Origin of the sequence: Caballeronia terrestris, from assembly GCF_001544515.1 — a bacterium.
GTDB lineage: Bacteria > Pseudomonadota > Gammaproteobacteria > Burkholderiales > Burkholderiaceae > Caballeronia > Caballeronia terrestris.
The window spans coordinates 1-222187 of sequence record NZ_FCOL02000007.1; the positions used below are offsets into that span (position 1 = coordinate 1).

Here is a 222187-nt window from a genome sequence, read left to right on the forward strand (position 1 = left end):
CTCGCAGTACACCGGACAGGTGCAGCAGTCATACATCCGTCCTCGCGCTACGCGCTCAGACGTGGGGTGCACGGCGCGGGGAATTAAGGCAAGCAGGGAGCGCAAGCAAAAGATGGCTTTTGTGAACCCCACGTCGGAGCGAAGCGAGGACGGAGCCAAACGGAGCGCATACCACTCAGAGGAAGTGCGCGTTGCCACAGTGGGTCCGCGAGCCAAGCCCGGTTCCACCGTGAGGGCGACACTTACTCTCCAGCGCCAGTCCGTTTTTACGCGAGTGAGGGTTCGTTAGCTTTGGCGGTTGGAAGCTGCTTTCTTTGCTTACTTTCTTTGCAGCAGCAAAGAAAGTGAGTCCCGCCCCGGACAGGGGCAGAGCAAATAGACCGCTAAGAAAGTAAGTTTCCTAAAAGCCTAAGCGTATCAAACGGTGTTGCCAAAGCTTCCAGCCGATCACAAAGCCTTAACGCGTCCCGCGTTCTAAGGTGCAAAGCAAGAACCCAAATAGCAAAACCCGTGAAGGAAGAAACATGTTGAAGAATTGGTCGATTCGCACGACGCTGACATTGGTAGGTCTGCTCTTCGTGAGCTTCGCGGCAATCGTGGGCGCCTTGGCCCTGACGGGCCTCAATTCCGCGAGTACATCGCTCTCAGCGCTGGCGCAACAGGACATGGTCGCGATCCGCGCGCTCGGCGAGTCCTCGTCATACTTGCTGCGCTCGCGCGTGACGCTCGATCGCGTGCGCTCGCTCACGGAATCCGGCAACGCCGAAGAAGCGAAGAAAGCGCTCGACCGCGGCCAGTTCCTGCTCGACAAGTCGAACGAGAACTGGAAGCTCTACCTCGACACGCCGAAGCCCACACTCTCCCAAGCGACGCTCGACGCAGTCGTCACCCAACACGAAGCGCTGCTGCACAACGGCGTCAACCCCGAGTTCGCAGCGATCCGCGCCGGCGACATGGCCGCGTACCACGCCATCGCCGATACGAAAATCAGCCCGATGTTCGTCGCGTTCGATACCGCCGCCTCCGCCGCCGTCGCCGCGCAGCAAACGCACGCCGAACAACTGCGCGCGGACACCGCGTCGCACATCGGCATGCTCAACACCGCCATCGTCGCCGTGCTCGTGCTGTCGTTCCTCACGCTGTTCGCCACACGCGTCGCTTTGCGCAGCCTCATCGTGCAGCCGATCAACGACGCCGTCGAACACTTCGACCGCATCTCGCGCGGCGATCTGACGAAGTCCGCGCACACCGACAAAACGAACGAAATCGGCCGCCTTTTCGCGGGCATCGAACGCATGCGCACGAATCTCACAGCGATGGTCGGCTCGGTGCATCGCGGCGCGGAATCGATCGACGTCGGCGCGCATGAAATCGCGAGCGGCAACACGGATCTTTCGCAACGCACCGAGGAACAAGCGGCCTCGCTGCAGGAAACGGCGTCGAGCATGGAAGAACTCACCAGCACGGTGAAGCAGAACGCGGAGAACGCGCGCCAGGCAAGCCAGCTCGCGGTGAACGCATCGGACATCGCGTCGCGCGGCGGCCAGGTCGTGGAGAAAGTCGTCGATACGATGAACGCGATCGCGTCGAGTTCGAGCAAGGTCGTCGACATCATCGGCGTAATCGAAGGCATCGCGTTCCAGACCAACATCCTCGCGCTGAACGCAGCCGTCGAAGCGGCGCGCGCCGGTGAGGAAGGGCGCGGCTTCGCAGTCGTCGCAGGGGAAGTGCGTTCGCTCGCGCAGCGCAGCGCAGCAGCGGCGAAGGAGATCAAGGCGCTCATCGGCGACTCGGCGGGCAAAGTCGAAAGCGGCTCGGAACTCGTCGCGCAAGCGGGCGAGACGATGGGTGAGATCGTGCAGGCCGTGCGCCGCGTGACCGACATCATGGGCGAGATCAGCGCGGCGTCCGAAGAGCAATCCGACGGCATCGAGCAGGTCAATCGCGCAGTCACGCAGATGGACAGCGTCACGCAGCAGAACGCGGCGCTCGTCGAACAAGCGGCGGCTGCGGCGGCATCGCTCGAAGACCAGACGCGTCAATTGAAGGACGTCGTCGCGCAATGGCAGATCGAGGGCATGCAGGCCAAGCCGAGCGCATCGGTCGCAGCGGCGCGTCTTTCGAGCGCACGCATCGAGCCGGCGCCGCTCAAGGCAACCAAGCACGCCGACGCAACGAAAGTTGCCGCGGAGCCTAACGTCGCGCGCAATCGCGCCGTTAATACAGATACAAGCAAAAGCGCAGCTACGGGCGCGGATGCCAGCAAGGCAGCAGCACCCGCAAGAGCAGCCCGCAAGGTACGCGCGACCACCGCCGACGACGGCGACTGGGAAACGTTTTGAGCATCATTCATTCAAGGCAGTGTGAAGTGACCATGCAGGTTTTCGGCATCTCGCCCCGCCACGGGCGACTCATCGAAGCGCGCGAACGCAGCGTGCATCGGGCCGCATGGTCGCGGGGATTGGGCATCGCGGCGCGCGATGCAGCTCCACGAGAGGCATGAAGCATCATGACGGCAACGCGCCAAGCACGCATCGACACGACTGAGCGTCCGAGGACCTCCGATGTCGAACGCGATTTCGAATTCACGTCGGCGGATTTCGCCCGCATTCGCGAGCTGATTCATCGCCGCGCGGGCATCTCGCTGTCCGACCACAAACGCGACATGGCATACAGCCGTCTCGCGCGGCGCCTGCGCGCGTGCGGCATCGATACGTTTCGCCAGTATCTCGATCGCCTCGAAGCGAGCAACGACAGCGCCGAATGGGAAGCCTTCGTCAACGCGCTGACCACCAATCTGACCGCATTCTTCCGCGAGTCGCATCACTTCCCGATCCTCGCGGATTTCGTGAAGCGGCGGCAGCAGCCGGTGTCGGTGTGGTGCTCGGCGGCATCGACGGGTGAAGAGCCGTATTCGATCGCGATGACGCTGATCGAAGCGCTCGGCGAGCAAGGCGCGAGGCAGTGCACCGTGTTCTCGACCGACATCGACAGCCAGGTGCTCGCCAAGGCCGATGCGGGCGTCTATTCGCTCGACCAGGTCAAGCAATTGAGCCCGGAGCGTTTGAAGCGCTTCTTCCTGAAGGGCACGGGGGCGCATGCGGGACTCGTGAAGGTGCGTCCGGAAGTGCGCGCGCTCGTGAAGTTCGAGCGCCTGAACCTGACGGACACGAACTACAACCTGAAGAACCCGTTCGACGCGATCTTCTGCCGCAACGTGATGATCTACTTCGACAAGCCGACGCAAGCGCAAGTGCTGTCGCGCTTCGAGCCGCTGATGAAGCCGGGCGCGCTGCTGTTCGCCGGCCACTCGGAGAACTTCACCTACGTGACGCAGGCGTTCAAGCTGCGCGGCCAGACCGTCTATGAAATGACGCGCGACCTGAAGCTTCAGCCGAAGCCAGCGCGAGCGCTCGCAGGAGCGAACGCATGAGCGGGTTGCCGATCGCGTCGAACCTGTATTTCGACACGCATTTCCAGAAGCAGGGCGTGAAGCTGCTGCCGAACGAGTTCTACATGACGAGCGAGGACATGGTGCTCGTCACGGTGCTCGGCTCCTGCGTCGCGGCCTGCATCAACGATCGCACGGCGGGCATCGGCGGGATGAATCACTTCATGCTGCCCGACGATGGCTCCGATGCATCGCACGCAACGTCCGATTCGATGCGCTACGGCGCCTACGCGATGGAAGTGCTCATCAACGAGCTTATCAAGCGCGGCGGACGGCGCGAGCGTTTCGAGGCGAAGGTGTTCGGCGGCGGCGCGGTGCTGGCCGGCATGACGACGATCAACATCGGCGATCGCAATTCGGAATTCGTGCGCCGCTATCTCGCGCTGGAAAAGATCCGCATCGTCGCCGAGGATTTGCAGGGCGCGCATCCGCGCAAGGTCGCGTTCATGCCGAAGAGCGGCCAGGTGATGGTCAAGAAGCTGAAGACGCAGCAGGAAACGAGTGTCGTCGAGCGCGAGCAGGCGCTCGTGAGCCGCACGCCGGAAGAGCGCGCGCAACGGCTCGCGCGGGCCCGGGCACGCGTCGAAATGTTTAATCATTCGAGCGCGTCGGGTGCCAGGCCGCGCGTGGAATTGTTCGCAGCCAGCGGTTCAGCTGCAACGAAGCCGCGCGTCGAATTGTTCGGCGCGGCCCCGGCGGCCGCGAAACCCCGCATCGAATTGTTCGGCTCGGCATCAGGGCTGAACGCTAACGGTCTGGCTCGCGCGGAGCGCGGCACGAAGACCGCGGAGGAAGCATGAGCATCATCCAGCAACAGGCAGGCCACAGGATCGAGGTGCTGTGCGTCGACGATTCGGCGCTCGTGCGCAGCCTGATGACCGAGATCATCAACACGCAGCCCGACATGCACGTCTGCGCGACCGCGCCCGACCCGCTCGTCGCGCGCGAACTGATCAAGCAGCACAACCCGGACGTTCTGACGCTCGACGTCGAAATGCCGCGCATGGACGGCCTCGACTTCCTCGAGAAGCTGATGCGCCTGCGGCCGATGCCGGTCGTGATGGTGTCGTCGCTGACGGAGCGCGGCAACGAAATCACGCTGCGCGCGCTGGAACTCGGTGCCGTCGATTTCGTGACGAAGCCGAAGGTCGGCATCCGCGACGGGATGCTCGATTACGCCGAGAAGCTCGCCGACAAGATTCGCGCGGCGTCGCGTGCTCGTGTGCGGCAAACGCCTCACTCTACGCATGCCGCGAGCGGCGCGCAGGGCGCAGCCGCGAAGCCCGCGCCGCTGTTCAACAACCCGCTGGTCAGTACCGAGAAGTTGATCATCGTCGGCGCATCGACGGGCGGCACCGAGGCGATTCGCGAAGTGCTCGTGCCGTTGCCGCCCGACGCGCCCGCCGTGATGATCGCGCAGCACATGCCGCCGGGCTTCACGAAGTCGTTCGCGCAGCGCCTGAACGGTTTGTGCCGCATCGCGGTGAAGGAAGCGGAGCACGGCGAGCGCGTCCTGCCGGGTCACGCGTACATCGCGCCGGGACACGCGCACCTCGTGCTCGCGCGAAGCGGGGCGAACTACGTCGCGCATCTTTCCGATGCGCCGCCGGTGAACCGGCATCGGCCATCGGTCGACGTGCTGTTCCGCTCGGCCGCGCAGCACGCGGGCAAGAACGCGCTCGGCGTGATCCTGACCGGCATGGGCCGCGACGGCGCCGCCGGTCTTCTGGAAATGCAGCAGGCGGGCGCGTATACGTTCGCGCAGGACGAAGCGAGTTGCGTGGTGTTCGGCATGCCGCGCGAAGCAATTGCAGCAGGCGGCGCAAGCGAGATCGCGCCGCTCACGGAAATGAGCCGGCGCGTGATGGCGCGGCTCGCATCGATGGGCGAACGCGTGCAGCGCGTCTGAGCGCCGTACCAATTTTGAATGCAGACGCGGCGCTTGCCGCATGCGAACACACAGGAGTGAGTGAAGATGGACAAGAACATGAAGATCCTCGTCGTCGACGACTTTCCGACGATGCGCCGTATCGTGCGAAACCTGCTGAAGGAACTCGGCTATTCGAACGTCGATGAAGCCGAAGACGGCGCGGCCGGCCTCGCGCGCCTGAAGGGCGGCGGCTTCGATTTCGTGATCTCCGACTGGAACATGCCGAACCTCGACGGTCTCGCGATGCTTCAGCAAATCCGCGCCGACGCGACGCTGTCGCACCTGCCGGTGCTGATGGTGACGGCGGAATCGAAGAAGGAGAACATCATCGCGGCGGCGCAGGCCGGGGCGAGCGGCTACGTGGTCAAGCCGTTCACGGCCGCGACCCTCGACGAGAAGCTGACCAAGATTCTCGAGAAGATGGCCAAAACGGGGGGCTGATCGTGACCGATCTCACACAACAAAGCGAACTCGCCGAGGCGGTCGCCGAGTACGAAGGCGCCGATTCGAGCGATCGTATCCTCGCCCGCATCGGGCAATTGACGCGCACGCTGCGCGATTCGATGCGCGAACTCGGCCTCGACAAGCAGGTCGAGGCGGTGTCTGAAATGGTGCCCGATGCGCGCGAGCGCCTGAAGTATGTCGCGACGATGACGGAGCAGGCTGCCGACCGCGCGCTGAACGCGATCGAACTCGCCAAGCCGATGCAGGAAGCGATGCAACGCGACGCGCAAGCGCTCGATGCGCGCTGGGACGAATGGTACGCAGCGCCGCTCGCAAAGGGTGACGCGAGCGCGCTGATCGCCGAGACGCGCGGCTTCCTGAAGACGGTGCCGGAAAACACGCAGGCGACCAACGCGCAGTTGCTCGAAATCATGCTGGCGCAGGATTTCCAGGATCTGACCGGGCAGGTCATCAAGAAGATCACCGATGTCGTGTACCTGATCGAGCAGCAACTGCTCGGCGTGCTGCTCGAAAACATCGCACCGGAGCGGCGCGAGCAGTTCGCGGCATCGGCGGCGGCGATGATGTCGGCGAGCGGCAGCCCGGACACGCTCCTCAACGGGCCGCAGATCAACCCGGAAGGACGCACCGACGTGGTGCAGGATCAATCGCAGGTCGACGATCTGCTCGCGAGCCTCGGTTTCTAGCACGCACATTTCTTCTGATATCTCCCCCGCGGGGCGCATGAATGGCGCCCCGCGCCGCTTTTTGCGCCGACAATTTCGAGATAAGTAAGCGGATTGGAGAAAATCTGTCTGCGAGCGTACGTTCGCGAACTTCCGGCTGGCGCCTTTCGGCTGGCATACTTCGTTAGCCTGGATCGAAACGGCCGCGTTTCTTGCGCCGTTTCGCCGCCGGAGAAACACCGCCCCGCCGTGACAATCGTGACAATGCGGCGGCCGGACGAAATTCGCAGGAGGAGCAGTGAGGTCATTGAATCATTCCCCGAAGGGTCGTATCGAAATTGAAGGCAAGCCGCGCGCCATGCTGCCGTTGCTGGCCGGCCTGATCGCCGTGTGCGCCACGTTTGCCGCAGCACCGGCCCACGCCGTTCTCGGCGGGGCGCCGATGGCGACGCCCGACGGCGCCACCGCCAACCGCGCGGTGTCGCGCTCCGTCGCCGTGCCGGGCGCGGTGTCGGGTGCTGCGTCGGCAAGCGCTTCGTCGGCGGCGACGTACACCGTCCGCGCGACCACGCTCGCCAATGGCACGAACGTCAACGAGTACGTGTCGGCGGAAGGCGTCGTGTTCGGTATCGCGTGGAAGGGTCGGCAGATGCCCGACTTGCTCAATCTGCTCGGCACCTATTTCCCGCAGTATCTGGATGGCCTCAAGGCGCAGCGCGCCGCGCGCGGCAGCCGTGGGCCCGTCAGCGTGAACGATGCCAGTCTCGTCGTGCATTCGGGCGGCCACATGGGCTCGTTCGCCGGCCAGGCTTACCTCCCCGAAAAACTGCCCGCCGGCGTCAGCGGCAGCGACATCAAGTAACGGACGGGAGAACTCACATGCGTCCGACGCACCTCAACACTCAATCATCCACGCCGTACTTCAAGCGCCTCGTCGGCTGGCTCGCGACCGCGATGCTCGCGACCGCGCTCGTCGCGTGCGGCGGCGGCGACGACAACAATTCGAGCAGCAGTTCCAGCGGCGGCTCGAGTGGCGGCAGCAGCGGCGGCTCGAGCGGCGGCAGCGACGTCGGCACGGGCGGCACCAACAACCAGCCGATCGCCGTCAACGGCACGAACGCCGTGCCGATCACGGTCAACAAGGGCGCGGCGAACTTCGTCAACATCCCGAACGTGTCGGTGACGGTCTGCGCGCCCAACACCTCCGTGTGCCAGACGATCGACAACATCCAGCTCGATACCGGCTCCTACGGCTTGCGGCTCGTGAGCGGCGCGGCGCAGCAGGTGCTCGGCAACCTGCCGGTCAGCGCGGCGCAGGGCGGCGGTCAGCTCGCCGAATGCACCCAGTTCGCGGACGGCTTCACCTGGGGCACGGTGCGCCAGGCGGACGTGAAGATCGGCGGGGAGACGGCGTCGAATATTCCCGTGCAGATCATCGGCGACCTGAGCGCGTCGTCGGTTCCGGCGAGCGGCTGCGTGAGCGGCAGCAACGAAGCCACGTCGACCGATCTCGGCGCGAACGGCATTCTCGGCGTCGGCAACGCGATTTACGATTGCGGCGCAAGCTGCCTGACGGCGTCGCAGAGCATGTACTACTCATGCCCGAACGGCACGAACTGCACGCCGGTCGGCGTGCCGCTCACGCAGCAGGTCGTCAATCCGGTCACGAAGTTCGCCGTCAACAACAACGGCGTGATCGTGACGATGCCGCCGATCAGCGACAACGGCACCGCCTCGGCGTCGGGGACGCTCGTCTTCGGCATCGGCACGCAGAGCAACAACGCGCGCACCGGCGTGACGACCTTCACCACCGACACCAGCGGCAACGTGAACGGCAACTACAACAAGTCGGCGGTCACGACGTTCTTCGACACCGGTTCGAACGGCACCTTCTTCGCCGACAATTCGATCTCGCAATGCACGTCGTCGACGTTCTATTGCCCGTCGTCGGAGCTGTCGCTGAACAACGCGATCAGCGGCCTCGACGGCACCACCTCCGCGACGGTGAACTTCCGTGTCGTGAGCGCCCGGACGCTGACGTCGGGCGGCGGGAAGTTCGCGTTCAATAGCCTCGCGGGCAGTTTCGGCGATTCGAGCTTCTTCGACTTCGGCATGCCGTTCTTCTATGGGCGGCATGTGTATGTCGGCTTCGATCTGCCGGGCAGCACGCCTTACGTGGCGTTTTGAGCTAGCTGGTTGGCGCTTCAAGGCAAAAGGCCCCGCGAAGTTTCGCGGGGCCTTTTTTCATGACGATGCGTCGCCGCGCGGCTTGCGCGGGGCGCGCTCGAAGAGCTTGTCGTAGAGCCAGCGCGGCATCGCGTGCAGAAGAGCGCCCGCGATGCGCATCTGCCACGGGAACGTGGCGTACCGCGCGCGGCGCGCGATGGCATCGGCGGTCTTGGCGGCGAACTTGTCCGCGTCCATCAGGAACGGCATCGGATAGGGATTCTTCGCGGTCATCGCCGAGCGCACGTAGCCCGGCGCGATCGTGACCACCGACACGCCCTGCGGCCGCATCTCCACCCGCAACGCTTCCAGATACTTCGCCGCCGCCGACTTCGACGCGCTGTACGCCCCCGAGCCCGGCAGTCCTCGCACGCCCGCGACGCTCGCGATGCCGACGAGCGTCCCGCTTCGCGCGGCGGTCATTGCCTGGACGAACGGCTCGAACGTCGCGACCATGCCGAAGTAATTCGTGTCCATCACTTCGCGGAACGTGTCGAGGTCGCCGTGGCCGGTCAGCGCGCCGCGGCTGATGCCCGCGTTCGCGATGACGACATTGGCCGGCCCGTGCTCGGCGACGAAACGCGCGGCGGCATCGGCGAGCGCGGCGGCATCGCGGACGTCGGCGGGGTAGATCGAGATGGGGGAATCGGGGAAGCGGGCGGCGAATGCCGTCAGAACGTCGGCGCGGCGGGCGACGAGGCCGATTACGGCCCCGCGCCGGACATATTCCTCGGCGAGCGCGAGGCCGATGCCGCTCGTTGCGCCGGTGATGAAGACCTTCAGTCGGACGGCATTCATACGGCGCTAAGGGTTACATCTTCTTCGCGCGAACCTGGCCGACGAGGAAGTCGAGCACCTGCGTCGTGCCCGGCAGGCTGTTGGTCATCGAGGGGCCGGTCTCGTACTTGCCCTGCACGATGAGCGTCGGCACGCCCTCGATCTTGTAGTCCGACAGCAGCTTGGTGTCGCGCTGCACGGCGCTTTGCGTCGAGAAGGAGTTGTACGCGTCCATGTACTTCTTCTTGTCGACGCCCTGCGTGGCCAGGAAATCGGCTTGCGCCTGCGGCGTCAGCAGATAGTTCTTCTTCACGTGGATTTCGTTGAAAATCACGGGCGTCAGCTTTTCGACGACGCCGAGCGCGTCCAGCGCGTGATACATCTTCGAGTGCGGGATGAAGTCGTCGCGGAAGGCGACCGGCACGCGCTTGAACACTACGTCCGGACCCTGCTTCTTGATCCACGTCTCGAGATACGGCTCGAATTCGTTGCAATGCGGGCAGCCGTACCAGAAGAACTCGGTGACTTCGATCTTGCCCGCCGCGTTGACGGGCTGCGCGGCCTGCAACACGGAGTAGTCCGTGCCGGAGACGGGCGCGGCAGGCGACGCGTGCGCCGCATTCATCGCGCCGATGGCGCCGATTGAGCCGATGGCGATTCCGAGGGAGACAGCAAGCGCACTGAACTGTTTTTTCATGACGGGAAAGGTGCGTGAAGTGGTGCGTGAGTGGCGAGTGGCGCGTGGTCGGGCAAGGACGTCAGTGGGACATAAGACACTTAAGCCAACCTTAAGCGGTGTTCCCAATCCGCGCCTTCGAAGCGATCGAAAGCGCGGTCAAGCGGTGCTTACTGCTTGGAGAAGCGGATCACGGCGGTATCGACGCCTGCATCGGAAAGACGCTGACGCACATTGTTCATGTCCTCGAACTTCGCAAACGGCCCGATGCGCACGCGATAGTACGTGACGCCGCCCGCATCGCGCTCGGTGACCTTCGACTCGAAGCCCTGGAAGCCGAGGCGCGCACGCTGCTGCTCGGCGTCGGCCTGGGTCTTGTACGCGCCCACTTGCAGGAAGTAGCCGGTGTTCGCATCGCCGGGAGCAGGCGGCGTGGCTTTCGCCGTCGCCGGGGCGGATGTGCCCTTCGCACCCGATGCGCTCGCCGTGCTCGTAGCCGACGGCGCACTCGCCGACGGCTTCTTCGCGATGGCGGCGCTCGTGCCCTGCGACGGCGCCGCAGGCTTCGGCGCCACGGCTACGCCATTTTCAGTCGACGGCGGCACTTCCACGATCTGCGGCTCCTCGAACGTGCCCGATGATTGCGTCTGGCTGTTCGTCTGGCCGGGCGCGGTGTTCGGCGGCGCGGGCTGCGCGGCTTGCGGCACGGCTTGTCCAGGCGTCTTGCCCTGCAGCGGACGGTTCGGGTCGTACGGCTGGCCGTTGGCGGTCGTTGCGCCCGACTCGGACGCCGGCGGCGCGACCTTCGCGACGAACGGCGTAGGCGCGCGCGTGATGTAGAGCGCGACGATGACCGCGATTGCAAGGCCGACGATCAAGCCCAGCACGATACCGAGAAAGGTGCCTCCGGTTTGCTTCGACTGCTTCGACGTGCTGCGTGGTTTTGCCATCTTATGATTCACCTGCAAAAAGTCTTCTGAATGGCCGACGATTATAACGGCGGCCCGAAGCGGGCCAGAGCACGGCCAGGCCGCCCGCGCGCGCCGAAAAATCCGAATTGCGCGACGGGCTGCGAAGCCGATGCACCGGGTGGCAATTACATCTTGACGGGAGCGGACACGCCGATCGTGGCCAGGCCGTTCGCGAGCACCTGGCGCGTCGCCGCGAGCAATGCGATGCGCGCATTGCGCGGCGCCTCTTCATCGACGAGAACGCGCTCCGCATTGTAGAACGAGTGGAATTCACCAGCGAGGTCGCGCAAATAGAACGCGACCGCGTGCGGCGCGAGTTCGTCGGCAGCATTCGCGAGCATGTCGGGGTATTCGGCGAGTTTGTTCAGGAGCGCCATCGCTCGTTCGCTCGACAGCGGCGCGAGATCGGCCTGGCCCGCCTGCGACAGGTCGCCTTGATAGCGCGTCTGCCAGTCGGACAGGATCGTGCTGATGCGCGCGTGCGCGTACTGCACGTAGTAGACCGGGTTTTCGTCGTTTTGCTTGAGCGCGAGGTCGATGTCGAAGATGAACTGCGTATCGGCTTTACGCGACACGAGGAAGAAGCGCACCGCGTCACGGCCGCGGCGGACGGTTTCCTCGTCCAGTTGATCCGGCGACGCCTCGCTGCCCGGCGCCATCCCGCCCGACCATTCGATCAGGTCGCGCACCGTCACGTAGCTGCCCGCGCGCTTCGAGATCTTCACTTCCTGGCCGTCGCGCATCACGGTGACCATCTTGTGCAGCACGTAGTCGGGATAGCCCTTCGGAATGCCCACGCCCAGGCCCTGAAGCCCCGCACGCACCCGCGCGATCGTGCCGTGGTGGTCCGAGCCCTGCACGTTGATGACCTTCGTGAAGCCGCGCTCCCACTTCGCGACGTGGTACGCGACGTCCGGCACGAAGTACGTGTACGTGCCGTCGGTCTTGCGCATGACGCGGTCCTTGTCGTCGCCGTCGTCGGTCGTGCGCAGCCACAGCGCACCTTCCTGCTCGTACGTCTTGCCGGCGGCCACGAGCGCGTTCACCGTCGACTCGACGCGGCCTTCCTTGTACAGCGACGACTCCAGGTAGAACTGGTCGAATTTCACGCCGAACGCGGTCAAATCCATGTCCTGTTCGTGGCGCAGATAAGCCACGGCGAACACGCGGATCGCGTCCAGATCTTCGACGTCGCCTTTGCCCTTGACCGGGTCGCCGTCCTTCGCCGCGACGGTCGCGCCCGCGAGGTAGTCGCGCGCGATGTCGGCGATGTACTCGCCGTTGTACGCGGCTTCCGGCCAGTCCGCGTCGCCGGGCTTGAAGCCCCGGGCGCGCGCCTGCGTCGAGATCGCGAGGTTGTTGATCTGCACGCCGGCGTCGTTGTAGTAGAACTCGCGATGCACCGCATAGCCTTGCGTCGCCAGAAGGTTCGAGAGCGCGTCGCCGAGCGTGGCCTGGCGGCCGTGGCCGACGTGCAGCGGTCCGGTCGGATTCGCCGACACGAATTCGACCAGCACGCGCTTGCCTTCCTCGCGCGTCGAACGGCCGAACGCAGCGCCTTCGCCGAGTACGGCCGGGACCACCGCTTGCTTCGCGGCAGGGGCGAGACGCAGGTTGATGAAGCCCGGCCCGGCGACTTCGGCGGCTTCGACGAGACCCTTGGCGGCCGGATCCGCGAGCACGGCATCGACGATCTGCTGCGCGAGCTGGCGCGGATTCGCGCGCAGCGGCTTGGCGAGCTGCATCGCGACGTTCGATGCGACGTCGCCGTGGGCGGCGACCTTCGGACGTTCGAGGACGATCACCGGTTCGACGAACGCGGCTTCGGATGCGCCCTGCGTGGCGAGCGCGACTTGCTTGACCGCGTTGGTGAGGAGCGTGGCGAGGGTATGTTTGTGTGCGGGCAGCATGCTGAGTGATCCAGTGGACCGGGTCCGGTGTGATGTGGCGTGACGCGGCGCCTTGGCCGGTGTGGAACCGAGGCATAGGGCAAACGGACGTCGGCGGGCGCGAGCCCTACAAATTGCGACGATTCCGATTGCCTTCGATGTCGAAAACGGATTTTAGCAGGTGCTAATATGTCGAATCAGGGTCGTCGTCAGGGAAACAGTCAGGGGAGCCCACGCGGCGCGGCACAGTCGGCCGGCGCGTTTCGCCAACCACCCAACATAAGGAAAAGGACCTTGCCATGCTGATCACATTCAAAACCAGCGCCGCACCGGACGTCATGATGCTGGAGAACCTGGCTGAGTATCTGCTCGGCATCATCGGCAAGCATCTGGGGCCTCGCGGTGTCATCACGCACGACGAGTTGCCCGGTGCGATCGAGAAGCTGGAAGCTGCCGTCGTCACCGACAAGAAAGAGCGCGCCGAGCACGACGGGCACTTTCACGAAGGCGAAGCGGGCCATGAGCCGCACGAGATTCCGATCGGCCTCGCGCAGCGCGCGTATCCGTTTCTCGACATGCTCCGCCTCGCGCAGAAAGCGAACACGGATATCTTATGGGGCGTGTGACGGTGAATTAAGGAGGCGCTGAATCTGCACGTCTTCTTTTCGCAGCGCAAGAAAAACCCCGCATCGGTTTGTGACGATGCGGGGTTTTTGTCTGACGGGCGAAGGTTATTGGGACTGACCGTTGGTGGTGGATGACGGCGCGCTCGCGCCTTTCTTCGCCTTGGGCTTCTTCGGTTTCTTCTTGTGCTCGGTCATCGGCGGCGAATATGACGACACGGCGCTCGCGGTCTGGGCGAACGCGACTGAACTACCGGACGTGAACAGGACAGCGGCGGCAACGGCTACGACGGGCGTCAGCTTCTTCATGCGGCTTTCTCCGGGACTATTGAAATTGCGTGACCGTCGCCATGACGGGCATTCGCAACGGCAAGTCTACGTAAAACAATAATTCGTGGTCGCGCCGCGCGCTGTTTTTCAATATCACACGGCGCGTATGTCGCAAGGGTGTTACAGAAGCGGCGCGAGGGCGCGCTCGGCGTCGTTTTTCGACAGCGCCATGCGTTGCGCGAAGCTTTCAACCTGATCATCGCCGATCTTGCCGACCGAGAAATACGTGCTGTCCGGGTGCGCCAGATAAAAGCCCGAGACGCTCGCGGCCGGCAGCATCGCGAGCGATTCGGTCACGCTCATGCCGACGTCGCCGGCTTGCAGCACGTCGAACATGTCCTTCTTGACCAAGTGGTCCGGGCACGCCGGATACCCCGGCGCCGGACGAATCCCGCGATACTGCTCGGCGATCAGCGCGGCGTTGTCGAGCGTTTCAGCGGACGCATAACCCCACAACTCACGACGCACGCGCGCATGGAGCGCTTCGGCGAACGCTTCGGCGAAACGGTCGGCGAGCGCTTTCAGCATGATCGCGCTGTAGTCGTCGTGGTCGGCTTCGAACTGCTGCTCCTTCCTGTCGACGCCGAGACCCGCCGTCACGGCGAAGAGGCCTATGTAATCCGCGACGCCTGATTCCTTCGGCGCGATGAAATCGGCGAGTGACCGGTTCGGCCGCATCACGCCGTCGACGACCGGCCGCACGCTCTGCTGCCTCAAGTTGCGCCACGTCATCGCGACCTTCGTGCGCGATTCGTCCGTGTAGATTTCGATGTCGTCGTCGTTGACGGTGTTCGCGGGCAGCAGCATTACGACGCCGTTCGCCGTCAGCCAGCGGCCCTGGATGATGCGCGAGAGCATGGACTTGCCGTCGGAGAACACACGCCGCGCCGATTCCCCGACGATCTCGTCGTTCAGGATCGCCGGATACGGCCCCGCCAGATCCCAGGTCTGGAAGAACGGCGCCCAGTCGATGTAGTTCGCCAGATCCGCCAGATCATAGTTCTTGAACACGCGCCGGCCGATGAACGTCGGCTTCTTCGGCGTGTAGCCCGCCCAGTCGATCTTCGTCTTGTTCGCGCGCGCCTCGGCGTAGGTGACCATGGGCAGCGCCTTCTTGTTCGCGTGCTGCTTGCGGATGCGGTCGTAGTCGGTCTTGAGATCGTCGAGATATTTCGCCGCGCCTTCGTCCGACAACAGGCTCGACGCCACCGACACCGAGCGCGACGCGTCCGGCACATAGACCACCGGGCCGTCGTAATGCGGCGCGATCTTCACGGCCGTGTGCACGCGCGAAGTCGTCGCGCCGCCGATCAGAAGCGGCGTCTGCTTGCCGCGGAAGTAGTCGTCGCGCTGCATTTCGGAGGCGACGTAGGCCATTTCCTCGAGACTCGGCGTAATCAGCCCCGACAAGCCGATGATGTCCGCGCCTTCTTCCTTCGCCTTCTGCAGGATGGTCGCGCAGGGCACCATCACGCCCATATTGACCACTTCGAAGTTGTTGCACTGGAGCACCACCGACACGATGTTCTTGCCGATGTCGTGCACGTCGCCCTTCACGGTCGCGATCACGATCTTGCCCTTCGGCCGCACGTCGGCGCCGGCATCGGCCATGCGTTTCTTTTCTTCCTCGATGAACGGGATCAGATGCGCGACCGCCTGCTTCATTACGCGCGCCGACTTGACCACTTGCGGCAGGAACATCTTGCCCGCGCCGAACAGGTCGCCGACGATGTTCATGCCGTCCATCAGCGGCCCTTCAATCACGTTGATCGGACGGCCGCCGGCCTGATCGATCTTCGCGCGCACCTCCTCCGTATCCTCGACGATGAAGTTCGTAATGCCGTGCACGAGCGCGTGCGACAGGCGTGCCTCGACCGGCTGGTTGCGCCATTCCAGGTTCTCTTCCTTCTTGGCGGCGCCGGTTTTGAACTTGTCGGCGCTTTCGAGCAGGCGGTCGGTGCCGTCGTCGCGACGGTTGAGCACCACGTCTTCGACGCGCTCGCGCAGTTCCGGATCGAGGTCCTGATAGACGCCCAGCATCCCCGCGTTGACGATGCCCATATCCATGCCGGCCTGGATCGCGTGATACAGGAACACGGTGTGGATCGCCTCGCGCACGGGATCGTTGCCGCGAAACGAAAACGACACGTTCGACACGCCGCCGCTCACCTTCGCGTACGGCAGGTTCTGCTTGATCCAGCGCGTCGCGTTGATGAAATCGACGGCGTAGTTGTTGTGCTCTTCGATGCCCGTCGCGATTGCGAAGATGTTCGGGTCGAAGATGATGTCCTCGGGCGGGAAGCCGACTTCGTTCACCAGGAAGTCGTAAGACCGCTTGCAGATTTGCGTTTTGCGCTCGAAGGTATCGGCCTGCCCTTGCTCATCGAAAGCCATCACGACGGCTGCCGCCCCATAGCGGCGGATCAGCGTCGCGTGATGGCGGAACGGTTCCTCGCCTTCCTTGAGCGAGATCGAGTTGACGATCGCCTTGCCCTGCACGCACTTGAGCCCGGCCTCGATCACCTCGAACTTCGACGAGTCGATCATGATCGGCACGCGCGCAATGTCCGGTTCCGACGCGATCAGATTCAGGAAGCGGACCATCGCCGCTTTCGAATCGAGCATCGCTTCGTCCATGTTGATGTCGATGACCTGCGCGCCGTTCTCGACCTGCTGGCGCGCGACGGCGAGCGCCTCGTCGAACTGGCCGTTGAGGATCATGCGCGCGAAGGCTTTCGACCCGGTCACGTTGGTGCGCTCGCCGACGTTGATGAAGAGGGAGCCGTCGGTGACATTGAACGGTTCGAGACCGGAGAGGCGCATCGTGTGATCGGTCATGGTGTGCTGTGTGTGGTTGTCGTGATCAGGCCGCGTCGCGATAGTGCGACGGCCATTTGCGCGGCTTCACCTCGGCGAGCGCCTTCGCTATCTCCGCAATATGCTCCGGCGTCGTCCCGCAGCACCCGCCCGCGAGATTCACCAATCCGGCTTCCGCGAACTCCTTCAGCAACCCCGACGTCACATCCGGCGTCTCATCGAACCCCGTATCGCTCATCGGATTGGGCAGGCCCGCATTCGGATAACACGACACGTACGTATCGCAGAGCTTCGCCAGTTCCGCGATATACGGCCGCATCAGCGCCGCGCCCAGCGCGCAGTTCAGCCCGAACGTCAACGGCCGAGCGTGGCGCAGCGAGTTCCAGAACGCCTCGACCGTCTGACCCGACAGAATCCGGCCCGACGCATCCGTCACCGTGCCCGAAATCATGATCGGCAGGAGTTCGCCGGTGTCCTCAAACAGTTCATCGAGTGCAAAAAGCGCGGCCTTCGCGTTCAGCGTGTCGAAAATCGTCTCGACAAGGAACAGGTCGCAGCCCGCGTCGAGCAGCGCCTTTGCCTGCTCGTAATAAGCCACGCGCAATTCGTCGAACGTCACGTTACGCGCGGCCGGATCGTTGACGTCGGGCGAAATGCTCGCGGTCTTCGGCGTAGGTCCGATCGCGCCCGCTACGAAGCGCGGTTTGTCCGGTGTCGAGTATTTGTCGCAGGCCTCGCGTGCGAGTTTCACCGACTCGCGATTCATCTCGGCGGCGAGTTCCTCCATCCCGTAATCCGCTTGCGCGACGCGCGTCGCGCCGAACGTGTTCGTCTCGACGATATCCGCGCCTGCCGCCAGGTACTGCTCGTGGATCTCGCGAATCACGTGCGGCTGCGTGATCGACAGCAGTTCGTTGTTGCCCTTGATGTCGCGATCGATGTCTTTGAACCGCTCGCCGCGATACGCCGCTTCGTCCAGTTTGTAGCGCTGGATCATCGTGCCCATCGCGCCGTCGAGGATCAGGATGCGCTGTTGCAGCAGTGCGGGCAGCGTTGCGCCGCGCGTGTAGGCGCGGCGGGACGAGGCGGCAGCGGTGGTCGGAGTGGCAGTCTGGTTCATGACGGACGGGCTCGCACCAGTAGGAGGAAATGAGCCTGTCATTGTAGCCGGACAGACGTTCAGGCGTTGTCCACGCGGGGCCTCGGGTGACATTCAAGGTGCCGGAAAACGAAAAACCCCGCCGCTTGCGCGACGGGGTTCATGGCGTGTCACCTGTTACATAACAATGAAGCTAAACGATCAGTGAAGGATCACCGGCTGGTTCATCAGAATATCGAACTGACCGAGAAATTCGTCGACGTCTTCGAGCGACTGCTCCTCTTCGATCAGCTTCTGTACGTGTTCGCGAAACTTGGCCGCCAGTGCACCGTCGATGAAAATTTCACGCTGCATGTTCTTGTCGACAATCTCATAGCCACCGGCCTTCATGGCCAGATGGTTGTCTTGCGGCGGAAATTCGACGACACAATAGTTAGGGCTGTTGTAGATCATTTGCATGGCGACACTCCTTATTCCTGTTGCTCCTGGCATTCTGCACCGTAGATGGAGCGCTTGGGTTGGAATTCAAGGGGTGGCCTCGACGTGTTGCCAAAAGCCCATCGAGGCTTACTTTCAGACAGAACTACGCAGGAAAGTTCCAAGCAGCGCGGTGAATTGCGTGGACGCTTCGATCGGCGACAGATGTGCAGCGTCGAGTGTTTCAAAAAGGGCACCCGGAACAGCGTCGGCGATCGCCTTCGACTCAGCATTTGGCGTGCCCGTGTCGTGCCCTCCGGCGACGACCAAAGTGGGCTTCACCACAAAGGCGAGCTTTTTACGCACATCGAAACCTCGGATGGCTTCCGCCGCGCGTGCGAATCCTTCCGATGGCGTACGCATGATCGTCTCCGCGATCTGCTCGACGACTTCGGGATGCCGCTGGCGGAACTCCGCCGTGAGCCATCGTTCGAGCGTTGCATCCACGATACTCGCAGTCCCGTTTTCGCGCACGGATGCCGCGCGCTGCGTGAAATTCGGGCGCGCTTCCTCACGAATGTAAGCCGGCGCGCCGACGACGGTAAGCGTATCGACGAGGTCCGCGTGATCGGCGGCGAACTGCTGCGCGACCATCCCGCCGATCGACAACCCCACCACATGCGTGCACGGTGCACCGAGCTTGTGCAGAAGTTCGGCGAGATCATCGGAAAGTTGTTCGATGCTGAAAGCATCGGGCGACGCCGCTGTTTTCCCGTGGCCGCGCAGGTCGTAGCGCAGCACGGTGAAATCGTTTCTGAAGTAACCGGCCTGTTGGTCCCACACCGACAGATCACCCGCCAACTGGTGAATGAACGTCAGCCAGGGGCCGCCGCCTTCGTTGCTCAGCACATATCGCGTGTCGATACCGTTGATCGTCACCTGCATGTTGTCTCCGTAAAGAATGCGTTCGCAGATCGCGCCCCGAACTCCGTTCGGCCTATGGCTTCTCGGTCTGCAACGGCCCGGGTGCGGATTCGTCTGACGCATCCGGCGTGCCCGGGGCGCCAGTTTCGACGCCATCGGGCGATGCAACAGGCGTGGCCAGCGCCGGTAGCTTGCCGCGCCAGAGCAATTCGATCTGCATGCCGTTCGGTTCCGTCTGCACGATGCGCACGGGCAGCCAGCCGAGCGAAGGTGCGAGCCACACGTCGATGCGCCGCCGGTCGCCTTCGCGGCGCGGCAGGCGCGTGAAGTGCCGCGCGCCGACCGATCCGCCGCGCGCCTGCACGTTTTCATCGGCTACGGTGACGAACGACCAGGCTTCGCTGCTGTCGTTGTCGGCGACGCTGAACTGGCGTGTCACGCCCGGCTTGTACGTGTCGGGCGCGCCGCGCACCAGGCTCGCGAGCTGCATGAAGACGCTGAAACGGTCCTGCGCGCCGTCGGCGAGCGGATTGTTCGCCGGCGTGCGCGTGTAGACAAGTTGCTTCGTTTCGCGGTCGAACACAGTGACATCGGCGGCACGGCGGCCGCGCTGCTCGGAATATTGCTCCGGCGCGACGCCGAAACGATCGATGTGACCCTTGCTCGAATAGACATACGGTCCGACGAACGGAATCGGGATCGAGACGACCATTTCGTAATGCTGGCCGTCGTTGATCCAGTGGATCGTGCCGGTCTGGTTCATCATGCCGTTCACAAGCGTGTCGTAGCGCAATTCGCCGCTTGGAGGGACGTCGAATTTGTCGCCGGGGACGGTCGGGGCGGGCGGGACGGGCGGGGCCGGCTGCGCGGCTTGGGCTGCGGCGGTCGCGCTGGCCGCCGATGCAACCGCAGCCGCCGTGGCCGTCGCCTGCGCATCCGGTTCATCGCGCGGGATGCTGATCGTCGGCGCGGCGGGCTTTTGCGTAGCAACGGGCGCTGGCTTCGGCGTAGGCTTTACGACTGGCGTTGGCGCCGGAGCCGGAACAGGCGCCTGCTCAACCGGCTTCGCCGTCAGCAACTCGACTTGCACCGGCACATCGTCGACCGGCGGCGGATTGATTACGTTGCCATTGCGCCCGACCCAGCGCGCAGCGCCCCAATGCAGCGCGAGGACGGCGAGCAGCACCAACGCCCAGCGTCCCCAGCGGCGAGGGGCTTTCGCATCAAGGGCATCGGACGAATCGGAGGCGCTCTGGGGACGGCGAAACAAGGGAAACGGCATGAACACTCAGCGATGCGTGAAGAAAACCAAACGCGTATGACACCCCGTGAGAAAGCGATGTTCCGCAAGCTTCGCCATTAACGCTCGTGATCCGTATAGCCCAACTGATACGAAAGATTCGCCGCACACGTGCGCAAGGCCGAATCGATTTCGCCGCCCCAGCGGGTATCGAACGCGCCTTCGTGTCCGAGCGCGATCAAACCGAGCGCGAGATCGCCGGTCGAATCCAAGACGGGCGTGCAGAACGCGTGGATCGTCGGCAGCAGCATGCCTTCCACGCGCGCCGCGCCGTGAGCGCGCACGTCCGCCAGCACCGGCTCGATGTCCGCGATCGACTGCCGCGTCGCCGCGAGTTCGCGCGTGAGCAGCGCCTCGGTCTTGCTGCGCGGCAGATACGCGGCGAACAGCAAGCCCGTCGCCGAAGACAAAAGCGGCATCACGTCGCCGAGTTTCAGCGATGCCTTCGCCGGATAGCTCGACTCCATCCAGTGGACGACGGTCGGCCCCTGATTGCCCCACACCGCGATGCCGACGGTCTGATCGAGCCGGTCGCGCAATTCGGACATCGCGATGCGCGCGAGCTTCACGCCATCGACGCGCGCGAGCCGTGCCAGCCCCATCTGCAAAGCGAAGCCACCGAGTTCGTAGCGTCCGGAGACCGGGTCCTGCGACGCGAGCCCGAGTCGCTGAAAGCTCACCAGATACCGATGCGCCTTCGCCGGGCTCATGCCTGCGCGCTGCGCGAGGTCGCGCAGCATCATCGCGCGCGGCTCGTTGGTGAGTACGTCGAGCAGGCGAAAACCCACTTCGATCGACTGGATGCCGGAGCGCGCCTTTTCTTCCGTAGCGTCAGCGGGATCGGCTTCGTCGGTTTCGTCTGCGGGGGAAGGAAGATTCGAGGACATTGAACGTACGCAAAAGTCGCCTGAAAACGAACGGCAGAACCGCGCCGCGGATTCACCATCGTAAAATAGATTTCCTTTATCGTCACCCGACATCACCGAAACCGAACCACCCTATGAAACTTGCCACGCTGAAGGACGGCACGCGCGACGGCCAGCTGATCGTCGTTTCGCGCGACCTGCGCACGGCGGCGATCGCGGATGCGATCGCCGGCACGATGCAACGCGCGCTCGATGACTGGACCTTCTACGCGCCGCAACTGCTCGATCTCTACGACGCGCTCAACCAGAGCCGCGCGCGCCACACGTTCTCGTTCGACGCGAAGTCGTGCATGGCGCCGCTGCCGCGCGCCTTCCAATGGGCCGACGGCTCCGCCTACGTGAATCACGTCGAGCTCGTGCGGCGCGCGCGCGGCGCCGGGATGCCGCCCGAATTCTGGACCGACCCGCTGATGTACCAGGGCGGCAGCGACGACTTCCTGGGCGCGGCGGACGACATCGTGTGCGCATCGGAGGCGTTCGGCATCGACTTCGAGGCGGAGGTCGCCGCGATCACGAGCGACGTGCCGATGGCCGCGAAGCCCGAGGAAGCACTGCGCCACGTGCGCCTCCTGACGCTCGTCAACGATGTCTCGTTGCGCAATCTGATTCCGGCCGAACTGGCGAAGGGCTTCGGCTTCTTTCAGAGCAAGCCCGCGACGGCGTTCTCGCCGGTCGCCGTGACGCCGGACGAACTCGGTGACGCGTGGCGCGAAGGCCGCGTGCATCGGCCGATGATCGTGCACTGGAACGGCAAGAAAGTCGGTCAGCCCGATTGCGGCACCGACATGGTGTTCCACTTCGGACAGTTGATCGCGCACGCGGCGAAAACGCGCAGCCTGCGCGCGGGGTCGATCGTCGGCTCGGGGACGATCTCGAACAAGGACACGAAGCGCGGCTACTGCTGTATCGCCGAGAAGCGCTGCCTGGAGACGATCGAGCACGGCGCGCCGCAGACGGAGTTCATGAAGTTCGGCGACAGCGTGAAGATCGAGATGTTCGACGAGGCGGGGCGGTCGATTTTCGGCGCAATCGATCAGAGCGTCGTGGCGCTGCACGAGTAGGCTGCGCGGCGCAACGGGTTTCGCCCGATGCGCCTGTCGTGTCGACCGCCTTACACTTTGCCGGCAGCTTAAAAAGCACAGAAAAATCAAAAGAGGAGACGTGTATGTTGAAGCGCTGGATAGCCGGTTTATCGTTAGTAATGTCAGCCGCGGCTTTCGCACAAGCGCCGCCGGTAAAAATCGGCCTCGTGCTCTCGCTGACCGGCCCGGCCGCGTCACTCGGCATTCCCGCGCGCGACACCGTCGCGCTCTTGCCGAAGGAAATGGGCGGCCGGCCGGTCGAGTACGTCATCCTCGACGATGCCTCCGACACCACGCAAGCGGTCCAGACCACGAAAAAGCTAATCTCGGAGGATCGCGTCGACGCGATCATCGGCTCGTCGATCACGCCGAATTCGCTCGCGATGATCGACGTCGTGGCCGAAGGCGAGACGCCGATGATCTCGCTGGCGTCGTCGGCGAAGATCATCGAACCGGTCGATGCCAAGCGCCACTGGGTCTTCAAGACGCCGCAAACCGACGCGATGATGGCCTCCGCGATCGCCGAGCACGCGAGCAACCACGGCGTGAAGACGATGGCCTACATCGGCCAGGCCGACGCGCTGGGCGAGACGTTCTACGTGGAAGTCGCGAAGTTCGCGCAGTTGCACAAGATCACGATGGTCGGCAACGAGCGCTTCAACCGCACCGATCCGAGCGTGACCGGGCAAATTCTCAAGATTCTCGCGGCAAAGCCGGATGCGGTGGTCGTCGGCGCGGCGGGCACGCCGGCCGCGCTGCCACCAAAGACGCTCGCGCTGCGCGGCTACAAGGGCAAGATCTATCACAACCACGGCACCGGCAACCGCGATTTCCTGCGCGTCTGCGGCGCCGATTGCAACGGCACGTTCCTGCCGACGAGCCCGGTGCTCGTCGCCGCGCAACTCCCCGACGATCATCCCGCGAAACGTCTCGCGCTTTCGTACATCAAACTCTACGAGGCGCGGCAGGGCGCGGGGTCGGTATCGGCGTTCGGCTCGTATGCGTGGGACGCGGGCATGCTGCTCGATCGCGCAGTGCCGCTCGCGCTGAAGGCGGGCGCGCCCGGTACGCCCGCGTTTCGCCGCGCGCTGCGCGACGCGCTCGAAAACACGAAGAACTTCGCCGATACCAACGGCCTCGTCAACATGACGCCGAACGACCACATCGGACTCGATCAGCGTGCGCGCGTGATGGTCGAAATCCGCGACGGCAAGTGGCTCTACCAGCCGCGCTGACGGGCAACTTCAAGGACATTCGCCATGAGCGACCTCTCTTTCTACGCGAATTACACGTCACTGAAACTGGAGCGGCATCCGCATGGCGTGCTCGAAATCGTGATGAGCGGGACGGGCACGAACCGGAGCGGACTCTCGACGGCCGACGCGAACATGCATCGCCAGCTTGCGGAAATCTGGCGCGACATCGACCGCGATCCCGACACGCGCGTCGCGCTGATCCGCGGCGAGGGGAAAGGCTTCTCGGCGGGCGGCGACCTCGATCTCGTCGAGGCGATGGCGTCCGACTTCGACGTGCGCGCGCGCGTCTGGCGCGAGGCGCGTGATCTCGTCTATAACGTGATCAACTGCAGCAAGCCGATCGTCTCGGCGATGCACGGCCCGGCGGTCGGCGCGGGGCTCGTCGCGGGGCTGCTCGCGGACATCTCGATCGCGTCGAAGACAGCTCGCATCATCGACGGCCATACGCGGCTCGGCGTCGCGGCGGGGGATCACGCGGCGATCGTCTGGCCGCTGCTCTGCGGTATGGCGAAGGCGAAGTACTACCTGCTGCTGTGCGAGCCGGTGAGCGGCGAGGAGGCAGAGCGGATCGGTCTGGTGTCGCTCGCCGTCGAGGAAAGCGAACTGATGCCGAAGGCGATCGAAGTCGCGAACCGGCTCGCCGCGGGCTCGCAGAGCGCGATCCGCTGGACCAAGTACGCGCTGAACAACTGGCTGCGCTCGGCGGGTCCGACGTTCGATGCATCGCTCGCGCTGGAATTCATGGGCTTTTCCGGGCCCGACGTGCAGGAGGGCATGCGTTCGCTGCGCGAGCGCCGTCCGCCCGATTTCCCCGGCGGCTCACCGTTCTGAATGTTCTGAATCCGTTTGCAGGTACAGTGGCGCGATCGCGGCTCACACCGCACAGCGCTCAATCGAAGGAGATTCGCATGACCGATACTTCGGGCGGCAAGCCGCCTTTCGCCGCGTTTCCCGGCATGCCCGGTTTTTCGCAGGGTGACATGATGGGAAAGATGTGGGAACTGATGCGCCTCAACCCCTTCGCTGCGGCTGCGATGCCGAGCGGCGGGCAGGGCATGAACCCGTCGCTTTCGATGATGTCGGACATGCTCGCGCCGCTTACGAATATCGAAGAACTCGACAAGCGCGTGACCGACATGCGCGCCGTCGAGCAATGGCTCAAGCTCAATCTCAACATGCTGCAATCGGCGATTCAGGCGCTCGAAGTGCAGCGCGCGACGCTCGCCACGCTGCGCGCGTTCGGGGCTTATGCGCAATCGTCAGTGGAGAACGCGCAGGCTCAGGCGCCGGCTGAGAAGCCGAAGGCGTCGGGCTGGCCGATGAACACGCCGTCGGCGACGGCGAAAAGCGAGGCGCGCGAGGCTGCTGCTGCGCCCCCGCCGCCCGTGCCCGAGGCACGAGACGAAGCCAAGACGGGCGCAGGCGGCGCGAATGACGCGGCGTTCGACCCGTCGGGATGGTGGAACGTGCTTCAGACCCAGTTCAACCAGCTTGCGAGCCTTGCGATGACGCAACCGGGCAGCGCGGCCGTGCCTGACGCGAACCCGGTGGGTGCTTCCGGCGCAGGCGCGGAGCAGCAGACTCAGGCAGCGCCGCCCGACGCGGCCGGGACGGAGGCCGCAAAGAAAGCGCCGGCAAAGAAAGCCGCGCCCAAGAAAAAGCCCGAGTGATCGGGCGGGCGGGGGCACGAACGGCCCCATTAAGGCTCGGCGCGATACCACGCGTCGAGCCCGACGATGCGCGTTAGTGCGACGTCGCGTCCTTGGACATCGAATCTTTCTTCATAGCGTCCTTGGACATTGAGTCTTTCTTCATAGCGTCCTTGGACATTGAGTCTTTCTTCATCGCGTCCTCCTTATTCATAGCGTCGTGCGACATAGCATCCTTTGACATTGAGTCTTTCTTCATCGCGTCGTGCGACATTGCATCCTTCGACATCGAATCGCTCGACATCGCACCGGTCGTCTGAGCGAAAGCCATCGTGCCGGTCATTGCCAACGTTACAGCCGTCACTGCGGTTACCAAGAATTTCATATCAACCTCAATTGTTTGAACAAGCTTGTCCGGCCTAGCCGGAGGTGAATCGAAGTTCCATTGCGGCCTGTCATGCGGACCGCCTCAGGAGCCCCCGAACCAGTTGTATCCCTGATCGACCCAATAGCCGCCAGGGAACGTGTTGGTGACGAAAATCTCCATGACGTGCTTCGGATTCTTGTAGCCGAGCTTGGTCGGCATGCGCAGCTTCATCGGGAACCCGTATTTCGCCGGCAGCGTCTCGCCGTCGTAGGTGAAGGTGAGCAGCGTCTGCGGGTGCAGCGCCGTCGCCATGTCGATACTTTCGTAGTAGTCGTCCGCGCATTTGAAGCCGACGTATTTCGCCGTCGTGTCCGCGCCGACGCGCTTCAGGAATTCCGAGAACGGTGTGCCGCCCCAGCGGCCGATCGCACTCCACCCTTCCACGCAAATGTGCCGCGTGATTTGCTCGGCATGCGGCAGCGCGTACAACTCGGGCAGCGTCCACGCGCGCTTGCTTGCCACGAGCCCGCTCACTTGCAGGCGGAAATCGCCACCTTTCACTTCAGGCACGTCGCCGATGCCGTAGAACGCATTGAAAGGAAACGGCCGCGTCATCTCGGCCGGAGTGTAGGTGGGCGCGAGCCGGTTCGGGTCGAAGAGCCAGCCTTGCGCGCTATCGTTCAGACGCGACACGCGCGTGAGGAAAGTCTCGACCGACTTGTTGTCGGAAAGGCTGCAACCGGTCAGCAGCGCGAGACCGCCCAACGACATGAGTTGCTTGCCAAACAGGCGCCGCGCCGGCATTTTCAGTTCACGGCGCGCGTCGATCAGAAGGGATTCGCGGTCGATCGCTGAGTCGATCGAGTCGTTTTTACGGTTGAATTCGTCAGGTTTCATGGTGTGGTCCTCAATCTTGTCGTGCGTGCGCTTTGGTCAGCGTCCGCGAATCATCGTGAGCAGCGAGCGCGGAACGAGCGCGACCATCGCCACATGCACGACGACGAACCCCACGAGCAGCGCCATCGCGACGAAATGGACGACACGCGCCGTGTCGTACCCGCCCATCAGCTCGCGCAAAAGCGGAAACTGCACCGACTTCCAGATGACGATGCCGGACAGCACGAGGACCGCGATATCGGCAATGGCGAACAGATACGCGAACTTCTGCACCGCGTTGTAATGGCTGAGATCGTTGTGCGAAAGCCGGCCGGTTAGTGCGAGACGCAGGTCGCCCAGAATGGCGCGCGGCGAAACCGGAAAGAGCTTGCGGGCGAAGCGGCCGGTGACGACGTTCATCACCAGATAGAAGAGGCCGTTGAAGAACAGCAGCCACATGGCTGCGAAGTGCCATTGCAGCGCGCCGCCGAGCCAGCCGCCGAGCGTGATGCCGGGCGGAATCATGAAGCCCTTGAAGACGGGCGATGCGTCATAGATGCGCCAGCCCGAAAGCACCATCAGGATTACAGCTAACGCGTTGAGCCAGTGCGAGATGCGCAGCCACACCGGCTGAAAGATGCGTGCGCGTCCGGGCGAGCCGCCGGCGGGCGCCGGGTGCGAATGTTGCGCGGTCATTTGAGTATCCTTTAAGCTGTGTCTCGTGCCGCAGCACGGTGTTTGCGATTAGTCGGGCCAAGTGGCCCCGCATTACATCGACGGTCGAATATTCTCGTGGCAAAGCGCCGCGATTCCGCGTGTTTGAACTGCCAAATTGTGTGGTTCAGATATTTCTTTTCATGTCTTGGCCTCCGAAAGCCGGGCCTTTCTCGTTGATGAGCGAACCCAAGTCTTCTGGTTTCCAGCCGGATCTCGCGCGCCTGCGCGACATGCTGTTGCGCTTTGCCATGCTGCAATTGCGCGATCGCACCGAGGCGGAGGACGCGGTCCAGGAAGCGATGCTGGCGTCGATGGCGCGCATCGACGAGTTTCGCGGCCAGGCGCAGTTCAGCACCTGGGTGTTCGCGATCCTGAAGAACAAGATAGTCGATACATTTCGTGCACGGGCGCGTAATGTTTCCACCCGCGTATACGACGAAGAAATATCCGCGGATGCCTTCGACGCGCTCTTCAACGAACGCGATCACTGGAAGAAGGACGAGCGTCCGTCGGCCTGGGGCGACCCCGAGGCCACGCTCTCGCAGACGCAGTTCTGGACCGTCTTCGAAGTGTGTCTGACGAACCTGCCGCCAGCGACCGCGCGCGTATTCATGATGCGCGAGTTCCTCGACGTCCCCGTCGGCGATGTATGCGTGGAGCTTGCGATCACGAAGACGAATTGCGGCGTGATCCTGCATCGCGCGAAGATGGCGTTGCGGGTGTGCTTGCAGAACCGCTGGTTCGATGAAAAGGGTGCCTGATGCTGCTCACTTGTAAGGAAGCGACGCAACTGTTGTCGAACGACATGGACGGCGAGACCACGCTCCACGAGCGCAACCGTCTTCGCATGCACCTGATTACATGCTCCGGCTGCCGCAATTACCGGCGCGATCTGCAATGGATGCGGCGCGCGTGCCGCTCGATGACCGAGCGCGCGCTCGACGACACGCCCGCCGAGTGACGCGCGTTACGCGTGTTCCAGCGTAAACTGGATTACGTCGGTATTCGCGTGGTCGAACGCGGCCGCGCAATAGCACAAGTAAAAATCCCACAGCCGGATGAAGCGTTCATCGAACTGCTGCTCGCGCACCGCGTCGAGTTTCAAGAGAAACGCGTCGCGCCAGAGTGTCAGCGTGCGTGCGTAATCGAATCCGAACGAAAGCCGGTTGACGACCTTCAATCCGTGCTTTCGTGCGCATTCCGCGAACACGGACGGCGACGGCAACATGCCGCCCGGAAACACGTATTGCTGAATGAAGTCGCTGCTCTTTCGATAGCGTTCGAAAAGCGCGTCGTCGATGGTGATCGTCTGGACGCACGCGCGGCCGCCGCGTTTGAGATTGCGCGCGAGGCACTCGAAATACGACGGCCAATATTGCTCGCCGACCGCTTCAAACATTTCGATCGATGCGATCGCGTCGAACTGTCCGCGCAGGTCGCGATAGTCCTGCAGGCGCAACTCGACGCGCTCGCTCAGGCCGCCCTGCGCGATGCGCGCGCGGCCGTGCGCAAGCTGTTCCTTCGAGAGCGTCACGCCTGTGACGTGCGCGTTCGATTCGCGTGCTGCGAGTTCTGCGAAACCGCCCCAGCCGCAGCCGATTTCGAGCACACGTGTTGCATCGCCATCGATGCGCAGTTCGGCGAGCAGACGACGGTACTTCGCACGCTGCGCATCGACTAGCGTCTGCGATCGCTCTGAGTCGAAAAGCGCGCTGGAATAGGTCATCGTTTCATCGAGCCACAGCGCGTAGAACGCATTGCCGAGATCGTAGTGCGCTTGGATGTTGCGCCGGCTGCCGGCCTTCGTGTTCGCGTGCCGCAGATGTCGCAGGCGCTGCATGAGCCGCCCTGGCCACGAGCCGTAGACGGCCTTTTCAATCGAAGCCCGATTGCCCACCATGAGGTCGAGCAGCGCGCGGAGGTCATCGGTCTGCCAGTCGCCAGCCAAGTATGCTTCCGCAAAACCCGTGTCGCCGCTCTTGAGCACCGCCGCGCACACGTTCCAGTTCGACAGCATCATGCGCGCGCGCGGGCCGTCCGCATTGCCAATGCCGAAACGGCGCACGCTGCCGTCGGGCAATTGCAGATCGAGCGTGCCGTAGCGCAATCCGGCGAGCATTTTCAGCACGACGCGGCCCGCCGTGCCGATGCGCGCCGGATCGCGCGCGCGCAGAATCGGCCGGAGCCGGGCGAACGGGCAACGGAACTGCGAGTCGGGGGACGGCTGCGCTGACATCTCGCGTCACCTCCCCGACGATTCGCCACGCGCGCGCGAAAGCGTTTCGCGCGGCGGTGCGGGCTTGCCGACGAACGGCACGCGCTTCGCGAACAATTTCAGCGCCTGCCAGTGAATTCGCGCGACGACGCCGATCGTCATCATCGGATAGCTGAAGAACACGCGCAGCACATTCGATGCATCGAGGGCACGCGTCGTCCCCGCGATGCTCGTCACGAGGAGCGGGCCGTCGGCGTCGTCGTAGTCGATGCGCGCTAGCGAGCACCCGCGCGTTTTATCGAAGAAGAAGCGGAACGTGTACGTGCCTTCGACCTTGCAGAACGGCGACACATGGAACACCTTGCGCGCCGTGAGCGGTACGCCGCTTTTGATCGTGCCGCCTGTGTCGAGCAAATAGCAATGGCGCTCGCCGAACGTGTTGTTGACTTCGCACAGCACGGCGCGCAGCGAGCCGTCCGCGCGCTCGCAAAACCAGAAACTCACCGGATTGAAGACGTAGCCGAGCACGCGCGGAAACGTCTGCAGATAAATTTCGCCGCGCGCATCGTGGATGCCGTTCGCGTGCAGCAACGCGTCGATCCAGCCGAGCGCGGTCTGCGTGCCGTCGCCGTGATCGGCGTCGTGGAAGCTCAACAAGCCGAATCGGTTGTGAGCGAAAAGTCGCGAGTCGCCCGACGCGCCCGCGCCGCTCGCGAGCCGCGCCGCCCTTGCACGCAGCGGCAGGCGCACCGCGAACACGCGATACGAGAACGCGTTCGCCGCGGGCCGCAGCCGGCGGTGCCGCACGCGGCCGGTGAGAAGGACGTCGGGGGCATCGAAAGCGCTCATGCGACGAGCTCCGCGCGTTCGGACTCGGCGGCACGCCCGATCAAAGATGCCGCCGCCGACAGCCCCGACGTCAGGCCGTCTTCGTGAAAGCCGTAACCCGTCCACGCGCCCGCGAACCACGTATTGCGCTCGCCTTGTAACGCGGGAAGCGCGCGCTGCGCATCGATGGCGGGTTGATCGAAGAGTGGATGGCTATACGCGAATTCGCGCAGCACGCGATCGTGACGCGGCTCGCGCACCGGATTCAGCGACACGATCACGGGCGCTTCGAACGGCAGCGGCTGCAAGCGGTTGATGAGGTAGTGGACGCAGACGTGCGTTTCACCCGCCGCGCTGCGGCTCTCGAAGTTCCACGCGGACCAGGCACGCCGCGCGGGCAGCAGCGACGCGTCGGTGTGCAGCACGGCGCGGTTCGGCAGATAGCGGATCGCGCCCAGCACCGCGCGCTCGACAGCCGATGGATCCGCGAGCATCGACAGCGCTTGGTCGCTGTGACACGCCAGAACGGCGTGATCGAACGTTTCGATGCCGCTCGTTGTTTGAATTTCCACCGAGGGCCGCCCATCGCGCACCACGCGGCGTACCGACCGAACGGGCTCGCCCAAACGCGCATCCGGGATGCGCGCCAGCATCCGCGCGACGTATTCGCGGCTGCCGCCCGTCACGGTGCGCCAGCGCGGACGGTCAGCGACCTGCAGCAAGCCGTGGTTATGGCAAAAACGCACGAGCGTCCCGATTGGGAAAGCCATCATTTGCGCGACTGGGCACGACCAGATCGCGCCTATCATCGGAAGCAGGTATCCGTCGCGAAATGCGGCCGAGAAGCGCTCGCGCGCCAGAAAGCGGCCGACGGATTCGGCCGGCGACGCTTCATCGCGCGTTGTAAGCGCCATCGAAGTCGCGAGACGGTTGAAGCGCACGATGTCCGCGAGCGTGCGCAGGAACGAGGGCCGCAGCAGATTGAGCCGCTGCGCGAACACGGTATTCAGATTTGTGCCCGCCCACTCAAGCGCGCGATCCGCGAGCGAAACGGAGAACGACATGTCGGTTTCGGTGGTCGGAACGTCGAGTTCCTCGAACAGCGCGACGAGATTCGGATACGTTCGTTCGTTGAAGACGAGGAAGCCTGTATCGACCGGATGCGTGATGCCGTCGAGCGTGACGTCTACCGTGTTCGCGTGGCCGCCGAAATATCGGTTCGCTTCGAAAAGCGTCGCTTCGACCGTGGCGTCGCTTTGCGCCAGGCGCCACGCGCACGCGAGCCCCGAAATCCCCGCTCCGATCACTGCAACTCGCATGGCATCTCCGTTCTCGCTTCGGTCCCCGGATTTACGCAGTTCCGGCCGACGCGGATGCACCGGGATATCAGACCAATATTTGTCCATGATGATTTTAAAAAATCGTCTATCATGGGAATGCGGGTGTTTCAGACTTAGCCTTTTAATATAAGGATTTAGACAAGGGAGAAGGTTTGCCTAACCTCGACGATGGATCATTTTGTCCATGACAAACATACCAGAAATCAATGACGGAGGAGAGCCGTTGTCCGACGCCGGCGACCCGGACGACACCGTCGTGCCGCTCGCGGGCATAGGCATCGGCGCGATTGCCCACGAGATCGGGCTGACGAAGGACACGCTGCGGGTCTGGGAACGACGCTACGGTTTCCCCCGGCCGATGCGCTCGCCGGGCGGCGAACGCCTGTATCCGCAAGAGCAGGTGACGAAGCTACGGTTGGTCAAGCGCTTGCTCGACGCCGGACACCGGCCAAGCAAGGTGCTTGCGCAATCGATCGACGTGCTGCAGCAACTGGCGCAGGAATCAGGCGTCGGGCAGGACGCGCCGGACGCCGAGCTTGACCGGCTGGTGTCGCTGCTGCGCTCGGGCGCCTACGACGATTTCCGCTTCGAAATGCTCAAGCGCGCGACTCGCGACGGGCTGGAGCGCTTCGTCCTCGACGTCGCGGCGCCGCTGTCGGCGCGCGTCGGCAATGCGTGGGCTGCGGGGACCCTTCAGGTCTATCACGAGCACCTGTTCAGCGAGGCGATGCAGGTGACGCTGCGCACGTTGCTGCGGCCGCTCTCGGATGCGCTGCGCGGGCGCGGCGGCCGGCCGCGCATGCTGCTCACCACGCTGACGGGCGAGAGCCACGGGCTCGGCATTCTGATGGCGGAGGCGATTTTTTCGCTGGCGGAATGCGAATGCCTAGGCCTCGGGCCGCAGACCCCACTGCACGACATCGTCGATGCCGTCGCCGCGCACAAGGTCGACGTCGTGGCGCTGTCATTTTCCGCGGCGATGCCCGCGCAGGCCGTGACGAACGGTCTCACCGAACTGCGCAGCCTGCTGCCGGCGGGCGTGGGAATCTGGGTCGGCGGGAGCAGTCCGGTCCTGCGCCGCAAGCTCCCGGACGGCGTGGAACACGTCCCAGGACTCACGCCGATCGATGAAACCGTCGCGTCCTGGCGGCAGGCCGCCGTGCTATAGTCAGTAAGCGTTTCGCGCCGTCCGGCGGTGAGTTACAGGTTTCGAAAAGGGTTTCGAAACCGTCGCCGCAAGGGCCTGAACATCGTCGTCGTCGCGCTCATAACGAGCATGTCATGCAAGGCAGGCATGCTGCGCCAAACGGCCCATCCAGACGCGACCAGCGGGGCAGGTCCCGCTTCCTCATATCCCAGGCACAGGTTTCGCTCCTTACCCAGGTAGAAATAACGCAGCGCCGAGGTCGAATTGCGGCGTTCCTGCAACGGGCAATACGCCGTCGTTTGATCAAGCGCGTGCTTATTGCCGTTTTTAGCGTCTGGGTGCCTGTTTCCCGCGTAAAATTGAAAGCTTGGTTGTTCGGCGCGCAGGCGGCGAGTCGCATCCGCAAGTGCGTGCCGGGCCGAAGGTAACTACAGACAGAACGTCGCACTAAGTGGCAAATCAGGGGTGGACTATGAACACCATGCTGTATCCGGAGTTGTATAAATCGCTGGAATCGGTTCGTTGGGACATGGAGAAAGACATTCCCTGGGACAAATTCGACGCGTCCCTGCTCACCGACGAGCAGGCGAAAACCATCAAGATGAACGCGATTACCGAATGGTCTGCGCTTCCCGCAACCGAGATGTTCCTGCGCGACAACCACCATGACAGCGACTTCTCCGCTTTCATGAGCGTGTGGTTTTTCGAGGAACAGAAGCACTCGCTCGTGCTGATGGAGTATCTGCGCCGCTTCAAGCCGGACTTCGTGCCGACGGAAGAGGAACTGCACGCGGTGCGCTTCGAATTCGATCCGGCACCGCCGCTCGAAACGCTGATGCTGCATTTCTGCGGCGAAATCCGCCTGAATCACTGGTATCGCCGCGCTGCCGAATGGCACACGGAGCCGGTGATCAAGGCCATCTACGAAACCATTTCGCGCGACGAAGCCCGCCACGGCGGCGCGTACCTGCGCTATATGAAGAAGGCAATGGCGCAGGCCGGCGACACGGCGCGTGCGGCGTTCGCGAAAATCGGCGTGCTGATGGCGTCGGCGCGACGCACGGAAAAGCCGCTGCATCCGACGAACCTGCACGTCAATCAGGCGCTGTTCCCGCGCGATACGATCCAATCGCGTCTGCCCGACCCGGAATGGCTCGAGCGCTGGCTCGACGATCAGATCCGGTTCGACGATAGCTGGGAGAAGAAGGTCGTCGAGCGGATTCTGCACAACCTGTCGATTCTGTTCGAGCGGTCATTCGCCACGGCGCAGGAGTTGAACCGGTATCGCAAGGAAGTGGTGCAGCGGCTGCAGGCCGCGGCGCCGGCGCCTGGATCGGCGGAGCAGCCGGCTTGAGGGGTTTGATCCAAGTGGGTCGATAACGTCGGTGTAGTTTCCCAAGATGCCCCTTGAGTCTTTGACTTCCGGGGCATTTTTTTTTTGGCCAGAAGGCTGTTCTGAACACTTGAGGGGCCTGCTCCCGCGTGATGCTGAGCGCTGTGAGGTGGTCGCATCAGGAGCACGTTGGATTCGACCCTTACCAAAGTATCTGCTCACTATTTGCTCGTGTTTGAGCAGATACTCCGGAAACTGAGCAGATACTTGGAATTTTGAGCAGATATGAGCAGATTCTCTGGCTCGCACGGACATTAGTCCCCCAACTGCCGCATGGCAAAATCCGCCCATCCAACACTTCCCTGCAAAGCCGCAATGCCAGCCATTTTCGAACGCAAGATCACCACGCGCGACGAACTCGCCGCCATCCGCCCCACGCTCACCGGCCCCGTTGTATTCACGAACGGCGTCTTCGACATCCTGCATCGCGGCCACGTCACCTATCTCGCTGACGCGAAAGCGCTCGGCGCGACGCTGGTCGTCGGCGTGAACAGCGATGCCTCCGTGCGCACGCTCGGCAAGGGCGACGATCGTCCGATCAATCGCGAAGACGATCGCATGGCGCTGCTGGCGGCGCTGGAAAGCGTCGACTGGGTGGTGAAATTCGAGGAATCGACGCCGCTCGAACTGATCGGCGCGCTGCGTCCAGACGTGCTCGTGAAAGGCGGTGACTACGACATGGACAAGCTCGCCGAATCCGCGCTCGTGCGCGGCTGGGGCGGCAAGGCGCTCGCCATCGCGTTCGAACACGATCGCTCGACCACCGCGCTTCTCAGGAAAGTCCGTACGCTCAGCTAAAAACGACGCTCACTGCGTGAGCGGCTTGCTGCGCACCGGCGCGGCAGGCGCCGGACCGCCGACCACCGGCTGATCGGCGGAATCTTCGGGGCGCAGCGGCCGCGTCGACAGCGTTTCGGGGCGCACCTGCTGCAGCAAATGATGCGGCTCGCGCCCGCCCGCCGAAGGCAGCGGCCCGAACACCCCGCGCGCGACGGTGAACATCAGCAAGTTTGCCAGAAAGAGAACGGCGATCAGCCAGCGCAGCATGTGATGCTCCGTCAGGAAAGGTTGCGTTCGGCGGCATCGCGTGCGATCAGCGCGAGTCCAGCCAGAACGAGTGAATCATGGCGCGTGTGCGGCACGTCGAGCGCGCCGGCGACTTCGTTCGCCGCGCCGCCGCCGAGCACGAGGCGCACGTCGGCCTGCCAGTCGGCGCGCAGGTCCTGCCAGGCCCGCTCGATCAATCCCGCCTGCGCGAGCAGGCATCCCGCCGACAATGCCGCGCGCGTGCTGTTCGCGAACAGGCTGCGCGTCGCGCCGAGCGCGCTGCGGGCGGCGGCGGCATCGAGCGTCGGCAACTGGGCGGTGTGCGTGCCGAGCGAATGCATCATCAGCGACCAGCCCGGCGCGATCAGGCCGCCGGTGAACATGCCGTCGGCGCGCAGGGCTTCGAGCGTCGTCGCCGTGCCGAAGGTCGCGATCAGCAGGTTCTCGCCGGGAAACGCAGCGCGCGCGCCGATCAGGCCGCACCAGCGGTCGCTGCCCAAGCTCGACGGTTCTTCATAGCAATTGGACACGCCGCACTGGAGCGCCTGCGCGCGAACGATCGTGCGCGGCAAGCCGGGCCAGCGCGCGTCGATCAGTGCATCGATGCGCTGTGCCGCCGACTCACCCGCGACGTTCGAAATCCAAGCGCCATCGGGCTGCGGCAAGGCGGCCCAATCCGGCGTTCCGTCGTGTTCGAACGCGCCGCGCCCGAATTCGGCGCCGTTGTCCGCGATCATCGACCATTTGATCCGGCTGTTGCCCGCGTCGATCAGAAGCCGCGCCGCGCCGCCGCTCACGGACGCGGCTCCCCGAGCCTCAGCGAGACATCGCCGGTCGCGGCCGTGCGCAGCCCCTCGGGCGTGTCAATCTGCAACTGCCCTTGATCGTCGACGCCCGCCGCGACGCCGCGCGCCACCTCCACGCCCTGTTCGAGCAGCACGACTTCGCGGCCCGCATAGGCGTGCGCCGCGAGCCACGGCTGCCGGAACGGCCGAAAACCCTCGGCGGCGAAGCGCGTAAGCGTCGCATCGAGCGCGTTCAGCAGCGCGGCGAGCGTGTCGGTCAGATTGGCGTTCGGCCACGCGCGCGACAGCGACGCCGGCAGATTGCCCGGCGCCGGCAAATTACCGCTGCCGAGCCGGTTCGCTTCGTCGACTTGCGCCGCAAGCTCCGCCGCGCCGTGCAGGTTGATGCCGATGCCGATCACGACCGCCGTCGCCTGCGGTGTGTTCCACGCGGTCTCGATAAGGATGCCGGCGAGCTTGCCGTCGTCGATCAGCACGTCGTTCGGCCATTTCAGCGCGAGTCTCGCCGATGCCGACAGCGGCAATTGCCCGAGCGCATCGATCACGCCCGTGCCGATCGCGAGGCTCAATCCCGCAAGCCCTTCGATAGGCCGCGGCAGCACGCACGCCACCGAAAAAAGCAGCGCGTTGCCCGGCTGCGCGACCCACGGACGCCCGCGCCGGCCACGCCCCGCCGTCTGCGAATACGCAACGCGTACGAGCGGCGCCAGCGTCGGCGACGACCGCTCGCGCGGCAGTTCCTTCATTTGCGCCATGAGGTCGGCGTTGGTGGACCCCGTCTCATCGACGATATCGACCGGCCAGCCGCGCACCGGCCGCGCGAGGAGCGCTTCGAGCCGCTCGCGGTCGATGCGCCAGGCGGCGTCGAGCGGAAAGGTGGAATGTGATGAGTTCATGGATTCCATTGTAGCGGCCCGCCGCCGCACGCCAACACTGGCGGGCGATTCCGGCTGCATAAGCCATTTGAACGCATCAACCTTCGTTACAATGGGCTCTCCCTTTCCCCACGCGAACCCATCCTTGAACTTCGACACGCCGCCCCGCTTGCGAGTGGAATCCGGTCAGCAAGGCAAGGTGGTCCGGCTCTCCGGCCAGTGGACGGCGCTTGCGCTCGCCCGCGACCGCTCGAAAGGCGGCGTGACGCGGCGCCTCCGCGCAATCGGCCGGGAAGCGATTCCCAACTGGGACCTGCTGTCGATCGAACGGCTGGATCACGTCGGCGGGCAGGCGCTGTGGCGCATCTGGGGCCGCCGGATGCCGGCCGTTGTCGCGCTCTCTGATACGCAGCGCGAGATTTTCCAGCGCGTCGCGCTGCTCGACGCCGAGCGCGAAGAACCCGAACCCGTCGATCGCTCGACTTTCGTCACGCGCTTCGGCCTCTTGCTGTTCTCGTTCTTCGAGCACTTGTACGGCGGCATTGCGATGTTCGGCGGCTTCATGCTCGACCTGATCAGCATCGTGCGCCGTCCGAAACGCATCCCGTGGACCGAAATCTCCGCCAATATCTATAGCGCCGGCACCCAGGCGCTCGCGATCACGGCGCTCGTCGCGTTCCTGATCGGCATCGTGCTGAGCTATCTTTCCGCGCAGCAACTGCGCACCTTCGGCGCTAACCAGTACATCGTGAATATCCTGGGGCTGTCGGTGATTCGTGAGCTCGGGCCGGTGCTCTCGGCGATTCTCGTGGCAGGGCGCTCGGGATCGGCGATCACCGCGCAGATCGGCGTGATGCGCGTGACCGAAGAACTCGACGCGATGCAGGTCATGGGCATCCCGCACGGCCTGCGGCTGGTGTTGCCGCGCGTGATCGCGCTCGGCATCGCGATGCCGCTCCTCGTCATGTGGACCAACATCATCGCGCTGACGGGCGGTGCGCTCGCGGCGAAATTCGTGCTGCAGATCGACTTTTCGTTCTTCGTGCGCTCGCTGCCGAGCGTCGTGCCGATCACGAACCTGTGGATCGGACTCGGCAAGGGCGTCGTGTTCGGCATGCTGATCGCGCTCGCCGCGTGCCACTACGGCTTTCGCATCAAGGCGAATTCGCAGAGCCTCGGCGAAGGCACGACCACTTCGGTGGTCACGTCGATCACGATCGTGATTCTCGCGGACGCCGTGTTCGCGATCCTTTTCCAGAACGTGGGGCTCTGATGTCGACCACACTCGCCACCGCCGTTCGCCACCAGCCGCCGCCCGTCATCGCGGAGCCGGTGATCGAATGCGAGGACGTGACGAAGCGCTACGGGCGCACCGTTATCCACGAGCATCTGAACCTGCAGGTGCGGCGCGGCGAAATCGTCGCGCTGCTCGGCGGCTCGGGCTCCGGCAAGACGACGCTCGTGCGCCAGATGCTCGGCCTCGAATCGCCGACGTCGGGCCGTATCCGCGTGCTCGGCGAAGAGTGGGCGAACATGGACGACGAAACCGCGCGCATGCTGCGCACGCGCTCCGGGATGATGTTCCAGCAGGGCGCGCTCTTTTCGTCGCTGTCGGTGTACGACAACATCGCGCAGCCGTTTCGCGAACTCGGCAAGATTCCCGAGGACCTGATCCGCGAATTCGTGATGCTGAAGCTCGAAATGGTCGGGCTGTCGTGCAAGCACGCGAGCAAGATGCCGGCGGCGCTTTCCGGCGGGATGATCAAGCGCGTGGGCATCGCGCGGGCGATCGCGCTCGAGCCGGAACTGCTCTTTCTCGACGAGCCGACCGCCGGCCTCGACCCGAAGGCCTCCGACGAATTCGTCGACCTGATTGCGACGCTGCATCGCGCGCTCGGGCTGACGGTCGTGATGGTCACGCACGATCTCGACACGATGGTCGCGCTCTCGACGCGCGTCGCCGTGCTTGCCGACCGGCGCGTGCTGGTCGCGGCGCCCGTGGAGGAGGCGGTGGCGGTCGATCATCCGTTCATCCGCGAGTATTTTCTCGGCCGGCGCGGACGCCGCGCGCTGCAGGCGCTGCCGTTCGAGCGCCGCGCGCGGCTGCCAGCGGTGGCGCTGGAAGAAGCGCCGCTGCAGTTGAAATGACACGCGCAAAAGGAAAAGGAACCTGTCGATGGAAAACAAATCCCATGCGTTCTGGGCTGGCCTCTTCACCATCGGCCTCGTCGCGGCGATCGCGATCACGGTGTTTTTTTTCAACGTCGATCGCACAGTGCGCGTGCCGTATGACCTGATCGCGCGCACCAATGTGACGGGCCTCTTCACCGATGCCGCCGTGCGTTATCGCGGGCTCGGCGTCGGCAAGGTGGAGTCGATCAGATTCGACCGGTCGCATCCGGGGCAGATCCGCATCCGCATCCTCGTCGACAAAAACGCGCCGATGACGCATTCCACCTACGCCACGCTCGGCTTCCAGGGTGTGACGGGCATTGCGTTCGTGCAGCTCGACGACACCGGCAAGGACACGCGCGATTTGCCTTCGTCGGCGAAAGACGTGGCGGAAGTGCCGATGCGCCCGGGCATCTTCGACCAGTTGCAGCAGCGCGGCGACGTGATCCTGCGCAAGTTCGAGCGCCTGGCCGACGACGCCGACAAATTCCTCTCCGACGACGTTCGCGACGAAATGATGCGCACCACGAAGAGCCTGCGCGGCGCGGCCGACGGCATCGCGACGCTCGCGAGCCAGGTCGGCCCGGCGACGGCGCGCCTGCCCGCAACGCTCACGCAACTGGACAAGGCGCTCGCGTCCACCAACGTGCTGATCCAGAGCCTGAACCGGCCGGACGGGCCGTTCGTTTCGAATCTGAACAAGGCAGGGGCGGCGGCGGAGCAGGCGGGCGTCGCGCTCGCCGACATGAACGACTCGCTGCGGGAGCTTTCGGCGCGCGTCGGCTACGAGACGCTGCCGCACGTCAATTCGCTTGCCGACGACGTCAGCAGCGCCGCGCGCTCCATCGACCGCGCCGCCGACACGTTCAGCACGAATCCGCGCAGCGTGCTGTTCGGCGCGCCGGTACAGGCGCCGGGGCCGGGCGAACCGGGCTTCAACTGGCCGGCGAAAGCTGGCCAATAGGTGCGCGAAGGCTGTTCGTTAGTGCAATTAAGAGCGTTCAGTGAGTTTGCCTTAAAATTTGGCGCGCTAAAGTTTGAAAACTCTCGCGAATCCTGTCTTTCACGCTGGAGTTTGACGTTTCATGCATCGAAGATAAGGAACTGTGATGCCACCCATGAATTTCGACGCGATGCGCGTTTGGCGCTCGCTGCCGCGGCGCTGCGGTCTTCCCTTCGCGATGTTCGCGCTTGCCGTGGCCGCGCTGTCCGGCTGCGCGTCGGGGCCGCCGGCCGCCGTCTCGAATATCCGCTACGACCTCGGCGCACCGCCGCAGATCGGCACGCCCGGCTCGATGCCGCCGATGAAGGTAATCGGCGTGCACGCGCCGCGCGATCTCGATTCCGACGCGTTCATCTACCGTCTGCAATACGCCGATGCGCAGCGCACCGGTAGCTATTCGAACAGCCACTGGACGATGCCGCCCGCCCAACTGCTCACGCAGCGCCTGCGCGCGGCGCTGTCGGCGCGCGGCCCCGTTTTGACGGGCGCCGACACCGTGCGCGCGCCGCTGCTCGAAGTCGAGCTGACGGGCTTCGAGCAGGTGTTCGACGCGCCTGACGAGAGCCACGCGCTCGTCTCCGCGCGTGCGACGCTCTCGCAGCAGGGCCGCGTGATCGGCCAGCGCACGTTCATGGCGCGCGCGCCGGCCTATACGGGCGATGCCGCCGGCGGCGCGCGGGCGCTTGCCGCCGCGTCCGACGAACTCATCGCGCAGATGACCACCTGGCTCGGCGTGCAGCCGCTCGTCGCGTCGCAATGACGCCGCTGCACAGCGCCACGGAGCGCCCGGGCCACCGATGACGATCAAGCAGTGGCAGCGCCGCCCATCGATGTTCGCGCGGCAGGCGCTTGCGGTGTATGCCGCGCTCGTCGTCTACGGGTCGCTGTATCCGTTCTCCGGCTGGCGCTCGCTCGGCCTCGGGCCGTTCGCGTTTCTCACCGATCCGATCCCCCAGTACGTGACCGCGTTCGACGTCGTCACGAACGTGCTCGGCTATATGCCGCTCGGCGCGCTGATCGTGCTCGCGCTCTATCCGCGCTGGCGCAGCGCGCTGGCGGTGGGCGCGGCGTTCGTCGGCGGGGCGCTGTTGTCGGGCACGATGGAATCGATCCAGACCTATTTGCCGACGCGCGTCGCGTCGAACCTCGATCTCGCCGCGAACGCGCTCGGCGCGCTGATCGGCGGCGTGCTGGCCGCGCCCGCCACGAGCATGCTGCTCGATCGCGGCCTGTTGCGGCGCATACGCTTCACCTGGTTCGAGCGCGATGCCGCCTACGTGCTCGGCCTCTCCGCGCTCTGGCCGTTCGCGACCATGTTCCCCGCGCCGTTCCTGTTCGGCGCCGGCGACTTGCCGCGCGTCCTGTGGGACGGCCTCGATCCGTCGATGCAGGACGCGATCCTCGCCTGGACGCCCGCCGCGTGGGACATCGGCATCTGGATCGACGACTTCGCCGAGCTCCTTCCCGACGATTCCTGGGAAGCGCTGATCACCTCGTGCAACCTGTTCGCCGCGCTCGTGCTCGCAACCTTGCGCATGCGCGAGCGCGCACCGCGCGTGCGGCTGATGCTCGGGCTGCTCGCCGCGACGCTCGGCGCGAAGGCGGGCGCTTCGTTCCTGCAATCGCGCGCGGGCCTGACCTTCGACTGGGCAACCGACGGCGCCCTCGAAGGGATCGCGACCGGTACGCTGGCCGCAATGCTCTCGCTCTCGCTGCCGCGCGCGCTGCGCGCCGGGCTCGCGGGCGCGACGCTCGTCGTCGCGCTCGTTTTGGCGAACGTGCTGCCGGTGAATCCGTACTTCGACATCGTCGTGGCCGACTGGCGGCAGGGGCGCTATCTGCACTTCAACGGCCTCGCGCACTGGCTCGCGTGGGTCTGGCCGTATGCGGCGCTCGGCTGGCTCGCGTCGGTCGCGGAGCGCGCGTGGCTCGCCCGGCGGCGCGCCGACGGCGATCGGCATCGGTCGCTATAATCGGCCGACACACTTTTTTGCCGACCCTCATGGATTCCTTCTACAAGTACCACGTGTTTTTCTGCCTGAACCAGCGCGAGCCGGACGCCCCGCGTCAAAGTTGCGCGAACTGCAATGCGCAGGCGATGCAGGAGCATGCGAAAAAGCGCGTGAAGCAGCTCGGCCTCGCGGGCGACGGCAAAGTGCGCATCAACAAAGCGGGATGTCTGGACCGATGCGAGCTGGGGCCGGTCGTCGTCGTGTATCCGGAAGGGACGTGGTACACCTACGTCGACGAAACCGACATCGACGAGATCGTCGATTCGCATCTGGCGAACGGCAAGATCGTCGAGCGCCTTTTGATCGATCAACCGGCCTGAGCCTGGCCTGACCCCGAAAACGCGAACCGACCGATGAACGCGCAAACCGAAAAATTCCTGATCGACGGCCCGGTGGGCAAGATCGAAGTCGCGCTCGATCGCGCCGAAGGCACGCCGCGCGGCATCGTGCTCGTCGCGCATCCGCATCCGCTCTTCGGCGGCACGATGGACAACAAGGTCGCGCAGACGCTCGCGCGCACCTTCGTGCAGCTCGGCTACACGACGTATCGCTCGAATTTTCGCGGCGTCGGGCAGACGGGCGGCGAGCACGACGACGGCATCGGCGAACGCGACGACCTGCTCGCGGTGATCGCCCACATGCGCGCACAGCCGGGCCAAAACGATGCGCCGCTCGTGCTCGCGGGCTTTTCATTCGGCACGTTCGTGCTGTCGCACGTGGCGAAGAAACTGCGCGACGAAGGCCAGGCGATCGAGCGGATGGTGTTCGTCGGCACGGCGGCGAGCCGCTGGGAAGTCGCCGAAGTGCCCGAAAGCACGCTGGTGATCCACGGCGAAGTGGACGAAACCGTGCCGATCGCGTCGGTCTACGACTGGGCGCGGCCGCAGGAACTGCCGGTCGTCGTGATTCCGGGCGGCGAGCATTTCTTCCATCGCAAACTGCATATCCTGAAGCGCGTGATCGTCGAGGCGTGGCGCTGAGGCGTTTCCGGCAGCGGGCGAATCGAAGGCCTGCGAAGTGCCGAAAACACGCGTTAACTGACCATTTCAGAGGCGAAACCGCATCGCGCGACGCGTATAATGGCGCAGACTTTTGCGCTGCAACCTGACCGTTCAGCGATCGCTTTAGCGCACGGCGCCGCCGCTGCGCCGCTTGAGAACCGATCGCGCGGCCGTCTGTCCAACGAGCGCCTTTTTCGCTGCGCCCGCGGCTTTCGCCCGCGCTGCATCCAACGAAACAACGCGCCCGACCGGCCCGACGGTCTGCCTGTTCAACCTGCGCTTCGCCGTTCGACATCGACCCCGACGAAGCGCCGATGCCTTTTCTGCCGACCCGATCCTATGCGCTTTTCCCCTTCCGGCCTGTCCTTTTCCGTAGCTGAATCACATCAACGCGCGCTGTACCGCGCGATCACCGCCGCCATCGTCCTGCCCGCCACGCTGGCCGCCGCGAGCGCCTTTGCGCAAGTGCCGCCGCCCGACGTGACCGCGCGTTCGTGGGTCCTCGTCGATGCCACGAGCAACCAGGTGCTCGCCTCCGGCAATCCGGACGAGCGCTCGGAACCCGCGTCGCTCACGAAACTGATGACCGCATATCTTGTATTCGACGCGCTGAAGTCGAAGAAGATCAACATGGACCAGACCGTCATGCCGAGCGAGGCCGTGCGCCGCGTTCGCACCGACGAGTCGCGCATGTTCGTCGAGGCGAACAAGCCGGTGACCGTGCACGATCTCGTCTACGGCATGATCGTGCAGTCGGGCAACGACGCGGCGATCGCGCTCGCGGAACTCGTCGGCGGCAGCGAGACGAACTTCGTCACGCTGATGAACGCGGCGGCGAAGAACATCGGCATGAAGAACACGCACTTCGCCGACGTCAACGGCATGCCCGATCCGCAGCACTACACGACCGCGGGCGACCTCGCCGTGCTGTCGACGCGCCTGATCCGCGATTTCCCCGAGTACTACGACATCTTCTCGGTGCGCGATTTCACGTACAACAAGATCAAGCAGCCGAACCGCAACCGCCTGCTGTGGCTCGATCCGACCGTCGACGGCCTGAAGACCGGCCACACGAAGGCCGCGGGCTACTGCCTGATCGCGACGTCCAAGCGTCCGCTGACAGGCGTGCCCGACGCGAATCGGCGGCTGGTGGCGGTGATGATGGGCGAGCCGAAAGAGCACAACCGCGTGCAGGACAGCCTGAAGATGCTGAACTACGGCTACACGGCCTATGACGCGGTGCGGCTCTACAAGGCCGATCAGGTGATCGAATCGCCGCGCATCTACAAGGGCGCCGAGAGCACCGTGAAGGCGGGCGTCACGACCGACCAGTACGTCACCGTGCCGAAGGGCATGGGCGAGAAGGTGAAGCCGTCGGTCACGCATAACGCGCTGATCACCGCGCCGGTCAAGAAGGGCCAGCAGATCGGCACCGTCAAGATGATGGCGGACGGCAAGGAAGTCGCGCAGTTCCCGCTCGTCGCGTTGCAGGACGTGCCGGAGGCGGGCATCGTCGGGCGCCTGTGGGATTCGGCGCTGCTGTGGTGGGACAAGCGCAAGTCTTAAGGAGGAGCCGCCGCGATGAGCCATGAACTCGACCCAATCGTTTATCTGAACGGCGAGTGGGGCCCGCTTTCCGAAGCGCGCATTCCGGTGCTCGATCGCGGCTTCATCTTCGGTGACGGCGTGTACGAAGTCGTGCCGCTGTACGCCACGCCGGACGGCCGCGCGCCGTTCCGCCTCACGCAGCATCTGGCGCGGCTCACGCGCAGCCTCGGCAAGATCCGCATCGACAATCCGTTCGACGACGCCGGCTGGCGCACGCTGATCAACCAGGCGATCGAAGCGAACGAGGGCGAAGGCGACGCGCTGGTGTATATCCACGTGACGCGCGGTGTGGCGAAGCGTCGCGGCCACGCGTTCCCGGCCGGCGTCACGCCGACCGTCTTCGTGATGGTCAATCCGCTCACGTTTCCGAGCGCCGAGAGCCGCGTGCAGGGCGCGCGCGCCGTCACCGCCGAGGACAAGCGCTGGCTGCATTGCGACATCAAGTCGATTTCGCTGCTCGGCAACGTGTTGATGGCACAGCACGCCGCCGAAAACGACGCGCTCGAAACCATCCAGTTGCGTGACGGGCTGCTGACGGAAGGATCGTCGTCGAATGTTTGGATTGTGAAGGGCGGCAAGCTCTTCGGCGCGCCGCGCGGGCCACGGATTCTCGAAGGCATCCGCTATGCGCTCGTTGAGGAACTGGCGCTCGAAGCGGGCATTGTGTTCGAGGAACGTGATATCACCGAAGCCGAACTGCGCGACGCCGACGAAATCATGATTAGTTCGGCGACGAAGGAAGTGATGCCGATCACCGTGCTGGACGGCGCGCCGGTCGGCGACGGCCGTCCCGGCGCGGTCTATGCTGCTTTGTATGACGCCTACCAGCGGGCGAAGGCGCGCGAATTTCAGGACCTGAGCGCGCGCGCCAAGTGAAGGAGAAAGCCATGACGACCCCCGAGAAGCCAGCCACCCCCCAAACTGCGGACGACCTGTTCAACTTCCCCTGTGATTTCCCGATCAAGGTGATGGGCAAGGCGCATCCCGAATTTCAGGACGCGATCGTCACCGTGATCCGCGAATACGACGGCGAATTCGACATCACGCGCATCGAGACGCGGCCGTCGTCCGGCGGCAACTACACCGGCCTCACGGTCACCGTGCGCGCGCAAAGCCGCGCCCATCTCGACGACATCTACCGCGCGCTCACCGGCCATCCGATGGTCAAGGTAGTGCTCTGACCTGCGCAACGGGCGCATCGCACGCGGCTGGCGTGCATTCGTAGATGCGCTTGAACTGCTCGGCTTCGTCGAAAATCCACGCGCGAAAGTCCTGCACCCGCTTTGCCTTCAGCAAGGCGGGCGGGCAGACGAAGAAATAGGTCCACGGGCTCGGCCCGTCGATTGCAAAAAGCCGCACGAGGCGCCCTGCGACGATTTCATGCATCGCGAGCGAGCGGCGCACGAGCGCGATCCCTTGGCCGTCGATGGCCGCCTGCAGCAAATTCGATGAATCTTCGTACAAGACGCCGCGTTTTGGCTCCGGCAAGTCGATGAGTCCGGCGGCGTCGAACCACGGGCGCCACAGTTCGTCATTCGAGCGAAGGAGCGGCGTGCTCGTGAGATCAGCGGGCGCGCGCGGGAGCTTGCCTCCGTTGAACTTCGGCGAACATGCGGGGAAAAATACCTCATCCAGGAGCTTTTCTGCGTGAAGGCCGGGGTACTTGCCGAAGCCGAAGCGAATCGCGACATCGACGTCGTCGCGGGTGAAATCGGTGAGCGCGTTCGTCGACAGCAATTCGAGGTCGATTTCCGGATGCTTCTCGATGAAACCGCCGACACGCGGCGTCACGAAACGCGCCGAGAACGACGACAGCATCGATACGACAAGTCGCCGGTCGCGATCGCCGGAGCGCACCTGACGCGTGGCTTCGGCAAGCGTGACGAGCGCGGCGCGGACTTCGGCGGCGTATTGCCGGCCGCCGTCGGTGAGACGCACGCGCTTGCCGTCGCGGGCGAAGAGCGGGACGCCGAGCTCGGCTTCGAGCGCGCGGACTTGATGGCTCACGGCGCCGTGCGTGACGAAAAGCTCGTCGGCGGCGCGGGAGAAGCTTTCGTGGCGCGCGGCGGCTTCGAAGGCACGTAAGGCATTGAGGGCGGGGAGTTGGCGGAGATCCATGAGTTCTGAGTTCGTATGTCCGTACCGGGCGAAAGTGACTCGCCTTGGCTAATTTATCTCACATAGCCGTGAAAATTGCTCGTTTTGCGTAACCCCTTGCTGCGCCTACGATTGTAGCCATCGAAACCAACTTTGGCGGAGTCGATCATGCGAGAAATTTCCACAAGCGTCACGTTCGAAATCAAGCCCGGCGAAACCGTGCCGATGCGCATCGGCCGCAGCACGCGGCTGAAGGTCCAAGGCGCCGCCGTCTGGGCGACGCGCAGCAACGACATCGAAGACTACTGGCTCGTCCCCGGCGACACGCTCAAGCTGCGCGAGCGCGAACGGCTCTGGCTGAGCGTCGAAGGCGATCGTGCCGCGCAAGTCGTCTTCACGATCTGCCCGCGCCCCGACCAGCGCGCCGCCACCTGGCTCGCGTATTCGTTTGACCGCCTCGTCGTTCGCTTCCGCTCCGGCTGGAGGACGGTCTGAGCGACGTTTCAAGGCGCGGCGGGCAACACGCGATTTCGGTAAACTACCGGGACCATGCCCGCCACGACGCTTGACTCCCCGCTTCATCCCCATCCCGCCGCCGCGAGCCTCATCGGCTCCGGCGAGCATCCCGTGACGCTGCGCTGGCTCGGCCTCGAACCCTACGGCCAAAGCTTCGACGCCATGCGCGCGTTCACCGACGCCCGCACGCCTGACACGCCCGACGAAATCTGGCTCGTCGAGCATCCGCAGGTGTTCACGCTCGGTCTCGCGGGCGATCCCGCGCATCTTCTGGTCTCCGATAGCGGCATTCCACTCGTCAAAGTCGATCGCGGCGGGCAGATCACGTATCACGGGCCGGGACAGGTCGTCGCGTACCTGCTGCTCGACTTGCGCCGCCGCAAGCTCATGGTGCGCGAGCTGGTGCGGCGGATCGAGGAGGCCGTGATCGAAACGCTTGCAGCGTATAATCTGGCGACTGATCGTAAGGCTGGCGCGCCCGGTATCTACGTCTCACGACCGTTCGAAAACAACCGTGCGACAAGCCCGGACGCCCATCTGCACGAAGGCGCGAAGATCGCCGCGCTGGGTCTGAAGATTCGAAATGGCTGCAGTTATCACGGCGTGAGCCTGAACGTGAAGATGGATCTGCAGCCGTTTCTCGCGATCAATCCATGTGGCTACGCGGGACTCGAAACAGTCGACATGGCGACGCTCGGCGTCGCGGCCGACTGGCATGAAGTGGCCGGGCGTCTTGCTGAACGGCTTACCTATCAAATCGACGGCGTTCCGAGTGGCGCCGCTCAACCGCAGAACGGCCTGACCGTCTGAATGGATCGACCGAATGACTGACGCAACCGGAAATCTCGCTGGCGCTTTTGCAACTCCCGCAACCCCCGCGACGCCCGCCCCCGCCGCCTACGACGCCACCGCCAAGCAAAAGGCGCAGGCGAAGACGGCGCGCATTCCGATCAAGATCGTCCCGATCGAAAAACTGAAGAAGCCCGAGTGGATTCGCGTGAAAGCCGCGACCGGCAGCTCGCGTTTCTACGAAATCAAGCAGATCCTGCGCGAGCACAACCTGCACACGGTGTGCGAGGAAGCGAGCTGCCCGAACATCGGCGAATGCTTCGGCAAAGGCACCGCGACGTTCATGATCATGGGCGACAAGTGCACGCGCCGCTGCCCGTTCTGCGACGTCGGCCACGGCCGCCCCGATCCGCTCGACGCCGACGAACCGCTCAACCTCGCCCGCACCATCGGCGCGCTGAAGCTGAAGTACGTGGTGATCACCAGCGTCGATCGCGACGATCTGCGCGACGGCGGCGCCGCGCACTTCGTCGAATGCATTCGGCAGGTGCGCGAGCATTCGCCGCAAACGCGCATCGAAATTTTGACGCCGGACTTCCGCGGCCGGCTGGATCGCGCGATCGGCATCCTGACCGCCGCGCCGCCCGATGTGATGAACCACAATCTCGAAACGGTGCCGCGTCTCTACAAGGAAGCGCGCCCGGGGTCGGACTATCACCATTCGCTGAAGCTTCTGAAGGACTTCAAGGCGCTGCATCCGGAAGTCGCGACGAAATCGGGTCTCATGGTCGGTCTCGGCGAAATGGAGGACGAAATCCTTCAGGTGATGCGCGACCTGCGCGAGCACAATGTCGACATGCTGACGATCGGGCAGTATCTGCAGCCGTCGGAGCATCATTTGCCGGTGCGTTCGTATGTGCATCCCGATACCTTCAAGATGTACGAGGAAGCGGCTTACGAGATGGGTTTCACGCACGCGGCAGTCGGCGCGATGGTGCGGTCGAGTTATCACGCGGATCAGCAAGCGCACGACGCAGGCGTGGTTTAAGAAAGCCTGCTGCACCAGAACAAAAAAACCCACGGTGACGTGGGTTTTTTGTTTTCCGGGTCGCTGGATTGCTTAACCGGTCCCGGCGCGTCTCAAAGCTGTCTCAAAACCTCGGGAAAGCCCGTAGGTACAGGCTCTAGGGGAAAACCCGAAGGCCGTCCGAAACGTCGGACGGCGTGTTTCCGGAATTCCGGAAAGCCAGATGCGCACTCAGGCGGGCGCACGAAAACCCCATTAAATTCAACCGCTTAGCCATATCAATAGCTGGCATCGACCTTGCAATATAGAAGCGTGGCCCGCAAGGCCGCTCCATAAAAAGCCAAAGGAGACAAGCGATGCATCCCAATCCCTCGAAACGCCCTTGAATCCGTCGTCGTAGCGGCCTGGCTGCTGCTCGCGGCGCGTTTCATGGTGCTCCTCTCAAAGCACCGACGCCCCACGCGCTTCTCGCGGCTCGCCACTGGCTTCCCTTGCCAACTGCCTGAAATTTGCCCGGAACCATCGTGAAGAAAAAACCCTTCTACAAAATCCTGTACGTGCAGGTGCTGATCGCCATCGCTGTCGGTATCGCGCTCGGACACTTCTATCCCGCCTTCGCCACCGACATGAAGCCGCTCGGCGACGGCTTCATCAAGCTCATCAAGATGGTGATCGGGCCGATCATCTTCTGTACCGTCGTGACCGGCATCGCGGGCATGGAGGACATGAAGAAGGTCGGGCGCGTCGGCGGCAAGGCGCTGCTGTACTTCGAGATCGTCTCGAGCTTCGCGCTCGTGATCGGCCTCGCGGCGACGCACATCCTGAAACCGGGCGCCGGCTTCAACGTCGATCCGGCAACGCTCGACGGCAAGGCGGTCGCGTCCTACGCCGCGAAGGCGCACGGCCAGTCGACGGTCGATTTCCTGATGCACATCATCCCGGACACGCTCGTGTCGGCGTTCGCGCAGGGCGAAATCCTGCAGATCCTGCTGATCGCGCTCCTGTTCGGCGCCGTGCTCGCGCACCTGGGCGATCGGGGCCGCGTGGTGACGACGTTCATCGAAGGCTTGTCGGGCGTGCTGTTCGGCATGGTCGGCATCATCACGAAGCTGGCGCCGATCGGCGCGTTCGGCGCGATGGCGTTCACCATCGGCAAGTACGGCATCGGCTCGCTCGTGCCGATGTTGAAGCTGATCGGCACGTTCTATCTGACGTCGATCATCTTCGTGGTCGTCGTGCTCGGCCTGATCGCGAAGACGGTGGGCTTCAACATCCTGCGCTTCATCTCGTACATCAAGGAAGAGATGCTGATCGTGCTCGGCACGAGCTCGTCGGAGGCGGCGCTCCCGCAGTTGATGTTGAAGCTCGAAAAGGTCGGCTGCTCGCGCTCGGTGGTGGGTCTCGTGGTGCCGACCGGCTACTCGTTCAACCTCGACGGCACGAACATCTACATGACGATGGCCGTGCTTTTCATCGCGCAGGCGACGAACACCGATCTCACCTGGACGCAGCAGCTGACGCTCCTCGCGGTGACGATGCTGACGTCGAAAGGCGCGAGCGGCGTGACGGGCGCGGGCTTCATCACGCTCGCCGCGACGCTCGCCGTCGTGCCGACGATTCCGCTCTCGGGCATGGTGCTGATTCTCGGCATCGACCGCTTCATGAGCGAATGCCGCGCGCTGACGAACATCGTCGGCAATGGTGTGGCGACGGTGGTGGTGTCGGCGTGGGAGAAGGAACTCGATCGCAACAAGATGCGTAACGCGCTGTCCGGCAACCCGGTGGCCGATACGGAAGAGGAACCCGTTCCGCTGAAGCAGCACTAAAAAACCGGACGACACGGCAATGAAAGCGGCGAAGCATCGATTGACGGATGCTTCGCCGCGTCCGTTTTCGGACGGCGCCTATGCCACAATCGCGAAATCTCATCTCCCGGAAACCACACACGTGACGCGCCGTCTGCTCGTGTTCCTCGCGCTCGCCGCCGCGCTCGTGGCGGCCTGCGCGCTGACCTGGAACATCGCGTGGCAGCGCGGTATCGACGATTTGCGGCGCAACGCCGCGGCCCGCGTCGATCGCACGACGGGCACGCTCAAGAGCACGCTCGACCGTTACGAATATCTGCCGTACCTGCTGTCGCGCCATCCGATCGTGCAGGAAGTCCTGACCGATCCAACGCCGCGCAACACGGAACGCGCGAACCGCTATCTCGACGACCTGAACGGCCGCGCCCGCGCGACCGTCACCTACATCATTCGGGCGAACGGCGTGTGCGTCGCGGCGAGCAACTGGTTGCAGCCGGACACATTCGTCGGCTCGGAATATCAGTTTCGCCCCTACTTCATCGACGCCACACAAGGCCACACCGGCCGCTTTTTCGGGCTTGGCACGGTGTCCCGCGAGCCGGGGTACTACATCTCGCAGCCGGTTTATCGCGAGGGCACGCGCGAGATCGCCGGCGTGGCGGTGGTGAAGCTCAACCTCGAATGGCTGCAAGGCGCGGACGCGTCCGAACCGCTCATCGTCACCGACGATCACGGCGTGATTTTTCTCTCCTCCGTGCCCGCGTGGAAATATCACACGATACGGCCGCTGCCGAAGAACATCGAGGCGTCCGTGTTCGCCGCGCGCCAGTACGCGCAGAAAACGATCGAGCCGCTGCCGATGACCATTGTGAAGACGCTCGAAGGCGATGCGCAGATCGTGCGCGTCGGCGGCGGGCGCAATCCGCCGAGCTTCCTTGCGACGCGCCGTTCGATCGGCGAGCCCGACTGGCAACTGATCACGATGGCGCCGCTCGATCCCGTCGAGAGCGCCGCGCGCACGGCCGCGATCGTGACGGGCCTCGTGTTGGTGTCGCTGTGCCTGCTGGCGTTCTACTGGCGCATGCGGCGCGTGCGCGTGCGCGACATGATCCGGAGCCGCGAATTGCTGCAAACGGCCTATGCCGAACTGAACCAGCGCGTCGCCGAGCGCACCGCCGATCTGTCGGAGGCGAACGCGCAACTGACGAAGGAGGTGAGCGAGCGCACGCGCGCCGAGCAGGATTTGCGCGCCGCGCACGACGAGCTGGTCCAGGCGAGCAAGCTCGCCGCGCTTGGCCAGATGGCGGCCGGCATCACGCACGAGCTGAATCAGCCGCTCGCCGCGTTGCGCAGTTTCTCCGACAACACGCGCGTGCTGATCGAACGCGGCGACCAGGCGGCGGCGCGGGAGAATCTCGAAGCGATCGCCTCGCTGACCGAGCGGATGGGCAAGATCACCAATCAGCTGAAGCTGTTCGTCTCGAAGGCGCGGCCGCGCAACGCGCGCACCGACGTGACGCGTGCACTGCGCAACGTGCTTGCGATGCTGCGACCGCGCATGCAAAACGTCGCGCTCGACGTTGCCCCCGAACTCGCCGATGAGAATGCGCCGGTCTCCGTGCGCTGTGAGGATCTGCGGCTGGAGCAGATCCTGATCAACCTGATCGGCAATGCGCTCGACGCGGTCGGCGCGTGCGATTCGCCGCGCATCTCGATATTGATCGGCATCCGCGCGGAGGCGGTGGAACTCGTCGTGCGCGACAACGGCCCAGGCATTCCCGCCGATGTCCTGCCGCGCCTCTTTGAGCCATTCTTCACGACGAAGGAGATGGGACACGGCTTGGGCCTCGGCCTGGCGATTTCATCGGCGATCGCGCGTGACTACGGCGGCATGCTCGTCGCGCGCAATCGGGCGGTGGCGCTGGAAGTCGATGGCCCCGAAGGCGGCACGCAGGCCGACGCCGACCGCGCCCAAGGTGCAGAATTCGTGTTGACGCTGCGGCGTGCGTGACATTTTGTGAAAAGCGAGAGCAAGCAATGACGACTGGCCTGCAGGTGATCTTTATCGAAGACGACGAACTGGTGCGGCGGGCGAGCGTCCAGAGCCTGCAACTCGCGGGCTTCGAGGTCGCGGGGCACGGCAGTGTCGAGGCGGCGTCGCGCTCGATCGACGCGAGTTTTCCCGGCGTGATCGTGAGCGACATCCGCCTGCCCGGTGCGAGCGGGCTCGATTTGCTCGCGCAATGCCGGGAACGCGCGCCCGAAGTGCCGATCATCCTCGTGACGGGACACGGCGACATCTCGATGGCCGTGCAGGCGATGCGCGACGGCGCTTATGACTTCATCGAAAAGCCGTTCGCCTCCGAGCGCCTGATCGAAGCGGTGCGCCGCGCGCTCGAACGCCGAACGCTGGTGCTCGAAAATCAGGCGCTGCGGCGCGAGCTGGCGGGACAGAACAGCGTGGCGCCGCGCATCATCGGGCGCAGTCCGGCTATCGAGCAGGTGCGCCGGCTGATCGCGAACGTCGCGCCGACGGACGCATCCGTGCTCATCAACGGCGATACCGGCGCCGGCAAGGAACTGATCGCGCGGAGCCTGCACGATTTGTCGCCGCGGCGGGACAAGCCGTTCATCGCCGTGAATTGCGGCGCGCTGCCGGAGCAGATGTTCGAATCGGAGATGTTCGGCTACGAGGCTGGCGCGTTCACCGGCGCGCAGAAGCGGCGGGTGGGGAAGCTGGAGCATGCGTCGGGCGGAACGCTTTTCCTCGATGAAATCGAAAGCATGCCGTTGTCACTACAAGTGAAGCTGTTGCGCGTGCTGCAGGACGGCGTGCTGGAGCGGCTCGGCTCGAACCAGCCGATCCGCGCGAATTGCCGCGTGGTCGCGGCGGCGAAGGGCGACATGGCGGAACACGTGGCCGATGGCACGTTCCGGCGCGATTTGCTGTATCGGCTGAATGTCGTGACGATCACGCTGCCGCCGCTCGCGGAGCGTCGGGAGGACATTGTGCCGCTCTTCGAGCATTTCCTGCTCGATGCCGCCGTGCGCTACGAGCGCCCCGCGCCGATGCTGACCGACCGCCAGCGCGCGCAGTTGATGCAGCGCGACTGGCCGGGCAACGTGCGCGAGCTGCGCAACGCGGCGGACCGGATGGTGCTCGGCGTGATCGACGATACGGCCGTTCCCCTCGATGCTGAAACGCAGTCGCTGAAGGAGCGGACCGAGCAGTTCGAGCGGGTGGTGATCGCGGAGGCGCTGGAGCGGTGCGGCGGAGTGGTCGCTGCGGCGGCGGATCGGCTACAGCTCGGCAAGGCGACGCTTTACGAGAAGATCAAGCGGTATGGGCTGGCAGTGAAGGGGGAGGAGCGGTGAGGGCAGCGCAATTGCTCTGTAAATGATAAAAAAGGGCCACCCGTCACCGGGCAGCCCTCTCACAACAATTCCATCAATGCCCTCAATCACCCCGCCTTCAACGCCTTATCCAGCAGCGCATCCAGCTCGGCAAACGTCGGCTCCCCGACATACCGCTTCAGAATCTTCCCGTCCTTATCGATGACGAACGTCGTTGGCGTCAGTTGCACGTTGCCAAACTGCTTCGCCGCGCTGCCATCGTCCATCGCTACCTTGAACGGCAGATTCCGGGTCTGCGCGTAGTTCGTCACGTACATCGGCGCGTCGTAGCTCATCGCCACTGCGACGAATTCGAGCCCACGATCCTTGAAGCGGTTGTACGTGTTGATCATTTCCGGCATTTCCTTCATGCAGGTCTCGCAGCTCGTCGCCCAGAAGTTGACGAGATAGACCTTGCCCTTCAGATCGGCGGATGTCGTGATCTTCTGCCCCGAAAGCAGCGTGAACGTGGCATCGGGTGCACGCTGCTGTCCGCCGAACGCGAAATAGCCGGTGCAGGCGATGACGCCCGCAACGACCGCCATCACGATATAGCGCAGCGGGCTCTTGCCGCGCGCGGACGTTTCCTGAGTGTCTTGGGACATGTGAAACCTCGTGAAACCGGGGACTGCGCGAGAAGTGCGCCAGAAGAGGCAATATTTTAGCCTTAATCCTAGGCGCAGGCTCGCCGCACCCGGAAGGTCCGGTATCAAGCGGCGATAATGAGGGTTTTCCAGCGCTTTTTCGTCATGAATCGAGCAAAACGACTCACCGTCTCACGCCGTCTCTCCGCTGCTTTCTGCGCCTTCGCCGCCTGCGGCGCGATCCTCGCCTGCACGCCGGCCTACGACTGGCGCACCGTCATGAACAACGACGACGGCTACGAAATCACGCTGCCCGCCAAGCCGCGTTCCGATCAGCGGGAAATCCAGATCGCCGGGCAGCCGATGCAAATGAAGATGCAGACCGCCGAAGCCGGGGACGCCGTGTTCGCCGTCGGCACGGTTGTCCTGCCGAGCGCCGATCCGGCCTTGCAGCGCGCCGCGCTCGACTTCCTTCAGCAGGGCCTTGCGCGCAACGTGAACGCGCCGCCGTCGGCGCGCGCGACGCAGATCGAACTCGCGGCGGGCGGGCGCGTGTTGGGTAGCGAAATCGACGTGAAGGGGACGAGCGGCGAAAAGCGCGAGTCTCATGCGATCCACGCGCGTTTCGTCGCGCGGGGCGTGCACGTGTATCAGGTTGCGATCGTGTCCGGCAAGGAACCGCCGCAAGAACAGGCCGATCAATTCTTCACGTCCTTCAAACTTTATTAGAGCGAATCCTCCAAATTGTGCGGCGGAACAGAACGGGCGTGCTCAGACTGCCATCTCGAAATGAAAGTTCCGCAGCAGGTTTCAGCGCTAATCATAGGATTTAGCTGACTTTTTTCGACTATCCACAAGCTCTGTGGATAACTTTGTGGAAAAGACTGTCAGCAGTCGCTGATATGACCATTTGGCGGGCGATTCGTTACTTTGCCTTCAATCGAAGCACTTTAAATAATTCAATAAAATCAATGGCCTGAACAAGCATCCAAATTTGACGCTTTAGTAGGATGAACATTCGGCCTGGAGCGTTGCGGTGTGCATAAGTCAAGTCTTGACAAGCACTTTTTGCGATCAGGCGACCGACAACGCCCGCCGGTACTGAACGGCCTCCGCGACGTGCCCCGCGCCCGGAACCTCCACTCCCGCCAAGTCGGCGATCGTGCGCGTCACCTTTAGCACGCGGTAATAAGCCCGCGCCGACCAGCCGAAACGCTCGCCCGCCTCGCGCAAGAGCGCCTCGCCGGCGGCATCGGGCTGGCAGACGACATCGGCCTCGCGCGGCCGTCCAATTCGCGATTCGTCTTCCCCTGCCGCTGCACCTGCCGCTCGCGCGCGGCGGCTACGCGCCGCGCCACACCTGCGCTCGCTTCGCCACGCACAGCGCTCCTCGCCGACAATTCCGACGGCGTGAGCGCCGGCAACTCGATCTGGATATCGATGCGATCCAGCAGCGGCCCGGAGAGCTTGCGCAGATAGCGCGCGGCGACTTCGGGGGTGCATCGGCAGCGTCCGTTCGGATCGCCGCGCCAGCCGCACGGACACGGATTCATCGCGGCGACCAACTGGCACGCGGCCGGAAAATCGGCTTGCTGCGCGGCGCGCGAAATCGTGATGCGCCCCGCTTCGAGCGGCTCGCGGAGCGTCTCAAGAACCTTTCGATCGAACTCGGGAAGCTCGTCGAGGAAAAGCACGCCCAGATGCGCGAGCGTGATTTCGCCTGGTTGCGGCGGATTGCGCCCGCCGACCAGCGCCACCGAACTCGACGAATGATGCGGCGCACGGAACGGCCGCCGACGCCACGCTTCGGGCGCAAACCCAAGCGAGCTGGCCGACAGGATCGCGGCGGAAGTGAGCGCTTCGTCGTCGGTCATCGGCGGGAGAAGGGCGGGCAGGCGCGCGGCGAGCATCGATTTGCCCGCGCCGGGCGGCCCAACCATCAGCAAGTGATGCCCGCCCGCCGCCGCCACTTCCAGCGCGCGGCGCGCTCCAGGATGACCGATGACATCGGCGAGATCGGGCGGCGGCGGGCCTGCGGCGGCATCGGGCAAGGCGCTTTGGCGCACCGGCGACAGGCGTCCGTCGACGGAACCGGCGAGATGTGCGCAAAGAGCGGGAAGATCGGCAGCGCCGTACACGTCGATGCCCGGCACCAGCGCCGCCTCGGCCGCACTCGCGAGCGGCAGATAAACCTCGGGCGCCGGCTGGTCTGCCGAAAATTGCCGCGCGGCCCCGCAGACCATCGCGAAGGCGCCGCGCATCGGCCGCAGCGCACCCGTCAGCGACAGCTCGCCCGCAAATTCGCGCCGCTCCAGCGATTCGGCCGGAATCTGCCCGCTCGCCGCGAGGATGCCGAGTGCAATAGGCAAGTCGAAGCGGCCGGACTCCTTCGGCAGGTCGGCGGGCGCGAGATTGACGGTGATTCTGCGAACCGGAAAGTCGAAGCCGCAGTTCTGAAGCGCGGCGCGCACGCGCTCGCGACTTTCCCGGACTTCGAGGTCGGGCAGGCCGACGATCGAAAAAGATGGCAATCCATTGGCGAGGTGGACTTCGACGACCACCTCGGGCGCGCGCCCAGGCGCGGGCGCGCGGCTGCGTACCACGGCAAGCGACATGATTTCCCCTCTGATCCCGGCCCCTTTGCAATCCGGCGCCGATGCTTTCAAAACGTCACGGCTCGCTCGGCCGAGGCTGCATTAGAAAAGCGAGTTCAATCCTGCGACGATCCGCCCGCCGTCAGCCGCTGTTCGAGCTGCGCGACGCGCGCTTCCAGTTCTTCGAGCCGCGCGCGCGTGCGCACGAGCACTTGCGTCTGCGTATCGAATTCCTCACGGGTCACGAGGTCGAGTTTCGAGAAGCCCTGCGACAGCATGGCCTTCATGTTCCTTTCAAGGTCTTTTGCGGGCGAATTCTTCAGAAGTTCGCTGACTTTCTGCTGGAAATCGTTGAATACGTCGTTGGGTTGTTTCATGATTTTTCTCCCTTGATGCACAAATTCGGTGCATCCATCGTTAGGTCAGTGCTCCGGGTTCCTGAATGATCGATTTTGGTGCACCGGCGCGGTGCGCAAGTCTAATCGACCGACGCTCTCCGTCACACCCCGTTGCGCGCCTGTTTGCCGGACCTTGAGAGCACTCTAGCAACGAACTCCATGCGGCGCCAGCACGCGTCCCGAGCGTTAGCCATTCGGCCGACGCTCCTCCCAAGCCGAATCAAAAATCCCGCTTTCCCCCATAAATACACGCATGGCACACGAGTTGCATAACTGGCGCGGGCCTTTCCTGCGTGCTCTTTTCGGCGGCTGGCGGGCGGGACGACGCGGCGCAGCATCGACGAGACGCCGCGAGAGGCAACGAGGGATCAGACACACCACTGCGAGGGTTACATGAAGCTTATTACCGCAATCATCAAGCCTTTCAAGCTCGACGAAGCGCGCGAAGCGCTGTCGGCGATCGGCGTCTCGGGCATCACGGTGACCGAGGTGAAGGGTTTCGGCCGTCAGAAGGGACACACCGAGCTGTATCGCGGCGCGGAGTACGTCGTCGACTTTCTGCCAAAAGTGAAGATCGAAGCGGCCGTCTCGGACGACATCGTCGACCAGGCGATCGAGGCTGTAGAACGCGCAGCACGCACGGGCAAGATCGGCGACGGCAAGATTTTCGTCACCGCAATCGAACAGGTCATTCGTATTCGCACCGGTGAGACCGGCGCGGACGCTCTCTAAGAAGAATTCGGCGATAAGAGGAAACAGAAGAATGCGCAAATTATTGATGTCCTTGTTGATGGCGGGGTCGCTGATCGGCGCCAGTGTCGGCACCGCTCTGGCCCAGGACGCGTCCGCTCCGGCTGCGGCTTCAGCCCCGGCGTCCAATGCCACGGCAGCAAGCGCACCCGACACCGCGTCACCCGTCAGCGCCAACACGGCGATGTCCTCCTCGGCTGAAGCTGCTTCGGCGGCCCCGGCCGCGTCGGGCGCCGAGGCCGCCCCCGCTGCTCCGACGGCTCCTTTCTCCGTCGATTCGTCGAAAATCAGCTCGGGTGACACCGCCTGGATGCTGACCTCCACGGCCCTCGTGCTCTTCATGACGGTCCCGGGCCTCGCGCTCTTCTACGCGGGCATGGTCCGCAAGAAGAACGTGCTCGCGACCGTGATGCAGAGCTTCGCGATCTGCTGTCTCGTGACGATCATCTGGACGGTCGTCGGCTACAGCCTCGCGTTCACGCCCGGCAGTTCGTTCCTCGGCGGCTTCTCGCGCGTCTTCCTGCACGGCATGGACTACATCAAGGGCGACAAGGCGACGACGCTCACCGTGAGCCACCTCGCCTCGACAATCCCGGAATCGGTCTACTTCGTCTACCAGATGACGTTCGCGATCATTACCCCGGCGCTCATCACCGGCGCGTTCGCCGACCGCATGAAGTTCTCCGCGATGCTCGTGTTCATGACGCTGTGGTCGCTGCTCGTCTACTCGCCGATCGCGCACATGGTCTGGGAACCGAGCGGCTGGCTGGCTTCCGCAGGCGTGCTCGACTTCGCCGGCGGCACGGTGGTCCACATCAACGCCGGTATCGCGGGTCTGGTGTGCTGTCTGGTGCTCGGCAAGCGCGTCGGCTATGGCCGTGAAGTCATGGCGCCGCACAACCTCGTGCTCTCGCTGATCGGCGCATCGATGCTGTGGGTGGGCTGGTTCGGCTTCAACGCGGGTTCGGCAGTGGCGGCGGACGGCCGTGCCGGTTTCGCGATGATGACGACGCAAATCGCTACCGCCTTCGCCGCATTCGGCTGGATGTTCGCGGAGTGGATCGCGAAGGGCAAGCCGTCGGTGCTCGGCATCATTTCGGGCGCGGTGGCGGGCCTGGTCGCGATTACGCCGGCATCGGGCTTCGTCGGCGTGACGGGCGCGATCGTGATCGGCATCGTGGCGGGCGTGGCCTGCTTCTGGTCTGCGACGTGGCTCAAGCACAAGTTCAACTACGACGATTCGCTCGACGCGTTCGGCGTGCACGGCGTCGGCGGGATCATCGGTGCGCTTCTGACCGGCGTGTTCGCGGTCAAGGACATCGGCGGCTTCGACGGCAGCGTGCTGCTCCAAGCTAAGGGCGTGCTCGTGACGCTGGTTTATAGCGGCGTCGTCAGCTTCATCCTGCTCAAGATCATCGACATGGTCATGGGCCTGCGCGTGACGGAAGAACAGGAACGCGAAGGTCTCGACGTCACGCTGCACGGCGAGCATGTCGAATAAGGTTTGATATCAGCCTCTTATGCGTCCGGCGCGACAGGCCGGAGGCATCCGGAGGAAACCAACAGCACAAGCAGCAAGCGACAGAACGAGCGCAGCGACTTTGCCCGCCTTAACCGGCGGGCATCTTTTTTGGTGCGTCAGAAAGTGGACGTCGGCGGACTATCGCCGCGATAAGAAAAATTGAGGGTGCAATCCCGGCGGGCGGGCCCGGGAAACCTTGGGAAAAGGCGGTTCATCCCCAAGTAGGCAAAGCAATTGCTCTACAATCTTTCCTCTCCAGTCCGCGAGAAATCAATGGTTCCGCACTTAGTTACGGCGTTAAATGGCCCGCTGCTCGATCTCGAGCGGAAGATCCTCGACGCCACGCCGGCCATCGAACGCTGGTTCCGGCTCGAATGGCAGGAACACACGCCGCCGTTTTATTGCTCGGTCGATCTGCGTAATGCGGGGTTCAAGCTCGCGCCCGTCGATACCAATCTGTTTCCCGGCGGCTTCAACAATCTGCCGCAGGAAGTGCTGCCGCTCGCCGTGCAGGCCGCGATGGCGTCGATCGAAAAGATCTGCCCCGACGCGAAGAACCTGCTCGTGATTCCCGAGCGCCACACGCGCAACGCGTTCTACCTCGAAAACGTCGCCCGGCTCGCGACGATCATGCGTCAGGCGGGCCTGCACGTGCGCTTCGGCACGCTCGACGAAAACATCCACGGCCCGGTGACGATCGCGCTCGCCGACGGCCAGAAGATCGTCCTCGAACCGCTCGAACGCACGCCGCGCCGTCTCGGCCTGAAGAATTTCGATCCCTGTTCGATCCTGTTGAACAACGATCTGTCGGCGGGCATTCCGCCCGTGCTCGAAAACCTGCACGAGCAGTATCTGCTGCCGCCGCTGCATGCCGGCTGGGCCGTACGCCGTAAATCGACGCATTTTTCCTGCTACGACGACGTCGCGAAGAAATTCTCGAAGCTCGTCGAAATCGATCCGTGGATGATCAACCCGTACTTCGCGCATGTCGAAGGCGTCGATTACGAGGCGCGCACGGGTGAGCAAGCGCTCGCGGACGCGATCGACGGAGTCTTGAAGAAAATTGCGAAGAAGTATCGCGAATACGGCATCAGCGAGAAGCCGTACGTCGTCATCAAGGCCGATGCCGGCACCTACGGCAAGGGCGTGATGACCGTGCACGACGCGAGTGAAGTGGCCGCGCTCACCAAGCGCGAGCGCGCGAAGATGAACGACGCGAAGGACGGCCTGCAAGTGCACGACGTGATCGTGCAGGAAGGCGTGCACACGTTCGAGCGCGTGGAAAACGGCGTCGCGGAACCGGTCGTGTACATGATCGACCGGTACGTGGTCGGCGGGTTTTATCGCGTGCACGATTCGCGCGAACGCGACCAGAATCTCAACGCGCCCGGCATGCACTTCGTGCCGCTCGGCTTCGAGCATACGGCGCTGCCCGACGCCCACGCGAAGCCCGGCGCGGCGCCGCCGAACCGCTTCTACATGTACGGCGTCGTGGCGCGGCTGGGGCTGCTCGCGGCGTCGGTGGAACTCGAGAAGACCGATCCCGAAGCGATCCAGGTCTGACGCAACCCGCCGGGCGCCTTGTATGACGGGCGCCGCCGGGCACCGAACAACCCACTGTGGACCCTTATGGACATCCTTTTTATCGCCGATCCGCTCGATCGCTTCAAGATCTACAAGGACACGACCTACGCGATGATGGCCGAAGCCGCGCGCCGCGGTCACGTGCTCTACGCGTGCGAGCCGCAGCATCTGGCGTGGGCGGGCAGCGGCGTCGAGGCGAGCGTGCGGCGCATTTCGATCGTCGGCGACGAAGCGAACAGCGACCGCTCGCCATGGTACGCGGCCGAGCAACCGGAACACCTGCCGCTCACGCATTTCGACGCCGTCCTGATGCGCAAGGACCCGCCGTTCGACATGGAGTACGTCAATTCAACGTGGCTCCTTGAAATGGCGGAACGCGCGGGCGCACGCGTCTTCAACAAGCCGCAGGCGATCCGCGATCACTCCGAGAAACTCGCGATCGCCGAATGGCCGCAGTACGTCGCGCCGACGCTCGTCACGCGCGACCCGGCGCGTCTGCGCGGCTTTCACGCCGAACACGGCGACGTGATCCTGAAGCCGCTCGACGGCATGGGCGGCATGGGCGTGTTCCGCGTGAAGGCGGACGGTATGAATCTCGGGTCGATTATCGAGATGCTGAGCGAGGACGGCGCGCGCTCGGTGATGGCGCAGAAGTTCATCCCGCAGATCACCGACGGCGACAAGCGCATTCTCTTGATCGGCGGCCAGCCAGTGCCTTATTCGCTCGCGCGGATCCCGCAGGGCAGCGAAGTGCGCGGCAATCTCGCGGCGGGCGGTCTGGGCCGTGCGCAGCCGCTTTCGGAGCGGGATCGCGAGATCGCGGAAACGCTCGGAGCCGAGCTGTATTCGCGCGGTTTGCTGCTTGTCGGGCTGGACGCAATCGGCGACTACCTCACCGAAGTCAACGTGACGAGCCCGACGTGCTTCCGCGAAATCATGGACCAGACGGGCTTCGACGTCGCCGGCATGTTCATCGACGCGCTGGAGCGCGCGGCAGGCTGAACGAACCAGACTGTTACAATCTGCCGACCGTGGGGTGTCGTATTCAGGGCGCGATCCGGCGTGCGAAAGCGCCGTTAAAGGCTAGATTAAGGATCGCGGCCTAAGCTGCCGATATCGCTTGTAAAGGATGTCGCAAGCGGTCTGAACGGAACGCGCCTAAGCTTAAGGCTTTCGTCCATCGCTCCGAAACTGGCATCCCGGCCGCCAAACTTGGCGCATTTCGATGTTCACCGACGGTTTTCGTCGTTTTGGGGCAGTAACTCTGATATGGCTGGCATTCTGATCATCGCGCACGCACCGTTCGCCTCCGCGCTGCGGGAGTGTGTCGCTCACATCTACGGCGGCTTGCCCGCGCGCATCGGCGTCATCGACGTCATGCCGGATTGCGATCCGGTCGAGGTCCGCGCATTCGCCCGTTCCGAAATCGATCGTCTGCGCGAAGGCAACGGCGCGATCGTGCTCACCGACGTGTTCGGCGCGACGCCCGCGAACATCGCGCAGAGTCTCGCAGGCGAGGACGTGCGCGTTCTTGCCGGCGTCAACCTGCCGATGCTGGTGCGGGCGGTCTGCTATCGCACGACACCGCTCGCCACGCTCACCGAAAAGATCTTGCAGGGCGGCTCGAAAGGCATCCAGGAACTCGATTCGACAACGCCGCAGAACCCCTGCGCTCTCGCCACAGCGTCGCCAGGCACGGCCGATCCGGCGTCCTCGGCGAGCGCGGACCTTGTCACGGCGAAGGCCACGACCTGACGACGCACTTTTTTCCTTCATTCAGCGCTTCGGAGCATCATGCTGCAACAAGAAACAACAATCGTGAACAAGCTGGGGCTCCACGCGCGCGCATCGGCCAAACTCACACAACTGGCAGGCAGCTATCAGTGTGAAATCTGGATGAGCCGCAACGGCCGCCGGATCAACGCGAAAAGCATCATGGGCGTGATGATGCTGGCGGCGGGCATCGGCGCCACCGTCGTGATCGAGACGGAAGGGTCGGATGAAGACGAGGCGATGAAATCCATTCTCGCGCTGATTGCCGACAAATTCGGCGAAGGGCAGTAACGCTCGTTCAGCCGTTCCAGCAGACCGATAAAGCCGCGCCTCGACGCGGCTTTTGTTCGTCCACCGCAGCAAACGCTCCAAAACCCTCCCTTGGTCGCGCCACAACGGGTCCGGGGCGCCGATCGAATTTATAATGATCGCGCCGAATCCAAGCGCCAGCCGCGGCAATGAGAGACCGCGGACAATCACAACTAGAGGAGGTGCGCGTGTCATTCACGCTGCATGGAATTCCCGTCTCACGCGGCATCGCCATCGGGCGCGCGTATCTGATCGCGCCCGCGGCCCTCGACGTCGACCATTACCTGATCGAGCCCGACCAGATCGGCGCGGAAATCGCTCGCTTTCACGCGGCGCAAGAAGCCGTGCACGCGGAACTCGACGCCCTGCGCGAAGACCTCGCCGCCGACGCACCCAGCGAAATGGGCGCCTTCATCAACGTCCATTCGATGATCCTGAACGACGCCATGCTCGTGCAGGAGACCATCGATCTCGTGCGCACGCGGCGTTACAACGTCGAATGGGCGCTCACTGAGCAGCTCCAGATCCTGAGCCGCCATTTCGACGACATCGAAGACGAATACCTGCGCGAACGCAAGGCAGACATCGAGCAGGTCGTGGAGCGCGTGCTGAAGGCGCTGGCGGGCGCGCCGTCGACGGCGTCGCTCGTCGTGCACAACGCCGCCAGCAACGGGCATAACGAGATGATCGTCGTCGCGCACGACATCGCGCCCGCCGACATGCTCCAGTTCAAGACGCAGGCGTTCAAGGGCTTCGTGACGGACCTCGGCGGCCGCACATCGCACACCGCGATCGTCGCGCGCAGTCTCGGGATTCCGGCGTCGGTCGGCGTGCAGCAGGCAAGCGCGCTGATTCGTCAGAACGATCTGATCATCGTCGACGGCGATCATGGAATCGTGATCGTCGATCCGGCGCCGATCGTGCTCGAGGAATATTCGTATCGGCAAAGCGAAAAGGTGCTCGAACAGCGCAAGCTGCAGCGCCTGAAATTCTCGCCGACGCAGACGCTCGACGGCACGAAGATTGAACTGTGCGCGAATATCGAACTGCCCGACGACGCGCAGACAGCCGTGGAAGCTGGCGCGATGGGTGTTGGGCTGTTCCGCACCGAATTCCTGTTCATGAATCACAAGAACCGGCTGCCGGAGGAAGAGGAGCAGTTCGAGGCGTACAAGCGCGCGATCGAGCTGATGAACGGCCGGCCGGTGACGATCCGCACGATCGACGTGGGTGCCGACAAACCGCTCGATTCGATGGGCGGCGACGGCTACGAGACCGCGCCGAATCCCGCGCTCGGCCTGCGCGCGATCCGCTGGAGCCTCTCCGAGCCGCAGATGTTCATGACGCAACTGCGGGCGATTTTGCGGGCGTCCGCGTTCGGGCCGACGAAGATCCTGATTCCGATGCTCGCGCACGCGCAGGAAATCGATCAGACGCTCGACCTGATCCAGGAAGCGAAGCGCCAGCTCGACGACGCCGGCATCGCCTACGATCCGAACGTCCAAGTGGGCGCGATGATCGAGATTCCGGCTGCGGCGATCGCCGTGCGGCTGTTCCTGAAGCGGCTGGATTTCCTGTCGATCGGCACGAACGATCTGATCCAGTACACGCTCGCGATCGATCGCGCGGATAACGCCGTCGCGCATTTGTACGATCCGCTGCACCCGGCGGTGCTGAATCTGATCGCGTTCACGCTGCGCGAGGCGAAGCGCGCGGGCGTGCCGGTGTCGATTTGCGGGGAAATGGCGGGCGATCCGACCGCCACCCGCTTGCTGCTCGGCCTGGGGCTGACCGAATTTTCGATGCATCCGAGCCAGTTGCTCGTCGTGAAGCAGGAAATCCTGCGCTCGAATCTGAAGGCGTTCGAGAAACCCGTCGCCGATGTGCTCGCGGCCTACGAGCCCGCTGAACTTGCGACGGCGCTCGCGCAGTTGCAAAAAGCCTAAATTTCCGCGATCCGGTGCTCGGCGATGACCCGGTGTACGTTAAGAATGACGTGCTCCGGAGAAATCGACCACGTGCACTGGAACGGCTGCGGCTTGTCGTGGCGGCGCGGACACCAGAGGAAATTGCGGGCGTCGAATTGCGTGGTCGTATCGTTGAAGCAGCTATTGCACGCGTGAAAGTTGATCACGCGATACGGCGTCTGGAATTCGGTCTGCGGGTGCGAGAAGCCGCTGATCATCACGACCGGCGTCCCGACCGCCCACGCGAGCCACGACAGCCCGCTCCCCAAACCGACGAAAAAATCCGCGTGTAGCAGCAGGCTCGCGCGTTCCTGCAGCGGAAGGTCGCCCGTGAAATCCTCGCAGCCTTCGGGCATCTTGTTGATGTGATCGCCAAGGCCGTACTCGCGATTGCGGTCGATGCACAGCACGCGATAGCCCAATTCCTTCAGATGCGCGATCAAGGTCGGCCAGCCGCGCGGGTTGTTCCAGTATTTGCATTGCGCGGTCGCCTGCGTCGCGATGCAAACGTAGCGCTCGGGAATGCGCCGCGCCGTATCCGCGATGACGAGCCGCGGCCGACGCTCCTCGCACGGCACGCCAAGCATGTATGAAACGGTGTCCTGCATGCTGCTCACGCGCGGGTCGGTCGGCTGGTGGTCGCGATCGGTGTAGGGCGAGAAGAGGCCGAGGTAGTAGGTTGCATAGGCATCGTCGCCGACGGCTTCGAGTTCTTCTTTCGAGACGAAACGAATATCGGGATATCCTGCGCGCAAAAGAGGCTGCAAGTGCGGCGCGAGCAGCATGACCAGCTCACATTGATGCGCCTCGCGAAACACATCGACGATCGGCACCCACGCGAGTGAATCGCCGAGCGCCATCGTCGATGGGCGCACCACGACTTTTTTCCCGCGCGCGTCGTAGCTGTGCGAGAACACGAGCCGTTCACCATCGTGCACCAGGAGCTGGAAGCGCACGAAATACTTGCGCCGGCTCGTCACGACGACGCCCGCTTCGACCGGCTCGTCGAATAGCAGGCTATGGGTGTCGAGATCGACCATGCGCACGCGCCAGCCGTCGACGGGAACCTGCACGCGGCAGCCGTAGTTGAAGTCGTAGCGAATGCCTTCGGGTCCGGCGATGCCGGGAGCGCCGGGTTTGGCGAACGTGCTTTCGGTGAGGCCGCGCTGGGTGCTTTCTTTGTTGCCGGTGCTGCTCATGTCGTGAACTCCGTTCGATGCCGCCGGCTTGTGCAAAAGCCGGCCGCCTGATCGCGAAAAAGTGTTGCGCCACCTTAAAGCGGCGTACTCATCGTCGAAACTGGAGAACTCTTAAATTTGAGATAGCAACGTCACATTCGCACGTTCAGCCGTGGCGCGTTCCGCATACCGGACACGACGGCTGGCGCGCGATGCGCATCGTGTTCCATTCCATGCGCAGCGAGTCGAGCATCATCAGGCGTCCGGCGAGCGTCTCGCCGAAGCCGCCGATCACGCGCAGCGCCTCGGCCGCCTGCATCGCGCCGATGATGCCGACGGTCGGCGCGAACACACCCATCGTCGAGCACGCGACTTCCTCGAACGCCTGATCCGGCGGGAAGACGCACGCGTAGCAGGGCGACTGCGGCGAACGGAAGTCGAAGGTGCTGATCTGGCCGTCGAACCGCAGCGCCGCGCCCGACACGAGCGGCACGCCGTGCTTGACGCAGGCCGCGTTGATCGCGTGGCGCGTCGCGAAGTTGTCCGTGCAGTCGAGCACGACGGTCATGCGCGGCACGTTTTTGTCGAGCCAGGCGGCGTCGGCACGCTGCTGTAGCACATTGACCTTGACGCCGGGATTGAGCGCGGCGAGCGCGTCACGTCCGGATTCGACCTTCGGCCGTCCGACCGATCGCGTCACATGCAGGATTTGCCGCTGCAGATTGGTGAGATCGACGGTATCGGCATCGACCAGCGTTATCTCGCCGACCCCTGACGCCGCCAGATACATCGCCGCCGGCGACCCGAGTCCGCCCGCGCCGATCACGAGTGCGTGCGCGTCGAGAAAGCGCTGCTGCGCCTCGATGCCGATCTCGTCGACGAGAATATGGCGGGAATAGCGGAGGAGTTGGTCGTCGTTCATCGGGCGGTGCGGGTGGGTGGGCGTTGCGACTTGATCGAATCCGTCATTTTAAGCGCGCAACGTCCACGCATGCCCCAATGAAAAACGGGCTTCGTGGCGTGACGCCGCGAAGCCCGTTCGATACTGCAAATGCTACTTACTTGCTTTCGGCCGTCGGCGCGGAAGCCGGAGTGGCACCCGATCCCGGCGTGGCCGGCAGCGCCGGCTTCACGGCGACGGGCGCCGAAGCCGAACGCGGGGGCTTGTTCAGCGCCAGCTTGCGTTCGCTGATCGACTTCGATTCGACGACCTGCTTGCCTTCGAGTTTGTTCAGCGCCTGTTGCAGCATGAAGTCGTCGGAACTGCCGAACTCGACCGGCTTGCGCTCGCGATCCTTGCGACGCTGTTCCGGCGTCTTTTTGTCGTTCTGCTCTTCGAGAATGCGCAGTTGCTCGAGACGGTCGGACTCGCGCGCTTCCTGTTCCTTCTTCTCGTTCGGATCCTGCGTGTTCGCGAGGTGGTTCGAGTAATCGACTTCGCGCGTGACGAGTGCGTCGTCCGGATCGCCTTCCGCGTACTGGTCGACCGGAACGTCGGGGCGCACGCCCTGGTTCTGGATCGACTTGCCGCTCGGCGTGTAGTAATAGGCCGTCGTGAGGCGCAGGGCGGTGTCGGCGGTCATCGGACGCACGGTCTGCACCGAGCCCTTGCCGAACGTCGTCTTGCCGACGATCAGCGCGCGATGATGATCCTGCAGCGCACCCGCGACGATCTCCGACGCCGACGCCGAATAAGCGTTCGTCAGCACGACGATCGGCACTTTCTTGAAGATCGCCGGCACGTCCTTCAGCGGATCGGAATCGAAGGACGGGAGGCGGTAGTTGTCGTAGGTGTCGCGGAAGGTTTGCTTCGCGTCCGCGATCTGCCCGTTCGTCGATACGACGACGGCGTTATCCGGCAAAAACGCGCCCGCGACGCCGACTGCGCTTTGCAGCAGGCCGCCGCCGTTATTGCGCAGATCGAGCACGAGGCCCTTCAGATCCGGCTGCTGGCGCGCGAGATCCTGCAGCTTCGCGGCGAGATCGGGCACGGTGCGCTCCTGGAAGCTCGTGATGCGCACATAGCCGTAGCCCGGCTCCGGCACCTTCATCTTCACCGACTGCACACGAATCAGTGCGCGCGTGACGGTGATAGGGAACGTGCGGTCGTCGGTCTTGCGGAAAATGGTGAGCGTGACCTTCGTACCCGGTTCGCCGCGCATCTGCTTCACGGCCTTGTCGAGCGTCATGCCGCGCACGGGTTTGTCGTTGATGCGCGTAATCAGGTCGCCCGGACGGATGCCGGCGCGAAACGCGGGCGTGTCCTCGATCGGCGAAATCACCTTGATCAGACCGTCTTCCGACGAAATTTCGATACCCAGACCCGCGAAACGGCCTTTGGTCTGCTCCTGGAGCTCTTCGTAATCCGTCTTGTCGAGATAGGACGAATGGGGATCGAGGCTCGACACCATGCCCTTGATGGCGGCGGTGAGAAGTTTCTTGTCGTCGACCGGTTCGACGTATTCATGCTTGATTTGCCCGAAAACTTCGGCAAACAACCGCAATTGATCGAGCGGCAGCGGGGCGGTAGCGGCTTGCTGGGCGGACGCGGAAATCTGGAGAGTTGCGAGCGCGCCGGTAGCGAGGCCCGCGGCGATCAGGCCGATGTTTTTCAGGTTCTTTCGCATAGAGTGTTGCGGTCGGAAGCGGATTAGGCTGGATCGTGGGTGACGGGTCAGTATACATGCTCGTTCCCGGCGGCGACTTAAACGCAGCTTAAACGCGCGGGTAAAGGCGGAGCGGGGAGTTTCGGCCGGCCGGAACGCGTGGACATTTGTGCGACGGCGGGGTGTGCAAAGCAGGTGACTGGAATGCCTGTCTTGAGTCGGTTCTTTGCGGAGCGCTCATTCCATGCGCTGACCGACCCGCTATTCGGCATTGCAACGGAGATCGCCATACGCTGATGCCGGTTCGCACGCGTCGCCGCGAACGCGGCCGCACGAGGATCGGAAGATCCCGCGCTGCATCCAGCGGCGCAGGATTTTCCGGCCGGCGAGCCTTCTTTTAGCCCGCCTTGCCTTGCTTGGCGACCGCGGCCTGCGCGGCGGCGATGGCTTCCTGGTCGCCGAGATAGTAGTGCTTGATCGGCTTCAGGTCGGCGTCGAGCTCATACACGAGCGGCACGCCGTTCGGAATGTTCAGCCCGACGATGTCGTCGTCCGAGATGTTGTCGAGGTACTTGACCAGCGCGCGCATCGAATTGCCGTGCGCGGAGATCACGACGCGCTTGCCCGACTTGATGGCCGGCGCAATCGATTCGTTCCAGATCGGCAGCACGCGCGCGACGGTGTCTTTCAGACACTCGGTGAGCGGCAACTGCTCGCGCGGCACCTTCGCGTAGCGCGGATCGTTGAACGATGTCCGCTCGTCGTCCGGTTCGAGCGCGGGCGGCGGCGTGTCGTAACTGCGGCGCCAGACCAGCACCTGTTCGTCGCCGTACTTCTTCGCGGTTTCGGCCTTGTTGAGGCCCGCGAGCGCGCCGTAGTGACGCTCATTCAGGCGCCACGAATGGACGACCGGCAGGTACATCTCGTCCATTTCGTCCTGGACGTGCCACAGCGTGCGGATCGCGCGCTTTAACACCGACGTGTAGGCGATGTCGAACGAGAAGCCGGCTTCCTTCAGCAGCACGCCTGCCTGGCGCGCTTCGCGGTTGCCCTGCTCGGTCAGGTCGACGTCGACCCAGCCGGTGAACCGGTTTTCCTTGTTCCACGTCGATTCGCCGTGGCGGATGAGCACTAGCTTGTACATGTCTGATAGGTCGGTTAGTTGGGAAGCGGGGGAAAAGCGGGAAAGCTCGATTCTGCTCGCTGCGGGCGTTGCGCGCCATCGGCCGAACGGCAGAGGCCATCGCGGCAAACGGTTATTTTATAATGCCCCGATTCTCCTGATTTCCCTTTCTTCCCTTTCTCCACTTTCGGCGGCCCTTCCGTGAAGTTTTTCACCGATTACACGAACCTTGTACTCATCGCCATCGTCCTCATCTCCGGTGGGTTGCTCCTCTGGCCGGCGATCACCCGGCGCGGGCGCGGCGGCGTTTCCGCTGCCGAAGCCACGACGCTGATCAACCGGCGCAACGCCGTGGTCGTCGACCTGCGTCCCACTGCGCAATTCGCCGCGGGTCATCTCCCGTCGGCGCGGAACCTGGAAATGAGCGAGCTCCAAGCAAAAATCGGCCAGATCGCGAAGAATAAGAGCAATCCGGTCATTCTCGTGTGCCAGACCGGACAGCAATCGCAGAAGGCGAGCCAGGCCGTTTCCGAGGCCGGCTACAGCGAAGTCCATGTTCTGCAGGGCGGCTTGGACGCCTGGCAGAAGGCCGGCATGCCGGTCGTGAAACAAGGAGCAGTCAAGTGAAGAAAGTTGTCATGTACAGCACGCAAGTGTGTCCGTATTGCCAGATGGCCGAACGTCTTTTAAAGTCGCGCGGGGTCGAGAGCATCGAAAAGGTGCTCATCGATCGCGAGCCCGGCCGGCGTGAGGAAATGATGACGCGTACCGGCCGGCGGACGGTGCCGCAGGTGTACATCGGCGATACACACGTCGGCGGCTACGACGATCTCTCCGCGCTCGATCGCAAGGGCGGCTTGACGCCGCTGCTCGAATCGGCCTAAAGCATTCTGCCGCGCAAAAAACGCGGTGGGCGGCGCCGCAGCCCAACCAATAAAAGCGCGGCGCCGATTTCGAAATAATCAAGGGAATCCACCATGTCTGACGACAACAACCAGCCGTTCTTCAACATCCAGCGCATTTACCTGAAGGATATGTCGCTCGAGCAGCCGAACTCGCCGGGCATCTTCCTCGAACAGGAAATGCCGTCGGTGGAAGTCGAAGTCGACGTGAAGGCCGAGCGCCTCGCGGAAAGCGTCTTCGAAGTGCTGGTCACGGGCACCGTCACCGCAAAGGTCACTGACAAGGTCGCGTTCCTGATCGAAGCCAAGCAAGCCGGCATTTTCGATATCCGCAACATTCCGGCCGATCAGGTCGATCCGCTCGTCGGCATTGCCTGCCCGACCATCCTGTTCCCGTACCTGCGCTCGAATATCGCGGACGCCATTACCCGCGCCGGTTTCCCGCCGATCCACCTCGCGGAAATCAACTTCCAGGCGCTCTACGAGCAACGCATCGCGCAACTTGCGGGCGCACCCGACGCCCCGAACGGCGCGACGCACTGAGCGCCCTTCGCCGCCGCGCTTGCCTTAGCCAAACCCGCCGGACCCGGAGCCGAGCATGAAAGTAGCTGTTCTCGGTGCCGGTGCCTGGGGCACCGCACTCGCGGGCCATCTGGCTGCGCGGCATGACGCAGTACTTTGGGCGCGCGATCGCGCGCTCGTCGAATCGCTTTCCACCTCGCACGAAAACGAGCGCTATCTGCGCGGCGTGACGCTGCCCGCGTCCTTGCGCTACGACGCGGATCTCGCGTCGGCGTTGGGCCAAGCGGCGGCGGATGATGCGTTGTGCGTCGTCGCGACGCCGGTGGCCGGCCTGCGCGCGCTCTGCCGGTCGATGCGCGATATCGGCATCGTTCCGGCGCATATCGTGTGGCTCTGCAAGGGCTTCGAAGCCGATACCCAATGTTTGCCGAATGAAGTCGTCGCGGCCGAACTGCCGGATCACGCGAGCAACGGCACGCTGTCCGGCCCGAGCTTCGCGCGCGAAGTCGGACAGGGCTTGCCTGTTGCACTGACGGTCGCGAGCGCCTCGGCCGTGCTCGGCGAGCGTACCGTCGCCGCGTTCCACCACGGTGCAATGCGCATCTATACCGGCGATGATGTGATCGGCGTCGAAGTCGGCGGCGCGGTCAAGAACGTGCTCGCGATCGCGACGGGCATTTCCGACGGCCTCGGCCTCGGTCTCAACGCTCGCGCCGCGCTGATCACGCGCGGTCTCGCGGAAATGTCGCGGCTGGGCGTCGCGCTTGGCGGCCGCGCGGAAACCTTTACCGGCTTGACCGGCTTGGGCGACCTGATCCTCACCGCAACGGGCGACCTGTCCCGCAATCGGACGGTCGGCGTCCAGCTTGCGAGCGGCCGCACGCTCACCGAGATTCTCGCGGCGCTCGGCCATGTCGCGGAAGGCGTGCGCTGCGCTCGCGCCGTGCTGGCGCTCGCGGCATCGCGCAATATCGAGATGCCGATCACCCACGCGGTATGCCGCGTGCTATTCGAGGACGTCACGCCGCGCAACGCGGTGCAGGCGCTGCTCAGCCGGGACGCGAAGGCCGAATAGCGCGAGGTTGTCCCAAGGGAGATTCGCGATGTTCGCTCTCGGTCATTGCACGCTGGAAGCGCAACTCGTCGATATCACGACGCTTCACGTCGACGCCATCGTCAACGCGGCGAACAAGTCGTTGCTGGGCGGCGGCGGTGTCGATGGCGCGATTCACCGCAAAGCGGGGCGCGGATTGAAGGACGAATGCGCGACGCTCGGCGGTTGCGAAACCGGCCACGCGAAACTCACCGGCGCGTATCAATTACCTGCGAAGCACGTTATCCACGCGGTAGGGCCGCGGTGGAGCGGCGGCAAGCGCGATGAACCTGCGCTGCTCGCAAACTGCTACCGACGGTCGCTCGAACTGGCGGACGAAGCGCGTTGCATGTCGATCGCGTTTCCCGCCATCAGTTGCGGCATCTACCGATTCCCCGTCGACGAAGCCGTGCACATCGCCGTTAAAACCGTGATTGCCACGCTTGCCCTCACGCCGTCGATAGAACGCGTGATCTTCGCCTGCTTCCAGCAGGACATGCTCGACCGCTATAGAGAAGCGCTTTCCACTCAGGCCCCGCCCTCGAAGCCCGTCTGACGCCACGCTTCGAACGTCACCACCGCCACCGTATTCGACAGATTCAGACTCCGGTTGCCCGGCCGCATCGGCAAACGCACGCGCTGTTCGTTCGGAAAGCGGCTCAGCACCGCGTCGGCGAGACCGCGCGTTTCCGCGCCAAACACGAACCAGTCGCCGGGCTGGAACGCGTGATCGAAGAACGGCGTCGAACCGCGCGTCGTGAACGCGAACATGCGCGCCGCGTCCGGCGCTTCCTTCGCGAGGAAGGCGTCCCAGTCCGCGTGGACGTGCATCTGCGCGTACTCGTGATAGTCGAGCCCGGCGCGGCGCATTTTCGCGTCGTCGAGCGGGAAGCCGAGCGGCTCGATCAGATGCAGCCGCGCGCCCGTGTTCGCGCACAGGCGGATCACGTTGCCGGTGTTCGGCGGGATTTCGGGTTCGACCAGGACGACGTTGAACATGTGCAGAAAGTCAAAAGTGCTTCGTTAGTCTTTCGGCGTGCGCAACGCGACGAAATTCGTCACGCGGCGCGCGCCGGATTGCTTGAGCGTGCGGGCGAGAGCGTCGAGCGTGGCGCCGGAGGTCATCACGTCATCAATGATTCCAATGTGCAGCCCGCGCACGTCTTTTTGCACCTCGAACGCGTTGCCCAAGTTGCGGCGCCGCGTATCGAGATCGAGCTTCGATTGCGGCGCGGTGTGGATCGTGCGGCGCGCGAGCATCGGATCGCTTTTCACGCCGAGGCGCTTCGCCAGCGGCCTCGCGATCGCCCAAGCCTGGTTGTAGCCGCGCGAGATCAGGCGCTTCCTCGACAGTGGCACCGGCGCGATCACGTCTGGCATCGGCAAATCGCTGTCTTCGAAGCGCGATTGAAGATGACGCGCGAACGCATTGCCGGTGCCGAGCCGCGCGCGGAACTTCAGGTCTAGCGCGAGGGTGTCGAGCGGGGCGCGATAGTCGGCGAGCGCGAGCGTCGCGTTGAACCACGGGGGTTCGTCGAGACACGCCGCGCAATGCCGCGCTGACGCATCGTCCTCGCGACGAAACGCAGGCATCGGCAACGCGCACGTCCTGCATCTTGAACGTGGCTCGTTCCAATAGGATTCGTCGCATCCTCGACACACCACGCTCTGCGACAAATTGCCACACAACGCGCATTGACCGGGCAGCGCGACGTCGCAAAGCCGCGCGAGTGTACGCCGTGCACGCACAAAAAAGCGCGTGCCCGCGACACGAGCGAACGAAGCCGTGACGTCCATGCGAAACACTCCATCGAATCAGGCCAAACCCGCACGGCACGGCTTTCGCGGGCTGTTTTCAAGACGACCGAGTATACTTCGCACTCTTCGCGAGCAGACCGCCATGTCCCCAACATCCGCCAAATCTGGCCGACCGGCCTATGATCCGCGCCGTCTGCGCGAGATTTTCGACGCCCGCGCCGCCGCATTCGACGACGTCTCGTTCCTGACGCGCGAGATCGCAGAGCGCATGCGCGAGCGGCTCGACTACATCAAGGTGACGCCGACGCGCGTCCTCGACGCCGCCTGCGGCATCGGCGCCGACCTGCCCGGCCTGCGCGAGCGATTCGCGGAAGCCTCTGTCCTCGGCATCGACATCTCCTCGGCGATGCTCGCGCGCGCGAACGTCGCCGAAAGCGCCGACGCACAAGCCGACGCCGGTTGGCGGCGCTTCCTTCCCGCCACGCTCAGCAAGGCTTTCGGCGCGCGCGGCCCGCAACTCGCGCAGGCCGATTTCTCCGCGCTGCCGTTCGCGGGCGAAGCGTTCGAACTGCTCTGGTCGAACCTCGCGCTGCATTGGCATTCGCGTCCCGATCTCGTCTTTCCCGAATGGCAGCGCGTCCTCAAGGTCAACGGCCTCTTGATGTTCAGCACGTTCGGCCCGGATACGCTGCGCGAGCTGAGCCGCGCGTATCGTGCTGCGGAAGGCTCGCTTGGCATCGCGCCACGGCCGCACACGATCGATTTCGTCGACATGCACGACCTCGGCGACATGCTGGTCGAAAGCGGCTTCGAGATTCCGGTGATGGACCAGGAGGTGCTGACGATCACCTACCGCTCGCCTGAATCGCTGTTAGAGGACGTCCGCGGCTGGGGCGCGTATCCGTTCGAGCGCACGGTCGAAGCAAGCTCCATCGACGCCGAAGCCTTGCGCGGCGCGGTTTACAGAGCGCTCGAAGCCCTTCGGCGCGACGACGGCACGATCCCTTTGACCTTCGAAGTCATCTACGGCCACGCGTGGAAAGCGGTGCCGAGAATGACGGCGGAAGGGCACGGAATCGTGCGACTGGAAGATATAGGACGCGGCCCAAAGAAGAATCGGTGACGCGGTAAAGAGGGCATCTGTTATGTCTGAAATTTGCGTCGGAAATGCGGGGAAAAACCTGCGTCAATTGGGCGCAGAGGCTTGTGGCGCTTGGCTTTGCGCTGTTCTGCCCCTTGCTTGTGGATGCACGGTAACGCGCCTATAATGCGTCAGTTTGTCGCCCGGCTGGTAACGATTTTGGTCAAAGTCCGAGCAGATCGACGGAGACGGCGATGGAACAAAGTGCCTTGCTGACGGACACCGAGCCAGTCGTGAAGGAGTGGCTCATGAAGCGAAACTGCTCCGCGTCGCCACGCCAGTTCGTGGGCTTTTTCGTCTCGCTTGCGCTGTTTTCGCTGGCTATCGCGATCCTGTTGGTCGTGAACGGTGCCTGGCTGGTGCTGCCGTTCACCGGTATCGAATTATTGGCGGTCGCCGTCGCGTTCGGAATCTACGCGCGGCACGCAGTCGACTACGAACGCATCCGGCTTTTTCAGAACCGGCTGCTGATCGAACAGATGAATGCCGAAGAATTGACGCAGTTCGAGTTCAACCCGCGCTGGGTGCGGGTCGAAACGGGCGCGGCACCGAGAGATCCGCTCACGATCGTATCGCGCGGACAGTCGGTGAAAATCGGGCTACACCTTGCACAGCATCGTCGCAAGCAGTTTGCCGCTGAGCTGCAATCGTGGCTCAGGCGCGGCGCCTGAGGGAGGGCGGCCAAGCGCGCGGCACAAGCGACCGATGCACACGGGGGTCGAGGGTTTGAATGGAAATTTTGGGTAAGGAAGCTATGAAAACAATCAAGCGAGCCCTCTCGGGTGTGCTGGCGGCAGGCGGATTGCTCGCGGCCGGTGCAGCCCTGGCGGTCACCGACGCTCCTGGCGGTCCTCGTGTCAACGAGCTCAACTTCCAGCAGCCCGCGACGAAGATCGCCGAGGAGCTCTTTGGCCTCCACACGTTCATGCTGATCATCTGCACGGTGATCTTCCTCGGCGTGTTCGGCGTCATGTTCTATTCAATGTTCGTCCACCGGAAGTCGCGCGGCCACAAGGCGGCGAATTTCCACGAAAGCACCACCGTCGAAATCATCTGGACGATCGCGCCGTTCGTGATCGTCGTGCTGATGGCGTTGCCGGCCACGAAGGCCGTCGTCGCGATGAAGGACACCACCAACGCCGATCTCACCGTCAAGGTCACCGGCTATCAGTGGAAGTGGGCCTATGACTACGTGAAGGGTCCAGGCGAAGGCATCAACTTCTACTCCACGCTCTCCACGCCGCGCAGCGAAACGAACGGCCAGACGCCGATCTCGAATCTCTATCTGCAGGAAGTCGACAACCCGCTCGTGGTTCCCGTCGACAAGAAGATCCGCATCATCACCACCGCGAACGACGTCGTGCACTCGTGGTACGTGCCCGCGTTCGGCGTGAAGCAGGACGCGATTCCCGGCTTCGTGCGCGATACGTGGTTCAAGGCCGAGAAGGTCGGCACGTTCCGCGGCTTCTGTACTGAGCTCTGCGGCAAGGAGCATGCGTACATGCCGGTGGTCGTCGAAGTCCTCTCCGCCGACGACTACGCGAAATGGGTCGACAACCAGAAGAAGAAGCTGGCCGCGGCATCGGACGATCCGAACAAGACGTACACGATGGACGAACTGAAGGCGCGCGGCGAGAAGGTCTACGCGTCGAACTGCGCGGTCTGCCACCAGCCGAACGGCAAGGGCGCGGGCGCGTTCCCGGCGCTCGACGGCAGCAAGATCGCCAATGGTCCGATCGCCGAGCACGTCAACATCGTGCTGCACGGCAAGGGCGCGATGCCGCCGTGGGCCACGGCGCTGAACGACGTCGAAATCGCGTCGGTCGTCACGTTCGAACGCAATTCGTGGGGCAACAAGACTGCCGATCTCCTGCAGCCGAAGCAGGTCGCCGATGCCCGCAACGGCAAGATGCCGGCAGGCGGCGATCATCTCGCGGCAGCGGCTCCGGCGGCTGAAGCGTCGGCAGCACCGGCGGCTCAAGCAGCAAGCGCAGCACCGGCGGCACCTGCTGCACCCGCCGCTTCGGGCGCGGACGCTGCGCAAGCTGGCGGACTACCGGCAAGCATCTATTTCGAAACGGGCAAGAGCACGCTGCCGGCCGATGCAACTGCGGCCGTCGAAGCGGCCGCCGCTTATGCGAAGGCCCATCCGGACGCGAAGCTCGCGCTGTCGGGTTTCACCGACGCCACCGGTTCCGCCGACAAGAACGCCGAACTCGCCAAGAATCGCGCGCAAGCCGTGCGCGATGCGCTGAAGGCAGCGGGCGTCGCCGAAGATCGCATCGTTTTGAAAAAGCCGGAAACCATTACGGGCGGCGCGGATGCGAAAGAAGCCCGTCGCGTAGAGATCAGTCCGGCTGCTTGACGTGTCGCGTCCGTCCGGGAAGGGCGGGCCGCACCAAGTGCCGCAGCATTCGCTTTAGGAGATTGTCATGTCTAGCATCGGACACGATGTAGCCGCGGGTCACGACCACGCGCACGACGACCACGCGCACGCAACACCGCATGGTTGGCGCCGGTGGCTATTCGCCACCAACCACAAGGACATCGGTACGCTGTACCTGCTGTTCTCGTTCATCATGTTCCTCTCCGGGGGCGTGATGGCGCTGATGATCCGCGCCGAGCTTTTCGAGCCCGGTCTGCAGATCATGCGTCCCGAGTTCTTCAACCAGTTGACCACGATGCACGGCCTGATCATGGTGTTCGGTGCGATCATGCCGGCGTTCGTCGGCTTCGCGAACTGGATGATCCCGCTGCAGATCGGCGCGTCGGACATGGCCTTTGCGCGGATGAACAACTTCAGCTTCTGGCTGCTGCCGGCCGCGGCCGTGCTGCTGGTCGGTTCGTTCTTCGCACCGGGCGGCGCGACCGCCGCCGGCTGGACGCTGTACGCACCGCTCTCCACGCAGATGGGCCCGGGCATGGACTTCGCGATTTTCGCGGTCCACATCATGGGCGCGTCGTCGATCATGGGCGGCATCAACATCGTCGTGACGATCCTGAACATGCGCGCGCCCGGCATGACGCTCATGAAGATGCCGATGTTCGCGTGGACGTGGCTGATCACGGCGTACCTGCTGATCGCGGTGATGCCGGTTCTCGCGGGCGCCATCACGATGGTGCTGTTCGACCGCCACTTCGGCACGTCGTTCTTCAACGCGGCGGGCGGCGGCGATCCGGTGATGTACCAGCACATCTTCTGGTTCTTCGGTCACCCCGAGGTGTACATCATGATCTTGCCGGCGTTCGGGATCGTCTCGCAGGTGATTCCGGCGTTCGCGCGCAAGCCGCTGTTCGGCTATAGCTCGATGGTGTACGCCACCGCATCGATCGCGATCCTCTCGTTCATGGTCTGGGCGCACCACATGTTCGCGACCGGCATGCCGGTGACGGGCCAGCTCTTCTTCATGTACGCGACGATGCTGATCGCCGTTCCTACGGGCGTGAAGGTGTTCAACTGGGTCGCAACGATGTGGCGCGGTTCGCTCTCGTTCGAAACGCCGATGATCTTCGCGATCGGCTTCCTGTTCGTGTTCACGATGGGCGGCTTCACCGGCCTGATCCTCTCGATGGCGCCGCTCGACATCCAGATGCACGGTACCTATTACGTGGTGGCGCACTTCCACTACGTGCTCGTGGCGGGGTCGCTCTTCGCGCTGTTCTCGGGCTGGTACTACTGGGCGCCGAAGTGGACGGGCTGGATGTACAACGAAACGCGCGGGAAGATTCACTTCTGGGCGTCGATGATCTTCTTCAACATCACGTTCTTCCCGATGCACTTTCTGGGTCTCGCGGGCATGCCGCGCCGCTATGCTGACTACCCGGCGCAGTTCACCGACTTCAACCAGGTCGCGACGATCGGCGCGTTCGGTTTTGGTCTCGCGCAGGTGTACTTCCTGTTCGCGGTCGCGCTGCCGGCGTACCGTGGCGGCGGCGAGCTCGAAAAAGCCGGCGACAAGCCGTGGGATGGCGCGGAAGGCCTTGAATGGACCGTGCCGAGTCCGGCGCCGTTCCATACGTTCGAAAATCCGCCGACCGTCGAGTAAGTTCAAGACAGTTGCAGTGCTGCGGGGCTCAGCCGGAGCCTTGCAGGCAACACCTAACGGAAGCAGAAGTTCGAAGCATGACGCGCAATCCACAAGAAAGACGTTCGCCGGAGCAGATTCGCGCGGGCAACAAGCGGCTCGGCCTGATCCTGCTCGGCATCGTCGCCGTCTTTTTTGCGGCGGCCGTCGTGAATCAGTACCTGGCGTCAAGAGGATGAGCAACGACGTGTCGAGTCCGCAAGAAGCAGAGTCAGACCGCGCGTTCAACCGCTCGATGCTCGTGAAACTCGTCGTCGTGGCGGGGCTGATGTTCGGGTTCGGTTTTGCGCTGGTGCCGATGTATCGCGCGATTTGTTCGATCACCGGCATCAACAACCTCGTGCAGCGCGACGCAACCGCACGCGAGGCGAAGAATACGCAGGTCGATGCGAGCCGCACGATTTCGATTGAATTCGATGCGAACGCGCGCGGCCCGCTGCAGTTCAAGCCGGAGCAAAGCAGTCTCGACGTGCACCCCGGCGAAGTGATGACGGTGATGTACCAGGTGACCAACGAGCAGGGGCGTACGGTTCAGGCGCAGGCTATTCCGAGCTACGCGCCGAAAGAGGCCACTGAGTACTTCAAGAAGATCGAATGCTTTTGCTTCACGCAGCAGACGCTCGCCGCGAACGAGACGAAGCGCATGCCGGTAGTGTTCGTCGTCGATCCGAAGTTGCCGAAGGATGTGAAGACGATCACGCTGTCGTACACGTTCTTCGAGCTGGCGGCGCCGAAATCGGTGGCGAAGGGCGGCGGTGGGGCTTGAGTGCCGGCGCTCAGGCAGTGAAGCGTGGCGAGGAAGAAACGATGGTCGAAGCAGACAAGTCCGGCAAGCCCGTGCAGAAGACGAGCATCCTGAAGTTGTTGAAGGCGGTGTTCTGGTCGTTTTTTGGCGTACGCCGCCGGGCCGACCTCGAAAGCGATGCCGCGCAGTTGAATCCGCTGCATCTGGTCGTGGCGGCGGTGATCGGTGCGGCGTTGTTCATCGGCGTGTTGCTGCTGGTGGTGCGGGCGGTGGTGGGATAGACGAATCAAGTGGCAGGCCGGCGCGGCAGCGAGCGAAGCGCGGTCGGGGGCCGAAGAAATCAAGCAACTGGATCGAAGTGGAGAATCAAAAATGAGCGGTCAAAACGATAGCCCGTACTACTTTGTGCCGCACCCGTCACGGCATCCGATCATGGCGGCCGTCGGCTTGCTGGTCGCGCTCGGATCGCTGGCGCAATGGGTCAACGGCCATAGCTGGGCGCCGTTCACGACGTTACTCGGTGTCCTGTTCGTGCTGTTCGTGCTGTGGCACTGGTTCGGCGACGCGATCTCCGAATCGGAAGGCGGCATGTACGGCAAGCGCGTCGACACGTCGTACCGGTGGAGCATGAGCTGGTTCATCTTCTCCGAGGTGATGTTCTTCGCGGCGTTCTTCGGCGCGCTGTTCTACGCCCGCGCCATCGCGATGCACGAACTCGGTAGCCTCGACTACAAGCTGATCTGGCCGGATTTCTCCGCCGTCTGGCCGAATACGGGCCCGGCTGCGCTCGTCGGCCACTTCCGCGCGATGACGCCCTGGCCGCTGCCGACGATCAACACCGCGCTTCTCCTGAGCTCGGGCGCGACATTGACGGTGGCGCACCATGCGCTGCGCGAGAACCATCGTCACAAGGCGATCATCTGGCTCACCGCGACCGTGCTGCTCGGCCTGATCTTCCTGTTCTGCCAGGGCTACGAATATTTCCACGCGTACAACGAACTGAACCTGACGCTCGCGTCCGGCGTGTACGGCTCGACGTTCTTCCTGCTGACTGGCTTCCACGGTTTCCACGTGTTCCTCGGCGGCACGATGCTGGCGGTGGTGACGGTGCGGCTGATCCGCGGACACTTCACGGCGGAGCACCACTTCGCGTTCGAAGGCGCCGCGTGGTACTGGCACTTTGTGGACGTCGTGTGGCTAGGGTTGTACATCGTCGTGTACTGGCTGTAAGCGTTCGCAGCGACGGACGGTCGCGATACGCGCCGTCCACCGTTGAGTCAAGAAGCGCCGCCCTCAACTTCTCCGGGCGGCGTTTTGTTTTTGAGGCGTGAATCAAGAGAAGTGCGCTGCTATGCCGCACCAGCGCGTCGCCTGAGCAGAGGCAAACCGAACCTTCGTGCCGCCTCAGCGCCCGAGCGGAATGCCGGTCGATTGAATCCAGCCCATCCAGTGCGCAAACAGGATGAACAGGAAGAGCGAGATGGACAAGCCGACGCGCATGGCAAGCGACCACACCATCCGTTTGGTCTTGCCCTTGTCCGTCATCATGAAGTACAGCGCCGAGCCGAGGCTGCCGATGATAAGGATGAATGCGATGGCAACGAAGATATGCATGAAACTCGCCAGCGATTGGCGTAAGAAGTTAGATCAATCGATTATCGCACCGCAGGGAACGTGCCGCGTCGCGCGGCGCGGATCGCCGGTATGAGGTTTCTGACGGTCCGTTTCTGGCCCGCGCTGCTGATCCTGATCGTGGTAGCGATCACAGTGAAGCTCGGTTTTTGGCAGCGCGACCGCGCGCATCAGAAGGAAGCGCTTAACGCGCGAATCGTCGCGTTCGAGAATGCGCCCGCGCAACGCGTCGGCGCGGCGTCGTTGCCGCTGAAGGACATCGAGTTTCATCGCGTGCTCGCGCGGGGGGAATTTTTGCCGGAACAGGTCGTTTATCTCGATAATCGGCCTTATAACGACCAGCCAGGCTTTTACGTCGTAATGCCGTTTAAACTCGTCAATGGCGGCTATGTGCTCGTGAATCGGGGATGGCTTCCGCGCAATCTGGCCGATCGTACCGGCATCGAGCCGTACGAGACGCCGAAGGGCGAAGTCGAAATCGAAGGCGTTGCGCGCGCGAATGCGTCGCAGGCCTACGAGTTGGGCAGCGGCGGATCGGCGGTGCGGCAGAAGATTCGGCAGAATCTCGACGTTTCGGCCTATGCCGCCGAAACCGGCTTGCCGCTGCAGCCGTTCGTGATCCAGCAACTGAACGACACCGGCGACAAACTCGTGCGCGACTGGCCGGCGCCGACGCTCGGCGTCGAGCGCAACTACGGCTACATGTTCCAGTGGTGGGGCATGGCGGCCGCGGCGCTCGCGTTCGGACTGTACGCCGCGCGCCGCGCCGCAAAAAAGGACGCCGACCCGGACTCGAATCCTGAAGATCCGGACAATCGCACGAGTCACGTCTGAGCATGAATCCGAGCTGCGCGTCTTCGAGAAGCGAAGACGTGCGGCGTAATCGAATAGAGGTCACGTTTTGTCGATGCAAACCCCACGCCCGTCGCCGTCCGCCATCAGCAAGGCGCGCGCGCAGCACCAGCAGACCACGCCGAAAGGCTCGTGGAACAAGGGACGCTGGATGCTCCTGTTCCTGGCGCTCGTCTGCGCGGCGCCGGTGATCGCTTCCTACCTGATGTACTACGTCTTCAAGCCGGCCGGCGGCACGTCGAGCTATGGCGTGCTGGTCGAACCGCAGCGCCCGATCCCCGGCGAACTGATGGTCACCGACGAAAAAGGCCAGCCGATGCCGCTCACCGCGATGCGCGGCAAGTGGCTGATGGTGACGGTGAACAGCGGCGACTGCAACGAGCAATGCGCGACGCGTCTCTACTTCATGCGTCAGGTGCGCGCGTTGCAGGGGCCCGAACGCGAGCGCGTGGTCAACGTCTGGTTGCGCACGGACGACAAACCCGTCTCCGACGTGATCAAGACGGCGTATCCGCAGCCCGATACGCGAATGCTTGTCGCAGATCAGGGCGCAGTCTCGAAATGGCTGCCAACCTCCGACGATACGCAACTCACCGACCACATCTTTCTCGTCGATCCGAACGGAAACCTGATGATGCGCTTCCCGAAGAATCCCGAACCATCGAAGATCAAGGCCGATTTGGCGAAGCTGCTGAAGTGGTCGCGGATCGGCTGAGGATTCTGAAGAATGTTCGTTTTGCAACTCGGCCTGATCGGGCTCTGTATCGCGCTGTTGCCGTTGTCCTACGTCTGGGTCAAGGCCGACGACAACAAATTCCGCAAACTCGTCTGGCTGACGACGTTTCTCACGCTCGATCTCATCATGTTCGGCAGTTTCACGCGTCTCACCGACTCCGGGCTCGGTTGTCCGGACTGGCCGGGCTGCTATGGCACATCGTCGCCGTTCGTCGCGCACGCGGCGATCACGGCCGCGCATCAGGCGATGCCGAGCGGCCCCGTCAGCATGGTGAAGGCGTGGATCGAGATGCTGCATCGCTATTTCGCGATGGCGATCGGCGTGCTGATCATCGCGCAGGTCGTGATCGTGTGGACGGCACGTCTGAAGCGCCGGCCGCTGCATGTGTCGCCGTGGTGGCCGACCGGCATCCTGCTCCTGATCTGCGTGCAGGGCGCGTTCGGCGCCTGGACCGTCACGATGAAGCTGCAGCCGGTGATCGTCACGCTGCATCTGTTGCTCGGGCTCGCGCTGCTCGGCGCGCTCGGCTGGCTCGCCGCGCGTCAGACGCCGATTCCCGTCCACGAACCCGCGGCCGCGCGCTGGCTGCCGGCGGCGGTGTTCGGGCTTGTGCTGCTCGTCGTGCAGATTGCGCTCGGCGGCTGGGTCAGCACGAATTACGCGGTGCTTGCGTGCACGGACTTTCCCCTGTGCAACGGCCAATGGGTCCCGCCGATGAACTTCGAGCACGGCTTTCACCTGTGGCGCGCGCTCGGCATGACGGGCGACGGCGAGATGATTTCGCAGGACGCGCTCGTCGCGATCCACTGGACGCATCGGACATTCGCGGTCGTCGTCGTGCTTTACATGCTGTGGCTCGCGCACAAACTGCGCCGCTTCGAATCGCTGCGCACGCCCGCGAACGGCGTGCTGCTGCTGATCGTCATCCAGTTCCTGACGGGGCTTTCGAACATCGTCTTGCAATGGCCGCTGCCCATTGCAGTGGCGCACAACGGTGGTGCAGCCATCCTGATATTGCTGCTCGTTATGCTAAACTTTCGACTCTCTTCCAGCCGTCCCGGCCGCGCCGTGCTTCCCGCGCGCGACGTCGTTTCAGCGTGAATCCAAATCATGGAAAGCACGACAATAACTTCCCCCTCCGGTAACCGCGCCTCGCAATATCTCGCGCTGACGAAACCTCGCGTGACGCAACTCGCGGTGTTCTGCGCGGTCATCGGCATGTTCCTTTCGACGCCCGGCATGGTGCCGTGGACGGTGCTGATCGGTGGCACGGTCGGCATCTGGCTGCTGGCGGGCGCGGCCTTCGCGATCAACTGTCTCGTCGAGCAAAAAGTCGATGCGATGATGCGGCGCACGTCGTGGCGTCCGTCGGCGCGCGGCGAGATCACGACCGCGCAGATCCTGCTGTTCTCGGCAGTGCTCGGCGGCGCCGGCATGGCGACGCTCTACACGTTCACCAATCCGCTGACGATGTGGCTGACCGTCGCGACCTTCGTCGGCTATGCCGTGGTTTACACACTGCTGCTCAAGCCCTACACGCCGCAGAACATCGTGATCGGCGGGGCGTCGGGCGCGATGCCGCCGGCGCTCGGCTGGGCGGCCGTCACGGGCGCGGTGCCCGGCGACGCGTGGATTCTCGTGCTGATTATCTTCGTGTGGACGCCGCCGCATTTCTGGGCGCTCGCGCTCTACCGCCGCAAGGATTACGAAAACGCCGGCCTGCCGATGCTCCCGAACACCCACGGCGAGCAATACACGCGGCTGCACATCTTCCTTTACACCGTGATCCTGTTTGCCGTCACGATGATGCCGTTTATCTCCGGCATGAGCGGCGTGGTCTACCTGGCGTCGGCAATCGTGCTCGGCGCGATCTTCCTGGGCTACGCGTGGAAGATCTACCGCGACTATTCCGATGCGCTCGCCCGCAAGACCTTCCGCTATTCGATCGTGTATTTGTCGCTGCTGTTCGGCGCGCTGCTCGTCGATCATTACGTGCGCACGGTGATCGGCGCATGATCAATCCCGCTCGCAGGACTTTCGCGCGGCTCGCGGTCGCGCTGGCGGGGGGTGCGCTCGTTGCGCTCGTCGCCGGGTGCAACAAGGCGCCCGAGTTCAAGAACCTCGACATCACCGGCAACACGCAGTTCGGCAGCAACTTCTCGCTGCCGGATACATCGGGCAAGACCCGCACGCTCGACGATTTCAAGGGCCGCGCCGTCGTCCTTTTCTTCGGCTACACGCACTGTCCGGACGTCTGCCCGACGACGCTCGCCGAGCTCTCACAAGCCGTGCAGCAACTCGGCCCCGACGGCAAGCGCGTGCAGGTGCTGATGGTCACCGTCGATCCCGCGCGCGACACACCCGAACTGCTCGCGCAGTACGTCACGGCGTTCAATCCGTCGTTCATCGGCTTGCGTCCCGTCGACGATGCGCAACTCGCGAAGCTCTCGAAGGAACTGCGCGTGTACTACGCGAAGGCACCGGGCAAGACTCCCGGCGACTACACGATGGACCATACCGCCGCGAGTTATGTCTTCGATCCGCAAGGCAAGCTGCGCCTCTTCGCCCGCGACGGGCAAGGCGTCCAGACGTGGGTTCACGATCTGAAACTGCTGCTCGACTGAGCCTGCAGCAGACTCTTCTCTCTTTTGCCCAAAGCCAATCCCTAACGCCACCGCGAACCGCTGTGCTGCTGCTGAGCAGCATCACGTTCGGCTGCGCGATGCTCGGCTGGCTCGCCGTCACCTTCCTGCTCGGTCTCGGCTTTCTATGGCTCGAATTCCGCGAATTCGGGCATCTGCTGAACGAAGGCTTTGGGCCGAACCGCAGCGCGTTCCTGTCGTCGTTCTTTACGCTCGTCGGCACGCACGGCTTGCACGTCGCGATGGGGCTCGTCTGGATGGCCGTGCTCGCGGCGCAGATCATCTGCAATCCGGCGATGTCGGAGTGCGAAATTCGCCGGCTCACGTGCCTGAGCCTCTTCTGGCACTTTCTCGATATCGTCTGGATCGGCGTCTTTACCTTTGTCTATCTCGCGAGCGTGATCTAAACGACTCATACGCACTCGTCCCCGGCCGATCACGGACATGGCACGCTGCGCAGTTATGTCGTCGGCTAAGTGCTGTCGGTGCTTCTGACCGCGGCGGCTTTCTGGCTCGCGATGAACCGCGTCCGGCCGACTGAGACCGCGCTGCTCGCGCTCGGCGCGCCGGCATTCGTCCAGATCGTCGTGCATCTGGGGTACTTTCTTCACCTGAACTTTTCGAAGCAGCAGCGCTGGAATCTCATCGCGTTCGGCTATACCGTGCTTGCCGCGCTGTTCCTGATCGTCGGGACGGTTTGGGTGATGCACAACGTGTCCATGAACATGATGTCGCGGTAAAGCCGGGCGCTGCTTTTACGCTTCGCGCGGCGTCGGCAGGTTCAGGCCAGGCGCGAGCCGCATCGCCTTGAACTCGATCACCTCGTAGTGCGCGAGCTTTTGCTGCGCGAACGGATCTTCGGCGAGGATCGTGTCGAGCCGGTCGCGCTCGATCGCCGATGCCACGATGATCCCGCCTTCGCGCGGCACTTTCGGCCCCGCCATGACGAACACGCCCGCCGCGAACTGGCGTTCGAGGAAGAGGCGATGCGCGTCGAGCGCGTCGTCGATTTCGGCCAGCGCGCCGGTGTAGCGCAAGTTGATGACGTACATGGCGTGGTTCGCTTCTAAAGTGGAAACCCGCCGATTCTAAGCGCGTCGCCGCGCGGCTGCAGTCAGCCGGACGGCTAACGGTTGAACGCCGCCTGCTCCTTCGACTGCCGTTCCGTGAAGCCGGCCCCCGCAACTAACACGTTTCAGCCTGCAAGGACAAAAGCCGTTCCAACTCGCGTGGAACAGCTTTTTTCCGTTGGAAATTCACGAGGCGCCATCAAGCATATTGCGAGGCCAGCGACCGCTGCCACACGCTTCCCGCCGCCACGCGCTCACGCAAGGCGAAGCACGTCTGCTCGGCGAGCCGATGCAGATCCGCCCGCGATTCCTCGATGCAGCACGTCAGCCGCTCGAATCCCGCTTCCGACGCAAACGCCGAGCACGCATCGACGAGTCTTTGCCCGAGCCCGCGCCGCCGCGCCCCCGGCTCGACGAACAGTAGTTCGATGCGCGCCTCGCTGCCCGACGCCGCGATGACGACCGCCGCCCCGACCCGCGCCCCGTTCTCCTGTTCGGCGATCCAGCACGACGCGCGCGGCGCGCTGGCCTGACCCATGCCGAACACCCGCGCGACGATTTCGACCGCATGCGCCTCGTAAGTAGATCGAGCGTGATCGGCGGGATCGAGCTGCGCGCAACGCTCGACGATCCACCCGAAGTCGCCGCGCCGCGCGCCTCGCACATGCAGCCGGGCGCAATCGACGGGCGGCGAGAGCAGCCGCGCGATATCCGCCATCGATGACGCGAGCTGCGCGCGTTCGCAGCGTGTGAAGCCACGCAGCGCCACCGACATCTCGCCGATTCCATTCGAATCGATGGCGTCGAACGTGGCGCGTCCTGCCGACGTCAGGATGATGAAGTGCCGACGCGAATCCCGGGTGTCGACCCGCCGCGTGATGTAGCCGCGGCTTTCGAAGCGCGTGAGCAGCCGGCTCAGATAGCCGGTGTCGAGATTAAGCTGACGCGCGACCGTCGCCGATGTCTGCGCGCCGCCGATCGCGAGCGCGTGAAGCAGGCGCACCTCGTTCGTCGAGAATTTGCTGCTGCGAATACGTTCCTGAAGTCCACCCGCGTGGCGCGCGTAGAAGTGATTGAAGTTCCGAATTGCTTCGGCCGTCCGAATGAGATCTGGACCAGTCATCATTCCCTCGTTCTCTCGTTGATCGGTCTGGGATTTTCATTTCCCGATCCTAAGTAACTCCATGCATTGTGCCCCATGAAGTGCACGATCGTGCGTCTTGGCGACCGATTTGCATATTGTTGCGATTGAGGCGGACCACTCGCTATCGACTGGGCTACGGATTGGGGTAAGTCCTGATCCTCAAACAACGTAAGTCAGCACCTAAGACTTTCTTATAAATTATTGATAAATATAAGAAAAACGCTGTCGCAAAGATCAAAAATCACAGAATTGACTGGTATTATTTTGGTTATATAATGGGCTCGCCTTAACGCAAAAAGACCGGAGCATTCCGATGGACGAACGCTGGCGAGAACTGGCCCCCGACGCGCAAAACAGCACTCCGCTGTACTTGCAGCTCGCCGCCCGTCTCGCCACTGCCATTCACGCAGGCGCCTGGTCCGCGGGTGAAGCGCTGCCGTCGGAGCGGACGTTGTCGGAGGGCGTCGGCGTATCGCGGATCACGGCACGTAACGCGATTGCGCTGCTCGTCGAGCAAGGGCTGATTCGCCGGGTGCGCGGCGCCGGCAGTTTCATCACGCCGCGCGTCGAAGATCCGCTCTCGAGGCTCACCGGTTTCACGAAGAAGATGGAGCAGCGCGGCTTCAAACCCGATTCGGTCTGGCTCGCGCGCGAAGTGCGCACCGCGAGCCGTGACGAAATGGTGCAACTGGGTTTGTCGCCGGGAGCGGGCGTCGCGAGTTTGCGACGGTTGCGCCGTGCGGACGGCATCGTTATGGCCGTCGAGCATTCCACGTTGCCGGCGTCGGTCGTGCCGCAGCCGCTTGCGATCGGCGCGTCGCTGTATCGCTATCTGGAGGAACGCGGCACGTCGGTGGTGCGCGCGCTGCAGCACTTTCGCGCGGTCAACGCGGGCGCCGAGATCGCGCGGCTAATGGGCATCGCGCCGCGCGCCGCGCTGCTCGTGATTACGCGTATCGGCTATTCGTCGGACCAGCGCGCGATCGAACTGACGGACACCTATTGCCGCGACGACTACTACGACTTCGTCGCGGAGCTTCATCGATAGCGCCGGTACAGGCGCGCAACACCAGCAAAGAAAAACGAGAGGACAAAGACGCCGGACGCAGTTGGTCAGCCTGCTCGCAGCAAGGCGCGACCGGTTTTCAGCCTCACCATGCATCCCGTTTCACAGAGAACTCCATGCTCAAAGGAAACATACTCACCACCGCCGGATGGATTCTCGGCTCGATCCGCTTCGAGAACGGCCGCGTGACGGCGCTCGAAGGCGAGCGCGCCGATCCGTCGATGAACGATGCGCCGTACATCCTCCCGGGCTTCATCGACCTGCACGTGCACGGCGGCGGCGGGCGCGACATCATGGAAGGCGGCGACGCCGCGCAGACCGTCGCGCGCCTGCACGCGCAGCACGGCACGACGAGCCTCCTCGCCACGACGATGACCGCGCCGCGCGACGAACTGATGAACGTCGTAGCCGGCCTCGGCGAGCAGGCGAAAATCCGCGCGGCGGGTGGCGCACGCATGCTCGGCGTGCATCTCGAAGGCCCGTACATCAATCCCGGCAAGCTCGGCGCGCAGCCGGACGCCGCGGCCGTCGCCGTGCGGGACGAAGTCTTGAAGTACCTGTCACTCGCGCCGATCCGCGTCGTCACGATCGCGCCGGAAATCGCCGGGCATCTCGACATCATCGCGGAGATGGCGGCGCGCGGCGTGCGCGTGCAACTGGGCCACTCGCTCGGCACCTACGACGACGCCGTCGCCGCGCTCAAGCACGGCGCGTGCGGCTTCACGCATCTGTTCAACGCGATGTCGCCGCTGCATCACCGCGATCCCGGCATGGTCGGCGCCGCGCTCGCGCACGCCGAGTACGCGGAGCTGATCCCCGACCTGCTGCACGTTCATCCGGGCGCGATTCGCGCGGCGTTGCGCGCGATCCCGCATCTGTACGTCGTCACCGACAGCACGTCGGCGTCCGGCATGCCCGACGGCGAATACCGCCTCGGCAGCCAGCACGTCACGAAGTGCATGGGCGGCGTGCGTCTCGCCGACGGCACGCTGGCCGGCAGCACGCTCACGATGGATCAGGCGCTGCGCAACCTCGTCTCGCTCGGCTTGCCGATGGCGGACGTCTCGAACCGGCTGTCGCGTTTCGCGGCCGATTACCTCGGACTCGAAGACCGCGGGCGTATCGCGCGCGGCGCGTGGGCCGATCTCGTCGTCATCGATCGCGACCTCGCGCTGACGGCCACTTATGTCGAAGGAGAATCGATTGTCGAATATGCTTAACGAGGCGCTGGCGTCCGCCGATGTGGTCGCCGCCCAGCTCGCCGATACCGCGTCCATCGAGGCGCTCGCCGTCAAGCTCGCCGAAGTCCCGCGCCACGTCGCGCTGACGGTCGCGCGTGGCAGTTCCGATCACGCCGCCAGTTATTTCGCGAGCCTCACGATGAGCCGCATCGGCGTGCCGGTCGCGTCGCTGCCGATGTCGGTCGCGACACTCCAGCAGGCGCCGTTGCGCGTCGCCGGGCAACTGGCCGTCGCGTTCTCGCAGTCGGGCAAGAGCCCCGATCTCGTCGGCACGATGCAGGCGCTGCGCCAGGCGGGAGCATTCACTGTCGCCGCCGTCAACGCGCCGAATTCGCCCCTCGCCGATGCCTGCGAATGGCATCTGCCGCTGCTCGCCGGCGCCGAACTCAGCGTCGCTGCGACAAAAAGCTACATCGCGATGCTGTCGCTGTCGGCGATCGTCATCGCGCACGTCCAGCGCGACGTCGAACTGCTCAATGCGCTCAAGACGCTGCCCGACGCGCTGCGCCGTGCGGGCGAGCTGGACTGGTCGAAAGCCGTCGATGAACTGAAGGGCGTCGATCGCATGATCGTGATCGGACGCGGCCTTGGGCTCGCGATCGCGCAGGAAGCGGCGTTGAAGCTGAAGGAAACCTCGGGCATCCAGGCCGAGGCGTTTTCGAGCGCCGAAGTGCGTCACGGCCCGATGGAACTCATCGACCGCGACTATCCGCTGCTCGTGTTCGCGCCGCGCGGACCGGAGCAAGAAGGCCTGATCCAGCTTTCGCGCGACATGCGTGCTCGCGGTGCGCGCGTGCTGCTCGCCGCGCCCGACGACGTCGACGAAGCCGACCTTCCGCTTGCCACCACCGACCACCCGGCGCTCGATCCGATCGCCGCCATTCTTTCCTTCTACGTGATGGCCGCGGGTCTGGCCGCCGCGCGCGGGCGCAATCCCGACGCGCCGCGCCACCTGAACAAAGTCACCGAAACTCACTGAGCGAGTCACCCGATGCGCCGTGCCGAGGAGTCCCAGTTGAATCATTCCAGCCAATCCGCCAGCAGCTTCGTCCTGCTCGCGCCGTTCACCGGTCCCGTGGTGCCGCTCGCCGACGTGCCCGATCCCGTGTTCGCCGAAGGCATGTTCGGCGACGGCATCGGCATCGATCCGCTCGATGGCGTGCTCGTCGCGCCGTGCGACGGCACGATCACGCACCTCGCGCGCACCAATCACGCCGTCACGCTGCGCACGGCCGAGGGCGCGGAAATCCTCCTGCATATCGGCATCGACACCGTCGAGCTGGGCGGCAAGGGCTTCACGCCGAAGATCGAACAGGGCGCGACGGTACGCGCCGGCCAGGCGCTGATCGAATTCGACGCGGATTTCGTCGCGCGCCACGCGCCGAGCCTCGTCTCGGTGATCGCGGTGGCGAACAGCGACGCGTTCGAGGTCGTCGAGCGGGCAGGGCGCGGCGTGCTGAAAGCGGGCGAAGGTCGCCTGCTCGTGCTGCGCGCGAAGGACGGCGCAAAAGCCGACGCCGCCCGCAGCGACGCCAATTTCACCGATGAAGCCCGCCGCAACGTGACGCTCGCCCACGCGGGCGGGCTCCACGCGCGGCCGGCGGCGCGCGCCCGCGAAGCGGCGCGTGGCTTCGACGCCAAGGTGGAGGTGCGTTTCGAAGGCCGCAAGGCGCCGATCGAAAGCGTCGTCGGTTTGCTCAGCCTCGGCGCGGGCGAGGGCGCGACGATCGAATTGCTCGGCATCGGCGCGCAGGCGTCGCAAGCGGTCGAGGCCGTCGCGAACGAATTGCTGCGCGCGGCGCACGGCGAAGTCGAAGAGACGCCGGCGCGCGCCAAATCGCCCGCGCCGGTTCCCGCGACGCCGCCGTCCGGCCAGCCGCTCGACCCGAACACGCTCGCCGGCGTGTGCGCGTCGCCCGGCATCGCGGTCGGCACGCTCGTGCGCTGGGACGACCAAGAGATCACGCCGCCTGAGCAGGCGAGCGGTTCGTCGGCGGCGGAAAGCCATGCGCTCGACCGCGCGATCGCCGCTGTCGATGCCGAACTCGACGAAACCGTGCGCACCGCGTCGCAACGTGGCGCGGTCGGCGAGGCGGGGATTTTCGCGGTGCATCGCGTGCTGCTGGAAGACCCGACGCTCGTCGATGCCGCCCGCGACCTGATCAGCCTCGGCAAGAGCGCCGGTTTCGCGTGGCGCGAGGCGATCCGCGCGCAGATCGCGCTGCTGTCGAAAATCGAGGACGCGCTGCTCGCCGAACGCGCCGCCGACTTGCGCGACATCGAAAAGCGCGTGCTGCGCGCGCTCGGCTACAAGAACACGTCGGCGCGCGAACTGCCGGACGAAGCCGTCCTCGCCGCCGACGAATTCACGCCGTCCGATCTCTCGTCGCTCGACCGCACGCGCGTCACCGCGCTTGTAATGGCGCGCGGCGGCGCGACGTCGCACGCGGCGATCATCGCGCGCCAGATCGGCATTCCGGCGCTCGTCGCCGTCGGTGATGCGTTGCATGCCGTGCCCGAAGGCACGCAAGTGGTGGTCGATGCATCGGCGGGACGGCTCGAACACGCGCCGACCGCGCTCGATGTCGAACGCGCGCGGCTCGAACGCCAGCGTCTCGCAGGCGTGCGGGAAGCGAACCGCCGCACGTCGCAGCAAGCGGCGACCACCAGCGACGGCCGCGCGATCGAAGTCGCGGCGAACATCGCGACGCTCGACGACGCGCGGACCGCCGTCGAAAACGGGGCCGATTCGATCGGCTTGCTGAGGACGGAGTTGCTCTTCATTCACCGCGCGTCGGCGCCGACGAAGGACGAGCACAAGGACAGCTACCAGGGCATCGTCGATGCGCTGCAGGGCCGCACGGCGATCATCCGCACGCTCGACGTGGGCGCGGACAAGGAAGTCGATTACCTGACGCTGCCGCCGGAAACCAACCCGGCGCTCGGCCTGCGCGGCATCCGCCTGGCGCAAGTGCGCCCCGATCTCCTCGACGACCAGTTGCGCGGCCTGATCGCCGTGCAGCCGTTCGGCACGGTGCGCATCCTACTGCCGATGGTCACGGATTCGGGCGAACTCGTGCGTCTCAGAAAACGTATCGACGAACTGGCGCGCGAAATCGGCCGGACGGACGCGATCGAAGTGGGCGTGATGATCGAGGTGCCGTCGGCGGCGCTGCTCGCGGACCAACTGGCGCAGCACGCCGATTTCCTCTCCATCGGCACCAACGATCTCACGCAGTACACGCTCGCGATGGACCGCTGCCAGCCCGATCTCGCCGCCCAGGCCGACGGCCTGCACCCGGCCGTGCTGCGCCTCATCAAGGCCGCGGTCCAGGGCGCGGAGAAGCACGGCAAGTGGGTCGGCGTGTGCGGTGCGCTCGGCGGCGATCCGGTCGCGGTGCCGCTGTTGGTCGGCCTCGGCGTGACGGAGTTGTCGGTCGATCCGGTGTCGGTGCCCGGCATCAAGGCGCGCGTGCGCAATCTCGATTACCAGCTTTGCCGTCAGCGCGCCGAGGATGCCCTCGCGCTCGAATCGGCTCAGGCAGTGAGAGCAGCAAGCCGCGAAATCTGGCCGCTGGACTAATCGTCCGTCCGGCGCCGGCCCTTCGCGGCCTTATATAACCCCAGCAACGACAAGACCTACATATTTATTGGAGAACCCGATGGACGCTAACCCGTTTGCAAAAATGCAGCGCCTAGGCCGCGCGCTGATGCTGCCGATTGCAGTTTTACCCGTGGCCGGGCTGCTGTTGCGGCTAGGCCAGCCGGACGTTTTCAACATCAAGATGATCGCCGACGCCGGCGACGCGATCTTCACGAACCTGCCGCTCCTGTTCGCGATCGGCGTGGCGGTGGGTTTCGCGAAGGACAACAACGGCACGGCGGGTCTCGCAGGCGCGATCGGCTATCTGATCGAAATCGCGGTGATGAAGGACATCGACCCGAAGCTGAACATGGGCGTGCTCTCGGGGATCGTCGCGGGTGGCGTCGCCGGGTATCTCTATAACCGGTACAAGGACATCAAGCTCCCCGAATACCTCGCGTTCTTCGGAGGGAAACGCTTCGTGCCGATTGTCACGGGCGTGGCGTGTCTCGTGCTCGGGATCGTGTTCGGCTACATCTGGCAGCCGGTGCAGCACGCAATCGATGCGGCCGGTCTCTGGCTGACCACGGCGGGCGCACTCGGAACGTTCGTGTTCGGCGTGCTGAACCGGATCCTGCTGGTCACGGGCCTGCATCACATCATCAACTCGCTCGCGTGGTTCGTGTTCGGCACGTTCACGCCGCCGGGCGGCGCGGCGGTCACAGGCGACCTGCACCGCTTCTTCGCAGGCGATCCGACCGCGGGTGGCTTCATGACCGGCTTCTTCCCGATCATGATGTTCGGCCTGCCCGCAGCGTGTCTGGCGATGTTCCATGAGGCGCCGAAGCATCGTCGTGCGATCGTGGGCGGCCTGCTGTTCTCGATGGCGCTGACCTCGTTCCTGACCGGCGTGACAGAGCCGATCGAATACACGTTCATGTTCCTCGCGCCGATTCTGTATGCGATCCACGCGCTCTTGACGGGCCTTGCGCTCGCGATCTGCTCGCTGCTCGGCGTTCACCTGGGCTTCACGTTCTCGGCGGGCGCGATCGACTACGTCCTGAACTACGGTCTCTCGACGCGCGGCTGGATGGCGATTCCGATCGGCATCGTCTACGGGTTCATCTATTACGGCCTGTTCCGCTTCTTCATCCGCAAGTTCAACATGGCGACGCCGGGCCGCGAACCCGAAACCGCCGATACGCAAGCCGAATCGACGTCTGAAAGCACGGATGGTGGCGTTGCGCCGGTGCCGGGACTGGCGAAATCGCGCGCGTCGCGTTATATCGCGGCGCTGGGCGGCGCGTCGAATCTGACGCTCGTCGATGCCTGCACGACGCGTCTGCGTCTGTCGGTGGTGGATACGGAGAAAGTGTCGGAAGCGCAACTGAAGACGGCCGGTGCGCGCGGCGTGCTGAAGCGCGGCACGACGACCGTGCAGGTGATCATCGGACCGGAAGCGGACCTGATCGCTGACGAAATCCGCACGGAAATCGAGCATTCGCCGGCGCGTGGCGCAGTGGCGGCTGCGGCTCCTGCTGTGGCTCCGGCTGCTGCGGCAGCGGTTGGCGCCAGCGAGCAAGGCCCGCTCGATCCGGACCCGCTTCGCTGGCTCGCGGTGTTCGGCGGCGCGACGAACGTCGCCTCGCTTGATGCGATAGCCGCGACGCGCCTGCGTGTCGTCGTGCGCGATCCATCGGCGGTGGATCGCCAGCGGCTGTCGTCGCTCGACGTGGCGTGGGTATCGGCGGATACGTTCCACATCGTCGTGGGCTCGGCGGCGGAGCGCTATGCGCGTCAGTTGGGTGCGCGGTTGTCGTCGAACGGCGGCGGGGCGGCGCCTTTGCCGGCTTGATCGCTGGTTCAGCATGAGAAACGGCGCCTTCGGGCGCCGTTTTCGCCTTCAGGCGATGAATACGCTAATTCATCGACCGCGCATCGGATTTCAGCCGGTATGGTCGAGGAAACGCAGTTCCAATGCTGACGACGCGTAGAAGCGAAAAAAAGCCCGCCGTCTTGCAACGGCGGGCTTCGACTGCCTGATTCAACGCTTACGCGTATTCGTGCAACGCCGAGCGCATCTTCTTCATCGCGCTCGCTTCGATCTGGCGAATGCGCTCCGCCGACACGCCGAACTCGTCGGCGAGTTCATGCAGCGTCTTGCCGCCCGAGCCGTCGTCCTGCACTTCGAGCCAGCGCGCCTGGATGATGCGGCGGCTGCGTTCGTCGAGCGATTCGAGCGCGCTCGACAAACCGTCGCTTTGCAGCTTGTCGAACTGGCGCGAGGCGATCACGTTGGTCGGCTCGTTGTGCGAGTCGGCCAGATACGCGATCGGCGCAAACGCTTCCTCGCCGTCCTCGACCTGACCTTCGAGCGCGATATCGCCGCCCGACAAACGCGTTTCCATCTCGGCGACTTCCTCGCGCTTCACGTTCAGCTCTTTCGCGAGACCTTCGATCTCGCCCGGCGTGAACGCGCCGAGACCGGTCTTGTGGCTGCGCAGGTTGAAGAACAGCTTGCGCTGCGCCTTCGTGGTCGCCACCTTCACCGTGCGCCAGTTGCGCAGGATGTATTCGTGAATCTCCGCCTTGATCCAGTGCATCGCATACGACACGAGGCGCACGTTCTGCGCGGGGTCGAAGCGCTTCACCGCCTTCATCAAGCCAATGTTGCCTTCCTGGATCAGGTCGGCGTGCGGCAAGCCGTAGCCCAGATAATTGCGGGCGATGGACACGACGAGCCGCAGGTGCGACAGCACGAGCTGGCGCGCGGCGTCGAGGTTGCCGTGCTCGCGGAATTCGGTGGCGTACTGACGTTCCTCCGACTGCGACAGCATCGGAATCCGGTTCACAGCCGAAATATAGGCGTCGATGTTGCCGATCTGGCCGGTCAGCATGGACGACTGTGCGTACGTCAGCGCGCCTGCCGAAGCCTTGGCCGGCGCCGGGCGCACAACATTCGGAAGGGTCATCGCATTGGTCACGCTCATAAGCTCCTTATCAACAAAAAACCCGGTGCAACAGCGCATCGAGTCACCACGATATTAGCACTCCAGTCCATTGAGTGCTAAGAATTAGAGCGCCGTCCTGTGTGGGAGTTCCCACAAAAGCTATCGAAAATCAGCGGCTGATAGGAGACATATTACAGATAATTAAACAGTCATTTTTACCGTGGACGCCCGTGCGATTTCCTGTTAATTCGCATGAATTACCTCGTTTCGATCCGTCCTCGAAACTTAATTCTTCTTTTCGAGGAAACCGGACACGATCCAAGCAAGATTTCGCGGCCATCTCTAAAATACCGCGGTGGCCGTCCGAGCGGTCGGGATCAAAACTAGTGTCGGGGTGTTCGTGCAAAAGAAAAAAAGCGCCTGGCTAAATCAATTCGTGCAATGCGCCGTCTTTGCGGCTTGGGCGTGCGCTCCGGCCGTCGCGAGCGCCGACCAGTTCGGCGTGCAAGTCGCCGGCGGCGTTGCGGATCACGACATCAAGAAAGCCGATCTCGGCGTCGCGTGGGATCCCAATTGGACCTGGTGGGAAATCGGCGGCTTCCACTTCACCGTGGTCGGCGAAGCGCACGTCTCCTACTGGCGTTCGACCGACGACGCCGCCGTCCATCCGAACATCTTCGAGGTCGGGATCACGCCGGTCATCCGCTTCATCAGGAGTTCCGGCACGATCCGGCCGTTCATCGAGGCGGGTGTCGGAATACGGCTGCTTTCGCACACGCGCATCACCGATACCTTCTCCGTCGGCAGCGCGTTCCAGTTTGCCGACATGGTCGGCGTGGGTGCGATCTTTGGAACGCATCAGAACTATCAGGCCGGCCTCCGCTTTCAGCATTTGTCGAACGGCGGTATCAAAGAGCCGAATCCTGGTATAAATTTCAGCCAGCTATATCTGGAATACAACTTCTGACGGGGAACGCGTGCATCGGTTCCTCGGTGCAAGAGGAATCGACAGATGCCGGCAAATACTATTGAGGCGATCCGCGGCCTCGAGCGCGACCGCTTCCGGGCGATGGTGGACGGCGACGGTGCCCTGCTGGACGCGTTGCTGGCCGAGAACGTCAGTTACGTGCACACGAACGGCAAGCGCGAGACGAAACGCCAGTTCATCGATGCGATCACCGCCGGGCGGCGACGGTATCGCCAGATCGAAATCCAGTCGCAGGACGTGATGCCCGCCGGACGCGATACGTGTCTCGTGTCGGGACGCGCGCTGATCGAAATGGAATCGAAAAACGGCGCGTTGCTGTTTCCGATCGCGTACACGGCGGTGCATGTTCATACCGACGGGCAGTGGCAATTGCTCGCGCTCCAGGCGACGCGCGTGGCGCTAGAGTGAGTTCTTGCGACGACGCAAAAGCGCCTCGCCGCATTCTGCGGCGAGGCGCTTTTTTTATTGCAGGCCATGTGCGGCAAGGTCCCGACCGATTGCTGTTCAAGCCGCGATTGCTGCGCTCCCCGCCACAGCGCGCCTCAAGCCGCGACCGCTTCGCTCTCCACCTGCACGACTTCCGCCCATTGCGCACGATTCACCGCGCTGACTACCGCATCGACGACCGCCAGTGCCGCGTTCGTATTCACCGCGACGCCGTAACGCACGGCCTGCTCGCCGACGCGACACCCGACGAACACCGCCGTCTCGCCATTCGCGGTATTGGCCGTCTCGAACGACGACACTTGCGCCGCCACCCCCAGCGCCGCGGCGACTGCCTCCGCGTACGCATCGCCCGAAGCCGCACCCGACGCCGCCGGCATCGCGACACTCCGCCCTTGGACACGCAGCGTCGTCGCGTTCACGCGCGACACCGGCCCCGCGACATCGAAATATTCGCGCCGGAACAGCGCGCAGACGGCGTCGCCGGAAACTTCCTCGCCCGATTGATCCGCGACCGCCTGCACCGCGTGGCTGAACTCGATCTGCACGCGCCGCGGCGGCGTGAAACCCAATCCGCGCTCGAGCAGGAACGTTGCGCCGCCTTTACCCGACTGGCTGTTCACGCGGATCACGGCGTCGTAGCTGCGGCCGAGATCGGCGGGATCGATTGGCAAATAGGGCACGTCCCACACCGTGCCCGGCTGGCGTTGCGCGAAGCCCTTCCTGATCGCATCCTGATGCGAACCCGAAAACGCCGTGAACACGAGATCGCCCGCGTACGGATGGCGCGGATGCACGGGAATCTGGTTGCAACGCTCGACGACGCGCCGCACGCCGTCGATGTCCGAGAAATCGAGGCCCGGGTCGATGCCCTGCGTGTAGAGATTCATCGCGAGCGTCACGAGATCGACGTTGCCGGTGCGCTCGCCGTTGCCGAAGAGACACCCCTCGACGCGATCCGCCCCCGCGAGCAGCGCGAGTTCCGCCGCCGCGACCGCCGTGCCGCGATCGTTATGCGGATGCACCGACAGCACGATGCTGTCGCGATAGCCCATGTTGCGGTCCATCCACTCGACCTGATCGGCGAACACGTTCGGCATCGCGGCTTCGACGGTCGCGGGCAGGTTCACGATCATCTTGTGCTCGGGCGTCGGGCGCCACATTTGCGCAACGGCGTCGCAGACTTCGCGCGCGAAGGAGAGCTCGGTCATGCTGAACGTCTCCGGCGAGTACTGATAGGTCCAGTGCGTGGCGGGCCGCGCGGCCGCGCATTCCTTGATGATCCGCGTGCCCTCGACGGCCAGCGCCTTCACCTCATCCTTCGACTGGTTGAACACGATGCGCCGGAACGAGGGCGCGATCGCGTTGTACAAGTGCACGATCACCTTCGACGCCCCTTCCACGGCCTCGAAGGTCCGCTCGATCAGTTCGCGGCGCGACTGCACGAGCACTTCGATGGTCACGTCGTCGGGAATGCGCTTTTCGACGATCAACTTGCGTACGAAGTCGAAATCCGTCTGCGATGCCGACGGGAAGCCCACCTCGATCTCCTTGAAACCCGTCGCCACCAGCATCTCGAAGAATTCGAGCTTCGCCGCGATGCTCATCGGCTCGATCAGCGACTGGTTGCCGTCGCGCAGGTCGGTGCTCATCCAGATCGGCGCTTTTTCGATCGTGCGCGTCGGCCAGCGGCGGCCGGTGAGGCGGACTTGCGGAAACGGACGGTATTTCTCGGAGGGGTTGGGCATCATGATCGTCGACCTCGTTTATCGGCGGTTGCGTAGCGCCTGCGAGAGAGGCCGAAGCCGGCGGCTGGCCGGCTGCTGCCCGATGCGCGCTGAGAGGCTTGTCCGCGCGCGCGGTCACGTTGCATCACGGCGATGGTGACGCCTGCGACCAGCGTGAACGTGCGCGAAGCAGCGTGCATGTGACCCTCGCGTTTCCGTATCGCGGGATGCGCGAACGAAAAGCTGACGACTACAGGTGGTGAAAAGAGAGAACTACGGGAACTGCTGGGAGGACCGCGCGTTGAAGAGACGAACGCGCAGCGCTACGCCTGGCGATTTACGCTAGACGTAGCGATAGGGGCCGCGCTAGGCGGCCCGAAATAATTCGGAGGGAGGAGAATTGGGTGAAGCACATGGGGCTACTGTATGTCAGCGCCGGCTGAACTGTCAACCGACGGGTGCAATCGGAGCTTTCTGGTTTATGAGGGCCTGCGCACCACATCGGTGATCAGCTCCACCTGCCGCGCGACCGCCGGCGGCACGGGCACCTCGCCGCGCAGCACGGTTTCGATCCAGCGCGCGGTGGTCGCCGCATCGAGCGATTCGGGCAGCGCGGCGGCGGGCGCATCGGCGGACGAGCGTTCCGCAGACAGCAGCGTCTCCGAATGCCCGTCGTGGAACCAGTCGACCTGCACTTGCCGACGCGTATCCGCGACCGCCTCGCCTTCGGTGCCGCGCGCAAGCAGGGCGCCGCCGGTCGCGGCATCGGGGTGGTCGATGAAGAGGCCCGTCAGGCTGTCGCGATACTGCGGATGCGTGTAGTTCACGATCCGCAGGCCCGGCTGCGCAAACGGCTGGAGAATCTTGACAAGCGTATGCGTCGAATTGCGCACGCCCATGATCCGGCGCAGCGACAGGAGCCGCGCGAGCTTCGGCGCAAGCGACGCGATCGGCGCGAACGCCAGCCGGCGCGATGCGAGGCTGTCCTCGATTTCATCGTGCGACGCGGCGTGCTCGATTCCCAGTTCAGCGAAAATCTCGGCGCTCGTCACGCGGCCCGGATCGTCGAGGACGCCGTGCACCAGCACCGGCACGCCTTCGCGGGCGAGCAGCATCGACAGGAGCGGCGTGAGGTTCGGCTGCTTGCGCGCGCCGTTGTAGCTCGGGACCGATACCGGTCGCGCGTGGTCGCGGCCGTTCTGGATGTGCAGCGGCTCGAACGATGCGTGCGCGGCGGCAAGCATCGCGGCGAGTTCGGCGGCGGTCTCGCCCTTCACGCGATACGCGAGGAGCACCGCGCCGAGTTCGAGGTCGGAGACGCGGGCGTCGAGCATCGCTTCGTAGAGCGCGTAGGTGTCGTCGCGGCTCAGGGCGCGGGCGCCGTTCGGGCCGCGGCCGATTTCCTTGATGTAGCGCGCGCAGGGGAAGGCTGGGGCAACGGAGTCGGTCATCAGTTGAGTTGGCACGCGCGGCGTGCGTCCATGCTTTTTTGCGATAAGGGATTGTATTGAGTATCGCATTTGCAGAGCGCTGGCAAGTCGCGGCCGGCTGCTTTGCATTCCGCTTACGGTGATATCGGCCGCAGACGCCCGCCACGCAAGCGCGGCGCGGCCAAGTTACACTCTTTGCCTTGCCGGCTTCGCTTGGTCACGCGGGCCGCACGACCAATCATGAAAGGAGAGCGGGATGAGTTACGTTGTCACTCCGGCACCGGTGGTTGCGGTGCCCGTCGTCGGGTCGGATGAGCGGTTTCCGGTGCGCCGCATCTACTGCGTCGGCCGCAACTACGAAGCGCACGCGCGCGAAATGGGCCACGATCCCGACCGCGAACCGCCGTTCTTCTTCAGCAAGCCCGCCGATGCGGTTCTATACGTCGCACCGGGCGCGACTGGTGAGTTCGAATACCCGACGCAATCGAAGAACGTGCATTTCGAGATGGAACTGGTCGCGGCGATCGGCAAGCAGGGCCGCGACATTCCCGCCGACAAGGCGCTCGACTACGTGTACGGCTACGCACTCGGTCTGGACATGACGCGCCGCGATCTCCAGGCTGAAGCGAAAAAACTCGGCCGTCCGTGGGATACCGCGAAGGGCTTCGACCATTCCGCGCCGCTCGGGCCGATTCATCCGGTGGCGAAGATCGGGCATCTCGAAAAGAGCGCGATCTGGCTGACGGTCAATGGTGAGGAAAAGCAGCGCTCGGATGTTTCGCAACTGATCTGGTCGGTGGGCGAGACGATCGCTTATCTGTCGACGCTTTTCGAGCTTTTCCCAGGTGATTTGATTTTCACCGGCACGCCGGAAGGCGTCGGCGCGGTTGTTAAGGGCGATTTGATGAAGGGCGGCGTGGATGGGATCGGGGAGTTTGCGGTGCGGGTGGTGTGAGCTTCGCGAAGAACGGCGCAACTACTTTGCATGGGACCAGAGTAAGCGCATGGGGCCGGAGCAAGCGCCAAAGCGCAAACTCCGGCCGACAGCGCTAACCCTCGCCGACAGGGAGACAAAAATTGAAGCTGTACAGCTATTTCCGCAGTTCCGCCGCATACCGCGTGCGCATCGCGCTGAACCTGAAAGGGCTCGACTACGAGTACGCGCCCGTTCACCTGCTGCGTGACGGCGGCCAGCAACTCAAGCCGGAATATCGCGAGCTGAATCCGGACGGCATCGTCCCGACGCTGATAGACGGCGACGACGTTCTCAACCAATCGCTTGCGATCATCGAATATCTGGAGGAAACGCATCCCGAGCCGCCGCTCCTGCCGCGCGCACCGGTCGATCGCGCGTTCGTGCGCTCGATCGCACTGCAGGTGGCGTGTGAAATCCATCCACTCGACAACCTGCGCGTGCTCAAGTACCTGAAGCATCAAGTGAAAACGCCCGACGACGTCAAGGACGCCTGGTACGCGCACTGGGTCGAGGCGGGCTTCGAGTCGCTGGAAAAGCGACTTGCGTCCGACCGGCGCGTCGGCGCGCTTTGTTTCGGCGATGCCCCGACCGTCGCCGATCTCTGCCTCGTGCCGCAGGTTTTCAACGCGCGGCGTTTCAAGATCGACATGAGCCGCTTCCCGACGATCGAGCGCATCGCCGATCACGCCGGCGAGATCGATGCCTTCCAACGCGCCGCGCCCGCGCAACAACCCGACGCTGAATGACGTTTCCCTATCTATCGAGTTTTCTGTCCGGCGCCGGGCTCGGCGCCAGTCTGATCATCGCGATCGGCGCGCAAAACGCGTTTGTGTTGAAGCAGGGATTGAAGCGCAGGTACGTCGGGCTGGTCGTCGCGATCTGCGCGTCGATCGACGTGCTTTTGATCGGCCTCGGCATCGGCGGGATGGGCGCGCTGATTTCGCGGGCGCCGTTCCTGCTCGACGTGATCCGATGGGCCGGCGCGATTTTCGTGTTCCTGTACGGCGCGCGGGCGTTTCTCGCGGCGTGGCGCGGTCCCGGCCACCTCGACGCCTCCGACGGCGAAACGCAGACGGCGATCGGCGCGGCATCGACGGTGCTTGCGCTGTCGCTGCTCAATCCACACGTTTATCTCGATACTGTCGTGCTGCTCGGCGGCATCGGCGCGCGTTATGGATGGCCGCGCAACGCGTGGTTCGCGGCGGGGGCGATGTGCGCGTCGATCGTGTGGTTCACGACGCTCGGCTACGGCGCGCGTCTGCTGCAGCCGTGGTTCGAAAAGGATATTGCGTGGCGCGTGCTGGATGTGATCGTCGGCTGCGTGATGTGGTGGATCGCGGCGGCGCTGGTGTTTTCGCACTGAGCGTTGCGGCTTCAGCAAAGCAAAAAAGGCGTCCCGCGGGACGCCTTTTTTGCGATGGCAATCAGTCCTCAGCCAAGCAGCGCGTCGGCGAATTCCGCAGCGCTGAACGGCTGCAAGTCCTCCACCTTCTCGCCGACGCCGATGAAATACACCGGAATCGGCCGCTGACGCGCGATCGCCGCAAGAATGCCGCCCTTCGCCGTGCCGTCGAGCTTCGTCACGATCAACCCGGTGAGGCCGAGCGCGTCGTCGAACGCTTTGACCTGCGCGAGCGCGTTCTGCCCCGTATTGGCGTCGATCACGAGCAGGACTTCGTGCGGCGCATCCGGCATCGCCTTCGCGATCACGCGGCGCACCTTGCGCAGCTCTTCCATCAGGTGCAACTGCGTCGGCAGGCGGCCGGCGGTGTCGGCCATCATCACGTCGATCTTGCGCGCGCGCGCCGCGCCGACGGCATCGAAGATCACGGCAGCCGCGTCGCCGCTTTCCTGCGACATCACTGTCACGTTGTTGCGCTCGCCCCAGACGGTGAGTTGCTCGCGCGCGGCGGCGCGGAACGTGTCGCCGGCGGCGAGCAGCACCGACTGGTCGAACCGCTGCAGATGCTTTGCGAGCTTGCCGATGCTGGTCGTCTTGCCCGCGCCGTTCACGCCCGTGATCATCATGACGAGCGGCTGCGCGCGGCCGAGCATCAGCGACTTTTCGAGCGGCTCCAGCAACTCGACGAGCAGGTCGCGCAGCGCGTTCTTGACCTGCATCGCATCGCTTAGACGCTCGGTGCGCACCTTTTCGCGCAGAGCTTCGAGCAGGAATTCGGTGGCATCGACGCCCGCGTCGGACATCAGAAGGGCCGTTTCGAGCTCCTCGTAAAGATCCTCGTCGATCTTCGCGCCGACGAAAATGCCGGTCAGACTCGTACTCGTCTTCGACAAACCGTGCTTCAGCCGCGAAATCCACGATTTTTTGGCGCTCGCGTCCGGCGCGGGCGGCGGGATCACTTCGTTCAGCTCTTCGGCGAGCGGCTCGCGCTTCCATTGCGACGGCGTGCGGCCTTGCCAGTAAGGCTGCGGTTCGGCGGTCTTTTGCTCGGGCGCGGGCGACGTCGCTTCAACCGGAGCGACAGGCGGCTCGACCGGCTGCGCGGGCGTGACGGGCGTCGTCGCGTGGCGCAGCGGCTCGTCCGGCGCGTCGACTTCGGCGGCTTCTTCCGCCTGAACTTCAGCCGGCGTATCGCCTTCGGTCGGTTTCTTGAATCGTTTGAAGAAGCTGAACATGGTCTGCACTGGTGGGTGATGCGCGCGTTCTTCGGATACTGCCGCATTCCCGGCGTCGGGACAGCCGGGCAGCGAGCGAAAGCGCGGAAGGCGCGTATTTTATCAGGCGATGCCTATGGCGGTCGCTGCCCGTTGGTGGCAAGGCGCACGCCTGTGGTAACGTTGGCTTTCATCTTTTCGCGTTGGCGTCCGGCGCCCTCGCGCATCCCTAATCGCTCTCACATGTCCCGTTCGTCCATCACACGTTCGCTTTTGTCAGCCCGGCCCGGCCGCGAATCGCCCAAGGTCCGCGAGCCCGCCAAAGTCCGCGAGCCGACGCCTTCGCGCGGCGGCAAGCCGCATTCGATCCGCATCATCGGCGGCGACTGGAAGCGCACGCCGCTGCCCGTGCTCGATCTCGACGGCCTGCGCCCGACGCCTGATCGCGTGCGCGAAACGCTCTTCAACTGGCTCGGCCAGGAACTGGACGGCCAGCGCTGTCTCGATCTGTTCGCTGGCAGCGGGGCGCTCGGCTTCGAGGCGGCATCGCGCGGGGCGGAACGGGTGCTGATGGTCGAACGCAGCGGCCGCGCGGTCGCGCAATTGAAGGCGAACCAGACGCGACTCGCGGCGAAGAACATCGAAATCGTCGAAGCGGACGCGTTGCGGCTCGCCGCGAGTCTCACACCGAATTCGTTCGACGTCGTCTTCCTCGATCCGCCGTTCGCCGACCAGCCGATGCTCGAACGCGCGATCGCGCTCGCGGCGCCGCTTGTCACGCCCGGCGGCGCGCTTTACGTCGAATCCGGCGAGGCGCTCGAGGTCGCCGCGTACGCAGCGCTCGAAGGCTGGCGGATCGTCCGGGAAGGCAAGGCGGGCACGGTCCGCTATCATTTGCTGCGGCGCGAAAATGAGGAATAATGCGCGTTCCAAAAATAACGCACCGGGCTCTTGACCGGGCGACCCGCCGGGCTGCGCTAGCCGATGCGGCCGGGCGGCCCAATGTCACCATAAGAGGAGAAGCCCCATGGTAGTCGCCGTGTACCCGGGAACGTTCGACCCGCTGACGCGCGGACATGAAGACCTCGTGCGGCGCGCGTCGAGCATCTTCGATACGCTGGTCGTAGGTGTCGCCGACAGCCGCGCCAAAAAGCCGTTTTTCGATCTTCAGGAGCGCCTCGACATCGCCCACGACGTGCTCGGACACTATCCGAACGTGCAGGTGATGAGCTTCAAAGGGCTATTGAAGGATTTCGTGAGGAAGAACAACGCGCGCGTGATCGTGCGCGGCTTGCGGGCCGTCTCCGATTTCGAGTACGAGTTTCAGATGGCGGGAATGAACCGTTATTTGCTGCCCGACGTGGAAACAATGTTCATGACGCCGTCTGATCAGTATCAATTCATTTCGGGCACGATCGTGCGTGAAATCGCGCAATTGGGCGGCGATGTCAGCAAGTTCGTATTTCCGTCGGTCGAAAAGCGCCTCATCGACAAGGTCGGCCCGATCGCGCGGGACACCGCTGCGCCTTGAGCGCGGGACCGTTGTTCACATAGCGGGCTTGGTGTCGCTTATTGAGAGTAAAGCATGTCTTTGATCATCACCGACGAGTGCATCAACTGCGACGTCTGCGAGCCCGAGTGCCCTAACGACGCCATTTCGATGGGCACCGACATCTATGTCATCGACCCGAAGAAGTGCACCGAATGCGTCGGCCATTTCGACGAGCCGCAATGCCAGCAGGTGTGCCCGGTCGAATGTATTCCGCGCGATCCGGCGCATGTCGAGTCTCCGGATCAGTTGATGCAGAAGTATCACGCGCTGATGGCTGCCAAGAGCCAATAAGCCTCTTTTAGCTGACGATCAGTCCACGTAAAGCGCCGATGAGCGCATCACATTCGGCATCAGTGCCGATGGAAATGCGCAAATGCTGGTCGATGCGCGGCAACTTGAAGTGCCGTACAAAAATCTCCCTCTCTCTCAGCGATGCGGAGAGCGTCGCTGCGTCGTGCGCTGGATGACGCGCGAACACGAAATTCGCCGCCGACGGCACGACTTCGAAACCTAAAATCTGCAACTCGCTCGTCAGACGATCGCGACTTGCGATCACCTTCGCGCAGCTTTCGCGGAACCACGCGTCGTCTTCATAAGCTGCGATCCCCGCCGCTTGCGCCAGCCGATCGAGCGGATACGAGTTGAAGCTGTCCTTCACGCGGGTAAGTGCCTCGATCAGCGCGGCATTGCCGAATGCGAAACCCACGCGCATTCCCGCGAGCGAGCGCGCTTTCGACAACGTCTGCACGACGAGCAGATTCGGATACGTATCGATCAGCTTCACCGCCGATTCCGCACCGAAATCGACATACGCTTCATCGATCACGACCGGTGAATCGGGATTCGCCTTCAGCAACGCTTCGATCTCGGCGAGCGACAACGCGCGACCCGTCGGCGCGTTCGGATTCGGAAAGAGCACGGCACCACCGTCCGCCCGATAGTCGTCGATATCGATGCCGAACTCCGCATTCAGCGGGATCGCCTCGAACGCCACGCCGTACAACTGAGCGTAGACCGGATAGAAGCTGTAGGTGACATCGGGGAAACGGATGGGCTTGTCGTGCTTCAACAGCGCCTGGAACACGTGCGCGAGCACTTCATCGGAACCGTTACCCGCGAACACCTGCTCGATGCGCAGCCCGTGATGTGCCGCGACCGTCTCGCACAGCGCGCGGGCGGTCGGATCGGGATACTTGCGCAGCGTCTCGCCGGTATCACCCAGCTCGCGCCGAATCGCCTTTACGACGAGCGGCGACGGCGGAAACGGATTTTCGTTCGTGTTGAGCTTGATGGGATGCGCCATCGCGGACTGCTCGCCCGGCACATACGGCGTCAGTCGATGAACGATGTCGCTCCAGAAACGGCTCACGTGCGGCTCCGAATTAGGTGTCAGGAATTGCGATGCAGGTTCATCACTGCGCGCTCGGTCTCGCCCGCAACGACGAACGGCATCACTGCGAGCGCGCGCTCGATCGACTGGTCGATCGGTTCCTGCTCCTCGCGGCGCGGCGGCTTGAGCACGAAATTGGCGACATCCGGCTTCGCGCCCGCGCGCGAACCTTCGGGAATCAGATCGCGCGGATGCCCGATCCCGATCCGCAAACGCCAATACTGCTGCGACGACAGATGCGCGGAAATATCCTTGAGGCCGTTGTGCCCGCCGCTGCCGCCGCCGAGCTTCATCTTGACGGTGCCGGGCGGCAGATCGAGCTCATCGTGCGCGACGAGAATTTCGTCGGGCAGAATCTTGAAAAACTGCGCCACCGCGACGACCGATTGCCCCGAGCGGTTCATGAACGTCTGCGGTTCGAGCAGATGGACTTCGTGCCCGTTCAGACGCCCCTTGCCGTAGTGACCGTGGAAACGCCGTTCATCGCGCAGGGTGGCGCCGGCGTCGCGGGCGAACTGGTCGACGAACCAGAAGCCGGCGTTGTGTCGCGTGGCGGTGTATTCGGCGCCCGGATTGCCGAGGCCGACGATCAGCTTGATCATGTCGAGTCGTCGCGAGCGAAGCGCCCGCCTGAAATGGTGCGAAAAAAAACCCGCCGGAGCGCGAGCACCGGCGGGTCACGTCGTCCCGTTCTTGCGAACGGTTCGAGAGGATAGGCTTTTCTCAGCGAAAACTTACGCTGCGGGCGTTTCGCCTTCGCCTGCTGCAGCACCGCCAGCCGATGCATCCGACACCACGGCGGCCGGGATCGTCGCCGAGGCGAGGACCGGATTTTCCGCTTCGAGGTGAGCGACGAGCGCGACGCCCTTGGGCAGCGTGATGTCCTTGGCGTGCATCGTCTGACCGGCTTCGATGTTCGCCAGATCGACTTCGATGAATTCCGGCAGGTCGCCCGGCAGGCATTCGACTTCGAGTTCGTTGATCACGTGCGAGATCACGGCGCCCGACAGCTTGACGGCCGGATTCGATTCCTGATTCAAGAAGTGCAGCGGCACCTTGGTGTGCAGCTTCTTCTTCGAATCGACGCGCTGGAAGTCCACGTGCAGAACCATCTGCTTGAACGGGTGGTATTGCACGTCGCGCAGGAGAACCTGCTGCGGCTTGCCGCCCACTTCCAGGTCGAGAATCGACGAATGGAACACTTCTTTCTTCAGCGCGTGCCAAAGGGCGTTGTGGTCGAGTTCGACCAGTTGTACGTCTTTGTCGGCGCCATATACGATGCCCGGGGTCTTGCCCGAGTTACGCAGGCGGCGGCTCGCACCCGTACCTTGCAAATTACGCTCGAAAGCGACTACTTTCATGATTCAACTCCATAAGCTGCCCGCGACCAGGCAGTGAAAACGGGGCTATTCGTTAAGTGACAGCCCCAAGAGCAACGGCACGAACCTTCGTCCGTTCGCGCCGATCACGCAAAAACGCGAAGCTGGAGCTTCGCGTCAGTGCCAATTCTTTCAACTTTCGGCGAAAAGCGACATCACCGAGTCGCCGCGCCGGATTCGCGAGAAGGTCTCAGCGAGGAGGCCCGCGCTCGACAGCAGGCGGATTTTCTTGCATGCCAGCGATTCGGCGGAGAGCGGAATCGTATCGGTGACGACGAGTTCGTCGAGTTCCGATGCCGCGATCCGTTCGCCCGCGCCGCCCGAGAGAACCGGGTGCGTTGCGTACGCAAAAACCTGCTTCGCGCCGCGTTGCTTCAAAACCTGTGCTGCCTTGCAGAGCGTGCCGGCGGTGTCGACCATGTCGTCCATGATCACGCACGTGCGGCCTTCCACTTCACCGATGATGTTCATCACTTCAGCGACGTTCGCCTTCGGGCGACGCTTGTCGATGATCGCGAGATCGGTGTTCAGTTGCTTCGCCAGTGCTCGGGCGCGGACCACGCCGCCCACGTCCGGCGACACCACCAGCAGATCTTCGTGACTCTGCTTGCGCAAGTCGCCGAGCAGCACGGGCGTTGCGTAGATGTTGTCGACCGGGATGTCGAAGAAGCCTTGAATCTGGTCGGCGTGCAGATCCATCGTAATGACGCGATCGACGCCGGCGATTTCCAGCATGTTCGCCACGACCTTCGCCGAGATGGCGACTCGCGCCGAACGCGGCCGGCGATCCTGACGCGCATAACCAAAATAGGGGATGGCTGCGGTGATCCGGCCAGCGGACGCACGCTTGAGCGCATCGACCATGATCATCAGTTCCATCAGGTTGTCGTTCGTCGGGGCGCAGGTGGACTGCAAAACGAACGCGTCCTTGCCTCGGACGTTTTCCTGAATCTCGACCATGATTTCGCCGTCGGAGAAACGGCTGACCATCGCTTTGCCGAGAGGAATTCCAAGAATTTTGACGACTTCCTGTGCAAGCGCGGGATTTGCGTTGCCAGTAAAAACCATCAGGCCGTCACTGCTCATCGTGCACCTGTTCGGGCTGGGGGCGAGAGGAAAAACGCGAGAAATTATGGCAGGGGAGGAAGGACTCGAACCCTCGCATGCCGGAATCAAAATCCGGTGCCTTGACCAACTTGGCGACTCCCCTACACTAACTTTGAGTCTTGCCGGGGAGTGTAGGACGACCCGACAAAACAAAACCTTATGACGCGAAAGTGAAGAGAGGATGAGAATCCAGGCTGCCTGTTACTTTGCTTTTCCAGCTTGCCGGGAGTTTGGCTTGTACCATCTCCGCTTCGGCTCTGCTATGAAACGCAGCAAACACGCTTGCTCCAGATCCGGTCATTCGCGCCGGTGCAAGATTCGAAAACCACTCGAGCACCATCGCAACTTCCGCGTACTTTTTTGCGACAACTGCCTGCATGTCATTTCGGCCGAAGCTTTCGGGCCAATCTGTGTCAGAACTATGTTGTGCAAGAAAGTCCGTCATTGTGAGGACTTTTGAGTCCCTTGTCAACGCTTTCTCAGAAAAAATCTCAGCGGTTGGGACATGGACCGCAGGAGTCACCACCAGAAACCAGCGTTTCGGCAGTTCGACTGCCTGAAGTGCTTCGCCCACTCCCTCTGCAAATGCATTCTGCCCGAAAACAAAAAACGGCACGTCCGCGCCGAGTTGCAGGGCGAGATTTTGCAGCTTCGCGCGCGGCAGGTCAACGCCCCAGAGTCGATTCAACGCCAAAAGTGTCGTTGCCGCGTCAGAACTGCCTCCGCCGAGGCCCGCGCCCATCGGAAGCCGCTTGTGGATTTCGATCTCGACGCCGTATTTGCTTCCCGTATGCGTTTGCAACAGGCGCGCGGCACGCACGACGAGGTCGCTGGCTTCGGGCACACCCGGTACGTCCGTCTTGCGCGTGATGGTGCCGTCGTCGCGACGCGCGAAGTGGAGCGTATCGCCCCAGTCGAGGAGCTGGAATACTGTCTGCAGCGCGTGATAGCCGTCCGGACGACGGCCGGTGATGTGCAGGAAGAGATTCAGCTTCGCGGGCGCGAGGCAGTCGCGGAGCGATTCGTTCGGAGAGGACATGCGTTGAACCAGGTCCAGGTTACTGATCGATCACGAGCTTGATGTCGAGCGGCGGATCGTTGCGCGTGAGGTTCACGCGCTTGACGCCCGTAGCGGGCGCGTCGGCGTAGGCCAGGTAGTCGATCGTCCAGCCGTCCTGTTTGATTTCCTTCAGATACCCGTTGTTGGACGACGCATCCATCGTCGTCGTGGCGCGCGAGGTAGGCGCCGCCGACGGCTGCAGCCAGTACCGCAACCCTTCGACCGGCAGCGCGAAGCCGAGCGTGCTTTGCATCAGTCCGGAGACGTTTTCGGCGTTCAGCGGTTGGCGATTCGGCAATTCCAGCGTCGCCGATGAAGGCGACGACGTCACGATCGCCAACGTCTGACCGAGCGGATTACGCAATTGCAGCGTGACGGTATCGCCCGTTTCCTGCCAGTCGAAGTTGCCGTATGCGTTGCGTTGCTGGCCGTACTGATCGTTGTACTGGACGGCGAAACGTCCGTGATACGCGCGGCTCGTCTGTGCCGTGATCGAGGTCGCGGCGTTCGTCGTGTTCGGGACGTTCGGCTTGGTCGCGCAGGCGGAGAGCAGGACGGCGGACGCGGCCGTCAGCGCGAGCGCGCCGCGGCGAAGCGGCGCGCCGGCGAAAAAATTGAATGCCATCAAAGATCGTTCACCTGGAGTCGTTTGAGCGTTTTGACGAGCGTGTCGTTATCCGGTTCAAGCTTTTGCGCCTGCCGCCACGTCGCGCGTGCCTGATCCTGCTGGCCCGACTTCCACTGCACTTCGCCGAGATGCGCGCCGATTTCGGCGTTCGGCTGCAGTTCGTACGCCTGTTTCAGGATCTTCGCGGCCTCCGTCGAATTGCCCTGGCGGTATTTGGCCCAGCCGAGGCTGTCCATGATGAACGCGTCGTTTGGCGCAAGCGAGACTGCCTTCTCGATCAGCTTCACCGCTTCGTCGATCCGCTGGTTCCGGTCGACCAGCGAATAGCCGAGTGCGTTGTACGCCTGCGGATTGTCCGGCTGCGTGCGCATCAGGTTGCGCAACTGCGCTTCCATGACGTCGTAATGGCCGTTCTTTTCGGCAGCCATCGCGTAGTCGTAGGCGAGATCGGGGTCGTCCGGGAACGCGGCCGAAGCCTTCGCCAGATTCGCCTCGGCTTCCGTATAACGCTTCGCCTCGAAAAGCAGCGCGGCGTCGGTGCGTGCGAGCTGAGCGATGTCGCGCGGATCGGAGCTCTGGAGATTCGCGAGCAACTGGCGCGCTTCATCGACCTTGCCCTGCTTCGCCAGCAACTGCGCGCGCGTGATCTGCGCGGGCAGATACTGCTGGCTCGTGTGCGGAATCTTGTCGAGCCACTGGCTCGCGGCGGCGTCGTTCTTCTGTTCCAGCGACAACTGCGCGAGATAAATATAAGCCTGCCCGGGATCGGCGCCGGGCGTGCTTTCGGCGGTCTTCGCGTACTGATTCAGATAGTCCTGCGCCTTGTCCAACTGCTTTTTCTGGATGTTGATCAGGGCGAGCGCCATCAGCGGCGTCAGGTCCTTCGGATCGTTCTTGCGCATGATTTCGAACTGCTTCTGCGCATCGTCGAGCCGGTCGGACGACAGATACAACTGCGCGAGCGCGAGCCGCGCGTCGTGCGACTTCGGATTTTTCTCGACGTATTTCTCAAACGACGCGATGCCTTCCTTGCGCTCCTCCGGCCCCATGCGCGCGAGCGTCAGGGCGGCGGGCAGGTAGTCGGGCTTCAGCTGCAGCGCCTTTTCGAGCGATGCCTTCGCGCCCGGTTGATCGTCGGCGAGAAGTTGCTGGCGCGCGATCGCGAGCTGCGTCTCGGGGCGCTGCAAGTCGTTCTTCGTCAGGTCCTTCAGCACGTTCAGCCCGCCGACGCGGTTCGGCCCGCGCGACAGCAGCGACTGCAGCGAAAGGATGGCGTCGGCGCGCTGTGCTTCGGGCACCTTCGCGAGTTCGCGTTCGAGGATCGGCTTGGCGTCGTCGGGCTTGCCGGACACGATCAGGAGCGACGCGCTCAATTGCGCCGCGCGATCCGAATGCGGCGCGAACTGCTGCCACAACTGAACGGCGGTCAAAGCGTCGTTCGGACTCTGCGCGCCGATCGCGATTTCCGTCGCGCGTTGGGCGAAACGCGGGTCGTGCGTGTCGCGGGCGAGCGAGAGATAGGTCTGATACGCGGGCGCGGGCTGGCCACGCTGTAGCGCTACTTCGGCGGCCAGCACCTGGAACACGATCTGGCTTGAGAGCGCGATGCCGGGCAGGTCCTGCGATTCCTTCGCGGTCGTCGGCGCGGTCAGCAGGTCGGCGGCGCTGACGGCCTGATCGTCGGGGGCGGGAGCGGGGGTTTGATTCTGTGCCTGCGACTGCGGCGGATTCTGCGCGCAGGCGGGCACGAAAGCGAAGGCAACAACCGCGAGCGCGACGGCGCCTGCGATGCGCGTAAACGGCGTCCCGCCATCCGCGAGCGCGGCCGTCCGCTTGGAGAACAGCTTCGTGACGAACAAGTTCATGGAATTCCAGTCGATGTTTCAGTCGATTGTAACGCGGTCGCTACAATACAGGCACAAAGCGGGCACTTCGCCCAGCAAGTTGCAGACCAACGAAACAATGCCAGAGTTGCCCGAAGTAGAAGTCACGCGCCGCGGTATCGAACCGTATGTGACGGGGAGGCGCGTCGAACGCGTCGAAGTGCGCACGCCTACGCTGCGTTGGCCGATTCCGCCGCATCTCGCGAAGACGCTTGGGTCTCTAAAAATTGAGAAAGTCGAGCGGCGCGGCAAATATCTGCTTTTCGAGACGGCCGAAGGGTGGCTGATCGTGCATCTCGGCATGACGGGAACGCTGCGCGTATTGCGCAACGTGCCGCGCCCGCCGGACGCCGCCAAGCACGATCACATCGATCTGATCTTCGACGAATTCATCCTCCGATTCCGCGATCCGCGACGTTTTGGCGCAGTGCTCTGGCATGCGCGCGAGGACGGCGACGTGCTCGATCATCCGCTGCTCGCGGGTCTCGGCGTCGAGCCGTTCACGTCGGAATTCTCGGGCGCGCTGCTGTTTCGACGCACGCGGGGGCGCAAGGTATCGGTGAAGCAGGCGCTGCTCGCGGGGGAAATCGTCGTCGGCGTCGGCAATATTTATGCGTCGGAGAGCCTGTTTCGCGCCGGCATCCGGCCGACGACCGCCGCCGGCCGCGTCTCGCTCGTGCGCTACGACCTGCTTGCGGATGCCGTGCGCACGACGCTCGCCGCGGCGATCGAGAAGGGCGGCAGCACGTTGCGCGATTTTGTCGGCAGCAACGGCGAGGCGGGTTATTTCCAGCTCGACTATTTCGTCTATGATCGCGCCGGCCTGCCGTGCCACGTCTGCGGCACGGCGATCAAACAAATCGTTCAAGGTCAGCGCTCGACGTATTTTTGTCCGCGCTGCCAACGCTAATTTCTCCGATGCTCGCACTCGCTGATTTCTCCACGCGCCTGGTCGCGTGGCAACGCGTCCACGGCCGGCACGACCTGCCGTGGCAAAACACACGCGATCCGTATTGGATTTGGCTGTCGGAAATCATGCTGCAGCAGACGCAGGTGTCGACGGTGATTCCGTACTACGGGCGTTTTCTCGCCCGTTTCCCCGATGTGAACGCTCTCGCCGCCGCGCCGCTCGACGACGTGATGGCGCTCTGGGCCGGCCTCGGCTACTACTCACGCGCGCGGAATCTGCATCGATGCGCGCAGGTCGTATCGGCGGAGTACGGCGGTCATTTCCCACAAACGGTCGATGAACTCGCAGAATTGCCGGGCATTGGGCGCTCGACGGCGGCGGCGATCGCGTCGTTCGCGTTCGGGGTGCGCGCGACGATCCTCGACGGTAACGTGAAGCGCGTGCTGGCGCGCGTGTTCGGCATCGACGGCTTTCCGGGCGAAAAGCGCGTGGAGAACACGATGTGGACGCTCGCCGAGTCGCTATTGCCTGAGGCCGCGCTCAAGGACGACGTCACGGCGTACACGCAGGGCTTGATGGATCTTGGTGCGACGCTTTGCGTGCGCGGGAAGCCGGATTGCGCACGCTGCCCGTTTGCAGCCGATTGCGTGGCAAACGTGACCGGGCGCCAGCGTGAACTACCGGCAGCGCGCCCCAAAAAAACGGTGCCGACGCGCAAGACGTGGATGCTGGTATTGAAGTCAGGCGACACCGTTCTGCTCGAAAAACGTCCGCCGACGGGCATTTGGGGCGGCCTCTGGAGCCTGCCCGAAGCCGCCGATGAAGACGCGCTCGCGGCCGTCGCGCATAGTTTCGGAGGCGCGGATGCGTTGCAGCGCCTGTCGCCGCTCACACACACTTTCACGCATTTCAAGCTGGATATCGAGCCGCGTCTTGGAGAATCGCAGGGCCGGCTGATTCAGGCTGCGGACGCCGAAACCGTCTGGGCGCCGCTCGCGGACATCGATTCGTTCGGGCTGCCCGCGCCGGTGCGCAAGCTGCTCGACAGCTTGCAAGGCTCGCTGATCTAGAGCAACTGATGGTGCTGCATGTAGTGATGCACGACGTCGATACGCGCCGATGCGTCGTCTAATTCCATGAGCTTTTGTCGCGCGCGCATCGGAATCGGCAGAATTTCGGAGAGGCGATTTGAGACCCACGTCGGATCGTCGAAGAGAAAGGGCTCTGCGAACGGAAGATTCTGAGGGTCGCGCGCTTTGATCGTATCGATGATCCGCTCCAGCACTTCCGCACATGCACCGAACTTCGCGAGCGCTTCCACGCCCTGTAGCGGCTGATCCTCGCCGATCGTTTCCGCCATCCCGACGATCAGATTGCTCGGCTCGACTCGATGCGACAACAGACGAAAACGCTCCGTCCCGCGCGCCTGCACGAGCAGCAGGCCGAAGGTATCGACATCGCATTCTGTGATTTCCGCGAGGCAGCCGACGCTTTCCGGCACCGACGGATCGCCCGGCGACGCAATCTCGTTACCGCTTTTCAGGAGACAGACGCCGAACGGCGTCTTTTCACGCAGGCACTCGCGTGCCATATCGAGATAGCGCGCTTCGAAGATCTTGAGCGGCAGGAGACCGCCGGGGAACAGCACGGTGTGCAGCGGGAACAGCGGCAAGTCGGCGAGAATGGGATTGGAAGACATCGCGCGCCTCCGGTTTTGATCGCCGCGCCGGCGATCAGGTTGGCGTGGGCGCCGCGCTGCCATCGACCGCGATGGGCGCGTCGCGATGCCGCACGATCACATTCGCCTTGTCGCCGAAGCGCGCGGCGAGCGCCTGGGCGATGAAAACCGAGCGATGCTGCCCGCCCGTGCAACCGATCGCAACCGTGAGATAGCTGCGGTTGTCGTCGCGAAACTGCGGCAGCCACTTGCCGATGAAGGTGCCGATGTCGTCGATCATCTGGTGCACCATCGGCTGCGCCGACAAATATTCGATGACCGGCTGGTCGAGCCCCGTCAGCGGCCGCAATTCACGATCGTAGTACGGGTTCGGCAGCGTGCGCACATCGAAAACGAAATCAGCGTCGAGCGGCACGCCGCGCTTGAATCCGAACGACTCGAACATCAGCGTGAGCCCGGCCGCTTCCTGCTCGATGAAGCTCTTCACCCACGCGCGCAGCACGTTCGCGCGCAGATTGCTCGTGTCGATCTGATGTCCGAATTCAGCAAGTCCGGCGACGAGTTCGCGTTCGCGCTCGATGGCTTCGGCAAGCGAGGTCAAGAGGCCGACGTCGGCGTCGTGCACGGGCGAGCCCGAGAGGGGATGGCGGCGGCGCGTCTCGGAAAAACGCTGGATCAGCGACTGCGTGCTGGCGTTGAGAAACAGGACGCGCAGGTCGAAGGCGCGGGAGAGATCGTCGATGATCGCGGGGACTTCGTCGAGCGAGATGCTGGAACGCGCGTCGATTGCGACGGCGAGGCGCGTCTGGCCTTCGCCTTCCAGATACCGCGCGAGTTCGGGCAGAAAACGCGGCGGCAGGTTGTCGACGCAGTAGTAGCCACCGTCTTCGAGGGCGTTCAATGCGACGGACTTGCCGGAACCGGAGATGCCGGTGATCAGGATGATGCGCATGGATATCGACTCGTTCGCTTAATCTTAGCACCTGCGATTGTGCACGGAATCGCCGCCGCGCCGCGCCCGGTGCGTCAGATCAGCTTGCCGGGGAACTGGCTGTCGGGGTCCTGCATCGCCAGCCGCTGGCGGTCCATGAAGTCCCGCAAGGTATCGATGCCGCGCAGTTGCAGGATCGTATTGCGCACCGCCGCCTCGACCAGCACCGCGAGATTTCGGCCGGCCGCCACTTGAATCGTAACCTTACTGATCGGCAGGCCGAGCACGTCGACGGTCTGGCTTTCGAGCGGCAGGCGCTGGAATTCGCCGTCCGGCCGGCGCACGAGCTGCACGATCAGCTTCAGCTTCATTTTCCGCCGCACGGCGGTTTCACCGAAGATCGTCTTGATGTCGAGGAGGCCCAGGCCGCGAACTTCAAGCAGATTCTGCAACAGCGGCGGACACCGCCCTTCGACGAAGTCAGGACCCAGGCGCACGAAATCGACGGCATCGTCGGCGACCAGGCCGTGGCCCCGGCTGATCAGTTCCAGGCCGAGTTCGCTCTTGCCGAGGCCGGAGTCTCCGGTGAGCAGCACGCCCATGCCGAGGATGTCGAGGAAAACGCCGTGCAGCGTGGCGCGCGGCGCCAGGATGCGCGACATATAGAGCCGCAGACTGTCGATGACCGCCGCCGCCGACATGCGCGTCGTGAAAAGCGGCGTGGAAGAGCGCGTACAGCGCAGGACGAGCTCGGGCGGCGCGCCGACTTCGCCCGCCACCACGAGAAACGGCGGCTCGAGCGCGATCAGTTCGGCCATGTTGCGTGAACGATCTTCGTCGGACTGGCGCTGGTAGTAGGTGATCTCGGCGTCGCCGAGTACCTGGATACGGTTGGGGTGAATCAGATTCAAGTGTCCGACGAGATCGGCACTCGATGTCGCGTTCGCGACCGTCTCGGTCGAAAAGCCGCGTTCCCAGCCTTCGTGACCCGTGAGCCAGCTCAGTTTCAGCGCGGCTGCATTGTCATCGAAAATACTCTGGGCGTTGATGCTGGACGTATCCATGAACCGGAACTCCGTTGGAAGCCGGGAGCGGACTTGGGGTGACGGGCTCGGCGCCCGAGCCAAACGTGTTCCGCTCCATTGAACCGATTGTGCCCCAGAAGCACGGACCGCGCGAGCCGGCGGCCGGCCGCTCTGTCACGCCACGCGTGCTTCCCGGGCTAGTTTTACGGCTGCCACTGCGTGAGCACTTTATATAGTGCTTCACGATCTTCTTCCTTGTTCAGACGCTCGCGCGCCTGTGTGTCGGAGAGTAGTTGTGCGATCTCCGACAGAATTTCAAGATGCTGCTGGGTCGCCTGCTCGGGCACGAGCAGGAAGATGAGCAGCGACACCGGCTGGCCGTCGGGCGATTCGAACGCGATCGGCTCCGCCAGGCGCACGAAGGCGGCAAGCGGTTGCTTCAGGCCCTTGATTCGTCCGTGAGGAATGGCGACGCCTTCGCCGAGACCGGTCGAGCCGAGGCGCTCGCGCGCGAAAAGATTGTCGGTGACGGTGCTGCGGGCGATGCCGTTCTGGTTCTCGAAGATCAGCCCCGCTTGCTCGAATACGCGTTTCTTGCTGGTGACGGCCAGTCCGAGGACGACGTTTTCGAGGGGAAGGAATTTGGCTAAACGATTCATGTTGGCAGGCTGATGCGTGGCCTGAATTCTCCTCATCGTGGCGACTGGTCGAAAAGCGCTCACGGCGATGTTGGAAGGGAACGCGCTAACGGCGCAGTCCGTTGTGAAATTCGATAATAACCGCTCCATTATATGACAGCGCAACCCGCGATGGTGCAGCGCGCCAATCTCTTCCAGCGCTATCTGAGTGCTACCAAACTCTCCCGAAATCAACGAGTTGGCCCCGATTTGCAACAAAAAAGCCGCCTGAATTCAGGCGGCTCGTGCCAGGGTTGCGCTATGTCGTGGGTCGGTTCACAAATTTTGAATGATTCCTCGAATCATTGCCATCGTGAAAACGATATTGCGACGACCGACCGTTCGACACCGGCCGGCTCAGTTCACGGCGACGGCGCTTCCAGTTCTTGCGCCTCGGCGCGGTACTTCATGGCTTCGTGGGCGTGACCCTGGATTTTGTCCTTGTGCTTGATGACTTGCCGGTCCAGCTTGTCGACCATCAGGTCGATCGCCGCGTACATATCAACGTCACAACTTTCGATGAAAATGTCCTTGCCCTTCAGATGCAGGTTAATTTCAACCTTTTGTCGCTTGTCCTTTTCTCTATGATTGTCGACCGAGAGGACCACATTGCCGTCGATCACTTGATCGAAATGACGGAGCACTCTGTCGAGTTTGGTGATCACGTATTCTCGCAATGCAGGCGTCAATTCGAGGTGGTGTCCACTGATCTTCAGATTCATAGTTGCTCTCCAAGCTAGTGGCCGCACAAGCACGGCAACGCGGCTGATACCGGTCGGCTTTGCTTCCCGTCGCTACGCCGTCCGGGCGTACGTGAAAAACGGGTCGCGTCGGCCGGCTCGTCCGCGCTTTCCGCGATGCGGCCGGTAAAGGCCCGCTGCGAAATGCAACGGGCTACAGAGACGGGTCATAGAGACTTACGCAGATTCACCGCGGGGATTTTCAGGGCTTCGCGATACTTCGCGACAGTGCGCCGCGCGACCACGAATCCTTGTTCCGCCAGCAGTTCGGCGATGCGGCTGTCAGAAAGAGGAGATTTGGGGTCTTCCGCTCCTATCAGTTGCTTGATGAGGGCCCGGATCGCCGTTGACGATGCCGCGCCTCCTGTGTCGGTCGATACGTGCGATCCAAAGAAGTACTTAAATTCAAGCGTCCCGAACGGGGTGAGCATGTACTTGCCGGTCGTCACACGTGAAACCGTCGACTCGTGTAAACCCAGCGTATCAGCAATCTCCCGCAAAACCAAGGGCCGCATGGCAATTTCGCCATGTGCAAAAAAGTTCTTCTGACGTTCCACAATTGCCTGCGCGACACGCAGAATCGTCTCAAACCTCTGCTGAATATTCTTGATCAGCCAGCGCGCTTCCTGCAGTTGTTGACGCAGTGATCCGCTGCCCGGATCGCCGCGGTTGTTGCGAAGAATGTTCGCGTACAAATGATTGATGCGCAGGCGCGGAACGATCTCCGGATTCAGTTCCGCCGTCCAGCCGCCCGCACTTTTGCGCACGAGGATGTCCGGCACGACGTAATCCGCTTCGCTCTTGCCGTACGCGGCGCCCGGAAATGGCTCCAGCGATTTGATGAGCGCATGGGCGTCGCGCAGGGCGTCGTCGCTGGCTTTGAGTTGCTTGCGCAGGCGCGTGAAATCGCGTGCGGCGAGCAGTTCCAGGTGATGCGTGACGATTTCCAGTGCGAGCGTCCGCGTGGCCGATGCATCGAGCCGCAGCAACTGCAGCTTCAGACACTCCGACGCCGAGCGGCCGCCTACACCTGGCGGATCGAAACTCTGCAGGAGCGCGAGCGCGGCACTGAGTTCGTCGACGTCGACTTCAAGTTCGTCTGGTAAATCCGCCTGCACTTCCTCCAGCGACGACGTCAAATACCCGTCTTCATCGAGCGACTCGATCAGGAACGTGATCAACGCGCGGTCGCGCTGGTTCGCCTGCGTCATGCGAAGTTGCGCGGTCAGGTGATCGCGCAGCGTCGTGGTCGATTCGTGGATTTGCAGCGGGGGGAGGTCGTCGTCGTCCGAACCGGTGTTCGAGCGGCCGTAGTCTTCCAGATTCCACGAGTTGGAATCCGAGCCGCCGTCCGTGCCGTTGTATTCGTCGACACCCTGCGGTTCGCCGCTCTCCGACCGCTCGGACGTCGACGTGCTGCTCGACGAGCCGTTGTTCATCAGCGGCTCGGGCGGCGCGCTCGACGTATTGGCCGAGGTGATGAGCGAGCCGTCGGCGGCAACGCGCAGCGGGCTCGCGATCCAGTCGTCCTCGTTTTCGAGGAGCGGATTCTGGGCGACCGCCATTGCCACCTCTTGTTGCAGTTCGAGCGTAGACAACTGCAGCAGCCGGATGGACTGCTGCAGTTGCGGGGTCAACGCAAGATGCTGCGATAGGCGGAGTTGGAGGCTGGCTTTCATGGCAAGTTTTTATTCATTGTAGAGAGTTTGCCACGCGCGCGAAACCTCGCGGGGATTCACAAAAACAGCCGTGCCGCCTCGAGGGCGGCACGTAAGAATTGCATCGTCGGCTTGATGCAGCGCAGTAAAACGCGCGATCCGGCGTGAATCCGTCACATGCGGAAGTGCTCGCCGAGATAGACGCGCCGCACGCTCTCGTTCTCGATGATCTCGCTCGGCGCCCCGGCCGCGAGCACGCTGCCGTCACTGATGATATACGCGTGGTCGCAGATGCCGAGCGTCTCGCGCACGTTGTGGTCCGTGATCAGCACGCCGATGTTGCGCTGCTTCAGGAACTTGACGATCTTCTGAATTTCCAGCACAGCGATCGGATCGACGCCGGCGAATGGCTCGTCGAGCAGGATGAACGCCGGGTTGGTCGCGAGCGCCCGGGCGATTTCGACGCGCCGCCGTTCACCGCCCGAGAGCGACAGCGCCGGATTCTCGCGCAGGTGAGCGATCTGGAGCTCGTCGAGCAGCGCTTCGGCGCGCTCGTAGATCGCGTCCTTCGAGAGGCGCTTGCCGGATTCGTCAGTTTGCAGCTCCAGAACGGCGCGAATGTTCTGCTCGACCGTCAGCTTGCGGAACACCGATGCTTCCTGCGGCAAGTATGAAAGCCCGAGCTTCGCGCGCTGGTGAATCGGCATGAGGGAGATCGAGGTCCCGTCCAGCGCGATTTCACCTGCATCGAGGGGCACCAGGCCGACGATCATATAGAACGACGTCGTCTTGCCCGCGCCGTTCGGGCCGAGCAGCCCGACGACTTCGCCGCTCTTCACGTCGAGCGATACGTCTTTCACGACCGTGCGCGAACCGTAGCGTTTCTTCAGATTGCGGACGGCGAGCGAACTCGATTCACCGATCGGCTTTCGATGGGGCATGGCGGGCGAATTCACTGCTGCGGCGTTCCTTGAATGGTGTTGGACGGAGCGAGCGTGGCCGGGCTGCCGCTGAGCGGCGCGGCGTTGCCGTTGCGCGGCGAGAGCATCGCGCGCACACGTCCGCTCGGATTGCCCGGCCCGGCGACGTCCGGACCCGCCTTCGCGGTGTAGAAATCCTTCTGGCCGTCATAGGTGATCACGCTGCCGCGCACTTCGTCCTGAACCTTCGTCAGGCCCTGCAGGCGGCGCACGACCGCGCGGTTCGTGAGCGTGGTGAGGTCCTGCTTGCCGTCGTAGTCGATGCGAACCGCGTTGCCTTCGATGTACTCGTCGACGCCATCGCGCTTCTGGCGGAAGTACGACAGGTTCTTGCCGGTCGACGTGCCGGTCGCGTACTGATAGCCCTGCGGGTCCTGGGTCACTTCGACGCGATCGGCCTTGATCACGATCGTGCCTTTGGTCGCGACGACATGGCCGATGAAGATGTTCTTCTGCTTCAGGTCGTCGTAGGACATGTTGTCCGCTTCGATGTTGAGCGGCTTGTCGCGGTCGGCGCGTTCGGCGTGGGCTGCCGGAGCGAAGCCCGCGAGCGGCAACACGACGAGCGCGGCCGCGAGCCCGGTCTGCACGGCGCGCGCGGCGCGGCGCGACAACGCTTGGCGCGGACAGCCGGAATCAGGACGAGGGGACGTTTCGTTCATGCAGTCACACTTGGGATGAGATTGCCGGGATTACTTGGAAGAGCCGCCGTTGATATCGGACGAGGCGATCGCGCCGCGCACGCTACCGAAGAGCTTCATTTCCCGGGTCACGTTGTTGTAGTTCATGCCATTGGCCGTCATCACGGACGGACCGCGCTGAAGTTTAACCGGCTTTTCCGTTTCGATGACATCGTCGTTGACCAACACGCGAAAATGCTGCGAATCCGCCTGCATCTGCGGATCGCCGAATCCGGCGGCACGCAGGATGCGGGCGTTGTCGTACAGGTCGACGATGGAGACGTCGCCGTTCACCGTGCCGCGCTCGGCCGTCGCGGTGACGGTCGGCTTCTGCGGCTGGAACATGCGCATCGCGGGCAGCGTGAGGTCGCTGTTTTCGTCGTCTTCGTAATGGACCATCGACTTCGCCGTCAGGCGATATTGCGTCGTGCCGGTCGTGTCGAGTTCGGAGACGGAGAAGTTGTCGGCGAAATAGTCGGGCGTGTGGCGCTTCGCCTGCTCCGGCGCTTCCGGCGCGGAGGGCAGCGTCGCCTGCAGCAGCCAGTACGTGACGCCCGCGAGCGCGGCCATCGCGACGAGCGGCAGGAGCGAAGTGAGGCGGGCGGGGCGCGGCATCGTCAGCCTCCGATCGCCGTGGCGAGCAGGTCGTCGTAACGATTCTGCGCGCGCAGGATCGCGTCGCACACTTCGCGCACGGCACCGTGGCCTCCGCGCGCTTCGGCCACCCAGTGCACGCGACGGATCACTTCGGGATGCGCGTTGGCCGGGGCCGCCGCGAAGCCGCACAGGCGCATGACGGGGAGATCGGGCCAGTCGTCGCCCATGTAGCCGCACTCGGACGCCGCGATGCCGGTTTTTTGCAGCAATTCGGCGAGCGCGACGGTTTTATCCTCGACGCCCTGGAACAGATGCGTGATCGCGAGTTCCCGCACGCGCGCCGTGACGATGCCCGACTGCCGTCCGGTGATGATCGCCGTCTGCACGCCGATTGAGGCAAGCGCCTTCACGCCGTAGCCGTCGAGCGAATTGAACGACTTCATCGTGTCGCCTTCGGCGGTGAAGAAGAGGCTGCCGTCGGTGAACACGCCGTCGACATCGAAAATCATCAGCTTGATGCGGCTCGCGCGCTCGGCGGCGTCGGCGGGTCCCTGTGCAGCGGAAGGCTTCTGCGCCATCAAATTACCTTCTTGGAGAAGAGGTCGTGCATGTTCAGGGCGCCGATCAGCGTCGCGTTGGCGTCGACGACCAGCATCTGATTGATGCGATGACGCTCCATCAGTTCCACGGCTTCCACCGCGAGATGATCGGGGCCGATCGTGCGCGGGTTGCGCGTCATGACGTCGGCGAGTCGCAGCGCGCGGAAATCGCCGTCGCGCTGCAGCACGCGGCGCAGGTCGCCATCGGTGAAAATGCCTTCGACGTGACGGTTCGAATTGATCACGGCCGTCATGCCCATGCGCTTCTCGGTGATCTGGAAGAGCGCGTCGGCGACGGTTGCTTCGAGCTGCACGACCGGCACTTCGTCGCCGACGCGCATCACGTCGCGTACATAAGTGAGCAGCCGCCGGCCGAGCGCGCCGCCCGGATGCGAGCGCGCGAAGTCGTCGGGGCCGAAGCCGCGGGCGTCGAGCACGGCGACCGCGAGCGCATCGCCGAGCGCCATCGCGGCCGTCGTGCTGGCGGTGGGCGCGAGATTCAGCGGGCACGCTTCCTTTTCGACGCGCGCGTTCAGGTGCACGTCGGCGAGTTGCGCGAGGCTCGATTCGGGGCGGCCCGTGATCGCGATCAGCTTGGCGCCCAGGCGCTTGATCAGCGGCAGGATCGCGACGAGTTCCTCGGTTTCGCCGGAATTCGACATCGCGATGAAGATGTCGTCGGCGGTGACCATGCCCAGGTCGCCGTGGCTCGCTTCGGCGGGATGCACGAAGAACGCGGGCGTGCCGGTGCTCGCGAGCGTCGCGGCGAACTTGCGCGCGATATGCCCCGACTTGCCGATGCCCGACACCACGACGCGTCCCCGGCAGCCGAGCAGGAATTCGACGGCGCCGGTGAAGTTGTGGTCGAGGAGATCGGAGAGGCCGCGCACAGCGTCGGCTTCGATGTCGATTACGTTGCGAGCCAGCGCGAGCGCCCGGTCGCCATTGATTTTCGCTATCATTCGCGGAGTATAACAAAGGCGTTTCTTCGCCGCGCCGGACTACCAGCGGCTCGCCGCCGCTCATCCGCCCCCCGAAAGGCCTGCCGCGAAAGGCCATCCACGAGAGTGGCGAGCGCTCGCGCGCGAAGCCGTTCCGCCGACGAAAACGAGGACGCTAGACGGATGACATCGCCGCTCGAAATGACTCTGCTGTTGCTGCTGTGTTCGGTGGCGGGAGTCGTCGTGTTCCGGTTTTTGAACCTGCCGCCGATGCTCGGCTATCTGGCCGTCGGCATCGTCGTCGGGCCGCACGCGGCCGGCATCGTGCCGGACAGCGAGGGCGCGCAGCATCTGGCCGAGTTCGGCGTCGTGTTCCTGATGTTTTCGATCGGGCTCGAGTTCTCGCTATCCAAATTACGCTCGATGCGGCGCATCGTGTTCGGCCTGGGCGCGTTGCAGGTCGCGGGGACGATCGGGTTCGCGCTCATCTTCGGCTGGATCGCGAGCTTCTGGATGCATATGTCCTGGCAGGCGAGCTTCGCGCTCGGCGGGGCGCTCTCGATGTCGTCGACGGCGATCGTCAGCAAGCTGCTCGCCGAGCGGCTCGAACTCGAGTCGGAGCACGGCCGCAACATCTTCGGCGTGCTGCTGTTCCAGGACCTCGCCGTCGTGCCGCTGCTCATCATCATCGCGGCGTTCGGCAACGGCAATTCGTCCCAACTCGCGATGTGGCTCGGCATCGCGGCGGTGAAGATCGTCGTCGCGCTGACGGTGCTGCTCTTCATCGGCCAGAAGTTCATGACGCGCTGGTTCGACATCGTCGCGCGGCGCCGCTCGCAAGAGCTCTTCATGCTGAACCTGCTGCTCGTCACGCTGGGCGCAGCGTTCATCACCGATAAATTCGGCCTGTCGCTCGCGCTCGGCGCGTTCATCGCGGGGATGTTGATTGCGGAGACGCCGTACCGGCATCAGGTGGAAGAGGACATCAAGCCGTTTCGCGACGTGCTGCTCGGTCTCTTCTTCGTGACGACCGGCATGCTGCTCAATCCGGTCGTGATCTGGCAACACCCGCTGCTCGTCCTCGGTTTTCTCGTCGTGCCGATCCTGCTTAAGGCCGTGATGATCACCGGCCTCGCGCGGCTCTTCGGCGCGCCGCCGGGCGTCGCGATGCGCACGGGGCTGAATCTCGCGCAGGCGGGCGAGTTCGGTTTCGTGCTTCTGAACCTGATCCTCGATTCGCATCTCGTCAATCCCGTGCTGCTGCAGGCGATCCTTTCCGCGATGCTGCTCTCGATGCTCGCCGCGCCGTTCATCATCCAGAACGCGGACCGGATCGTGCTGCGGCTGTCGTCGACGGAATGGATGCTGCAATCGCTGCAAATGACGAAGATCGCCACGCATAGCCTGAAGCAGAGCGGCCACGTGATCATCTGCGGATACGGCCGCGCCGGGCAAAACCTCGCGCGCATGCTGGAGCACGAAGGCTTGTCCTACGTGGCGCTCGACCTGGACCCGGATCGCGTCGCGGCGGCTGCGGCGGCGGGCGAATCGGTCGTGTTCGGCGATGCCGGGCGGCGCGAGTCGCTGCTCGCCGCCGGCCTGCATCGCGCGGCGACGATCGCGATCACGTTCGCGAACACGCCCTCGGCGATGCGCGTGCTGCACAACATCCACGAGCTCGAGCCGACCTTGCCGGTGATCGTGCGCACCGTCGACGACGCCGATCTCGAAAAGCTGATCGCGGCGGGCGCGACGGAGGTGATTCCGGAGATCGTCGAGGGCAGCCTGATGCTGGCGTCTCACACGCTGGTGCTGATGGGCGTGCCGATGCGGCGCGTCGTGCGGCGCGTCGAGGAAATGCGCGACGAGCGCTATAGCCTTTTGCGCGGCTATTTCCGCGGCGCCGACGATCTCGACGACGACGATGGCCACGAGCAGGTCCGGCTACAATCGGTGCCGATCGACGAGAACTCGGAAGCCGTCGGCCAGACGCTCGAGGCGCTCGGGCTGGTGGGCAAGGAGATCGAGGTGACGGCGATCCGGCGCCACGGCATTCGCGGCGTCGAGCCGGACCCCGATACCAAGCTGCGTGCGAAGGACATCGTCGTGTTGCGCGGCCTGCCCGAAGTGCTTGCAGTGGCCGAAGAGCGGCTGTCGCGCAATCGCCGCGCCGCCTGAATTTCCCGGAGACATCATGTCCAGCCTTCCCACGACCGCCCCGTCCAACGCCGCGCAATTCATCAAGAACCGCGTGCGCACGATCGACGGCTGGCCGCAGCCGGGCGTGCAGTTCCGCGACATCACGCCGGTCCTTGCGGATCGCCGCGCGTTGCGCACGTTGATCGACCTGTTCGTGCAGCGCTATATCGATGCGAAGCTCGACACCATCGCCGGGCTCGATGCGCGCGGTTTCATCATCGGGCCGATTCTCGCGTATGAGCTGAGCATCGGCTTCGTGCCGATCCGCAAGAAGGGCAAGCTGCCGTACAAGACGCTCTCGCAGTCGTACGAGCTGGAATATGCGAGCGCGACGGTCGAGATTCACGAGGACGCTTGCCAGCCGGGCGAGCGCGTGGTGATCGTCGACGATCTGATCGCGACCGGCGGCACGATGATGGCGGGCACGCAGTTGCTCAAGCGCCTGGGCGCGGTGGTCGTGGAGGGCGCGGCGATCATCGATCTGCCGGATCTCGGCGGCTCGACGCTGCTGAAGGAAAGCGGCTTGCCGCTTTTCACCGTGTGCGAGTTCGCCGACCGATAACAACGCCATGCCCAACTTTCTGCTCTTTTTAGCCGCATCGGTTGCGATCACCGTCGCGCCCGGTCCCGACAACCTGCAAGTGCTCGCGCGCGGCATCTCGCAAGGCCGCGCGGCGGGCCTCGTCGCGGCGCTCGGCTTCGCTGCCGGCATCAGTTTTCACACGACGCTCGCCGCGCTCGGCGTCGCCGCGTTGCTGCGCTCGTCGCCGATGGCGTTCGAAGCAGTGAAGCTGGCCGGCGCCGCGTATCTCGTGTGGATCGGCATCAAGGCGCTGACGAGCCGCGGGCTCGCCACCGCGCATGAACGCCCGAGCCAGCCGCTCTCGACCGTGTTCCGGCAAAGCGTGATCGGCAACATGCTGAATCCGAAGGTCACGCTGTTCTTCATCGTGTTCCTGCCGCAGTTCGTAAATCCGCACGGCGGCCAGAGCGTGATGCTGCAAATGTTCGAGCTCGGCGCGCTGTTCATGCTGCAGACCGTCGTCGTGTTTTCGATGTTCGGCATCGGCGCGGGGATGATCGGCGCGTGGCTGAAGCGCCGGCCGCGCGTCGGCGTGTGGCTCGACCGGCTCGCGGGCGCCACGTTCATCGCGCTGGGGATTCGCGTCGCGTTGCGCGACTAGCCTCGCGCGGCGGGTTTTGGAAACCCCCGCGTTACAATTGCCGGCTTTGCTTAGACGCCTGTTACGCGTCGCCGGAGACTCCATGCCCCTGCCTTCGATCGCCGCCGCCCGTCGCTTCGATCCCGCCGCGCACCTGCCGTTTTTCATCGGCGACGAGCGCGTCGGCTGGATTCGTCGCGGCGATGTATCTCTGCTTGGGCGTTGGCCGGACGTCTTCGCGATCGATGCCTCCGCGGTCCGCCTCTCGCCGTCGTTCGATACCGTCGATGCCCGCAGCGCAGCGCTCGGCGCGGTGATCGGCATGCTCGCCGCCGACGGCCGCATCCCCGGCTGGCGCGACGAAACCTACGCGATCCGCAACCACTTCGACGCCGCGCCGCTCGCGTTCATCGAGCGCGCGGCGTCGCGCTTCTTCGGCACGATGACCTACGCGGTGCATCTGAACGGCATCGTAGAATATGACGATTGCGCGCCGCAGTTGTGGATCGCGCGCCGGAGCGAGAGCAAGGCGACGGATCCGGGCATGCTCGACAACGTCGTCGCGGGCGGGATCGGCTGGGGGACGGGCATTGAGGCGACGCTCGTGAAGGAATGCTGGGAAGAAGCCGGCATGTCGCCTGAACTCGCCGCGCGTGCCGTGCGCGGCGGCACATTCCACGTATTGCAGACGCTGCCCGAAGGCACGCAAGCCGAGCAGATCTTCGTCTTCGACGTCACGCTCCCCGCCGATTTCGCGCCGTGCAATCAGGACGGCGAAGTCGGCGAACACCGGCTCGCGCGCATCGACGAAGTCGCGCGCTGGATCGAAGAGGGCGCGCTCACCGTCGATGCGAGCCTCGCCACGCTCGATTGCCTGCTGCGCCGCCGCTGGATCGACGAGGAAGCCTGCGAGGGCATCGCCGCCGTCTACGAGGCGCCCGCGCCATAAATTCAAAGCGAAGGAGTTACCGGTTCATGTCGACCGAACATAGTTTCATTCTGAAGTTGTCGTGCCCGGACCGGCCCGGCATCGTGCACGCGGTGTCGGGTTTTCTGTTCAACCTCGGCGGCAATATCCTCGATTCGGCGCAGTTCGGCGACAGCCACACCGGCGAGTTCTTCATGCGCGTGCATTTCCAGCAGGTCGGCGGCGATCCGGGGCTGGAGGCGCTGCGCGCGTCGTTCAACGAGCTTGCAGAGGATTTCGGAATGCGCTGGGAGTTGCACGACGCGTCGGTGAAGCCGCGCGTCGTGATCATGGTGTCGAAGATCGGGCATTGCCTGAACGACCTGCTGTTCCGCTATCGCACCGGCCAGTTGCAGATCGAGATTCCGGCGATCGTGTCGAATCACAAGGATTTTTACCAGCTCGCGGCGAGCTACGACATTCCGTTTCACCACTTGCCGCTCACTTCGTCGACGCCGCAGGCCAAGGCCGCGCAGGAAGCGCGCGTGCTGGAGATCGTCGAGCAGCACGACGTCGATCTGGTCGTGCTCGCGCGCTACATGCAGATTCTGTCGCCGCAGTTGTGCGAGAAGCTCGCCGGCCACGCAATCAATATTCACCACTCGTTTTTGCCGAGCTTCAAGGGCGCGAAGCCGTATTACCAGGCGTTCGACCGCGGCGTGAAGCTGATCGGCGCGACAGCGCATTACGTGACGACCGACCTCGACGAAGGCCCGATCATCGAGCAGGAAGTGGAGCGTGTGGATCACAGCATGACGCCGGATCAACTGACGGCGATCGGTCGCGACGTGGAGTGCGTGACCCTCGCGCGCGCTGTGAAGTGGCATGTGGAGCACCGGATCGTGCTGAACGGCAGCAAGACGGTGGTGTTTCGCTGAGTTCGCTTTCAGGAAAGTCATGCAAGGAAACCGCCGGTTGTCGTGACCGGCGGCTTTTTTTTAAGCGCGTGTCGCCTCGGCGATCGCGTCGGCAACGGCCTGCGGCTGATCGATCGATACAAGCAGCATCGCGTTTGGCACGCTTTTCAGGCGCGCGTTCGGGAACGACTCCTTCAGCCGCACGCCCAGCGCCGGAGGAAAGAAAATGCAGTTCTCGCCCCAGACCAGCGACACTCGCTTCTGGTACTTCGAGAAGTTCTTCGCGGCGTCTAGCGTGTAGTGCGGCGCCATCGCGAGGAGAACCTTCAGACCGTCGCGGGCGACTTCCGGATTCGTCACGCCGCCGCCGAGAATTTCGGCGAGAGATCGGCGTCCTCGCGGGTCGGAACGTGTTGCGCGCCGAAGGGAAAGTCGGGCTGGATGTGGCGCAGTCCGTTCGGCAATTTTGCGACGACCGGGTCCCAGATGTGACTGTTCGTGAAGATGCCGTGAACGTACAGGACCGGGCGCCCGGTGCCGCTCTCGCGATATTCGACCGTTCCCGCCGATGTACCGACCGCCTTGCGTGTGCTCATGGAAAAGCCTCCTTCGATGGTTTGACGTGTGTTCGAGCGATTAGCCCTCGCATCGGTATACGCCGTGAACATCGGACAAAGGCGCGGAATTCGTAAATTTTGCGCAGCTGAAACGTGAACAATTGTGGACGATGATTTGATCGGCCGATGAAAAAAGCCGCCAGTCTTGCGATTTGGCGGCCTTCGTTTCAAAGCATCGGATAGGGGCTAAACCAGCCGCAAATAGATCAATTCCCGCTTGATATACGCATAGAAAATCGGCGCGGCGATCACGCCGGGCAGGCCGAACGCGGCTTCCATCGCGAGCATCGCGAGGAGCAGTTCCCACGCGCGCGCCTCGATCTGTCCGCCAATGATCCGCGCGTTCAGGAAGTATTCGAGCTTGTGAATAAGGATCAGGAACACGAGCGAGGCGACCGCCGTACCGAACGAAACCGACAGCGAAATCCCGACGATGATCGTGTTCGAGATCAGGTTGCCGATCACCGGCAGCAACCCGACGATGAACGTGACCAGCACGAGCGTCTTCGAGAGCGGCAGCCGCTCGTGAAAGATCGGCAGCGCGATCAGCAGGTACATCGCGGTGAAGACTGCGTTGATCGCCGAGATCTTGATCTGCGCGAACACGATGCGGCGGAACGCGTCGGCGAAACGCGTCACGCGCGTGACGAGCGCCGTGGAAAGCGGCAGCCGATGCGGATGCTTCGGCACGCTGACCGCGATGATCGCGCCGATGATCATGCCGATCAGAATATGCCCGAAGCCGCGCGCCATCTCCTTGCCGCCTTGCTGGAGTTGCTCGGCGTGCCGGTGCATCAGTTCGGTCGCCTTGTCCTTCATCTGGCCGGCATCGACGGGAAGATAGTTCGCCACCCAGTCCGGCACGCGCAGGCGCGCGTGCGAGCTGATCGTCATCAACTGATCGAGGAGTTTCTGCATGCTCGGCACGTCGTGCTCGAAATGCTCGATGGTGGCGATGGTCGCGCCCGTCAGCCCGCCGATGATCACCGCCGACAGCAGCACGACCGCGACGAGCCGCGCGCGGCCGCTCGTCATGCGCTTTTCGATGAACGGCGAGATCATGTGCACGAGCTGGTACACGAGCATGCCCGCGAGCAGGCCGCCGAGCAGCTTAAGTTCGAGCACGAGGAACATGCCGGCGAACATCGCGAGATAGCTGCCGATCTCCACCGCCGACAGCTTCGGCATGCTCATGTCGCTCGTCAGCCTGACCGGCCGGGCTGGCAGGTCCCGGACCCGCCGCTCCTCGGTCGCTTCGTTGCGCTTTGCCATGACCGCTTCCATCTCCTGTCGCCAGCTTGGTTCGTCACCGCCGCAGCCCGGTATCGCTACCGGGCGCAACTCGTGTTCTCGGCAAGTTCATGTCGCCGGACGGCCCCGAGCTCAGCCCGGGCGTTCAGGCTGCCGATTTCGGCCGTTGCAACAGCGGTGCCAGATACCTGCCGGTAAAACTGGCCTTCGACTTCGCAATCTGCTCCGGCGTACCGTGGGCGATGATCTGCCCGCCGCCGGCCCCGCCTTCCGGACCGAGGTCGATCACCCAGTCGGCGGTTTTGATCACGTCGAGATTATGCTCGATGATTACGACAGTATTACCTTGATCGCGCAGCCGGTGAATCACTTCGAGCAAAAGCGCGATGTCGTGGAAGTGCAGGCCGGTGGTCGGCTCGTCGAGAATGTATAGCGTCCGACCCGTGTCGCGCTTGCTCAGTTCCAGCGACAGCTTGACGCGCTGGGCCTCGCCGCCGGAAAGCGTCGTCGCCGACTGGCCGAGGCGGATGTAGCCGAGCCCGACGTCGAGCAGCGTCTTCAGCTTGCGCGCGACCACCGGCACCGGCCTGAAGAACTCGTGCGCCGCTTCGACCGTCATGTCGAGCACTTCGCTGATGTTCTTGCCCTTGTACTGGATGTCGAGCGTTTCGCGGTTGTAGCGCTTGCCGTGGCAGACGTCGCACGGGACGTAGACATCGGGCAGGAAATGCATTTCCACCTTCAGCACGCCGTCGCCCTGGCACGACTCGCAGCGCCCGCCCTTCACGTTGAACGAGAAGCGGCCGGGATCGTAGCCGCGCTCCTTCGAGCCGGGGACGCCCGCGAACAGCTCGCGGATCGGCGTGAAAAGGCCGGTGTAGGTAGCCGGATTCGAGCGCGGCGTGCGGCCGATCGGCGATTGATCGACGGCGATCACCTTGTCGAAATGTTCGAGCCCTTCGATCGCCTCGTAGGGCGCCGGCTCGGTCGCCGAGCCGTACAGATGCTGCGCGACCGCGTGATAGAGCGTGTCGTTGATGAGCGTCGACTTCCCCGAGCCCGACACGCCCGTCACGCAGGTCAGCAAGCCAACCGGCAATTCGAGCGACACGTTCTTCAGATTGTTCCCGTACGCCTCGATGATGCGCAGGAAGCGGTCGTCCGGCGCGGTGCGCTCGGTGGAATAGCTGATCGTGCGCTTGCCCGACAGATACTGGCCTGTCACCGAATTCGGGTCGTTCTGGACCTGCTTCGGCGTGCCTTGCGCCACGATCACGCCGCCGTGCACGCCCGCGCCCGGGCCCATGTCGACGACGTAATCCGCCATGCGGATCATGTCCTCGTCATGTTCGACGACGATCACCGAATTGCCGATGTCGCGCAGATGCTTGAGCGTGCCGATCAGGCGGTCGTTATCGCGCTGATGCAGGCCGATCGACGGCTCGTCGAGCACGTACATCACGCCGGTGAGGCCCGAGCCGATCTGCGACGCGAGCCGGATGCGCTGCGCTTCGCCGCCGGAGAGCGTTTCCGCGCTGCGTTCCAGCGACAGGTAATCCAGCCCGACGTTATTCAGAAACGACAGCCGCGCGACGATCTCCTTCACCACCTTGTCGGCGATTTCGCGCTTCGCACCTTCGAGCGTGAGCGTCTGGAAATAGCCGAGCGTGTCGCGCAGCGGCCAGCCGCTCACTTCGAAGATGCCGCGCGCGTCGTCGCCCGAGCCGACTTTCACGTTGCGCGCTTCGCGGCGCAGGCGCGTGCCTTCGCAAGCGGGACACGGCTGATTGTTCTGGTACTTCGCCAGTTCCTCGCGCACGGCGGTCGAATCGGTCTCGCGATAACGTCGCTCCAGATTCGGGATGATCCCTTCGAACGCATGCTCGCGCACCGACGTCCGGCCGCGCTCGTTGATGTACGAGAACGGAATCTGCGTCTTGCCGGAGCCGAACAGCAGGATCTTGCGCACTTTCTCGGGAAGGTCCTCGAACGCCTGCTCGATGTCGAAATCGTAGAACGCGGCGAGGCTTTGCAGCATCTGGAAGTAGAACTGGTTGCGCCGGTCCCAGCCCTTCACGGCGCCCGCCGCCAGCGACAGCGACGGATGCGCCACCACGCGCTTCGGATCAAAGAATGTGATCTGGCCGAGGCCGTCGCATTCGGGACACGCGCCCATCGGATTGTTGAACGAGAAAAGACGCGGCTCCAGTTCCTGCAGCGAATACGAGCAGACCGGGCAGGCGAACTTCGAGCTGAAGAGCTTTTCGGCCTCGGTGTCCATTTCGAGCGCGATCGCGCGGCCGTCGGCGAGACGCAGCGCCGTTTCGAACGATTCCGCGAGCCGCTGCTTCATATCCGGGCGCACTTTCAGCCGGTCGATGACGACATCGATCGTGTGCTTGTCGTTCTTCTTCAGCTTCGGCAGGGTATCGACTTCGTAGATCTTCGCGACGCCCTCGTTCGCCGTGCCGCCGCCCGAGCGGATGCGAAAGCGGATGAAGCCCTGCGCCTGCATCTCCTCGAACAACTCGACGTGCTCGCCTTTCCGATCCGCCACGACGGGCGCGAGGATCATCAGCTTCGTTTCCTCGGGCAGCGCGAGCGCGGCGTCGACCATCTGCGAGACGCTTTGCGCCTCGAGCGGAATGTGGTGATCGGGGCAATACGGCGTGCCGACGCGCGCGAAAAGCAGGCGCAGGTAGTCGTGAATCTCGGTGACGGTGCCGACTGTTGAGCGCGGATTGTGCGACGTCGCCTTCTGCTCGATCGAAATGGCGGGCGACAAACCCTCGATCAAATCGACGTCCGGTTTCTCCATCAGTTGCAGGAATTGCCGCGCATATGCCGACAGACTCTCGACATAGCGACGCTGGCCTTCCGCATACAGCGTGTCGAACGCGAGCGACGACTTGCCCGACCCGGACAGGCCCGTAATCACGATCAGCTTGTGCCGTGGCAGGTCGAGACTGACGTTCTTGAGGTTGTGGGTGCGAGCCCCACGAATACGGATTTCTTCCATGAACCGGGCGGAAAGTGAGGGGGCTAAACCTGCTACTATAACGACTTTTCAAAGGCGCCGTTTCCGTGCCCGACAGCGTTAGCGAAGCGCTGGAAGGGTTGTCACGCGGCGCGTTTCAGCCGGGTGGCGCGCTTGGGCAGTGCGTCTCATATAGTGCCGTTTCCAGTAACTACAAGGCGGCCGCGCCGGGGCTCTATCTCGCGCCTAGGCCAACGCGACTCACCAACATTTCCCGCTTCTGATGTCCAATCCGTCTGCCATGTCTTCAGGTCTTAGCGCGCCCGAAATGCGCGCGACCGTGTCGCTCGCCGCGATTTTCGCGCTGCGGATGCTCGGCCTATTCATGATCATGCCGGTGTTCTCGATCTACGCGAAGACGATTCCCGGCGGCGACAACGTCTTTCTCGTCGGCCTGGCGCTCGGCGCGTACGGCGTCACGCAGTCGATGCTCTATATCTTCTACGGCTGGATCTCGGACAAGCTCGGCCGCAAGCCCGTGATTGTGTTCGGGCTGATCGTGTTCGCGATCGGAAGCTTCGTCGCGGCGGTCGGCCATTCGATGACGTGGATCATCGCCGGGCGCGTGATTCAGGGGATGGGCGCGGTGTCGTCGGCGGTGATCGCGTTCATCGCCGATCTCACGAGCGAGGAAAACCGCACGAAGGCGATGGCGATGGTGGGCGCGAGCATCGGCGTGTCGTTCGCGGTGGCGATCGTCGGTGCGCCGATCGTATTCCACTGGGTCGGGATGAGCGGGCTTTTCACGGTGATCGGCTTTCTGTCGATTCTGGCCGTGGGCGTGGTGCTGTGGGTCGTCCCCGATGCGCCGACGCCGCCTGTCCACGTGAAGGCGCCGTTCGCCGAAGTGCTGCACAACGTCGAATTGCTGCGTCTGAACTTTGGCGTGCTGGTGTTGCACGCTACGCAGACGGCGCTCTTTCTCGTCGTGCCGCGGATTCTCGAGGCGGGTGGCCTGCCGGTTGCGGCGCACTGGAAGATTTACCTGCCGGTGATGGGCCTCGCATTCGTGATGATGGTGCCCGCCATCATCGCCGCCGAGAAACGTGGAAAAATGAAGAGCGTCATGCTGAGCGCGATCGGGCTTATCCTGATCGGCCAGTTGTTATTGGGCGCGGCTCCCCACACACTATGGTCGGTGGCCGCGATCCTGTTTGTTTACTTCCTCGGCTTCAACGTGCTGGAGGCGTCGCAGCCGTCGCTCGTGTCGAAGCTCGCGCCGGGCACGCGCAAGGGCGCGGCGGCGGGGGTCTACAACACGACGCAGTCGATCGGACTCGCGCTGGGCGGCGTGATCGGCGGCTGGCTGCTGAAGGTGGACGGGCAGAGCGCTGTGTTTTTCGCGTGTTCGGCGCTGGTGTTCGCGTGGCTCGTCGTGGCCGCGAACATGAAGGCCCCGCCGCGCAAGGTTCAGCGCGTGGTTTAAGCGCTCGGGTTAATCAAAGTTTCACTTCAATCGAATTCAGTTGGGGGCGGTGACGGTTCAGGACTTGCGAGTCCGTGCGCCGCGTCCAGCAGCAAGGCATCGAATCAACAGGAGAAATCATGGCATCCGTCAACAAGGTTATTCTCGTCGGAAACCTGGGCGCCGACCCGGAAACCCGTTATCTGCCGAGCGGCGACGCCGTGGCGAACATCCGTCTCGCGACGACCGACCGCTACAAGGACAAATCGTCCGGCGAAATGAAGGAACTCACGGAGTGGCATCGCGTCGCGTTTTTCGGACGGCTCGCGGAGATCGTGAACGAATATCTGAAGAAGGGCTCGTCGGTGTATATCGAGGGGCGTATCCGCACGCGCAAGTGGACGGACCAGTCGGGGCAGGAAAAGTATTCGACTGAAATCGTGGCGGATCAGATGCAGATGCTGGGTGGTCGCGGCGGCGCGGGCGGTGGCGGTGACGAGGGCGGGTACAGCCGTGGCGCGCCTGCGGAGCGTGGCGGTGGCGGTGGCGGTGGTCGCGCGCCGGCGGGTGGTGGACGTGCCGCGGGCGGTGGCGGAACGAGCGGTGGATCGAGCCGCCCGAGCGCGCCGGCCGGCGGCGGGTTTGACGAGATGGATGACGATATTCCGTTTTAATCTTTCAAGAGACTGGAAAAAAGCCCGCGACATGAGGTGTCGCGGGCTTTTTTCTGATCCTTGTATTTAGACGTTTTTGCGTCTTCTCAATTCCCCCTTGAAATCTGAGAAAATTCCCTTTTCTTACAGATTGGCGATTCTTCCTCGTCGCACCCTCCACAAAGAAAGACGTTTAAGCGACAGTAAATGTCACTTCTGTCGCTCATGTAGCGGCATTTCCACCACGTAAGCCTAATAGTCCTTTGCTGATAGGGGATGCACTCGTACCCACCTAAATTAGCGCGTCTCCGAACACCTCGCCAAAAATAGGTAAAAGGGCATTTAGGACAAATCGTATGGAGAATGAAATTTACGCCGATTACGCTGCTGAAAATATGCGGAAACCGGTTCTAGTTTGAGCATCGTTATATAGAGCACTCCGAGATATGAATAGCAATCTCGTTTCTGACGGTGCTGCTGAAACTTTAGTCATGAAAAGAAGCATGGTATGTCGGCCTCAATTCTGGCCGAAGCATAAACAAAATAAAACCGGGGAGGGCCGCTATGAAGTTACGTGTGGTTTTAGCAGACGATCATCCGTTTGTGCTGCTTGGTATCCGGGCGACTTTCAGTACCGACGAAAGTCTGGAAATAGTAGGAGAGGCAGTCAACGCCAGCGCGCTCATTGCACTGCTTGAAAGAACGCGTTGCGATGTTCTCGTCACGGATTTCGCCATGCCGGAGCAGGGCTCGCAGACTGAGGACGGCTTGCGGCTCATCCGACGGGTGTGTCGCGACTGGCCTCATATTCGCATTGTCGTGCTGACGAGCATGAGCAACGTGGCGATTTTGCGTTCCATCCTGAACGCCGGCGCGATGAGCTTGCTCAATAAAGTCGAATCAATGGAGGAACTGGCTGCTGCGGTGCGGTTCGCCGGGGTGGGGCGGCGGTATTTGAGCACTTCGATTGTGTCGGCGCTCGCGGTCGCCGGCGCGGAAACAGACACGCTTGCGGAAGGTCCGCGGTTATCTCCGCGCGAGATCGAGGTGGTCCGCATGTTCGCTAGCGGTATGTCGATTACAGAAATCGCGCGTTCGCTGGATCGCGACGTGCGAACCATCAGTCGCCAGAAACGCGACGCCATGAACAAGCTCGGCGTTCGCAACGATCCCGGCCTGTTTGCGTTCGCGCGCGCACACGGACTGGCTTGAAGGAATGGAAATTCTTACCGATTTAGGACGTATCTTATGTTGAAGAGTGCGTCGATAACTGATGCTTACGTGCGTTATTTTCAACGGCGTTTAAGCTTCTTGCTGTTCTGGATTAATTCGTTAATCCGGAGATGCGCCCGATACAAGGAGCGGGTAAATGCATGCGTTCACTAAAAGAATACGGTTGGCAGTCGCCGATGACCATCCGCTGGTCATTCTCGCTATTGAGAAATTGATTGCCCATATCCCGAATATCGAGATTGTCTGCCGGGCCCAGGATTCGACCGAACTAGTCGAAGCGCTTGCGACGCAGGAATGTGACGTCGTAATCATGGATTTTTTCATGCCAGGCGGAAAATTCGGCGACGGCATAAATTTGATCAAATATGTCGCAAGTCGCCACCCGAAAGCTGCGATCGTCGTTTTATCGATGATGACCGACGCGGATTTGATCGCGCAGGCACTCGAGTCGGGCGCGAATGCAATGGTGAGCAAGCAGGACCGGCTTGAACTGATCTATGTGGCGATCGTGACCGTTCTCGCGCAAGAGGATTATCTCGGGCCGTCGGTGCGCGCATTACTCGCGGACGCCAATGTCGCGAATCGCGTGGACCTGATCCGCAAGAAGCTGACGCGTCGCGAACTCGATGTTATCGCGCGCTACGCACGGGGCGGAAACGTCACGGAGATAGCCAGGGAACTCGGACGCAGCGTCAAGACGATCAGTGCTCAGAAGTGCGCCGCGATGCGCAAGCTCGATCTATCGACCGACGCGGAGCTATACCGTTTCGCGTTCGACAGCGGGCTCGTTCAGGCGCGCCGGGCTTGAAGCGGGGCTGGTTCAACACCTCGAGATGCCAGCACTCTTGTTGCGAGCCGGGCAGGGTCGAGGCTGTCCGGAGAGAGACTCGTAACCTCAAAACAGAAAAAGAAGAACGATGCAAAGAAAAATAAGGGTCATCGTCGCGGACGACCATCCGGTGGTGCGCGAAGGCATCGGCGCATACCTGAGGCGGGACCGGCGAATCGATTTGGTGGGCATGGCCAGTGATGCGAATTCACTCGCATCGCTGCTCTCGGACCACACGTGCGACTTCGTGTTTTCCGATATCGGCATGCAGGGAATGAATGGCGAGAGCAATTCCATCTCGTTCCTGAGGCGCCTCGCGCGGGAGGCGCCGCGGCCCCACATCGTCGCGGTCACGATGATCGCGCATGCTCAAATGCTGGCCGGGCTGCTGAACCTGGGCGTGGAGGGCATCGTCGACAAACGCGATGCGCTGGAATCGTTGACCCAGGCGATTAACGCAATTACTCGTGGACGGCGTTTTGCATCGCTGCACGCATACGAATTGTTGTCCGCGACGTTGCCCGATGCGCCGGCCCGCGCGGGTACGTTGAGCGCGCGCGAGTGGGACGTCTTTCGGATGTACGCGAGCGGCATGCCGATTCCCGAAATCGCGGATTACTTCAAGCGCAGCAGCAAGACCGTCGCTACCCAGCGACGTAGCGCGATGCGCAAACTCGGCCTCGATTCCGAATCCGAGTTGATTGCCTATGCGCAGCAGATCGGGCTGACGTAAGCAGCCAATTTCGACGGTGCGTGCAAAGACCGCTTTGGGACCTATCTGATGTCGGCAAAACGTTCTGCCCGTCAGACTCTTCGTTTCCCGTATTGAATTGTCTGCACGGACGCCGTTGGCGTCCGCAGTCGCGCGAATTTCATTCCAAATTCAAGGAGCAACGTGATTAGAAGAATGACAGCCGAATGCGCGGGAACCTTCTGGCTCGTTCTGATGGGATGCGGTTGCAGTGCATTGGCTGCGGGCAGCTTCGTGACGGACCCGGGCGTCCTCGCGCAATCGATCGTGTTTGGTCTTGCGATGACCACTGCCTCCTATCTTTTCGGGCCCATCTCCGGTGCTCACTTCAACCCGGCTGTGACCGTCGGCCTCGCGGTCGCGAATCGGTTTCCGGTCCGTGACCTGGTTCCCTACATTCTTGCGCAGTTGGCCGGTGCTATATCGGGCGCGGCCTTACTCTATTTCCTCGCGCGCGCGCGGCCCGGTTTCGAACTCTACGCACCCAGTTTCGGCGTGAATGGCTACGACAGCCATTCGCCCGGAAATTACCAATTGCATGCGGCGTTCGTGATCGAAGCCGTGATGAGCTTCGCCTTCGTGATCGTGAATCTCGCGACGTCGGCTAGCCGCGCGTTTCGCGTCGGCGGCCCGTTGATCGTCGGATCGACGCTCGCGCTGATTTACGTCGTGACGATGCCGGTGACGGGTGCGTCGGTGAATCCGGCGCGCTCGACCGGGCCGGCGCTCGTTGCCGGCGGCTGGGCGCTCGACGAATTGTGGCTCTTCTGGGCCGCTCCGCTCGCTGGAGGAATACTCGCCGGCGCGTCCTTTCCATTGCTTTTCGGACGAGGCGCGCGTGAAGGCACGAAGGCCGCCGATCGAAAGTTCAGCGACTTGCCGCAGCGATAGCGCGCATCGACGGGAACCGCCGCCATGGCAAACATTACTAAGATTTCCTTCGCATCGAGCGTGACGCGGCTTTTTGCTCGCCTGCTGCTCTGTTCAATGCTGTTCGCCGCGGCGCCAGGCGCGCACGCCGATCCGGCCCGCGCGATCGCGGCCGGCCGGCCGTTGAAAGACTATCCGGTCCTGACGGTCGGCGTGCTGTCGGCAGCGGCGGAGCCATCGGCGACGGTTGTACGCGGCGAGCCGGCCGGCTTGAGCATCGACGTACTGCGTGAACTCACCGGCCCGGACGTGCGATTCGACGCGCGCACCTATTCCACGATGGCCGAGCTGATCGCCGCGGCGTGCTCGGGCGACGTCGACATTCTCGCGAACGTCTCGCGCGCCGCCGATCAAAACGGCTGCCTGACCTTCACCGTCCCGTACTCCTTCGATCAGTCGATCATGATCGCGCGCACCGCCGATTTCGCGATGATCTCGCGCGAGGGCATGCGTCAGGCGGTTGTCGTGATCGAGGAGGGTTATTCGCTCGAAAGACTTATCCGCGAGCGATTCCCCGAAGCGAAGATCCGCACCTATCGCGAGGGCCGGCAGGCGCTGCAGGCCGTCGCGGACCATTCGGCCGACGTCTATTTCGGCGTCGCGCCCGGTGCAAGCCGCCTGCTCGATGCCACCGAATTCGACACGCTCGGCGTCGTGCGCACCCAGAATGGCGAGCTGAACGAATCGCGCTTTGCGGTTCCCGCCGGCCGCGTGGCGCTGCGCAACGACTTGAACGAGCGCCTCCTCAAGCTGGATTCGGACCGCCTGCACAACATCCGTTCCGCTTCGAGCGATAAACTTCAATCCGGCGCGGACGTTGGCGAGCCGCTTGTGCTGAGCGCGAACGAGCGGCGCTATCTCCGCGCATTGCAGCCGATCACGGTCGCCTTCGATGCCGACTGGGCGCCGTTCAGCTACGTCGATTCCGACGGACGCGCGCGCGGCATCGCTGTGGCATATCTCGCGTATCTGTCGAACGCGCTCGGCGTGACTTTTGATCGTCGCGCGTACGCGGATTCATCGGCGGTTTCGCGGGCGTTTGCTCGCCGCGACGCCGACATGATCCTCACCGCCGAGCAGGACCCGGACAAACTGGCAGGCGGCATCGCGACGGAGCCGCACGATCGCTTCCCGCTCGTCATCGTCGGACGGCACGGGCAGGCTGCGTGAAGAACCTTGACGATCTGCCGGTGCGGCGCGTCTCGGTCAGCGAGCGTCTCGCGGCGGACGGCAGCCTCGTCAATCTCGCGCCGAAGGCGAAGTTCATCGTCGTGCGGAACCTGAACGAAGCGCTCGATCGCGTGGCGAGCGGCGAAGTCGATGCGGCGGTCGGCGATCTCGCTGCGGTCGATCTCGCGCTGTCTTCCCGATTCGACGATCAACTGAAAATTCTCGGGCCGGCGGGCAAGTCGGAGAGCATCGGATTCGCGCTGCGTCCCGAACTGGCCGGGCTGGTGCCGCTCGTCGACCGGGCGCTGAAGGCGATGCCCGAAGCCGAGAAGCAGAAGATCAACGTCGCGCGCCAGGCCGCGCTCGCGCAGCCGCAAAGCGGCTGGAGCGTGAACGCGCTGCGTCTCCTGCCGGCGCTGATCGCGATCGGCGTCGTGCTCGCGGTCACGCTGCGCGCGTTCGTCCTCCCGCAGCGCGAGATGAGCCGGCGCATCGAAACCGAGGAGGCGCTCGCGACGCAGTTGAGCTTCTAGCGCACGATGATGGAGGTGGTGCCGTATCCGCTCGTCGCGAAGGATCTCGACAATCGCTATATCGCGGTCAATCGCGCGTTCGAGGAGGCGCTCGGTGTGCGGCGGGAGGAAATCATCGGGCGTTCGACCGTCGACGTGATGCCGTGGGGCTCGACTTACAGCGAGCAGATTCACCAATTGTCCGCGCTCAGCATCGCGACCGGGACGCGCCAGCAAGTCGAACTCGAGTTTTGCGACCGGCACGGCCAGCAGCGCCACGGACTCTTCTGGACCGGCACGTTCAACGCCGCCGACGGAGCGATGGCGGGCATCGTCGGCACGATGATCGACATCAGCGACATCCGCGACGCCGAAATGCGCGCGCGCGAAAACGAGCGGCGTCTGCACGACGTCACGCGCTCGCTCCCGGCCGTGGTGTTCCAACTGCGCCGCGCGCCCGACGGAAGTCTCAGCTTTCCGTATATCGGCGGCGACACGCGGCCGCTGTTCGGCGTCGACCTGTTGGATCTCGGCGCGGATCAACTGGCTTGCCTCTCGCAGATTCATCACGAGGACAAAGGCACGCTTCGCGACGTGATCGAACGCTCCGCGCTGACGCTCGAGCCGGTGCACGCCGAGTTCCGCTCGACCGCCGACGACGGCAAGCGCTGGGTTCGCGCCGTGCTGGCGGCGCGTCGCGAGGACGACGGCTCGGTCGTGTGGAGCGGCTACTGGGTCGACGCGAGCATCGAGCGCGCGCGGGCCGACGAACTGGCGCGGGCGCGTGACACGGCCGAAGCCGCATCGCGCGCGAAAGACGACTTCCTTGCGATGATGAGCCACGAAATCCGCACGCCGATGAACGGCGTGCTGGGGCTAGTCGAAGTGTTCGAGAACACGCCGCTCAATCCGGACCAGGCGCAGATGCTCGGCATGATCCAGGACTCGGCGAGCGCGCTCCTGCAAATCCTCGACGACCTGCTCGACTATTCGAAGATCGAAGCGGGGCGTCTCAGTATCGAATCGACGCCGATCGACTTGCGCGAACTCGTCGATAACGCCGTAGGCTTGCTCGCGGGCCGCGCGCACGAGAAGGGATTGCGGGTACGCGTCGACGTCGCCCCGGAAGTGGCGGCGAGCGTGTGCGGCGACAGCGTTCGGCTGCGTCAGGTGCTCTTCAACCTGATGAGCAACGCCATCAAGTTCACGATGAAGGGCGAGGTCGCGCTGCGTGTGCAGATGGCCGAGGCGCGCGGCGCCGAGCAGATCATCGAATTGTGCGTCGAGGATACCGGCATCGGCATCGCGGCGGACGCGCAGGCGGGCCTCTTCGAGCCGTTCGTGCAGGCGGAGACATCGACGACGCGGCGCTTCGGCGGAACGGGCCTCGGCCTCACGATTTGTCACAAGCTCGTCGAGCTGATGGGCGGCACGCTTCATCTGCGAAGCGAAGTGGGCGTCGGCACACGCATGACCGTGCGGCTCGCGATGCTGGTCGACACCGTGAACTACCAGATCGACGGCCTGCGCGGCAAGAAGGGCATCATCGCGATCGACGACGCGCGCGTCGCGCGGGCGCTGGTCGACTATGGGCAGGCGCTTGGCCTCGAGCTGCGCGTGCTGTCGCGCACCGACGACACATTAAAGCGCGCGCGCACGTTCGACGGCGTCGAACTCGTTTTCCTGAGCGATGCGCACAAGGACGCGCTGCCGGTGAAATCGCGCGTGATCCACGTCACGGAAAAGCCGAAGCCAACCGGCTATCGCATTCTCGACGACGATATCCGCGTGAGCGTCAATCCGATCTCGTGGCGCGGTCTCGGCGCCGCATGCGTCGCCGCGCTGACCGGACTGCCGCAGATCGTGTCGCGCGCAACGGCCGGCGTCGAGACAAACATGCAGGCGCCGGATCGCGACAAGGCGTTGAAGAGCGGCAGGCTCGTGCTCGTCGCCGAGGATCATCCTGTGAATCAGGAGCTGATCCGGCATCAGCTTTCGCTGCTCGGCTTCGCTTGCGACGTCGCGCACGATGGCGCCGAGGCGCTAGCGGCGCTCAAGAACACGCGCTACGGCTTCCTGATCACCGATTGTCATATGCCGAACATGACGGGCTACGAGCTTGCGCGGCGCGTGCGGACGAGCGAGTTGGGCACGTCGCGGCGTCTTCCGATTCTCGGCATCACGGCGAGTACCGCGCCGGAAGAACCGCGGATGTGTCGCGAGGCCGGCATGGACGACTGTCTCGTCAAGCCGACCCGTCTCGCCACGTTGCGTGATCACCTGCATCGCTGGCGCACCGTCGATGCGCCCGAACCGATCGAGCAGAAGATCGAGCGGAAGCCGGCTACGTCGATGGCGTCTATGTCGCCTATGTCCGACGCCGAACTCGATCTGACGTACATGACCCAGTTATGGGGCAGCGAAACGACGGTGAAAGCGCTGCTGGATTCGTTCGTGTCTTCTTTTCGCGACGATCTCGCGACGCTAAAGCCGCTGCTGGAAAACGGCTCCGTCGAGCGATTGAGGGAATGGCATCATCGCGTGTTCGGGGCGGCGAGCGTGTTGCAGTATCGCCCGCTGCTCGCCGCGCTCGAAGCGTTCCGTAGCGACCTGTCGGAGAAATCGCGCGTGCAGCGCCGTGACGACGGTAAGGCGCTGATCGCGCGCTGCGAGATTCTGCTCGAGCGCATCGAAACGCAATGCGCAGCGATCGCATAGCGCATTTCAGCTTACGTCGAGAGTGAAACTGAACGCGGCTCCGGCCGCGTTTTTTTACGCCGCTGACGATTGAAAGTGCGTTGCCGACGCATCGTCGCGGAAAAAAGCGAGCGTGAAATCGACGAACGCGCGCGTCTTCGCCGACACATGCCGGCGTCCCGGATATACCAGCGACACCTCCTTGTCCGCGCCCTTGATCGCGAAATCCGGCAAGAGACGCACGAGCGCGCCGCTTTCGATGTCGCGCGCGACGTGGCTTTCGGGCAGCACGGTCACGCCCATCCCGCAGATCGCCGCTTGCCGCAGCATCTGCGAGTTGTTGACCGTGTACGCGGGATCGAGCGTGACGTCTTCGTCGTCGCCGGAAGGGCCGGTGAACGACCACGTCGAGCCGTGAATATCGGACGATGGCGCGAGGAACGCGTGCTTCGCGAGCGCGGCGGGGCGCGCTGGCGTGCCGTAGAGCGCGAGATAGCCGGGCGCGGCGACAACGACCGGCATCACCCTGAACAGTGGTCGATTGATCAGCGTTCCGCTGTTGACGAGCCGCGGCACGACAATACCGACATCGAAACCTTCGTCGACGAGATCGACTGGCCGGTGCAGCAGCGTCAGGCGGAGTTTCACGTTGGGGAAGCCATCTCGAAAGGCGCTCAGGAGCGGCGTGAGCCCCAGCAAGGAAAATGACGCCGACGCGACGAGCTTGAGCGTGCCGGAAGGATCGGTGGAACTGCTCGTGATCGACGCCTCGACCTCTTCGACCTGTTCGAGCACCGCCTTGCAGCCGAGCGCGTAGGTGCGCCCGGCTTCGGTCAGCGAGACGCTGCGCGTGGTGCGGTTCAAGAGGCGCGTATTGAGATGGGCTTCGAGCAGCGCGACGTAACGGGTCACGACAGCGTTCGACAGTTCGAGCCCGGCCGCGGCCCGTCCGAACGATCCCGCTTCCGCGACCTTCAGAAAAACGCGCATGGCTTGCAGATGATTCATGGTCGTGCCCGATGAAAATGCGCGCTGGCAGAAAGGCGCGGCGGATGATCGGCAGCGCTCGGGACAGACGAGGCGCCGGCTACGCGCGCGATATTAATTACTTGCCCATCACGACGAGATACGACTTTTCCTAAATCTCAGGGACGCCGCTATCGGTGCCCTGTCGCGTGTGCGCAACTTTGATGAATATTTCGGAATCCGCATCTAAATTTGAGATACCGATAAGCCTATGGGGCGTAAGTGTTTCCCCGTATCAAAATTGCATTTTTTGAGTTATTCGAAATGATTTTTGTGGTTCATTTGGTGGTTGCTGGAATTGGACGCGTCCTAAACTTTGGTCTGCCGAATAACGGTGTCCGGAAAACCGGAGGCGCGGTGTACGAGGTTCTGGCGAAGAGCGCAGGCGCCGCGTTTAGCAACCAATCGAGTCGCGAGACTCATCCAAAGGATCACACATGAAAAAGACTCTGATTGTGGCGGCCGTATCCGCTTCGTTCGCGACTGCCGCGAGTGCGCAGAGCAGCGTGACGCTGTACGGGATTGTCGATGCGGGCTTCACCTATGTGAACAACGAAGCCACGGCGCAAGGCGATGCCAATACCCACAACGCCACCGTACGCTTGGCCGGCAGCAACGTACAGGACAGCCGCTGGGGCCTCAAGGGTCAAGAAGACCTCGGTCGTGGCATGAAGGCAATCTTCACGTTGGAAAGCGGTTTCGACGTCACCAACGGTCGGTCGCAACAAGATGGCCGAATTTTCGGCCGTCAGGCATTCGTCGGCGTGACGAGCAACGACTTCGGCACCGTGACGCTCGGTCGCCAGTACGACTCCGTGGTCGACTATCTGGGTCCGCTGACGGCAAACGGTTCGTGGGGCGGTACGTACTTCACGCATCCGTTCGACAATGACAACACCTACAATTCGTTCCGCGTGAACAATTCGGTGAAGTATCAAAGCGCGAACTACGGCGGCTTCTCGTTCGGCGGCCTCTATGGTTTCTCGAATGCCGCCGGCGGATTTGCTTCGAACCGTGCTTACAGCGCCGGCATGCAGTACGCGAACGGTCCGTTCAAGATCGCCGCGGCTTACCTGCAAACGCAGAACACGAACTCGGGTAACGCGGGCGGTGCGATCACCGATACGCTGGATGCGAATCGCCTCAGCGTCGGTCTCGTTCCGAGCCAGTCGCAACGCACGTACGGCGTAGGCGCGAATTACTCGGTCGGCGCCCTGACGTTCGGCGGTCTGTGGACGCAATCGCGTTTCCAGTACGACATGGGCGATTCGGCTCTTCGCTTCAACAACTACGAGCTGAACGCACGCTACAACCTCACGCCCGCACTGGCACTCGGCGGTGCATACACGTACACGGACGTGAAGGGCTCCGTGCCGGGTTCGCGTAACAGCGACCACACGCAGTATCATCAGATTGGTCTCCAGGCCGACTATTCGCTCTCGAAGCGCACCGACATCTACGCGGAAGGTGTCGCGCAATTTACGGCTAGCGATGGCCGCTACGCCAACGTCTACGGCACTGCACCGTCGAGCAGTGGCAATCAGGTCGTTGTCACGACGGGTATCCGTCACCGCTTCTAAAGCGACTTGATCGGTAAGCAGTAGCAGAAGGGCACCGCAAGGTGCCCTTCTGCATTGCCGCTTCCCAAAACACCAATCAAACGAGGTGATTCCAAATGCACTAACATGGACTAGAGATGAGCGCCGGGGCGATGTGATGCACGCGGTCATCCGTCACAGGAGAGCATAAAAATGAAGTCGATATTCAGACCACGTCTCGGCTTGGCGACTGTCCTCGTGTTGTCGGCGTTGACATCGGCGGGCGCTTTCGCCGATACCGTTGCGTTGAAGGCGAACCTCCAGCCGTCGAGCGAAGTGCCGCCGCGCGTGAGCAAGGGGCACGGCGTCGTCGAGGCGAATTTCGATACGACCAGCAAGACGCTGACCTGGACCGCGACCTATGCGGAACTGTCCGGCCCGGTTACGATGGCGCATTTCCACGGCCCCGCGCCGGTCGGGCAGAACGCGAAGCCGCAAGTCCCGGTCGATAAAGGCGCGCTCGCCAGCCCGATGAAAGGGCAGGCCACGCTGACGGATCAGCAGATCACCGACCTGATGGCCGGCCAGTGGTACTTCAACATCCACACGGCGGAAAACCCGTCTGGCGAAATTCGCGGCCAGGTCGTGCCGGCCAATTGAAGCGCATGGATCGCGCCCGATGAGCTGGCAAAGCGCGTTGGCCTGCTGGATCGTGCGCCGGCGGATGCGGCCCGAGACGGCGAAACCGGTCATCGATGTCGCGCGAGCGCGGGCTTATACCGCGCGGCGCGTCTGGTCTCCGAAGGTGCCGCCCGGCTGGCGTCTGACCGAACACTACGACATACATGCCGCCCCACTGCGCGGCGAATCGCTCACCTCTGCCGCCCCACAGCACATCACGATTCTCTATCTGCATGGCGGCGGTTATTACTTCTGCTCGCCGCGCAGTCATCGGTCGCTGGTGTTTCCGCTCGCGACGCGCACCGATGCGCGCATCCTCTCGCTCGACTATCGCCTGGCTCCCGAGCACCGCTTTCCGTGCGCACTCGACGACGCCGTCGCCGCCTATCGCCGATTACTCGCCGATGGCGTTCCCGCGCGGTCGATCGCCATCGCGGGTGATTCCGCCGGCGGCGGCCTCGCGCTCGCGACGCTGCTCAAGTTACGCGACGCAGCCGATCCGTTGCCGGCATGCGGCGTTCTGTTCTCGCCGTGGACAGACCTCGCTTCGACCGGCGCGTCGATCGTGACGAACGACGGCCGCGACCCGATGTTCCACGGCGCGGCGCTCGCTCGCGCGGCGAAGGTCTATCTCGGCGATGCCGACGCGACAAATCCCTACGCTTCCCCGCTATACGGCCGATTCGAAGGCCTCCCGCCGCTGTTGATTCAAGCCGGCGACACGGAAGTGCTCCTCGACGACTCGATAAGAGTCGCGGACAAGGCGCGCGCGGCAGGCGTGACGGTCGATCTGGAGATTTGGTCGAATGTGCCGCACGGCTTCCAGTTGTTCGCGCCGTTCATGCCGGAGGCGAATCGCGCGCTCGAACGTGCCGCCCGCTTCATCCGCGAAGCGACTCGACCGCAACGCGCCAACGCTCAGCGGCTCCCGGAGACATCGATCGTTTGATAGGCCCGCTCGATGGCCACCTGGCCGTATTGCCGTTCAAGCCGCCGCACGGTGAAATGGCCGTGCGCCATTTGCTGGAAGTGGTCGATGAACACCGTGTTCACCATTGCGCCGAGCACCGCGCCGATCGCCGGAATTGACTTGGCCGCGACCTGTTCGCTCACCTGCACTGAGAACCGCGACGCCACCGTGTGCAAGAACTTGATGAGCGCCGTCGATCCGTGGCTGCTCAAACCCTTCGCCGCGATCTCGTTGGTCGCTCTCGAGACCGACTGCGCCAGCGCGCCGCGCACGATGAAATAGCCGAGGTCGGCATTGTCGTCACTCTTGCTCGGCCCGCCCATGCCGAGCACCATCATGCATTGCAGTTGCGTGTCGATCCGATGGATGTCCTCGCCTTCGCTGCGCGCGATGTCGCAGATCGAGCGGAACATCAGCGTCGTCGTGACGGGCAGCTCGACCGGCAGCGCGAACATGCCGAACGCGCCGCCCGCGGCGCCGGTCGTCGCGACCGCGAGCTTGTGCATCAGGTTGTGCGGCTTGTCGGGCGTGGGCGCCATCAGCGAATCGAATGGTGACGACTTGCCTAGCGTGCGCAGCGCGAGTTGCAGGCATTTTTTCAGCGCGAGTTGCGTCGCTTCGTCGATCTTTTCCTGCGCGATGTTCGGCATCTTCGCCATCAGCTTCTCGATCGGCGAGCCGACGACGCTCGCGAGCTTCATCGTCAGCGACGGGCTTTCGAGCGCCTCCTTCGCGTGGCGCAGCGCCTCGAGGTCGTCGGTGGAAAGGGGCGTGGTGGCGATCGGCGTGGGTTCCATTTTTGGCTTCTTGAAATAGTAAGAGAGTGCGTCCGGGAGCAGATTAGAGCGTTTTCGCGTGCTAAGATTCGATTTCCGTTGACTCGTCAACTATTGCGACAGCCAAAAATGGCCGTTCATACAGCCGCGCAACATTCCAGTTCCCAGGTCCTGCCGTTCCGCGAATCGCTGATGGCGATGATCGGGATCTCGTTCGTGACGATGCTCGTCGCGCTGGATCAGACGGTCGTCGGCACGGCGTTGCCCACCATCGTCGCCGAACTGAAGGGCTTCGATCTCTACGCGTGGGTCGCGACGTCGTATCTGCTGCTTTCCGTCATTACCGTACCCATTTTCGGCCGCCTTGGCGATTACTACGGACGCAAGCCGTTCGTGATCGCGTCGATCGTCGTCTTCACCGTGGCGTCCGTGCTCTGCGGGCTCGCCAACAGCATGCTCTTTCTCGTGCTCGCGCGCGGCTTGCAGGGCATCGGCGGCGGGATGCTGGTCGGCACGGCGTTCGCGTGCATTGCTGATCTGTTCCCCGACAACGTCGTGCGCCTGCGCTGGCAGGTACTGATGAGTTCGGCGTTCGGCATCGCGAACGCGGTCGGGCCGTCGCTCGGCGGCTTTCTCACCGAGTATTACGGCTGGCGGTCGGTGTTCTACGTGAATCTGCCGGTCGGCGTGCTCTCGCTGGTTTTCGTCTGGCGTTATCTGCCGCATCTCCGGCACGTCGCGCACGAGGGCAAAATGCGGCTCGACTGGCCGGGTGCCGCGCTGATCGCCATCGCGCTCGGTTCGCTGCAGATGTTCGTCGAAACCGTGCCGAAGCAGGGCGTCACCGCGGAAACGGTTGTATTGATCGCGCTGAGCGTCGCGAGCGCTATTTCACTGTGGTTCTGGGAGAAACGCTGCCCGCACGCGATCCTGCCGATCGACATGTTCCGCAACAAGAGCCTCGCGGCGCTCTTCACGCTCGGCATTCTCGGCGGCTTCACGATGTTTTCGCTGCTTTTCTACGCGCCGCTGCTGTTCCAGGGCGGTTTCGGGATGTCGCCGAAGGACGCCGGGCTGATGATTACGCCGCTCGTCGTGTTCATTACGATTGGCAGTATCGCGAACGGGCGCATCGTCACGCGCGTGAAAAACCCGAATTCGATGCTCTACGTCGGTTTCGCGCTGCTGGTCGTGGCGTGTCTCGGTGTGGTGATCGCGACGCGCGCGATGCCGCGTCCCGTCCTGATGACGTTCATGCTGATCGGCGGCTTGGGCCTTGGCTTCGTGATGCCGAACCTGACCGTGTTCGCGCAGCAGACGGCGGGCCGCCAGCATCTCGGCATCGCGACGGCGCTTTTGCAGTCGTTGCGGATGATCGGCGGGATGATCGGGACGGCGCTGACCGGCACGCTCGTCACGCATCTGTACGCGAGCGGCGTGAAGCTCGCGCTGGAGAAAGACCGCGCGACGCACTGGTACCCCGATCTCTCCGATCCGCAGATCCTGATCAACCGGGAGGCGCAGGACACGCTGCTGTCGCAACTCGGCGCGGCGGGTCACAATGGCGCGCTGCTGCTGGAGGCGGCGCGCGAGGCGCTGGTCGCCGCGATCCACATCGGGCTGGCGCTGGCGGCGATCGTCGCGGTGATTTCGCTGTGGCAGTCGCGCCGCGTGCCGCCGATACGCCTGAAAGGCCCGGTCGATCCGACGATCGTCGCCGAATGATTTTGCGGGAAGACAACAGTATGGAAGAACAGGACCGTATTGCCGTGGTGCAACAGTTCGGGCGCACGTATCGCGCATTCATGTCAGCGTTCGAATCGCAGGTCGGCCAGCCGATGCCGCGCTGGCGCATCCTGCTCGCGCTGCACGAGCAGGCGGGGGAATCGTCGCAGAAGAAGCTGGTGGAGCGGTTGCGCGTCGATCCGGGCGCGCTCACGCGGCAACTGAAGGCGCTCGAAGCGCTCGGCTGGATCGCGCGCAGTGTAGATCCGCGTGACAACCGCATCTCGAATGTCCTGCTGACGCCGGACGGGCGCGCCGTGATCGAAGCCGGCTTGCCGCGCAGGAACGCGTTCCTGCACGACACGATGGCGTCGCTTCCGGACGACGCCATCGCAGCACTTTCAGATGCGCTGCGGATGCTTGAGCAGCGTATCCAGGAGGTGGCGGCGTCGGGCGCCGCCCCGAGCGAGGACGCTTAAAAGAACGTCTCGATCACTTCCGTCACGCGGAATTTACGATCGACGACGAGCACCTGGCGCCATTTGTCGAACGTGAGGCAGGGGTGCGAGATGTCGAACGCAATCATGTCGCCGACCTTCACGTCGTCGCCCGGCTTGATGCGCAGATACGCGTGCTGGTCCATCAGGCCGAAGATTTCCCAGCCGTCGTCGGGACCTACGTCGCGCGGCGCCTCATCACCCGGCCGATAGTGGCGCGCGGGCTCCGGCATCCCGGCATCGAATGCGGAATCGCGCTTGCCCAGGCCGATGATCGCGCGATCCGGCTCCGGAATCGACTGCACGTACGCCCACAGTTGCAGCGCCGGCTTCAGCCCTTGGCCCATCTTCTTCGCGATCGGATTGCGCGCGAAAATCTCGCTCTGCGCCTTTTTGTAGATGCCGACGTCGTGCGTCAGATAGCAGCCCGGCCGCAGCACGACTTCGATCACGTCGCTGTGCGCCTTCGCGAATTCATCGGCGACGACGTCGTACCACGCCGAACCCGCACCCGACAAAATTGCCGGCTTGCGCGTGATCTTCCCTTCGGCGACGAGCGCGCGCGTGATCGCCACCGCGCTTTGCAGGAATTCGCGCACTTTCGACTCATCCTGCAGCACGCCTTCGTACAACTCGATGCCCGCGAGCTGGATGGTGTCCGGCCAGCGCGCGATGGCGGCCAGCACGGCTTCGCGCTGCGCGTCGTCGCGCACGCCGGTTCGGCCGCCCGGCACGCCGAGCTCGATCAGCACGTTCAGCTTTTTCTTCACGTCGCTGAAGAACGTGCCCAGTTGATCAACGCCATCCGCTGAATCCACCAGACAAAAGAACTCGAAATTGGGATCAGTCAGCAATTCCGCGATCATGCCCATGTTGCGCTTGCCGACGAGCTGGTTCGCGAGCAGCACGCGATGCACGCCGCCGCGATACGCCGCGCGCACCTGATGCGCAGTCGCGAGCGTGATGCCCCACGCACCGGCTTCGAGCTGGCGGCGGAACAACTGCGGCGCCATCGTCGTCTTGCCGTGCGGCGCGAGCTTCACGCCGTATTCCGCGACGAACGCCTGCATCCACTTCAGGTTGTACTCGATGCGATCCGCGTACAGCACGGCGGCCGGCAGGCTCACGTCTTCGTCGAGCAGGTTCCAGTCGAGCCGCCCCGCGTCGCTTAGCTGGATGCCCGTGCCCGGCACCATGCCGAGACCCTTGCCAAACGGGTCGATCGTGGCGTTCTGATAGTTTGTAACTTTCATGTCCTGCTACTCCATCGTCCGTTTAAATAGACTTCTGTCGATACTTAACTGGCGCCAAGGTTGACGACAACATGTTACCGAAAGTAGGATGCGGGATAAATTGTTATTTAGTACCACGGCGCTGAAGCCGTTTTCTGAACCCGGATTTACCCTGATGAATGTGTCATCGGAACCGCTTGCTTTCGATATCGTCGCCCGGATCGCCGAGCGCGCGCCCGAGTTGCGCTCGGCGGAGCGCAAGGTCGCGGCGCTGATCCTCGACGACCTGACGGGCGCCTCGCGCGCGAGCATCGGCGCGCTCGCGGAGAAGGCCGAGGTAAGCATCGCGACGGTTACGCGGTTCGCGAAGGCGGTCGGCTGCGCGGACGTGCGCGAGCTGAAGCTGCGGCTCGCGCAGGCGGCGGCGGTCGGCCAGCGCTTTCTCAAGCGCGAGCCCGACGACCTGCCCGATTCCCTCGCGACGCGCATCTTCGAGGAAGTGCAGACCACGCTCGCGCACAACCAGGGCGCGCTGCGCGCCGCGCCGATCGAAGCGGCGGCCGATGCGCTCGGCGCGGCGTCGATGATCTACGTATTCGGCATGGGCGGCGGCTCCACGGCGCTCTCCGACGAAATGCGCTTCCGGCTCGTGCGGCTCGGCCGGCCGGTGGCGTCGTATCAGGACGGCTTGTTGCAGCGCATGGTCGCCGCGACGCTGTCGAAGGAACACGTAGTCGTGGCGCTTTCGGTTACCGGACAGACGCCGGAAATGGTCGAAAGCTGCCGCCTCGCGCGCGAATACGGCGCGCGCGTGATCGCGTTGACGGCGCCGGCGTCGCCGCTCGCGCAACTCGCCGACTGGCTGATCCCGATCATCGCGATCGAGACCGATTTCATCTACAAGCCATCGTCGTCGCGTTACGCGATGATGATGGCGCTCGACCTGCTCGTCACCGAACTGGCCGTCAAGCAGGCGAGCCACAGCCGCGAACTGCTGCGCCGCATGAAACACGCACTCGATGCGCATCGGGGCGGCGGCGAGCGTCAACCCCTGGGAGACTGAACATGGATTCGCAAGCGGAAACCGAGAAGGCCGATACGCTGATCGTCGGCGCACGCGTGATCGACGGCACGGGCGCGCCCGCCGTCGAACGCGACGTGGCGCTGCGCGACGGCCGGATCGTCGCGATTACGGCGCCGGGCGGCCTCGCCGGCTGGACGGCGGATGAGGTCGTCGAAGCTGAAGGGCGCGTGCTGGCGCCCGGTTTCATCGATGTCCACACGCACGACGACACGCACGTGATCCGCTCGCCGCAGATGCTGCCGAAGCTGACGCAAGGCGTGACGACCGTGATCGTCGGCAATTGCGGGATCAGCGTGTCGCCGGTGACGTTGAAAGGCGCGCCGCCCGACCCGATGAACCTGCTCGGCGACGAAGGCGCGTTCCTCTATCCGACGTTTGCCGATTACGTCGAAGCGGTCAACGAGGCGCGGCCGGCGGTGAACGTCGGCGCACTGATCGGGCATACGGCGCTGCGCAACAATCACATGGACCGTCTCGACCGGGCGGCGACTTCGACCGAAATCGAAGGCATGCGCGCGCAACTCGAAGAAGCGCTCGAGAACGGCGCGCTCGGTTTGAGCAGCGGGCTTGCCTACGGATCGGCGTTCAGCGCGCCGCCGGAAGAGGTGAAGGCGCTGGCCGAGCCGCTTTCAAAGGCGGGCGCGCTCTACACGACGCACATGCGCACCGAATTCGACGCGATCCTCGACGCGATGGACGAGGCGTACCAGGTCGGCCGCCATGCGCGCGTGCCGGTGGTGATTTCGCATCTGAAGTGCGCGGGGCCGTCGAATTGGGGACGTAGCGTCGAGGTGCTGAAGTCGCTGGAAAACACGCGGGACGGCCAGCCGGTCGGCTGCGACTGCTATCCATACAACCGCAGTTCATCGACGCTCGACTTGAAGCAGGTGACCGGCGACATCGACATCACGATCACCTGGTCCGAGCCGCATCCCGAAATGGCGGGCAAGCTGATCAAGGAGGTCGCGGCGGAGTGGGACGTGAGCCAGCAGGAGGCGGGCAAGCGCCTGCAGCCGGCGGGCGCGGTGTATCACAACATGTCGGAGGACGACGTGCGGCGCATCCTCTCGCATCCCGCGACGATGGTCGGCTCCGACGGCCTGCCGAACGATCCGCTGCCGCATCCGCGTCTGTGGGGCGCGTTTCCACGCGTGCTCGGCCATTACGCCCGCGACACGGCGCTGCTGCCGCTGGAAGAGGCCGTGCGCAAGATGACGAGTTTGTCGGCGCGGCGCTTCGGGCTGCCCGAGCGCGGCGAGGTGAAGGTGGGCTATCACGCCGATCTGGTGATGTTCGACGCGGAAAAGGTCCGCGATGCCGCGACGTTCGCCGATCCGCAGCAACCAGCGGATGGCATCGACGCGGTCTGGGTGAACGGGGTTTTGTCGTATAGCGAGCGGGCGGTGACCGGCGAGCGTGCGGGACATTTCGTGTCGCGTGGTTCGGCTTCCAAGCTGGACGCACACGGCGCTTTTTGAGTTTTAAAGGAGTTGAAGATGAAACGATATGGCGTGGAAGGCGGTAAAGGTCAGGGCGGCGCGCATATGCCGTTTGCGCGGGCGGTCGAAGCGAATGGATGGCTGTTTGTTTCGGGACAGACGCCGATGGAAAATGGCGAAGTAATTAACGGCGGAATCGTCGATCAATCGCATAAATGCATTCAGAACGTTTTCGCGATTTTGAAAGAAGCGGGGTATGGCGCGGAGCATGTGGTCCGATGCGGCGTGTGGCTCGACGATCCGCGGGATTTTGCTTCGTTCAATAAAGTGTTCAAGGAGTATTTCGGAGAAAATCCGCCGGCGCGCGCTTGTGTGGTTTCTTCGATGGTGATCGATTGCAAGGTCGAGGTGGATTGCGTGGCTTATAAGGCGCCTGCTGCCTGAATTGCTTAAAAAAGAGCGTTGCCGCAGATGGCAACGCTCGATTCTTTATTGCCGCCCCAACCGCGCATTATCCGGCATCGGTAAATTGAAATTCGTCCGGAACGGGTTGATATCCAGCCCACCTCTCCGCGTATATCTCGCATAAACCGCCAGCCTTTCCGGCTGACACTCCCGCATGATATCCATGAAAATACGCTCGACGCACTGCTCGTGAAACCCTGTATGTCCACGGTAAGAAATGACATACCGCAGCAATCCCGCGTGATCGATCTGTCCGCCGTAATAGCGAATCTGGACACTGCCCCAATCCGGCTGTCCGGTAACCGGACAATTCGATTTCAACAGATTCGAAAATAGCGTCTCGTCGACCGGCGCTTCATCATGCGTTGCTTTCAGCAATGACGGATCGGGCGAATAAACATCCGTATCCAGATCCAGCCGATCCAGCGACAACCCCTCGAATTCCTCCATCTGCAACTTGCCGAAATCTGCGGGCGCGGCAAGCTGCACCGACACATTCACCCCGCAAATCGCCGACACGTCACGCTTGATCGCGGCGCGCACGTCGTCGGTGGAATCGAAGGCCGTCTGCGCGAACGATCCCAAATACAACTTGAACGACTTCGATTCGACAATATTCGGCGATTCCGCCGGCACGAGAAACGTTGCGACGGCTATCTGCGGCTTGCCGCGCCGGTTCAGCCAGGACAATTCATACGCATTCCAGATGTCCGTCCCGAAAAACGGCAGCCGCGCGCCAATGCCGATCGCATCGCGCGCCGTCTTGCGGTCGATCGGGAACAGCAGCAGCGGATCGTACTGTTCTGTGTAGACAACTTCCTTGCCGAGCGGAGATTGGTCGGGTGTCATGATGCGTTCGATATGCCACTCAGTACGTGCCCGGTCGCGGTCACGACGCGGGCCGATTCGCAGTGGCCGATTTGGTCGTCGAAGAAGAAATCGGGCTCGAACGCGCGCAGGAACGCGCCTTTGTCGAGCCCGCCGAGGAACATCGCTTCGTCGATTTCGATGTTCCAGGCCATCAGCGTCCGGATCGCGCGCTCGTGCGCGGGAGCGGAACGCGCGGTGACGAGCGCGGTGCGGATGTGCATCGGCGCGGCGTCATCGGCGATTTTTTGCAGCTTGTGCAGCGCCGCCAGGAGCGGCTTCAGCGGCCCGCCAGCGAGCGGCGAATCCTTCTTCGTCGTCTCGTGCCCGACGAAAGCCGACAAACCGGCCGACTGAAACACGCGTTCGGCTTCATCGGAGAAGAGGACGGCGTCTCCGTCGAAAGCGATGCGGATTTCGTCAGGATACTGGCTTGCGGCCTGCGGCGTCTCAGGCAGCACGCGCGCGGCGGGAAAACCGGCGTCGAGCGCGGCGCGCACGTCGTCCGGATTCGCCGACAGAAACAGCGACGCCCGCAGCGGCTTCAGATAGCCGAACGGCGGACGCCCGCGCGTAAACACGCCGCGCTCGATCGCGAGGCCGTGCGCCTTGCACGAACTGAACGCGCGCAGGCCGCTGATCGGATCGCTGCGCGAGAGGATCACCACTTCGACGTGATGCCCGCCCGCATTGAGCTTGAGCAGTTTGCCGATCAGCGGAAACGCGACGCCGGGCTTCGCCGGCACGTTCAGCCGCGACCGCTGCAGCGCTTCGTACTCGGCGAGGTCGCCGGTTTCGTAGACCTCGTTCTCTTCCTCGAAATCGAAGAGCGCGCGCGACGAAATCGCGACGACGAGCTTGTCTTCCAGCGTAAACGCCGCCATCGCTTCAGGCCAGGAAGAGCTTGTAGACCGGATTCGCGCCTTCGTCCCACCACGGGTAACCGAGCGTCGCGAGAAAGCGCTCAAATTCAGCGTTTTCCGCCGACGGCACCTGGATGCCGACGAGAATCGAGCTGTAATCCGCGCCCTGGTTCCGGTAGTGGAAGAGGCTGATATTCCAGTTAGGCGCCATCGACGAGAGGAATTTCATCAGCGCGCCCGGCCGTTCGGGGAATTCGAACCGCAGCAGCCGTTCGTCCTGGGCGAGCGGCGAGCGGCCGCCGACCATGTAGCGGATGTGCTGCTTCGAGAGTTCGTCGTGCGACAGGTCGACGGTCGCGAATCCGTGCTCGACGAACGCGTTCATCATCTGCGCCGATTCGCTGCGCGTCTTGATCTGCACGCCGACGAAGATGTGCGCGGCGCTGGCATCGGCAATGCGGTAGTTGAATTCGGTGACGCTCCTCGTGCCGACGAGCTCGCAGAAGCGCCTGAAGCTGCCGCGCTCCTCTGGGATCGTCACGGCGAAAACGGCTTCGCGCGCCTCGCCCACTTCCGCGCGTTCCGCCACGAAGCGCATCCGGTCGAAATTCATGTTCGCGCCGGAGGTCACCGCGACGAGCGTCTTGCCTTCGATGCCCTCGCGTTCCGCATACAGCTTCGCGCCCGCGACGGCGAGCGATCCGGCCGGCTCGAGCACGCTGCGGGTGTCCTGGAAAACGTCCTTGATCGCGGCGCAGAGCGCGTCGGTATCGACGGTGAGCACTTCGTCAAGCAGTTCGCGGCACAGCCGGAACGTTTCCTCGCCGACCAGTTTCACCGCCGTGCCGTCCGAAAACAGGCCGACTTCCGCCAGCGTGACGCGCTCGCCCGCCTTGATCGACTGGGCCATCGCGCAGGAATCGTCGGTTTGCACGCCGATCACCTTGATCTCCGGCCGCACCGCTTTTACATACGCCGCGACGCCCGCAGCGAGCCCGCCGCCGCCGATCGGCACGAAAATCGCGTGGATCGGCCCCTGGTGCTGGCGCAGGATTTCCATTGCGACGGTGCCTTGTCCGGCGATCACGTCGGGGTCGTCGAACGGATGGACGAAGGTGAGGCCGCGCTCTTCCTGCAGCTTCAGCGCGTGCGCGTAGGCGTCGCTGTACGACTCGCCCGCGAGCACCACGTCGACCGTCGGGCCGCCGTGCGCGCGCACCGCGTCGATCTTGACCTGCGGCGTTGTCGTGGGAATCGCGATGACCGCGCGGCAGCCGAGCCGTGCCGCCGAAAACGCGACGCCCTGCGCATGATTGCCCGCCGACGCCGTGATCACGCCGCGCGCGAGGACGTCGGCGGGGAGTTGCGCCATCTTGTTATACGCACCGCGGATCTTGAACGAGAACACCGGCTGGTTGTCCTCGCGCTTGAGGAAAACCGCGTTGGATAGACGCGCCGACAGATTGCGCGCGAGCTCGAGCTCGCTTTCGCGGGCGACATCGTAGACGCGCGCGGTCAGGACTTTTTTCAGGTAATCGGGGTGTGCCATGCGGGAAAAGTCACGCAGAGCGACTGCGCGCTATTTTTGAGAGCGAAAACATCAATGATAGCGCCAACCACCTTCGGCCCGGCCGGGAAGTCGCTTTTACCGACCGGACGGTCGCCTTAACGCAGGCGAAAAAACGCAGAAATACGGCGAAAACCGGCTGGCAAAAGCCCCTTCGACGCGCTAGCCGCCGCGAACGGGGGGTTTCGCGATGGGTTAGAATTGTCTTTTCGAATCTGGATCGGAAGATGCAAGCGCAGCCTCGGATCGACTTTTTGACGCATGTCCCCCGCGAGTCTCATCCCGCGGCCGAGCGGCACGCGCGTCATGCGCGATCGTGGCGCTGATTCCGGGCACCTCGAAGGCACAGCGCGGCTCGCCGCGCGGTTGATGAAGCCGCTTATCAGTCCAGTGACCGGCTGCCTTCCCAAAAGAAAGTCTCACTCGAAAATTTGCGCCCCCACGCGCATCGCCGGGCATTGCGCCTTCCTTGACGCATGCGCCGGCCTACCGAACCGTCGAACATGAACGCACCCCAAGCCTTCGATCCGAATGGCGCCGCCGCCGCGGCGCTCGATCTCGAACCGCGCCTGCGCGAAATTCCCTATAACTACACATCGTTTTCCGACCGCGAAATCGTGATCCGGCTGCTCGGCGACGAAGCCTGGGCCGCGCTCGACGTGCTGCGCAGCGAACGCCGCACGGGCCGCTCGGCGCGCATGCTGTATGAAGTGCTTGGCGACATCTGGGTCGTGCGCCGCAATCCGTATCTGCAGGACGATTTGCTCGACAACCCGAAGCGTCGCGCGCTGCTCGTCGAGGCGCTGAATCACCGGCTGCATGAGATCGAAAAGCGTCGGAAGGACGATTTGTCGCTGCATGGAGATACGGCCGGCCACGACCGCGCGGCGCGCGTCGAAGTGCTGGTGTCGGCGGCGCGCCGCGCAGTCGACGACTTCGCCTCCGAGTTCGGCAAGATGGCCGAGCTACGCCGCAAGGCCGCGAAGGCGCTCGGCAAGCGCACGCAGAAGGACAACATCAAGTTCGACGGACTCTCGCGCGTCTCGCACGTCACCGATGCCACCGACTGGCGCGTCGAATATCCGTTCGTCGTGTTGACGCCGGACAGCGAAGAGGAAATCGCCGGGCTCATCAAGGCGTGCTTCGAACTCGGCCTCACCGTGATCCCGCGCGGCGGCGGCACCGGCTACACGGGCGGCGCGATCCCGCTCACGCCGTTCTCGGCTGTCATCAACACGGAAAAGCTCGAACAGCTCGGTCCAGTCGAAATGACCGATCTTCCCGGCGTCAGCGCCAAGGTCGCGACGATTTTCTCGGGCGCGGGCGTCGTCACGCGGCGCGTCACCGAAGCGGCCGAGCAGGCGGGCTTCGTTTTCGCCGTCGATCCGACTTCGCTCGATGCCTCGTGCGTCGGCGGCAACGTCGCGATGAACGCGGGCGGCAAGAAGGCCGTGCTGTGGGGCACGGCGCTCGACAACCTCGCCTGGTGGCGCATGGTCGACCCGGAAGGCAACTGGCTCGAAGTCACGCGGCTCGATCACAACCGCGGGAAGATCCACGACATCGAAGTGGCGCGCTTCCGCCTCGAATGGTTCGATGGCGCGCGCGCGCCGGGCGAAAAGCTCCTGCGCACGGAATCGCTCGATATCGCGGGCAAGACGTTCCGCAAGGAAGGGCTCGGCAAGGACGTGACGGATAAATTCCTGTCGGGCCTGCCGGGCGTGCAGAAAGAAGGCTGCGACGGGCTCATCACGTCCGCGCGCTGGATTTTGCACAAGATGCCCGCGCATACGCGCACCGTCTGTCTCGAATTCTTCGGCCAGGCGCGCGACGCGATTCCGAGCATCGTCGAGATCAAGGATTATCTTTTCGAGACGTCAAAGCAGGGCGGCGCGATCCTCGCGGGCCTCGAACACCTCGACGAACGCTATCTGCGCGCGGTCGGCTACGCGACCAAGAGCAAGCGCAACGCGTTTCCGAAGATGGTGCTGATCGGCGATATCGTCGGTGACGATGCCGATGCGGTCGCCATCGCCACGTCGGAAGTCGTGCGCATGGCGAACGGCAAGAGCGGCGAAGGTTTCGTCGCGGTGAACGCCGAGGCGCGCAAGCGCTTCTGGCTCGACCGCTCGCGCACGGCGGCGATCGCGAAGCACACGAACGCGTTCAAGATCAACGAAGACGTGGTGATCCCGCTCAACCGCATGGGCGAGTACACGGATGGCATCGAGCGCATCAACATCGAGCTGTCGATCAAGAACAAACTGCAACTCGTCGACGCGCTCGAAGCCTTTTTCAGGACGGGCAAGCTGCCGCTCGGCAAAAGCGATGACGCGAACGAAATCCCGAGCGCCGAACTGCTCGAAGACCGCGTGCAGCAGGCGCTCGATCTGCTAAAGCGCGTGAAGGCGCGCTGGACCTTCGTCGGCGACAAGCTCGATTTGTCCCTGCGCGAGGCGCAGCACTACATGGTCGGGCTCGGCTACGAGGCGCTGGCGGAAAAACTCGCCGATCGCGTCGATGCGCAGCCGGGCGCGACCGTGTTCAACGTCGCGCAGGACCGCACGGTGCGCATTTCGTGGAAGCAGGAAATCCGCGCGGAACTGCGCCAGATCTTCAACGGCGGCGAGTTCAAGCCGATCCTCGACGAAGCGCAGAACATCCACAAGCAGGTGCTGCGCGGACGCGTGTTCGTCGCGCTCCACATGCACGCGGGCGACGGCAACGTTCATACGAACATTCCCGTCAACTCCGACAATTACGAGATGCTGCAGGACGCGCATCACGCGGTCGCGCGGATCATGAAGCTCGCGCGCGCGCTCGACGGCGTGATTTCCGGCGAGCACGGCATCGGCATCACGAAGCTGGAGTTCCTGACGGAAGAGGAAATCGGCGATTTCCGCGCGTACAAGCAGCGCGTCGATCCGAACGGGCGTTTCAACGCGGGCAAGCTGCTCGCGGGCGCCGATCTGCGCAACGCGTACACGCCGAGCTTCGGCCTGATGGGTTACGAATCGCTGATCATGCAGCAGTCGGATATCGGCGCGATCTCCGATTCGATCAAGGACTGCCTGCGCTGCGGCAAGTGCAAGCCGGTGTGCGCGACGCACGTGCCGCGCGCGAACCTGCTCTACAGCCCGCGCAACAAGATTCTGGCCACGTCGCTTCTGGTCGAGGCGTTCCTGTATGAGGAGCAGACGCGCCGCGGCGTGTCGATCAAGCACTGGGACGAATTCAACGACGTCGCCGATCACTGCACCGTTTGTCACAAATGCGTGACGCCGTGCCCGGTGAAGATCGACTTCGGCGACGTCACCATGAACATGCGCAACCTGCTGCGCAAGATGGGCAAGAAGAAGTTCAATCCGGGCAACGCAGCCGGCATGTTCTTCCTCAACGCCACCAATCCGCAGACGATCAACGTCGCGCGCACCGCGATGATGGGTGTCGGCTACAAGGCGCAGCGGCTCGGCAACGACCTGCTGAAGAAGTTCGCGAAGAAGCAGACGGCGCATCCGCCGGCGACGGTCGGCAAGCCGCCGGTCGTGCAGCAGGTGATCCACTTCATGAACAAGAAGATGCCGGGCAACCTGCCGAAAAAGACGGCGCGCGCGCTGCTCGACATCGAGGACAACAAGATCGTCCCGATCATTCGCAATCCGAAGGCGACGACCGTCGATTCGGAAGCGGTGTTCTATTTCCCCGGCTGCGGTTCGGAGCGTCTGTTCTCGCAGGTCGGCCTCGCCACCCAGGCGATGCTCTGGGAAGCAGGCGTGCAGACGGTGCTGCCGCCGGGGTATCTGTGCTGCGGCTATCCGCAGCGCGGCTCCGGCCAGTTCGACAAGGCCGAGAAGATCGTCACCGACAATCGCGTGCTGTTCCATCGCGTCGCGAATACGCTGAACTATCTCGATATCAAGACGGTGGTCGTATCGTGCGGGACGTGCTACGACCAACTCGCGGGCTATGAATTCGAGAAGATCTTCCCGGGCTGCCGGATCATCGACATCCACGAATTTTTACTCGAAAAGAACATTCGGCTGGAAGGTGTGAAGGGCACGCGCTACATGTATCACGACCCGTGCCACTCGCCGATCAAGACGATGGACCCGGTCAAGCTCGTCAACGAACTGATGGGCTCGAAGAACGACGGCTACAAGATCGAGAAGAACGATCGATGCTGCGGCGAATCGGGCACGCTCGCCGTCACGCGGCCGGATATTTCGACGCAAGTGCGCTTTCGCAAGGAAGAAGAGATCCGCAAGGGCGCGGCGAAGCTGCGCGACATCCCGCTGGTCGCTGCTGCCGGCGCGAGCGGGATCGATCCGGCGGGATCAGTGTTGAAGGCCGGCGACGGCGCGCAGTCGAATGGTACCGAGGTCAAGATTCTCACGAGCTGCCCGTCCTGCCTGCAAGGTCTTTCGCGCTACAACGAGGACGCGAACATCGAAGCGGATTACATCGTTGTCGAAATCGCGCGGAAGGTGCTCGGCGAAAACTGGATGGCGGACTACGTCGCGCGCGCGAACGATGGCGGTATCGAGCGCGTGCTGGTGTAATAGCGAAATCGAGGTTCGTTTCGCCAGAGGTTGATGATGGATTGTGTGTTTTGCCGTGAAGACGGCGGTGAGGTTTTATGGTCGGACGACACGCTGCGTGTCGTCCTCGCCGACGAGGCCGACTGGCCCGGCCTGTGCCGCGTGATCTGGAATTCGCATGTCGGAGAGATGTCCGATCTCTCCGATCAGGCGCGTCTGCGCATCATGACGGCCGTGAACGGCGTCGAGCGCGCGATGCGGCGCATCCTCTCACCGGCGAAGGTGAATCTCGCGAGCCTCGGCAATCAGGTGCCGCACGTCCATTGGCACGTCATCCCGCGCCGCTCGAACGATTCGCGCTTTCCCCTGCCGATTTGGGCGCCGCGCCAGCGTTCGGTGCCAGAGGCGCAACTGTCGAAATGGCGCGCGCAGGCCACGCTTTTGCGCGAGGCCATCCGCACCGAGCTGAACCAGGCGTTCGGCCAGAACTAGACACCCACCACCAAGGCTCATCATGAGCGGACTGACAAAAGAGACGCCGATCCCGACCGGGATCGTCGTGCATTCCAAATCACGCGCGCTGGAACTGCAGTACGCGAACGATGAAAGCTACCGCGTTCCGTTCGAATTGCTTCGCGTGTATTCGCCGTCGGCGGAAGTGCAGGGCCACGGCCCGGGCCAGGAAACATTGCAGACCGGCAAGCGCGACGTCTCGCTGATCGGCGTCGATCCGGTCGGCCACTACGCGCTGCAACTCAATTTCTCCGATGGCCACAACACGGGCATCTATTCCTGGGACATCCTGTACGACCTGGCCGTGCGCCAGGACGAACTCTGGCGCGCGTACCTGGCCAAACTTGAAGCGGCGGGCGTCGACCGCGATGCGCCGATGGCGGCCAAGGCATCCGGCGGCCACTGTCATTGACCAGCGTAGCTGGCGCGGCGTTGTGCCGCACGAGGCCGCGTTCCGAGCGCGGGCAGACAACCAATAACAGGCGAGGACGAGCGCGATGAGCAAGACCCACTTCGGTTTCGAAACGGTCGACGAGCAGGAAAAAGCAAAAAAAGTGGCGGGCGTGTTTCACTCGGTCGCGAGCAACTACGACTTGATGAACGATCTGATGTCGGGCGGGCTGCATCGCGTGTGGAAGTTCTTCACGATCGGTCAGGCGAAAATACGGCCCGGCTACAAGGTGCTCGATCTGGCAGGCGGGACGGGCGATCTTGCGATGGCGTTCGCGAAACAGGCGGGGCCGTCGGGTGAGGTCTGGCACACGGATATTAACGAATCAATGCTGCGCGTCGGGCGCGACCGGCTGCTAAACAAGGGCGTGATCACCCCGGCGCTTCTATGTGACGCCGAGAATATTCCGTTCCCGAACAACTACTTTGATGTGGTGACGGTGGCGTTTGGTCTTCGTAATATGACGCACAAAGATGGTGCGTTAACGGAGATGCAGCGGGTTTTGAAGCCGGGAGGACGTCTGCTCGTATTAGAGTTTTCCAAGGTGTGGGACCCGTTGAAAAAGGCCTACGACGTGTACAGTTTTAAAGTTTTGCCGTGGCTTGGCGACAAGTTCGCGAAAGATGCAGATAGTTACAGGTATCTTGCGGAATCTATCCGCATGCATCCGGACCAGGAGACGCTCAAAACAATGATGGAACAAGCGGGCCTGGATCGAGTCGAATATTACAATTTGTCAGGTGGCGTGGTAGCTTTACACGTCGGGACCAAATTTTAGTGTTCCACTCTTTTTAAAGGATTCGAAATGTCCGATTCGCGCTCACCCCAGTCTCGGGGTTTCCTGAAGTCGATTTTCAGGAAAGCCGGGCTCCTGGCGCTGGCTGGCGTAATCATGGCCGGCGCCATCATTGCTGAAGACGCAGAGGCTAAACGCATGGGCGGCGGCCGCAGCATGGGCCGTCAGTCAGCCACCGCGACCCAGCAGAACCAGGCGACGCCGCCTTCCCAATCGATGCAGCAAGGTCAGGCCGCGCAGGCTCAGCGCGCCCAGCCGGCGCCCGCCGCCGCAGCCGCGGCGCAACCCGCGCGCAATCGCTGGCTCGGGCCGATCGCCGGTTTGGCCGCCGGTCTCGGCATCGCGGCGCTCCTGTCGCACTTTGGCCTCGGCGAAGCGTTTGCTGGCGCGATGGCGAACATGATCATCATCGGTTTGATCGTGCTGGCCGCCGTCATGCTGTTCCGCTTCATCATGAGGAAGCGCGCGGCTGCCAATCGGCCGGCGTACGCGAATGCGGGCGCGGGCGCGTCGCCGTTCGGCGGCACGGCTCGCACGGGGCTGAATCAGGAGCCGGGTTATACGGCGCCGTCCTCGGGTGGTTATCTGCCGCAAAACGCTGCAAGCACGCAGGACGTCGCGCCGCAACCAGTCGTGCCGGCCGGTTTCGATACCGACGCCTTCATCCGTAACGCGAAGGTCTACTTCGTGCGTCTGCAGGACGCGTGGGATCGCGGCAACACGAACGACATCCGTGAATTCACGACGCCGGAAATGTTTGCCGAAGTGAAAACCGACATCGACGCGCGCGGCAGCCAGCCGAATCGCACCGACGTCGTGCAACTCAACGCCGATATCCTGGGCGTCGAGGATCGCACGTCCGAGTATCTGGCGAGCGTGCGCTTCCACGGCCTGATCCGCGAGTCGGAAGGGGCGGCGGCGGAACCGTTCGTCGAGATCTGGAACCTGTCGAAGCAGAAGACGGGTAACGAAGGCTGGCTCCTCGCCGGCATCCAGCAGGTGAACTGAGCCTGATCACACGCATCGGCCGAATGGCCAGGCCGGCGAGACCGGCCGGCGGCGAGGCCGGTTGCGAAGGTAGAATAGAAACCCGCGCAAGCCACCGCTTGCGCGGGTTTTTTCATCTCACAGCCGATGACGCACGCAGACGAATCCGCCCGAACCGTTGCAAGTCCCACCGTCAAGACCGCGTCGAAAGCGTTTGCGGCCGCCGTGAATCATCTGCTCGCTCGTGAGTCCTGGGCCCGCGAGCGCTTCAAGCCCTACGCCGGCAAGACCGCCCGGCTCGTTTGCGCGCCGTTCGCGCTCTCGCTCGTCGTGCAGCCGGAGGGCCTGATCGCCGCCATCGACGAAACCGACGCCGGGCAATTCGACGTCACCATTTCCGTGCCGCCCGACGCTCTGCCGGTTTTTCTACAAGGCGGTCAGGCGGCGGTGATGAAGCACGTCAGGATTGAAGGCGACGCGGAATTCGCCACGACCATCGCGAAACTCGCCGAGCATTTGCGCTGGGAGCCGGAAGAAGACCTGTCGCGGCTGATCGGCGATGCGCCCGCGCACCGGATCGGCGCGGTCGCACGCACGGTGCACGAGCAGGCGCTGCGCACGGGGCGCAATCTGCTCGATTCCGTCGCCGAATATCTGCTCGACGAAAAGCCGCAACTCGTGCGACGCAGCGCGCTCGACGCATTCAACACAGAACTGTCGCGCGTCCGCGATGCGCTCGCGCGCGTGGAAAAGCGCGTCGAGCGAGTCGAACAAACAGCCGAAGCCCGTGGCGCGCTCGCGCCCGGCGCCGCCGCACTCCCGCGCGGCATGCGCAAGTAATGGGCTGAACCATGCGTTTTCTGCGTTTCCTGAAAATATTTTTCACGATTGTTCGCTTCGGGCTCGACGAACTGGTGCTGAGCGGCATCGACGATCGGCGCGTGCGCTTCTTGATGCGCATCACCACGTTCGGCCGCAAGTTCGAGATTCCGCGCGGCATTCGGCTGCGGCTCGCGCTGGAAAGCCTCGGGCCGATTTTCGTGAAGTTCGGGCAGGTGCTGTCGACGCGACGCGATCTGCTGCCCGTCGATATCGCCGACGAACTCGCGAAGCTGCAAGACCAGGTGCCCCCGTTCGATTCGGCGTTGGCCGTGGAGATCGTCGAAAAGTCGCTGGGCGCGCCGATCGACGTCCTTTTCGACGATTTCGAGCGCGTGCCGGTGGCGAGCGCATCGATCGCCCAGGTTCACTTCGCGAAAATCCGCACTGGCGTGCACGCGGGCAAGGACGTCGCGGTGAAGGTGCTGCGGCCCGGCATGCTGCCCGTCATAGATTCGGACTTGGCGCTCCTGCGCGATATCGCGATTTGGGCCGAGCGCTTGTGGGCGGACGGCCGGAGACTGAAGCCGCGCGAAGTCGTCGCGGAATTCGACAAATATCTGCACGACGAGCTCGACCTGATGCGCGAGGCGGCGAACGGCAGCCAGTTGCGCCGCAACTTCGCGGGGCTCGACCTGTTGCTCGTGCCCGAGATGTACTGGGACTTTTCCGCGCCGACGGTGCTGGTCATGGAACGGATGATCGGCGTGCCGATCAGTCAGATCGAAACGCTGCGCGGCGCAGGTGTGGATATTCCGAAGCTCGCGCGCGAAGGCGTTGAAATCTTCTTTACGCAAGTGTTTCGCGACGGTTTCTTCCACGCCGACATGCATCCGGGCAACATCCAGGTGAGCCTCGATCCGGCGCATTTCGGCCGCTATATCGCGCTTGACTTCGGAATCGTCGGCGCGTTGTCGGACTTCGATAAGAATTATCTGGCGCAAAACTTTCTTGCGTTCTTCAAGCGCGACTATCACCGGGTCGCGACGCTTCACCTGGAATCGGGATGGGTGCCGTCGAATACGCGCGTCGAGGAACTGGAGAGCGCGATTCGCGCCGTCTGCGAGCCGTACTTCGATCGCGCGCTGAAGGATATTTCACTCGGGCAGGTGCTGTTGCGGCTGTTTTCGACGTCGCGCCGTTTCAACGTCGAAATCCAGCCGCAGCTCGTGCTGCTGCAAAAGACGATGCTGAATGTCGAAGGGCTCGGCCGTTCGCTTGATCCGGAGCTCGATCTGTGGAAGACCGCGAAGCCTTATCTCGAGCGCTGGATGAACGAGCAGATCGGCTGGCGCGGCTGGTTTGAGCGCCTTCAGATGGAAGCGCCGCAGTGGAGCAAAACGCTGCCGCAGATGCCACGGCTGATCCATCACCTGCTCGCCGAACGCCACGACGTGCCGCGCCCCGGCAACGACGATCTGATGCGGATGATCCTTGTCGAGCAGAAGAAGACGAATCGGCTGCTGCAGGCGCTGCTGATCTTCGGGCTGGCGGTGGGGGCGGGCGTGCTGATCGCGCAGGTCTGGCTGACGGTCGCGTACGGCGGGTGAGGGCGATGAGCGATCCGTCGACGCCGCCGTTTGAATCACGCGATCCCAACTCGCCCGATTTCTGGGACGAGCGCTTCGATCACCAGTTCACGCCCTGGGACCAGGCAGGCGTACCGGAAGCGTTCCAGGCGTTCGCAGCGGGACTCACGCCGCGCAACGTGCTGATCCCAGGCTGCGGCAGCGCGTATGAAGCACTTTGGCTCGCGAACGCCGGCTGGCCCGTCCGCGCGATCGATTTTTCGCCGAGCGCGGTGGCGGTGGCGCGGGCCGAAATGGGCGTGCACGCGGGCATCGTCGAACAGGCGGATTTCTTCACCTACGAGCCGCCGTTCGCTATCGACTGGGTCTACGAGCGCGCGTTCTTCTGCGCGTTGCCGCCGGACCGCTGGCCGGATTATGTCGCGCGCATGGCCGCGCTGCTGCGCCCGGGCGCGCTCCTCGCCGGCTTCTTCTTCCTCGGCGCGTCGCCGAAGGGACCGCCGTTCGGCATCGGACGCGACGCGCTCGACGCCTTCCTGACTCCGCACTTCGAACTGGTCGACGAACACGCAGTGACAAATTCGATCCCCGTTTTCGCGGGACGCGAACATTGGCTGACCTGGCGCCGACGCGCCTGAATTATTGCCTTGAATTGCGCGCTAACGGCCCTCATTTAGGAGTTCGCCCGCTGGGGCCATCGGCCCGAAAATCGCGGGCCGGAAATGGTTTGCGGCTATAATTCAAGGCTTTGCAAGCGTCGACAGATAATTGTAGGAAGAGTGCCATGCCGATCTACGCGTACCGCTGCGAGTCCTGCGGCTTCGGAAAAGACGTGCTCCAGAAGCTGAGCGACGCGCCGCTCACCCAATGTCCCGAGTGCGGGAAGGCCACGTTCGCCAAGCAGGTGACCGCCGCCGGCTTCCAACTGAAAGGCTCCGGCTGGTACGTCACGGACTTCCGCGGCGGCAATAACGGCGGCAAGCCCGTCGCAGCCGAAACGCCGAAGTCCGATGATGCCGCTTCGAAGCCGGACACAGCGAGCGCACCGGCTGACGTTTCCAAGTCGGATGCTTCCAAATCGGATGCTTCCAAATCGGATGCGAAGTCGACCACGGCCGGCAGCACGACTGCGGCTCCCGCGAGCACGCCATCGTCTGGCAACGCGTAACGTTGTAAACGCGCGCCACCCGCCGGATCCGATCTGTCCGATCGCACGCAAGAAGACGACCGCTCATGCCTCGGCAAGGGCGGCAACCCTGCCAAACCGTGCCTCGAAAGCCGGGGCGGCCTTCCGGCTGTGTAAATGACGACCAAAAAGACTACGTTGAAATCCGTGTTCCTGACCGGCCTGCTCGTGCTGGTGCCGCTCGCCATCACCTTGTGGGTGCTGGGTCTTGTGATCGGGACCATGGACCAGACGCTCTTGCTGCTGCCGTTGTCATGGCAGCCCGAGCGGGTGTTCGGCTTCCATCTGCCGGGCCTGGGCGCGGTGCTGACGCTGGCGTTTATCTTCATCGTCGGGTTGCTGACGCAGAACTTCATCGGGCAGAAGCTCGTCGGATGGTGGGACGTAGTCGTGCGCCACATCCCGGTCGTCGGCCCGCTTTATACGAGCGTGAAGCAGGTCTCGGACACGCTGCTCTCGAGCAGCGGCAACGCCTTTCGCAAGGCGCTCCTGATCGAATATCCGAGAAAGGGTTCGTACACCATCGGTTTTCTGACTGGAATTCCCGGCGGTGACGTGCTCAACCATCTGAAGGAAGAGCACGTGAGCGTCTATGTGCCGACCACGCCGAACCCGACCTCGGGCTTTTTCCTGATGATGCCGAAAAGCGAAGTGATCGAACTCGACATGTCCGTCGATGCCGCCCTGAAGTACATCGTCTCGATGGGTGTGGTGGCGCCGAACGCGCCGCCCGCGCCGGTGGCCCCCGCGCGCCGCCCCACCGAGCCGCCGCTGTAATGCCGGCACGCGTTGCGAAAATCTGCATTTTCGCGCGCGCGCCGTTGATTAATGAAACAACGAAAGACACAACATCATGTCGATGCGATCTGAATACTGCGGTCTGGTGACCGAAGCCCTCCTGGGCCAAAACGTCTCGCTGTGCGGCTGGGTGCACCGCCGCCGCGACCACGGCGGCGTTATCTTCATCGACCTGCGCGATCGCGAAGGGCTTGTTCAGGTCGTCTGCGATCCGGATCGCGCCGACATGTTCAAGGTCGCCGAAGGCGTGCGCAACGAGTTCTGCGTACAGGTGAAGGGCGTCGTGCGCAGCCGTCCGGAAGGCACGGCGAACGCCGGCCTGACGAGCGGCAAGATCGAAGTGCTGTGCCATGAGCTGACCGTGCTGAACCCATCGGTCACGCCGCCGTTCCAGCTCGACGACGACAACCTCTCGGAAACCACGCGCCTCACGCATCGCGTGCTCGACCTGCGCCGCCCGCAGATGCAGCAGAACCTGCGTTTGCGCTATCGCGTCGCGATGGAAGTGCGCAAGTATCTCGACGCACAAGGTTTCATCGACATCGAAACGCCGATGCTCACCAAGAGCACGCCGGAAGGCGCGCGCGATTACCTCGTGCCGTCGCGTGTGAACGCCGGCCAGTTCTTCGCGCTGCCGCAATCGCCGCAACTCTTCAAGCAGCTCCTGATGGTCGCGAACTTCGATCGGTACTACCAGATCGTGAAGTGCTTCCGCGACGAAGACCTGCGCGCCGACCGTCAGCCCGAATTCACGCAGATCGACTGCGAAACGTCGTTCCTGAACGAACAGGAAATTCGCGATCTGTTCGAAGCGATGATCCGTCACGTTTTCAAGGAAACGATGAACGTGTCGCTCGCAGAGAAATTCCCGGTGATGCTGTACTCGGAAGCGATGCGCCGTTTCGGTTCGGACAAGCCCGACCTGCGCGTGAAGCTCGAATTCGCCGACTTGACGGACGCCGTGCGCGACGTCGACTTCAAGGTGTTCAGCACGCCGGCGAACTCGAAGGACGGCCGCGTTGCGGCGTTGCGCGTGCCGAAGGGCAGCGAGCTGTCGCGCGGCGACATCGACGGATATACGGAATTCGTGCGCATCTACGGCGCGAAGGGCCTCGCGTGGATCAAGGTCAACGACGTGTCGAAGGGCCGTGACGGCCTGCAAAGCCCGATCGTGAAGAACCTGCACGACGCGTCGATCGCGGCGATCCTCGAGCGCACCGGCGCGCAGAACGGCGACATCGTGTTCTTCGCGGCAGACCGCGCGAAGGTCGTGAACGACAGCCTCGGCGCGTTGCGTCTGAAGATCGGTCACTCGGAATTCGGCCGCGCGAACGAACTGTTCGAGCCGGGCTGGAAGCCGCTGTGGGTGACCGACTTCCCGATGTTCGAGTACGACGAGGAAGAAAACCGCTACGTGGCGGCGCACCACCCGTTCACGAGCCCGAAGGACGAGCACCTGGAATACCTCGAAACCGATCCGGGCCGCTGTCTCGCGAAGGCGTACGACATGGTCCTGAACGGCTGGGAAATCGGCGGCGGATCGGTCCGGATTTTCCAGGAAGACGTGCAGAGCAAGGTGTTCCGCGCGCTCAAAATCGGCGCGGAAGAAGCGCGCGCGAAGTTCGGCTTCCTGCTCGACGCGCTGCAGTACGGCGCGCCGCCGCACGGCGGGATCGCGTTCGGTCTGGACCGCATCGTCACGATGATGGCCGGCGCCGATTCGATCCGCGACGTGATCGCGTTTCCGAAGACGCAGCGCGCGCAGTGTCTGCTCACGCAGGCGCCAAGCGAAGTCGACGAGCGCCAGTTGCGCGAGTTGCATATCCGCCTGCGCCAGCCGGAACCGAAGGTGCAGTGAATCTGAAGTAAGCAAGTCATGCGAAAAGGGCGCCGAGTGCGCCTTTTTCGTTTTTTGGGTTACAGTCGTTTGCCGTATTAAAAAGATGAGCGCGCCGCCGCCATGCCCAAGCCGCCGAAAATTCCCGAATCCGTCCTCGTCGTCATTCATACGCCCGAACTCGACGTGCTGATCATCGAGCGCGCCGATCACAAGGGGTATTGGCAATCGGTGACGGGATCGAAAGATCGCATAGACGAGCCGCTCGTCGAGACCGCCGCGCGCGAAGTCGCCGAGGAGACGGGCATCGTCATCGGCAGTGAACTCGTGCCCGAGCATTGCCTGCTCGACTGGCATCACAGTATCGAGTACAGCATCTATCCAGAGTGGCGTTACCGCTACGCCGAGGGCGTCACGCGCAACACCGAGCATCAGTTCAGCCTGCTCGTGCCGCATTGCCTCGAAGTCACGCTCGCGCCGCGCGAGCACACATCGCATTTGTGGCTGCCGTTTCGCGAGGCCGCCGACCGTTGCTTCTCATCGTCGAATCGCGAGGCCATTTTGCAGTTGCCCGAGCGGCGCGCGGAGCACAATCGATGATCGGTCAGCGGCGCCGATTCGCGCGCTTGCGGGCCGCATTGTTCTCCGGACGACGTCCGCCGCGTCTGTGCTTCACCGTCGGCAACGAGGTGCGGCTGCTCAAGTCGGGCGTCGAGCTGTTTCCGGCGCTGCTCGGACGCATCGATAACGCGCGTCACGACGTCACGCTCGAAACCTACATCTTCGCCAACGACGACACCGGCCGCGCCGTCTCCGAAGCGCTCGTGCGCGCGTCCGTCCGCGGCGTGCGCGTGCGTGTGATCACGGATGGCATCGGCACGCAAAAGAACCTCCCGATGTTCACCGAGTGGGAGCACGCGAACGTCGAGCATCGGATTTACAACCCGCATCTGTTCGGGCCGCTCGGGTTTTCGCGCACGCATCGCAAGCTCGCCGTAATCGACGATACGGTTGCGTTTTGCGGCGGCATCAATATCGTCGACGATTTCGATCAGGACGGCGCGCGTCTCGAATTCGCGCGCTGGGATTTCGCGGTCGAAGTGAAGGGGCCGGTCGTCGCCGATGTGCGTGAAGCTTTCAATATGCAATGGCTGCGGATCCGGCTCGGCGTCAAACCGAGCCAGCCGCGTCAGCCAAGCCGCGAGCAGCAAGAAACCGCCGACGCAGGCACGCATAAAGTGCCACGCGGCGCCACATGGCGCGCAATTCGCGCGAAGCGCCGCGCGCGACTCGGCGAGATCCACGCCGTCGATCATCCGTGCGTCGCGTTCGTCGCCCGCGACAATCTGCTGAACCGTCGCGCGATCGAAAAGGCGTACCTGCGCGCGATTGCCCACGCCGAGCACGAAGTCCTGCTCGCGAATCCCTACTTCATGCCGGGCCGCAAGCTCCGACGCGCGCTCGTCCAGGCGGCGCAGCGCGGCGTGCGCGTGAGTCTCGTGATCGGCCGCAAGGAATTCGTCGCGCTCGACCACGCAACGCCGTTTCTCTACGCGAACCTGCTGAAACACGGCGTGCGGATCGCGGAATACGAGAAAACGATGCTTCACGGCAAGGTCGCCGTCGTCGATGCTGACTGGGGGACGGTCGGCTCGTCGAATCTCGATGCGCTGAGTCTCGTGCTCAACAACGAGGCGAACATGGTGCTGGTGAATCACCCGGAAATCGCCAGGTTGCACGACGGCATCCTCGCTGCGTTCGACGAAGGCCGCCGCATCGACGAAAAACACTACGCTGCGCGCCCGATCGGCGAGCGCATGCTGAGCTGGCTCGCCTATAACTCTTATCGAATGATGATGAAGCTGCTCACGATCGGCCAATACGACTGATTCCCACCAATTGGGAACTCGGGCAGGCACTGAGAGGCAGGCTCAAAATAAAAAGGGACAATGAGCGCCGGCGTGTTACTCAGCGCTTTCCTATTGACGGACAGCGAGACGGTTAGACACGGCTTTCTAATAATTAGCTTGTTTCGCGAACGGTCGCCTACAATAATAGTACGGCCGTTCGATTTTTAATCGGTCACATAAGAACGGCAGGCAAATCATGCGAAAAGGCGAACAGACGCGGGTCGCGATTCTCGATGCGGCACTGGACCTCGCAAGCCGCGATGGGCTCGAAGGCCTGACCATCGGTCTACTGGCCGAACGGATGCAGATGAGCAAAAGCGGCGTGTTCGCGCATTTCGGTTCGCGCGAAGACTTGCAGGTGGAAGTCGTGCGGGAATATCACCGTCGTTTCGAGGACGAGGTGTTTTTCCCGAGCCTGCGCGAGGCGCGCGGTCTGCCGCGTCTGCGCTCGATGATGAACCGCTGGATGGAGAGGCGCATCCAGGAAGTGACGACGGGCTGCATCTACATCAGCGGCGCGGTCGAATACGACGATCGCGCGGCGAGCGCGGTGCGCGAACAGCTCGTGCACAGCGTGACGATGTGGCGCGAAGCGCTTCTGCGCGCGATTCGTCAGGCGAAAGACGAAGGGCATCTGAAGTCCGAGACCGATCCGGCGCTGATGCTCTTCGAACTGTATAGCTTCACGCTCGGACTGCATCACGACGCACGTTTCCTGCACTTGCCGGAAGCCGTACAACTGACGCGGGACGCGCTGGAAAAAACGATTGTTTCGTATCAAAGCGATAACAGCCGTTAGCGGCGTCGACGACAAACGAATTCGGCGGCGGCGCGCGGCATAAGAGTGAACATCTGGAGAAACTCATGGGACAGTACGCCGCGCCGCTGCGTGACATGCAATTCGTATTGCACGAAGTGCTTAATGTCGAAACCGAACTCAAGAACATGCCGAAGCATGCCGACCTCGACGCCGACACCATCAATCAGGTGCTCGAGGAAGCCGGCAAGTTCTGCTCCGAAGTCGTTTTCCCGCTGAACCAGATCGGTGATCGCGAAGGCTGCACCTACGAAGGCGACGGCGTCGTGCGCACGCCGACGGGCTTCAAGGAAGCGTATCGCCAGTACGTCGGAGCCGGCTGGCCGGCGCTCGGCTGCGATCCCGAATTCGGCGGCCAGGGCCTGCCCGCGTTCGTGAACAACGCGATATACGAGATGCTGAACTCGTCGAATCAGGCGTGGGCGATGTATCCCGGCCTCTCGCACGGCGCGTACGAATGCCTGCACGAGCACGGCACGCCGGATCAGAAATCGGTGTATCTGCCGAAGCTGGTCTCGGGCGTCTGGACCGGCACGATGTGCCTGACCGAGCCGCATTGCGGCACCGACCTCGGCATCCTCCGCACGAAAGCCGAGCCGAACAGCGACGGCTCGTATTCGATCTCCGGCACGAAAATCTTCATCTCCAGCGGCGAACACGATCTCGCCGAGAACATCGTTCACCTCGTGCTCGCGCGCCTGCCGGGCGCGCCGATCGGCACGAAGGGCATCTCGCTTTTCATCGTGCCGAAATTCGTCCCGACCGATGCCGGCGAACCCGGTGAGCGCAACGGCGTGAAGTGCGGCTCGATCGAACACAAGATGGGCATCCACGGCAATTCCACCTGCGTGATCAATCTCGATAACGCGAAGGGCTGGCTCGTCGGCGAGGCGAACAAGGGCCTCAACGCGATGTTCGTGATGATGAACGCGGCGCGTCTCGGCGTCGGCATGCAGGGTCTCGGGCTCACCGAAGTCGCGTATCAGAATTCGCTCGTGTACGCGAAGGAGCGCCTGCAGATGCGCTCGCTGACCGGCCCGAAAGCGCCGGAAAAGGCCGCCGATCCGATCATCGTGCATCCGGACGTGCGCCGCATGCTGCTCACGCAGAAGGCCTACGCCGAAGCCGGCCGTGCGTTCACGTACTGGGCGGCGCTCAACATCGACAAGGAACTCTCGCACGCGGACGAATCCGTGCGCCGTGATTCCGGCGATTTCGTCGCGCTGCTCACGCCCGTCATCAAGGCGTTCCTCACGGACAACGCGTTCGAAGGCACGAACATGGGCATGCAGATCTACGGCGGGCACGGCTACATCGCCGAGTGGGGCATGGAGCAGTACGTGCGCGACGCGCGCATCAACATGATCTACGAAGGCACGAACTCGATTCAGGCGCTCGACCTGCTCGGCCGCAAGATCCTCGGCGACATGGGCGCGAAGCTGAAGAAGTTCGGCAAGCTCGTCTCGGATTTCGTCGAAGAGGAAGGCGTGAAGCCCGAGATGCAGGAGTTCATCAACCCGCTCGCGGACATCGGCGACAAGGTCCAGAAGCTGACGATGGAAATCGGCATGAAGGCGATGCAGAACCCGGACGAAGTCGGCGCCGCCGCCGTGCCGTACATGCGCACGGTCGGCCATCTCGTGTTCTCGTACTTCTGGGCACGCATGGCGCGCATCGCGCTGGACAAGCAAGCCGAAGGCGATCCGTTCTACAAGGCGAAGCTCGGGACCGCGCGCTTCTACTTCGCGAAGCTCTTGCCCGAAACGGCATCGACGATCCGCGCCGCGCGCGCCGGATCGAAGACGCTGATGAACTACGACGAAGCGCTGTTCTAAGCGTCTTTTCGTGAGGCGTGCGCCGCTTGTCTGCAAGCACAAAGCGGCGCACGCCGGCCTCTCAAGCCGCTTCGCACGAAGCGCATCGAATCAATACTCCCGGAGATAAAACGTGAGCAACCTGAATATCGCCAAGGTCGCCGTGCTCGGCGCCGGCGTGATGGGCGCGCAGATCGCCGCGCACCTCGTCAACGCCCGTGTGCCGGTCCTGCTGTTCGACCTGCCCGCGAAGGAAGGCCCGAAGAACGGCATCGCGATCAAGGCGATCGAGAATCTGAAGAAGCTCTCGCCGGCGCCGTTCGGCGTGAAGGACGACGCGCAGTACATCGAGCCCGCAAACTACGACGACGATATCGAGAAACTGAAGGAATGCGATCTCGTGATCGAAGCGATCGCCGAGCGCATGGACTGGAAGCACGACCTGTACAAGAAGGTCTCGCCGTTCATCGCCGATCATGCGATTTTTGCGACGAACACGTCGGGGCTGTCGATCACGGAGCTGTCGAAGGGATTCTCCGACGAGTTGAAGGCGCGCTTTTGCGGCGTGCATTTCTTCAACCCGCCGCGCTACATGCATCTCGTCGAGTTGATTCCGACCGCATCGACGCGTCCGGAAATCCTCGATCAGCTTGAGACGTTTCTCACGAGCGTCGTCGGCAAGGGCGTCGTGCGCGCGAAGGACACGCCGAATTTCATCGCGAACCGCGTTGGCATCTTCTCGATTCTCGCGGTGATCGCCGAAGCGCAGAAGTTCGGCCTGCGCTTCGACGAAGTCGACGACCTGACCGGCGCGCGCCTCGGCCGCGCGAAGTCGGCGACGTTCCGCACGGCGGACGTGGTCGGCCTCGACACGATGGCGCACGTCATCAAGACGATGCAGGACAACCTCGCCGATGATCCGTTCTTCCCGGTCTACGAAACGCCTGCTGTGCTCGCCGCGCTGGTGCGGCAGGGCGCGCTCGGCCAGAAGACCGGCGCGGGTTTCTACAAGAAGGAAGGCAAAGCGATCAAGGTGCTCGATCCGAAGTCGGGCGGGTATGTCGATGGCGGCGCGAAGGCTGACGAACTCATCGGCCGGATCCTGAAGCGTCCGCCCGCCGAGCGGCTGAAGCTGTTGCGCGAATCGGAGCATCCCCAGGCGCAGTTCCTGTGGGCGATCTTCCGCGACGTGTTCCACTACATCGGCGTGCATCTCGAATCGATCGCCGATAACGCGCGCGACGTCGATCTCGCGATCCGCTGGGGTTTCGGCTGGAATGAGGGCCCGTTCGAAGGCTGGCAGGCCGCCGGCTGGCAGCAGATCGCAACGTGGGTGAAAGAAGACATCGACGCGGGCCGTGCGCTCTCGAACGCGCCGCTGCCGTCGTGGGTGTTCGACGGCCCGGTCGCGGAGAAGGGCGGCGTGCACACGCCGGAAGGCTCATGGTCGCCAGCGGCGCGCAAGTTCGTGCCGCGCTCAGGCTTGCCGGTCTACGAGAAGCAAGTGTTCCGCGCGCCGCTTGCGGGCGAAACCGCCACCGATCCGAAGTCCTACGGCAAGACGCTGTTCGAAACGGAAACGGTGCGCGCGTGGGTCGATGACCGCGCGGGCGAAGACGACGTCGTGATCGTGTCGTTCAAGAGCAAGATGAACACGATCGGACCGTCGGTGCTCGACGGCCTGACACAAGCCATCGACCTCGCCGAGAAAGACTACAAGGGCGTCGTGATCTGGCAGCCGACCTCGCTCAAGCTCGGTAATCCGGGCGGCGCGTTCTCGGCGGGCGCGAATCTCGAAGAAGCGATGCCCGCGTTCATGATGGGCGGCGCGAAGGGCATCGAGCCGTTTGTGAAGAAATTCCAGCAGGGCATGCTGCGCGTGAAGTACGCGAACGTGCCGGTCGTGGCGGCGGTGTCGGGCATCGCGCTCGGCGGCGGCTGCGAACTCGTGCTGCATACGGCTAAACGCGTCGCGCATATAGAAAGCTACATCGGGCTGGTGGAAGTGGGCGTCGGTCTCGTGCCGGCGGGCGGCGGGCTGAAGGAAGCCGCGCTGCGTGCAGCGGAAGCGGCAAGCGCAGTCAACGCGACCAGCGATCTGCTCAAGTTCCTGCAAAAGTCGTTCGAAAACGCGGCGATGGCGAAGGTCTCGGCCTCCGCGCTCGATGCCCGCGCGATGGGCTATCTCAAGCCGTCGGACACGATCGTCTTCAATGTGCACGAACTGCTCGACATCGCGAAGAAGGAAGCGCGTGCGTTGAGCGCCGCAGGCTATCGTCCGCCGCTGCGCGTGAAGCAGGTGCCCGTCGCGGGCCGCTCGGCGGTCTCGACGATCAAGGCGTCGCTCGTCAACATGCGCGACGGCCGCTTCATCAGCGAGCACGATTTCCTGATCGCGAGCCGCATCGCGGGAGCGGTGTGCGGCGGCGATGTCGAAGCGGGCAGTCTCGTCGATGAAGAGTGGCTGCTGAAGCTCGAACGTCAGGCGTTCATCGACTTGCTCGGCACGCAGAAGACGCAGGAACGGATCATGGGCATGTTGCAGACCGGCAAGCCGGTTCGCAACTGAGCGCACACAGGAGCTGGATATGAGCAAACAATTGCAGGACGCATACATCGTCGCCGCGAGCCGCACGCCAATCGGCAAGGCGCCGCGCGGCATGTTCAAGAACACGCGCCCGGACGAACTGCTCGTCCACGCGATCCGGTCGGCCGTCGCGCAAGTGCCGGGTCTGGACACGAAGCTGATCGAGGACGCCATCATTGGCTGCGCGATTCCCGAAGCGGAGCAGGGATTGAACGTCGCGCGCATCGGCGCGTTGCTGGCTGGACTGCCGAACACGGTCGGCGGCGTGACGGTGAACCGCTTCTGCGCGTCGGGCGTGACGGCGCTCGCGATGGCGGCGGACCGCATTCGCGTCGGCGAGTCGGATGTGATGATCGCGGGCGGCTGCGAATCGATGAGCATGGTGCCGATGATGGGCAACAAGCCATCGCTGCCGCCGCATATCTTCGATCGTGACGAGAACGTTGGCATCGCATACGGGATGGGGCTGACCGCCGAGCGAGTGGCCGAGCGCTGGAAGATCAGCCGCGAGGCGCAGGACGCGTTCGCGGTGGAGTCGCATCGCAAGGCGCTGGCGGCGCAAGAGGCAGGCGAGTTCGACGATGAAATCGCCGCGTTCACGCTGAACGAACGCTTCCCCGATCTCGCGACTGGCGACGTGCGCGTGAATTCGCGCGAGATCCGTCTCGACGAAGGCCCGCGCGCCGGAACGACGCTCGAAGGCCTTGCCAAGCTGCGCCCGGTGTTCGCGAACAAGGGTTCTGTCACTGCCGGCAACAGCTCGCAGACATCGGATGGCGCGGGCGCGCTGATCGTCGTGTCGGAGAAGATCTTGAAACAGTTCAACCTCACGCCGCTCGCGCGCTTCGTGAGCTTCGCGGTGCGCGGCGTGCCGCCGGAGATCATGGGCATCGGTCCGAAGGAAGCGATTCCGGCCGCGTTGAAGGCCGCGGGCCTGAAGCAGGACGACATCGACTGGATCGAACTCAACGAGGCCTTTGCCGCGCAGGCGCTGGCGGTGACGCAGGACCTCGGCCTCGACCCGTCGAAGATCAACCCGCTCGGCGGCGCGATCGCGCTCGGGCATCCGCTCGGTGCGACGGGCGCGATCCGCGCATCGACGGTCGTGCACGGCCTGCGCCGGCGCAACCTGAAATACGGCATGGTGACGATGTGCGTCGGTACCGGCATGGGCGCCGCGGGCATCATCGAACGGCTGTAAGCGAGCACGCGGCATCACTCGAAACGACGGTTCGCAAGCCTCCGTGCTTGCGAACCGTTTTCACATAGGAGACAAGATGGACATACTCATCGAACGAGCCGACGGCGTGCTGACCATCGCGCTCAACCGGCCCGACAAGAAGAACGCGATCACGGCCGCGATGTACCAGGAAATGGCCGACGCGTTCTTCGAAGCCGAGAAGGACGCCACTGTGCGCGTCGTGCTGATCCGCGGCAACGGCGGCACGTTCTGCGCAGGCAACGATCTCGAAGACTTCGTGAACGCGCCCTCGATGGACCAGGAAGCGCCCGTGCTCCAGTTCCTGCGCCGCATCAGCACGGCGCCCAAGCCCGTGGTGGCCGCGGTGGCAGGCGCGGCGGTCGGCGTCGGCACGACGATGCTGCTGCATTGCGACCTCGTCTACGCGGCATCGACGGCGAAATTTTCGCTGCCTTTCGTGCAACTCGGGCTCGTGCCGGAAGCGGCGTCGAGCTTGCTGCTGCCTCATGTCGCGGGGTATCAGCGCGCGGCGGAGAAGCTGCTCTTGGGCGAAGCGTTCGATGTGAACGAAGCGCTCGGCATGGGCTTCGTCAATCGGGCGATGGACGCCGCAGAAGTCGATGCCTTCGCGCTCAAGCAGGCGAAGAAGCTCGCGGCGTTGCCTGCGTCGTCGCTACGGGTGAGCAAGGTGCTGATGAAGAGCACGGCCGCTCGCGAGGTCGCCTTGCGCATCGACGAGGAAGCGGAGCACTTCGCCAGGATGCTGAAGGCGCCCGAAGCGCGCGAGGCGTTTCAGGCGTTCTTCGAGAAGCGTAAGCCGGACTTCAGCCGCTTCGATTGAACTTCATTCCACGTCGTATTCGACGAAGCTGCTCTCCCGCGCGAAGCTGACGAGCCGCAAGCCCGCCTGCTTCGCGATGGAGATCGCAAGCGAAGTCGGCGCGGAAATCGTCACGACCATCGGCACGCCGACGCGCGCCGACTTGCGCACGAGTTCATAGCTCGCGCGGCTCGACAGGAACACGAAGCCTTGCGTCGTGTCCTGGCGCTCGAGAATCAGGTGGCCGATGAGCTTGTCGAGCGCGTTGTGCCGTCCGACGTCCTCGAATGCGTAGCGCACCGTGCCGGTCTCGTCGCACCATGCGGCTGCGTGCAGGCCGCCGGTCAGCTTCGTCAACTGCTGATGCGCGGGAAGCTCGCGGGAAGCGCGGGCGATGGCATCGTCGGCGAGACGCGCGAGGAAGCCAGTATCGGGCACCTGCTCGGGCTGCAAGTCGAGCAACTCGATGCTTTCGATACCGCACACGCCGCAGCCCGTGCGGCCGGCGAGTGCCCGCCGCTTGTCCTTCAGCGCGACGAACGCCTGCTGCACCACTTGCAGATGCACTTCCGCGTGCGGCAACGCGTTGCCGTCGTCGCGAAAGAAGACCTCGATGTCGTGGATATCGCTGCCGCGCTCCACGATGCCTTCCGTGATCGAGAACCCTACCGCGAACGCTTCAAGGTCGCGCGGCGTGCACATCATGACCGCGTGCGAGATGCCGTTGAAGACGAGCGCGACAGGCCACTCCTGACCGACGTTGTCCGCTGCTATCGCCGTGTCGCCGGCGCGATGGCGGCGCACTTGCCGCTCGATGAAACCCGGTTGATCGTCTGAGTCGAGATCGTTCACTTTGATAATTCCTTGTGCCAAGCCCGGCGCGCAAATACGGGCATAACGTTTGCTGTCTGAAACGAAAATGAGCCGATGAAACACCGTGCGAATGCGCATGCACGAGCGCCTCGACTGTGGGTATAGTTGTCGTCCGAGGCCCTACAATAACTTAAGCCGGCGATGCATGCCGATGCGCGCCTTCTACGCCAACGAGGCAACTGTCATGGGACTTTACGACGCTGCGCGCCTGTTCAACTTCGAAGTCGAGTCGTCGGAGAACCTGCGCTTCATTCCCCTTGCCGTGCGATTCAACCTCGATCGCTTTGGTCTGCGGATATCGCTCGATCAGTGGCAGATGCTGCCTTACGACGATCGCGTATTGCTCGCGCGCTTTCCCGTCGAAGACGATAGCGAGATCGAGCCGAACTTCGATCATGCCGTCGAAGAGATGCTGCGCACGCATGCGAACGCCGAGCCCGAAAAGTTCGCCCCCGATACGGACCCTGTCTGGGCACACGCCGATGCCGTCCCCGAAACCGTCATCCGGCAGAGCAGCCTGGCCGGCGTGAGCTCGCCGAGTCTTTCGCGCTGGGGCGAACTCGACCGGTTTCAACGCTATGCGCTCGCGAAGCTCGCGCGCAGGACGGGCGAGCTGAATCACGACTTTCTGCCCGCCATGCGCGAATTCGGTCTCGCCGAGTGAACACCCGCTGCACCGCGTATTAAGCGTTTCACGCGGTTTTGCGCCCCGTGCTCTAAATTCTGGTGGCTGGCGGCCGTTATTCAGTGACCGCGCCGTGGACGGTGAGTCCGCGCGCCTGCTCTCTCGGATGACGCGCGTAGCCCCCAATGATCCAATTCTTCACGAGGCGGCTTTCGAGTCGCTTGCTCGTCAATATCGCCGTCGTGCTGCTTGCACTCGGCGCGAACGCGTTCGTCGCTTACGAGCAGATCCGCGCGCAGAACGAAGCCGACGCGCGCACGCTGCGCTCGATGAGCCTGATGCGCGACCTCGACGCCTTTCGCACGTCGCTCGGCGACAACCTGACTTCGCTCGGCCGCTACGAGGCGACCGGCACGCTCGATACCGCCGACGTCCGCGAGGCGCGCGCCGCGCATCTCGACGCGCTGGAAAGCAGCCTGCGCGCGCAGTTCGCGATGGAGCCGGGCATGACTGGCGCCTTCGATCGCGTGGCCAAGTTTGCCGCCATCATGAGGCACGATGCAGCGGGCACGTTCGAGCGGGCGGCGTCGGCAAAAGCGGGCGCGCCGCGCGACTGGGCCGATGCCGCGTTCGTGAAGCTGAGCGAAGACCAGCAAGCCCTCGACGAGGAACTCGCGAATCTGCGCGCCCGCGAGGACGCCGCGCTGACCGCGGCGCTGAATCTGTCGGCGCAGTCGTCGGGGCAGGCGATGCTGCTTTTGATCGTCACCGTGCTCGCGGGCAGCGGCGTGCTCATCTACACGTTCGCGAGCCACGAGCGCTCGGCGCGCGCCAAGCTGCGCATCGCGCGGGCGATGCAGCGCAATAACGAGCGCTTTCGCGGCCTGTTCGACGCGCATCCGGTGCCGATGTGGATCGTCGACAGCGAGACGATGCGCTTCGTCACCGTCAATCCGGCCGCGATGCGCCACTACGGCTACAACGAGCCGGAGTTCATGAACCTGACACTCTCCGACCTTCACGGTGGCGACGACTTCGAGCGCTTCGCCGCACGCCTTGAACGCGGCGGGGGCGACGAAGTATCGGCGCAACGCTCGGCGGGTGTCTGGCGGCATCGGCACAAGGACGGCTCGACGATCAGCGCCGATGTCTCGCATCACGCGCTGAAGTACTCGGGGCGGCAGGGCATCTTCATGCTCGCCAACGACGTCACCGGCCGCATCAACGCGGAAGCCGAGGCGCGGCGCTCGAACCAGATGCTCGAATCGATCATCGACAACATTCCGCAGCGCATCTTCTGGAAGGACCGCGAGTCGCGCTATCTCGGCTGCAACCACGCCTTCGCGCGCGATGCCGGGCTCGCGTACAACGAACAGGTGATCGGCAAGACCGACGACGAGCTGCCGTGGGGCCGCTTCGCGCACATCCTGCGCGCCGACGACGAGGAAGTGATCACGACCAGCGTGCCGAAGATGCACTTCGAGCGCGAGATCATGGTCGGCGACACGCTGCGTACGGTGGTCGCGAGCAAACTGCCGCTGATGGACGGCGAAGGGCAGATCATCGGCGTGCTCGGTTCGTATCACGACGTCACCGAAAGGAAGCGTTCGGAGCTCGCGCTGCGTCTGCAAAGCCGCGCGCTCGACGCGAGCGTGAACGCGATTCTTATCACCGCGCCAGGGAATGGCGGCAACATCATCGAGTACGCGAATCCGGCGTTCAAGCGCATCACGGGCTACGATCCGGCCGAGGTGATCGGCCGCGATTGCCGCTTCCTGCAAGGCACCGACCAGGATCAGGAAGGGCTGAACACGATCCGCCGCGGGCTAGGTGCGAACAGCGAGGCGAGCGCGGTGCTGCGCAATTATCGGAAGGACGGCGCGCCTTTCTGGAACCAGTTGTTCGTCGCTCCCGTGCCGGACGCGCACGGCCACACGACGCATCACATCGGCGTAATCAACGACGTCACCGACCTGATCCGCTATCAGGAGCAGCTTGAATATCAGGCGAACTACGACGCGCTCACGCGCCTGCCGAACCGCAAGCTGTTGCGCGAGCGCCTGCAGCACGCGATCGATCACGCGCGGCGGCACGATACGCGGCTCTCGGTCGTGTTCATCGATCTCGACGGCTTCAAGAACGTCAACGACAGCTTGGGCCACAGTGTCGGCGACCGTTTGCTCGTGGTGGTCGGCGAGCGGTTGCAGCGCTGCGCGCGCTCTTCCGACACGGTCGCGCGCCACGGCGGCGACGAGTTCGTGATCGTGCTGCCCGATCTCACCGACGAAGCGCTGCTGATCGCGTGGATGGAGCGCGTGCGCGCGGCGATCTCCGAGCCGGTGTGGCTCGACGGCACGGAGCTGTACGTCGGGTGCAGCATGGGCGCGAGCCTTTTCCCGCAAGATGGCGACGACGCCGAGACCGTGCTGAAGAAGGCCGATCTCGCGATGTACCGCGCAAAGGACATGGGCCGCAACACGTTCCAGTTCTATCTGCCGGAGATGAACGCGAGCGTCGGCGCGCGGATGAACGTCGAGCGGCGTTTGCGGCGCGCCTTGCGCGACGGCGAGTTCATCCTGCACTATCAGCCGCAGGTGGACATGGCGACGGGCGGCATCGTCGGGATCGAGGCGCTCGTGCGCTGGATGGACCCGGAGCACGGACTCGTGTCGCCAGCGGCGTTCATTCCGGTCGCGGAAGAAAGCGGGCTGATCGGGCCGCTGTCGGAGTGGGTGCTGCGCGAGGCGTGCCGCCAGAACAAAGCGTGGCAGGATGCCGGACTGCCGCGGGCGCGGGTGTCGGTGAATTTGTCGGCCCGGCAGTTCCAGCAGCGCGACATCGCGACGCTCGTCATGTCGGTGCTGGAGGAAACCGGGCTCGAGCCGAAGTATCTCGAACTCGAACTCACCGAGAGCACCATCATGCGCAACGCCGAGGAAGCGATCACGATGCTCGCGGAACTGTCGGCGCTCGGCATCGGCATCGCGATCGACGACTTCGGCACCGGCTATTCGAGCCTCGCGTATCTGAAGCGTTTTCCGGTGCACCGGCTGAAGATCGACCGCTCGTTCGTCGCGGACATCGGCTCGTCCGGCGACGACGAAACGATCACCTCCGCGATCATCGCGCTCGCGCATTCGCTGGAGTTGCAGGTGATCGCGGAGGGCGTCGAAACCTCCGCGCAGCACGACTTCCTGCGCGCACGCGACTGCGACGAAATGCAGGGCTACCTGTTCTCGCGCCCGATACCGCGCGACGATATTCCCGGGCTTTTGCAGCGCGGGATCGTGCTCAACTGAGTCTGCTTAATCGAGCGACGGCAGCGCGCGCGGCCGGCGGTCGCGATCGGTGGCGACGTAGGTGAGCATCGCCTCGGTCACCTTCACCACTTCGCCGTTCAGGCGCATGCGCTGCGCGTACACCTCCACCGACACCGTCACCGACGTATTGCCGGTCTTCACGACATCGGCATAGAAACTCAGCAGGTCGCCGACGAACACCGGCTGCTTGAAGATGAACGAGTTCACCGAGATGGTCGCGACGCGTCCGTTCGCGCGGCGGCTCGCCGGAATCGAGCCGGCGATATCGACTTGCGCCATGATCCAGCCGCCGAAGACGTCGCCGTGGACGTTCGAATCGGCGGGCTGCGGCATCACGCGCAGCGCGACCGGCTTGTCGGGAAGTTGCAGGGAGTCGGTCATCGATGGATTCCAGTTAGAAGCGCATGAAAGTGCGCCTGAAGCGCGCATGAGCGGGGTGCCGTGCCATCTGCGACAATGAATGCATGACGATGGTGCCGGGCGTGTCAGGACGCGTTCCCGCGGCCGCCCGGATCATCGAATTGTACGGGAAAGCACGCGCCAACGACGTGCTCCCGCCCCGCGATACAGCTCACGCGCGCCCGGTTTCACGGGGCGCCGCGACCCCATGCAGGTCCCGATTTCATGCGCCGCAATCCGACTACCGAGCCGGCCCCGCTCTCCAAAGGACCGCGCAACGACTGGCAAACCATCCGCTCGCTGCTGCCTTACCTCACCACCTACAAATGGCGCGTCGCGTTCGCGCTCACTTGCCTCATCGGCGCGAAGGTCGCGAACCTGGGCGTGCCGGTTGTGATGAAGAAGATCGTCGACGGCCTCGCTTCCGTGCAGCATCTGACCGCGCTCGGACGCGCGCAGGATTCACCGGGCATCGTGCTGATCGGCGGGATCGGATTGCTGGTCGTCGCGTATGCGGTCGTGCGGCTTTCGACTTCGCTCTTCACCGAGCTGCGCGAGCTGCTCTTCGCGAAAGTCACCGAGAGCGCCGTGCGCACGCTCGCGCTGCGCGTGTTCCGGCATCTGCATTCGCTGTCGCTGCGCTTTCACCTCGAACGGCAGACGGGCGGCATGTCGCGCGATATCGAGCGCGGCACGCGCGGCATCCAGCAACTGGTGTCGTATTCGCTCTACAGCATCCTGCCGACGCTCGTCGAAGTGGGGCTCGTGCTCGGCTTCTTCGTCGCGAAGTACGAGGCGTATTACGCGATCGTCACGCTGATCGCGCTCGTCACGTACATCGTGTTCACGGTGAAAGTGACGGAGTGGCGCACGCATTTTCGCCGCACGATGAACGATCTCGATTCGAAGGCGAACTCGCGCGCGATCGATTCGCTGTTGAACTACGAGACGGTGAAGTATTTCGGCAACGAGGAGTGGGAAACGCAGCGCTACGACGAAAACCTGAGGCGCTACCGGAGCGCGGCGATCCAGTCGCAGCGCTCGCTCTCGATGCTGAACTTCGGCCAGCAGGCGATCATCGGGACAGGGCTCGTGTTCATCCTCTGGCGCGCCACTCAAGGTGTGATGGCGGGGCGCCTCACGCTCGGCGATCTCGTGCTGATCAACACGTTCATGCTGCAGCTCTATATCCCGCTGAATTTTCTGGGCGTGGTGTATCGAGAGCTGAAGCAAAGCCTCACCGACATGGACCGCATGTTCACGCTACTCGCCGCCGGCCGGGAAGTGCCCGACGCGCCGAACGCGCAGCCGCTCGCGGTGCGCGGTGCGGCGGTGCGCTTCGAGAACGTGAGCTTCGCCTACGAAAGCGCGCGGCCGATTCTCCATCACGTCGATTTCACGATTCCGGCGGGCACGACGACGGCCGTCGTCGGCCATAGCGGCTCGGGAAAGTCGACGCTCGGGCGGCTGCTGTTCCGCTTCTACGACCTCGACCGCGCGCACGGCGGACGCATCCTGATCGATGGTCAGGATATCCGCGACGTCACGCAGGATTCGTTGCGCGCGGCGATCGGCATCGTGCCGCAGGACACGGTGCTCTTCAACGATTCGATCTACTACAACATCGCTTATGGGCGCCCGACGGCGACGCGCGATGAAGTGATCGCGGCGGCGCGCGCGGCGCATATTCACGATTTCATCGAGGGCTTGCCGGCGGGTTACGACACGCCGGTCGGCGAGCGCGGGCTGAAGCTGTCAGGCGGCGAAAAGCAGCGCGTGGCGATCGCGCGGACCTTGCTCAAGGACCCGCCGCTTTTGATCTTCGACGAAGCCACATCGGCGCTGGATTCGAAATCCGAGCGCGCGATCCAGCACGAACTCGATTCGATCGCACGCGAGCGGACGACGCTCATCATCGCGCACCGGCTGTCGACGGTCGTGCACGCCGAGCAGATCATCGTGATGGATCACGGGCGCATCGTCGAGCGGGGCACGCATGCCGAACTGCTGCGCGCGGGCGGGCTCTTTTCGCAGATGTGGGCGCTTCAGCAGCAGCGCGCTGCGGAGCCGTCCACGACGGCCGACGACGCCATCGCGCGTGCTTGAAAAAAGCGCCGGTGCCGCGAGGCGTCGGCGCCTGGGTCGGCGCAGGGCAATTACTCCGTCGCGTGCACCGACGCGATCCTCGCGCCAGCGTGCGTCGTGCCCGACATCGTCACCACCGCCCAGCGCAGCCACTGCGAGCGCAGCGCGACGAGCAGGCCGAACGCACAGGTCGCGAGCACGCCGAACGTCGCGAAGCCCATCTGATAGCTTCCGGTGCTTTCCTTCGCCATGCCCATGATCACCGGCAGATAGAACCCGCCGATCCCGCCCGCCGCCCCGACAATTCCCGAAAGCAGCCCCGTCTTGCCTTTCCAGCGCTGCGGCACGAGTTGAAACGTAGAGCCGTTGCCGAGCCCGAACGCGACATAGAGGCAAATCAGCAGAGCGATCCCGCCCGCGACCGGCGGCATCCAGATCGCGAACGCGAAGTCGGCGGCGGCTATCACCGCGAGCAGCACGATGAGCGCCCGCACCCCCGTCACGCGATCCGCCAGATAGCCGCCGAACGGCCGCACGATCGCGCCGAGGAACGCGAGCAGCGACATGAAAAGCCCCGCTTCGAGCTTCGGCATCTGATAGAGCGTGGTCAGCAAGAGCGTCACGTACGACGACATCCCGACGAACCCGCCGAACGTGATGCTGTAGATCAGCATGATGACCCACGTATCGCGCTCCGCGAGCACCGCGCGATAGCGGCTCGGCAGCACCGCAATCGCGAGCAGCGCGCCGATCACGGGCAGCACGAGCACGCCGGTGCGCCCGCCGCCGAACACGCCGCTGTGAACCGCGAGCACGAGCACGATCAGACCGCCGAGCGTCACCGCGAAGCTCACCAGCGCGCGCAGCGTGCTGCCGGTTTTTTCGCCCGCATCCGAGGCCCACGCGTAGAGCGCTACCGCCGTGATCGCGAGGAGCGGCAGGGCGGCGGCCGTCGAGAGCTTCCAGCCGAAAGCATCGGCAAGATGCGGGAAGAGGAAGCCGTCGAGCACCGCGCCTATGTTTCCCGCCGCCGCGAGACCCAGCACGAGGCCCTGGACCTTCGGCGCGTAGGTGCTGCCCGCCATCGGCAACGCGACGGCGAAGCTCGCGCCGCCCATGCCGAGGAACACGCCGAGCACGAGCATCATTGAATAAGAGGGCACGCCGGGAAGGAGCGGCAGGACGATCGTCGGGATCGAGGAGAGCGCGACGCCCATCAGCGCGACGCGCCGTCCGTCCGTCGATTGATAGAGGTTGCCGAGCGTCACGCGCAGGATCGCGGCGGCGAGCACCGGCACTGCGACGAGGAAGCCCTGCTGGGCGGCCGTCATCGCGATGTCCTTGCTGATGAACGGCGCGAGCGGGCCGTATAGCACCCAGACGGTGAAGCCGGTATCGAAATAGAGGAAGCACGCAAGGAGCGAGCGCCAGTTGCCGCTTTTCAGCGACGTCGTCAGGTTCTTCATGCAGATTCCTTGGATGGGCGGCGCGCGGAGCATTGATGCGCGCGCGGGCAACCCTCGGAAACTGCAAGCATCATGCCAATTGTGTGCATGTTTGCTTGTTGCTAGCTCCGACGCGGGTTTCAGCAGCGTTCGAAGCATGAAACGCTGCGAGGAGACGCTGCACCGCAGCACCGCCCGAGTGCGACCTGCTCGCGATTGGTGCGGCAACCCATCGCCCCGCTAAAATGCGGGCTTCATCGCCGACCCGCGCGAGAGGAGCGACAACGCATGGAACTCAAATGGCTCGAAGACTTCGTCTCGCTCGCGGAGACGCGCAGCTTCAGCCGCTCGGCCGAGATGCGGCACATCACGCAGCCGGCATTCTCGCGGCGCATCCAGGCGCTCGAAGCGTGGCTCGGCACCGAACTCATCGACCGTTCGGTCTATCCGACGCGTCTCACGCAAGCGGGTCAGGTCTTCTACGAGCAGGCGCTCGCGATGCTCTCGCAATTCCACGAGGCGCGCACGCTCCTGCGCGGACAAGGCGGCGCGCCCACCGCGACGATCGAATTCGCCGTCCCGCACACGTTGTCGCTGACGTATTTCCCGCGCTGGCTGCATCGCATCGAAGCGCGGCTCGGGCGCATCCATACGCGACTGCGCGCGCTAAACGTGCATGACGCGGTGCTGTCGCTCGTCGAAGGCGGGTGCGACCTCGTGATGGGCTATCACCATCCGAGTCACCCCGTCGCGCTCGATCCCGCGCGCTACGACATGCTCGCGCTCGGCACCGAGCCGATCAGCCCGTTCTCGGCGGTGACCAAGGGCGGCCGCGCGCGCTACACACTGCCCGCAAGCGCCGAGGCTCCGGTGCCGTATCTGTCGTACACGCCGAACGCGTATCTCGGCCGCATGACGGAGGTGATCATCGCGACGGCGCCGACGCGTCTCCATCTCGACAAGGTCTACGAAACCGACATGGCCGAGGGCCTCAAGGCGATGGCGCTCGCGGGTCATGGAGTCGCGTTCCTGCCGCACAGCGCGGTGGAGGACGCGGTGGAGGAAGGGCGCCTGATCCGCCTCGACCGGGGCACGCGCGGCACGCCCGCCGGCCAGTTCACGCTGACGATGGAAATCCGCCTCTATCGCGACAAGCTGGCTTCGCAAGGCGACGATCCGCGCCAGGCACTGACCCGTAGCCTGTGGGACGCCGTCATCGACGAACTCGCCGAGCGTGCTGCCGAAACCCAGACGGGATAACCTTCTCCTGCGCTATGCGCGAAACGCATAATGGGATAAGGAAACGGCATTGGATTTCGCGACGGCCTTTTTCGACAATGTGCGCATTGCCAAAAACGCTGGAGCGTAAATGTCATCCCCGAAGCACGACCTGCCGTCACCCGCCGCCCAACACGCCATCCCGTCGTATCTCCACGCCGACGATCTCGGCCCCTGGGGCAACTATCTGAAGCAGGTCGATCGCGTCGCGCCGTATCTCGGCTCGCTCTCGCGCTGGCTCGAAACGCTCAAGCGCCCGAAGCGCATCCTGATCGTCGATTGCCCGATCGAACTCGACAACGGCACGGTCGCGCACTTCGAAGGCTATCGCGTGCAGCACAACACGTCGCGCGGCCCGGGCAAGGGTGGCGTGCGTTACCACCAGGATGTGACGCTCTCTGAAGTGATGGCGCTCTCCGCATGGATGTCAGTGAAGAACGCGGCCGTGAACGTGCCGTACGGCGGCGCGAAGGGCGGTATCCGCGTCGATCCGCGCACGCTCTCGCGCGGCGAGCTCGAACGCCTGACGCGTCGCTATACCAGCGAAATCGGCATCATCATCGGACCGAATACCGACATCCCCGCGCCGGACGTGAACACGAACGAGCAGATCATGGCGTGGATGATGGACACGTACTCGATGAACCAGGGGCAGACGGCAACGGGTGTGGTGACCGGCAAGCCGATCTCGCTCGGCGGCTCGCTCGGCCGCAAGGAAGCGACCGGGCGCGGCGTGTTCGTCGTCGGCACGGAAGCGGCGCGTCGCATCGGTTTCGACATCGAGGGCGCGCGCATCGCGGTGCAGGGCTTCGGCAACGTCGGCGGAATCGCGGCGCGGTTGTTCCAGGAAGCGGGCGCGCGGGTCATCGCCGTGCAGGATCACACGGGCACGATCCATAACTCGAAGGGCATCGATGCGGTTGCGCTGCTCGATCACGTCGCGCAGAACGGCGGCGTGGGCGGCTTCAAGGGCGCGGACCCGGTTTCCGCCGACGAGTTCTGGACCATCGAAAGCGACATCCTGATCCCGGCCGCGCTCGAAGGCCAGATCACCGAAAAGAACGCAGCGAAGATCAAGACGAAGATCGTGGTGGAAGGCGCGAACGGTCCGACGACCACTGCCGCCGACGACATCCTCCACGACAAGGGCATTCTCGTCATCCCCGACGTCGTGGCGAACGCGGGCGGCGTGACGGTCTCGTACTTCGAGTGGGTGCAGGACTTCTCGAGCTTCTTCTGGACCGAGGACGAGATCAACCAGCGCCTCGAACGCGTGATGCGCGAAGCGTTCGCAGCGGTGTGGGCTGTAGCAAGCGAACACAAGGTGTCTGTGCGGACGGCCGCGTTCATCGTCGCTTGTTCGCGCATTCTGATGGCGCGTGAAATGCGCGGTCTCTATCCGTGATCGTCGGCTTCGCTTCACACGGCGCCTGCGCGGCTTTATGCCGCGTTCGCGCCCTTTAAAAAAACAGGCGCCATCCGCTTCGGATGGCGCCTGTTTTTGCATGCAAACTACAGTTAGAATGCGCGTCGCGCGGGGCTTGCGCGGCTTCCGGGTAAATTTCGGGACGTGTGGTTAACAATCATTCTTTCAGAATAATTACCCTGCTAAACTTGCCCCGTTTTCGCCACAGGAGATCGAACAAATGAAGATTAAAAAAGCCGCGCTGGTGCTCGCCGCTCTGGGTTTTCTCGCAACGAGCGCATACGCTCAGGATGCAGGCACGCTCAAGAAGATCAAGGACACGGGAGTGATTTCGCTGGGTCACCGCGAGTCGTCCATTCCGTTCTCGTACTACGACGACAAGCAGAACGTCGTCGGCTATTCGCATGAGTTCGCGCTGAAGGTGGTGGAAGCCGTCAAGCAGAAGCTCAACATGCCGAGCCTGAAGGTGAAGCTCACGCCGATCACGTCGCAAAACCGCATTCCGCTCGTGCAGAACGGCACGGTCGACATCGAGTGCGGGTCGACCACGAACAACGCCGAGCGTCAGCAGCAGGTCTCGTTCTCCAACACGATCTTCGTGATCGGCACGCGCCTCATGACCAAGAAGGATTCGGGCGTAAAGACCTGGGACGACCTGAAGGGCAAGACCGTCGTGACGACCGCGGGCACCACGTCCGAGCGCCTGCTTCGCAAGATGAACCAGGACAAGAGCATGGGCATGAACATCATCAGCGCGAAGGATCACGGCGAGTCGTTCCTGACGCTGTCGACCGGCCGCGCCGTTGCGTTCATGATGGACGACGCACTGCTCGCGGGCGAGCGCGCGAAGTCGAACAATCCGGGCGATTTCGTGATCGTCGGCGACCCGCAGTCGCATGAAGCGTACGGCTGCATGATTCGCAAGAACGATCCGGAGTTCAAGAAGGTCGTCGACGACGCAATTGCGAAGGTCGAAACCTCGGGCGAAGGCGCAGCGATCTACAAGAAGTGGTTCGAAAGCCCGATTCCGCCGAAGGGTTTGAACCTGAACTTCCCGGAAAGCGATGACATCAAGGCCCTCTTCAAGAGCCCGAATGACAAGGCAATCGACTAACCTGTCCGGGTATTGATAAACGAAACGGAAGGAGCGTCCCGCTTCTTCCGTTTTCTTTTGGAGTTGAGTCCATGTCTTATCACTGGAACTGGGGCGTTTTGCTGAGTCCGGTTTCGACCGGCGAGCCCACTACCTATCTCGGCTGGCTGATTTCAGGCTTCTGGGTGACCGTCACCGTGTCGCTCGCCGCGTGGGTGATCGCGCTCGTGGTCGGCTCGCTGTTCGGCATCTTGCGCACGGTCCCGAATCGCTTTCTCGCAGGCATCGGCACGGTCTACGTGGCGATCTTCCGCAATATTCCGCTGATCGTGCAGTTCTTCATCTGGTATCTCGTGATACCGGAACTTTTGCCGCCATCGATCGGAAACTGGTTCAAGCAATTGCCGCCGGGCGCGCAGTTCTTCTCGTCGTCGATCATCTGTCTCGGGCTCTTTACCGGCGCGCGCGTCTGCGAGCAGGTGCGCTCGGGCATCAACGCGTTGCCGCGCGGCCAGCGTGCAGCGGGCCTCGCAATGGGCCTCACGCAATGGCAGACGTACCGCTACGTGCTGATGCCGGTCGCGTACCGGATCATCGTGCCGCCGCTCACGTCGGAGTTTTTGAACGTGTTCAAGAACTCGGCAGTCGCATCGACGATCGGCTTGCTCGACTTGTCGGCGCAGGCGCGCCAGCTCGTCGACTACACCGCGCAGACGTATGAGTCGTTCATCGCCGTGACGGTCGCCTACATGCTGATCAACCTGATCGTCATGCTGCTGATGCGCTGGGTCGAAGCGAAGACCCGGCTGCCCGGCTACATCGGAGGCAAGTGATGCATCATTTCAATTGGAGCGGCGTCATCGGCGCGCTGCCGACTCTCTGGACCGGCGCGATCATCACGCTGCAGATCACGGTGCTGGCGATTGTCGTCGGTATCGTCTGGGGCACGGTGATCGCGCTGATGCGACTGTCGGGCATCAAGCCGCTCGTGTGGTTCGCGAACATCTACGTCACGCTGTTCCGCTCGATCCCGCTCGTCATGGTGCTGCTGTGGTTCTTCCTGATCGTGCCGCAGTTGCTGCAGAATGTGCTCGGGTTGTCGGCGGATATCGACATTCGCCTCGCCTCCGCGATGGTCGCGTTCTCGCTTTTCGAGGCCGCGTACTATTCGGAAATCATCCGCGCCGGCATTCAGTCGGTCTCACGCGGACAGGTGAACGCGGCGTTCGCGCTCGGCATGACGTACTCGCAGTCGATGAAGCTCGTCGTGCTGCCGCAGGCGTTTCGCGCGATGGTGCCGCTGTTGCTCACGCAGGCCATCGTGCTGTTTCAGGATACGTCGCTCGTCTACGTGATCAGCCTCGCGGACTTCTTCCGCACGGCGACGAACGTCGGCGACCGTGACGGTACGACCGTCGAAATGGTCCTGTTCGCCGGCGCGTGTTATTTCGTGATTTGCGTGGCGGCCTCGGCCCTCGTCAAAAGTCTTCAGAAAAAGGTCGCAAGATGATCTCCTTGAAAAATGTTTCCAAGTGGTACGGTCCGTTCCAGGTGCTGACCGACTGCACGACCGAAGTGAAAAAGGGTGAAGTGGTGGTGGTCTGCGGCCCGTCGGGTTCGGGCAAGTCGACGCTCATCAAGACCGTGAACGGCCTCGAACCGTTCCAGAAGGGCGAGATCACGATCAACGGGCAGTCCGTCGGTGACAAGAAGACCAACTTGTCGAAGCTGCGCGCGAAGGTCGGCATGGTGTTCCAGCACTTCGAACTGTTTCCGCACTTGTCGATCGTGCAGAACCTGACGCTCGCGCAGATCAAGGTACTCGGCCGTTCGAACGACGAAGCCACCGCGAAGGGCCTGAAGCTGCTCGATCGCGTCGGCCTGCGCGCTCACGCCGACAAATATCCGGGCCAGTTGTCGGGCGGGCAGCAGCAGCGCGTGGCGATCGCGCGGGCGTTGTCGATGGACCCGATCGCGATGCTGTTCGACGAGCCTACTTCGGCGCTCGACCCGGAGATGATCAACGAAGTGCTCGACGTAATGGTCGAACTCGCGCAGGAAGGCATGACGATGATGTGCGTCACGCACGAAATGGGTTTTGCCAAGAAGGTCGCGCATCGCGTGGTCTTCATGGACAAGGGCTTGATCGTGGAAGACGACAAGAAGGAAGAGTTCTTCGCTAATCCGAAGTCGGATCGCGCAAAGGATTTTCTGGCGAAGATTCTGCACTGAGCTTCAGTTTTGACTCTGCAATGAAAAACACGGCCTCTCTTTTTACGAGAGGCCGCGTTTTTGTGTAAAGCCGCGCGGATTACTTCGTATTGTCCTGAACCGTTGCGTCCGGCGCGTTCTTCTTCACCGATGCGATGCCGTTCTCCATCGCCGACGTGCTGCTATATCCCTCGCTCACGCCGATCACTTCGTGATTGCCGGCTTTGAGCGTGAACATCGGCTCGCCCTTCGCGTTTTCCTTGCGGTCGTAGCGCTCGTCGAGCGGCGCGTTCTTGCGCACCGATTCGATCCCGTGTTCCGCCGACGCCCGCGTCACATACAACTCGCTTTGCAGGATCGGCTCCCCGTTGCCCGCGCGCAAGTTGAAGTAGAACTGGCCGTTCTTCGCTTTATCGATGACGAATTTTCCTGACATGGCCCTTCCTTTTTGAGGTGAGTGAAGCCTGAGTCTAGGGTGTCACCGCGCACTGCGGCTTCGAGGTGACAATTGTTAACGATGAACTATTCAATGCCCAGCGCCGTTTCCACCGCCGCCGTCGAATCGATCTTCAGCGCCGATTCCACGCACACCTTGCACAGCGGTTCGGCGGCCTTTTTCGCGACGTCCTCCGGCACGGGAATGTTCACCGTTCGCTGCAGCGCGCCTTTCTGGAACATCGCGAGATCGCCGGGAGCGAAGCGCGTCCAGATTTCGTTGTCGGTGAGCGGCGACGTCGCAATCACCGCGACGCGGTCTTCCGGCGTCGTGTACTTGGCGAAATCGATCGACATGTCCGCGTCGATCAGATGCGCCGTCGAGAACGGCCAACTGCGTACGAGATAGTACAAATGTGTCGAACAATGCGAGAACAGCGCTTGCCCGTTCGACATCAGGAAATTGAACACGCCGTATTGCGTGATGTCGCGCGTGAGCGTGGCGAGCGCGTCGAAGAGTTCGTCGAGCGGCGGCTGCGAGCCGGGAAACGCTTCGCGCAGGCCCTGCAGCAGCGCGCAGAACGCGAGTTCGCTGTCCGTCGTGCCGACCGGCTGATAGACGCCGGTGAATTCAGGATCATGGCCTTTCAGGTCGCCGTTGTGCGCGAAAATCCAGTGCCGGCCCCAAAGTTCGCGCAGAAACGGATGGCAGTTTTCGAGCAGGATGTGCCCCTGCGTCGCCTTGCGAATGTGCGCGATCGTGTTCTTTGACTTGATCGGATAGCGCTTCACCATCTCGGCAAGCGGCGAACTGGCCGACGACTGATGGTCGATGAACAGCCGGCACGCTTTGTCTTCGAAGAAGGCGATGCCCCAGCCGTCGGCGTGGTGATCGGTGACGCCGCCGCGCGCCGCGAAGCCGGTGAACGAGAACGTCACGTCCGTCGGTTCCGCGCAGTTCATTCCGAGAAGTTGGCACATGTTGCTGAGGCTGGCAGGCTTGGGTGTGAGGGCAATTGTTACAATGGTGTCTCACAAGCATAGCACCGAGCCAATCGCCAAAAAATCGATCATCCGGCGCGTGCGGGCATCGTTGTTGAATTTCCACGGCGGTTTTTGCCGCTTTTTGCTCCGATCGCCATCCGCTGCCGGATTTTTGATTTGTCCCTCCGTCCTCCGACCGTTCTCGCCATGTCAGCTCATTCGTCCGCCGCTTCAGAATCGACGCAGTCTCCCGCCACGCTCACCATCGCGCGCCCCGACGACTGGCACTTGCACGTGCGCGACGGCGCCATGCTCGCCGCTGTCCTGCCGCACACCGCGCGCCAGTTCGGCCGCGCGATCATCATGCCGAACCTGCGCCCACCCGTCACGACGACCGCGATGGCCGCCGCGTATCGCGAGCGCATCCTGGCCGCGCTGCCGAAAGAGGGCGCGGGCGCGACGTTCGAGCCGCTGATGACGCTCTATCTCACCGACAACACGCCGCCCGACGAAATCCGCCGCGCACGCGCGAGCGGTTTCGTGCACGGCGTGAAGCTGTATCCGGCGGGCGCGACGACCAACTCTGACGCCGGCGTCACCGATCTCCTGAAATGCGCGGCGACGCTCGAAGCGATGCAGGAAACTGGCATGCCGCTGCTCGTGCACGGCGAAGTGACCGATCCGTCGATCGATTTGTTCGATCGCGAGAAGGTGTTCATCGACCGGGTGATGACGCCGCTGCGACGCGATTTTCCGGCGCTGAAGGTGGTTTTCGAGCACATCACGACGAAGGACGCCGCCGAATACGTGCGCGAGACGAGCGGCCCGATCGGCGCGACGATCACCGCGCACCATCTGCTCTACAACCGCAACGCGATTTTTCTCGGCGGGATTCGGCCGCACTACTATTGCCTGCCGGTGTTGAAGCGCGAGACGCATCGCGTGGCGCTGGTCGAGGCGGCGACCTCGGGCAATCCGCGCTTTTTCCTCGGTACGGATAGCGCGCCGCATCCGAAGGGTTTGAAGGAGCACGCGTGCGGCTGCGCGGGCTGCTACACGGCGCTTCACGCGCTCGAGCTCTACACCGAAGCCTTCGACAAAGCCGGCGCGCTCGACAAGCTCGAAGGATTCGCGAGCTTCTTCGGCCCCGATTTCTACAGTTTGCCGCGCAGCAAGGAAACGGTGACGCTGCGGCGCGAATCGTGGACGCTGCCCGCCGAATTCCTGGCAGGTGACGCGGAAGTCGTGCCGTTGCGGGGCGGTGAAACGATTGGCTGGCAGCAGGTTTAAGTGCATTTTCGTGCGCTGAGCGTATGACCCTGCCGTTCGAGCGTATCGATTGGACGCAGCCGTGGCTCGCGCCGCTCGCCGAACGCGGCGTGCGCTGGCAGTCGGCGGCGATCGACGGCTACTTGGTCTATCTCGAAGCGCTGAACGCAGACGCCCGTTCGACGGACATCACCACTGGCCGCGGCAAACCGTTGTCGTTCATCGCCCAGGACGAGTTGCCGGCGGGAGCGTTCTATGAGGCGCACATCGCCGCTACCGGTGGCGTGCCGACGCGCCACAATCTCCACGATTTCTTCAACGCGTCGATCTGGTTCCAGTTTCCGCGCATCAAGGCGGCGCTGAATGCGCGGCAGGCGGCGCAAATCGATGCGCTCGGCATCGGCCCGACGCGCGGCGGCCTGCGTGACGCGCTCACCCTTTTCGATGAAAACGCCGTGCTGTTCGCCTGCGCCGATCCGGCGCTGTCGGACGCATTGCGCGGTTTCGACTGGCGCACGCTCTTCGTGACGCGGCGCGCGGATTGGGGCGTGCTCTGCGAAGCACGAATCTTCGGCCACGCGCTCCTGGAAAAGCTCGTCGCGCCGTACAAGGCGTGCACGGGGCACGCATGGATCGTCGCCGTCCCGCCCGATTACTTCTCCCTCGACGACCCAAAACGCCGTGCATTACTCGACGAACGCATAGCGAACACGCTGCTGAGCCAATCCCCAACGAGTCGCGATTTCGCTCCGTTGCCGGTGCTCGGCGTACCGGGCTGGTATCCGCCGAACGAATCGCCCGCTTTCTACGACGACACGAGCGTTTTCCGCCCCGGCCGCCGCCATCGCGGGTGACGGTGTTAAAATTCGTCTCGCAAAGCAGGCCAGGCAGTCGCGGCTTTTCCGGTCTCGGCTGGAAAGGGCGAGGAAAGTCCGGACTCCACAGGGCAGGGTGATGGCTAACGGCCATCCGTGGCAACACGCGGAACAGGGCAACAGAAAGCAAACCGCCGATGGCCCGATGCAAATCGGGATCAGGTAAGGGTGAAACGGTGCGGTAAGAGCGCACCGCGGCTGTCGCGAGACAGACCGGCACGGTAACCTCCACCCGGAGCAATTCCAAATAGGCAGGCGCGCATCGTCACGATGCAGGACGGGGCCCCCGTCTCGTCTGCGGGTAGGAAGCTTGAGCGCGTCAGCAATGGCGCGCCTAGAGGAATGACTGCCACGCGCATCGCGTCTTCGGATGCGGTGCGTGCACAGAATCCGGCTTATCGGCCTGCTTTGTCGTCATTCAAAAGTCAAAAAGCCGGCGTCAGTGATGACGCCGGCTTTTTGCATTCTATTCTGCTGAATCGCGCGTTCAGGTCGGCACGATATCGAACGAATGGGTCAATTCGGCGGTTTTCGCGATCATGATCGACGCCGAGCAGTATTTATCGTGCGACAGATTGATCGCGCGCTCGACCGTCGACGGATTCAGGTTCTTGCCCGTCACCGTGAAGTGGAAGTGGATCTTCGTGAACACCTTGGGGTCTTCGCTGGCGCGTTCGGCCTTGAGTGTCACCGAGCAGCCCGCGACGTCCTGGCGGCTTTTTTTCAGGATCATCACGACGTCGTAGGCCGTGCAGCCGCCGGTGCCGAGCAGCACCATTTCCATCGGACGCGGCGCGAGGTTGCGGCCGCCGCCGTCGGGGGCGCCGTCCATCGTGACGAGGTGGCCGCTTCCGGTTTCAGCGGCGAACGCCATGCCATCCTGTCCCATCCAGCTAACTTTGCATTCCATGCTCAGGCTCCAGCGCGCTTGCTACGTTGTTTTACAAGCGAATATTGTAGCCGTTTGCCGTTTCACACGATGGCTACGCTCCGCGCAACTCCGGGTTGACGGACACTAAATAACGAAAGAGCGCAGGGGCCACATGGGCCGTAGTGAAACCGAAGAGAACCTCTAGACCGATAACGAACGCCGGGTCCGCTCGCATATTCTTTGCAAGTCATTGTTTTTAAATAAAATAAAACACAAAGCCGCAGTCTCACAATATGATATATATTCTCATAATGCGAATTTTCTTGATCCGCAGAAAACGAGTGCCTATACTCGGATTATTGGTTGTCGCAGTTCGACGAATCTACCGCGTCTCCTCCACCTCCTCCTGGTGGATTCAGCCCGAGCCTCAGGTGCTCGGGCTTTTTTTCGTCCCATCAACGTCCGTTGCGTCACAGATCGCGCAACTTTTGACGCGGCATCCAAAATCCCCTTATAATTCAAAGTTCTCTTCGCACAATGCCCGCGAAGGGGAATCAGGGAGAGCCTGCACGCGCCTCGATGCGCAACTTACATACAAGCGGGACAGCAAGGGCACAGTTAATTTTTTGGATCGATCATGAAGACGTTTTCCGCAAAAGCCCATGAGGTGACGCGTGAATGGTACGTGATTGACGCGACGGATAAGGTTCTCGGCCGTGTCGCCAGCGAAGTGGCACGCCGTCTTCGCGGCAAGCACAAACCCGAGTTCACCCCGCACGTCGACACTGGTGATTTCATCATCATCATCAACGCCGGCAAGCTGAAGGTCACGGGCAACAAGGCAACCGACAAGAAGTACTATCGTCACTCGGGCTATCCGGGCGGCATCTACGAAACGACGTTTGGCAAGATGCAAGAGCGTTTCCCGGGCCGCGCGCTCGAGAAGGCGGTCAAAGGCATGCTGCCGAAGGGTCCGCTCGGCTACGCGATGATCAAGAAGCTGAAGGTCTACGCCGACGCAACGCATCCGCATACGGCTCAACAGCCTAAAGCGCTCGAGATCTAAGGGGAGCCCACATGATCGGTAACTGGAACTACGGTACGGGCCGCCGCAAGAGCGCCGTCGCTCGTGTCTTCATCAAGGCAGGCAAAGGCGACATCATCGTCAACGGCAAGCCCATCGCCGACTACTTCTCGCGCGAAACGTCGCTGATGATCGTGCGCCAGCCGCTCGAACTGACGAGCCACGCCACTACGTTCGACATCAAGGTCAACGTGACCGGCGGCGGTGAAACGGGTCAAGCCGGCGCGGTTCGCCACGGCATCACGCGCGCGCTGATGGACTACGACGCAACGCTCAAGCCGACGCTGTCGAGCGCTGGCTTCGTGACGCGTGACGCACGTGAAGTGGAACGTAAGAAGGTCGGTTTCCACAAGGCACGCCGCAGGAAGCAATTCTCGAAGCGTTAAGCCGTATCGCGCTTTTCGTCCTCTGGGCGAATCGCTGCGAAAAGCCGCTGGCGTCATGCGCCGGCGGCTTTTTATTTTTGCGACACGGATTCGTCCGCAGACGCCATCGGTATCGATATAGCCCATTGATTTCATGGGCTTCCAGCACGATATTGAGATCGGCCCTACAATGACGGACAGAAGCTTTTTTGGAGAGTTCGAATGAACGCTGTCACCGACACCCCCACGACCGAAATGCCGTTGCCGTTCGTCTTCACCGACGCGGCCGCCGACAAGGTCAAGCAACTGATCGACGAAGAAGGCAATCCGGACCTGAAGCTGCGCGTGTTCGTGCAGGGCGGCGGGTGTTCGGGTTTCCAGTACGGCTTCACGTTCGACGAAGCCGTCAATGAAGACGACACCGTGATGGACAAGGCCGGCGTCCAGTTGCTGATCGACTCGATGAGCTATCAGTATCTGGTCGGCGCGGAGATCGACTATAAGGACGACCTCAACGGCGCGCAGTTCGTGATCAAGAACCCGAATGCGTCGACGACTTGCGGTTGCGGATCGTCGTTCTCGGTGTGATTCTTTAGCACCGAATGCAATATCAAAAAGCGGAGGCTGCGGGCTCCGCTTTTTATTCGACGTTCAATGCGGATAAATAGCGCCCAAAACCCGCTCGCCCGCCGCGCCCGTCACCGCCGCGATGTTGCCCGGTTCGCGCGCGACGCAGCGCATCGCGAGCCACGCGAACGCCAGTGCCTCGACCTGCTGCGGCGGAACGCCGAGCGCTTCGGTCGTCATCACGGGGACGCCCGACACGCCGCTGTCCTCCAGCACCTGCTGGATCGCGCTCATCAGCACCGGATTACGCGCGCCGCCGCCGCAGACGTACACCGCGCGCACATCGGACGCATGCCGTTCGATCTCGCGCGCGACGCTCACCGCCGTCAGTGCGACGAGCGTCGCCTGCACGTCGGGGGGCGGGACGTTGGCGAATGCTGCGAGCTTCGCGTCAAGCCACGCCGGATTGAAAAGGTCGCGGCCGGTGCTTTTCGGCGGCGCCTGCTCAAAAAACGGCTCGTCAAGGAGCGCGTTCAATAGTGGTCGATGCACCTGTCCCTGCGCCGCTAACTGCCCGCCCTCGTCGTAAGGACGCTTCAAATGCCGGTGCGCCCACTCGTCCAGCAGCGCGTTCGCCGGGCCGCAATCGAAACCGCGCACTGCGCCGTTCGCCGACAACACCGTGATATTGCTGATTCCGCCCAGATTGCAGACGACGCGCGTCTCGCCCGGCGCGCCGAACACGGTCGCGTGGAACGCCGGCACGAGCGGCGCGCCCTGGCCGCCGGCGGCGACGTCGCGGCTGCGGAAATCGGAGATCACGTCGATGTTCGTCATTTCCGCGAGCAGCGCCGGGTTGTTGATCTGGGTCGTGTACCCCTTTTCCGGCCGATGCCGCACCGTCTGTCCGTGCACGCCGATCGCGCGCACCTTCGTGGCCGAGCAATTGCTCATGCTCTGCAACTCGTGGCAGCAGACGGCGTAGCGCGTCGCGAGCGCGTTCGCCGCGAGCGCCGCGCGCTCGATTTCGTTCTCGCCGGGCGTCTGCAAGGCGAAGAGTGCGTCGCGCATGCCCTGCGAAAAGCTCACGTGCGCCTCGCCGATCACGACGGGCGGCTTGCCGGTCGCGAACTGGACCGCGACGCCGTCGACGCCGTCCATGCTCGTGCCCGACATCAAACCGAAGTACACGCCGTCCGCCTTGCCGGTTTCGATTGCCTCGGTTTTTCGTCCCACGCTCGTCTCCTGTCGATGCCAATTTCGCCGATAAAGCGCGATTATCCGCGCATCGGGTGAAATCGGTAAGTCGCTTCAGAATTGGCGCGCGCGGTCGAAAGCGGGGCGAAGCGGGGCGTCATCGCGTAAAATCCTGTGCCTGAACAAGGGATTGCAGCGCATCGCGCGCCTTTCGCCGCGTGCCTGCCCCAGCCGTTTCCCCTAGCGTTTTCGCCGGCCCGTCGACTTTCGCGACGCCGCCAGTTGCGCCGGCCATCGAATCACTTTCAATCCAGAAGCCGCAAGCATGACCACTGAATCCAACGCTCCCGCCGCGCCTGCTTTCCCCATCACCGACGAAGTGCGCGCCGCGCTCGCGATCGCCAAGCGCGGCGCCGACGAACTGCTGATCGAAGACGAATTCGCGCAGAAACTCGCGCGGAGCGCCGCGACGAAGAAACCGCTGCGCATCAAGCTCGGCCTCGATCCGACCGCGCCGGACATTCACATCGGCCACACGGTCGTGCTGAACAAGATGCGGCAATTGCAGGACCTCGGCCATCACGTGATTTTCCTGATCGGCGATTTCACGTCGCTGATCGGCGATCCGTCGGGCCGCAACGCGACGCGTCCGCCGCTTACGCGCGAGCAGATCGAATCGAACGCGAAGACGTATTTCGAGCAGGCGTCGCTCGTGCTCGACCGCGAGAAGACCGAGATCCGCTACAACAGCGAGTGGTGCATGCCGCTCGGCGCCGACGGCATGATCAAACTCGCGTCGCGTTACACGGTCGCGCGCATTCTCGAACGCGAGGATTTCACGAAGCGCTTTCAGGGCGGCGTGCCGATCTCGATCCACGAGTTCCTGTACCCGCTGATGCAGGGCTACGACTCGGTCGCGCTGAATTCCGACCTCGAACTGGGCGGCACTGACCAGAAGTTCAACCTGCTCGTCGGGCGCGAACTGCAGAAGCAGTACGGGCAGGAACAACAGTGCATTCTCACGATGCCGCTGCTCGAAGGACTCGACGGCATCGAGAAGATGTCGAAGTCGAAGAACAATTACATCGGCATCAGCGAAAAGCCGACCGATATGTTCGGCAAGCTGATGAGCATCTCCGACACGCTGATGTGGCGCTATTTCGAACTGCTGTCGTTCCGCAGCATCGAGGAAATCGCGCAGTTCAAGAAGGAAGCCGGCGAAGGGCGCAATCCGCGCGATTTCAAGGTGTTGCTCGGGCAGGAAATCGTTGCGCGGTTCCATTCGGCGGCCGATGCCGAACGCGCGCTCGAAGATTTCAACCATCGCGCGAAGGGCGGCGTTCCGGACGATATCCCGAGCGTGACGCTTTCCGGCGCGCCGCTTGCGATCGGGCAGTTGCTGAAGCAGGCGGGGCTCGTGCCGTCGACGAGCGAGGCGCTCCGCAACATCGACCAGAACGGCGTGAAGATCGACGGCGAGGTTATTTCCGATCGCGGTCTGAAAGTCGAAGCAGGCGAATTCGTCGTGCAGGTCGGCAAGCGCCGCTTCGCGCGCGTCACGCTGACGGCTTAAGGTGATCGCCCTTATCCAGCGGGTACGGCGCGCGGAAGTGCGCGTCGCGGATCGCGTGACCGGCGCGATCGACGCGGGCCTGCTCGCGTTCGTCTGCGCCGAACGCAATGACACCGAAGCCGCCGCCGACAAGCTCCTCGCGAAGATGCTCGCGTACCGCGTGTTCAGCGACGCCGCCGGCAAGATGAACCTGCCGGTGCAGAACATCGACGGGAGCGGGCGCGCGGGCGGCGTTCTGCTCGTCTCGCAATTCACGCTCGCCGCCGATACGTCGAGCGGCCTGCGCCCGAGCTTCACGCCCGCCGCGCCACCGGACGAGGGCAAACGTCTCTTCGACTACTTCGTCGCAGAGGCGCGGGCGAAGCATCCGATTGTCGAGACCGGCGAATTCGGCGCCGACATGCAGGTGTCGCTCGTCAACGACGGGCCGGTCACCTTCTGGCTGCAAGTCCAACCGTGATCGTGGCGACGCGCGCGATCTACTCACGCATTCAAGACAACGCGCAAATGACCACGCAAATTCTCTTCATCCGCCACGGCGAAACCGACTGGAACCGCATCAAGCGCATTCAGGGCCACATCGATATTCCGCTCAACGCGACGGGTCTCACGCAGGCCGCGCAACTGGCGGCGCATTTCGAGCGCGAAGCGGAGGCGGGCGGGCGGCTCGACGCGGTCTATTCGAGCGATTTGCAGCGCGCGCAACAGACGGCGCGGCCTTTCGCTGATGCCCTCGGCCTTCCGCTGCAACTGAGCGAAGGCTTGCGCGAGCGTTGGTACGGCGCATTCCAGGGCCACGACAGCGACGAAATCAACAACAAGTTTCCCGAGGAATACGTCGAATGGCAGACGCGCGATCCGGGCTTCGCGCCGCCGGGCGGCGAGTCGCAGCGCGTGTTCTATCATCGCGTGCTTCATGCGGTCGAGCCGATCGTGGCGGCGCATCCGGGCGGGCGCATCGCGCTGGTGGCGCACGGCGGCGTGCTCGATTGCATCTACCGGTTCGCGATGCAGATTCCGCTAAAGGACCCGCGCAAGTGGCCGCTGCTCAATGGCAGCGTGAATGTCGTGGAGTTTGAGAACGGCGCGGCGAAGGTCGTCGCTTGGGGAGATATTGCGCATTTGTCGGCGGGTAGCAGCGACGACGAACTGCGCAAAACCGCCTGATTTAGCGCCCGTTCGCGTCCCACAGATCGCGGATCGGGCCCGCGTCAGGTGCGGCCAAGCCGAAGTGGCGATACGTCAGCAACGTGGCGACACGCCCGCGCGGCGTGCGCTGCAAATAACCCTGCTGGATCAGATACGGCTCGAGCACGTCTTCGATCGTGTCGCGCTCTTCACCAATCGCCGCCGCCAGGTTGTCCACGCCGACCGGACCACCGTCGAACTTGTGCAGGATCGCTTCGAGCAGCTTGCGGTCCATCAAATCGAAGCCGACCGGATCGACGTCGAGCATTTTCAGCGCGGCATCTGCGACGGCGGCCGTGATATTGCCGTCGGCCTTAACCTCGGCGAAATCGCGTACGCGGCGCAGCAACCGGTTCGCGATCCGCGGTGTGCCGCGCGCCCGCTTCGCAATCTCCAGCGCGCCTTCCGGCACAATCTCCGCCTTCAATAGCGACGCCGACCGCGTCACGATCCGCGCCAATTCGCTCGCGTTATAAAACTCCAGTCGTGACACGATCCCGAAGCGATCACGCAGCGGATTCGTCAGCATGCCCGCGCGCGTCGTGGCGCCGACGAGCGTGAACGGTTGCAGATCGAGCTTGACGCTACGCGCGGCCGGCCCCTCGCCGATCATGATGTCGATCTGATAATCCTCCAGCGCCGGGTACAAAATTTCCTCGACGACCGGTGAAAGCCGGTGAATCTCGTCGATGAACAGCACGTCGTTGGCTTCGAGATTCGTGAGGAGCGCGGCGAGATCGCCCGCGCGCTCTAAAACCGGACCCGAGGTCTGCCGCAGATTCACGCCCATTTCGCGCGCGATGATGTGCGCGAGCGTCGTCTTGCCGAGCCCCGGCGGGCCGAACAGCAGGACGTGGTCGAGCGCTTCGGAGCGACGCTTCGCCGCCTCGATGAAGATTTCGAGCTGGCCGCGCACCTTCTCCTGGCCGACGTATTCGTCCAATTGACGCGGGCGCAGTGCGCGCTCGAACACTTCTTCGTTCGGTGAGACGGGCGTGGCCGAAATGATGCGTTCGGCGGCGAGTTTGTCGGTTTCGATCATGTTTTCGATTGTACAGGCGTAATTGCGCGGTTTTCGCCACGCGGCGGCTAGCTTTCGTCGGGCGTGTGCGCGCCGTCCCCATTGCCCGCGACGACCACCAGCACTTCCGCCTGCACCGCGCCGAGCGAGCGGATGCGGTGCGGCAGGGCGGCGTTGAAATGCATGGCGTCGCCGGTCTTCAGGGCGATCGTCTTCCCGCCGACTTCCACTTCGATCGCGCCGCGATGCACGAACAGGAACTCGTCACCCGCATGCTCCTTGAACGTCGATGCCGCGAAATCGGCGGGCGGGCGCAGCACGAACGGCAGCAGCGCGCGTTCGTCCGGGCCGCCTCCGATCATCTGCACGCGTGGCTCGCCGCCCTCGGCGTCGCCCGTCAGCGCGATGCGTTCGGTCTTGCGCACGATCGTCACCGGTTCGCGCGCGGCGCGGCCTGCGAACAGGCTCTCGACGTCCACCCGCAACGCCTCCGCAAGCTTGAGCGCGACCGAAATCGACGGCGTGCTCAAGCCGCGCTCCACCTTCGACAGATAGCTCTTCGTCAGGCCGGTGAGCTGGCCGAGCGTGTCGAGCGTCATGCCGCTTTGCTTGCGCAACATCTTCAATCGGACGCTCATAGGACTTCCCGATGGAATCGCATAGAAATCATTTATTGGTAATGACACAACGTGTCATGTAGTTTACTCTGTGTCCTATCGATCAAACGCGCGGTGAAGTGAAGCCGCAATTCTGGCACGGAGTCATAGATGGCAAATAGTCTTGAAGCAGCGAAATCCGAACTCGTCGAGCTCGCACATCGGCAGATGCAGCACGCAATCGCCGAGAACGCGTGGAGTGATCGGCAAAAACTCGCGCTGACGTGTCGCATCCTGTTCGACGGCGGCCACGATTCCGGCCTTGCCGGGCAGATCACGTGCCGCACCGGCACGCCCGGGCGCTACTACACGCAGCGGCTCGGACTCGGTTTCGACGAGATCAGTGAACGCAATCTGCTCGAAGTCGACGAGGACCTGAACGTGATCGAGGGCGCCGGCATGGCGAATCCCGCGAACCGCTTTCATACGTGGATCTACCGGCATCGCAGCGACGTCAACTGCATCGTTCACACGCATCCGGCGCACGTCGCCGCGCTGTCGATGCTGGAGACGCCGCTCGTCGTCTCGCACATGGACACCTGTCCGCTCTACGACGACTGCGCGTTCCTGCCGAAGTGGCCGGGCATTCCCGTCGGCAACGAGGAGGGCGAGATGATCACGCGCGCCCTCGGCGACAAGCGTGCGGTGCTGCTTGCACACCACGGGCACGTCGTCACCGGCCGGACGATCGAGGAGGCGTGCGTGCTCGCAATGCTCATCGAGCGCGCCGCGCGCCTGCAACTGCTCGCGATGAGCGCGGGCGACATCAAGCCGATGCCGCCGGAACTCGCGATCGAGGCGCGTAAGTGGATCACGACCGGCAAGCGCCACGCCGCCGCGTTCGCGTATTACGCGCGCCGGGCGCTCCGCACGCACGCGGACTGCCTCGCGTGAACCTTCTCACCACCACGAAGAACCCGACCATGACCGAAAGCCTTCCAAAATTCCACGGCATCATCGCGTACCCCGTGACGCCCTTCGCCGCCGACGGTTCCGTCGACGAAACCGCGCTGCGGCGCCTGATCGACCGCCTGATCGACGACGGCGCGCACGCGATCGCGCCGCTCGGCAGCACGGGCGAGAGCGCGTATCTGACGGAGGCCGAGTGGCAACGCGTCGCGGCGATTTCGATCGAGCAGGCGAACAGACGCGTGCCGGTGATCGTCGGCGTGTCCGATCTGACGACCGCGGGCGCCGTGCAGCGCGCGCGTTTCGCGACGCAGCGCGGCAGCGATGCCGTGATGTTGCTCCCGGTGTCGTACTGGAAACTGAGCGAGGCGGAGATTTTCGAGCACGTCAGCGCGGTCGCACGCGCGACCGACGCGCCGATCATGCTCTACAACAATCCCGCGACGAGCGGCGTGGACATGTCGCCGGAATTCATCGTGCGCGTGGTGAACGCGATCGACAACGTCACCATGGTGAAGGAAAGCACCGGCGACATCCAGCGCATGCATCGCATCGCGCAGCTTTCGGAACACCGCATCCGGTTCTACAACGGCTGCAATCCGCTGGCGCTGGAGGCGTTCGCCGCGGGCGCGACGGGCTGGTGCACGGCCGCCGCAAACCTGATTCCCGCGCAGGTGCTGGAGCTCTACCGGGCGGCGCAAGCCGGCGATTTCGATACGGCGCGGCGCGTGTTTTACCAGCAGTTGCCGGTGCTGCAATTCATCTTGAGGGGCGGCCTGCCGACGACGGTCAAGGCGGGACTCTCTTTACGCGGCTTCGACGCAGGCGCACCGCGCCTGCCTCTCGTGGCGGCATCCATGGAGTCGCGCGTCGAACTGGCGCGGCTCCTCGACCACGCGCTGGCCCGCTGAACACGGCCTCGCACATTTCAGGACTCAGTGAGTCCATCGATAAAAAAGGAACGATCATGAAATCGAAAGCAGTCTTCTATCATGCGGGATGCCCGGTCTGCGTGTCCGCTGAACAGCAATTCGTCACGGCACTCGACCCGAACCAGTTCGACGTCGAAGTCGTGCATCTCGGTACTCAACCGGATCGCCTCGGCGACGCGAAGCGCGCCGGCGTGGTGTCCGTGCCTGCGCTGGTGCTCGACGGCGCGCCGTTTCACATCAACTTCGGCGCGAAACTGAGCGATCTCGACGCCTAAAAGCTACAACGCCCGCGCGAACGAAGGTCCGCGCGGGCGCCGGCACGTTTCGCTCGAAACGTGCTCTAGCTTTTCGACAACGCCTTCAACGCCAGCTTGATCCCCTCGGAAACCCCCGTCCCCGCCGGCACGTTCTTGACCGCCGCGAGCGCTTCCTTCTCCGAATAACCGAGGGCGAGCAGCGCGTTCAGAATGTCACTTGCGTGATCCGAGACAGCTACCGCGCCCGCCACGGCGCCGAGATCCGCGCCGAGTTTCCCCTTCAGTTCGAGCAAGAGCCGCTCGGCCGTCTTCTTGCCGATGCCCGGCGTGCGCGTGAGGCGCGCGGCGTCCTGCATCGTCACGGCCTGCGCGAGTTCCTGCACGCTCATGCCGGACAGCACCGCGAGCGCCATCCGCGCGCCGATCCCGCTGATCTTGAGCAGTTCGCGAAACGTCGTGCGTTCCTGCGGCGTGCCGAAGCCGTAGAGCAGATGCGCGTCCTCGCGCACGATCAGTTGCGTGAGCAGCACGACCTTCTCGCCGTTATGCGGCAGGTTGTAGAACGTGCTCATCGGCACGGCGATTTCGTACCCGACGCCGCCGCAGTCGACGAGCAGATGCGGCGGATTTTTTTCCAGCAGAACGCCGGCGATGCGACCGATCATGGTGAGCTTTGAAAGAGTGGATTAACCGCGATTTAACCGACTTAACCGATGAGGCGCCCGCGCCGCACGCGCAGGCCTTTCTTCGCGAGCGACGGCGCGATGCCGCCGAGCGTCGCCAGCGCGCCGCCGCCGTGCGCATGGCAGATCGCCATGCCGAGGGCGTCGGCGGCGTCGGTGCTGGGCACGCCCGTGAGGTTGAGCAGGCGCACGACCATCTGCTGCATTTGTTCCTTGGTGGCGCGCCCGTAGCCGACGACCGCCTGCTTCAACTGCAACGCCGTGTATTCGGCGACCGGCACGCCGCTCGCTACGAGCCCGCAGATCGCGGCGCCGCGCGCCTGGCCGAGAAGCAGCGTCGATTGCGGATTCACGTTGACGAACACCTTTTCGATCGCCGACTGATCGGGCGCGTGCTGCGCGACCAGCGTCGAGATGCCTTCGAAGATCGTGTTCAGGCGCGACGGCAGGTCGGCATCGGCGGTCTTGATGACGCCGCTCGTCACGTAGGTCAGCGTGTGGCCGGTCTTGTCGATGACGCCGAAACCGGTGACGCGCAGGCCCGGGTCTATGCCGAGGATTCGCATGGGATCGGAGAAGTGGCCTCGGTGGGAAATGGACAGGCCCTATTGTCGGCGCCGCGCGCGATTGCGGCAACGCCGGCGCGCGCGAGGACGGCCGGCGTGCGGGACACTCAGTGCCGGAAGTGGCGCGTGCCGGTGAGGATCATCGCGACATTGTGCTCGTCCGCGGCGGCGACGACTTCGTCGTCGCGCATCGAGCCGCCCGGCTGGATCACGCAGGTCGCGCCCGCGTTCACGACGACGTCGAGGCCGTCGCGAAACGGGAAGAACGCATCCGATGCCACCGCCGAGCCCGTCAGCGTGAGCCCCGCGTTCTGTGCCTTGATGCTCGCGATGCGCGCGGAATCGACGCGGCTCATTTGCCCCGCGCCGACGCCGAGCGTCATGCCGCCGCCGCAGAACACGATTGCATTCGACTTCACGAACTTCGCCACGCGCCACGCGAACATCAGGTCGTCCATTTCCTTGGGCGTCGGATGGCGCTTCGTCACGACGCGCAGTTCATGCGGCTGCACGTTCTTCGAGTCGAGCGACTGCACGAGCAGCCCGCCGCCGACGCGTTTCAGGTCGAACGCGTTGTGCCCATCGCCGAGTGCAATTTGCAGCAAGCGCACGTTCTGCTTCGCGGTGAACACCTGCTTCGCGGCCTCGCTGAACGACGGCGCGATCAGCACTTCGACGAACTGCTTCGCGACCGCCTGCGCCGCCGCTTCGTCGACTTCACGATTGAACGCGATGATTCCGCCGAACGCCGACGTCGGGTCGGTCTGGAAAGCCTTCGAATAAGCGTCGTGCGGATTCGCGCCGATCGCCACGCCGCACGGATTCGCGTGCTTGATGATGACGCAGGCGGGCGTATCGAAGGTTTTAACGCATTCCCACGCGGCGTCGGAGTCGGCGATGTTGTTGTACGACAGTTCCTTGCCCTGCAATTGCTTGTAGTTCGCGAGGGCGCCGGCGGGCGTGCTCAGGTCCCGGTAGAACGCCGCGCTTTGATGCGGATTCTCGCCGTAGCGCAGGTCCTGCACCTTCTCGAACGCAAGGTTGAACGTCGACGGATACGTGTTGCGGTCGGCGTGGCGCAGTTCGTCGGTAAGGCTCGTCAGGTAGTTCGTGATCGCGCCGTCGTACTGCGCGGTGTGCGCGAAGACCTTCGTCGCGAGCTTGAAATTCGTCGCATAGCCGACCGCGTTGCCGTTCGCGCGCATTTCGTCGAGGACGGTCTTGTAATCCGCCGGGTCGACGACGACCGTCACGTCGCGATGATTCTTCGCCGCCGAGCGCAGCATCGTCGGACCGCCGATGTCGATGTTCTCGATCGCGTCTTCCAGCGAGCACTCTTCCTTCGCCACCGTCTGCACGAACGGATACAGGTTCACGACGAGCAGGTCGATCGTCGGAATGTCGTACGCCTCCAGCGCGGCCATGTGTTCCGGCAGGTCGCGGCGCGCGAGGATGCCGCCGTGCACTTTCGGATGCAGCGTCTTCACGCGGCCATCGAGCATTTCCGGGAAGCCGGTGTAATCGGCGACTTCGGTGACGGGCAGACCCGAGTCGGCGAGCAGTTTCGCCGTGCCGCCGGTCGACAGGAGCTTGACGCCGAGGTCCGACAGCGATTTCGCAAAATCGACGATGCCGGACTTGTCGGAAACGGAAATGAGCGCTTGCTTGATCATGATGAAGGCTGAAACCGAAGTAGGGATGCGGAACGGGCCTTGAGCCGTGGCCCTGCGGATCAAATCAGTCCGTGCTGTTGCAGCTTCTTGCGCAGCGTATTGCGGTTGATGCCGAGATATTCAGCCGCGAGCGACTGGTTGCCGCCCGCCTGCTCGAGGACCACCTCGAGCAACGGTTTTTCGACGCACGAAATCACCATGTCGTAGACGTCGTGCGGGTTGGAGCCGTCCAGGTCCTGAAAATAGTTGTCCAGGCTCTGGCGGACGCATTGTTCGATGTTATGTCTGCTCATGCGGCAATTCGGTCTGTGGTGTTCTGCCCGTCGCACGATTCTTCATCCCCGGCTTCTTCCGGCCCGAGCGCTTCGTCGACGTAGACGAGACGGTCGGACAACGCTTTTTGAGCGTCGAAGAATTCGTTGACGGCGAGCAATTGTTCTCGTGTGGTATCCAGCGTGTTCATGCGATGCCTGAACGCATTGGCGCCAGAAAGGCCGCGAGTGTACCAGCCGATGTGCTTGCGCGCAGTGCGTACGCCCGTGAATTCCCCGTAGAAGGCGTAGTGGTCTTCGAGGTGCTCGTTCATCACCTGCTGGATCTCGTCGATGCGCGGCGGCAGCATGCGCTCGCCGGTCAAAAGGAAGTGCTCGATCTCGCGAAAGAGCCACGGCCGGCCCTGCGCCGCGCGGCCGATCATGATGGCGTCGGCGCCGGTGGCGGCGAGCACATCGCGCGCTTTTTCCGGCGTGGCGATGTCGCCGTTCGCGACCACGGGAATTTTCACCGACGCCTTCACCGCCGCGATGGTTTCGTATTCCGCGTCGCCTTTGTAGAGGTCGGCGCGGGTGCGGCCGTGGACGGTGAGCATCGCGATGCCCGCGTTCTCGGCGATCCGCGCGATGTTCAGCGCGTTCTTGTTCTCGCGATTCCAGCCGGTGCGGATTTTCAGCGTGACGGGCACGGCATCCGGCCCGACGCCGACTGCCTGCACCACCGCCTCGACGATCCGCGCGACGAGCGCCTCGTTCTGCAGCAGCGCGGAACCCGCCGCGACGTTGCAGACCTTTTTCGCGGGACAACCCATGTTGATGTCGATGATCTGCGCGCCATTCGCGACGTTGTGACGCGCGGCTTCGGCCAGCATCTGCGGATCGGCGCCGGCGATCTGCACGGAGATCGGCTCGACTTCACCGGCGTGATTCGCGCGGCGCATCGTCTTCTCGCTCTTCCAGAGCTGCGCGTTCGACGCGACCATCTCCGACACCGCGTATCCGGCGCCCATGCGCTTGCACAACTGCCGGAACGGGCGGTCGGTGACGCCCGCCATCGGCGCGACGAAAAGATTGTTGCGAAGAACGTGTGAACCGATGCTGGGCATGAAGGCGGGCGGCGTCCGCATGACACGGCGGACACAATAATGCGTTAGGAAAACAGCTATTTTAGCCCGAACGCGTTGCTGAATTTAAGTGCAATCGCGTGCAAGTCTTTAAATCTTCTATGAAAGTCGGGGAGGGAGCGGAGGATAAGTCGGGCTGGCTGGCATGGGCGGTGCACACCGGCGACGGCTTCGAGCGTCGTTGATCGCGCCTGCCGGTGCCTGCGGAGGCATTTCAGCAGTTGGCCTCCGCTCAGTATTGTTGGTCAGCGCCGCTGCCCGAACATCATCTGCCGGGCGAGCGCCGTCTTCACTGGCGGCAGGAATTCCAGCGCCGTCAGCGCCAGCCCGCGCAGCGCGGCGAGCGGCGGGAAATCGACGGTGAAGACGCGCGCGAGCGTATCAGTGGCGCCGATCGTCAGGCGCCGGTCGAGCGCGCGGCGCTGAGCAAAGTGCGCGAGCGCGAGCGGCGTCGCGCCGTCGATGGAGAGTGTGTCGCAGAGTGCGTGGGCGTCGCGCAGGCCGAGGTTCAGGCCCTGGCCCGCGACCGGATGCAGCGTCTGCGCCGCGTTGCCGATGGCGACCGTGCGCCGGTCGACGAGCGCGTGCAGCGCGTTCAGCCCGAGCGGAAACGTGGCGCGGCCCTTGATCTGCGTGAAGCGGCCCATGCGCTCGCCGAACGCGGCGCCGAGTTCGGCGAGGAACGCGTCGTCGGGAAGCTCAGCGCGGCGCGCGGCTTCGTCCGGCGTGCAGCACCAGACGAGCGAATAATCGGCGTGACGCGCGCCGCCGCACGGCAGCAGCGCGATCGGGCCGTCGCGCGTGAAGCGCTCCCACGCGACGTTCGCCTGCGGCGCCGCAACGCTCACCGTCCCGACGATCGCCGTCTGCCCGTAATCGCGTGCGTGTTCGCGCGAATCCTCGTACAGGCCGCCTTCCGCATTCACCAGCACGCGCGCGCGGATCGTGCGCTCGCCGCTCGCGGACTGCACCGGCAGCGTGACGCCGTCGTGGTCCTGCATCGGCGGGAGGGCGTGCGTTTCGGTGAGCCAGTGAACGCCGCTCTCGCGCACGGCCTTCGCCAGCGCGCTCACGAGCGACCCGTAACGCGCGACGTAGCCGAGCGCGGGCAGTTCGTGCTCGTCGTGCTCGATCAGCGTGCGCCCGAAATGTCCGCGCTGCGAGACGTGGATGCGACGGATCGGCGTGGCGTCTGCGGGAAAGCCGAGCGGCTCCAGCATCACGCGGCTGCCGTGCGAGAGCGCAAGCGAACGCGGATCGGCCGATGCCGCCTCGGGCGTGCGCGCGTCGATCAAGGCGACTGCGAGCCGCGAAGTCGCGCTGCGCCGCGCGAGCCAGCCGGCGAGCGCGAGCCCGACCGGCCCCGCGCCGACGATCGCGATATCGAAGTCGAAGGGAATGGCTTCGGTCATGGTGGATTTACCTCGACGCGCGCATCAACGCTTCGATTTCGCTGGCATCGACGGGCACTTCGCGCGTGATCAGCTCGCAGCCGGTGGCCGTGACGATGGCGTCGTCCTCGATGCGGATGCCGGTGTTCCAGAAGCGCTCGGGGACGTCGTCGGCGGGGCGCACGTAGAGGCCCGGCTCGATCGTCAGCGCCATGCCCGGCTTGAGCGTGCGCCACGGACGCGCGCCCTGGTCGTCGAGCGGGCCTTCGTGGTCGCGGTAATCGCCCGCGTCGTGCACGTCCATGCCGATCCAGTGGCCCGTCCGATGCATGTAGAAACGCGAATAGGCGCGCTGGGCGATCACGTCGTCGGCGGTGGCGAATTTGTTCTTATCGACGATGCCGGTGTCCAGCAGCCCTTGCGACAGCACGCGCAACGCTGCCTGATGCGGTGCGTCGAAGCTGACGCCGGCGCGGGTCGCATCGACGGCCGCCGATTGTGCGGCCAGCACGATGTCGTACAACTCACGCTGCGCGGGCGTGAAGCGGCCGCTCGCGGGGAAGGTGCGGGTGATGTCGGAGGCGTAGCCGTCGAGCTCGCACGCGGCGTCGATCAGGATCAGGTCGTGTTCCTGGATGATCGCGTTGCCCGCGGGGTAGTGCAGCACGCAGGCGTTCGCGCCCGTCGCGACGATCGAGCCGTAGGCCGGCGCCTGCGCGCCGTGGCGGCGGAAGGTGTATAGCAGTTCGGCTTCGAGCTCGTATTCATGCAGGCCGGGACGGCACGCCTGCATCGCGCGGCGATGCGCAACGGCCGAAATCGATCCGGCGCGGCGCATGATCGCGATCTCGTGGGCGTCCTTGACCAAACGCATTTCGTCGAGGAGCGGCAGCAGGTTCTGCGCTTTCGACGGCGCTTCGATACCGCTGCGGCTTTGCGCGCGCACAGCGGACAGCCAGCCGCGCACCTTCGCGTCGAGTTCCGCCGACGTGCCGAGCGCATAGTGCAGCGCAGGCGAATCCGCGATGAAGCGCGGCATGTGTTCATCGATCGAATCGATGGCGAAGGCGGCGTCGAAACTGAACGCGTCGCGCGCGCCTTCCGGGCCGAAGCGGAAGCCTTCCCACGTCTCGCGCTCGGCGTTTTTCTCGCGGCAGAAGAGGATCGACGACGGTTCGCCTTCCTCGGCGCTCGCGTCGAGCACGAGCGTCGCTTCGGGTTCGGCGAAGCCCGTCAGGTAATAGAAGTAGCTGTCGTGGCGATACGGATAATCGGTGTCGCGGTTGCGCATGACTTCCGGCGCGGTCGGCACGATGGCGACGCCGCCGCCCGCAAGTTTGAGCGCCGCGAGCACGCGTTCGCGGCGGGCGCGGTAGACGTCGATGGCGGATTCGGTCTGTGAGTTCATCCACAGATTGTAGCGCCCGCGTATGAGTGGCGGGCGCCGCCGCGTCACTCTTCGCGAGGCGCGTCCTGGCTCGCCGGACGATTACGCACGCTGCCCGCGATCAGGTCGAAGCGGAACAGACGGCATTCGAGCGCGCCGTTGAAAAGCGGCGTTTTCGTCGATTCGCGCAAGCGCATGAGGCCCGGCAGCTTGCGGTCGGACGTGAGCACGTAGGCGCGCCAGCCGGGAAAGCGCTGCTTGAGCGCATTGCCGAACGAGATGAAGAACTCGGTATCGGCGGGATCGGGCTGCGCGCGGGTGAAGGCTTCGTCGTCCTCGTCGCGATCTCGGCGGCCGCGTCCCGTGTCGCGGATTTCGCCGCGCGGGCCGCGTCCGCGCACTTCGATCCGCTCGCCATACGGCGGGTTGGCCACGAGGATGCCGGGCGCATCGCTGGGCGGCGTCATGTTGCGAGCGTCGACCTGTTTCAGCGACAAATCCGGCAGGCCCGCGCGGTCGAGATTGGCGCGCGCCTTGTCGAGCATGTCACCGGAGATGTCGCTGCCGAAGATCTGCAGATCGGCGCGCGACGTGCGCGCGGCGCGCTTCGCATCGACGGCGGCGACTTTCAGCTTCTGCCACGCGTTGACGTCGTATTGCTTCAGCTTCTCGAAGCCGAACCGGCGCTCGACACCCGGCGCGATGTTCAGCGCCACTTGCGCGGCTTCGGCGAGGAACGTGCCGCTGCCGCACATCGGATCGTAGAGCGGCGTGCCGGGCGTCCAGCCGGTCAGGCGCAGGATGCCTGCCGCGAGATTTTCACGCAGGGGCGCCGCGCCCTTGTCGAGCCGCCAGCCGCGCTTGAAGAGCGGATCGCCGGAGGTGTCCAGATAGAGCGTGCATTCGTTGATCGTGAGGAACGCGAAGACGCGCACGTCGGGCTGCTGCGTATCGATGCTCGGACGCGAGCCGCTCAGTTCGCGCAGACGGTCGCAGACAGCGTCCTTCACGCGCAGCGTCGCGAATTCGAGGCTGCGCAGCGGCGATTTGATCGCGGTGATGTCGACGCGCATCGTCTGGTTCGGCGTGAACCACTGCTCCCATTGCTGCTGGTAGGCGAGTTCGTAGATGTCGTTTTCGCTGCGATACGGGCCGTGGGCGAACTTCAGGAGCACGCGGCTCGCGATGCGCGAATGCAGGTTCGCCGCCATGCCGGCCGCCCAGCCGCCTTTGAAATGCACGCCGCCGGGGACTTGCGCGCCGGCTTTGAAGGATGCGCCGCCGAGATGGCGCTGCCCGATTTCGGCAAGCTCGGCCGCGAGTGGCACTTCGAGGCCGCGCGGGCAGGGGACAAACCAGTCGAACAGGGCAGGGGGCATGGCGGGAGGTGCGTCGTTGATGTCTTGGGAGGTGACATTGTACGCGGGGGCGATTATCGAGGTCGTGGCCGGATGCAGAAACGCCGAGGCCCCGCAGACTCAATTGCGGGGCCTCGGCGTCAGTACGATGGCGCGAGAAGACGGTTAATCCACCGCCTTCATCATATCCTCCACCACCTTCTTCGCATCCCCGAAAACCATCATCGTCTTGTCCATATAGAACAATTCATTGTCGAGCCCGGCATACCCCGCCGCCATTGACCGCTTGTTCACGATGATCGTCCGCGCCTTATACGCTTCGAGAATCGGCATTCCCGCGATCGGCGATGTCGGATCGGTTTTCGCCGCCGGGTTCACCACGTCGTTGGCGCCGAGCACCAGCACCACGTCGGTCTGGCCGAACTCGCTGTTGATGTCCTCCATCTCGTGGACCAGCTCATACGGCACTTCCGCTTC

General features: G+C 63.7%; 219 protein-coding genes, 1 tRNA gene, 1 other RNA gene and 2 pseudogenes. 138 read left to right on the plus strand and 85 right to left on the minus strand.

Annotated features, from left to right (window positions below):
- The first annotated feature begins 524 nt into the window (after nucleotides 1–524).
- The 8 genes from AWB67_RS08115 to AWB67_RS08150 all read left to right on the plus strand — a co-directional run bounded on the left by AWB67_RS08115 (nucleotide 525) and on the right by AWB67_RS08150 (nucleotide 8698).
- Nucleotides 525–2342: a methyl-accepting chemotaxis protein gene (locus AWB67_RS08115; protein ID WP_087655729.1), complete on the plus strand. Its 1818-nt coding sequence runs from the start codon at nucleotides 525–527 to the stop codon at nucleotides 2340–2342.
- 167 nt (nucleotides 2343–2509) lie between these two features.
- On the plus strand, nucleotides 2510–3433 hold the full coding sequence (locus AWB67_RS08120; protein ID WP_087655730.1) for a CheR family methyltransferase: 924 nt from the start codon (nucleotides 2510–2512) through the stop codon (nucleotides 3431–3433).
- The gene (gene cheD / locus AWB67_RS08125; protein ID WP_087655731.1) at nucleotides 3430–4251 is read left to right on the plus strand and encodes a chemoreceptor glutamine deamidase CheD; all 822 of its coding nucleotides are present in this window, start codon (nucleotides 3430–3432) and stop codon (nucleotides 4249–4251) included. The genes AWB67_RS08120 and cheD overlap by 4 nt, the downstream gene beginning before the upstream one ends.
- Nucleotides 4248–5360 (plus strand): protein-glutamate methylesterase/protein-glutamine glutaminase, encoded by a 1113-nt coding sequence (locus AWB67_RS08130; protein ID WP_087655732.1) that lies wholly within the window; start codon nucleotides 4248–4250, stop codon nucleotides 5358–5360. The genes cheD and AWB67_RS08130 overlap by 4 nt, the downstream gene beginning before the upstream one ends.
- Before the next feature lie 66 nt (nucleotides 5361–5426).
- Nucleotides 5427–5822, plus strand: coding sequence for a chemotaxis response regulator CheY (gene cheY / locus AWB67_RS08135; RefSeq protein ID WP_087655733.1), 396 nt, complete (start codon nucleotides 5427–5429; stop codon nucleotides 5820–5822).
- A gap of 2 nt (nucleotides 5823–5824) precedes the next feature.
- Nucleotides 5825–6532: a protein phosphatase CheZ gene (gene cheZ, locus AWB67_RS08140; RefSeq protein WP_087655734.1), complete on the plus strand. Its 708-nt coding sequence runs from the start codon at nucleotides 5825–5827 to the stop codon at nucleotides 6530–6532.
- Nucleotides 6533–6869: 337 nt separating this feature from the next.
- On the plus strand, nucleotides 6870–7373 hold the full coding sequence (locus AWB67_RS08145; protein ID WP_087655920.1) for a DUF2844 domain-containing protein: 504 nt from the start codon (nucleotides 6870–6872) through the stop codon (nucleotides 7371–7373).
- Nucleotides 7374–7390: 17 nt separating this feature from the next.
- On the plus strand, nucleotides 7391–8698 hold the full coding sequence (locus tag AWB67_RS08150; protein ID WP_087655735.1) for a DUF3443 domain-containing protein: 1308 nt from the start codon (nucleotides 7391–7393) through the stop codon (nucleotides 8696–8698).
- 57 nt (nucleotides 8699–8755) lie between these two features.
- Here AWB67_RS08150 and AWB67_RS08155 read toward each other — a convergent pair whose 3' ends face one another.
- From AWB67_RS08155 to argS, 4 genes are all read right to left on the minus strand, one after another.
- Entirely contained in the window at nucleotides 8756–9535 is a 780-nt protein-coding gene (locus tag AWB67_RS08155; RefSeq protein WP_087655736.1) for an SDR family oxidoreductase, read from the minus strand.
- A 13-nt stretch (nucleotides 9536–9548) separates the two neighbouring features.
- Nucleotides 9549–10211 (minus strand): thiol:disulfide interchange protein DsbA/DsbL, encoded by a 663-nt coding sequence (locus AWB67_RS08160; protein ID WP_087655737.1) that lies wholly within the window; start codon nucleotides 10209–10211, stop codon nucleotides 9549–9551.
- Nucleotides 10212–10360: 149 nt separating this feature from the next.
- On the minus strand, nucleotides 10361–11140 hold the full coding sequence (locus AWB67_RS08165; protein ID WP_087655738.1) for an SPOR domain-containing protein: 780 nt from the start codon (nucleotides 11138–11140) through the stop codon (nucleotides 10361–10363).
- Nucleotides 11141–11286: 146 nt separating this feature from the next.
- Nucleotides 11287–13071 (minus strand): arginine--tRNA ligase, encoded by a 1785-nt coding sequence (gene argS / locus AWB67_RS08170; protein ID WP_087655739.1) that lies wholly within the window; start codon nucleotides 13069–13071, stop codon nucleotides 11287–11289.
- A gap of 278 nt (nucleotides 13072–13349) precedes the next feature.
- Between argS and AWB67_RS08175 the strand changes: the two genes are divergently transcribed.
- Nucleotides 13350–13676 carry a DUF1840 domain-containing protein gene (locus AWB67_RS08175; RefSeq protein WP_087655740.1) on the plus strand — a complete coding sequence of 109 codons (327 nt, stop codon included), beginning with the start codon at nucleotides 13350–13352 and terminating at the stop codon, nucleotides 13674–13676.
- Between the two features lie 105 nt (nucleotides 13677–13781).
- Here the strand turns inward: AWB67_RS08175 and AWB67_RS08180 are convergent, their stop codons facing one another.
- The 7 genes from AWB67_RS08180 to AWB67_RS08210 form a co-directional block, all read right to left on the minus strand.
- Nucleotides 13782–13982 carry a hypothetical protein gene (locus AWB67_RS08180; protein ID WP_087655741.1) on the minus strand — a complete coding sequence of 67 codons (201 nt, stop codon included), beginning with the start codon at nucleotides 13980–13982 and terminating at the stop codon, nucleotides 13782–13784.
- Nucleotides 13983–14123: 141 nt separating this feature from the next.
- Entirely contained in the window at nucleotides 14124–16841 is a 2718-nt protein-coding gene (gene metH, locus AWB67_RS08185) for a methionine synthase (protein WP_087655742.1), read from the minus strand.
- 25 nt (nucleotides 16842–16866) lie between these two features.
- Nucleotides 16867–17940 (minus strand): homocysteine S-methyltransferase family protein, encoded by a 1074-nt coding sequence (locus AWB67_RS08190; protein ID WP_087655743.1) that lies wholly within the window; start codon nucleotides 17938–17940, stop codon nucleotides 16867–16869.
- Between the two features lie 180 nt (nucleotides 17941–18120).
- On the minus strand, nucleotides 18121–18378 hold the full coding sequence (locus AWB67_RS08195; protein WP_087655744.1) for a BTH_I0359 family protein: 258 nt from the start codon (nucleotides 18376–18378) through the stop codon (nucleotides 18121–18123).
- Nucleotides 18379–18492: 114 nt separating this feature from the next.
- Nucleotides 18493–19281: an alpha/beta fold hydrolase gene (locus tag AWB67_RS08200; protein WP_087655745.1), complete on the minus strand. Its 789-nt coding sequence runs from the start codon at nucleotides 19279–19281 to the stop codon at nucleotides 18493–18495.
- Nucleotides 19282–19333: 52 nt separating this feature from the next.
- A complete protein-coding gene (locus AWB67_RS08205; RefSeq protein ID WP_087655746.1) occupies nucleotides 19334–20542 on the minus strand; it encodes a DUF3108 domain-containing protein in 1209 nt (402 codons plus the stop codon).
- A gap of 77 nt (nucleotides 20543–20619) precedes the next feature.
- Nucleotides 20620–21447, minus strand: a complete 828-nt coding sequence (locus tag AWB67_RS08210; protein WP_235025075.1) for an IclR family transcriptional regulator — start codon at nucleotides 21445–21447, stop codon at nucleotides 20620–20622.
- 113 nt (nucleotides 21448–21560) lie between these two features.
- Between AWB67_RS08210 and AWB67_RS08215 the strand changes: the two genes are divergently transcribed.
- The 4 genes from AWB67_RS08215 to AWB67_RS08230 all read left to right on the plus strand — a co-directional run bounded on the left by AWB67_RS08215 (nucleotide 21561) and on the right by AWB67_RS08230 (nucleotide 25494).
- Entirely contained in the window at nucleotides 21561–22547 is a 987-nt protein-coding gene (locus tag AWB67_RS08215) for a fumarylacetoacetate hydrolase family protein (protein WP_087655748.1), read from the plus strand.
- A 104-nt stretch (nucleotides 22548–22651) separates the two neighbouring features.
- Nucleotides 22652–23803, plus strand: a complete 1152-nt coding sequence (locus AWB67_RS08220) for an ABC transporter substrate-binding protein (protein WP_087655749.1) — start codon at nucleotides 22652–22654, stop codon at nucleotides 23801–23803.
- Nucleotides 23804–23827: 24 nt separating this feature from the next.
- A complete protein-coding gene (locus AWB67_RS08225; protein ID WP_087655750.1) occupies nucleotides 23828–24655 on the plus strand; it encodes an enoyl-CoA hydratase/isomerase family protein in 828 nt (275 codons plus the stop codon).
- 77 nt (nucleotides 24656–24732) lie between these two features.
- Entirely contained in the window at nucleotides 24733–25494 is a 762-nt protein-coding gene (locus AWB67_RS08230) for a PhaM family polyhydroxyalkanoate granule multifunctional regulatory protein (protein WP_087655751.1), read from the plus strand.
- Between the two features lie 73 nt (nucleotides 25495–25567).
- Here AWB67_RS08230 and AWB67_RS08235 read toward each other — a convergent pair whose 3' ends face one another.
- From AWB67_RS08235 to AWB67_RS08245, 3 genes are all read right to left on the minus strand, one after another.
- Entirely contained in the window at nucleotides 25568–25858 is a 291-nt protein-coding gene (locus AWB67_RS08235) for a pentapeptide MXKDX repeat protein (RefSeq protein WP_087655752.1), read from the minus strand.
- An 84-nt stretch (nucleotides 25859–25942) separates the two neighbouring features.
- Nucleotides 25943–26737, minus strand: a complete 795-nt coding sequence (locus AWB67_RS08240; RefSeq protein WP_087655753.1) for a molybdopterin-dependent oxidoreductase — start codon at nucleotides 26735–26737, stop codon at nucleotides 25943–25945.
- A 36-nt stretch (nucleotides 26738–26773) separates the two neighbouring features.
- The gene (locus AWB67_RS08245) at nucleotides 26774–27412 is read right to left on the minus strand and encodes a cytochrome b/b6 domain-containing protein (RefSeq protein ID WP_087655754.1); all 639 of its coding nucleotides are present in this window, start codon (nucleotides 27410–27412) and stop codon (nucleotides 26774–26776) included.
- Between the two features lie 197 nt (nucleotides 27413–27609).
- Between AWB67_RS08245 and AWB67_RS08250 the strand changes: the two genes are divergently transcribed.
- Entirely contained in the window at nucleotides 27610–28194 is a 585-nt protein-coding gene (locus tag AWB67_RS08250) for a sigma-70 family RNA polymerase sigma factor (protein ID WP_200822197.1), read from the plus strand.
- Entirely contained in the window at nucleotides 28194–28394 is a 201-nt protein-coding gene (locus AWB67_RS08255; protein ID WP_235025077.1) for a zf-HC2 domain-containing protein, read from the plus strand. The genes AWB67_RS08250 and AWB67_RS08255 overlap by 1 nt, the downstream gene beginning before the upstream one ends.
- 6 nt (nucleotides 28395–28400) lie before the next feature.
- On the opposite strand, the gene AWB67_RS08260 is transcribed toward AWB67_RS08255, so the two are convergent.
- The 3 genes from AWB67_RS08260 to AWB67_RS08270 are packed head-to-tail and all read right to left on the minus strand — an operon-like array spanning nucleotide 28401 to nucleotide 31795.
- On the minus strand, nucleotides 28401–29669 hold the full coding sequence (locus AWB67_RS08260) for an SAM-dependent methyltransferase (protein WP_087655757.1): 1269 nt from the start codon (nucleotides 29667–29669) through the stop codon (nucleotides 28401–28403).
- Between the two features lie 6 nt (nucleotides 29670–29675).
- Nucleotides 29676–30497 carry a DUF1365 domain-containing protein gene (locus tag AWB67_RS08265; RefSeq protein ID WP_087655758.1) on the minus strand — a complete coding sequence of 274 codons (822 nt, stop codon included), beginning with the start codon at nucleotides 30495–30497 and terminating at the stop codon, nucleotides 29676–29678.
- Complete coding sequence (locus AWB67_RS08270; RefSeq protein WP_087655759.1) at nucleotides 30494–31795, minus strand: NAD(P)/FAD-dependent oxidoreductase; 1302 nt, start codon at nucleotides 31793–31795, stop codon at nucleotides 30494–30496. The genes AWB67_RS08265 and AWB67_RS08270 overlap by 4 nt, the downstream gene beginning before the upstream one ends.
- A 244-nt stretch (nucleotides 31796–32039) precedes the next feature.
- Between AWB67_RS08270 and AWB67_RS08275 the strand changes: the two genes are divergently transcribed.
- From AWB67_RS08275 to rfaE2, 3 genes are all read left to right on the plus strand, one after another.
- Entirely contained in the window at nucleotides 32040–32984 is a 945-nt protein-coding gene (locus tag AWB67_RS08275) for a MerR family transcriptional regulator (protein WP_235025078.1), read from the plus strand.
- Between the two features lie 451 nt (nucleotides 32985–33435).
- Nucleotides 33436–34317 (plus strand): ferritin family protein, encoded by an 882-nt coding sequence (locus tag AWB67_RS08280; protein ID WP_087655761.1) that lies wholly within the window; start codon nucleotides 33436–33438, stop codon nucleotides 34315–34317.
- A gap of 354 nt (nucleotides 34318–34671) precedes the next feature.
- The gene (rfaE2, locus tag AWB67_RS08285) at nucleotides 34672–35154 is read left to right on the plus strand and encodes a D-glycero-beta-D-manno-heptose 1-phosphate adenylyltransferase (protein ID WP_087655762.1); all 483 of its coding nucleotides are present in this window, start codon (nucleotides 34672–34674) and stop codon (nucleotides 35152–35154) included.
- 9 nt (nucleotides 35155–35163) lie between these two features.
- Here the strand turns inward: rfaE2 and AWB67_RS08290 are convergent, their stop codons facing one another.
- The 3 genes from AWB67_RS08290 to AWB67_RS08300 are packed head-to-tail and all read right to left on the minus strand — an operon-like array spanning nucleotide 35164 to nucleotide 37105.
- Nucleotides 35164–35403, minus strand: a complete 240-nt coding sequence (locus AWB67_RS08290) for a hypothetical protein (protein ID WP_087655763.1) — start codon at nucleotides 35401–35403, stop codon at nucleotides 35164–35166.
- An 11-nt stretch (nucleotides 35404–35414) separates the two neighbouring features.
- Entirely contained in the window at nucleotides 35415–36200 is a 786-nt protein-coding gene (locus tag AWB67_RS08295; RefSeq protein WP_087655764.1) for a type III pantothenate kinase, read from the minus strand.
- Complete coding sequence (locus AWB67_RS08300; protein ID WP_087655765.1) at nucleotides 36197–37105, minus strand: biotin--[acetyl-CoA-carboxylase] ligase; 909 nt, start codon at nucleotides 37103–37105, stop codon at nucleotides 36197–36199. Before AWB67_RS08300 ends, AWB67_RS08295 begins: the two co-directional genes overlap by 4 nt.
- Before the next feature lie 124 nt (nucleotides 37106–37229).
- Here AWB67_RS08300 and AWB67_RS08305 point away from each other — a divergent pair, with 124 nt between their 5' ends.
- The 10 genes from AWB67_RS08305 to AWB67_RS08350 all read left to right on the plus strand — a co-directional run bounded on the left by AWB67_RS08305 (nucleotide 37230) and on the right by AWB67_RS08350 (nucleotide 46061).
- Nucleotides 37230–38357 carry an MlaE family ABC transporter permease gene (locus tag AWB67_RS08305; RefSeq protein ID WP_087655766.1) on the plus strand — a complete coding sequence of 376 codons (1128 nt, stop codon included), beginning with the start codon at nucleotides 37230–37232 and terminating at the stop codon, nucleotides 38355–38357.
- Nucleotides 38357–39232 carry an ABC transporter ATP-binding protein gene (locus AWB67_RS08310; protein ID WP_087655767.1) on the plus strand — a complete coding sequence of 292 codons (876 nt, stop codon included), beginning with the start codon at nucleotides 38357–38359 and terminating at the stop codon, nucleotides 39230–39232. Before AWB67_RS08305 ends, AWB67_RS08310 begins: the two co-directional genes overlap by 1 nt.
- 28 nt (nucleotides 39233–39260) lie before the next feature.
- Nucleotides 39261–40220, plus strand: a complete 960-nt coding sequence (locus AWB67_RS08315; RefSeq protein WP_087655768.1) for an MlaD family protein — start codon at nucleotides 39261–39263, stop codon at nucleotides 40218–40220.
- A gap of 154 nt (nucleotides 40221–40374) precedes the next feature.
- Nucleotides 40375–41019, plus strand: coding sequence for an ABC-type transport auxiliary lipoprotein family protein (locus tag AWB67_RS08320; protein ID WP_374729808.1), 645 nt, complete (start codon nucleotides 40375–40377; stop codon nucleotides 41017–41019).
- Nucleotides 41020–41056: 37 nt separating this feature from the next.
- Entirely contained in the window at nucleotides 41057–42232 is a 1176-nt protein-coding gene (locus AWB67_RS08325) for a VanZ family protein (RefSeq protein WP_087655769.1), read from the plus strand.
- Between the two features lie 29 nt (nucleotides 42233–42261).
- Complete coding sequence (locus tag AWB67_RS08330; RefSeq protein WP_087655770.1) at nucleotides 42262–42591, plus strand: (2Fe-2S) ferredoxin domain-containing protein; 330 nt, start codon at nucleotides 42262–42264, stop codon at nucleotides 42589–42591.
- Between the two features lie 33 nt (nucleotides 42592–42624).
- Nucleotides 42625–43251, plus strand: a complete 627-nt coding sequence (locus tag AWB67_RS08335) for an alpha/beta hydrolase (protein ID WP_087655771.1) — start codon at nucleotides 42625–42627, stop codon at nucleotides 43249–43251.
- Nucleotides 43252–43611: 360 nt separating this feature from the next.
- A complete protein-coding gene (locus AWB67_RS08340; protein ID WP_087655772.1) occupies nucleotides 43612–44838 on the plus strand; it encodes a D-alanyl-D-alanine carboxypeptidase family protein in 1227 nt (408 codons plus the stop codon).
- A gap of 15 nt (nucleotides 44839–44853) precedes the next feature.
- The gene (locus AWB67_RS08345) at nucleotides 44854–45756 is read left to right on the plus strand and encodes a D-amino acid aminotransferase (protein ID WP_087655773.1); all 903 of its coding nucleotides are present in this window, start codon (nucleotides 44854–44856) and stop codon (nucleotides 45754–45756) included.
- An 11-nt stretch (nucleotides 45757–45767) separates the two neighbouring features.
- Nucleotides 45768–46061, plus strand: coding sequence for a YbeD family protein (locus AWB67_RS08350; RefSeq protein WP_087655774.1), 294 nt, complete (start codon nucleotides 45768–45770; stop codon nucleotides 46059–46061).
- On the opposite strand, the gene AWB67_RS08355 is transcribed toward AWB67_RS08350, so the two are convergent.
- Nucleotides 46045–46998 carry a transcriptional regulator GcvA gene (locus AWB67_RS08355; protein ID WP_087655775.1) on the minus strand — a complete coding sequence of 318 codons (954 nt, stop codon included), beginning with the start codon at nucleotides 46996–46998 and terminating at the stop codon, nucleotides 46045–46047. The genes AWB67_RS08350 and AWB67_RS08355 overlap by 17 nt on opposite strands.
- Nucleotides 46999–47145: 147 nt before the next feature.
- On the opposite strand from AWB67_RS08355, the gene AWB67_RS08360 reads away from it, so the two are divergent.
- The 6 genes from AWB67_RS08360 to AWB67_RS08385 all read left to right on the plus strand — a co-directional run bounded on the left by AWB67_RS08360 (nucleotide 47146) and on the right by AWB67_RS08385 (nucleotide 54489).
- Entirely contained in the window at nucleotides 47146–47472 is a 327-nt protein-coding gene (locus AWB67_RS08360) for a DUF2917 domain-containing protein (RefSeq protein WP_087655922.1), read from the plus strand.
- A 54-nt stretch (nucleotides 47473–47526) separates the two neighbouring features.
- Entirely contained in the window at nucleotides 47527–48303 is a 777-nt protein-coding gene (gene lipB, locus AWB67_RS08365) for a lipoyl(octanoyl) transferase LipB (RefSeq protein WP_087655776.1), read from the plus strand.
- A 13-nt stretch (nucleotides 48304–48316) separates the two neighbouring features.
- A complete protein-coding gene (gene lipA / locus AWB67_RS08370) occupies nucleotides 48317–49330 on the plus strand; it encodes a lipoyl synthase (protein ID WP_087655777.1) in 1014 nt (337 codons plus the stop codon).
- Between the two features lie 503 nt (nucleotides 49331–49833).
- A complete protein-coding gene (locus AWB67_RS08375) occupies nucleotides 49834–51135 on the plus strand; it encodes a dicarboxylate/amino acid:cation symporter (RefSeq protein ID WP_087655778.1) in 1302 nt (433 codons plus the stop codon).
- A 19-nt stretch (nucleotides 51136–51154) separates the two neighbouring features.
- Nucleotides 51155–53125: a sensor histidine kinase gene (locus tag AWB67_RS08380; protein WP_087655779.1), complete on the plus strand. Its 1971-nt coding sequence runs from the start codon at nucleotides 51155–51157 to the stop codon at nucleotides 53123–53125.
- Nucleotides 53126–53151: 26 nt separating this feature from the next.
- Nucleotides 53152–54489 (plus strand): sigma-54-dependent transcriptional regulator, encoded by a 1338-nt coding sequence (locus tag AWB67_RS08385; protein WP_087655780.1) that lies wholly within the window; start codon nucleotides 53152–53154, stop codon nucleotides 54487–54489.
- Between the two features lie 86 nt (nucleotides 54490–54575).
- On the opposite strand, the gene AWB67_RS08390 is transcribed toward AWB67_RS08385, so the two are convergent.
- The gene (locus AWB67_RS08390; RefSeq protein WP_087655781.1) at nucleotides 54576–55112 is read right to left on the minus strand and encodes a peroxiredoxin family protein; all 537 of its coding nucleotides are present in this window, start codon (nucleotides 55110–55112) and stop codon (nucleotides 54576–54578) included.
- Between the two features lie 144 nt (nucleotides 55113–55256).
- On the opposite strand from AWB67_RS08390, the gene AWB67_RS08395 reads away from it, so the two are divergent.
- A complete protein-coding gene (locus tag AWB67_RS08395) occupies nucleotides 55257–55820 on the plus strand; it encodes a hypothetical protein (protein WP_235025079.1) in 564 nt (187 codons plus the stop codon).
- 345 nt (nucleotides 55821–56165) lie between these two features.
- On the opposite strand, the gene AWB67_RS43325 is transcribed toward AWB67_RS08395, so the two are convergent.
- From AWB67_RS43325 to AWB67_RS08405, 3 genes and pseudogenes are all read right to left on the minus strand, one after another.
- The gene (locus AWB67_RS43325; RefSeq protein WP_374729809.1) at nucleotides 56166–56492 is read right to left on the minus strand and encodes a magnesium chelatase subunit ChlI family protein; all 327 of its coding nucleotides are present in this window, start codon (nucleotides 56490–56492) and stop codon (nucleotides 56166–56168) included.
- A pseudogene (locus AWB67_RS08400) lies at nucleotides 56450–57706 on the minus strand (YifB family Mg chelatase-like AAA ATPase); the annotation flags it as partial. The gene AWB67_RS43325 and the pseudogene AWB67_RS08400, both read right to left, overlap by 43 nt.
- Before the next feature lie 95 nt (nucleotides 57707–57801).
- Nucleotides 57802–58062, minus strand: a complete 261-nt coding sequence (locus AWB67_RS08405) for an accessory factor UbiK family protein (RefSeq protein ID WP_087655782.1) — start codon at nucleotides 58060–58062, stop codon at nucleotides 57802–57804.
- Nucleotides 58063–58476: 414 nt separating this feature from the next.
- On the opposite strand from AWB67_RS08405, the gene AWB67_RS08410 reads away from it, so the two are divergent.
- From AWB67_RS08410 to ptsP (AWB67_RS08440), 7 genes are all read left to right on the plus strand, one after another.
- On the plus strand, nucleotides 58477–58815 hold the full coding sequence (locus AWB67_RS08410; protein ID WP_014190273.1) for a P-II family nitrogen regulator: 339 nt from the start codon (nucleotides 58477–58479) through the stop codon (nucleotides 58813–58815).
- A gap of 31 nt (nucleotides 58816–58846) precedes the next feature.
- A complete protein-coding gene (locus tag AWB67_RS08415; RefSeq protein ID WP_087655783.1) occupies nucleotides 58847–60334 on the plus strand; it encodes an ammonium transporter in 1488 nt (495 codons plus the stop codon).
- Nucleotides 60335–60628: 294 nt separating this feature from the next.
- A complete protein-coding gene (gene gshA, locus AWB67_RS08420) occupies nucleotides 60629–61918 on the plus strand; it encodes a glutamate--cysteine ligase (protein ID WP_087655784.1) in 1290 nt (429 codons plus the stop codon).
- Nucleotides 61919–61984: 66 nt separating this feature from the next.
- Nucleotides 61985–62941 (plus strand): glutathione synthase, encoded by a 957-nt coding sequence (gene gshB / locus AWB67_RS08425; protein ID WP_087655785.1) that lies wholly within the window; start codon nucleotides 61985–61987, stop codon nucleotides 62939–62941.
- Between the two features lie 267 nt (nucleotides 62942–63208).
- Nucleotides 63209–63694 (plus strand): PTS sugar transporter subunit IIA, encoded by a 486-nt coding sequence (locus tag AWB67_RS08430; RefSeq protein WP_087655786.1) that lies wholly within the window; start codon nucleotides 63209–63211, stop codon nucleotides 63692–63694.
- Between the two features lie 39 nt (nucleotides 63695–63733).
- Nucleotides 63734–64003: an HPr family phosphocarrier protein gene (locus tag AWB67_RS08435; protein WP_087655787.1), complete on the plus strand. Its 270-nt coding sequence runs from the start codon at nucleotides 63734–63736 to the stop codon at nucleotides 64001–64003.
- Between the two features lie 206 nt (nucleotides 64004–64209).
- Nucleotides 64210–65967: a phosphoenolpyruvate--protein phosphotransferase gene (gene ptsP, locus AWB67_RS08440; RefSeq protein WP_200822198.1), complete on the plus strand. Its 1758-nt coding sequence runs from the start codon at nucleotides 64210–64212 to the stop codon at nucleotides 65965–65967.
- On the opposite strand, the gene AWB67_RS08445 is transcribed toward ptsP (AWB67_RS08440), so the two are convergent.
- The 4 genes from AWB67_RS08445 to gpmA form a co-directional block, all read right to left on the minus strand.
- Entirely contained in the window at nucleotides 65964–67187 is a 1224-nt protein-coding gene (locus tag AWB67_RS08445; RefSeq protein ID WP_087655789.1) for an autotransporter strand-loop-strand O-heptosyltransferase, read from the minus strand. The two genes, ptsP (AWB67_RS08440) and AWB67_RS08445, sit on opposite strands and share 4 nt — an antisense overlap.
- A gap of 145 nt (nucleotides 67188–67332) precedes the next feature.
- Entirely contained in the window at nucleotides 67333–68088 is a 756-nt protein-coding gene (locus tag AWB67_RS08450) for a HesA/MoeB/ThiF family protein (protein ID WP_087655790.1), read from the minus strand.
- A 136-nt stretch (nucleotides 68089–68224) separates the two neighbouring features.
- On the minus strand, nucleotides 68225–69793 hold the full coding sequence (locus AWB67_RS08455; protein WP_087655791.1) for a S41 family peptidase: 1569 nt from the start codon (nucleotides 69791–69793) through the stop codon (nucleotides 68225–68227).
- Between the two features lie 376 nt (nucleotides 69794–70169).
- Nucleotides 70170–70916 (minus strand): 2,3-diphosphoglycerate-dependent phosphoglycerate mutase, encoded by a 747-nt coding sequence (gpmA, locus tag AWB67_RS08460; protein WP_087655792.1) that lies wholly within the window; start codon nucleotides 70914–70916, stop codon nucleotides 70170–70172.
- 180 nt (nucleotides 70917–71096) lie between these two features.
- Here gpmA and AWB67_RS08465 point away from each other — a divergent pair, with 180 nt between their 5' ends.
- The 5 genes from AWB67_RS08465 (at nucleotide 71097) to AWB67_RS08485 (ending at nucleotide 73968) form a co-directional block, all read left to right on the plus strand.
- Complete coding sequence (locus AWB67_RS08465) at nucleotides 71097–71522, plus strand: rhodanese-like domain-containing protein (protein WP_087655793.1); 426 nt, start codon at nucleotides 71097–71099, stop codon at nucleotides 71520–71522.
- Nucleotides 71519–71779 carry a glutaredoxin 3 gene (gene grxC / locus AWB67_RS08470; protein WP_087655794.1) on the plus strand — a complete coding sequence of 87 codons (261 nt, stop codon included), beginning with the start codon at nucleotides 71519–71521 and terminating at the stop codon, nucleotides 71777–71779. Before AWB67_RS08465 ends, grxC begins: the two co-directional genes overlap by 4 nt.
- Before the next feature lie 93 nt (nucleotides 71780–71872).
- The gene (gene secB / locus AWB67_RS08475) at nucleotides 71873–72340 is read left to right on the plus strand and encodes a protein-export chaperone SecB (RefSeq protein WP_087655795.1); all 468 of its coding nucleotides are present in this window, start codon (nucleotides 71873–71875) and stop codon (nucleotides 72338–72340) included.
- Nucleotides 72341–72395: 55 nt separating this feature from the next.
- A complete protein-coding gene (locus AWB67_RS08480) occupies nucleotides 72396–73394 on the plus strand; it encodes an NAD(P)H-dependent glycerol-3-phosphate dehydrogenase (protein ID WP_087655796.1) in 999 nt (332 codons plus the stop codon).
- 28 nt (nucleotides 73395–73422) lie between these two features.
- Nucleotides 73423–73968 carry an O-acetyl-ADP-ribose deacetylase gene (locus AWB67_RS08485; RefSeq protein WP_087655797.1) on the plus strand — a complete coding sequence of 182 codons (546 nt, stop codon included), beginning with the start codon at nucleotides 73423–73425 and terminating at the stop codon, nucleotides 73966–73968.
- Here AWB67_RS08485 and trmL read toward each other — a convergent pair.
- Entirely contained in the window at nucleotides 73941–74411 is a 471-nt protein-coding gene (gene trmL, locus AWB67_RS08490) for a tRNA (uridine(34)/cytosine(34)/5-carboxymethylaminomethyluridine(34)-2'-O)-methyltransferase TrmL (protein WP_087655798.1), read from the minus strand. The genes AWB67_RS08485 and trmL overlap by 28 nt on opposite strands.
- Before the next feature lie 24 nt (nucleotides 74412–74435).
- Nucleotides 74436–75209 (minus strand): ComF family protein, encoded by a 774-nt coding sequence (locus tag AWB67_RS08495; protein WP_235025080.1) that lies wholly within the window; start codon nucleotides 75207–75209, stop codon nucleotides 74436–74438.
- 103 nt (nucleotides 75210–75312) lie between these two features.
- Here AWB67_RS08495 and AWB67_RS08500 point away from each other — a divergent pair, with 103 nt between their 5' ends.
- From AWB67_RS08500 to AWB67_RS08535, 8 genes are all read left to right on the plus strand, one after another.
- Nucleotides 75313–76293, plus strand: a complete 981-nt coding sequence (locus tag AWB67_RS08500; RefSeq protein ID WP_087655799.1) for a methyltransferase domain-containing protein — start codon at nucleotides 75313–75315, stop codon at nucleotides 76291–76293.
- A gap of 212 nt (nucleotides 76294–76505) precedes the next feature.
- The gene (locus AWB67_RS08505) at nucleotides 76506–76982 is read left to right on the plus strand and encodes a DUF2244 domain-containing protein (protein WP_087655800.1); all 477 of its coding nucleotides are present in this window, start codon (nucleotides 76506–76508) and stop codon (nucleotides 76980–76982) included.
- Nucleotides 76983–77041: 59 nt separating this feature from the next.
- Nucleotides 77042–78676 carry a cytochrome c oxidase subunit II gene (gene coxB, locus AWB67_RS08510; RefSeq protein ID WP_087655801.1) on the plus strand — a complete coding sequence of 545 codons (1635 nt, stop codon included), beginning with the start codon at nucleotides 77042–77044 and terminating at the stop codon, nucleotides 78674–78676.
- Between the two features lie 67 nt (nucleotides 78677–78743).
- Nucleotides 78744–80357, plus strand: coding sequence for a cytochrome c oxidase subunit I (gene ctaD / locus AWB67_RS08515; protein ID WP_087655802.1), 1614 nt, complete (start codon nucleotides 78744–78746; stop codon nucleotides 80355–80357).
- A 77-nt stretch (nucleotides 80358–80434) separates the two neighbouring features.
- On the plus strand, nucleotides 80435–80575 hold the full coding sequence (locus tag AWB67_RS41390) for a cytochrome oxidase small assembly protein (RefSeq protein ID WP_087655803.1): 141 nt from the start codon (nucleotides 80435–80437) through the stop codon (nucleotides 80573–80575).
- A complete protein-coding gene (locus AWB67_RS08525; protein WP_374729805.1) occupies nucleotides 80572–81162 on the plus strand; it encodes a cytochrome c oxidase assembly protein in 591 nt (196 codons plus the stop codon). The genes AWB67_RS41390 and AWB67_RS08525 overlap by 4 nt, the downstream gene beginning before the upstream one ends.
- A gap of 41 nt (nucleotides 81163–81203) precedes the next feature.
- The gene (locus AWB67_RS08530) at nucleotides 81204–81422 is read left to right on the plus strand and encodes a DUF2970 domain-containing protein (RefSeq protein WP_087655804.1); all 219 of its coding nucleotides are present in this window, start codon (nucleotides 81204–81206) and stop codon (nucleotides 81420–81422) included.
- Between the two features lie 91 nt (nucleotides 81423–81513).
- Nucleotides 81514–82371 carry a cytochrome c oxidase subunit 3 gene (locus AWB67_RS08535; RefSeq protein WP_087655805.1) on the plus strand — a complete coding sequence of 286 codons (858 nt, stop codon included), beginning with the start codon at nucleotides 81514–81516 and terminating at the stop codon, nucleotides 82369–82371.
- 174 nt (nucleotides 82372–82545) lie between these two features.
- Here AWB67_RS08535 and AWB67_RS08540 read toward each other — a convergent pair whose 3' ends face one another.
- Nucleotides 82546–82755 (minus strand): twin transmembrane helix small protein, encoded by a 210-nt coding sequence (locus AWB67_RS08540; RefSeq protein WP_087655806.1) that lies wholly within the window; start codon nucleotides 82753–82755, stop codon nucleotides 82546–82548.
- A gap of 90 nt (nucleotides 82756–82845) precedes the next feature.
- Between AWB67_RS08540 and AWB67_RS08545 the strand changes: the two genes are divergently transcribed.
- The 7 genes and pseudogenes from AWB67_RS08545 (at nucleotide 82846) to cyoD (ending at nucleotide 87743) form a co-directional block, all read left to right on the plus strand.
- Complete coding sequence (locus AWB67_RS08545; RefSeq protein WP_374729806.1) at nucleotides 82846–83607, plus strand: SURF1 family protein; 762 nt, start codon at nucleotides 82846–82848, stop codon at nucleotides 83605–83607.
- A gap of 67 nt (nucleotides 83608–83674) precedes the next feature.
- A complete protein-coding gene (locus AWB67_RS08550) occupies nucleotides 83675–84340 on the plus strand; it encodes an SCO family protein (protein ID WP_374729807.1) in 666 nt (221 codons plus the stop codon).
- A 12-nt stretch (nucleotides 84341–84352) separates the two neighbouring features.
- The gene (locus tag AWB67_RS08555; RefSeq protein WP_087655808.1) at nucleotides 84353–85462 is read left to right on the plus strand and encodes a COX15/CtaA family protein; all 1110 of its coding nucleotides are present in this window, start codon (nucleotides 84353–84355) and stop codon (nucleotides 85460–85462) included.
- A gap of 9 nt (nucleotides 85463–85471) precedes the next feature.
- On the plus strand, nucleotides 85472–86377 hold the full coding sequence (gene cyoE / locus AWB67_RS08560) for a heme o synthase (RefSeq protein ID WP_087655809.1): 906 nt from the start codon (nucleotides 85472–85474) through the stop codon (nucleotides 86375–86377).
- A complete protein-coding gene (locus AWB67_RS08565) occupies nucleotides 86374–86985 on the plus strand; it encodes an SCO family protein (protein WP_087655810.1) in 612 nt (203 codons plus the stop codon). Before cyoE ends, AWB67_RS08565 begins: the two co-directional genes overlap by 4 nt.
- Nucleotides 86986–87041: 56 nt before the next feature.
- Nucleotides 87042–87410 (plus strand): annotated as a pseudogene (locus AWB67_RS08570) (cytochrome c oxidase subunit 3); the annotation flags it as partial.
- Between the two features lie 69 nt (nucleotides 87411–87479).
- On the plus strand, nucleotides 87480–87743 hold the full coding sequence (gene cyoD / locus AWB67_RS08575) for a cytochrome o ubiquinol oxidase subunit IV (protein WP_235025081.1): 264 nt from the start codon (nucleotides 87480–87482) through the stop codon (nucleotides 87741–87743).
- 15 nt (nucleotides 87744–87758) lie between these two features.
- On the opposite strand, the gene AWB67_RS08580 is transcribed toward cyoD, so the two are convergent.
- Both AWB67_RS08580 and AWB67_RS08585 read right to left on the minus strand, forming a co-directional pair.
- Nucleotides 87759–88055, minus strand: coding sequence for a YciI family protein (locus AWB67_RS08580; RefSeq protein ID WP_087655811.1), 297 nt, complete (start codon nucleotides 88053–88055; stop codon nucleotides 87759–87761).
- 217 nt (nucleotides 88056–88272) lie between these two features.
- On the minus strand, nucleotides 88273–89199 hold the full coding sequence (locus tag AWB67_RS08585; RefSeq protein WP_087655812.1) for a bifunctional helix-turn-helix transcriptional regulator/GNAT family N-acetyltransferase: 927 nt from the start codon (nucleotides 89197–89199) through the stop codon (nucleotides 88273–88275).
- A 331-nt stretch (nucleotides 89200–89530) separates the two neighbouring features.
- Here AWB67_RS08585 and AWB67_RS08590 point away from each other — a divergent pair, with 331 nt between their 5' ends.
- The 5 genes from AWB67_RS08590 (at nucleotide 89531) to nagE (ending at nucleotide 96962) form a co-directional block, all read left to right on the plus strand.
- Nucleotides 89531–90265 carry a GntR family transcriptional regulator gene (locus AWB67_RS08590; RefSeq protein ID WP_087655813.1) on the plus strand — a complete coding sequence of 245 codons (735 nt, stop codon included), beginning with the start codon at nucleotides 89531–89533 and terminating at the stop codon, nucleotides 90263–90265.
- Between the two features lie 134 nt (nucleotides 90266–90399).
- A complete protein-coding gene (nagA, locus tag AWB67_RS08595) occupies nucleotides 90400–91503 on the plus strand; it encodes an N-acetylglucosamine-6-phosphate deacetylase (RefSeq protein WP_087655814.1) in 1104 nt (367 codons plus the stop codon).
- On the plus strand, nucleotides 91496–92503 hold the full coding sequence (locus tag AWB67_RS08600) for an SIS domain-containing protein (protein WP_087655815.1): 1008 nt from the start codon (nucleotides 91496–91498) through the stop codon (nucleotides 92501–92503). The genes nagA and AWB67_RS08600 overlap by 8 nt, the downstream gene beginning before the upstream one ends.
- A 12-nt stretch (nucleotides 92504–92515) precedes the next feature.
- On the plus strand, nucleotides 92516–95107 hold the full coding sequence (gene ptsP, locus AWB67_RS08605) for a phosphoenolpyruvate--protein phosphotransferase (RefSeq protein WP_087655816.1): 2592 nt from the start codon (nucleotides 92516–92518) through the stop codon (nucleotides 95105–95107).
- Between the two features lie 79 nt (nucleotides 95108–95186).
- On the plus strand, nucleotides 95187–96962 hold the full coding sequence (gene nagE / locus AWB67_RS08610) for an N-acetylglucosamine-specific PTS transporter subunit IIBC (RefSeq protein WP_200822199.1): 1776 nt from the start codon (nucleotides 95187–95189) through the stop codon (nucleotides 96960–96962).
- A gap of 196 nt (nucleotides 96963–97158) precedes the next feature.
- Here nagE and rpoH read toward each other — a convergent pair whose 3' ends face one another.
- The gene (gene rpoH / locus AWB67_RS08615; RefSeq protein WP_087655928.1) at nucleotides 97159–98091 is read right to left on the minus strand and encodes an RNA polymerase sigma factor RpoH; all 933 of its coding nucleotides are present in this window, start codon (nucleotides 98089–98091) and stop codon (nucleotides 97159–97161) included.
- A gap of 403 nt (nucleotides 98092–98494) precedes the next feature.
- On the opposite strand from rpoH, the gene AWB67_RS08620 reads away from it, so the two are divergent.
- Together AWB67_RS08620 and AWB67_RS08625 are read left to right on the plus strand one after the other, a co-directional pair.
- A complete protein-coding gene (locus AWB67_RS08620) occupies nucleotides 98495–99025 on the plus strand; it encodes an acyloxyacyl hydrolase (protein WP_087655929.1) in 531 nt (176 codons plus the stop codon).
- A 45-nt stretch (nucleotides 99026–99070) separates the two neighbouring features.
- Nucleotides 99071–99454, plus strand: coding sequence for a nuclear transport factor 2 family protein (locus AWB67_RS08625; protein WP_087655818.1), 384 nt, complete (start codon nucleotides 99071–99073; stop codon nucleotides 99452–99454).
- A 134-nt stretch (nucleotides 99455–99588) separates the two neighbouring features.
- Here the strand turns inward: AWB67_RS08625 and leuA are convergent, their stop codons facing one another.
- The gene (leuA, locus tag AWB67_RS08630; RefSeq protein ID WP_087655819.1) at nucleotides 99589–101241 is read right to left on the minus strand and encodes a 2-isopropylmalate synthase; all 1653 of its coding nucleotides are present in this window, start codon (nucleotides 101239–101241) and stop codon (nucleotides 99589–99591) included.
- A 455-nt stretch (nucleotides 101242–101696) separates the two neighbouring features.
- Nucleotides 101697–102668 (minus strand): DNA-binding protein YbiB, encoded by a 972-nt coding sequence (ybiB, locus tag AWB67_RS08635; RefSeq protein ID WP_125477567.1) that lies wholly within the window; start codon nucleotides 102666–102668, stop codon nucleotides 101697–101699.
- Between the two features lie 235 nt (nucleotides 102669–102903).
- Here ybiB and AWB67_RS08640 point away from each other — a divergent pair, with 235 nt between their 5' ends.
- From AWB67_RS08640 to AWB67_RS08650, 3 genes are all read left to right on the plus strand, one after another.
- On the plus strand, nucleotides 102904–103602 hold the full coding sequence (locus AWB67_RS08640; protein WP_087655821.1) for a fumarylacetoacetate hydrolase family protein: 699 nt from the start codon (nucleotides 102904–102906) through the stop codon (nucleotides 103600–103602).
- A 122-nt stretch (nucleotides 103603–103724) separates the two neighbouring features.
- Complete coding sequence (gene maiA / locus AWB67_RS08645) at nucleotides 103725–104369, plus strand: maleylacetoacetate isomerase (protein ID WP_087655822.1); 645 nt, start codon at nucleotides 103725–103727, stop codon at nucleotides 104367–104369.
- Nucleotides 104366–104986 carry a LysE/ArgO family amino acid transporter gene (locus tag AWB67_RS08650; RefSeq protein WP_087655823.1) on the plus strand — a complete coding sequence of 207 codons (621 nt, stop codon included), beginning with the start codon at nucleotides 104366–104368 and terminating at the stop codon, nucleotides 104984–104986. Before maiA ends, AWB67_RS08650 begins: the two co-directional genes overlap by 4 nt.
- Before the next feature lie 68 nt (nucleotides 104987–105054).
- Here AWB67_RS08650 and ftsY read toward each other — a convergent pair whose 3' ends face one another.
- A complete protein-coding gene (gene ftsY, locus AWB67_RS08655; protein WP_087655824.1) occupies nucleotides 105055–106260 on the minus strand; it encodes a signal recognition particle-docking protein FtsY in 1206 nt (401 codons plus the stop codon).
- A 222-nt stretch (nucleotides 106261–106482) separates the two neighbouring features.
- On the opposite strand from ftsY, the gene rsmD reads away from it, so the two are divergent.
- The 3 genes from rsmD to AWB67_RS08670 all read left to right on the plus strand — a co-directional run bounded on the left by rsmD (nucleotide 106483) and on the right by AWB67_RS08670 (nucleotide 108082).
- The gene (gene rsmD / locus AWB67_RS08660; protein ID WP_087655825.1) at nucleotides 106483–107160 is read left to right on the plus strand and encodes a 16S rRNA (guanine(966)-N(2))-methyltransferase RsmD; all 678 of its coding nucleotides are present in this window, start codon (nucleotides 106483–106485) and stop codon (nucleotides 107158–107160) included.
- Nucleotides 107161–107266: 106 nt separating this feature from the next.
- Nucleotides 107267–107770, plus strand: coding sequence for a pantetheine-phosphate adenylyltransferase (gene coaD / locus AWB67_RS08665; RefSeq protein ID WP_087655826.1), 504 nt, complete (start codon nucleotides 107267–107269; stop codon nucleotides 107768–107770).
- Between the two features lie 54 nt (nucleotides 107771–107824).
- Nucleotides 107825–108082, plus strand: a complete 258-nt coding sequence (locus AWB67_RS08670) for a YfhL family 4Fe-4S dicluster ferredoxin (RefSeq protein ID WP_087655827.1) — start codon at nucleotides 107825–107827, stop codon at nucleotides 108080–108082.
- A gap of 7 nt (nucleotides 108083–108089) precedes the next feature.
- Here the strand turns inward: AWB67_RS08670 and hisC are convergent, their stop codons facing one another.
- The 8 genes from hisC to AWB67_RS08710 all read right to left on the minus strand — a co-directional run bounded on the left by hisC (nucleotide 108090) and on the right by AWB67_RS08710 (nucleotide 115220).
- On the minus strand, nucleotides 108090–109160 hold the full coding sequence (hisC, locus tag AWB67_RS08675) for a histidinol-phosphate transaminase (protein ID WP_087655828.1): 1071 nt from the start codon (nucleotides 109158–109160) through the stop codon (nucleotides 108090–108092).
- Between the two features lie 20 nt (nucleotides 109161–109180).
- Nucleotides 109181–109783, minus strand: a complete 603-nt coding sequence (pth, locus tag AWB67_RS08680; protein ID WP_087655829.1) for an aminoacyl-tRNA hydrolase — start codon at nucleotides 109781–109783, stop codon at nucleotides 109181–109183.
- A 132-nt stretch (nucleotides 109784–109915) separates the two neighbouring features.
- Nucleotides 109916–110542 carry a 50S ribosomal protein L25/general stress protein Ctc gene (locus AWB67_RS08685; RefSeq protein WP_087655830.1) on the minus strand — a complete coding sequence of 209 codons (627 nt, stop codon included), beginning with the start codon at nucleotides 110540–110542 and terminating at the stop codon, nucleotides 109916–109918.
- A 150-nt stretch (nucleotides 110543–110692) separates the two neighbouring features.
- Entirely contained in the window at nucleotides 110693–111646 is a 954-nt protein-coding gene (locus AWB67_RS08690; RefSeq protein WP_087655831.1) for a ribose-phosphate pyrophosphokinase, read from the minus strand.
- Between the two features lie 47 nt (nucleotides 111647–111693).
- Nucleotides 111694–111770: transfer RNA gene (locus tag AWB67_RS08695), tRNA-Gln, on the minus strand.
- Nucleotides 111771–111824: 54 nt separating this feature from the next.
- Entirely contained in the window at nucleotides 111825–112706 is an 882-nt protein-coding gene (gene ispE, locus AWB67_RS08700) for a 4-(cytidine 5'-diphospho)-2-C-methyl-D-erythritol kinase (RefSeq protein WP_087655832.1), read from the minus strand.
- 19 nt (nucleotides 112707–112725) lie between these two features.
- Nucleotides 112726–113352, minus strand: coding sequence for a lipoprotein insertase outer membrane protein LolB (gene lolB / locus AWB67_RS08705; protein WP_087655833.1), 627 nt, complete (start codon nucleotides 113350–113352; stop codon nucleotides 112726–112728).
- Nucleotides 113352–115220: a tetratricopeptide repeat protein gene (locus tag AWB67_RS08710; protein WP_087655834.1), complete on the minus strand. Its 1869-nt coding sequence runs from the start codon at nucleotides 115218–115220 to the stop codon at nucleotides 113352–113354. Before AWB67_RS08710 ends, lolB begins: the two co-directional genes overlap by 1 nt.
- A 97-nt stretch (nucleotides 115221–115317) precedes the next feature.
- Between AWB67_RS08710 and mutM the strand changes: the two genes are divergently transcribed.
- Nucleotides 115318–116148 (plus strand): bifunctional DNA-formamidopyrimidine glycosylase/DNA-(apurinic or apyrimidinic site) lyase, encoded by an 831-nt coding sequence (gene mutM / locus AWB67_RS08715; protein ID WP_087655930.1) that lies wholly within the window; start codon nucleotides 115318–115320, stop codon nucleotides 116146–116148.
- Between the two features lie 8 nt (nucleotides 116149–116156).
- Nucleotides 116157–117218: an A/G-specific adenine glycosylase gene (gene mutY, locus AWB67_RS08720; RefSeq protein ID WP_087655835.1), complete on the plus strand. Its 1062-nt coding sequence runs from the start codon at nucleotides 116157–116159 to the stop codon at nucleotides 117216–117218.
- On the opposite strand, the gene AWB67_RS08725 is transcribed toward mutY, so the two are convergent.
- The 11 genes from AWB67_RS08725 to kdsD all read right to left on the minus strand — a co-directional run bounded on the left by AWB67_RS08725 (nucleotide 117215) and on the right by kdsD (nucleotide 126675).
- Nucleotides 117215–117847, minus strand: coding sequence for an LON peptidase substrate-binding domain-containing protein (locus AWB67_RS08725; protein WP_087655836.1), 633 nt, complete (start codon nucleotides 117845–117847; stop codon nucleotides 117215–117217). The two genes, mutY and AWB67_RS08725, sit on opposite strands and share 4 nt — an antisense overlap.
- Nucleotides 117848–117881: 34 nt before the next feature.
- On the minus strand, nucleotides 117882–118778 hold the full coding sequence (gene rapZ, locus AWB67_RS08730; protein ID WP_087655837.1) for an RNase adapter RapZ: 897 nt from the start codon (nucleotides 118776–118778) through the stop codon (nucleotides 117882–117884).
- Nucleotides 118779–118852: 74 nt separating this feature from the next.
- On the minus strand, nucleotides 118853–119821 hold the full coding sequence (gene hprK / locus AWB67_RS08735) for an HPr(Ser) kinase/phosphatase (protein WP_087655838.1): 969 nt from the start codon (nucleotides 119819–119821) through the stop codon (nucleotides 118853–118855).
- 164 nt (nucleotides 119822–119985) lie between these two features.
- The gene (ptsN, locus tag AWB67_RS08740) at nucleotides 119986–120441 is read right to left on the minus strand and encodes a PTS IIA-like nitrogen regulatory protein PtsN (RefSeq protein ID WP_087655839.1); all 456 of its coding nucleotides are present in this window, start codon (nucleotides 120439–120441) and stop codon (nucleotides 119986–119988) included.
- A 380-nt stretch (nucleotides 120442–120821) separates the two neighbouring features.
- Entirely contained in the window at nucleotides 120822–121181 is a 360-nt protein-coding gene (gene hpf / locus AWB67_RS08745; RefSeq protein ID WP_087655840.1) for a ribosome hibernation-promoting factor, HPF/YfiA family, read from the minus strand.
- A 185-nt stretch (nucleotides 121182–121366) separates the two neighbouring features.
- Nucleotides 121367–122878: an RNA polymerase factor sigma-54 gene (locus AWB67_RS08750; protein ID WP_087655841.1), complete on the minus strand. Its 1512-nt coding sequence runs from the start codon at nucleotides 122876–122878 to the stop codon at nucleotides 121367–121369.
- A gap of 152 nt (nucleotides 122879–123030) precedes the next feature.
- Nucleotides 123031–123798: an LPS export ABC transporter ATP-binding protein gene (lptB, locus tag AWB67_RS08755; RefSeq protein ID WP_087655931.1), complete on the minus strand. Its 768-nt coding sequence runs from the start codon at nucleotides 123796–123798 to the stop codon at nucleotides 123031–123033.
- An 11-nt stretch (nucleotides 123799–123809) separates the two neighbouring features.
- Nucleotides 123810–124499 (minus strand): lipopolysaccharide transport periplasmic protein LptA, encoded by a 690-nt coding sequence (lptA, locus tag AWB67_RS08760; protein ID WP_087655842.1) that lies wholly within the window; start codon nucleotides 124497–124499, stop codon nucleotides 123810–123812.
- A 30-nt stretch (nucleotides 124500–124529) separates the two neighbouring features.
- Nucleotides 124530–125132, minus strand: coding sequence for an LPS export ABC transporter periplasmic protein LptC (lptC, locus tag AWB67_RS08765; protein WP_087655843.1), 603 nt, complete (start codon nucleotides 125130–125132; stop codon nucleotides 124530–124532).
- Between the two features lie 2 nt (nucleotides 125133–125134).
- Nucleotides 125135–125692, minus strand: coding sequence for a KdsC family phosphatase (locus tag AWB67_RS08770; RefSeq protein WP_087655844.1), 558 nt, complete (start codon nucleotides 125690–125692; stop codon nucleotides 125135–125137).
- Nucleotides 125692–126675 carry an arabinose 5-phosphate isomerase KdsD gene (gene kdsD, locus AWB67_RS08775; RefSeq protein WP_087655845.1) on the minus strand — a complete coding sequence of 328 codons (984 nt, stop codon included), beginning with the start codon at nucleotides 126673–126675 and terminating at the stop codon, nucleotides 125692–125694. Before kdsD ends, AWB67_RS08770 begins: the two co-directional genes overlap by 1 nt.
- A 162-nt stretch (nucleotides 126676–126837) precedes the next feature.
- On the opposite strand from kdsD, the gene AWB67_RS08780 reads away from it, so the two are divergent.
- The 5 genes from AWB67_RS08780 to purU all read left to right on the plus strand — a co-directional run bounded on the left by AWB67_RS08780 (nucleotide 126838) and on the right by purU (nucleotide 131861).
- Nucleotides 126838–128832 carry a monovalent cation:proton antiporter family protein gene (locus tag AWB67_RS08780; RefSeq protein WP_087655846.1) on the plus strand — a complete coding sequence of 665 codons (1995 nt, stop codon included), beginning with the start codon at nucleotides 126838–126840 and terminating at the stop codon, nucleotides 128830–128832.
- A gap of 16 nt (nucleotides 128833–128848) precedes the next feature.
- Nucleotides 128849–129415 carry an adenine phosphoribosyltransferase gene (locus AWB67_RS08785; RefSeq protein WP_087655932.1) on the plus strand — a complete coding sequence of 189 codons (567 nt, stop codon included), beginning with the start codon at nucleotides 128849–128851 and terminating at the stop codon, nucleotides 129413–129415.
- A 7-nt stretch (nucleotides 129416–129422) separates the two neighbouring features.
- Nucleotides 129423–130037 carry a LysE family translocator gene (locus AWB67_RS08790; RefSeq protein ID WP_087655847.1) on the plus strand — a complete coding sequence of 205 codons (615 nt, stop codon included), beginning with the start codon at nucleotides 129423–129425 and terminating at the stop codon, nucleotides 130035–130037.
- Between the two features lie 82 nt (nucleotides 130038–130119).
- Entirely contained in the window at nucleotides 130120–130965 is an 846-nt protein-coding gene (locus AWB67_RS08795) for an NUDIX hydrolase (protein ID WP_087655848.1), read from the plus strand.
- Between the two features lie 26 nt (nucleotides 130966–130991).
- Nucleotides 130992–131861, plus strand: a complete 870-nt coding sequence (gene purU, locus AWB67_RS08800) for a formyltetrahydrofolate deformylase (RefSeq protein ID WP_087655849.1) — start codon at nucleotides 130992–130994, stop codon at nucleotides 131859–131861.
- 60 nt (nucleotides 131862–131921) lie between these two features.
- On the opposite strand, the gene AWB67_RS08805 is transcribed toward purU, so the two are convergent.
- The 4 genes from AWB67_RS08805 to uvrA all read right to left on the minus strand — a co-directional run bounded on the left by AWB67_RS08805 (nucleotide 131922) and on the right by uvrA (nucleotide 136727).
- Entirely contained in the window at nucleotides 131922–132200 is a 279-nt protein-coding gene (locus AWB67_RS08805; RefSeq protein ID WP_087655850.1) for an alpha/beta fold hydrolase, read from the minus strand.
- Nucleotides 132197–132436 (minus strand): alpha/beta fold hydrolase, encoded by a 240-nt coding sequence (locus AWB67_RS08810; RefSeq protein ID WP_087655851.1) that lies wholly within the window; start codon nucleotides 132434–132436, stop codon nucleotides 132197–132199. Before AWB67_RS08810 ends, AWB67_RS08805 begins: the two co-directional genes overlap by 4 nt.
- A gap of 207 nt (nucleotides 132437–132643) precedes the next feature.
- Entirely contained in the window at nucleotides 132644–133729 is a 1086-nt protein-coding gene (locus tag AWB67_RS08815; RefSeq protein ID WP_087655933.1) for an AI-2E family transporter, read from the minus strand.
- A 124-nt stretch (nucleotides 133730–133853) separates the two neighbouring features.
- Nucleotides 133854–136727, minus strand: coding sequence for an excinuclease ABC subunit UvrA (gene uvrA / locus AWB67_RS08820; RefSeq protein WP_087655852.1), 2874 nt, complete (start codon nucleotides 136725–136727; stop codon nucleotides 133854–133856).
- Nucleotides 136728–136968: 241 nt separating this feature from the next.
- Between uvrA and AWB67_RS08825 the strand changes: the two genes are divergently transcribed.
- The 9 genes from AWB67_RS08825 to AWB67_RS08855 all read left to right on the plus strand — a co-directional run bounded on the left by AWB67_RS08825 (nucleotide 136969) and on the right by AWB67_RS08855 (nucleotide 146946).
- Nucleotides 136969–138171 carry an MFS transporter gene (locus tag AWB67_RS08825; protein WP_087655853.1) on the plus strand — a complete coding sequence of 401 codons (1203 nt, stop codon included), beginning with the start codon at nucleotides 136969–136971 and terminating at the stop codon, nucleotides 138169–138171.
- A gap of 119 nt (nucleotides 138172–138290) precedes the next feature.
- Nucleotides 138291–138824 carry a single-stranded DNA-binding protein gene (locus AWB67_RS08830; protein WP_087655854.1) on the plus strand — a complete coding sequence of 178 codons (534 nt, stop codon included), beginning with the start codon at nucleotides 138291–138293 and terminating at the stop codon, nucleotides 138822–138824.
- A 543-nt stretch (nucleotides 138825–139367) separates the two neighbouring features.
- A complete protein-coding gene (locus tag AWB67_RS08835) occupies nucleotides 139368–140015 on the plus strand; it encodes a response regulator (RefSeq protein ID WP_087655855.1) in 648 nt (215 codons plus the stop codon).
- A 157-nt stretch (nucleotides 140016–140172) separates the two neighbouring features.
- Nucleotides 140173–140844, plus strand: coding sequence for a response regulator (locus AWB67_RS08840; RefSeq protein ID WP_087655856.1), 672 nt, complete (start codon nucleotides 140173–140175; stop codon nucleotides 140842–140844).
- Nucleotides 140845–140953: 109 nt separating this feature from the next.
- A complete protein-coding gene (locus tag AWB67_RS08845; RefSeq protein WP_087655857.1) occupies nucleotides 140954–141598 on the plus strand; it encodes a response regulator in 645 nt (214 codons plus the stop codon).
- A 162-nt stretch (nucleotides 141599–141760) separates the two neighbouring features.
- Complete coding sequence (locus tag AWB67_RS08850) at nucleotides 141761–142507, plus strand: MIP family channel protein (protein WP_268807988.1); 747 nt, start codon at nucleotides 141761–141763, stop codon at nucleotides 142505–142507.
- A 24-nt stretch (nucleotides 142508–142531) separates the two neighbouring features.
- A complete protein-coding gene (locus tag AWB67_RS41395; RefSeq protein ID WP_200822200.1) occupies nucleotides 142532–143716 on the plus strand; it encodes a transporter substrate-binding domain-containing protein in 1185 nt (394 codons plus the stop codon).
- A complete protein-coding gene (locus tag AWB67_RS41770) occupies nucleotides 143713–144249 on the plus strand; it encodes a type 2 periplasmic-binding domain-containing protein (RefSeq protein ID WP_235025082.1) in 537 nt (178 codons plus the stop codon). Before AWB67_RS41395 ends, AWB67_RS41770 begins: the two co-directional genes overlap by 4 nt.
- Before the next feature lie 6 nt (nucleotides 144250–144255).
- Nucleotides 144256–146946, plus strand: a complete 2691-nt coding sequence (locus tag AWB67_RS08855) for an ATP-binding protein (RefSeq protein ID WP_235025083.1) — start codon at nucleotides 144256–144258, stop codon at nucleotides 146944–146946.
- A gap of 54 nt (nucleotides 146947–147000) precedes the next feature.
- On the opposite strand, the gene AWB67_RS08860 is transcribed toward AWB67_RS08855, so the two are convergent.
- A complete protein-coding gene (locus AWB67_RS08860) occupies nucleotides 147001–147933 on the minus strand; it encodes a LysR family transcriptional regulator (RefSeq protein WP_087655859.1) in 933 nt (310 codons plus the stop codon).
- 455 nt (nucleotides 147934–148388) lie between these two features.
- Between AWB67_RS08860 and AWB67_RS08865 the strand changes: the two genes are divergently transcribed.
- The 3 genes from AWB67_RS08865 to AWB67_RS08875 all read left to right on the plus strand — a co-directional run bounded on the left by AWB67_RS08865 (nucleotide 148389) and on the right by AWB67_RS08875 (nucleotide 151119).
- Nucleotides 148389–149531, plus strand: a complete 1143-nt coding sequence (locus AWB67_RS08865) for a porin (protein ID WP_087655860.1) — start codon at nucleotides 148389–148391, stop codon at nucleotides 149529–149531.
- Between the two features lie 171 nt (nucleotides 149532–149702).
- Nucleotides 149703–150149, plus strand: coding sequence for a CHRD domain-containing protein (locus tag AWB67_RS08870; protein ID WP_087655861.1), 447 nt, complete (start codon nucleotides 149703–149705; stop codon nucleotides 150147–150149).
- Nucleotides 150150–150168: 19 nt separating this feature from the next.
- Entirely contained in the window at nucleotides 150169–151119 is a 951-nt protein-coding gene (locus AWB67_RS08875) for an alpha/beta hydrolase (protein WP_087655862.1), read from the plus strand.
- On the opposite strand, the gene AWB67_RS08880 is transcribed toward AWB67_RS08875, so the two are convergent.
- Nucleotides 151089–151937: an EcsC family protein gene (locus AWB67_RS08880; RefSeq protein WP_087655863.1), complete on the minus strand. Its 849-nt coding sequence runs from the start codon at nucleotides 151935–151937 to the stop codon at nucleotides 151089–151091. The genes AWB67_RS08875 and AWB67_RS08880 overlap by 31 nt on opposite strands.
- A 108-nt stretch (nucleotides 151938–152045) precedes the next feature.
- Between AWB67_RS08880 and AWB67_RS08885 the strand changes: the two genes are divergently transcribed.
- Together AWB67_RS08885 and AWB67_RS08890 are read left to right on the plus strand one after the other, a co-directional pair.
- On the plus strand, nucleotides 152046–153641 hold the full coding sequence (locus AWB67_RS08885) for an MDR family MFS transporter (RefSeq protein ID WP_087655864.1): 1596 nt from the start codon (nucleotides 152046–152048) through the stop codon (nucleotides 153639–153641).
- A 20-nt stretch (nucleotides 153642–153661) separates the two neighbouring features.
- The gene (locus AWB67_RS08890; RefSeq protein WP_087655934.1) at nucleotides 153662–154120 is read left to right on the plus strand and encodes a MarR family winged helix-turn-helix transcriptional regulator; all 459 of its coding nucleotides are present in this window, start codon (nucleotides 153662–153664) and stop codon (nucleotides 154118–154120) included.
- Here AWB67_RS08890 and AWB67_RS08895 read toward each other — a convergent pair.
- Entirely contained in the window at nucleotides 154117–155391 is a 1275-nt protein-coding gene (locus AWB67_RS08895) for an amino acid deaminase (protein WP_087655865.1), read from the minus strand. The two genes, AWB67_RS08890 and AWB67_RS08895, sit on opposite strands and share 4 nt — an antisense overlap.
- Before the next feature lie 154 nt (nucleotides 155392–155545).
- Here AWB67_RS08895 and AWB67_RS08900 point away from each other — a divergent pair, with 154 nt between their 5' ends.
- The 3 genes from AWB67_RS08900 to AWB67_RS08910 are packed head-to-tail and all read left to right on the plus strand — an operon-like array spanning nucleotide 155546 to nucleotide 158337.
- Nucleotides 155546–156433, plus strand: coding sequence for a MurR/RpiR family transcriptional regulator (locus AWB67_RS08900; RefSeq protein WP_087655866.1), 888 nt, complete (start codon nucleotides 155546–155548; stop codon nucleotides 156431–156433).
- Between the two features lie 2 nt (nucleotides 156434–156435).
- Nucleotides 156436–157932 (plus strand): N-acyl-D-amino-acid deacylase family protein, encoded by a 1497-nt coding sequence (locus tag AWB67_RS08905; RefSeq protein ID WP_087655867.1) that lies wholly within the window; start codon nucleotides 156436–156438, stop codon nucleotides 157930–157932.
- 18 nt (nucleotides 157933–157950) lie between these two features.
- Nucleotides 157951–158337, plus strand: a complete 387-nt coding sequence (locus AWB67_RS08910) for a RidA family protein (RefSeq protein WP_087655868.1) — start codon at nucleotides 157951–157953, stop codon at nucleotides 158335–158337.
- Nucleotides 158338–158382: 45 nt separating this feature from the next.
- On the opposite strand, the gene queF is transcribed toward AWB67_RS08910, so the two are convergent.
- From queF to ilvA, 3 genes are read right to left on the minus strand one after another with little or no spacing between them, the layout of a single operon-like run.
- Nucleotides 158383–159207: an NADPH-dependent 7-cyano-7-deazaguanine reductase QueF gene (gene queF / locus AWB67_RS08915; RefSeq protein WP_087655869.1), complete on the minus strand. Its 825-nt coding sequence runs from the start codon at nucleotides 159205–159207 to the stop codon at nucleotides 158383–158385.
- Nucleotides 159204–160109 (minus strand): 5'-nucleotidase, encoded by a 906-nt coding sequence (locus tag AWB67_RS08920; RefSeq protein ID WP_087655870.1) that lies wholly within the window; start codon nucleotides 160107–160109, stop codon nucleotides 159204–159206. Before AWB67_RS08920 ends, queF begins: the two co-directional genes overlap by 4 nt.
- Before the next feature lie 4 nt (nucleotides 160110–160113).
- Complete coding sequence (gene ilvA / locus AWB67_RS08925; RefSeq protein ID WP_087655871.1) at nucleotides 160114–161637, minus strand: threonine ammonia-lyase, biosynthetic; 1524 nt, start codon at nucleotides 161635–161637, stop codon at nucleotides 160114–160116.
- Between the two features lie 521 nt (nucleotides 161638–162158).
- Here ilvA and AWB67_RS08930 point away from each other — a divergent pair.
- The 18 genes from AWB67_RS08930 to AWB67_RS09015 all read left to right on the plus strand — a co-directional run bounded on the left by AWB67_RS08930 (nucleotide 162159) and on the right by AWB67_RS09015 (nucleotide 184339).
- Entirely contained in the window at nucleotides 162159–166214 is a 4056-nt protein-coding gene (locus tag AWB67_RS08930) for a DUF3683 domain-containing protein (RefSeq protein ID WP_087655872.1), read from the plus strand.
- A gap of 36 nt (nucleotides 166215–166250) precedes the next feature.
- A complete protein-coding gene (locus AWB67_RS08935; protein WP_087655873.1) occupies nucleotides 166251–166685 on the plus strand; it encodes an HIT family protein in 435 nt (144 codons plus the stop codon).
- Between the two features lie 22 nt (nucleotides 166686–166707).
- Nucleotides 166708–167118, plus strand: coding sequence for a gamma-butyrobetaine hydroxylase family protein (locus tag AWB67_RS08940; protein WP_087655874.1), 411 nt, complete (start codon nucleotides 166708–166710; stop codon nucleotides 167116–167118).
- An 85-nt stretch (nucleotides 167119–167203) separates the two neighbouring features.
- Nucleotides 167204–167935 (plus strand): bifunctional demethylmenaquinone methyltransferase/2-methoxy-6-polyprenyl-1,4-benzoquinol methylase UbiE, encoded by a 732-nt coding sequence (ubiE, locus tag AWB67_RS08945; protein ID WP_087655875.1) that lies wholly within the window; start codon nucleotides 167204–167206, stop codon nucleotides 167933–167935.
- 27 nt (nucleotides 167936–167962) lie between these two features.
- Nucleotides 167963–168961, plus strand: a complete 999-nt coding sequence (locus AWB67_RS08950; RefSeq protein ID WP_087655876.1) for a Tim44 domain-containing protein — start codon at nucleotides 167963–167965, stop codon at nucleotides 168959–168961.
- Between the two features lie 126 nt (nucleotides 168962–169087).
- Entirely contained in the window at nucleotides 169088–169780 is a 693-nt protein-coding gene (locus AWB67_RS08955) for a ubiquinone biosynthesis accessory factor UbiJ (RefSeq protein ID WP_087655877.1), read from the plus strand.
- A gap of 11 nt (nucleotides 169781–169791) precedes the next feature.
- Nucleotides 169792–171369 (plus strand): ubiquinone biosynthesis regulatory protein kinase UbiB, encoded by a 1578-nt coding sequence (gene ubiB / locus AWB67_RS08960; protein ID WP_087655878.1) that lies wholly within the window; start codon nucleotides 169792–169794, stop codon nucleotides 171367–171369.
- Between the two features lie 5 nt (nucleotides 171370–171374).
- The gene (locus AWB67_RS08965; RefSeq protein WP_087655879.1) at nucleotides 171375–171986 is read left to right on the plus strand and encodes a methyltransferase domain-containing protein; all 612 of its coding nucleotides are present in this window, start codon (nucleotides 171375–171377) and stop codon (nucleotides 171984–171986) included.
- A 146-nt stretch (nucleotides 171987–172132) separates the two neighbouring features.
- The gene (locus AWB67_RS08970) at nucleotides 172133–172516 is read left to right on the plus strand and encodes an FmdB family zinc ribbon protein (protein ID WP_087655880.1); all 384 of its coding nucleotides are present in this window, start codon (nucleotides 172133–172135) and stop codon (nucleotides 172514–172516) included.
- 135 nt (nucleotides 172517–172651) lie between these two features.
- Nucleotides 172652–173311 (plus strand): DUF502 domain-containing protein, encoded by a 660-nt coding sequence (locus tag AWB67_RS08975; protein WP_087655881.1) that lies wholly within the window; start codon nucleotides 172652–172654, stop codon nucleotides 173309–173311.
- A gap of 76 nt (nucleotides 173312–173387) precedes the next feature.
- A complete protein-coding gene (aspS, locus tag AWB67_RS08980; RefSeq protein WP_087655882.1) occupies nucleotides 173388–175190 on the plus strand; it encodes an aspartate--tRNA ligase in 1803 nt (600 codons plus the stop codon).
- A 102-nt stretch (nucleotides 175191–175292) separates the two neighbouring features.
- Nucleotides 175293–175769 carry a dihydroneopterin triphosphate diphosphatase gene (gene nudB / locus AWB67_RS08985; RefSeq protein WP_087655883.1) on the plus strand — a complete coding sequence of 159 codons (477 nt, stop codon included), beginning with the start codon at nucleotides 175293–175295 and terminating at the stop codon, nucleotides 175767–175769.
- Nucleotides 175766–177058: a phospholipase D-like domain-containing protein gene (locus tag AWB67_RS08990; RefSeq protein WP_087655884.1), complete on the plus strand. Its 1293-nt coding sequence runs from the start codon at nucleotides 175766–175768 to the stop codon at nucleotides 177056–177058. Before nudB ends, AWB67_RS08990 begins: the two co-directional genes overlap by 4 nt.
- Nucleotides 177059–177275: 217 nt before the next feature.
- Nucleotides 177276–177878, plus strand: a complete 603-nt coding sequence (locus tag AWB67_RS08995; RefSeq protein ID WP_087655885.1) for a TetR/AcrR family transcriptional regulator — start codon at nucleotides 177276–177278, stop codon at nucleotides 177876–177878.
- Nucleotides 177879–177943: 65 nt separating this feature from the next.
- Complete coding sequence (locus AWB67_RS09000; protein WP_087655886.1) at nucleotides 177944–179731, plus strand: acyl-CoA dehydrogenase C-terminal domain-containing protein; 1788 nt, start codon at nucleotides 177944–177946, stop codon at nucleotides 179729–179731.
- A 112-nt stretch (nucleotides 179732–179843) separates the two neighbouring features.
- A complete protein-coding gene (locus AWB67_RS09005) occupies nucleotides 179844–182279 on the plus strand; it encodes a 3-hydroxyacyl-CoA dehydrogenase/enoyl-CoA hydratase family protein (protein ID WP_087655887.1) in 2436 nt (811 codons plus the stop codon).
- Between the two features lie 19 nt (nucleotides 182280–182298).
- Complete coding sequence (locus AWB67_RS09010; protein WP_087655888.1) at nucleotides 182299–183498, plus strand: acetyl-CoA C-acyltransferase; 1200 nt, start codon at nucleotides 182299–182301, stop codon at nucleotides 183496–183498.
- A gap of 76 nt (nucleotides 183499–183574) precedes the next feature.
- Nucleotides 183575–184339: an enoyl-CoA hydratase gene (locus tag AWB67_RS09015; RefSeq protein WP_087655889.1), complete on the plus strand. Its 765-nt coding sequence runs from the start codon at nucleotides 183575–183577 to the stop codon at nucleotides 184337–184339.
- Nucleotides 184340–184342: 3 nt separating this feature from the next.
- Here AWB67_RS09015 and fdhD read toward each other — a convergent pair whose 3' ends face one another.
- Nucleotides 184343–185170 carry a formate dehydrogenase accessory sulfurtransferase FdhD gene (gene fdhD / locus AWB67_RS09020; RefSeq protein WP_087655935.1) on the minus strand — a complete coding sequence of 276 codons (828 nt, stop codon included), beginning with the start codon at nucleotides 185168–185170 and terminating at the stop codon, nucleotides 184343–184345.
- A 205-nt stretch (nucleotides 185171–185375) separates the two neighbouring features.
- Between fdhD and AWB67_RS09025 the strand changes: the two genes are divergently transcribed.
- Both AWB67_RS09025 and AWB67_RS09030 read left to right on the plus strand, forming a co-directional pair.
- Complete coding sequence (locus AWB67_RS09025) at nucleotides 185376–185855, plus strand: nitrate reductase associated protein (RefSeq protein ID WP_087655890.1); 480 nt, start codon at nucleotides 185376–185378, stop codon at nucleotides 185853–185855.
- 146 nt (nucleotides 185856–186001) lie between these two features.
- Entirely contained in the window at nucleotides 186002–189115 is a 3114-nt protein-coding gene (locus tag AWB67_RS09030; protein WP_087655891.1) for a sensor domain-containing protein, read from the plus strand.
- A gap of 6 nt (nucleotides 189116–189121) precedes the next feature.
- Here the strand turns inward: AWB67_RS09030 and AWB67_RS09035 are convergent, their stop codons facing one another.
- Nucleotides 189122–189517 (minus strand): acyl-CoA thioesterase, encoded by a 396-nt coding sequence (locus AWB67_RS09035; RefSeq protein WP_087655892.1) that lies wholly within the window; start codon nucleotides 189515–189517, stop codon nucleotides 189122–189124.
- A 243-nt stretch (nucleotides 189518–189760) separates the two neighbouring features.
- On the opposite strand from AWB67_RS09035, the gene AWB67_RS09040 reads away from it, so the two are divergent.
- Nucleotides 189761–191641, plus strand: coding sequence for an ABCB family ABC transporter ATP-binding protein/permease (locus tag AWB67_RS09040; protein WP_087655893.1), 1881 nt, complete (start codon nucleotides 189761–189763; stop codon nucleotides 191639–191641).
- Between the two features lie 50 nt (nucleotides 191642–191691).
- Here AWB67_RS09040 and AWB67_RS09045 read toward each other — a convergent pair whose 3' ends face one another.
- On the minus strand, nucleotides 191692–193086 hold the full coding sequence (locus tag AWB67_RS09045) for an MFS transporter (protein WP_087655894.1): 1395 nt from the start codon (nucleotides 193084–193086) through the stop codon (nucleotides 191692–191694).
- 267 nt (nucleotides 193087–193353) lie between these two features.
- Between AWB67_RS09045 and AWB67_RS09050 the strand changes: the two genes are divergently transcribed.
- The 6 genes from AWB67_RS09050 (at nucleotide 193354) to AWB67_RS09075 (ending at nucleotide 199094) form a co-directional block, all read left to right on the plus strand.
- Complete coding sequence (locus AWB67_RS09050) at nucleotides 193354–194325, plus strand: LysR family transcriptional regulator (protein ID WP_087655895.1); 972 nt, start codon at nucleotides 193354–193356, stop codon at nucleotides 194323–194325.
- Nucleotides 194326–194434: 109 nt separating this feature from the next.
- Nucleotides 194435–195748 (plus strand): Glu/Leu/Phe/Val family dehydrogenase, encoded by a 1314-nt coding sequence (locus AWB67_RS09055; protein WP_087655896.1) that lies wholly within the window; start codon nucleotides 194435–194437, stop codon nucleotides 195746–195748.
- Between the two features lie 241 nt (nucleotides 195749–195989).
- On the plus strand, nucleotides 195990–196883 hold the full coding sequence (locus AWB67_RS09060) for a glutamate/aspartate ABC transporter substrate-binding protein (protein WP_087655897.1): 894 nt from the start codon (nucleotides 195990–195992) through the stop codon (nucleotides 196881–196883).
- 71 nt (nucleotides 196884–196954) lie between these two features.
- Entirely contained in the window at nucleotides 196955–197695 is a 741-nt protein-coding gene (locus tag AWB67_RS09065) for an amino acid ABC transporter permease (protein ID WP_087655898.1), read from the plus strand.
- Nucleotides 197695–198372, plus strand: a complete 678-nt coding sequence (gltK, locus tag AWB67_RS09070) for a glutamate/aspartate ABC transporter permease GltK (RefSeq protein WP_087655899.1) — start codon at nucleotides 197695–197697, stop codon at nucleotides 198370–198372. Before AWB67_RS09065 ends, gltK begins: the two co-directional genes overlap by 1 nt.
- Nucleotides 198369–199094, plus strand: a complete 726-nt coding sequence (locus AWB67_RS09075) for an amino acid ABC transporter ATP-binding protein (protein WP_087655900.1) — start codon at nucleotides 198369–198371, stop codon at nucleotides 199092–199094. Before gltK ends, AWB67_RS09075 begins: the two co-directional genes overlap by 4 nt.
- A gap of 79 nt (nucleotides 199095–199173) precedes the next feature.
- Here AWB67_RS09075 and AWB67_RS09080 read toward each other — a convergent pair whose 3' ends face one another.
- The gene (locus tag AWB67_RS09080; RefSeq protein WP_087655901.1) at nucleotides 199174–199509 is read right to left on the minus strand and encodes a YegP family protein; all 336 of its coding nucleotides are present in this window, start codon (nucleotides 199507–199509) and stop codon (nucleotides 199174–199176) included.
- An 86-nt stretch (nucleotides 199510–199595) separates the two neighbouring features.
- Nucleotides 199596–200489 carry a class II glutamine amidotransferase gene (locus AWB67_RS09085; protein WP_087655902.1) on the minus strand — a complete coding sequence of 298 codons (894 nt, stop codon included), beginning with the start codon at nucleotides 200487–200489 and terminating at the stop codon, nucleotides 199596–199598.
- A gap of 210 nt (nucleotides 200490–200699) precedes the next feature.
- Here AWB67_RS09085 and pyrC point away from each other — a divergent pair, with 210 nt between their 5' ends.
- The 3 genes from pyrC (at nucleotide 200700) to rnpB (ending at nucleotide 203050) form a co-directional block, all read left to right on the plus strand.
- Complete coding sequence (gene pyrC, locus AWB67_RS09090; protein ID WP_087655903.1) at nucleotides 200700–201782, plus strand: dihydroorotase; 1083 nt, start codon at nucleotides 200700–200702, stop codon at nucleotides 201780–201782.
- Between the two features lie 23 nt (nucleotides 201783–201805).
- The gene (locus AWB67_RS09095; RefSeq protein ID WP_087655904.1) at nucleotides 201806–202615 is read left to right on the plus strand and encodes a DUF3025 domain-containing protein; all 810 of its coding nucleotides are present in this window, start codon (nucleotides 201806–201808) and stop codon (nucleotides 202613–202615) included.
- A gap of 21 nt (nucleotides 202616–202636) precedes the next feature.
- Nucleotides 202637–203050: RNase P RNA component class A (gene rnpB, locus AWB67_RS09100), an RNA gene on the plus strand.
- Between the two features lie 73 nt (nucleotides 203051–203123).
- Here rnpB and AWB67_RS09105 read toward each other — a convergent pair.
- Nucleotides 203124–203546: an OsmC family protein gene (locus AWB67_RS09105; RefSeq protein WP_087655905.1), complete on the minus strand. Its 423-nt coding sequence runs from the start codon at nucleotides 203544–203546 to the stop codon at nucleotides 203124–203126.
- Nucleotides 203547–204144: 598 nt separating this feature from the next.
- Between AWB67_RS09105 and rplM the strand changes: the two genes are divergently transcribed.
- The 3 genes from rplM to erpA all read left to right on the plus strand — a co-directional run bounded on the left by rplM (nucleotide 204145) and on the right by erpA (nucleotide 205544).
- On the plus strand, nucleotides 204145–204573 hold the full coding sequence (rplM, locus tag AWB67_RS09110; protein WP_087643313.1) for a 50S ribosomal protein L13: 429 nt from the start codon (nucleotides 204145–204147) through the stop codon (nucleotides 204571–204573).
- Between the two features lie 11 nt (nucleotides 204574–204584).
- Nucleotides 204585–204977: a 30S ribosomal protein S9 gene (gene rpsI / locus AWB67_RS09115; RefSeq protein ID WP_087655906.1), complete on the plus strand. Its 393-nt coding sequence runs from the start codon at nucleotides 204585–204587 to the stop codon at nucleotides 204975–204977.
- A gap of 201 nt (nucleotides 204978–205178) precedes the next feature.
- Nucleotides 205179–205544 (plus strand): iron-sulfur cluster insertion protein ErpA, encoded by a 366-nt coding sequence (gene erpA, locus AWB67_RS09120; protein ID WP_087655907.1) that lies wholly within the window; start codon nucleotides 205179–205181, stop codon nucleotides 205542–205544.
- A gap of 63 nt (nucleotides 205545–205607) precedes the next feature.
- On the opposite strand, the gene AWB67_RS09125 is transcribed toward erpA, so the two are convergent.
- Nucleotides 205608–206738, minus strand: coding sequence for an anhydro-N-acetylmuramic acid kinase (locus AWB67_RS09125; protein WP_087655936.1), 1131 nt, complete (start codon nucleotides 206736–206738; stop codon nucleotides 205608–205610).
- Between the two features lie 307 nt (nucleotides 206739–207045).
- On the opposite strand from AWB67_RS09125, the gene tyrS reads away from it, so the two are divergent.
- From tyrS to AWB67_RS09140, 3 genes are read left to right on the plus strand one after another with little or no spacing between them, the layout of a single operon-like run.
- Nucleotides 207046–208293: a tyrosine--tRNA ligase gene (gene tyrS / locus AWB67_RS09130; protein WP_087655908.1), complete on the plus strand. Its 1248-nt coding sequence runs from the start codon at nucleotides 207046–207048 to the stop codon at nucleotides 208291–208293.
- Nucleotide 208294: 1 nt separating this feature from the next.
- Complete coding sequence (gene dtd / locus AWB67_RS09135) at nucleotides 208295–208753, plus strand: D-aminoacyl-tRNA deacylase (RefSeq protein WP_087655909.1); 459 nt, start codon at nucleotides 208295–208297, stop codon at nucleotides 208751–208753.
- Between the two features lie 47 nt (nucleotides 208754–208800).
- Nucleotides 208801–209460, plus strand: a complete 660-nt coding sequence (locus AWB67_RS09140; protein ID WP_087655937.1) for a histidine phosphatase family protein — start codon at nucleotides 208801–208803, stop codon at nucleotides 209458–209460.
- A 1-nt stretch (nucleotide 209461) separates the two neighbouring features.
- Here the strand turns inward: AWB67_RS09140 and ruvB are convergent, their stop codons facing one another.
- Together ruvB and AWB67_RS09150 are read right to left on the minus strand one after the other, a co-directional pair.
- Nucleotides 209462–210523: a Holliday junction branch migration DNA helicase RuvB gene (gene ruvB / locus AWB67_RS09145; protein ID WP_087655910.1), complete on the minus strand. Its 1062-nt coding sequence runs from the start codon at nucleotides 210521–210523 to the stop codon at nucleotides 209462–209464.
- 47 nt (nucleotides 210524–210570) lie between these two features.
- Complete coding sequence (locus AWB67_RS09150; RefSeq protein ID WP_087655911.1) at nucleotides 210571–211140, minus strand: helix-turn-helix domain-containing protein; 570 nt, start codon at nucleotides 211138–211140, stop codon at nucleotides 210571–210573.
- A 129-nt stretch (nucleotides 211141–211269) separates the two neighbouring features.
- Here AWB67_RS09150 and AWB67_RS09155 point away from each other — a divergent pair, with 129 nt between their 5' ends.
- The 3 genes from AWB67_RS09155 to AWB67_RS09165 are packed head-to-tail and all read left to right on the plus strand — an operon-like array spanning nucleotide 211270 to nucleotide 213274.
- Nucleotides 211270–212052: an aldolase gene (locus tag AWB67_RS09155; protein WP_087655912.1), complete on the plus strand. Its 783-nt coding sequence runs from the start codon at nucleotides 211270–211272 to the stop codon at nucleotides 212050–212052.
- A 29-nt stretch (nucleotides 212053–212081) separates the two neighbouring features.
- Nucleotides 212082–212978 carry a dihydrodipicolinate synthase family protein gene (locus AWB67_RS09160; protein WP_087655938.1) on the plus strand — a complete coding sequence of 299 codons (897 nt, stop codon included), beginning with the start codon at nucleotides 212082–212084 and terminating at the stop codon, nucleotides 212976–212978.
- A gap of 56 nt (nucleotides 212979–213034) precedes the next feature.
- Nucleotides 213035–213274, plus strand: a complete 240-nt coding sequence (locus AWB67_RS09165) for a thioredoxin family protein (protein WP_087655913.1) — start codon at nucleotides 213035–213037, stop codon at nucleotides 213272–213274.
- A 65-nt stretch (nucleotides 213275–213339) separates the two neighbouring features.
- Here the strand turns inward: AWB67_RS09165 and ruvA are convergent, their stop codons facing one another.
- From ruvA to AWB67_RS09210, 9 genes are all read right to left on the minus strand, one after another.
- Nucleotides 213340–213921 carry a Holliday junction branch migration protein RuvA gene (gene ruvA, locus AWB67_RS09170; RefSeq protein WP_087655914.1) on the minus strand — a complete coding sequence of 194 codons (582 nt, stop codon included), beginning with the start codon at nucleotides 213919–213921 and terminating at the stop codon, nucleotides 213340–213342.
- Between the two features lie 41 nt (nucleotides 213922–213962).
- Entirely contained in the window at nucleotides 213963–214505 is a 543-nt protein-coding gene (gene ruvC, locus AWB67_RS09175; protein WP_087655915.1) for a crossover junction endodeoxyribonuclease RuvC, read from the minus strand.
- 107 nt (nucleotides 214506–214612) lie between these two features.
- Nucleotides 214613–216178 (minus strand): bifunctional phosphoribosylaminoimidazolecarboxamide formyltransferase/IMP cyclohydrolase, encoded by a 1566-nt coding sequence (purH, locus tag AWB67_RS09180; protein ID WP_087655916.1) that lies wholly within the window; start codon nucleotides 216176–216178, stop codon nucleotides 214613–214615.
- Between the two features lie 59 nt (nucleotides 216179–216237).
- Entirely contained in the window at nucleotides 216238–216471 is a 234-nt protein-coding gene (locus AWB67_RS09185) for a Fis family transcriptional regulator (protein WP_040052966.1), read from the minus strand.
- The gene (gene dusB, locus AWB67_RS09190) at nucleotides 216468–217556 is read right to left on the minus strand and encodes a tRNA dihydrouridine synthase DusB (RefSeq protein ID WP_087655939.1); all 1089 of its coding nucleotides are present in this window, start codon (nucleotides 217554–217556) and stop codon (nucleotides 216468–216470) included. Before dusB ends, AWB67_RS09185 begins: the two co-directional genes overlap by 4 nt.
- Before the next feature lie 263 nt (nucleotides 217557–217819).
- Nucleotides 217820–218986: a UbiH/UbiF/VisC/COQ6 family ubiquinone biosynthesis hydroxylase gene (locus AWB67_RS09195; protein WP_087655917.1), complete on the minus strand. Its 1167-nt coding sequence runs from the start codon at nucleotides 218984–218986 to the stop codon at nucleotides 217820–217822.
- 7 nt (nucleotides 218987–218993) lie between these two features.
- A complete protein-coding gene (locus AWB67_RS09200) occupies nucleotides 218994–220373 on the minus strand; it encodes an aminopeptidase P N-terminal domain-containing protein (RefSeq protein WP_087655918.1) in 1380 nt (459 codons plus the stop codon).
- 44 nt (nucleotides 220374–220417) lie between these two features.
- The gene (locus AWB67_RS09205; RefSeq protein WP_087655919.1) at nucleotides 220418–221731 is read right to left on the minus strand and encodes a THUMP domain-containing class I SAM-dependent RNA methyltransferase; all 1314 of its coding nucleotides are present in this window, start codon (nucleotides 221729–221731) and stop codon (nucleotides 220418–220420) included.
- A gap of 144 nt (nucleotides 221732–221875) precedes the next feature.
- On the minus strand, nucleotides 221876–222187 hold a 312-nt coding region (locus AWB67_RS09210; protein WP_143328401.1), incomplete at its 5' end, for an NAD(P)(+) transhydrogenase (Re/Si-specific) subunit beta.

What these genes read in the sequence shown, in the direction of transcription:
- AWB67_RS08115 (WP_087655729.1), top strand. Translation starts at nt 525, where the DNA reads ATGTTGAAGAATTGGTCGATTCGCACGACGCTGACATTGGTAGGTCTG.
- AWB67_RS08120 (WP_087655730.1), top strand. Translation starts at nt 2,510, where the DNA reads ATGACGGCAACGCGCCAAGCACGCATCGACACGACTGAGCGTCCGAGG.
- cheD (WP_087655731.1), top strand. Translation starts at nt 3,430, where the DNA reads ATGAGCGGGTTGCCGATCGCGTCGAACCTGTATTTCGACACGCATTTC.
- AWB67_RS08130 (WP_087655732.1), top strand. Translation starts at nt 4,248, where the DNA reads ATGAGCATCATCCAGCAACAGGCAGGCCACAGGATCGAGGTGCTGTGC.
- cheY (WP_087655733.1), top strand. Translation starts at nt 5,427, where the DNA reads ATGGACAAGAACATGAAGATCCTCGTCGTCGACGACTTTCCGACGATG.
- AWB67_RS08145 (WP_087655920.1), top strand. Translation starts at nt 6,870, where the DNA reads ATGCTGCCGTTGCTGGCCGGCCTGATCGCCGTGTGCGCCACGTTTGCC.
- AWB67_RS08150 (WP_087655735.1), top strand. Translation starts at nt 7,391, where the DNA reads ATGCGTCCGACGCACCTCAACACTCAATCATCCACGCCGTACTTCAAG.
- AWB67_RS08155 (WP_087655736.1), bottom strand. Translation starts at nt 9,535, where the DNA reads ATGAATGCCGTCCGACTGAAGGTCTTCATCACCGGCGCAACGAGCGGC.
- AWB67_RS08160 (WP_087655737.1), bottom strand. Translation starts at nt 10,211, where the DNA reads ATGAAAAAACAGTTCAGTGCGCTTGCTGTCTCCCTCGGAATCGCCATC.
- AWB67_RS08165 (WP_087655738.1), bottom strand. Translation starts at nt 11,140, where the DNA reads ATGGCAAAACCACGCAGCACGTCGAAGCAGTCGAAGCAAACCGGAGGC.
- argS (WP_087655739.1), bottom strand. Translation starts at nt 13,071, where the DNA reads ATGCTGCCCGCACACAAACATACCCTCGCCACGCTCCTCACCAACGCG.
- AWB67_RS08175 (WP_087655740.1), top strand. Translation starts at nt 13,350, where the DNA reads ATGCTGATCACATTCAAAACCAGCGCCGCACCGGACGTCATGATGCTG.
- AWB67_RS08180 (WP_087655741.1), bottom strand. Translation starts at nt 13,982, where the DNA reads ATGAAGAAGCTGACGCCCGTCGTAGCCGTTGCCGCCGCTGTCCTGTTC.
- metH (WP_087655742.1), bottom strand. Translation starts at nt 16,841, where the DNA reads ATGACCGATCACACGATGCGCCTCTCCGGTCTCGAACCGTTCAATGTC.
- AWB67_RS08190 (WP_087655743.1), bottom strand. Translation starts at nt 17,940, where the DNA reads ATGAACCAGACTGCCACTCCGACCACCGCTGCCGCCTCGTCCCGCCGC.
- AWB67_RS08195 (WP_087655744.1), bottom strand. Translation starts at nt 18,378, where the DNA reads ATGCAAATGATCTACAACAGCCCTAACTATTGTGTCGTCGAATTTCCG.
- AWB67_RS08200 (WP_087655745.1), bottom strand. Translation starts at nt 19,281, where the DNA reads ATGCAGGTGACGATCAACGGTATCGACACGCGATATGTGCTGAGCAAC.
- AWB67_RS08205 (WP_087655746.1), bottom strand. Translation starts at nt 20,542, where the DNA reads ATGCCGTTTCCCTTGTTTCGCCGTCCCCAGAGCGCCTCCGATTCGTCC.
- AWB67_RS08210 (WP_235025075.1), bottom strand. Translation starts at nt 21,447, where the DNA reads ATGTCCTCGAATCTTCCTTCCCCCGCAGACGAAACCGACGAAGCCGAT.
- AWB67_RS08215 (WP_087655748.1), top strand. Translation starts at nt 21,561, where the DNA reads ATGAAACTTGCCACGCTGAAGGACGGCACGCGCGACGGCCAGCTGATC.
- AWB67_RS08220 (WP_087655749.1), top strand. Translation starts at nt 22,652, where the DNA reads ATGTTGAAGCGCTGGATAGCCGGTTTATCGTTAGTAATGTCAGCCGCG.
- AWB67_RS08225 (WP_087655750.1), top strand. Translation starts at nt 23,828, where the DNA reads ATGAGCGACCTCTCTTTCTACGCGAATTACACGTCACTGAAACTGGAG.
- AWB67_RS08230 (WP_087655751.1), top strand. Translation starts at nt 24,733, where the DNA reads ATGACCGATACTTCGGGCGGCAAGCCGCCTTTCGCCGCGTTTCCCGGC.
- AWB67_RS08235 (WP_087655752.1), bottom strand. Translation starts at nt 25,858, where the DNA reads ATGAAATTCTTGGTAACCGCAGTGACGGCTGTAACGTTGGCAATGACC.
- AWB67_RS08240 (WP_087655753.1), bottom strand. Translation starts at nt 26,737, where the DNA reads ATGAAACCTGACGAATTCAACCGTAAAAACGACTCGATCGACTCAGCG.
- AWB67_RS08245 (WP_087655754.1), bottom strand. Translation starts at nt 27,412, where the DNA reads ATGACCGCGCAACATTCGCACCCGGCGCCCGCCGGCGGCTCGCCCGGA.
- AWB67_RS08250 (WP_200822197.1), top strand. Translation starts at nt 27,610, where the DNA reads ATGAGCGAACCCAAGTCTTCTGGTTTCCAGCCGGATCTCGCGCGCCTG.
- AWB67_RS08255 (WP_235025077.1), top strand. Translation starts at nt 28,194, where the DNA reads ATGCTGCTCACTTGTAAGGAAGCGACGCAACTGTTGTCGAACGACATG.
- AWB67_RS08260 (WP_087655757.1), bottom strand. Translation starts at nt 29,669, where the DNA reads ATGTCAGCGCAGCCGTCCCCCGACTCGCAGTTCCGTTGCCCGTTCGCC.
- AWB67_RS08265 (WP_087655758.1), bottom strand. Translation starts at nt 30,497, where the DNA reads ATGAGCGCTTTCGATGCCCCCGACGTCCTTCTCACCGGCCGCGTGCGG.
- AWB67_RS08270 (WP_087655759.1), bottom strand. Translation starts at nt 31,795, where the DNA reads ATGCGAGTTGCAGTGATCGGAGCGGGGATTTCGGGGCTCGCGTGCGCG.
- AWB67_RS08280 (WP_087655761.1), top strand. Translation starts at nt 33,436, where the DNA reads ATGAACACCATGCTGTATCCGGAGTTGTATAAATCGCTGGAATCGGTT.
- rfaE2 (WP_087655762.1), top strand. Translation starts at nt 34,672, where the DNA reads ATGCCAGCCATTTTCGAACGCAAGATCACCACGCGCGACGAACTCGCC.
- AWB67_RS08290 (WP_087655763.1), bottom strand. Translation starts at nt 35,403, where the DNA reads ATGCTGCGCTGGCTGATCGCCGTTCTCTTTCTGGCAAACTTGCTGATG.
- AWB67_RS08300 (WP_087655765.1), bottom strand. Translation starts at nt 37,105, where the DNA reads ATGAACTCATCACATTCCACCTTTCCGCTCGACGCCGCCTGGCGCATC.
- AWB67_RS08310 (WP_087655767.1), top strand. Translation starts at nt 38,357, where the DNA reads ATGTCGACCACACTCGCCACCGCCGTTCGCCACCAGCCGCCGCCCGTC.
- AWB67_RS08315 (WP_087655768.1), top strand. Translation starts at nt 39,261, where the DNA reads ATGGAAAACAAATCCCATGCGTTCTGGGCTGGCCTCTTCACCATCGGC.
- AWB67_RS08320 (WP_374729808.1), top strand. Translation starts at nt 40,375, where the DNA reads ATGAATTTCGACGCGATGCGCGTTTGGCGCTCGCTGCCGCGGCGCTGC.
- AWB67_RS08325 (WP_087655769.1), top strand. Translation starts at nt 41,057, where the DNA reads ATGACGATCAAGCAGTGGCAGCGCCGCCCATCGATGTTCGCGCGGCAG.
- AWB67_RS08330 (WP_087655770.1), top strand. Translation starts at nt 42,262, where the DNA reads ATGGATTCCTTCTACAAGTACCACGTGTTTTTCTGCCTGAACCAGCGC.
- AWB67_RS08335 (WP_087655771.1), top strand. Translation starts at nt 42,625, where the DNA reads ATGAACGCGCAAACCGAAAAATTCCTGATCGACGGCCCGGTGGGCAAG.
- AWB67_RS08340 (WP_087655772.1), top strand. Translation starts at nt 43,612, where the DNA reads ATGCGCTTTTCCCCTTCCGGCCTGTCCTTTTCCGTAGCTGAATCACAT.
- AWB67_RS08345 (WP_087655773.1), top strand. Translation starts at nt 44,854, where the DNA reads ATGAGCCATGAACTCGACCCAATCGTTTATCTGAACGGCGAGTGGGGC.
- AWB67_RS08350 (WP_087655774.1), top strand. Translation starts at nt 45,768, where the DNA reads ATGACGACCCCCGAGAAGCCAGCCACCCCCCAAACTGCGGACGACCTG.
- AWB67_RS08355 (WP_087655775.1), bottom strand. Translation starts at nt 46,998, where the DNA reads ATGGATCTCCGCCAACTCCCCGCCCTCAATGCCTTACGTGCCTTCGAA.
- AWB67_RS08360 (WP_087655922.1), top strand. Translation starts at nt 47,146, where the DNA reads ATGCGAGAAATTTCCACAAGCGTCACGTTCGAAATCAAGCCCGGCGAA.
- lipB (WP_087655776.1), top strand. Translation starts at nt 47,527, where the DNA reads ATGCCCGCCACGACGCTTGACTCCCCGCTTCATCCCCATCCCGCCGCC.
- lipA (WP_087655777.1), top strand. Translation starts at nt 48,317, where the DNA reads ATGACTGACGCAACCGGAAATCTCGCTGGCGCTTTTGCAACTCCCGCA.
- AWB67_RS08380 (WP_087655779.1), top strand. Translation starts at nt 51,155, where the DNA reads ATGAAAGCGGCGAAGCATCGATTGACGGATGCTTCGCCGCGTCCGTTT.
- AWB67_RS08385 (WP_087655780.1), top strand. Translation starts at nt 53,152, where the DNA reads ATGACGACTGGCCTGCAGGTGATCTTTATCGAAGACGACGAACTGGTG.
- AWB67_RS08390 (WP_087655781.1), bottom strand. Translation starts at nt 55,112, where the DNA reads ATGTCCCAAGACACTCAGGAAACGTCCGCGCGCGGCAAGAGCCCGCTG.
- AWB67_RS08395 (WP_235025079.1), top strand. Translation starts at nt 55,257, where the DNA reads ATGAATCGAGCAAAACGACTCACCGTCTCACGCCGTCTCTCCGCTGCT.
- AWB67_RS08405 (WP_087655782.1), bottom strand. Translation starts at nt 58,062, where the DNA reads ATGAAACAACCCAACGACGTATTCAACGATTTCCAGCAGAAAGTCAGC.
- AWB67_RS08410 (WP_014190273.1), top strand. Translation starts at nt 58,477, where the DNA reads ATGAAGCTTATTACCGCAATCATCAAGCCTTTCAAGCTCGACGAAGCG.
- AWB67_RS08415 (WP_087655783.1), top strand. Translation starts at nt 58,847, where the DNA reads ATGCGCAAATTATTGATGTCCTTGTTGATGGCGGGGTCGCTGATCGGC.
- gshA (WP_087655784.1), top strand. Translation starts at nt 60,629, where the DNA reads ATGGTTCCGCACTTAGTTACGGCGTTAAATGGCCCGCTGCTCGATCTC.
- gshB (WP_087655785.1), top strand. Translation starts at nt 61,985, where the DNA reads ATGGACATCCTTTTTATCGCCGATCCGCTCGATCGCTTCAAGATCTAC.
- AWB67_RS08430 (WP_087655786.1), top strand. Translation starts at nt 63,209, where the DNA reads ATGGCTGGCATTCTGATCATCGCGCACGCACCGTTCGCCTCCGCGCTG.
- AWB67_RS08435 (WP_087655787.1), top strand. Translation starts at nt 63,734, where the DNA reads ATGCTGCAACAAGAAACAACAATCGTGAACAAGCTGGGGCTCCACGCG.
- AWB67_RS08445 (WP_087655789.1), bottom strand. Translation starts at nt 67,187, where the DNA reads ATGAGCAGCACCGGCAACAAAGAAAGCACCCAGCGCGGCCTCACCGAA.
- AWB67_RS08450 (WP_087655790.1), bottom strand. Translation starts at nt 68,088, where the DNA reads ATGAACGACGACCAACTCCTCCGCTATTCCCGCCATATTCTCGTCGAC.
- AWB67_RS08455 (WP_087655791.1), bottom strand. Translation starts at nt 69,793, where the DNA reads ATGCGAAAGAACCTGAAAAACATCGGCCTGATCGCCGCGGGCCTCGCT.
- gpmA (WP_087655792.1), bottom strand. Translation starts at nt 70,916, where the DNA reads ATGTACAAGCTAGTGCTCATCCGCCACGGCGAATCGACGTGGAACAAG.
- secB (WP_087655795.1), top strand. Translation starts at nt 71,873, where the DNA reads ATGTCTGACGACAACAACCAGCCGTTCTTCAACATCCAGCGCATTTAC.
- AWB67_RS08480 (WP_087655796.1), top strand. Translation starts at nt 72,396, where the DNA reads ATGAAAGTAGCTGTTCTCGGTGCCGGTGCCTGGGGCACCGCACTCGCG.
- AWB67_RS08485 (WP_087655797.1), top strand. Translation starts at nt 73,423, where the DNA reads ATGTTCGCTCTCGGTCATTGCACGCTGGAAGCGCAACTCGTCGATATC.
- trmL (WP_087655798.1), bottom strand. Translation starts at nt 74,411, where the DNA reads ATGTTCAACGTCGTCCTGGTCGAACCCGAAATCCCGCCGAACACCGGC.
- AWB67_RS08495 (WP_235025080.1), bottom strand. Translation starts at nt 75,209, where the DNA reads ATGGACGTCACGGCTTCGTTCGCTCGTGTCGCGGGCACGCGCTTTTTT.
- AWB67_RS08500 (WP_087655799.1), top strand. Translation starts at nt 75,313, where the DNA reads ATGTCCCCAACATCCGCCAAATCTGGCCGACCGGCCTATGATCCGCGC.
- AWB67_RS08505 (WP_087655800.1), top strand. Translation starts at nt 76,506, where the DNA reads ATGGAACAAAGTGCCTTGCTGACGGACACCGAGCCAGTCGTGAAGGAG.
- coxB (WP_087655801.1), top strand. Translation starts at nt 77,042, where the DNA reads ATGGAAATTTTGGGTAAGGAAGCTATGAAAACAATCAAGCGAGCCCTC.
- ctaD (WP_087655802.1), top strand. Translation starts at nt 78,744, where the DNA reads ATGTCTAGCATCGGACACGATGTAGCCGCGGGTCACGACCACGCGCAC.
- AWB67_RS41390 (WP_087655803.1), top strand. Translation starts at nt 80,435, where the DNA reads ATGACGCGCAATCCACAAGAAAGACGTTCGCCGGAGCAGATTCGCGCG.
- AWB67_RS08525 (WP_374729805.1), top strand. Translation starts at nt 80,572, where the DNA reads ATGAGCAACGACGTGTCGAGTCCGCAAGAAGCAGAGTCAGACCGCGCG.
- AWB67_RS08530 (WP_087655804.1), top strand. Translation starts at nt 81,204, where the DNA reads ATGGTCGAAGCAGACAAGTCCGGCAAGCCCGTGCAGAAGACGAGCATC.
- AWB67_RS08535 (WP_087655805.1), top strand. Translation starts at nt 81,514, where the DNA reads ATGAGCGGTCAAAACGATAGCCCGTACTACTTTGTGCCGCACCCGTCA.
- AWB67_RS08540 (WP_087655806.1), bottom strand. Translation starts at nt 82,755, where the DNA reads ATGCATATCTTCGTTGCCATCGCATTCATCCTTATCATCGGCAGCCTC.
- AWB67_RS08545 (WP_374729806.1), top strand. Translation starts at nt 82,846, where the DNA reads ATGAGGTTTCTGACGGTCCGTTTCTGGCCCGCGCTGCTGATCCTGATC.
- AWB67_RS08555 (WP_087655808.1), top strand. Translation starts at nt 84,353, where the DNA reads ATGTTCGTTTTGCAACTCGGCCTGATCGGGCTCTGTATCGCGCTGTTG.
- cyoE (WP_087655809.1), top strand. Translation starts at nt 85,472, where the DNA reads ATGGAAAGCACGACAATAACTTCCCCCTCCGGTAACCGCGCCTCGCAA.
- AWB67_RS08565 (WP_087655810.1), top strand. Translation starts at nt 86,374, where the DNA reads ATGATCAATCCCGCTCGCAGGACTTTCGCGCGGCTCGCGGTCGCGCTG.
- AWB67_RS08580 (WP_087655811.1), bottom strand. Translation starts at nt 88,055, where the DNA reads ATGTACGTCATCAACTTGCGCTACACCGGCGCGCTGGCCGAAATCGAC.
- AWB67_RS08585 (WP_087655812.1), bottom strand. Translation starts at nt 89,199, where the DNA reads ATGATGACTGGTCCAGATCTCATTCGGACGGCCGAAGCAATTCGGAAC.
- AWB67_RS08590 (WP_087655813.1), top strand. Translation starts at nt 89,531, where the DNA reads ATGGACGAACGCTGGCGAGAACTGGCCCCCGACGCGCAAAACAGCACT.
- nagA (WP_087655814.1), top strand. Translation starts at nt 90,400, where the DNA reads ATGCTCAAAGGAAACATACTCACCACCGCCGGATGGATTCTCGGCTCG.
- AWB67_RS08600 (WP_087655815.1), top strand. Translation starts at nt 91,496, where the DNA reads ATGCTTAACGAGGCGCTGGCGTCCGCCGATGTGGTCGCCGCCCAGCTC.
- ptsP (WP_087655816.1), top strand. Translation starts at nt 92,516, where the DNA reads ATGCGCCGTGCCGAGGAGTCCCAGTTGAATCATTCCAGCCAATCCGCC.
- nagE (WP_200822199.1), top strand. Translation starts at nt 95,187, where the DNA reads ATGGACGCTAACCCGTTTGCAAAAATGCAGCGCCTAGGCCGCGCGCTG.
- AWB67_RS08625 (WP_087655818.1), top strand. Translation starts at nt 99,071, where the DNA reads ATGCCGGCAAATACTATTGAGGCGATCCGCGGCCTCGAGCGCGACCGC.
- leuA (WP_087655819.1), bottom strand. Translation starts at nt 101,241, where the DNA reads ATGATGCCCAACCCCTCCGAGAAATACCGTCCGTTTCCGCAAGTCCGC.
- ybiB (WP_125477567.1), bottom strand. Translation starts at nt 102,668, where the DNA reads ATGACCGACTCCGTTGCCCCAGCCTTCCCCTGCGCGCGCTACATCAAG.
- AWB67_RS08640 (WP_087655821.1), top strand. Translation starts at nt 102,904, where the DNA reads ATGAGTTACGTTGTCACTCCGGCACCGGTGGTTGCGGTGCCCGTCGTC.
- AWB67_RS08650 (WP_087655823.1), top strand. Translation starts at nt 104,366, where the DNA reads ATGACGTTTCCCTATCTATCGAGTTTTCTGTCCGGCGCCGGGCTCGGC.
- ftsY (WP_087655824.1), bottom strand. Translation starts at nt 106,260, where the DNA reads ATGTTCAGCTTCTTCAAACGATTCAAGAAACCGACCGAAGGCGATACG.
- rsmD (WP_087655825.1), top strand. Translation starts at nt 106,483, where the DNA reads ATGTCCCGTTCGTCCATCACACGTTCGCTTTTGTCAGCCCGGCCCGGC.
- coaD (WP_087655826.1), top strand. Translation starts at nt 107,267, where the DNA reads ATGGTAGTCGCCGTGTACCCGGGAACGTTCGACCCGCTGACGCGCGGA.
- AWB67_RS08670 (WP_087655827.1), top strand. Translation starts at nt 107,825, where the DNA reads ATGTCTTTGATCATCACCGACGAGTGCATCAACTGCGACGTCTGCGAG.
- pth (WP_087655829.1), bottom strand. Translation starts at nt 109,783, where the DNA reads ATGATCAAGCTGATCGTCGGCCTCGGCAATCCGGGCGCCGAATACACC.
- AWB67_RS08685 (WP_087655830.1), bottom strand. Translation starts at nt 110,542, where the DNA reads ATGAAAGTAGTCGCTTTCGAGCGTAATTTGCAAGGTACGGGTGCGAGC.
- AWB67_RS08690 (WP_087655831.1), bottom strand. Translation starts at nt 111,646, where the DNA reads ATGAGCAGTGACGGCCTGATGGTTTTTACTGGCAACGCAAATCCCGCG.
- ispE (WP_087655832.1), bottom strand. Translation starts at nt 112,706, where the DNA reads ATGTCCTCTCCGAACGAATCGCTCCGCGACTGCCTCGCGCCCGCGAAG.
- lolB (WP_087655833.1), bottom strand. Translation starts at nt 113,352, where the DNA reads ATGGCATTCAATTTTTTCGCCGGCGCGCCGCTTCGCCGCGGCGCGCTC.
- AWB67_RS08710 (WP_087655834.1), bottom strand. Translation starts at nt 115,220, where the DNA reads ATGAACTTGTTCGTCACGAAGCTGTTCTCCAAGCGGACGGCCGCGCTC.
- mutM (WP_087655930.1), top strand. Translation starts at nt 115,318, where the DNA reads ATGCCAGAGTTGCCCGAAGTAGAAGTCACGCGCCGCGGTATCGAACCG.
- mutY (WP_087655835.1), top strand. Translation starts at nt 116,157, where the DNA reads ATGCTCGCACTCGCTGATTTCTCCACGCGCCTGGTCGCGTGGCAACGC.
- AWB67_RS08725 (WP_087655836.1), bottom strand. Translation starts at nt 117,847, where the DNA reads ATGTCTTCCAATCCCATTCTCGCCGACTTGCCGCTGTTCCCGCTGCAC.
- rapZ (WP_087655837.1), bottom strand. Translation starts at nt 118,778, where the DNA reads ATGCGCATCATCCTGATCACCGGCATCTCCGGTTCCGGCAAGTCCGTC.
- hprK (WP_087655838.1), bottom strand. Translation starts at nt 119,821, where the DNA reads ATGGATACGTCCAGCATCAACGCCCAGAGTATTTTCGATGACAATGCA.
- ptsN (WP_087655839.1), bottom strand. Translation starts at nt 120,441, where the DNA reads ATGAATCGTTTAGCCAAATTCCTTCCCCTCGAAAACGTCGTCCTCGGA.
- hpf (WP_087655840.1), bottom strand. Translation starts at nt 121,181, where the DNA reads ATGAATCTGAAGATCAGTGGACACCACCTCGAATTGACGCCTGCATTG.
- AWB67_RS08750 (WP_087655841.1), bottom strand. Translation starts at nt 122,878, where the DNA reads ATGAAAGCCAGCCTCCAACTCCGCCTATCGCAGCATCTTGCGTTGACC.
- lptB (WP_087655931.1), bottom strand. Translation starts at nt 123,798, where the DNA reads ATGCCCCATCGAAAGCCGATCGGTGAATCGAGTTCGCTCGCCGTCCGC.
- lptA (WP_087655842.1), bottom strand. Translation starts at nt 124,499, where the DNA reads ATGAACGAAACGTCCCCTCGTCCTGATTCCGGCTGTCCGCGCCAAGCG.
- lptC (WP_087655843.1), bottom strand. Translation starts at nt 125,132, where the DNA reads ATGCCGCGCCCCGCCCGCCTCACTTCGCTCCTGCCGCTCGTCGCGATG.
- AWB67_RS08770 (WP_087655844.1), bottom strand. Translation starts at nt 125,692, where the DNA reads ATGGCGCAGAAGCCTTCCGCTGCACAGGGACCCGCCGACGCCGCCGAG.
- kdsD (WP_087655845.1), bottom strand. Translation starts at nt 126,675, where the DNA reads ATGATAGCGAAAATCAATGGCGACCGGGCGCTCGCGCTGGCTCGCAAC.
- AWB67_RS08780 (WP_087655846.1), top strand. Translation starts at nt 126,838, where the DNA reads ATGACATCGCCGCTCGAAATGACTCTGCTGTTGCTGCTGTGTTCGGTG.
- AWB67_RS08785 (WP_087655932.1), top strand. Translation starts at nt 128,849, where the DNA reads ATGTCCAGCCTTCCCACGACCGCCCCGTCCAACGCCGCGCAATTCATC.
- AWB67_RS08790 (WP_087655847.1), top strand. Translation starts at nt 129,423, where the DNA reads ATGCCCAACTTTCTGCTCTTTTTAGCCGCATCGGTTGCGATCACCGTC.
- AWB67_RS08795 (WP_087655848.1), top strand. Translation starts at nt 130,120, where the DNA reads ATGCCCCTGCCTTCGATCGCCGCCGCCCGTCGCTTCGATCCCGCCGCG.
- purU (WP_087655849.1), top strand. Translation starts at nt 130,992, where the DNA reads ATGTCGACCGAACATAGTTTCATTCTGAAGTTGTCGTGCCCGGACCGG.
- AWB67_RS08810 (WP_087655851.1), bottom strand. Translation starts at nt 132,436, where the DNA reads ATGAGCACACGCAAGGCGGTCGGTACATCGGCGGGAACGGTCGAATAT.
- AWB67_RS08815 (WP_087655933.1), bottom strand. Translation starts at nt 133,729, where the DNA reads ATGGCAAAGCGCAACGAAGCGACCGAGGAGCGGCGGGTCCGGGACCTG.
- uvrA (WP_087655852.1), bottom strand. Translation starts at nt 136,727, where the DNA reads ATGGAAGAAATCCGTATTCGTGGGGCTCGCACCCACAACCTCAAGAAC.
- AWB67_RS08825 (WP_087655853.1), top strand. Translation starts at nt 136,969, where the DNA reads ATGTCCAATCCGTCTGCCATGTCTTCAGGTCTTAGCGCGCCCGAAATG.
- AWB67_RS08830 (WP_087655854.1), top strand. Translation starts at nt 138,291, where the DNA reads ATGGCATCCGTCAACAAGGTTATTCTCGTCGGAAACCTGGGCGCCGAC.
- AWB67_RS08835 (WP_087655855.1), top strand. Translation starts at nt 139,368, where the DNA reads ATGAAGTTACGTGTGGTTTTAGCAGACGATCATCCGTTTGTGCTGCTT.
- AWB67_RS08840 (WP_087655856.1), top strand. Translation starts at nt 140,173, where the DNA reads ATGCATGCGTTCACTAAAAGAATACGGTTGGCAGTCGCCGATGACCAT.
- AWB67_RS08845 (WP_087655857.1), top strand. Translation starts at nt 140,954, where the DNA reads ATGCAAAGAAAAATAAGGGTCATCGTCGCGGACGACCATCCGGTGGTG.
- AWB67_RS41395 (WP_200822200.1), top strand. Translation starts at nt 142,532, where the DNA reads ATGGCAAACATTACTAAGATTTCCTTCGCATCGAGCGTGACGCGGCTT.
- AWB67_RS08855 (WP_235025083.1), top strand. Translation starts at nt 144,256, where the DNA reads ATGATGGAGGTGGTGCCGTATCCGCTCGTCGCGAAGGATCTCGACAAT.
- AWB67_RS08860 (WP_087655859.1), bottom strand. Translation starts at nt 147,933, where the DNA reads ATGAATCATCTGCAAGCCATGCGCGTTTTTCTGAAGGTCGCGGAAGCG.
- AWB67_RS08865 (WP_087655860.1), top strand. Translation starts at nt 148,389, where the DNA reads ATGAAAAAGACTCTGATTGTGGCGGCCGTATCCGCTTCGTTCGCGACT.
- AWB67_RS08870 (WP_087655861.1), top strand. Translation starts at nt 149,703, where the DNA reads ATGAAGTCGATATTCAGACCACGTCTCGGCTTGGCGACTGTCCTCGTG.
- AWB67_RS08875 (WP_087655862.1), top strand. Translation starts at nt 150,169, where the DNA reads ATGAGCTGGCAAAGCGCGTTGGCCTGCTGGATCGTGCGCCGGCGGATG.
- AWB67_RS08880 (WP_087655863.1), bottom strand. Translation starts at nt 151,937, where the DNA reads ATGGAACCCACGCCGATCGCCACCACGCCCCTTTCCACCGACGACCTC.
- AWB67_RS08885 (WP_087655864.1), top strand. Translation starts at nt 152,046, where the DNA reads ATGGCCGTTCATACAGCCGCGCAACATTCCAGTTCCCAGGTCCTGCCG.
- AWB67_RS08890 (WP_087655934.1), top strand. Translation starts at nt 153,662, where the DNA reads ATGGAAGAACAGGACCGTATTGCCGTGGTGCAACAGTTCGGGCGCACG.
- AWB67_RS08895 (WP_087655865.1), bottom strand. Translation starts at nt 155,391, where the DNA reads ATGAAAGTTACAAACTATCAGAACGCCACGATCGACCCGTTTGGCAAG.
- AWB67_RS08900 (WP_087655866.1), top strand. Translation starts at nt 155,546, where the DNA reads ATGAATGTGTCATCGGAACCGCTTGCTTTCGATATCGTCGCCCGGATC.
- AWB67_RS08905 (WP_087655867.1), top strand. Translation starts at nt 156,436, where the DNA reads ATGGATTCGCAAGCGGAAACCGAGAAGGCCGATACGCTGATCGTCGGC.
- AWB67_RS08910 (WP_087655868.1), top strand. Translation starts at nt 157,951, where the DNA reads ATGAAACGATATGGCGTGGAAGGCGGTAAAGGTCAGGGCGGCGCGCAT.
- queF (WP_087655869.1), bottom strand. Translation starts at nt 159,207, where the DNA reads ATGACACCCGACCAATCTCCGCTCGGCAAGGAAGTTGTCTACACAGAA.
- AWB67_RS08920 (WP_087655870.1), bottom strand. Translation starts at nt 160,109, where the DNA reads ATGGCGGCGTTTACGCTGGAAGACAAGCTCGTCGTCGCGATTTCGTCG.
- ilvA (WP_087655871.1), bottom strand. Translation starts at nt 161,637, where the DNA reads ATGGCACACCCCGATTACCTGAAAAAAGTCCTGACCGCGCGCGTCTAC.
- AWB67_RS08930 (WP_087655872.1), top strand. Translation starts at nt 162,159, where the DNA reads ATGAACGCACCCCAAGCCTTCGATCCGAATGGCGCCGCCGCCGCGGCG.
- AWB67_RS08935 (WP_087655873.1), top strand. Translation starts at nt 166,251, where the DNA reads ATGGATTGTGTGTTTTGCCGTGAAGACGGCGGTGAGGTTTTATGGTCG.
- AWB67_RS08940 (WP_087655874.1), top strand. Translation starts at nt 166,708, where the DNA reads ATGAGCGGACTGACAAAAGAGACGCCGATCCCGACCGGGATCGTCGTG.
- ubiE (WP_087655875.1), top strand. Translation starts at nt 167,204, where the DNA reads ATGAGCAAGACCCACTTCGGTTTCGAAACGGTCGACGAGCAGGAAAAA.
- AWB67_RS08950 (WP_087655876.1), top strand. Translation starts at nt 167,963, where the DNA reads ATGTCCGATTCGCGCTCACCCCAGTCTCGGGGTTTCCTGAAGTCGATT.
- AWB67_RS08955 (WP_087655877.1), top strand. Translation starts at nt 169,088, where the DNA reads ATGACGCACGCAGACGAATCCGCCCGAACCGTTGCAAGTCCCACCGTC.
- ubiB (WP_087655878.1), top strand. Translation starts at nt 169,792, where the DNA reads ATGCGTTTTCTGCGTTTCCTGAAAATATTTTTCACGATTGTTCGCTTC.
- AWB67_RS08965 (WP_087655879.1), top strand. Translation starts at nt 171,375, where the DNA reads ATGAGCGATCCGTCGACGCCGCCGTTTGAATCACGCGATCCCAACTCG.
- AWB67_RS08970 (WP_087655880.1), top strand. Translation starts at nt 172,133, where the DNA reads ATGCCGATCTACGCGTACCGCTGCGAGTCCTGCGGCTTCGGAAAAGAC.
- AWB67_RS08975 (WP_087655881.1), top strand. Translation starts at nt 172,652, where the DNA reads ATGACGACCAAAAAGACTACGTTGAAATCCGTGTTCCTGACCGGCCTG.
- aspS (WP_087655882.1), top strand. Translation starts at nt 173,388, where the DNA reads ATGTCGATGCGATCTGAATACTGCGGTCTGGTGACCGAAGCCCTCCTG.
- nudB (WP_087655883.1), top strand. Translation starts at nt 175,293, where the DNA reads ATGCCCAAGCCGCCGAAAATTCCCGAATCCGTCCTCGTCGTCATTCAT.
- AWB67_RS08990 (WP_087655884.1), top strand. Translation starts at nt 175,766, where the DNA reads ATGATCGGTCAGCGGCGCCGATTCGCGCGCTTGCGGGCCGCATTGTTC.
- AWB67_RS08995 (WP_087655885.1), top strand. Translation starts at nt 177,276, where the DNA reads ATGCGAAAAGGCGAACAGACGCGGGTCGCGATTCTCGATGCGGCACTG.
- AWB67_RS09000 (WP_087655886.1), top strand. Translation starts at nt 177,944, where the DNA reads ATGGGACAGTACGCCGCGCCGCTGCGTGACATGCAATTCGTATTGCAC.
- AWB67_RS09010 (WP_087655888.1), top strand. Translation starts at nt 182,299, where the DNA reads ATGAGCAAACAATTGCAGGACGCATACATCGTCGCCGCGAGCCGCACG.
- AWB67_RS09015 (WP_087655889.1), top strand. Translation starts at nt 183,575, where the DNA reads ATGGACATACTCATCGAACGAGCCGACGGCGTGCTGACCATCGCGCTC.
- AWB67_RS09025 (WP_087655890.1), top strand. Translation starts at nt 185,376, where the DNA reads ATGGGACTTTACGACGCTGCGCGCCTGTTCAACTTCGAAGTCGAGTCG.
- AWB67_RS09030 (WP_087655891.1), top strand. Translation starts at nt 186,002, where the DNA reads ATGATCCAATTCTTCACGAGGCGGCTTTCGAGTCGCTTGCTCGTCAAT.
- AWB67_RS09035 (WP_087655892.1), bottom strand. Translation starts at nt 189,517, where the DNA reads ATGACCGACTCCCTGCAACTTCCCGACAAGCCGGTCGCGCTGCGCGTG.
- AWB67_RS09040 (WP_087655893.1), top strand. Translation starts at nt 189,761, where the DNA reads ATGCGCCGCAATCCGACTACCGAGCCGGCCCCGCTCTCCAAAGGACCG.
- AWB67_RS09045 (WP_087655894.1), bottom strand. Translation starts at nt 193,086, where the DNA reads ATGAAGAACCTGACGACGTCGCTGAAAAGCGGCAACTGGCGCTCGCTC.
- AWB67_RS09050 (WP_087655895.1), top strand. Translation starts at nt 193,354, where the DNA reads ATGGAACTCAAATGGCTCGAAGACTTCGTCTCGCTCGCGGAGACGCGC.
- AWB67_RS09055 (WP_087655896.1), top strand. Translation starts at nt 194,435, where the DNA reads ATGTCATCCCCGAAGCACGACCTGCCGTCACCCGCCGCCCAACACGCC.
- AWB67_RS09060 (WP_087655897.1), top strand. Translation starts at nt 195,990, where the DNA reads ATGAAGATTAAAAAAGCCGCGCTGGTGCTCGCCGCTCTGGGTTTTCTC.
- AWB67_RS09065 (WP_087655898.1), top strand. Translation starts at nt 196,955, where the DNA reads ATGTCTTATCACTGGAACTGGGGCGTTTTGCTGAGTCCGGTTTCGACC.
- gltK (WP_087655899.1), top strand. Translation starts at nt 197,695, where the DNA reads ATGCATCATTTCAATTGGAGCGGCGTCATCGGCGCGCTGCCGACTCTC.
- AWB67_RS09075 (WP_087655900.1), top strand. Translation starts at nt 198,369, where the DNA reads ATGATCTCCTTGAAAAATGTTTCCAAGTGGTACGGTCCGTTCCAGGTG.
- AWB67_RS09080 (WP_087655901.1), bottom strand. Translation starts at nt 199,509, where the DNA reads ATGTCAGGAAAATTCGTCATCGATAAAGCGAAGAACGGCCAGTTCTAC.
- AWB67_RS09085 (WP_087655902.1), bottom strand. Translation starts at nt 200,489, where the DNA reads ATGTGCCAACTTCTCGGAATGAACTGCGCGGAACCGACGGACGTGACG.
- pyrC (WP_087655903.1), top strand. Translation starts at nt 200,700, where the DNA reads ATGTCAGCTCATTCGTCCGCCGCTTCAGAATCGACGCAGTCTCCCGCC.
- AWB67_RS09095 (WP_087655904.1), top strand. Translation starts at nt 201,806, where the DNA reads ATGACCCTGCCGTTCGAGCGTATCGATTGGACGCAGCCGTGGCTCGCG.
- AWB67_RS09105 (WP_087655905.1), bottom strand. Translation starts at nt 203,546, where the DNA reads ATGGAATGCAAAGTTAGCTGGATGGGACAGGATGGCATGGCGTTCGCC.
- rplM (WP_087643313.1), top strand. Translation starts at nt 204,145, where the DNA reads ATGAAGACGTTTTCCGCAAAAGCCCATGAGGTGACGCGTGAATGGTAC.
- rpsI (WP_087655906.1), top strand. Translation starts at nt 204,585, where the DNA reads ATGATCGGTAACTGGAACTACGGTACGGGCCGCCGCAAGAGCGCCGTC.
- erpA (WP_087655907.1), top strand. Translation starts at nt 205,179, where the DNA reads ATGAACGCTGTCACCGACACCCCCACGACCGAAATGCCGTTGCCGTTC.
- tyrS (WP_087655908.1), top strand. Translation starts at nt 207,046, where the DNA reads ATGACCACTGAATCCAACGCTCCCGCCGCGCCTGCTTTCCCCATCACC.
- AWB67_RS09140 (WP_087655937.1), top strand. Translation starts at nt 208,801, where the DNA reads ATGACCACGCAAATTCTCTTCATCCGCCACGGCGAAACCGACTGGAAC.
- ruvB (WP_087655910.1), bottom strand. Translation starts at nt 210,523, where the DNA reads ATGATCGAAACCGACAAACTCGCCGCCGAACGCATCATTTCGGCCACG.
- AWB67_RS09150 (WP_087655911.1), bottom strand. Translation starts at nt 211,140, where the DNA reads ATGAGCGTCCGATTGAAGATGTTGCGCAAGCAAAGCGGCATGACGCTC.
- AWB67_RS09155 (WP_087655912.1), top strand. Translation starts at nt 211,270, where the DNA reads ATGGCAAATAGTCTTGAAGCAGCGAAATCCGAACTCGTCGAGCTCGCA.
- AWB67_RS09160 (WP_087655938.1), top strand. Translation starts at nt 212,082, where the DNA reads ATGACCGAAAGCCTTCCAAAATTCCACGGCATCATCGCGTACCCCGTG.
- AWB67_RS09165 (WP_087655913.1), top strand. Translation starts at nt 213,035, where the DNA reads ATGAAATCGAAAGCAGTCTTCTATCATGCGGGATGCCCGGTCTGCGTG.
- ruvA (WP_087655914.1), bottom strand. Translation starts at nt 213,921, where the DNA reads ATGATCGGTCGCATCGCCGGCGTTCTGCTGGAAAAAAATCCGCCGCAT.
- ruvC (WP_087655915.1), bottom strand. Translation starts at nt 214,505, where the DNA reads ATGCGAATCCTCGGCATAGACCCGGGCCTGCGCGTCACCGGTTTCGGC.
- purH (WP_087655916.1), bottom strand. Translation starts at nt 216,178, where the DNA reads ATGATCAAGCAAGCGCTCATTTCCGTTTCCGACAAGTCCGGCATCGTC.
- AWB67_RS09185 (WP_040052966.1), bottom strand. Translation starts at nt 216,471, where the DNA reads ATGAGCAGACATAACATCGAACAATGCGTCCGCCAGAGCCTGGACAAC.
- dusB (WP_087655939.1), bottom strand. Translation starts at nt 217,556, where the DNA reads ATGCCCAGCATCGGTTCACACGTTCTTCGCAACAATCTTTTCGTCGCG.
- AWB67_RS09195 (WP_087655917.1), bottom strand. Translation starts at nt 218,986, where the DNA reads ATGACCGAAGCCATTCCCTTCGACTTCGATATCGCGATCGTCGGCGCG.
- AWB67_RS09200 (WP_087655918.1), bottom strand. Translation starts at nt 220,373, where the DNA reads ATGAACTCACAGACCGAATCCGCCATCGACGTCTACCGCGCCCGCCGC.
- AWB67_RS09205 (WP_087655919.1), bottom strand. Translation starts at nt 221,731, where the DNA reads ATGCCCCCTGCCCTGTTCGACTGGTTTGTCCCCTGCCCGCGCGGCCTC.